General features: G+C 64.2%; 201 protein-coding genes and 2 pseudogenes (2 of these 203 only partly in view). 89 read left to right on the top strand and 114 right to left on the bottom strand.

Annotated features, from left to right (window positions below):
• From FVF58_RS08190 to FVF58_RS08180, 3 genes are all read left to right on the top strand, one after another.
• Nucleotides 1-204, top strand: the 3' portion of a protein-coding gene (locus FVF58_RS08190) for a DUF3311 domain-containing protein (RefSeq protein WP_149669394.1). The gene continues 12 nt to the left of window position 1, outside the view; the window shows 204 of its 216 coding nt (coding positions 13-216); its start codon lies off the left edge, out of view; it ends in the stop codon at nt 202-204.
• Nucleotides 201-1,673, top strand: coding sequence for a sodium:solute symporter family protein (locus FVF58_RS08185; protein ID WP_149669393.1), 1,473 nt, complete (start codon nt 201-203; stop codon nt 1,671-1,673). The genes FVF58_RS08190 and FVF58_RS08185 overlap by 4 nt, the downstream gene beginning before the upstream one ends.
• 346 nt (nt 1,674-2,019) lie before the next feature.
• Nucleotides 2,020-2,667 carry a glutathione S-transferase family protein gene (locus tag FVF58_RS08180; RefSeq protein ID WP_149669392.1) on the top strand — a complete coding sequence of 216 codons (648 nt, stop codon included), beginning with the start codon at nt 2,020-2,022 and terminating at the stop codon, nt 2,665-2,667.
• A gap of 87 nt (nt 2,668-2,754) precedes the next feature.
• On the opposite strand, the gene FVF58_RS08175 is transcribed toward FVF58_RS08180, so the two are convergent.
• Nucleotides 2,755-3,624: a phytochelatin synthase family protein gene (locus FVF58_RS08175; protein ID WP_149669391.1), complete on the bottom strand. Its 870-nt coding sequence runs from the start codon at nt 3,622-3,624 to the stop codon at nt 2,755-2,757.
• A 410-nt stretch (nt 3,625-4,034) separates the two neighbouring features.
• Here FVF58_RS08175 and FVF58_RS08170 point away from each other — a divergent pair, with 410 nt between their 5' ends.
• On the top strand, nt 4,035-4,241 hold the full coding sequence (locus FVF58_RS08170; protein WP_149669390.1) for a DUF1289 domain-containing protein: 207 nt from the start codon (nt 4,035-4,037) through the stop codon (nt 4,239-4,241).
• A 3-nt stretch (nt 4,242-4,244) separates the two neighbouring features.
• On the opposite strand, the gene FVF58_RS08165 is transcribed toward FVF58_RS08170, so the two are convergent.
• Nucleotides 4,245-5,408: a GGDEF domain-containing protein gene (locus FVF58_RS08165; protein WP_149669389.1), complete on the bottom strand. Its 1,164-nt coding sequence runs from the start codon at nt 5,406-5,408 to the stop codon at nt 4,245-4,247.
• The gene (locus tag FVF58_RS08160; protein ID WP_149669388.1) at nt 5,365-6,261 is read right to left on the bottom strand and encodes a hypothetical protein; all 897 of its coding nucleotides are present in this window, start codon (nt 6,259-6,261) and stop codon (nt 5,365-5,367) included. Before FVF58_RS08160 ends, FVF58_RS08165 begins: the two co-directional genes overlap by 44 nt.
• 516 nt (nt 6,262-6,777) lie before the next feature.
• On the opposite strand from FVF58_RS08160, the gene FVF58_RS08155 reads away from it, so the two are divergent.
• Nucleotides 6,778-7,845, top strand: coding sequence for an aromatic acid exporter family protein (locus tag FVF58_RS08155; protein WP_149669387.1), 1,068 nt, complete (start codon nt 6,778-6,780; stop codon nt 7,843-7,845).
• 39 nt (nt 7,846-7,884) lie between these two features.
• On the opposite strand, the gene FVF58_RS08150 is transcribed toward FVF58_RS08155, so the two are convergent.
• From FVF58_RS08150 to FVF58_RS08135, 4 genes are all read right to left on the bottom strand, one after another.
• A complete protein-coding gene (locus tag FVF58_RS08150; protein ID WP_149669386.1) occupies nt 7,885-8,229 on the bottom strand; it encodes a cupredoxin domain-containing protein in 345 nt (114 codons plus the stop codon).
• Between the two features lie 42 nt (nt 8,230-8,271).
• Nucleotides 8,272-9,216 carry a metallophosphoesterase family protein gene (locus FVF58_RS08145; protein WP_149669385.1) on the bottom strand — a complete coding sequence of 315 codons (945 nt, stop codon included), beginning with the start codon at nt 9,214-9,216 and terminating at the stop codon, nt 8,272-8,274.
• A 250-nt stretch (nt 9,217-9,466) separates the two neighbouring features.
• The gene (locus FVF58_RS08140) at nt 9,467-10,408 is read right to left on the bottom strand and encodes a sulfite exporter TauE/SafE family protein (RefSeq protein WP_149669384.1); all 942 of its coding nucleotides are present in this window, start codon (nt 10,406-10,408) and stop codon (nt 9,467-9,469) included.
• Between the two features lie 292 nt (nt 10,409-10,700).
• Nucleotides 10,701-11,558, bottom strand: a complete 858-nt coding sequence (locus FVF58_RS08135) for a PA4780 family RIO1-like protein kinase (protein ID WP_149669383.1) — start codon at nt 11,556-11,558, stop codon at nt 10,701-10,703.
• Between the two features lie 557 nt (nt 11,559-12,115).
• On the opposite strand from FVF58_RS08135, the gene FVF58_RS08130 reads away from it, so the two are divergent.
• Nucleotides 12,116-14,881 carry a UPF0182 family membrane protein gene (locus FVF58_RS08130; RefSeq protein WP_149669382.1) on the top strand — a complete coding sequence of 922 codons (2,766 nt, stop codon included), beginning with the start codon at nt 12,116-12,118 and terminating at the stop codon, nt 14,879-14,881.
• Nucleotides 14,882-15,045: 164 nt separating this feature from the next.
• Here the strand turns inward: FVF58_RS08130 and FVF58_RS08125 are convergent, their stop codons facing one another.
• On the bottom strand, nt 15,046-15,822 hold the full coding sequence (locus FVF58_RS08125; RefSeq protein WP_149669381.1) for a maleate cis-trans isomerase family protein: 777 nt from the start codon (nt 15,820-15,822) through the stop codon (nt 15,046-15,048).
• A 311-nt stretch (nt 15,823-16,133) separates the two neighbouring features.
• Here FVF58_RS08125 and FVF58_RS08120 point away from each other — a divergent pair, with 311 nt between their 5' ends.
• The 6 genes from FVF58_RS08120 (at nt 16,134) to FVF58_RS08095 (ending at nt 22,200) form a co-directional block, all read left to right on the top strand.
• A complete protein-coding gene (locus FVF58_RS08120; protein WP_149669380.1) occupies nt 16,134-17,336 on the top strand; it encodes a branched-chain amino acid ABC transporter substrate-binding protein in 1,203 nt (400 codons plus the stop codon).
• Nucleotides 17,337-17,361: 25 nt separating this feature from the next.
• Entirely contained in the window at nt 17,362-18,261 is a 900-nt protein-coding gene (locus tag FVF58_RS08115; RefSeq protein WP_149669379.1) for a branched-chain amino acid ABC transporter permease, read from the top strand.
• 3 nt (nt 18,262-18,264) lie between these two features.
• Nucleotides 18,265-20,073, top strand: coding sequence for a branched-chain amino acid ABC transporter ATP-binding protein/permease (locus FVF58_RS08110; protein ID WP_149669378.1), 1,809 nt, complete (start codon nt 18,265-18,267; stop codon nt 20,071-20,073).
• Nucleotides 20,061-20,792: an ABC transporter ATP-binding protein gene (locus tag FVF58_RS08105; RefSeq protein ID WP_149669377.1), complete on the top strand. Its 732-nt coding sequence runs from the start codon at nt 20,061-20,063 to the stop codon at nt 20,790-20,792. The genes FVF58_RS08110 and FVF58_RS08105 overlap by 13 nt, the downstream gene beginning before the upstream one ends.
• A gap of 69 nt (nt 20,793-20,861) precedes the next feature.
• A complete protein-coding gene (locus FVF58_RS08100) occupies nt 20,862-21,335 on the top strand; it encodes a ferritin-like domain-containing protein (RefSeq protein WP_149669376.1) in 474 nt (157 codons plus the stop codon).
• Between the two features lie 19 nt (nt 21,336-21,354).
• Entirely contained in the window at nt 21,355-22,200 is an 846-nt protein-coding gene (locus tag FVF58_RS08095) for a DUF1989 domain-containing protein (protein WP_149669375.1), read from the top strand.
• Here FVF58_RS08095 and FVF58_RS54115 read toward each other — a convergent pair.
• Nucleotides 22,182-22,304 (bottom strand): hypothetical protein, encoded by a 123-nt coding sequence (locus FVF58_RS54115; RefSeq protein WP_281291160.1) that lies wholly within the window; start codon nt 22,302-22,304, stop codon nt 22,182-22,184. The genes FVF58_RS08095 and FVF58_RS54115 overlap by 19 nt on opposite strands.
• Nucleotides 22,305-22,474: 170 nt before the next feature.
• Here FVF58_RS54115 and FVF58_RS08090 point away from each other — a divergent pair, with 170 nt between their 5' ends.
• The 9 genes from FVF58_RS08090 (at nt 22,475) to FVF58_RS08050 (ending at nt 31,430) form a co-directional block, all read left to right on the top strand.
• Entirely contained in the window at nt 22,475-23,719 is a 1,245-nt protein-coding gene (locus tag FVF58_RS08090; RefSeq protein WP_149669374.1) for a D-amino acid dehydrogenase, read from the top strand.
• 265 nt (nt 23,720-23,984) lie between these two features.
• Nucleotides 23,985-25,553 carry a flavin monoamine oxidase family protein gene (locus FVF58_RS08085; protein WP_246216976.1) on the top strand — a complete coding sequence of 523 codons (1,569 nt, stop codon included), beginning with the start codon at nt 23,985-23,987 and terminating at the stop codon, nt 25,551-25,553.
• Nucleotides 25,546-25,965: a c-type cytochrome gene (locus FVF58_RS08080; RefSeq protein WP_149669373.1), complete on the top strand. Its 420-nt coding sequence runs from the start codon at nt 25,546-25,548 to the stop codon at nt 25,963-25,965. The genes FVF58_RS08085 and FVF58_RS08080 overlap by 8 nt, the downstream gene beginning before the upstream one ends.
• 449 nt (nt 25,966-26,414) lie before the next feature.
• Nucleotides 26,415-27,248 carry an ABC transporter substrate-binding protein gene (locus FVF58_RS08075; protein WP_149669372.1) on the top strand — a complete coding sequence of 278 codons (834 nt, stop codon included), beginning with the start codon at nt 26,415-26,417 and terminating at the stop codon, nt 27,246-27,248.
• A 40-nt stretch (nt 27,249-27,288) separates the two neighbouring features.
• Nucleotides 27,289-28,005, top strand: a complete 717-nt coding sequence (locus FVF58_RS08070; RefSeq protein ID WP_149669371.1) for an amino acid ABC transporter permease — start codon at nt 27,289-27,291, stop codon at nt 28,003-28,005.
• A gap of 22 nt (nt 28,006-28,027) precedes the next feature.
• Nucleotides 28,028-28,678, top strand: coding sequence for an amino acid ABC transporter permease (locus tag FVF58_RS08065; RefSeq protein WP_149669370.1), 651 nt, complete (start codon nt 28,028-28,030; stop codon nt 28,676-28,678).
• Complete coding sequence (locus tag FVF58_RS08060) at nt 28,675-29,427, top strand: amino acid ABC transporter ATP-binding protein (RefSeq protein WP_149669369.1); 753 nt, start codon at nt 28,675-28,677, stop codon at nt 29,425-29,427. Before FVF58_RS08065 ends, FVF58_RS08060 begins: the two co-directional genes overlap by 4 nt.
• Before the next feature lie 123 nt (nt 29,428-29,550).
• Complete coding sequence (locus tag FVF58_RS08055; protein ID WP_149669368.1) at nt 29,551-30,312, top strand: IclR family transcriptional regulator; 762 nt, start codon at nt 29,551-29,553, stop codon at nt 30,310-30,312.
• A 143-nt stretch (nt 30,313-30,455) separates the two neighbouring features.
• Nucleotides 30,456-31,430, top strand: a complete 975-nt coding sequence (locus tag FVF58_RS08050; RefSeq protein WP_149669367.1) for an alpha/beta hydrolase family protein — start codon at nt 30,456-30,458, stop codon at nt 31,428-31,430.
• 64 nt (nt 31,431-31,494) lie between these two features.
• On the opposite strand, the gene FVF58_RS08045 is transcribed toward FVF58_RS08050, so the two are convergent.
• Nucleotides 31,495-31,992, bottom strand: a complete 498-nt coding sequence (locus FVF58_RS08045; protein ID WP_149669366.1) for a RidA family protein — start codon at nt 31,990-31,992, stop codon at nt 31,495-31,497.
• A 250-nt stretch (nt 31,993-32,242) separates the two neighbouring features.
• Complete coding sequence (locus FVF58_RS08040; protein ID WP_149669365.1) at nt 32,243-33,187, bottom strand: LysR family transcriptional regulator; 945 nt, start codon at nt 33,185-33,187, stop codon at nt 32,243-32,245.
• 173 nt (nt 33,188-33,360) lie between these two features.
• On the opposite strand from FVF58_RS08040, the gene FVF58_RS08035 reads away from it, so the two are divergent.
• Both FVF58_RS08035 and FVF58_RS51270 read left to right on the top strand, forming a co-directional pair.
• Nucleotides 33,361-34,578 (top strand): FAD-dependent monooxygenase, encoded by a 1,218-nt coding sequence (locus tag FVF58_RS08035; protein WP_149669364.1) that lies wholly within the window; start codon nt 33,361-33,363, stop codon nt 34,576-34,578.
• A 623-nt stretch (nt 34,579-35,201) separates the two neighbouring features.
• A complete protein-coding gene (locus tag FVF58_RS51270) occupies nt 35,202-35,657 on the top strand; it encodes a hypothetical protein (RefSeq protein WP_188130745.1) in 456 nt (151 codons plus the stop codon).
• A 225-nt stretch (nt 35,658-35,882) separates the two neighbouring features.
• Here FVF58_RS51270 and FVF58_RS08025 read toward each other — a convergent pair whose 3' ends face one another.
• From FVF58_RS08025 to FVF58_RS08010, 4 genes and pseudogenes are all read right to left on the bottom strand, one after another.
• Complete coding sequence (locus FVF58_RS08025; protein ID WP_149669362.1) at nt 35,883-36,266, bottom strand: hypothetical protein; 384 nt, start codon at nt 36,264-36,266, stop codon at nt 35,883-35,885.
• A 307-nt stretch (nt 36,267-36,573) separates the two neighbouring features.
• Nucleotides 36,574-36,726: pseudogene (locus FVF58_RS54670) on the bottom strand (hypothetical protein); the annotation flags it as partial.
• Nucleotides 36,727-36,935: 209 nt separating this feature from the next.
• The gene (gene wrbA, locus FVF58_RS08015) at nt 36,936-37,538 is read right to left on the bottom strand and encodes an NAD(P)H:quinone oxidoreductase (protein ID WP_149669360.1); all 603 of its coding nucleotides are present in this window, start codon (nt 37,536-37,538) and stop codon (nt 36,936-36,938) included.
• A gap of 881 nt (nt 37,539-38,419) precedes the next feature.
• The gene (locus FVF58_RS08010; protein WP_149669359.1) at nt 38,420-38,743 is read right to left on the bottom strand and encodes a hypothetical protein; all 324 of its coding nucleotides are present in this window, start codon (nt 38,741-38,743) and stop codon (nt 38,420-38,422) included.
• A 209-nt stretch (nt 38,744-38,952) separates the two neighbouring features.
• Between FVF58_RS08010 and FVF58_RS08005 the strand changes: the two genes are divergently transcribed.
• The 3 genes from FVF58_RS08005 to FVF58_RS07995 all read left to right on the top strand — a co-directional run bounded on the left by FVF58_RS08005 (nt 38,953) and on the right by FVF58_RS07995 (nt 39,794).
• On the top strand, nt 38,953-39,198 hold the full coding sequence (locus FVF58_RS08005; RefSeq protein WP_149669358.1) for a hypothetical protein: 246 nt from the start codon (nt 38,953-38,955) through the stop codon (nt 39,196-39,198).
• A gap of 53 nt (nt 39,199-39,251) precedes the next feature.
• Nucleotides 39,252-39,518, top strand: a complete 267-nt coding sequence (locus tag FVF58_RS08000) for a hypothetical protein (protein ID WP_149669357.1) — start codon at nt 39,252-39,254, stop codon at nt 39,516-39,518.
• A 93-nt stretch (nt 39,519-39,611) separates the two neighbouring features.
• The gene (locus FVF58_RS07995; RefSeq protein WP_149669356.1) at nt 39,612-39,794 is read left to right on the top strand and encodes a hypothetical protein; all 183 of its coding nucleotides are present in this window, start codon (nt 39,612-39,614) and stop codon (nt 39,792-39,794) included.
• A 283-nt stretch (nt 39,795-40,077) separates the two neighbouring features.
• Here FVF58_RS07995 and FVF58_RS07990 read toward each other — a convergent pair whose 3' ends face one another.
• The 8 genes from FVF58_RS07990 to FVF58_RS07955 form a co-directional block, all read right to left on the bottom strand.
• A complete protein-coding gene (locus tag FVF58_RS07990; protein ID WP_149669355.1) occupies nt 40,078-41,088 on the bottom strand; it encodes an aldo/keto reductase in 1,011 nt (336 codons plus the stop codon).
• Nucleotides 41,089-41,231: 143 nt separating this feature from the next.
• Entirely contained in the window at nt 41,232-41,468 is a 237-nt protein-coding gene (locus FVF58_RS07985) for a hypothetical protein (RefSeq protein ID WP_149669354.1), read from the bottom strand.
• A gap of 10 nt (nt 41,469-41,478) precedes the next feature.
• The gene (locus tag FVF58_RS07980) at nt 41,479-42,117 is read right to left on the bottom strand and encodes a glutathione S-transferase family protein (RefSeq protein ID WP_149669353.1); all 639 of its coding nucleotides are present in this window, start codon (nt 42,115-42,117) and stop codon (nt 41,479-41,481) included.
• A gap of 39 nt (nt 42,118-42,156) precedes the next feature.
• On the bottom strand, nt 42,157-42,609 hold the full coding sequence (locus tag FVF58_RS07975; RefSeq protein WP_149669352.1) for an SRPBCC family protein: 453 nt from the start codon (nt 42,607-42,609) through the stop codon (nt 42,157-42,159).
• Nucleotides 42,606-42,941 (bottom strand): ArsR/SmtB family transcription factor, encoded by a 336-nt coding sequence (locus FVF58_RS07970; RefSeq protein ID WP_149669351.1) that lies wholly within the window; start codon nt 42,939-42,941, stop codon nt 42,606-42,608. Before FVF58_RS07970 ends, FVF58_RS07975 begins: the two co-directional genes overlap by 4 nt.
• Nucleotides 42,942-43,058: 117 nt before the next feature.
• Nucleotides 43,059-43,673 (bottom strand): HAD family hydrolase, encoded by a 615-nt coding sequence (locus FVF58_RS07965; protein WP_149669350.1) that lies wholly within the window; start codon nt 43,671-43,673, stop codon nt 43,059-43,061.
• Between the two features lie 380 nt (nt 43,674-44,053).
• A complete protein-coding gene (locus FVF58_RS07960) occupies nt 44,054-45,214 on the bottom strand; it encodes an epoxide hydrolase family protein (protein ID WP_149669349.1) in 1,161 nt (386 codons plus the stop codon).
• A 197-nt stretch (nt 45,215-45,411) separates the two neighbouring features.
• Nucleotides 45,412-46,557: a porin gene (locus FVF58_RS07955; RefSeq protein ID WP_149669348.1), complete on the bottom strand. Its 1,146-nt coding sequence runs from the start codon at nt 46,555-46,557 to the stop codon at nt 45,412-45,414.
• 538 nt (nt 46,558-47,095) lie between these two features.
• On the opposite strand from FVF58_RS07955, the gene surE reads away from it, so the two are divergent.
• Nucleotides 47,096-47,875 (top strand): 5'/3'-nucleotidase SurE, encoded by a 780-nt coding sequence (gene surE / locus FVF58_RS07950; protein WP_149669347.1) that lies wholly within the window; start codon nt 47,096-47,098, stop codon nt 47,873-47,875.
• A 133-nt stretch (nt 47,876-48,008) separates the two neighbouring features.
• Here the strand turns inward: surE and FVF58_RS07945 are convergent, their stop codons facing one another.
• Both FVF58_RS07945 and FVF58_RS07940 read right to left on the bottom strand, forming a co-directional pair.
• Complete coding sequence (locus FVF58_RS07945; protein ID WP_149669346.1) at nt 48,009-49,097, bottom strand: hypothetical protein; 1,089 nt, start codon at nt 49,095-49,097, stop codon at nt 48,009-48,011.
• Nucleotides 49,098-49,343: 246 nt separating this feature from the next.
• On the bottom strand, nt 49,344-50,243 hold the full coding sequence (locus FVF58_RS07940; RefSeq protein WP_149669345.1) for a DMT family transporter: 900 nt from the start codon (nt 50,241-50,243) through the stop codon (nt 49,344-49,346).
• 362 nt (nt 50,244-50,605) lie between these two features.
• On the opposite strand from FVF58_RS07940, the gene FVF58_RS07935 reads away from it, so the two are divergent.
• Nucleotides 50,606-52,921 carry a PA14 domain-containing protein gene (locus FVF58_RS07935; RefSeq protein WP_246216975.1) on the top strand — a complete coding sequence of 772 codons (2,316 nt, stop codon included), beginning with the start codon at nt 50,606-50,608 and terminating at the stop codon, nt 52,919-52,921.
• Between the two features lie 204 nt (nt 52,922-53,125).
• A complete protein-coding gene (locus FVF58_RS07930) occupies nt 53,126-53,707 on the top strand; it encodes an alpha-ketoglutarate-dependent dioxygenase AlkB (RefSeq protein ID WP_149669344.1) in 582 nt (193 codons plus the stop codon).
• A 95-nt stretch (nt 53,708-53,802) separates the two neighbouring features.
• On the opposite strand, the gene FVF58_RS07925 is transcribed toward FVF58_RS07930, so the two are convergent.
• The 5 genes and pseudogenes from FVF58_RS07925 to FVF58_RS07905 form a co-directional block, all read right to left on the bottom strand.
• Nucleotides 53,803-54,486 carry a type 1 glutamine amidotransferase domain-containing protein gene (locus FVF58_RS07925; protein WP_149669343.1) on the bottom strand — a complete coding sequence of 228 codons (684 nt, stop codon included), beginning with the start codon at nt 54,484-54,486 and terminating at the stop codon, nt 53,803-53,805.
• A gap of 138 nt (nt 54,487-54,624) precedes the next feature.
• On the bottom strand, nt 54,625-55,260 hold the full coding sequence (locus FVF58_RS07920; protein WP_149669342.1) for a carbonic anhydrase: 636 nt from the start codon (nt 55,258-55,260) through the stop codon (nt 54,625-54,627).
• 485 nt (nt 55,261-55,745) lie between these two features.
• Nucleotides 55,746-56,054: a DUF4148 domain-containing protein gene (locus FVF58_RS07915; protein WP_149669341.1), complete on the bottom strand. Its 309-nt coding sequence runs from the start codon at nt 56,052-56,054 to the stop codon at nt 55,746-55,748.
• Between the two features lie 214 nt (nt 56,055-56,268).
• Nucleotides 56,269-56,598: pseudogene (locus FVF58_RS07910) on the bottom strand (porin); the annotation flags it as partial.
• A 128-nt stretch (nt 56,599-56,726) separates the two neighbouring features.
• The gene (locus FVF58_RS07905) at nt 56,727-56,993 is read right to left on the bottom strand and encodes a DUF1488 family protein (protein ID WP_149669340.1); all 267 of its coding nucleotides are present in this window, start codon (nt 56,991-56,993) and stop codon (nt 56,727-56,729) included.
• A 214-nt stretch (nt 56,994-57,207) separates the two neighbouring features.
• Here FVF58_RS07905 and FVF58_RS07900 point away from each other — a divergent pair, with 214 nt between their 5' ends.
• Nucleotides 57,208-58,701 (top strand): MDR family MFS transporter, encoded by a 1,494-nt coding sequence (locus tag FVF58_RS07900; RefSeq protein ID WP_149669339.1) that lies wholly within the window; start codon nt 57,208-57,210, stop codon nt 58,699-58,701.
• Nucleotides 58,702-58,745: 44 nt separating this feature from the next.
• Here the strand turns inward: FVF58_RS07900 and FVF58_RS07895 are convergent, their stop codons facing one another.
• On the bottom strand, nt 58,746-59,675 hold the full coding sequence (locus FVF58_RS07895) for a LysR family transcriptional regulator (protein ID WP_149669338.1): 930 nt from the start codon (nt 59,673-59,675) through the stop codon (nt 58,746-58,748).
• Between the two features lie 135 nt (nt 59,676-59,810).
• On the opposite strand from FVF58_RS07895, the gene metE reads away from it, so the two are divergent.
• Nucleotides 59,811-62,102 (top strand): 5-methyltetrahydropteroyltriglutamate--homocysteine S-methyltransferase, encoded by a 2,292-nt coding sequence (gene metE, locus FVF58_RS07890; protein ID WP_149669337.1) that lies wholly within the window; start codon nt 59,811-59,813, stop codon nt 62,100-62,102.
• 23 nt (nt 62,103-62,125) lie between these two features.
• Here the strand turns inward: metE and cobM are convergent, their stop codons facing one another.
• From cobM to cbiE, 4 genes are read right to left on the bottom strand one after another with little or no spacing between them, the layout of a single operon-like run.
• Nucleotides 62,126-62,854, bottom strand: coding sequence for a precorrin-4 C(11)-methyltransferase (gene cobM / locus FVF58_RS07885; RefSeq protein WP_149669336.1), 729 nt, complete (start codon nt 62,852-62,854; stop codon nt 62,126-62,128).
• A 16-nt stretch (nt 62,855-62,870) separates the two neighbouring features.
• Nucleotides 62,871-63,638: a cobalt-precorrin-6A reductase gene (locus FVF58_RS07880; protein WP_149669335.1), complete on the bottom strand. Its 768-nt coding sequence runs from the start codon at nt 63,636-63,638 to the stop codon at nt 62,871-62,873.
• Nucleotides 63,635-64,723 carry a cobalt-precorrin-5B (C(1))-methyltransferase gene (locus FVF58_RS07875; RefSeq protein WP_149669334.1) on the bottom strand — a complete coding sequence of 363 codons (1,089 nt, stop codon included), beginning with the start codon at nt 64,721-64,723 and terminating at the stop codon, nt 63,635-63,637. Before FVF58_RS07875 ends, FVF58_RS07880 begins: the two co-directional genes overlap by 4 nt.
• Complete coding sequence (cbiE, locus tag FVF58_RS07870) at nt 64,723-65,952, bottom strand: precorrin-6y C5,15-methyltransferase (decarboxylating) subunit CbiE (RefSeq protein ID WP_149669494.1); 1,230 nt, start codon at nt 65,950-65,952, stop codon at nt 64,723-64,725. The genes FVF58_RS07875 and cbiE overlap by 1 nt, the downstream gene beginning before the upstream one ends.
• A 267-nt stretch (nt 65,953-66,219) precedes the next feature.
• Between cbiE and FVF58_RS07865 the strand changes: the two genes are divergently transcribed.
• On the top strand, nt 66,220-66,402 hold the full coding sequence (locus FVF58_RS07865) for a hypothetical protein (protein ID WP_149669333.1): 183 nt from the start codon (nt 66,220-66,222) through the stop codon (nt 66,400-66,402).
• A gap of 279 nt (nt 66,403-66,681) precedes the next feature.
• On the opposite strand, the gene FVF58_RS51265 is transcribed toward FVF58_RS07865, so the two are convergent.
• Nucleotides 66,682-66,831, bottom strand: coding sequence for a hypothetical protein (locus FVF58_RS51265; protein WP_188130744.1), 150 nt, complete (start codon nt 66,829-66,831; stop codon nt 66,682-66,684).
• 547 nt (nt 66,832-67,378) lie between these two features.
• Between FVF58_RS51265 and FVF58_RS07860 the strand changes: the two genes are divergently transcribed.
• The 4 genes from FVF58_RS07860 to cobJ are packed head-to-tail and all read left to right on the top strand — an operon-like array spanning nt 67,379 to nt 71,998.
• Nucleotides 67,379-68,893, top strand: a complete 1,515-nt coding sequence (locus tag FVF58_RS07860) for an oxidoreductase (RefSeq protein ID WP_149669332.1) — start codon at nt 67,379-67,381, stop codon at nt 68,891-68,893.
• Nucleotides 68,886-69,512, top strand: coding sequence for a precorrin-8X methylmutase (locus tag FVF58_RS07855; RefSeq protein ID WP_149669331.1), 627 nt, complete (start codon nt 68,886-68,888; stop codon nt 69,510-69,512). The genes FVF58_RS07860 and FVF58_RS07855 overlap by 8 nt, the downstream gene beginning before the upstream one ends.
• Nucleotides 69,513-70,244, top strand: a complete 732-nt coding sequence (locus FVF58_RS07850) for a precorrin-2 C(20)-methyltransferase (RefSeq protein WP_149669330.1) — start codon at nt 69,513-69,515, stop codon at nt 70,242-70,244.
• Nucleotides 70,241-71,998: a precorrin-3B C(17)-methyltransferase gene (gene cobJ / locus FVF58_RS07845; protein ID WP_149669493.1), complete on the top strand. Its 1,758-nt coding sequence runs from the start codon at nt 70,241-70,243 to the stop codon at nt 71,996-71,998. The genes FVF58_RS07850 and cobJ overlap by 4 nt, the downstream gene beginning before the upstream one ends.
• A gap of 45 nt (nt 71,999-72,043) precedes the next feature.
• Here cobJ and FVF58_RS07840 read toward each other — a convergent pair whose 3' ends face one another.
• The gene (locus FVF58_RS07840) at nt 72,044-74,668 is read right to left on the bottom strand and encodes an AAA family ATPase (protein ID WP_149669329.1); all 2,625 of its coding nucleotides are present in this window, start codon (nt 74,666-74,668) and stop codon (nt 72,044-72,046) included.
• Nucleotides 74,665-75,807 (bottom strand): metallophosphoesterase family protein, encoded by a 1,143-nt coding sequence (locus FVF58_RS07835; RefSeq protein ID WP_149669328.1) that lies wholly within the window; start codon nt 75,805-75,807, stop codon nt 74,665-74,667. The genes FVF58_RS07840 and FVF58_RS07835 overlap by 4 nt, the downstream gene beginning before the upstream one ends.
• 205 nt (nt 75,808-76,012) lie before the next feature.
• Between FVF58_RS07835 and FVF58_RS07830 the strand changes: the two genes are divergently transcribed.
• From FVF58_RS07830 to FVF58_RS07815, 4 genes are all read left to right on the top strand, one after another.
• Nucleotides 76,013-77,293 (top strand): DUF445 domain-containing protein, encoded by a 1,281-nt coding sequence (locus FVF58_RS07830; protein ID WP_149669327.1) that lies wholly within the window; start codon nt 76,013-76,015, stop codon nt 77,291-77,293.
• A 158-nt stretch (nt 77,294-77,451) separates the two neighbouring features.
• Entirely contained in the window at nt 77,452-79,404 is a 1,953-nt protein-coding gene (locus FVF58_RS07825) for an AI-2E family transporter (protein WP_149669326.1), read from the top strand.
• A gap of 265 nt (nt 79,405-79,669) precedes the next feature.
• The gene (locus FVF58_RS07820) at nt 79,670-81,430 is read left to right on the top strand and encodes an FAD-dependent oxidoreductase (protein WP_149669325.1); all 1,761 of its coding nucleotides are present in this window, start codon (nt 79,670-79,672) and stop codon (nt 81,428-81,430) included.
• Nucleotides 81,431-81,447: 17 nt separating this feature from the next.
• Nucleotides 81,448-81,639, top strand: a complete 192-nt coding sequence (locus tag FVF58_RS07815; protein WP_149669324.1) for a hypothetical protein — start codon at nt 81,448-81,450, stop codon at nt 81,637-81,639.
• Nucleotides 81,640-81,705: 66 nt separating this feature from the next.
• On the opposite strand, the gene FVF58_RS07810 is transcribed toward FVF58_RS07815, so the two are convergent.
• The 3 genes from FVF58_RS07810 to FVF58_RS07800 are packed head-to-tail and all read right to left on the bottom strand — an operon-like array spanning nt 81,706 to nt 84,753.
• Complete coding sequence (locus FVF58_RS07810) at nt 81,706-82,689, bottom strand: 2-dehydropantoate 2-reductase (protein ID WP_149669323.1); 984 nt, start codon at nt 82,687-82,689, stop codon at nt 81,706-81,708.
• Between the two features lie 28 nt (nt 82,690-82,717).
• The gene (locus FVF58_RS07805; protein WP_149669322.1) at nt 82,718-83,509 is read right to left on the bottom strand and encodes a class II aldolase/adducin family protein; all 792 of its coding nucleotides are present in this window, start codon (nt 83,507-83,509) and stop codon (nt 82,718-82,720) included.
• 44 nt (nt 83,510-83,553) lie between these two features.
• Entirely contained in the window at nt 83,554-84,753 is a 1,200-nt protein-coding gene (locus FVF58_RS07800) for an amino acid aminotransferase (protein ID WP_149669321.1), read from the bottom strand.
• Between the two features lie 213 nt (nt 84,754-84,966).
• Between FVF58_RS07800 and FVF58_RS07795 the strand changes: the two genes are divergently transcribed.
• Nucleotides 84,967-85,908, top strand: coding sequence for a LysR family transcriptional regulator (locus tag FVF58_RS07795; protein ID WP_149669320.1), 942 nt, complete (start codon nt 84,967-84,969; stop codon nt 85,906-85,908).
• A gap of 71 nt (nt 85,909-85,979) precedes the next feature.
• Here FVF58_RS07795 and FVF58_RS07790 read toward each other — a convergent pair whose 3' ends face one another.
• The 5 genes from FVF58_RS07790 to FVF58_RS07770 form a co-directional block, all read right to left on the bottom strand.
• A complete protein-coding gene (locus FVF58_RS07790; RefSeq protein ID WP_149669319.1) occupies nt 85,980-86,798 on the bottom strand; it encodes a helix-turn-helix transcriptional regulator in 819 nt (272 codons plus the stop codon).
• A gap of 80 nt (nt 86,799-86,878) precedes the next feature.
• Entirely contained in the window at nt 86,879-88,006 is a 1,128-nt protein-coding gene (locus FVF58_RS07785) for a hybrid sensor histidine kinase/response regulator (RefSeq protein ID WP_149669318.1), read from the bottom strand.
• 9 nt (nt 88,007-88,015) lie between these two features.
• Complete coding sequence (locus FVF58_RS07780; RefSeq protein ID WP_149669317.1) at nt 88,016-88,642, bottom strand: chemotaxis protein CheB; 627 nt, start codon at nt 88,640-88,642, stop codon at nt 88,016-88,018.
• Nucleotides 88,643-88,656: 14 nt separating this feature from the next.
• Nucleotides 88,657-89,514, bottom strand: a complete 858-nt coding sequence (locus FVF58_RS07775; protein ID WP_149669316.1) for a CheR family methyltransferase — start codon at nt 89,512-89,514, stop codon at nt 88,657-88,659.
• Nucleotides 89,515-89,555: 41 nt separating this feature from the next.
• Nucleotides 89,556-93,113 (bottom strand): response regulator, encoded by a 3,558-nt coding sequence (locus tag FVF58_RS07770; RefSeq protein WP_149669315.1) that lies wholly within the window; start codon nt 93,111-93,113, stop codon nt 89,556-89,558.
• Between the two features lie 272 nt (nt 93,114-93,385).
• Here FVF58_RS07770 and treF point away from each other — a divergent pair, with 272 nt between their 5' ends.
• Nucleotides 93,386-95,182: an alpha,alpha-trehalase TreF gene (treF, locus tag FVF58_RS07765; protein ID WP_149669314.1), complete on the top strand. Its 1,797-nt coding sequence runs from the start codon at nt 93,386-93,388 to the stop codon at nt 95,180-95,182.
• Between the two features lie 108 nt (nt 95,183-95,290).
• Here the strand turns inward: treF and katE are convergent, their stop codons facing one another.
• The 5 genes from katE to FVF58_RS07740 form a co-directional block, all read right to left on the bottom strand.
• A complete protein-coding gene (gene katE / locus FVF58_RS07760; RefSeq protein WP_281291158.1) occupies nt 95,291-97,435 on the bottom strand; it encodes a catalase HPII in 2,145 nt (714 codons plus the stop codon).
• Between the two features lie 171 nt (nt 97,436-97,606).
• Nucleotides 97,607-98,506, bottom strand: a complete 900-nt coding sequence (locus FVF58_RS07755) for a MipA/OmpV family protein (RefSeq protein WP_149669312.1) — start codon at nt 98,504-98,506, stop codon at nt 97,607-97,609.
• Nucleotides 98,507-98,934: 428 nt separating this feature from the next.
• A complete protein-coding gene (msrA, locus tag FVF58_RS07750) occupies nt 98,935-99,678 on the bottom strand; it encodes a peptide-methionine (S)-S-oxide reductase MsrA (RefSeq protein WP_149669311.1) in 744 nt (247 codons plus the stop codon).
• 18 nt (nt 99,679-99,696) lie between these two features.
• Entirely contained in the window at nt 99,697-100,206 is a 510-nt protein-coding gene (msrB, locus tag FVF58_RS07745; protein WP_149669310.1) for a peptide-methionine (R)-S-oxide reductase MsrB, read from the bottom strand.
• A gap of 134 nt (nt 100,207-100,340) precedes the next feature.
• Entirely contained in the window at nt 100,341-100,868 is a 528-nt protein-coding gene (locus FVF58_RS07740) for an Lrp/AsnC family transcriptional regulator (protein ID WP_188130743.1), read from the bottom strand.
• 168 nt (nt 100,869-101,036) lie between these two features.
• Here FVF58_RS07740 and FVF58_RS07735 point away from each other — a divergent pair, with 168 nt between their 5' ends.
• Nucleotides 101,037-102,053, top strand: coding sequence for a 1-aminocyclopropane-1-carboxylate deaminase (locus FVF58_RS07735; RefSeq protein WP_149669309.1), 1,017 nt, complete (start codon nt 101,037-101,039; stop codon nt 102,051-102,053).
• A 208-nt stretch (nt 102,054-102,261) separates the two neighbouring features.
• Here the strand turns inward: FVF58_RS07735 and FVF58_RS07730 are convergent, their stop codons facing one another.
• Nucleotides 102,262-103,152: a LysR family transcriptional regulator gene (locus FVF58_RS07730; protein WP_149669308.1), complete on the bottom strand. Its 891-nt coding sequence runs from the start codon at nt 103,150-103,152 to the stop codon at nt 102,262-102,264.
• A gap of 132 nt (nt 103,153-103,284) precedes the next feature.
• Here FVF58_RS07730 and FVF58_RS07725 point away from each other — a divergent pair, with 132 nt between their 5' ends.
• Entirely contained in the window at nt 103,285-104,010 is a 726-nt protein-coding gene (locus FVF58_RS07725) for a pirin family protein (protein WP_149669307.1), read from the top strand.
• Between the two features lie 85 nt (nt 104,011-104,095).
• On the top strand, nt 104,096-104,509 hold the full coding sequence (locus tag FVF58_RS07720) for a DoxX family protein (protein ID WP_149669306.1): 414 nt from the start codon (nt 104,096-104,098) through the stop codon (nt 104,507-104,509).
• A gap of 211 nt (nt 104,510-104,720) precedes the next feature.
• Here FVF58_RS07720 and ahpF read toward each other — a convergent pair whose 3' ends face one another.
• The 3 genes from ahpF to prpR all read right to left on the bottom strand — a co-directional run bounded on the left by ahpF (nt 104,721) and on the right by prpR (nt 109,191).
• Entirely contained in the window at nt 104,721-106,313 is a 1,593-nt protein-coding gene (ahpF, locus tag FVF58_RS07715; protein WP_149669305.1) for an alkyl hydroperoxide reductase subunit F, read from the bottom strand.
• Between the two features lie 159 nt (nt 106,314-106,472).
• Entirely contained in the window at nt 106,473-107,036 is a 564-nt protein-coding gene (gene ahpC / locus FVF58_RS07710) for an alkyl hydroperoxide reductase subunit C (RefSeq protein ID WP_149669304.1), read from the bottom strand.
• Nucleotides 107,037-107,172: 136 nt separating this feature from the next.
• Nucleotides 107,173-109,191, bottom strand: coding sequence for a propionate catabolism operon regulatory protein PrpR (gene prpR, locus FVF58_RS07705; RefSeq protein WP_149669303.1), 2,019 nt, complete (start codon nt 109,189-109,191; stop codon nt 107,173-107,175).
• Between the two features lie 244 nt (nt 109,192-109,435).
• Here prpR and FVF58_RS07700 point away from each other — a divergent pair, with 244 nt between their 5' ends.
• From FVF58_RS07700 to FVF58_RS07690, 3 genes are all read left to right on the top strand, one after another.
• Nucleotides 109,436-110,317 carry an isocitrate lyase/PEP mutase family protein gene (locus FVF58_RS07700; RefSeq protein ID WP_149669302.1) on the top strand — a complete coding sequence of 294 codons (882 nt, stop codon included), beginning with the start codon at nt 109,436-109,438 and terminating at the stop codon, nt 110,315-110,317.
• A gap of 407 nt (nt 110,318-110,724) precedes the next feature.
• The gene (locus tag FVF58_RS07695; RefSeq protein ID WP_149669301.1) at nt 110,725-112,164 is read left to right on the top strand and encodes an MFS transporter; all 1,440 of its coding nucleotides are present in this window, start codon (nt 110,725-110,727) and stop codon (nt 112,162-112,164) included.
• Between the two features lie 49 nt (nt 112,165-112,213).
• Nucleotides 112,214-112,651 carry a GNAT family N-acetyltransferase gene (locus tag FVF58_RS07690; RefSeq protein ID WP_149669300.1) on the top strand — a complete coding sequence of 146 codons (438 nt, stop codon included), beginning with the start codon at nt 112,214-112,216 and terminating at the stop codon, nt 112,649-112,651.
• Nucleotides 112,652-112,658: 7 nt separating this feature from the next.
• Here FVF58_RS07690 and FVF58_RS51260 read toward each other — a convergent pair whose 3' ends face one another.
• The 4 genes from FVF58_RS51260 to FVF58_RS07670 form a co-directional block, all read right to left on the bottom strand.
• Nucleotides 112,659-112,856 carry a hypothetical protein gene (locus FVF58_RS51260; RefSeq protein WP_188130742.1) on the bottom strand — a complete coding sequence of 66 codons (198 nt, stop codon included), beginning with the start codon at nt 112,854-112,856 and terminating at the stop codon, nt 112,659-112,661.
• 92 nt (nt 112,857-112,948) lie between these two features.
• Nucleotides 112,949-113,827, bottom strand: coding sequence for a 2OG-Fe(II) oxygenase (locus FVF58_RS07680; protein WP_149669299.1), 879 nt, complete (start codon nt 113,825-113,827; stop codon nt 112,949-112,951).
• A 99-nt stretch (nt 113,828-113,926) separates the two neighbouring features.
• Nucleotides 113,927-114,406: a nuclear transport factor 2 family protein gene (locus FVF58_RS07675; protein WP_149669298.1), complete on the bottom strand. Its 480-nt coding sequence runs from the start codon at nt 114,404-114,406 to the stop codon at nt 113,927-113,929.
• 121 nt (nt 114,407-114,527) lie between these two features.
• Nucleotides 114,528-116,108: an MFS transporter gene (locus tag FVF58_RS07670; RefSeq protein WP_149669297.1), complete on the bottom strand. Its 1,581-nt coding sequence runs from the start codon at nt 116,106-116,108 to the stop codon at nt 114,528-114,530.
• 109 nt (nt 116,109-116,217) lie between these two features.
• Between FVF58_RS07670 and FVF58_RS07665 the strand changes: the two genes are divergently transcribed.
• The 3 genes from FVF58_RS07665 to FVF58_RS07655 all read left to right on the top strand — a co-directional run bounded on the left by FVF58_RS07665 (nt 116,218) and on the right by FVF58_RS07655 (nt 119,368).
• Complete coding sequence (locus FVF58_RS07665; protein WP_149669296.1) at nt 116,218-117,105, top strand: LysR family transcriptional regulator; 888 nt, start codon at nt 116,218-116,220, stop codon at nt 117,103-117,105.
• Nucleotides 117,106-117,270: 165 nt separating this feature from the next.
• Nucleotides 117,271-117,885, top strand: a complete 615-nt coding sequence (locus tag FVF58_RS07660) for a hypothetical protein (RefSeq protein ID WP_149669295.1) — start codon at nt 117,271-117,273, stop codon at nt 117,883-117,885.
• Nucleotides 117,886-118,015: 130 nt separating this feature from the next.
• Nucleotides 118,016-119,368, top strand: a complete 1,353-nt coding sequence (locus FVF58_RS07655; protein WP_149669294.1) for a DUF2325 domain-containing protein — start codon at nt 118,016-118,018, stop codon at nt 119,366-119,368.
• Between the two features lie 30 nt (nt 119,369-119,398).
• On the opposite strand, the gene FVF58_RS07650 is transcribed toward FVF58_RS07655, so the two are convergent.
• The 3 genes from FVF58_RS07650 to FVF58_RS07640 all read right to left on the bottom strand — a co-directional run bounded on the left by FVF58_RS07650 (nt 119,399) and on the right by FVF58_RS07640 (nt 121,048).
• Nucleotides 119,399-119,797 (bottom strand): winged helix-turn-helix domain-containing protein, encoded by a 399-nt coding sequence (locus tag FVF58_RS07650; RefSeq protein ID WP_188130741.1) that lies wholly within the window; start codon nt 119,795-119,797, stop codon nt 119,399-119,401.
• Nucleotides 119,798-119,848: 51 nt separating this feature from the next.
• Complete coding sequence (locus FVF58_RS07645) at nt 119,849-120,382, bottom strand: nitrogen fixation protein NifQ (RefSeq protein WP_149669491.1); 534 nt, start codon at nt 120,380-120,382, stop codon at nt 119,849-119,851.
• A gap of 177 nt (nt 120,383-120,559) precedes the next feature.
• Nucleotides 120,560-121,048: a molybdopterin-dependent oxidoreductase gene (locus FVF58_RS07640; RefSeq protein WP_149669292.1), complete on the bottom strand. Its 489-nt coding sequence runs from the start codon at nt 121,046-121,048 to the stop codon at nt 120,560-120,562.
• Between the two features lie 280 nt (nt 121,049-121,328).
• Between FVF58_RS07640 and FVF58_RS07635 the strand changes: the two genes are divergently transcribed.
• Nucleotides 121,329-122,207 (top strand): extracellular solute-binding protein, encoded by an 879-nt coding sequence (locus tag FVF58_RS07635; RefSeq protein ID WP_149669291.1) that lies wholly within the window; start codon nt 121,329-121,331, stop codon nt 122,205-122,207.
• Nucleotides 122,208-122,210: 3 nt separating this feature from the next.
• Nucleotides 122,211-124,073, top strand: coding sequence for an ABC transporter ATP-binding protein/permease (locus tag FVF58_RS07630; RefSeq protein WP_149669290.1), 1,863 nt, complete (start codon nt 122,211-122,213; stop codon nt 124,071-124,073).
• On the opposite strand, the gene FVF58_RS07625 is transcribed toward FVF58_RS07630, so the two are convergent.
• The 4 genes from FVF58_RS07625 to FVF58_RS07610 all read right to left on the bottom strand — a co-directional run bounded on the left by FVF58_RS07625 (nt 124,070) and on the right by FVF58_RS07610 (nt 127,507).
• Complete coding sequence (locus tag FVF58_RS07625; protein WP_149669490.1) at nt 124,070-125,500, bottom strand: nicotinate phosphoribosyltransferase; 1,431 nt, start codon at nt 125,498-125,500, stop codon at nt 124,070-124,072. The genes FVF58_RS07630 and FVF58_RS07625 overlap by 4 nt on opposite strands.
• A gap of 70 nt (nt 125,501-125,570) precedes the next feature.
• Nucleotides 125,571-125,768, bottom strand: coding sequence for a hypothetical protein (locus FVF58_RS07620; protein WP_246216973.1), 198 nt, complete (start codon nt 125,766-125,768; stop codon nt 125,571-125,573).
• 156 nt (nt 125,769-125,924) lie between these two features.
• Complete coding sequence (locus FVF58_RS07615) at nt 125,925-127,127, bottom strand: CpaE/TadZ family protein (RefSeq protein WP_149669289.1); 1,203 nt, start codon at nt 127,125-127,127, stop codon at nt 125,925-125,927.
• Nucleotides 127,128-127,195: 68 nt separating this feature from the next.
• Entirely contained in the window at nt 127,196-127,507 is a 312-nt protein-coding gene (locus FVF58_RS07610) for a hypothetical protein (RefSeq protein ID WP_188130740.1), read from the bottom strand.
• A gap of 1,325 nt (nt 127,508-128,832) precedes the next feature.
• Here FVF58_RS07610 and FVF58_RS07605 point away from each other — a divergent pair.
• The 4 genes from FVF58_RS07605 (at nt 128,833) to FVF58_RS07590 (ending at nt 133,964) form a co-directional block, all read left to right on the top strand.
• Nucleotides 128,833-130,269 (top strand): sigma-54-dependent transcriptional regulator, encoded by a 1,437-nt coding sequence (locus FVF58_RS07605; protein ID WP_149669288.1) that lies wholly within the window; start codon nt 128,833-128,835, stop codon nt 130,267-130,269.
• Nucleotides 130,270-130,385: 116 nt separating this feature from the next.
• Complete coding sequence (locus FVF58_RS07600; RefSeq protein ID WP_149669287.1) at nt 130,386-130,733, top strand: NIPSNAP family protein; 348 nt, start codon at nt 130,386-130,388, stop codon at nt 130,731-130,733.
• A gap of 126 nt (nt 130,734-130,859) precedes the next feature.
• Entirely contained in the window at nt 130,860-131,165 is a 306-nt protein-coding gene (locus FVF58_RS07595; RefSeq protein ID WP_149669286.1) for a hypothetical protein, read from the top strand.
• A 138-nt stretch (nt 131,166-131,303) separates the two neighbouring features.
• On the top strand, nt 131,304-133,964 hold the full coding sequence (locus FVF58_RS07590) for a mechanosensitive ion channel family protein (protein ID WP_149669285.1): 2,661 nt from the start codon (nt 131,304-131,306) through the stop codon (nt 133,962-133,964).
• 179 nt (nt 133,965-134,143) lie between these two features.
• Here FVF58_RS07590 and FVF58_RS07585 read toward each other — a convergent pair whose 3' ends face one another.
• The 9 genes from FVF58_RS07585 to FVF58_RS07545 form a co-directional block, all read right to left on the bottom strand.
• Nucleotides 134,144-136,420 (bottom strand): ATP-dependent DNA helicase, encoded by a 2,277-nt coding sequence (locus tag FVF58_RS07585; protein ID WP_149669284.1) that lies wholly within the window; start codon nt 136,418-136,420, stop codon nt 134,144-134,146.
• The gene (locus FVF58_RS07580) at nt 136,417-138,192 is read right to left on the bottom strand and encodes a VRR-NUC domain-containing protein (RefSeq protein ID WP_149669283.1); all 1,776 of its coding nucleotides are present in this window, start codon (nt 138,190-138,192) and stop codon (nt 136,417-136,419) included. The genes FVF58_RS07585 and FVF58_RS07580 overlap by 4 nt, the downstream gene beginning before the upstream one ends.
• A gap of 119 nt (nt 138,193-138,311) precedes the next feature.
• Complete coding sequence (locus tag FVF58_RS07575) at nt 138,312-138,896, bottom strand: LutC/YkgG family protein (protein ID WP_149669282.1); 585 nt, start codon at nt 138,894-138,896, stop codon at nt 138,312-138,314.
• Nucleotides 138,883-140,274: a lactate utilization protein B gene (locus FVF58_RS07570; protein ID WP_149669281.1), complete on the bottom strand. Its 1,392-nt coding sequence runs from the start codon at nt 140,272-140,274 to the stop codon at nt 138,883-138,885. The genes FVF58_RS07575 and FVF58_RS07570 overlap by 14 nt, the downstream gene beginning before the upstream one ends.
• Nucleotides 140,271-141,014: a (Fe-S)-binding protein gene (locus FVF58_RS07565; protein WP_149669280.1), complete on the bottom strand. Its 744-nt coding sequence runs from the start codon at nt 141,012-141,014 to the stop codon at nt 140,271-140,273. Before FVF58_RS07565 ends, FVF58_RS07570 begins: the two co-directional genes overlap by 4 nt.
• A 335-nt stretch (nt 141,015-141,349) precedes the next feature.
• The gene (locus FVF58_RS07560; RefSeq protein ID WP_149669279.1) at nt 141,350-142,096 is read right to left on the bottom strand and encodes a FadR/GntR family transcriptional regulator; all 747 of its coding nucleotides are present in this window, start codon (nt 142,094-142,096) and stop codon (nt 141,350-141,352) included.
• Between the two features lie 227 nt (nt 142,097-142,323).
• Entirely contained in the window at nt 142,324-144,120 is a 1,797-nt protein-coding gene (locus FVF58_RS07555) for a S10 family peptidase (RefSeq protein WP_149669278.1), read from the bottom strand.
• Between the two features lie 250 nt (nt 144,121-144,370).
• Nucleotides 144,371-145,549: a pyridoxal phosphate-dependent aminotransferase gene (locus tag FVF58_RS07550; RefSeq protein ID WP_149669277.1), complete on the bottom strand. Its 1,179-nt coding sequence runs from the start codon at nt 145,547-145,549 to the stop codon at nt 144,371-144,373.
• 149 nt (nt 145,550-145,698) lie between these two features.
• Nucleotides 145,699-147,192, bottom strand: a complete 1,494-nt coding sequence (locus tag FVF58_RS07545) for an RNA polymerase factor sigma-54 (RefSeq protein ID WP_149669276.1) — start codon at nt 147,190-147,192, stop codon at nt 145,699-145,701.
• Nucleotides 147,193-147,725: 533 nt separating this feature from the next.
• On the opposite strand from FVF58_RS07545, the gene FVF58_RS07540 reads away from it, so the two are divergent.
• The gene (locus FVF58_RS07540; RefSeq protein ID WP_149669275.1) at nt 147,726-148,064 is read left to right on the top strand and encodes a BON domain-containing protein; all 339 of its coding nucleotides are present in this window, start codon (nt 147,726-147,728) and stop codon (nt 148,062-148,064) included.
• A gap of 191 nt (nt 148,065-148,255) precedes the next feature.
• Here the strand turns inward: FVF58_RS07540 and FVF58_RS07535 are convergent, their stop codons facing one another.
• Entirely contained in the window at nt 148,256-148,705 is a 450-nt protein-coding gene (locus FVF58_RS07535; RefSeq protein WP_149669274.1) for a PA2169 family four-helix-bundle protein, read from the bottom strand.
• Between the two features lie 384 nt (nt 148,706-149,089).
• Here FVF58_RS07535 and FVF58_RS07530 point away from each other — a divergent pair, with 384 nt between their 5' ends.
• Nucleotides 149,090-149,338 (top strand): hypothetical protein, encoded by a 249-nt coding sequence (locus tag FVF58_RS07530; RefSeq protein WP_149669273.1) that lies wholly within the window; start codon nt 149,090-149,092, stop codon nt 149,336-149,338.
• A gap of 132 nt (nt 149,339-149,470) precedes the next feature.
• Here the strand turns inward: FVF58_RS07530 and FVF58_RS07525 are convergent, their stop codons facing one another.
• The 5 genes from FVF58_RS07525 to FVF58_RS51255 form a co-directional block, all read right to left on the bottom strand.
• On the bottom strand, nt 149,471-150,052 hold the full coding sequence (locus tag FVF58_RS07525; RefSeq protein WP_149669272.1) for a hypothetical protein: 582 nt from the start codon (nt 150,050-150,052) through the stop codon (nt 149,471-149,473).
• A 106-nt stretch (nt 150,053-150,158) separates the two neighbouring features.
• Nucleotides 150,159-150,503 carry a DUF1488 family protein gene (locus FVF58_RS07520; protein WP_149669271.1) on the bottom strand — a complete coding sequence of 115 codons (345 nt, stop codon included), beginning with the start codon at nt 150,501-150,503 and terminating at the stop codon, nt 150,159-150,161.
• Nucleotides 150,500-151,063, bottom strand: coding sequence for a DUF4142 domain-containing protein (locus tag FVF58_RS07515; RefSeq protein ID WP_149669270.1), 564 nt, complete (start codon nt 151,061-151,063; stop codon nt 150,500-150,502). Before FVF58_RS07515 ends, FVF58_RS07520 begins: the two co-directional genes overlap by 4 nt.
• A gap of 93 nt (nt 151,064-151,156) precedes the next feature.
• On the bottom strand, nt 151,157-151,708 hold the full coding sequence (locus FVF58_RS07510; RefSeq protein ID WP_149669269.1) for a type 1 glutamine amidotransferase domain-containing protein: 552 nt from the start codon (nt 151,706-151,708) through the stop codon (nt 151,157-151,159).
• Nucleotides 151,709-151,841: 133 nt separating this feature from the next.
• On the bottom strand, nt 151,842-152,183 hold the full coding sequence (locus tag FVF58_RS51255; protein WP_188130739.1) for a chemotaxis protein: 342 nt from the start codon (nt 152,181-152,183) through the stop codon (nt 151,842-151,844).
• A gap of 168 nt (nt 152,184-152,351) precedes the next feature.
• Here FVF58_RS51255 and FVF58_RS07500 point away from each other — a divergent pair, with 168 nt between their 5' ends.
• Entirely contained in the window at nt 152,352-153,653 is a 1,302-nt protein-coding gene (locus FVF58_RS07500; protein ID WP_425468932.1) for a DNA topoisomerase IB, read from the top strand.
• 151 nt (nt 153,654-153,804) lie between these two features.
• On the opposite strand, the gene FVF58_RS07495 is transcribed toward FVF58_RS07500, so the two are convergent.
• Entirely contained in the window at nt 153,805-154,104 is a 300-nt protein-coding gene (locus FVF58_RS07495) for a hypothetical protein (protein WP_149669268.1), read from the bottom strand.
• A 352-nt stretch (nt 154,105-154,456) separates the two neighbouring features.
• On the opposite strand from FVF58_RS07495, the gene FVF58_RS07490 reads away from it, so the two are divergent.
• The 4 genes from FVF58_RS07490 (at nt 154,457) to FVF58_RS07475 (ending at nt 157,675) form a co-directional block, all read left to right on the top strand.
• The gene (locus tag FVF58_RS07490; protein WP_149669267.1) at nt 154,457-154,981 is read left to right on the top strand and encodes a PRC-barrel domain-containing protein; all 525 of its coding nucleotides are present in this window, start codon (nt 154,457-154,459) and stop codon (nt 154,979-154,981) included.
• 177 nt (nt 154,982-155,158) lie between these two features.
• The gene (locus FVF58_RS07485) at nt 155,159-155,569 is read left to right on the top strand and encodes a DUF3175 domain-containing protein (RefSeq protein ID WP_149669266.1); all 411 of its coding nucleotides are present in this window, start codon (nt 155,159-155,161) and stop codon (nt 155,567-155,569) included.
• Nucleotides 155,570-155,675: 106 nt separating this feature from the next.
• Nucleotides 155,676-156,995 (top strand): cation:proton antiporter, encoded by a 1,320-nt coding sequence (locus FVF58_RS07480; protein WP_149669265.1) that lies wholly within the window; start codon nt 155,676-155,678, stop codon nt 156,993-156,995.
• A gap of 98 nt (nt 156,996-157,093) precedes the next feature.
• Nucleotides 157,094-157,675 carry an FUSC family protein gene (locus FVF58_RS07475; RefSeq protein WP_149669488.1) on the top strand — a complete coding sequence of 194 codons (582 nt, stop codon included), beginning with the start codon at nt 157,094-157,096 and terminating at the stop codon, nt 157,673-157,675.
• Here the strand turns inward: FVF58_RS07475 and FVF58_RS07470 are convergent.
• Nucleotides 157,672-158,628: a cupin domain-containing protein gene (locus FVF58_RS07470; protein WP_149669264.1), complete on the bottom strand. Its 957-nt coding sequence runs from the start codon at nt 158,626-158,628 to the stop codon at nt 157,672-157,674. The two genes, FVF58_RS07475 and FVF58_RS07470, sit on opposite strands and share 4 nt — an antisense overlap.
• Nucleotides 158,629-158,744: 116 nt before the next feature.
• On the opposite strand from FVF58_RS07470, the gene FVF58_RS07465 reads away from it, so the two are divergent.
• Complete coding sequence (locus FVF58_RS07465) at nt 158,745-159,107, top strand: carboxymuconolactone decarboxylase family protein (RefSeq protein WP_149669263.1); 363 nt, start codon at nt 158,745-158,747, stop codon at nt 159,105-159,107.
• Nucleotides 159,108-159,289: 182 nt separating this feature from the next.
• Here the strand turns inward: FVF58_RS07465 and FVF58_RS07460 are convergent, their stop codons facing one another.
• Nucleotides 159,290-160,339 (bottom strand): aldo/keto reductase, encoded by a 1,050-nt coding sequence (locus FVF58_RS07460; protein ID WP_149669262.1) that lies wholly within the window; start codon nt 160,337-160,339, stop codon nt 159,290-159,292.
• A 345-nt stretch (nt 160,340-160,684) separates the two neighbouring features.
• On the opposite strand from FVF58_RS07460, the gene FVF58_RS07455 reads away from it, so the two are divergent.
• Nucleotides 160,685-165,352 (top strand): DEAD/DEAH box helicase, encoded by a 4,668-nt coding sequence (locus FVF58_RS07455; RefSeq protein WP_149669261.1) that lies wholly within the window; start codon nt 160,685-160,687, stop codon nt 165,350-165,352.
• 269 nt (nt 165,353-165,621) lie between these two features.
• Nucleotides 165,622-167,625 (top strand): cyclic di-GMP phosphodiesterase, encoded by a 2,004-nt coding sequence (pdeR, locus tag FVF58_RS07450; RefSeq protein ID WP_149669260.1) that lies wholly within the window; start codon nt 165,622-165,624, stop codon nt 167,623-167,625.
• Nucleotides 167,626-167,707: 82 nt separating this feature from the next.
• Here pdeR and FVF58_RS07445 read toward each other — a convergent pair whose 3' ends face one another.
• Together FVF58_RS07445 and FVF58_RS07440 are read right to left on the bottom strand one after the other, a co-directional pair.
• The gene (locus tag FVF58_RS07445) at nt 167,708-168,811 is read right to left on the bottom strand and encodes a malate/lactate/ureidoglycolate dehydrogenase (protein WP_149669259.1); all 1,104 of its coding nucleotides are present in this window, start codon (nt 168,809-168,811) and stop codon (nt 167,708-167,710) included.
• Nucleotides 168,812-168,900: 89 nt separating this feature from the next.
• On the bottom strand, nt 168,901-170,364 hold the full coding sequence (locus tag FVF58_RS07440; protein WP_149669258.1) for a M20 family metallopeptidase: 1,464 nt from the start codon (nt 170,362-170,364) through the stop codon (nt 168,901-168,903).
• Between the two features lie 170 nt (nt 170,365-170,534).
• Between FVF58_RS07440 and FVF58_RS07435 the strand changes: the two genes are divergently transcribed.
• Entirely contained in the window at nt 170,535-170,846 is a 312-nt protein-coding gene (locus FVF58_RS07435) for a superinfection immunity protein (protein WP_149669257.1), read from the top strand.
• A 145-nt stretch (nt 170,847-170,991) separates the two neighbouring features.
• On the opposite strand, the gene FVF58_RS07430 is transcribed toward FVF58_RS07435, so the two are convergent.
• The 4 genes from FVF58_RS07430 to FVF58_RS07415 all read right to left on the bottom strand — a co-directional run bounded on the left by FVF58_RS07430 (nt 170,992) and on the right by FVF58_RS07415 (nt 174,573).
• Nucleotides 170,992-171,264, bottom strand: coding sequence for a YodC family protein (locus FVF58_RS07430; protein WP_149669256.1), 273 nt, complete (start codon nt 171,262-171,264; stop codon nt 170,992-170,994).
• Nucleotides 171,265-171,738: 474 nt separating this feature from the next.
• Nucleotides 171,739-173,313: an MFS transporter gene (locus tag FVF58_RS07425; protein ID WP_149669255.1), complete on the bottom strand. Its 1,575-nt coding sequence runs from the start codon at nt 173,311-173,313 to the stop codon at nt 171,739-171,741.
• A gap of 31 nt (nt 173,314-173,344) precedes the next feature.
• Nucleotides 173,345-173,983 (bottom strand): TetR/AcrR family transcriptional regulator, encoded by a 639-nt coding sequence (locus FVF58_RS07420; RefSeq protein ID WP_149669254.1) that lies wholly within the window; start codon nt 173,981-173,983, stop codon nt 173,345-173,347.
• Nucleotides 173,984-174,147: 164 nt separating this feature from the next.
• Nucleotides 174,148-174,573, bottom strand: coding sequence for an OsmC family protein (locus FVF58_RS07415; protein ID WP_149669253.1), 426 nt, complete (start codon nt 174,571-174,573; stop codon nt 174,148-174,150).
• A gap of 373 nt (nt 174,574-174,946) precedes the next feature.
• Between FVF58_RS07415 and FVF58_RS07410 the strand changes: the two genes are divergently transcribed.
• Entirely contained in the window at nt 174,947-175,255 is a 309-nt protein-coding gene (locus FVF58_RS07410; RefSeq protein ID WP_149669252.1) for a DUF4148 domain-containing protein, read from the top strand.
• A 237-nt stretch (nt 175,256-175,492) separates the two neighbouring features.
• Here FVF58_RS07410 and FVF58_RS07405 read toward each other — a convergent pair whose 3' ends face one another.
• The 6 genes from FVF58_RS07405 to gltA form a co-directional block, all read right to left on the bottom strand.
• Complete coding sequence (locus FVF58_RS07405) at nt 175,493-176,047, bottom strand: carboxymuconolactone decarboxylase family protein (protein ID WP_149669251.1); 555 nt, start codon at nt 176,045-176,047, stop codon at nt 175,493-175,495.
• 35 nt (nt 176,048-176,082) lie between these two features.
• Entirely contained in the window at nt 176,083-177,411 is a 1,329-nt protein-coding gene (locus FVF58_RS07400; RefSeq protein WP_149669250.1) for an aspartate aminotransferase family protein, read from the bottom strand.
• Nucleotides 177,412-177,443: 32 nt separating this feature from the next.
• Entirely contained in the window at nt 177,444-178,502 is a 1,059-nt protein-coding gene (locus FVF58_RS07395; protein ID WP_246216972.1) for a C45 family autoproteolytic acyltransferase/hydrolase, read from the bottom strand.
• 143 nt (nt 178,503-178,645) lie between these two features.
• Nucleotides 178,646-179,500 (bottom strand): MurR/RpiR family transcriptional regulator, encoded by an 855-nt coding sequence (locus tag FVF58_RS07390; RefSeq protein ID WP_149669248.1) that lies wholly within the window; start codon nt 179,498-179,500, stop codon nt 178,646-178,648.
• Nucleotides 179,501-179,596: 96 nt separating this feature from the next.
• Nucleotides 179,597-181,876 carry an amylo-alpha-1,6-glucosidase gene (locus FVF58_RS07385; protein WP_149669247.1) on the bottom strand — a complete coding sequence of 760 codons (2,280 nt, stop codon included), beginning with the start codon at nt 181,874-181,876 and terminating at the stop codon, nt 179,597-179,599.
• Nucleotides 181,877-182,155: 279 nt separating this feature from the next.
• Nucleotides 182,156-183,454 (bottom strand): citrate synthase, encoded by a 1,299-nt coding sequence (gene gltA, locus FVF58_RS07380; protein ID WP_149669246.1) that lies wholly within the window; start codon nt 183,452-183,454, stop codon nt 182,156-182,158.
• Between the two features lie 460 nt (nt 183,455-183,914).
• Between gltA and FVF58_RS07375 the strand changes: the two genes are divergently transcribed.
• Nucleotides 183,915-184,316, top strand: a complete 402-nt coding sequence (locus tag FVF58_RS07375) for a hypothetical protein (protein WP_149669245.1) — start codon at nt 183,915-183,917, stop codon at nt 184,314-184,316.
• Nucleotides 184,317-184,333: 17 nt separating this feature from the next.
• Here the strand turns inward: FVF58_RS07375 and FVF58_RS07370 are convergent, their stop codons facing one another.
• From FVF58_RS07370 to FVF58_RS07360, 3 genes are all read right to left on the bottom strand, one after another.
• Nucleotides 184,334-185,128 carry an alpha/beta fold hydrolase gene (locus tag FVF58_RS07370; protein ID WP_149669487.1) on the bottom strand — a complete coding sequence of 265 codons (795 nt, stop codon included), beginning with the start codon at nt 185,126-185,128 and terminating at the stop codon, nt 184,334-184,336.
• 353 nt (nt 185,129-185,481) lie between these two features.
• Nucleotides 185,482-186,534, bottom strand: coding sequence for a rod shape-determining protein (mreB, locus tag FVF58_RS07365; RefSeq protein ID WP_149669244.1), 1,053 nt, complete (start codon nt 186,532-186,534; stop codon nt 185,482-185,484).
• A gap of 187 nt (nt 186,535-186,721) precedes the next feature.
• Nucleotides 186,722-187,381, bottom strand: coding sequence for an alpha/beta hydrolase (locus FVF58_RS07360; RefSeq protein ID WP_149669243.1), 660 nt, complete (start codon nt 187,379-187,381; stop codon nt 186,722-186,724).
• A gap of 239 nt (nt 187,382-187,620) precedes the next feature.
• On the opposite strand from FVF58_RS07360, the gene FVF58_RS07355 reads away from it, so the two are divergent.
• Nucleotides 187,621-189,198 carry a DHA2 family efflux MFS transporter permease subunit gene (locus FVF58_RS07355; RefSeq protein WP_149669242.1) on the top strand — a complete coding sequence of 526 codons (1,578 nt, stop codon included), beginning with the start codon at nt 187,621-187,623 and terminating at the stop codon, nt 189,196-189,198.
• A gap of 109 nt (nt 189,199-189,307) precedes the next feature.
• Here FVF58_RS07355 and FVF58_RS07350 read toward each other — a convergent pair whose 3' ends face one another.
• The gene (locus tag FVF58_RS07350) at nt 189,308-190,060 is read right to left on the bottom strand and encodes an AraC family transcriptional regulator (protein WP_149669241.1); all 753 of its coding nucleotides are present in this window, start codon (nt 190,058-190,060) and stop codon (nt 189,308-189,310) included.
• Between the two features lie 788 nt (nt 190,061-190,848).
• On the opposite strand from FVF58_RS07350, the gene FVF58_RS07340 reads away from it, so the two are divergent.
• The 3 genes from FVF58_RS07340 to FVF58_RS07330 all read left to right on the top strand — a co-directional run bounded on the left by FVF58_RS07340 (nt 190,849) and on the right by FVF58_RS07330 (nt 194,951).
• Nucleotides 190,849-192,999, top strand: a complete 2,151-nt coding sequence (locus tag FVF58_RS07340) for a phosphocholine-specific phospholipase C (protein ID WP_149669240.1) — start codon at nt 190,849-190,851, stop codon at nt 192,997-192,999.
• A 269-nt stretch (nt 193,000-193,268) separates the two neighbouring features.
• On the top strand, nt 193,269-194,180 hold the full coding sequence (locus tag FVF58_RS07335; RefSeq protein ID WP_188130738.1) for a MurR/RpiR family transcriptional regulator: 912 nt from the start codon (nt 193,269-193,271) through the stop codon (nt 194,178-194,180).
• A 144-nt stretch (nt 194,181-194,324) separates the two neighbouring features.
• Nucleotides 194,325-194,951, top strand: coding sequence for a dihydrofolate reductase family protein (locus FVF58_RS07330; protein WP_149669239.1), 627 nt, complete (start codon nt 194,325-194,327; stop codon nt 194,949-194,951).
• Between the two features lie 133 nt (nt 194,952-195,084).
• Here FVF58_RS07330 and FVF58_RS07325 read toward each other — a convergent pair whose 3' ends face one another.
• Entirely contained in the window at nt 195,085-195,513 is a 429-nt protein-coding gene (locus tag FVF58_RS07325; protein ID WP_149669238.1) for a VOC family protein, read from the bottom strand.
• A gap of 662 nt (nt 195,514-196,175) precedes the next feature.
• Here FVF58_RS07325 and FVF58_RS07320 point away from each other — a divergent pair.
• Nucleotides 196,176-197,633, top strand: coding sequence for an NCS1 family nucleobase:cation symporter-1 (locus FVF58_RS07320; protein WP_149669237.1), 1,458 nt, complete (start codon nt 196,176-196,178; stop codon nt 197,631-197,633).
• Between the two features lie 301 nt (nt 197,634-197,934).
• Here FVF58_RS07320 and FVF58_RS07315 read toward each other — a convergent pair whose 3' ends face one another.
• Both FVF58_RS07315 and FVF58_RS51250 read right to left on the bottom strand, forming a co-directional pair.
• Nucleotides 197,935-198,408, bottom strand: coding sequence for a YbhB/YbcL family Raf kinase inhibitor-like protein (locus FVF58_RS07315; RefSeq protein ID WP_149669485.1), 474 nt, complete (start codon nt 198,406-198,408; stop codon nt 197,935-197,937).
• Nucleotides 198,409-198,664: 256 nt separating this feature from the next.
• Entirely contained in the window at nt 198,665-198,823 is a 159-nt protein-coding gene (locus FVF58_RS51250; protein ID WP_188130737.1) for a hypothetical protein, read from the bottom strand.
• Nucleotides 198,824-199,394: 571 nt separating this feature from the next.
• Here FVF58_RS51250 and FVF58_RS07310 point away from each other — a divergent pair.
• Nucleotides 199,395-200,552, top strand: a complete 1,158-nt coding sequence (locus FVF58_RS07310; RefSeq protein ID WP_149669236.1) for an acyltransferase family protein — start codon at nt 199,395-199,397, stop codon at nt 200,550-200,552.
• A gap of 399 nt (nt 200,553-200,951) precedes the next feature.
• On the opposite strand, the gene FVF58_RS07305 is transcribed toward FVF58_RS07310, so the two are convergent.
• The 5 genes from FVF58_RS07305 to FVF58_RS07285 form a co-directional block, all read right to left on the bottom strand.
• A complete protein-coding gene (locus FVF58_RS07305) occupies nt 200,952-201,221 on the bottom strand; it encodes a YbdD/YjiX family protein (RefSeq protein ID WP_149669235.1) in 270 nt (89 codons plus the stop codon).
• Between the two features lie 2 nt (nt 201,222-201,223).
• Nucleotides 201,224-203,284: a carbon starvation CstA family protein gene (locus FVF58_RS07300; RefSeq protein WP_149669234.1), complete on the bottom strand. Its 2,061-nt coding sequence runs from the start codon at nt 203,282-203,284 to the stop codon at nt 201,224-201,226.
• 433 nt (nt 203,285-203,717) lie between these two features.
• Entirely contained in the window at nt 203,718-204,104 is a 387-nt protein-coding gene (locus FVF58_RS07295) for a hypothetical protein (RefSeq protein ID WP_149669233.1), read from the bottom strand.
• A complete protein-coding gene (locus tag FVF58_RS07290; protein ID WP_149669232.1) occupies nt 204,101-204,667 on the bottom strand; it encodes a universal stress protein in 567 nt (188 codons plus the stop codon). The genes FVF58_RS07295 and FVF58_RS07290 overlap by 4 nt, the downstream gene beginning before the upstream one ends.
• A 340-nt stretch (nt 204,668-205,007) precedes the next feature.
• Nucleotides 205,008-206,627: an MFS transporter gene (locus FVF58_RS07285; RefSeq protein ID WP_149669231.1), complete on the bottom strand. Its 1,620-nt coding sequence runs from the start codon at nt 206,625-206,627 to the stop codon at nt 205,008-205,010.
• Between the two features lie 506 nt (nt 206,628-207,133).
• On the opposite strand from FVF58_RS07285, the gene FVF58_RS07280 reads away from it, so the two are divergent.
• Nucleotides 207,134-208,471 (top strand): MFS transporter, encoded by a 1,338-nt coding sequence (locus tag FVF58_RS07280; protein ID WP_149669230.1) that lies wholly within the window; start codon nt 207,134-207,136, stop codon nt 208,469-208,471.
• A gap of 156 nt (nt 208,472-208,627) precedes the next feature.
• Here FVF58_RS07280 and FVF58_RS07275 read toward each other — a convergent pair whose 3' ends face one another.
• Both FVF58_RS07275 and nhaR read right to left on the bottom strand, forming a co-directional pair.
• Nucleotides 208,628-209,050 carry a universal stress protein gene (locus FVF58_RS07275; RefSeq protein WP_149669229.1) on the bottom strand — a complete coding sequence of 141 codons (423 nt, stop codon included), beginning with the start codon at nt 209,048-209,050 and terminating at the stop codon, nt 208,628-208,630.
• A gap of 419 nt (nt 209,051-209,469) precedes the next feature.
• A complete protein-coding gene (nhaR, locus tag FVF58_RS07270) occupies nt 209,470-210,366 on the bottom strand; it encodes a transcriptional activator NhaR (RefSeq protein WP_149669228.1) in 897 nt (298 codons plus the stop codon).
• 147 nt (nt 210,367-210,513) lie between these two features.
• On the opposite strand from nhaR, the gene FVF58_RS07265 reads away from it, so the two are divergent.
• Nucleotides 210,514-211,008 carry a CBS domain-containing protein gene (locus FVF58_RS07265; protein ID WP_149669227.1) on the top strand — a complete coding sequence of 165 codons (495 nt, stop codon included), beginning with the start codon at nt 210,514-210,516 and terminating at the stop codon, nt 211,006-211,008.
• 84 nt (nt 211,009-211,092) lie between these two features.
• A complete protein-coding gene (locus FVF58_RS07260; protein WP_149669226.1) occupies nt 211,093-212,058 on the top strand; it encodes a Tim44 domain-containing protein in 966 nt (321 codons plus the stop codon).
• Nucleotides 212,059-212,287: 229 nt separating this feature from the next.
• Here FVF58_RS07260 and FVF58_RS07255 read toward each other — a convergent pair whose 3' ends face one another.
• The 3 genes from FVF58_RS07255 to FVF58_RS07245 all read right to left on the bottom strand — a co-directional run bounded on the left by FVF58_RS07255 (nt 212,288) and on the right by FVF58_RS07245 (nt 215,098).
• On the bottom strand, nt 212,288-213,556 hold the full coding sequence (locus FVF58_RS07255; protein WP_149669225.1) for an RNA polymerase sigma factor: 1,269 nt from the start codon (nt 213,554-213,556) through the stop codon (nt 212,288-212,290).
• Nucleotides 213,553-213,909 carry a YciI family protein gene (locus FVF58_RS07250; protein ID WP_246216971.1) on the bottom strand — a complete coding sequence of 119 codons (357 nt, stop codon included), beginning with the start codon at nt 213,907-213,909 and terminating at the stop codon, nt 213,553-213,555. Before FVF58_RS07250 ends, FVF58_RS07255 begins: the two co-directional genes overlap by 4 nt.
• 319 nt (nt 213,910-214,228) lie before the next feature.
• Nucleotides 214,229-215,098, bottom strand: a complete 870-nt coding sequence (locus tag FVF58_RS07245; RefSeq protein WP_149669224.1) for an NmrA family NAD(P)-binding protein — start codon at nt 215,096-215,098, stop codon at nt 214,229-214,231.
• 513 nt (nt 215,099-215,611) lie between these two features.
• On the opposite strand from FVF58_RS07245, the gene FVF58_RS07240 reads away from it, so the two are divergent.
• The 8 genes from FVF58_RS07240 to rarD all read left to right on the top strand — a co-directional run bounded on the left by FVF58_RS07240 (nt 215,612) and on the right by rarD (nt 225,752).
• On the top strand, nt 215,612-216,334 hold the full coding sequence (locus tag FVF58_RS07240; protein ID WP_246216983.1) for a PadR family transcriptional regulator: 723 nt from the start codon (nt 215,612-215,614) through the stop codon (nt 216,332-216,334).
• A gap of 93 nt (nt 216,335-216,427) precedes the next feature.
• Complete coding sequence (locus FVF58_RS07235) at nt 216,428-217,255, top strand: siderophore-interacting protein (protein ID WP_149669223.1); 828 nt, start codon at nt 216,428-216,430, stop codon at nt 217,253-217,255.
• A gap of 1,519 nt (nt 217,256-218,774) precedes the next feature.
• Nucleotides 218,775-218,963: a hypothetical protein gene (locus FVF58_RS07230; protein ID WP_149669222.1), complete on the top strand. Its 189-nt coding sequence runs from the start codon at nt 218,775-218,777 to the stop codon at nt 218,961-218,963.
• A 686-nt stretch (nt 218,964-219,649) separates the two neighbouring features.
• On the top strand, nt 219,650-220,558 hold the full coding sequence (gene rbsK / locus FVF58_RS07225; RefSeq protein WP_149669484.1) for a ribokinase: 909 nt from the start codon (nt 219,650-219,652) through the stop codon (nt 220,556-220,558).
• A 59-nt stretch (nt 220,559-220,617) separates the two neighbouring features.
• On the top strand, nt 220,618-221,937 hold the full coding sequence (locus FVF58_RS07220; RefSeq protein ID WP_149669221.1) for an MFS transporter: 1,320 nt from the start codon (nt 220,618-220,620) through the stop codon (nt 221,935-221,937).
• Between the two features lie 46 nt (nt 221,938-221,983).
• Entirely contained in the window at nt 221,984-222,943 is a 960-nt protein-coding gene (locus FVF58_RS07215; protein ID WP_149669220.1) for a dihydrodipicolinate synthase family protein, read from the top strand.
• 137 nt (nt 222,944-223,080) lie between these two features.
• On the top strand, nt 223,081-224,157 hold the full coding sequence (locus tag FVF58_RS07210; protein ID WP_188130736.1) for a LacI family DNA-binding transcriptional regulator: 1,077 nt from the start codon (nt 223,081-223,083) through the stop codon (nt 224,155-224,157).
• 701 nt (nt 224,158-224,858) lie between these two features.
• Nucleotides 224,859-225,752: an EamA family transporter RarD gene (gene rarD, locus FVF58_RS07205; RefSeq protein WP_149669219.1), complete on the top strand. Its 894-nt coding sequence runs from the start codon at nt 224,859-224,861 to the stop codon at nt 225,750-225,752.
• Nucleotides 225,753-226,074: 322 nt separating this feature from the next.
• Here rarD and FVF58_RS07200 read toward each other — a convergent pair whose 3' ends face one another.
• Complete coding sequence (locus tag FVF58_RS07200; RefSeq protein ID WP_149669218.1) at nt 226,075-226,788, bottom strand: FadR/GntR family transcriptional regulator; 714 nt, start codon at nt 226,786-226,788, stop codon at nt 226,075-226,077.
• A 323-nt stretch (nt 226,789-227,111) separates the two neighbouring features.
• Between FVF58_RS07200 and FVF58_RS07195 the strand changes: the two genes are divergently transcribed.
• Nucleotides 227,112-228,287, top strand: a complete 1,176-nt coding sequence (locus tag FVF58_RS07195) for a porin (protein ID WP_149669217.1) — start codon at nt 227,112-227,114, stop codon at nt 228,285-228,287.
• A gap of 86 nt (nt 228,288-228,373) precedes the next feature.
• A protein-coding gene (locus tag FVF58_RS07190; protein ID WP_149669216.1) for a mandelate racemase family protein crosses the window boundary here: on the top strand, nt 228,374-229,460 show its 5' portion. Its footprint extends 68 nt past the window's final position; only the first 1,087 of its 1,155 coding nucleotides appear in the window; the start codon lies at nt 228,374-228,376; the stop codon falls past the right edge of the window.

Below are 229,460 nucleotides of genomic sequence, written 5' to 3'. Positions count from 1 at the left end.
GCACTCGCCGCGCTGCCGTTCATCGGCATTCTGCTCGGCGTCCCGTTTGTGAACCGAGTCGAGCCGCTGATGCTCGGCATGCCGTTCGTGCTGGCCTGGATTGTCATGTGGGTGGTGCTAAGTTCGATCATCATGGCGATCGTCTACCGTCTGGACCCGTCGAACCGCCATGTCGCCGCCGATGGCGAGGAGGTCCGCTCATGAGCGCACTCGTCATCATCGCGGCCGTCACGCTGTTCGCCCTCTTTCTCGGCGTGCGCGCGCGGCGCGGCCACGACATGAGCCTCGAACAGTGGAGCGTGGGCGGCCGCAGCTTCGGCACCGCCTTCGTGTTCCTGCTGATGGCCGGCGAAATCTACACGACCTTCACCTTCCTCGGCGGCAGCGGCTTCGCGTACGGCAAGGGCGCGCCGGTCTACTACATCCTCGCGTACGGCACGCTCGCGTACATCCTGTCGTACTGGATGCTGCCACCGATCTGGCGTTACGCGAAGAAACAGCGCCTCGTCTCGCAGCCGCACTTCTTCTCGCGCAAATACGACAGCCCGGCGCTCGGCACGCTGGTCGCGATGGTCGGCGTGGCCGCGCTGATTCCATACCTCGTGCTGCAGTTGAAGGGGCTCGGCATCATCGTCGCGACCGCGTCGTATGGCGCGATCTCGTCGACGGCGGCCGTGTGGATCGGCGCCTGCGTCGTGACGGCTTATGTGATCGTCTCCGGCGTGCGCGGCTCCGCGTGGAATTCGGTGGTGAAGGACCTGCTGATCCTCGCGATCGTGCTGTTCCTCGGCATCTATCTGCCGCTGCACTACTACGGCGGCCTGGGCGACATGTTCCGCGCGATCGACGCCGCCCGCCCCGGCTTCCTCGCGTTCCCGGCGCGCGGTTCGAGCGTGACGTGGTTCCAGTCGACCGTGCTGCTGACGGCGCTCGGCTTCTTCATGTGGCCGCACACGTTCAGCTCGGTCTTCACCGCCAAGGACGAGCGCATCTTCCGCCGCAATGCGATCGTGCTGCCGCTGTATCAGCTGATCCTGCTGTTCGTGTTCTTCGTCGGCTTTGCGGCGACGCTGCGGGTACCGGGCCTGACGGGCGGCAACATCGACCTGTCGCTGTTCCGCCTGTCGTTGCAGACCTTCGACCCGTGGTTCGTCGGCGTGATCGGCGCGGCCGGCATTCTGACCGCGCTGGTGCCGGGCTCGATGATCCTCACGTCCGCGTCGACGCTGCTCGCCAACGACGTGTATCGCGGCATGGTGAACCGCGGCGCATCGGATGCGTCGGTGGCGCTGCTCGCGCGCGTGCTGGTGCCGGTGGTCGCGCTGGTGGCGGTGGGCTTCACGCTGCGTGGCGGCGAGACGATCGTCGCGTTGCTGCTGATGGGCTACAGCTTCGTGACACAGCTCTTCCCCGCGGTGATCTGCAGCCTGTTCCCGCGTAACCGCGCGACCAAACAGGGGGCGTTCTGCGGAATCCTGGCGGGCGTCGCGGTGGTCACGCTGACGACCACGCTGCACTGGAGCATCGGCCAGTTGATGCCGTTCCTGCCCGATGCGTTGAAGGACGTGAACATCGGCTTCCTCGCGCTGGCGGTGAACGTGGTCGTGTTCGTCGTGGTAAGCGCGGTGACGCAGCCGCGGCCGGTCGAGCAGACGCAGGCATCGGTTCACTGAGGGTTGCACTAACGCATCGTTCACGTGGTAGTACCCGAAGGGGCTGTTCGCTTGAGGCGACAGCCCCTTTTCTGTTTCCACGTCTTGATGTTCAGCGCATGCGCACGATCAGGCGTCGCGACGAAGCCGCCTCGATCAAAAGTCAAATCTACACAAGAATGAAAAAAACGCGCTGCGGGTGCTGCGCATCAAGTCGTCCAGCGGATCAATGTGTGGAAAGTAAAAGTTCTCGCGGCAACGAAGATTCCCCCAACGGCGTTCGAGCTTTTCACGAACGCCGTTAAACTACGCGTGCATCAATGGCCGATGAAGGCCGCCCAATTCAATCGACACGCGGAGCCCATGCATGTCCTATGTTCTCTACTACTCGCCGGGCGCGGCGAGCATGGCTGTTCATTGGATGCTGATCGAAATGCGCGTCCCGTTCGAAGCGCGGCTCGTCGATATCGACGCTGGCCAGCAGCACGATCCGCAATACCTGTTGCTCAATCCGAGCGGGCGCGTGCCGACGCTGGTCGTCGACGGCTCGCCGCGCCACGAATCGGCCGCGCTGCTGATGCTGCTGGCCGAGCGGCACCCGGAGGCCGCGCTCGCGCCCGCCCCCGGTTCGGCGGAGCGCGCCGCGTGGCTGGAGTCGATGATCTATCTCGCCAACACGCTCCTGCCCGCGATGCGCGACTGGTTCTACGCCGACAGCGATGGCGATCCCGCCGGCGCCGAAGCGGTTCGCGCGCTCGCGCGGCGCCGGATCGAACAGGCGTGCGAGCACCTCGACGCGCGGCTCGCGGACGGGCGCGGCTATCTGGTCGGCGGCACGCTCAGCACGGCGGACCTGCTCGCGGTGATGTTGATGCGCTGGACCCGCAACATGCCGCGTCCCGCGCTGGGCTGGCCGCATCTCGCGCGCTATATCCGCGGGCTGCGATCGCTGCCGTCGTTTATTGAATTGAATGCGCGGGAAAAGCTGACGGAATGGCGCAACGAGGATCGTTGAGGTGCCTGGCGCGGGCGCACCATTGCAGTGTTCAACGCGAGTGACACGCAAGCGCCACCGCTCGCGCCACGTGCCCGCAAACTCGCATCAATCCGGCCGCCTTCCTACGATCACCAGTCCGCGCGACAAACCACTCACGCTGTCGACCGCCAGCGCAGCCGCGTACAGTTGCGTGACCGGCACCCACACGGCCGGATACTTGTACCTCGCGACATCGAGCAGCAGCGCGCTGTCGCTCGCGGGGTCGTAGGCAGCGAGCGGCGACCAGTGCCCGCCGCCCGCCTCGCCGATCTCCGCCCGTCTGAAGTTCAGCAACGCGAAGCGATCTTGACGAACCACGGTGTCGCGAATCAGATCGCGAAAGCGATCGAGCGTCAGGTCGGCGGCGTGGAACTTCGTCACCTCGACGGGAAACGCGCCCAACGCCGCGCCGAGCTGATCGAGCGTCATGCCTTCCTTCGAAACCTGCGCGGCGTTCGCCACCTGCGCATCGATGCCGCGAAAGAAATCCTGCTGCGAGAAAAATGGATAGTCGGGGTACTGGCTCGACTCGGGACGGCGAATGCCCAACGCGTTGAGCGCCATCACCGATGTCGCCACCGAGCAGAAAGCCTCGTTGCGCTGCGTTTCGAAGTATTGCGCGAGCGGCCAGTACGCCTGGTTGTACGCGGTGGACATCAGCCGCTTCTGTCCCGCCGCCTGCGTCAACGGGATCAGGTTGGCCGGGACGGGCAACGGTCCTTCGGCCGCACGCGCCGCGACTGGCGGGGAAGCGGACGGCGACGCCTGCGCCAGGCTTTGCGCGCTGACCTGAGCGGCCATTGGCGGATGAGCGTCGCCCTGGCTCGTGGACGGCGGCAACGGCGCACAGGCGGCCAACGCTACTGCGACCACCGCCACGAACCACTCGGGCCGGCTCATGCGCGCGACGGCGCGCATCGACGAATCTCTGGACATTGCCCCTTCCGCTGCGGATGAATCGGAGTCACCACGGCCGCCGACGCACGCTGTGCCACGCCGGCGGGCTCCGGATTTTTAACACGAAACCGTGCTGCGCGTGCGCGACGATGTTGATGCGTAGGCGGCATGCGTGGCGCGTGCTCGCGGATCGGATATACTCGCCGGCCCTGCGCAGGCCGCTATGTCGTGGCCTGCCAGCGTCGCGAGAAACGAACGCTGTTCTACGGCATGGGCCGCAGCAGGAACCACCTCGTCGTCGCGAGCAAAACGGCGACGAACATGACGGCAGTTCGACCGCTACGGCGAGTCCAACGCACGCATCGTTTCAGCACGCGTCGCTGAGCCGATTCGCCGGTTTTTCGCACGCTGCCGTCGAAATTCATTCCACCGCAATTCATGATCCGGATATGGCAATTCAATCACCGTGCGTCGACGTTTGCCGAATCGACGGCCAATCGGGTTTCTGCGTCGGCTGCCTGCGTACTCGCGAAGAAATCCGCGAATGGAAAGGCATGACGGATCACCGGCGTCACGAGATCATCAGCGACCGCGCGCGCCGCGCGGCAAAACTGCCAGTCATCACGACGCCCGCGCCGCAAACATCCGCACCCTGAACATCATGAACCCGCCGGCCGGGTCGCCGGCGTAACGAACGCGTAGCCGTTCTTACCGCTGCGTTTGACCTGATACATCGCGTCGTCGGCAGCGGCGACGAGGCGGCGGTAGTCGTCGACGGGCTCGGGAAAGCACGCAATGCCGATGCTGGCGCGCACGAGGCCGAGTCCCATCCGCTCGTCGGTGTGCACCACGCAAGCAATCAGCCGCCGCGCGATGTCGGCAAGCTGCGCGTGGGTTGCGTACGCGCTCACCAGCACCGCGAACTCGTCGCCGCCGATCCGCGCGACGAGTTCGGCCTCGCGCATCGATTCGCGAAAACAGATGGAGACCGCGATCAGGAATTCGTCGCCCGCATGATGGCCGAGCGAATCGTTGACCTGCTTGAAGCCGTCCAGATCGACATACAGCACCGCTATGCTGCGAGCCGGCGTAGCGGCGCGCGCGCTGGCCGCGGCCTCTCTGAGCGCGGCCAGCAGTTTGCGCCGGTTCGGCAAGCCCGTCAGCGAATCGTGCAGCGACGCATGCTCGAACTCCTGCGACTGGCCCGCGAGCTGTCGATTTCGTTTGGCGTACATGCCCAGCGCGGTGAGCAGCATGCAGAACAGCAGCGCCGCCAACGCGATCAGCGTGCGCGCGACATGCGTGATCCGCACGCGCACGTCGGCGCTGTCGGCGTCGCGTTGCGCGCGCCAGTACGTGGAAACGTCGGCGAGCATCGCGTCGGTATCGGCGAGGTTTGCGGCCGGAGTCAGCGTGGCGGGCGCAAAGTGCGGCGCCGGGGCCGGGCTCGCGTTCACCAGCGCGGCAAGCGACGCGAGACGCTGGGTGAACTCGGCGTGAGCGCGCTGGTAGTCCTGCGCGTGAGTCGCACTGCGTTCGGGCATGTGTTGCCAGACGCCGAGCTGTTCACGCGCGCTCTCGGCGCGCGCGGCCGCGTCGAGAACAAGGCTCGCGTATTCCTGCTTCAACTGATCCGAAAAGACGGTCCTGATCTGAATCGCCAGGTACAGCAGGCCGAGCAGCAGACACAGCATCGACGCGACGGCGACAGTCGCCGGACCAGGCCTGAAGCGCATCGCCGGGACGGGTCCGCGCGTCACGTACCGGGGCCGCCGCGGCTCATGGATGGGAGTAGATGTCTTGTTGCTGGCGTCCGCTGTCATGTTGCCGATAGCTCACGCGTCGAAAGAACAGCCCCATCCGTGCGAACAGACTGCTCTTGTGCGGCGAGGCGTTCGCCGCCGAGCCATTGCGGTCCTGTTGCGCGTTCCGTGCGTCTTTGGCGCTTCGGCTTGCGGTGGACGTCTGCGCGGCGGAATCGGCGTTCGTTGCGCGCCGGTTGTTGCGGCGAGGCGAAGGTGCGGGTGTTAGCGGGGTTGCTGGGCTCGGGCGGGTGTTGTCGGCGAGCGTGGTGTCCGGAATTGCGTTGCCGGGAAGTGCGTTGCCGGTCGCTGTGTTGCCGGTAAGTGCGGCGTCGGCGAGCATCGTTGCCAACGGCGCCGGCGCTTGCGTCACCCGACCCTCCCAGACCGCCCGCTCGCCGTCCTCTTCGTCAGCCTGGTCCGCCGCTAATTCTTCGGTTGACGCTGTGTTCGTCAATGCGTTCGCAGGGGCTGTGCCGTGCGACGTCATCGTTTCGGGCGCGCCTGGCATTGCCGCTGTGGATCTCGCGGATGCATCCGTGGCGGCGACTGCTGCCGCTTGCGTCGTCGCCGCCATCACGGCTTGCGGCGCGGGCTGCCGCCCGGACGCGCTGGCCGCCGCCGGCCCTCGAATGCCGAGCGCCTGCCGCGCCGTCGCGATGGCCTCGGCATACGCCTGCTGATCACGATTGAACCAGACGCTGTAAGTCACCGTCCCCAGCACACCGAACGCCAGCGCACCGGCAGCGGCCGTGCAAAGCGCGAGACGGCCAAAGCGTGCCGGCGCCGCATTCGCTCCATACGGCTCGCGGTCTTCGAAATCCGCATCCCGGCCGTCTGGATCTGAGTAAGGCAAGTCGCTATCGTTAGCCATCGCACTAGCTCCGAAGTACGTCCCACGTCTGTCTTCCTGGCCAACCACAAGGCCAACCGCAGACCCACATCAGACTTCGATCAGACGACATCGCAAGGTCGATGCAAGCGCCGCTGAACGAATGTAACTCGCTCCTCAGCCGACGACAACACGAGCGCCTCGCTTTAAACGCCGCCACGCGACACAGCCCTTTCCGCAGGGACCCGGTAAAAGGTTCAACTGCGGCCTCGCGCCGCGAGCCGTGCCACCGCTTCGACTGGCGCCGCCACGCGGTCTGATGCCCAGGCAGCCGCTCTCGCTCTGCGACACGCAACAACCGCGCCCAGCCGCTCGCCTATTGGCCTCACGCGCTCCTCACGTGCCCCTTTGCGGCCCGCGCTTAAAACGCGGTCCGCGCGACGCGTAGTTCGCGACACCTGCTACTGTTCAGATTCCCGAAAAAACGCCCGCGCACTGGTAGTGTCTCGTCCGCCTGCCAACCCGCCTGGCTTACCGTCATCGGTCAGTCCAAAAAACATGTCCAACGCCTACACCCATAAGCCGCTTACGCCATTTCGCCGCGCCCTCGCGCGCTTTTCGCTATCCGAAACGGCGAAATACACCAAGCTCACATTGGGCCTGTGGATCGGTTTCGCGATCCCTTCGCTGCTCGGCTATCCCGACGCCGCCGTGTCCCTCGCCGGTTCGGCCATGCTGACGCTGGCGCTTGGAAGCTCGATTTCGGCGGCCAGAAGCTATTTCTACAAGCGCGTGCTGTCCAACGTCGTCGCGATGCCGCTGGGCACGCTGCTCATCTGGCTGACCGCGCCGAATCTGTGGCTCGGCGCGTTGCTGCTGCCGGTGGTGATCTTCGGCATCGTCGGTCTCAGGCCGTCGCTGTTCCAGATGACCAGCGTCACGGTGCCGATGACACTCGTCCTCTACACCGGCGAACACCTCCCATTGCTCGAACAGCGGCTGATCGGCGTGGTGCTCGGCATGCTGCTCGGCTTCATCATCCAGCAGGTGGCGTTTCCGCCCGATCACGGCTACTGGGCGAACACGCTCGTCAACGACGGCAACGAGCAGTCGACCGGCACGCTCGCGCAACTGGCCGCCGGCAAGCTCGACCGTGCGCAGATCAAACCGGCCACTGCAAAACTGCGCGCGCTGAGCACCAATCTCAAACAGGCGCACCTGCTGTTGAAGACGGATAGCGAGCAGGCGTGGGTCTCGCCTCACCTGAAGCGCAACCGGGCCCGCGCGCCGCTCTTCGCGTGCTATCAGGAAACTTTCGACTCGCTCGTCAACTTTCTGGAGACGCTGGATACATTCCACGATCAGTTCACCGCGCTCGACGCATCATGGCGCGAAGCCTTCTTCGCGCGGCTCGGCACGCTGGTGGCGGCGCACCGTCGACTGGCCGAGGCGGCCGACCTGCGGGTCGAACGGCCGCCGTTGCCCGCGCCGCCGCTGCACATGGAAGAGTTGCGCCATCTGATCGAAGATCTGCCCGCGTCCAACGTATTCACGAGCGTGTACCTCGGCCACCTGACCGGCTACGGGATTCTCCTTTGCCGCCTCAGCGAACTGCATACCGCGTGAGCGCCGGCCCAAGTCCGTGTGCATGACGCCGCGCGCCGGTCACTGCACGGTGATCGTCTCCTTCATGTTCGGATGGATGCCGCAAAACACGTGGTAGACGCCGGGCTTGTCAAATTTGTACTGGTAGGAATCGTTCTGGTCGAGCGCTGCGGAACGGAACATGCCGGCATCGTTGACGACCGTGTGCGGTTCGCCGTCCAGATTCTTCCAGGTCACGGTCGACCCGGCCTTGATCGTAAGCGCCATTGGCGTAAACATGAAGTTCTTGATGGTGACCGCGTTGGGCGTTTCCGCGCGCGCCACGCACATCGCAGCCGACGCGGCGATCACCGCAAAGCCGCCGAGCAGCATCAAAAGCGCGCGGCCGATCCGGATAGTTGGCATGACTGATCTCCTGAACCTGAAATGCGTGAAATGAGGCTGATATCAGACCAGCGTCTTGTCGGCCAGCGTGGCCTTCACCGGATGACGCGCGATGCTGACACTGGTGACGCCGAGCATTCTGGGTAGCTGATCGCTTGCCACTTTCAGCGGGCCGGGGCCATCGCCCTGGCCGGCTGTCGGCTGCGGATAGGCCGTCGACCGTGCGGTGTGGAAGGTGATGTTGCCCTCCACTTTCGTCACGATCTGGTGAATGTGCCCGTTGAGCACCGTCACCGAGCCGAAACGCTTCAGGTAACTCATGGCCTGGCCGGCATCGCCGGTGCCCCAGCCCCAGGGCTCGTAGATCGTCCACATCGGCATGTGCGCGAAGACGACGATCGGCGTGCTCGACGAGCGTCCCTTGAGATCGTTTTCGAGCCATTCGAGCTGATCGTCGCCGAGGCCGCCCAGGCCATTCGGCTTGAAATGCATCACGTTGACGAGGCCGACGAAGTGCACGCCCTGATGGTCGAAGCTGTAATAGCCCTTGTTGTCCGACGCCTGGCCGAAGCGGCTGAAGTACTCGGCGCCGGGGCCATCCGTCACGTCATGCTCGCCGGGCACGGTATGCAGCTCGGTGATCTTCAGACCCGACATCAGCTGCGCCGCGAGATCGAACTCGGCGGGCTTCGACAGATGCGTGATATCGCCGGTATGGATGGTCAGCGCGGGCTTGACCGGCATCGCGTTGACGAAGTCGATCGTCTGTTTGAGCGTGCCCGCCACGTCCGGGTTGGCTTCCTTGTTGAAGCCGATGTGGGTGTCGCTGATCTGCAGGAAGAGCGGCACGCCCGTCGTTGCCGCGGATTTGTTCGAGTCGGCGGCAAGCGCCAGTTCCACCGGCGTGAGCACGCCGCCCGACAGCACGAACACGGTCCCCAGACCGCCGAACGCAAGGCATTTCAGCGCGCCGCGACGCGCCGGATCGAATGAATGATGTGACGACATGGTGACCTCACGATAAGGATTCGCACGCACACAGGGATCGTCCGGCGGCGTTTGCGACTCGGTTCATGAGGCATGACTGCAGGTGTGCGGGTTTTATTCCCGGGAGTGGGGTTGGTTTTGAGTGACGGACTGGCTAGCGGTTGCGGGTTTATTGCAGCGCAATGCGACGAGCAAGTGACCGACACCAGGCATTGCTGGCGGGGTCCGTTGAGCGGCCGTTGCCGAAGCGAAGAACCCGCTTTCGGCTCGACTATGCGAAGTAGCTGATCCCCGAGGCGATCATTAACAGGTTCACCGCGCGAGCGAAATGATTGTCTGACAGCCGCTTGTAAAGCGTCATGCCAACAGCGGTTCCGAGCAGCGCGGCGGGGTTGCAGAACAGGTCCGCCGGCTCGAACCCGACCTTGCCGGCGGAATGCCGCAACAGACTGATCGTTGCGAGGGCGGCTACCTGCATGATCAGAATGAACGGCTGGAACATGGCGCGCTGGCGCTCCTTGCTCCATCCCTTGAAGCCGCACCAGATGGTGACGAATGCACCGGGAAACCCGGCGGCCCCACCGGTGATTCCTCCGAAAACTCCGGCGAGGACATCGAAGGCCATCTTCTGACGGCGGATTACCAGAGGCTTACGGACAAGCATGTAACAGCCGTAAACGACCAGAAACACGCCAAGCACATGGGTGTATATATGACGATCCAGCTTCAACAAGACGGTTATGCCAACCGGCAGGCCGAATGCGCCGCCAATCAGGAAAGGAGCAAGTTCTCGCCAGCGGATCGTCCGTCTTAGTGAGCAGACCATCGCTGTCTGGTTGGCGATACTGCAGACGATCATGATCTGGACGATCTGCACGGGGTCGCCGGCCAGATGGAACAGCATGGCGCCGCAGACGGCGGAGAAGGCGAATCCCGCGATGCTGGAAACGGCGGACGCAAGAAAAACGGCGCCGATGACAAGTGGCTTGAGTCCGCCCTGACCGGAAAAGCCGAGGCATAATGCGGTGGCAACGAGGAGTATCGACCAATGAACCTTGCTGCGCCAGGCACGCCAGTTGAGTGTGGTGCTCGGCGAAAGCGCCGATCCAGTGGCGCTCTCCGGTTCAATCTGCGGTTCGACCTCCATCGCAATGGCCCCCACTTCGCACACGTTGAGAAGGACGCGGGTTTTCCAGTCCTGCTGGTGCTGCACTAACGGGCATTGCGGATGCGGTAAGCGAAGCCTGCCCGCCGGGGACCCAATGTCTGCTCAAAGATAGAGCACAAGACTTTCAGCTTGTTTCAGGTGGGGTCTGCACCCATATATTTCGCCCTGCTAAGCGGCTTGCCGGGGTTCGGCTGGTTATCGCGGGCGTGACTCAAAATTTGTCGCCCCGATTGCCGACGATATAGACGGCAATATCGAACGCCCCCAACTGGGCCGAGCGGCGACGCTCCTCGAAGAGCTTCACATCAGGGCTATCTTCGTCGAACTTCGAGCACGGTTAACGGCCTGCGCTCAGTTCCTGCAGTCGCCGCACTCGCGCGTCTTCCTCAAAACGTGTCTCTTCGAGTTCCTGCAGCACGCTATCGAGGTCCACAGGCCGCGTGTCGACCTCGATGCGGCCGGTCAATTCGGCATCGACATGCAGCCGGCCTGCTTCGAAGAGCGTCCAGATCTCCGTGCCATAACTTGCGGTGAGTATTTGCGGTGCGAACCGTCCGAAGTACGCGGCCAGGTTGTCGACGTCACGCTTGAGCATCGAGGCGGCTTCGTTGTTGCCGGCTGCGTCGACGGCCTGAGGCAGATCAATGATCACCGGCCCATCCGCTGCGAGCAGGATGTTGTATTCCGACAGGTCGCCGTGAATCACGCCCGCGCAGAGCATGCGGACCACCTGGTTGAGCAGCAACGCGTGCAGTTCGAGGGCGCGGGCTTCAGTCAGATCGACGTCGTTCAGCCGTGGCGCGACGTCACCCAGTCCATCGACCACCAGTTCCATCAGCAACACGCCATCGGTACAAATATAGGGTTGCGGCACGCGCACACCCGCGTTGGCGAGCCGGAACAGCGCGTCGACTTCGGCGTTCTGCCATGACGCTTCCTGCATCTGGCGGCCGTAGCGCGTACCTTTTTCCATGGCACGCGCCTGCCGGCTGTTCTTGACTTTGCGGCCGTCCCGATACGACGCGGCTTGCCGAAAACTGCGCTGCTTCGCGTCCTTGTAGACCTTGGCGCAACGCGTCGATTCGCCGCTGCGCACGACGTAGACGGTTGCCTCCTTGCCGCTCATCAACTGGCCGATGACTTCGTCGATGAGTCCTTCTTCGAGAAGCGGTGCAAGCCGTTTGGGTATTTTCATACGGCCGCCAGTTGCGGCTCGTGGGACGCGCATTCCCCATGCGTGGATGGTGAATGGCCCGCTGAGGTACCGGTTAACAAACCGATGATTCGAGCGGCCGGTGCTGCCGGTCGGAAGCTTATTGCGTGGGAGACGGATGGAGTCATGCCGGATTATACGGGAAGGCGACGACGAGGCGCCGCAAATCTCCTGTCGCCGCCATTCGACTCGCCGCTATCCCTATGACCGCTCTCAAAGTACGACGGCCGTTTGCTTACGCCTCGTTGCCTGCCGCTCGTCGGCCTTGGCGGTCATGCGGGGTCCGTCGCATCCTGTCCTGCCCTGCACGAGTGGCCGCTTACGCGCGGTGCCGATGTCAATGGCCACACCGAACTACAATCATTCAACCGGTCTGAATCCGCTTCATCCGAACTCGCGTCGCACAGGTGATGGGGTGGCGATGCGCGGACTATCCGGGCTGCGCTGACAGGCCGTTCAGCCGCGCTCCCGGCAGATCGGCAGTGCGCGATTGATCCGCTCGCAGCAGGGCATGGGCGACGGCCAGCACAGGAGGGACTATGCGGTCGGGAGTGGAGTCCGGCGGGCGCCTGAGACGTTATGCAATCACGGCGATGGCCGTCATCGCCGGGCTGATTGTCGTCGGACGCATCACCCGCATCCTGGTCGACTGGCTGTGGTTCTCTTCGATCGGCTATGCCGGTGTTTTCTGGACCCTCCTCGACGCGAGAGCGCTGCTGTTTGCCGCCGTGTTCGCCATCTCGGCGTGCGCGATAGGGCTGTCGGGGATTCTGGCGCATCGTTACGCGATGGGTATCGTCGATACCTCGCAAGCGGAAGCAGCCGGGCCGTCGGGTACCACGGTAGTCACCGGCGATCTGGCCGAACTGCTCGCGCCGCGCATTCCCTGGCGCTCCAGTATTGCCTGCGTCGCGGTCGTCTTTGGACTGCTTGTCGCCGGCAGCGAACTCTCGAACTGGGACATCGCGCTTCGCTTCGTTTATCAGGTACCTGTTGGCGAGCGCGATCCGATCTTCGGCAGGGACATCGGCTTTTATCTCTTCTCGCTCCCCGCGTATATCGCGCTCAAAAACTGGCTGCTGCGGCTGATCGTCTGCAGCGCGATCGTGGCGGGTGCCGTCTACGGGCTGCGCGGTGACATCGCGCTGGAGCGGCCACCACGCACGCTCTCGCGCGCCGCCATCACTCATGCTTCGGCACTGCTCGGTTTGTTCTTTGCGGTGATGGCCTGGTCGTGGTGGCTCGACCGCTTTCTGCTGCTCTATGGCGACAATGGTGTCGTGGTCGGCGCCAGCTATACCGATGTCCACGTGGACTTGCCGGTCCTATGGATGCTGGTCGGCCTTGCCGCGGCCTCATCCGTCGCCCTTTGGATCAACATGCGCCGGCGCAGCTACCGGCTGCCTGCCGTTCTCGCGCTGCTCGTATTCGGCAGTGCGTTTGTGTTCGGCGTGATCTATCCGTCGCTGTTTCAGCGCTTCTATGTCAAACCGAGCGAGCTGGGACTGGAAACACCCTATATCGAGCACACCATCGCGCTGACGCGACAGGCTTACGGCCTGGCAAAGATCGAGGTTAAACCGTTCGAGGCCGAGCAGGGACTGACGCTCGACTCGCTGCAGGCCAATCGCGCGACCATCGACAACATCCGGCTATGGGATGTGCAACCGCTGATGGATACCTACGCACAGTTGCAGGAGATCAGGACTTACTACAAATTTCTCGCGGTGGACATCGACCGCTATCAGCTCGACGCCGGATACAGGCAGGTGATGCTGTCGGCGCGTGAACTGGAACCGGCGATGCTTCCGCCCAACGCCCAAACCTGGGTGAACCTGCACCTCATCTTCACTCACGGCATCGGCATCGTGATGTCGCCGGTCACCGAGAAATCCGCCGAAGGCTTACCCTCCTTCTATCTGCGGGATATTCCGCCCGTCGCCAACGGCGGCCCGGCCATTCGCGAACCGCGTCTGTATTTCAGCGAAGGCCGGCAGGACTACGTCATCGTGAACGGCAATGTAGCTGAATTCGACTATCCCAGCGGGGCGGACAATGCCTACACGACGTATAGCGGGCGCGACGGCGTCTCCGTCGGCAGTGTGGCGCGACGCAGTCTCTTCGCCTGGCAGCTCGACGATCCCAACATCCTGCTGAGCGGCTATATCACAGACCAGAGCCGGATCCTGCTTCACCGCAACATTCAGGACCGCGTGGGTACGATCGCGCCGTTCCTGACTCTCGACCATGACCCGTATGTCGTCGCAAGCAATGGGCACCTGTACTGGATCCAGGATGCCTACACCGTCAGCCAGTGGTTTCCCTACTCCCGGCCGGGTTTCGGCGACGGCGCCAATTACATCCGCAACGCGGTCAAGGTCGTGGTCGATGCATACAACGGCACGGTCGATTTCTACGTCAGCGATCCCGCCGATCCGCTCGTGCGCACCTACGAGCGCAGCTTCCCGGGTTTGTTCAAGCCTTTGGACGCGATGCCACCGGCACTTCGGCAGCATATCCGCTACCCGGAAGATCTGTTCCTGATCCAGGCGCAGCTTTACCGCGCCTACCATATGGTCGCGCCGGAGGTCTTCTACAACCGCGAGGATCTGTGGCAGTTTCCCCGAGAGCTGGTCGGAATGGATGGCGGGAGCGCCGCCAGCACGATGCCGCCGTACTACACGATCATGCGACTCCCCGGCGACCCACGCGCCGAGTTCATCCTCATGCTGCCGATGGTGCCGAGCCAGCGGGAGAACATGATTGCGTGGCTGGCGGCGCGGTGCGATCCGTCCGGGTACGGCAAGCTCATCGTCTATACGTTTCCCAAGGACAAGCTGGTCTTTGGGCCGTTTCAGATCGAAGCGCGTATTCAGCAGAATACCGAGATTTCGCAGCAGATCTCACTGTGGAACCAGATGGGCTCACGCGTCATTCGCGGTCATCTCGTGGTCGTGCCGATCGAGAACTCGATCCTCTACGTTTCTCCGCTCTATTTGCGCGCGGCGTCCGGTCAGTTGCCGGAGTTGAAGCGGGTGATTGCCGCCTATGGTGAACGCGTGGTGATGGAGGACACCCTGGGCGAAGCCCTGGCTGCGCTTTTCAAGGAGACCGCGCATGCGGCATCGCCAGCCCGAGGCACAACGAACGCGCCGGACGCGCGGGCACGCGAGGCACTTGCCCACTATGACCGCGCGATCGAACGCCTGAAGGCGGGAGACTGGAGCGGCTTCGGCGCGGAACTGGATGCTCTGCGGCCATTGCTCGAAGCACTCGGTGCCGGCCGTTCCGATGATCACAAGTGACCAGGAGGAAATTCAGAGGGCGTCTGTGCTTGCAGAACGAAAACGGCCCTGCTTATGCCTTGCAATCAATGGCGCGCCACAAATCCTTGCGCCATTGAACGTCCTGCGCCATCGATCGCCGCACTGTCGCTCCGTCGCGCTGCGTCGCATTTCAAGGTACAACGTCACAGCGCAAACAGCCGCCCAAGATGAGGCTCGCAATCTCGCACGCCGGCGAGCCGCAGCGCGTGCCAGGCCATCGCGTAGTTGCTCGATATCACCGGCTTGCCGGTCGCCGCCTCCAACTCCGGAATCAACCCGGCAATGCGCAAGCTCGTGCACGATACGAAAATCGCATCCACGTCACGATTGCGCGCAAGTTGCTCAACGCCGGTTCGCAACGACGCCGCATCGATCCGCGCCACTTCGTTATCGTTCGCATGCTCGAACGACGCCATGCGCGTAATGCCGTGGCCACGCGACTCGATATAGTCGCGCATGTAATCGTTGATCGAACGCACATAGGGCGTCAGCAGCGCCGTACGTTGGACGCCTAGTGCGCGAAGCGCCGCCAGCGCCGCGGTGATCGGCGTAGTGCTCGCGACATCCGGACGCGCTTCGCGAATCCGCGCGAACACCTTTTCCTCCCCAATCACCATCGACGCGGACGTGCAGCCAAACGCCACCACATCGATACGTTCGGCCGGACGGATCAACGCGACCGCCGGTGCAATACGGTCCTCCATTTCCGCCAGCCGTTCAGGCGTGATATCCGCCGAGTTGTACACACGGCTTTCGTAGAACGCCACGCCGTCCTGCGTCAGCAAGCCCCGCCACTCATGTTCAATCGTATGATCGGTGGCGAGTACCACCAGGCCGATCGCGGCACGCCGGCAGATGCCGCCGTCCAGCGTGAAATCGAGCCTCGTGTACACGTCATCCTGCTGTGCAATCGCACTCATTTCAGTGTCATCCTGTCATGTCGCGTTCCGGTTTGCGCGTGCCTGCCGTCGCTGCCTTTCTAAAGGTAGAGGATTGCCAGCGCCTTTGTGTAGTGGTTTATACGCAAATACCCTATACCGTCCCAACGCACACCGCCTCCTATCATGAAAGAAGCGCTTTCGTGCCAGCGCTCCGGTGAAACCAGTAGTCACGCTGCTGACCTGGCGGGTATGAATCACGTGCAATCGCCCATTTCCGTTCGTTTTCTGATGTCACCGGTAAATCCGTGTGGCGGATCGTCCGATCCCTTTCACAATAAGGAGTCACTAACATGATTGCTCAGAAGAATGGCTGGCCCGGTGCAGAGCGGGGCTTGCAGCAAACGATCCTCCCGGCCGTGGCGGCTGCCGTGGCCCTGCTTGTCGGCATGGCTCCCGGTTCGGCGCTAAGCCAGGGGGCCACCATCAAGATCGGCGTGCCCGTCCCGCTGTCAGGCAGCAGTGCCAATGCCGGCACGGACATCGTCAACGGCGCGAAGCTCGCCGCCGCCAGAATCAACGCGGCCGGAGGCTTGCTCGGCAAGCAGATCGAGCTGGTGCCCGAGGACGACGCCTGTGATGCGCAGACCGCAGTGCAGGCGGCACAGAAACTCGTCGATGCGGGCGTTGTCGCGGTAGCGGGCGGCTATTGTTCCAGCGCGGCGCTGCCGGAATCGACAACCTTTCATCGCGCCGGGATTCCCTACGTGCTGGATGCGTCGACCAATCCGCAGCTGACCGAGATGGGGTACGACAACGTGTTCCGCACCATCGGCCGTGACGACCAGCAGGGCCCCTTCGCGGCAAGCTTCATAAAAGACGTCCTGCACGCGAAGCACGTGGCGGTGATCGACGACAACACGACCTATTCCAAAGGCCTCGCCACGAACACCGTGGAAGCCCTGAAGAAGAACGGTGTCGATGTCGTGTACGCCAATTCGATCACGGCCGGTCAGATGGACTATTCACCGACGTTGACGCGGGTCGCCTCGCTGAAGCCTGACGTGATCTACTACACGGGCTATTTCTCCGAAGCCGGCCTGATGGTCAAGGAGGCGCGGCAACTGGGTCTGAAAATGACCTTCATGGGCGGCGACGCCACCAACGACCCCACCCTGATGAAGACGGCCGGTCCCGCCGCCGACGGCATGATCATCACGACGGCACCGCTCGCGCAGTTCCTGAGCGGCGCGCACGCCTACGTCGATGACTATACGAAGGCTTACGGGCAAGGGCCGGGACCGTATTCGGTCTATGAATACGACGCCGTCGGGGTCACGGCGAAAGCCATCGCGGACGCAAAATCGGACAAGCCTGCCGCGATCACGGCGGCTCTGCACAAGGTCTCGAACTACCCGGGCGCGACCGGAACGATTGCCTTCAATCCGAAGGGGGACCGCAGCAAAGCGGTGTACATCACGATCATTGTGCACAACGACAACTTCGAGCCCTACCAGAGGCAGGATGCGAGCGGACATTGGGCGGCGATGAAGTAGGCGCTATTGCGCGCCCCGCCCCGTCATGAGCGACTTCTTCCAGTTCGTCATCGAAGGGCTGACGACCGGCTCGTTCTACGCGCTCGTCGCCCTCGGCTACACGATGGTCTACGGGATCATCCGGCTGATCAACTTCGCTCATGGCGACCTGTTCATGGTCGGCGCGTTCATCGGCTGGACCGGCCTGATGGTCCTTGCGTCCGCGCATCTGCCGCTCGCCCTGGCACTGCTGATCGCCCTCGTGGCCGCAATGACGGTCACAGGCGCGCTCGGCCTGCTGATCGAGCGGCTCGCGTATCAGCCGTTGCTGCGCGCGCCGCGGCTGTCAATCCTGATCACGGCACTGGGCGTCTCGCTGGCGCTGCAAAATGGGGTGCTGCTGATCTACGGCGCGGGCTTTCGCACCTATCCGCATGTGCTGAGTCAGGCGGGATTCGAACTCCACGGTGTGCAGATCACCTTCGCGCAGATCGGCATCATCGTGGCAAGCCTGGCCCTGATGCTGGCACTGTATTTCTTCGTTCACCACACTTTCCTTGGCACCGCGATGCGCGCGCTGGCAATCGATCAGGACGCCGCGCGTCTGATGGGCATCGACGTCGAGCGCCTGATCCAGCTCACCTTTCTGCTCGGTTCGGTGCTGGCCGCCGTGGCGGGCGTCATGGAAGGGCTTTACTACACGCAGATCAATTTCTTCATGGGCTTCGTGCTAGGCCTGCGCGCGTTCACCGCCGCCGTGCTCGGCGGCATCGGCAACATTCCGGGCGCGATGGCCGGCGGCATCCTGATCGGCCTGCTCGAAGCCTTCGGCGCGGGCTATGTCTCGTCGCAATGGACCGACGTGTTCGTCTTCGGCGTGCTGATCGCCGTGCTCGTGATCAAGCCGACCGGGCTGTTCGGCGAACGCGTCGTCGAGAGAATGTAATCCATGAGCGCCACTCAGGCTTCCGCGCGTTGGGCCAAGCCGGTCGGCGGCGCGCTGCTGGCCGCCGCCGTGGCGTTGCCCGCCGTCGCCAGCAACTATGTCGTCGATGTCGGCCTGACCATCGTCACCTATTCCATCCTGGGTCTCGGGCTGAACATCGTGGTCGGTTATGCCGGACTGCTCGATCTGGGCTACGCAGCCTTCTTTGCGATCGGCGCGTACACGACGGCGTTGCTGGAAACCCTGCTGCACTTCTCGTTCTGGGAAACGCTGCCGTTCAGTCTCGCGTTCGCCGGGGTATCGGGCATCGTCATCGGCTATCCGACACTGCGCCTGCGCAGCGACTATCTGGCGATCGTCACGCTGGGGTTCGGCGAAATCACGCGTATTGTCGCCACCAATCTCGACATCACGGGCGGCCCGAACGGCATCTTCGGCATCGCGAGCCCCAGCCTGTTCGGTTTCGAGATCAGTTCGCCGCTGGCGCTCTACGAACTGGGCATGGCGTTCCTCGTGCTGGTGCTCGTGTTCGCCATCCGGCTCGGGCGCTCGCGCCTCGGCCGCGCCTGGACCAGCATCCGCGAGGACGAGGCAGCCGCCGAGGCCGTCGGCGTGCCGACACTGCGCGTCAAGCTGCTCGCCTATGTGATGGGCGCGCTGATCGGCGGGCTGGGGGGCAGCCTGTTCGCGGCCCGCTTCGGCACAATCGATCCGACCGGCTTCACCTATCTGCAGTCCGTCACGATCCTGATCGTCGTCGTGCTCGGCGGCCGGGGCAGCATTCCTGGTGTGATCCTCGGCGCCATCATCGTCGCCGGCCTGCCGGAGATGCTGCGCTTTCTCAACCTCTGGCGCATCTTCGCATTCGCGATCGGGCTCGTGATCCTGATGCTGCTCAGGCCGCAGGGGTTGTGGCCAGCGCCGTTGCGCCGCGTCGCGCCGCCGCGCAAGGGCACCGACGCCGATCAGGCCCCGGTGCCCAGCCACGCCGTCACCGACGAAACCCTGCTGGAGGTGCGCGGCATGCAGCGCCGCTTCGGTGGCGTGCTGGCGGTCGGCGGTGTCAGCTTCATGGTGAAGAGCGGCGAGATCGTGAGCCTGATCGGTCCGAACGGCGCCGGCAAGACCACCGTGTTCAACTGCCTGACCGGCGTGATCCGCCCGACCGGCGGACAGGTCGTCTGGTGCGGGGAACGGCTGGTCGGCGGCGCGCCTCATCGCATCGTCCATCAAGGCTTGGCACGCACCTTCCAGGGCATCCGCCTGTTCGGCCACATGACGGCCTTCGAAAACGTCCTGACCGGCATGGACCATCGGCTGCGGACACCGCTCGCAGCCGAGCTTCTGGCGTTGCCGTCCGCGCGTGCCGAGGCGGCGGACCATTCGACCGAGGGCCTGCGCTGGCTCGCCTTCGTCGGTCTTGCGGGCCGCGCGGGCGAGCGCGCCGCCGATCTGCCCTACGGCGACCAGCGCAGGCTGGAGATCGCCCGTGCGCTCGCCAGCAGCCCTCGCCTCCTGCTGCTCGACGAGCCGGCAGCGGGCATGAACCCGACCGAGAAGCGCGCGCTGATGGAACTGATCCGGCGCATCCGCGATCATGGCGTGACGGTGCTGCTGATCGAGCACGACATGATGCTGGTGATGGGCGTGTCGGACCGGATCATCGTGATGGATCACGGCGTGATCATCGCCGAGGGCCAGCCCGCCGCGATCCAGGCGGACCCGCGTGTGATCGATGCCTATCTCGGCACAGCCGAAAAGGACGAAGCAAGCGACGATACTGCCGGGGAGAAATCGCTGTGGGACTCCTAGAAATCCGCGATCTGCGTGTGAGCTATGGAACTGTCGAAGTGCTGCATGGCATCTCGCTGGACGTCGCACAGGGCGAGATCGTCGCGTTGCTCGGCAGCAACGGCGCGGGAAAAACCACCACGCTGCGGGCGATTTCCGGATTGATCCGGCCGCGCGCGGGCGACATCGCGATGGATGGCCAGCGCCTGATGGGGCTGCGCGCACACCAGATCGTGGCGCTGGGTCTGGGTCATGTGCCGGAGGGGCGGCGCATTTTCGGCGCGCTGACGGTGGAGGAAAATCTGCATCTCGGCGGCTATCTGATCCGGCGTGACAGTGCGGCACTGCAACAACGAAGGGATCAACTCTATGCGACTTTCCCCCGGCTCGGCGAGCGACGCAGCCAGCTGGCCGGCACGCTCAGCGGCGGCGAGCAGCAGATGCTGGCGATTGCCCGCGCGCTGATGCTGCGCCCGCGTATCGTGGTACTGGACGAACCCTCGATGGGACTTGCGCCAAAGCTGGTCCGCGCGATCTTCGGCATGATCGCCGACATCTGCCGCGAAGGCACCTCGATTCTCCTCGTCGAGCAGAACGCCCGCCAGGCGCTGCGCATCGCTCATCGGGCCTACGTGCTGGAAAGCGGGCGCATTGCGCTCGCGGGGTCCGCCCGCGAGTTGGCTCAGGATAGCCGGGTCCGCGCGGCCTATCTGGGCGGCAGTGCTATTGCGGCGGAGTAATCTGCTAACTGGGCCGCTAACCGGGTACACGACATCGGTTGAAACAGATCAGACGCAATGGAGGCAAACATGGCAGAGATCGAGAAGGAAAAGGTGGTTAAAGTCCTGAACCAGATTCTGGAGTCGGAACTGGCTGGGGTCGTTCGCTATACTCATTATTCATTCCTGGTATTTGGATTTGGCCGCATCCCCATTGTGGCGTGGCTGCGGCAACAGGCCGACGAATCGCTCGTGCACGCTCAGCAGGCCGGCGAATGGATCACCACCCTGGGCGCTTACCCGTCTCTGGCGATCGGTCCGCTTCTCGACTCGCACGTCTTCGACATCGCGTCCATTCTGCGTGAATCGCTCGAAGCCGAGAAAGTCGCGCTCGACCTGTATCGGGAGCTCCTCGCGCTGGCGGAAGATTGTTCAGTCGCGCTGGAAGAATACGCGCGCCAGATGATCCACGTCGAAGAACTGCACGCCGGCGAAGTGGACAAGATGCTGCGCCGTCCCGGAGCGATGACGACGCCGCCTGATCGCGGCACGGCGCCGGCCTGAGTTCGACGGAGAATCCATCATGCTGAATTACCCTGCTGCGTATCAGTCCACCAAAGGCTCGGCGCTCGACGTCGACAAGGCGTTCTATCAGCGCATCGCCTCACAGCACGACACCCGCACGCTGGTTGAATCGATCGTCGTGCCGATCCGCTCGGGGCAGGCGTGGACCGTGCCTGCCGGCCACGTGTTTCGCATCGTCACGATCGAAGGCCCGCAGGTTGCCGACCTGAACATGTGGAACCGGCACGACCCGCGCGAGCGCATGTGGGCATCGCGCACGCGCCAGTTGCAGCAGGCACATGTGAGCACGTTCGACCGTCTGTGGTCGACGCTGCCGTTCCTGCGTCCGATGGTGACCATCGCGGATGACAGTCTTGCAGGCTACGGCGTCGACGAACACGGCGGCCGTGTCCACGATCTGCTCGGCACACGCTGCGACCCCTATGTGAACCGCATGCTGACCGGCGAGGATTTTCATTTCCACTGCCACTCCAACCTGACGCGCGCCATCGCCCCGTATGGATTGACTGAGTACGACGTCCACGACGTGCTCAACGTGTTCCAGTGCACCGGCCTGAATCTCGAAGACAAATACTTCATGAAGGCGTGTCCGGCAAAGAAAGGCGACTACCTCGAATTCTTCGCGGAGATCGATTTGCTGTGCGCACTGTCGACCTGTCCGGGCGGCGATCTGTCCGTGCCGATGTGGGGACCCGACGCGCGCGATCCGCTGGACGTGTGCCGGCCGCTTGGCATCGAGGTCTGGCAACTCGCGCCACAGATGCTGGACGGGTGGACGCCGCCGGCGGTGGCTGCCTACAAGGGACAGCACGGAATGGTGCTGAATCAGCCGCAATGGAAGTGAGGCTGCGGCAGCCCGCCTTGATGGAACTGCGCCAGAAGCAAGGCGAGGCCGTCGGCCCGGCGCAGCTGCACTAGTCCTTCGAGCGTGCGCTGCGCGAAGCTCATCCGGGGTCTGCCTGCTTCACGTCCGCGGCCAATGGTGCCGGAATCGCGGAACTGCCCGATGTATTGCAGGTGCCTCCTGCCCGGCGGGAATCGATGGTGGCGCAGCACAAAAGCCGGAGCGACACCTCGCTGCCGTGAGTGGCCGCGGCCCCCTTGCATCTGAGGACATCATGAAAGTTATCGTGCTCGGCGGCGGGGTAGTCGGTGTGACAACCGCGTACCAGTTGCAGAAGGATGGCCATGAGGTCGTGATCGTCGAGCGGCAGCCTTTAGTCGCAGCGGAAACCAGTTGGGGTAACGCGGGCATGATCGCGCCCGGACATTCCTTTGTCTGGTCCTCGCCCAAAGCGCCGATGATCCTGCTCAAATCGCTGGTGCTGAAGGATCAGGCGTTGCGCTTCAGGTTCTCGGCGGATCCCAGGCTTTACAGCTGGTCGTGGCGCTTCCTGATGGAATGCACATCGGAGAAGGCACGCCGCAATACCCTGCTCAAGCATCGGCTTGCCGCCTACTCTCAACGCGTGCTGCAGGATGTGATCGCTGAGGACGCCATCGAATACGATCGAAATGACCGCGGAATTCTGTATTTCCATCGGACTCAGGAAGCGCTGGACCGCGGAGTCGAACACATGAAGCTGCTGGAATCCGATGGACAAGTCATCCGGGTTCTCAGCCGCGATCAGGTCGTCGCACTCGACCCGTCGCTGGCTTCGGCAAAAGACAGGATAGCGGGCGCCATTCACTGCCCGACCGATGAGACCGGAGATTCTGCGAAGTTCACCCGCGCCCTTGCGGAAAAGATCGTCGCGCGCGGCGGTACGCTTCTGACCGACACCACCATCGACGGCTTTGAAACCGCCGGGCAGGACGTGGTCGGCATCAGAACGAGTCGAGGCCTTGTAAAAGGCGACGCGTATGTGCTCGCTCTTGGCCCCTACAGTCCGGTTCTTGCCCGACAGATCGGCATCGATCTTCCGATCTATCCGATCAAGGGATACTCCCTCACGATTCCGATCGACGGCCGCCCCTTGCCACCCACCGTTGCAGCGGTCGACGAGCACAACCTGGTCGCAATCTCGCGCTTCGGCGACCGGATCCGGGTCACCGCGACGGCGGAGTTTGCCGGCTACGACACGAGCCACAAGCCTTCTGATTTTGTGTTTATGAAGAGCGTGACGCAGGAGCTCTACCCGGCCGGCGCCAACTACGATCGCGCCGAAATGTGGGCCGGGCTCAGGCCGATGACGCCGACGAACTTGCCGTTCTTCGGGCGCAAGAAGTATCGCAATCTTTATCTGAATACCGGCCACGGTCATATCGGCTGGACCATGTCACACGGATCGGCTCGAATCACGGCCGACCTGATCGCGGGACGAACGCCGGCGATTCCGATGGTGGGGCTGCTTTGCGATTGATAGCGACGCGTTCGCGCCACAACGGGGGCGCGACGACCCGCATCGCGCGCTCACCGCCGGTGTTTCAGATGTTCGATTCACGACGCCCGACGGGGTGATCGCATAAAATGAACTAGTCCGTTGCAGTACGCCCAAACGCAAACCCAAGCCTACAAATCCAGATGACTCGGGTCTTTGCAATCTGGGATGCCATCTGATTTCGTTCGCCATCGTTTCTCTCCAGTCGGGGCACCACGTCCTTATGTCGAGAATGACCGCAAATGCGATGAGCCGCCGGCACCTGCTGACGCTGATCGGCAAGAACCTCGGCGCGGCCGCCATGATGCAAGGCATGGGCACGTTGGGGTTCGCCGCTGCCTCGACCTACGCCGGTCCGATCAGACTCGATGGCGCGCCCAAAGGAACGCGAATTCTCGTGCTCGGCGCGGGCATGGCTGGCCTCGTCGCGGCCTTTGAGTTGAGGAACGCGGGCTACCACGTGCAGCTGCTCGAGTACAACGACCGCGCGGGTGGTCGGACCTGGACTGTCAGGGGCGGTGATCGTTATACAGAACTCGGCGGCGCCACCCAGTACTGCGATTTCGCTGACGGGCTTTATCTGAACCCAGGGCCGTGGCGCATTCCGTATCACCACCAGGGCGTACTCGACTATGCAAAACGCCTGAAGGTGCCGCTCGAGCCGTTCATCCAGGTCAATTACAACGCATACCTGCATTCGACAGAGGCTTTCGATGGCAAGCCGCAACGATTCCGGGAAGTGCAGACCGACTATCAAGGCTATATCGCCGAGCTGCTTTCCAAAGCAATCCGAAAGGACGCGCTCGATGATGCGTTGTCAGTAGAAGATGCGCATCTGCTACTCGAATCCCTGCGCCAATGGGGTGCGCTCGGTCCGGATGATCGCTATCAGGCGGGCCGGCGAAGCAGTGAACGCCGCGGATTCGCGACCGCGCATGGCGGTGGGCTGATGCCCGAGGCCGTGCCGTCGGATCTGCTCCCGCGCGACCCCTTGCTTGCATCGCGTTTGTGGCGATGGCTCTCGTCTGGAAACGAGCTGGACTACCAGAGCGCCATTTTCCAGCCCGTCGGCGGCATGGACAGGATTGCTCACGCGCTTTATGCGCAGGTCGCAAGCGCTGTAGTGTTCAACGCCAGAGTCACGGCCATCTTGCAGGACGAGCAAGGCGTCACAGTGCGCTATACCGATACGACCACCCGGACCAAACGGAACGCGCACGCGGATTGGCTGGTGTGCACCATCCCGCTCTCGATTCTGAGTCAGATCGACACGGCGGTCGGCCCGGCCATGCGCGCCGCGATCGATGCGGTGCCCTACGAAACATCGGTGAAAATCGGGTTGCAATTCGGCCGGCGATTCTGGGAAGAAGACGAGCAGATCTACGGCGGCATCACGCATACTGATCTGCCGATCTCGACGATCGGCTATCCGGCAACAGGTTACGGATCGACCGGTCCCGCGGTGCTGCTCGGCGCCTACATGTGGGGGCCCGCCAGCTATGAGATGGGTGCGCTGCCCCCTGCCGAACGGATCGCGGTGGCATTGAGCCAGGGCAGCCAGATTCATCCGCAGTACGCGCGCGAGTACCAGAACGGCTTTGCGATGAGCTGGAGCCGATCACCGTTCACGAATGGTTGCTTCGCCGCATGGACGGATGCGTTGAGAGAAGCGCATTACGCGAATCTCTGTCAGATCGACGGACGGATCGTCCTTGCGGGAGAGCACGCTTCCCATATCCCCGCATGGCAGGAAGGCGCCGTGCTGTCGTCACTGGATGCGATCACCCGGTTGCATCGGAGAATCGTCAATGGATAGGCCGACGCTGATCCTGAGCGTGATGCTGATGGCCTGGCTGATGGGAGCCGCGACGGTGTCGGCTCAGGCCGTGGCACAGGACGCATCACGCACTTTCACGATTTCGCCGGGCTACCGCTTTACCGAAAAGAGCGGCGAAGCGCTTTACAACGCTACCTGCGCGGGATGCCATATGCCGGATGGAAAAGGCGCACAGGGCGCGGGTCACTACCCGGCACTCGCTGACAACCCGGCAGTCGAAGCAGCGCCCTACGTCATCGTCAACGTACTGCACGGCCGAAAGGCGATGCCGTCGTTTGGCGACGCGATGAATGACGATCAGGTCGCTGCAGTCGTCAACTACACGAGAACCCATTTCGGCAATCGATTTGCCGAGAGTGTCACGCCGAGCCAGGTTAGAAGTTTGCGCTGAGTTCACGTGGCACGGCTATCGCGCGGCCTCTTTCTCGCACCCTCTCGGGTGCGTAGGCGGCGCGGAATACAAGCCGGTCCTTCGGTCACATCGGCTGCAGCCGAAAAGAGAAAAAACCGTTTGCACCCGGAAGCGCTTATGGAGAAGCCGCAATCACTGGTCGGTTTGACTGCGTGCAAATTCAGCAAACCGCATGAATTCTTTCGAGTTGGAAAGCATCCAGCATCCTTGATTAATACCGTGGTCGCGCACCGCGTATACCCCATTGCAACTATTTTTTTCCCGTGAAACACTGCTCGTCATCTGCTGTGTCGGACATGAATCCGATATATCGGACAGTCAGGCGGTAGCGCGCGAGCGCGTCGATTTCATCGATTGGAGTGCCGCGAAGGTGCTCTTGACGCCGCTTGTGTACACGCATGGACTTCTCACCAGTTCGGGACGAAAAAATGAGATTTGTCAGGGAAAGCGCAAAATTCACTTGCTTGTTCGCCGTAGCCGGCCTGCTGATGCTGGCCGGCTGCACCAAGGTCGCCCCGCCAGAGCAAGGCGCCGCGGCTGATTCGACGCTCAAGCAGGTCCTGCAACGGGGCACGCTGCGCGTAGGCGACTGCTTGACCTTTGCGCCGTTCGGCTTCTACAACAAGGACGGCCAACCTGACGGCTACGACGTCGATCTGGCGAAAGAACTGGCGAAGCAGATGGGCGTCAAGCTCGAAGTCGTGAATACGACGAGCGCCAACCGCATTCCGAACCTGCAAACCAGCAAGGTTGACGTAGTGTTCTGCAACTTCACCCGCAACCTTGAGCGGGCGAAGGAAATCGCGTTCACGAATCCCTATGTGGTCGCAAGCGAGGCGCTTCTGGTCAAGAAGAGCAGCGGCATCAAGTCCATCAACGACATGTCGGACCGTACAATTGCAACGGTCAAGGGCTCGACGAACGGCGATGAGGTGCGCTCGCTGAACATGAAGGTCAAGATCCAGGAATTCGACAGCTCGCAGGCTGCGATCCTCGCCGTCAAGCAGGGACAGGCCGATGCGATGATCGAGGACAACAACTTTCTCGCCTATCAGGCATCGCTCGATCCCGATCTGACCGTTACCAACGAAGCGCTGGTTCCGCTCGAATACAACGCGTTCGGCGTGAAGGCAGGTGATGAGGTCTGGCTCAACTACCTGAACCTGTTCCTGTTCCAGGTCAACGCATCGAAGCAGAACGCGCAGCTCTACAAGAAGTGGTTCGGCGCCGAGCCGCGCTTCCCGCTGAACCCGCAGTACTGAAATCCCGCTGGCGCCGCGCCGCCCGATTGACGGAGGAACCATGAGCTATGAATGGGTGACCCTTGCGGGTTATTGGAACGATTTCGTTCGCGCGTCTTGGCTGACGCTCCAGGTCACGCTGCTGGCCTTCGTCCTCGCGATGCTGCTTGGCTTGCTCACCGCACTCGCGAGCTCATCGCGCGTCGGGCTGCTGCAGGCGATCGCAAGGGTGTATATCGAAGCGATCCGCAATACGCCGGTATTGCTGCAGATCTTCATCGTGTTCTTCGGGTTGCCATCGCTTGGCATCACGCTCAATGCCTATACAGCCGGTGTCATTGCATTAGGGGTGAACGTCGGCGCGTATCTGGGCGAAGTGTTTCGCGCGGGTATCCAGTCCGTGCCGCGCGGTCAGCTTGAGGCGGCGTCGATCCTTGGCCTGGAGCGTTCGCAGATCTTCATCGAGGTGGTTCTGCCGCAGGCTGCGCGCGCCGTCTATCCGGCGATCGTCAACAACCTGATCCAGCTGTTGCTCGGCACGTCGCTCCTGTCGGCGATCGCGCTGCCGGAGCTGAGCGGAACGGCGACGGTGATCAATGCGCGCACGCTGCTCTATATCCAGACCTTCTCGATCACGCTGATTGCCTACCTGTTCCTGAGCAACCTCCTGTCGTGGCTGGCGGGCCAGATCGGCGTGCGTGTCTTTCATCCGCCGCTCGTCATGAAGAAACGCACGCGCCGGCCGTTCCTTGTCGCACGACAGGCCGATCGCACCTGAGCGCTCAAACCGGAGACCGAACATGTCGAGCGAATTGTTAATGACCAGCCTGGCGATCCTGTTTCAGGGACTGCTGGCGACACTGCTTCTCTCTGCGGCGTCGATCGTTGGTGGAACGCTGATCGGACTGCTGGCAGCCGTATTGCGCTCTTTCGGGCCATGGGGCACACCGCGCTTCGCCAGGCTCTATACCGAACTGTTTCGCGGCACGCCGGTGCTGATCACGCTGATGTTCATCTATTTCGGCGTGTCGTACTTCGGCTACGCGATCGATGTGTTCGCAGCGGGCGTCGTGGGCTTGAGCGTGTATCAAGGCGCCTACATCGCCGAGGTATTCCGCTCAGGCATCGAAGCCGTACCGAAAGGCCAGTGGGAGGTGTCACAGATCCTCGGGCTCAGCAAGACCCAGGCGTTCTTTTCTGTGATCTTGCCGCAGACCGGAAAGATCGTGATGCCGCCGCTCATCGGCCAATATTTATCGCTGATCAAGGATACGTCGATCGTCAGCATGATCGGCATGTCGGAATTGATGCATGGTGGCCAGGCCATCGTCGACCGGGTCGGCAAACCGGTCGAAATCTATGGACTCGTTGCCGTGCTTTATTTCATTGTGTGCTTTCCACTGTCGCAGTGGGTGCGCCACCATGACCGAAGAAGGAGCCTGTTGTCATGACCACTGTCACTACGTCAAAGCCCATCATCAACCTCACCGGCGTCAGCAAGTCGTTCGGCGCTACCCAGGTCCTGAAGGAGATCAACCTCGATGTGCGGCCCGGCGAAGTTCTCGTGCTGATCGGCGCGTCGGGCTCTGGCAAGAGCACGGTGCTGCGCATCATGAGCGGTCTGGAAACGGCCGACACGGGCGAAGTCTGGGTCAACGAAGTGCCGCTGCACGATGCACGCCGGGCGAAGGAGATCCGCGGTCATGTCGGCATGGTGTTCCAGCAGTTCAATCTGTTTCCGCACAAGAGCGCGCTTGGCAATGTGACGCTCGCCCTGGTCAAGGCACGCAAGATGAACGCGGCGGACGCACGCAAGCGTGCGATGGACGCGCTTGACCGGGTGGGTCTTGCCGATCGAGCCGAGCACTACCCCAGCCAGCTCTCCGGCGGGCAACAGCAGCGTGTCGCGATCGCAAGAGCGTTGGCCGTCGAGCCAGGCATCATGTTCTTCGACGAAGCCACGTCCGCCCTCGACCCGGAACTCGTCGGGGAGGTGACCGAAGTCATGCGCGGACTGGCGCGCGACGGGATGACCATGGTCGTTGTCACACACGAGATGGGCTTCGCGCGCAAGACCGCCGACCGCGTGGTGTTCATGGATAAAGGTGTGATTGCGGAACAGGGCGCGCCCGAGCAGATCTTCGTGAACCCGCAGAATGAACGTACGCGTCAGTTTCTGCATCGCGTGCTCGATCATTGAGCATCCCGGCACGGGCGTCGGGGTTCTACGGGCCGCGCAATGGTGAAGCGTCGTCTTTTACGCGCTAAACTCGCGTCACTCAAAAAATAGATCGCGATTGCTATCGCCGACGGAGTTGATGGAATGTCCGCACCAGAATCATCGAGGGCCAGGGGAGTTGACCGCGTCATCGGCATTCTCAAGCAATTGCATATCGCGCGGCGTCCGATGGCGATGCGCGAACTGATTGAAGCAACCGGCGCGCCGCGCTCGAGTATCTACGAACTGGTCACCATGCTCACTGAAGCCGGATGGCTCGAGACAACGGCGGACGGGAGCGTGTTTTTCGGCCGCGAGATGCACTACTACGGCTCCGACTATGCCGTCCATAACGATCTGATCAGCCGCGCCCACCAGGCGATCCTTGCGCTCGTCCGGACGCACGACGAAACCGCGCAGTTGTGCATGCTAGAAGGCAACAAGTACACCGTGGTCCTGTCGGAGAACAGCTCGCGACCATTCAACATCAGTTCCGACATCGGCGTGAAGGTGCCGATTCCATGGACCGCTTCGGGCCGCCTGCTGCTCGCCCATATGAAGGCGGAGGAAATTCGCAGCTTGATCCCGGACGAGGACTTTATCCTCGACAACGGCAGACGCATTGAATTCCGGGATTTTCTTTCCGATGTCGAGCGGGCCGCTGACCTGGGATACTGTTGCACCGAGGGTCTATCCCACACTTTTCGACTCTGCATGGCGGCGCCTATCCGCGACCGCGCGGGTCTCCCCGTCGCAGCGCTCTGCTTCATGACAAGCCGGGACACGCATCCGGACAAGCGCGCGATGATGCTGGAAGACCTCATCAGGTCGTCGAAGGCGTTGTCGCAACCTTATGTGCGCCTGTAGATGCCGAGCGCATCCGGTCTTGCCGATTGCTTCTTGCACGGTCTGCTCTGACCATGCTGTTTGCTGTCGCAGATAGGGGCTCGGCGCTTACTCGATACCGTTCGGTGAGAGCGACGACAGCAAAGGAGACCACCGTGAGATTGATGGCCATGATCATCGCTTTCTTTGCCCTGGCTGCCGCGCCTGTCCTCGCCGCCGATGTCGGTTTTGAGGAGGTCAAGGTAGCGAATGGCGCGGAGCCGCCGCTCACGGTCGGCATCTGGTATCCGACTAACGCACCGGCGACACCGCATTCCTTGGGCAATTTCACCCAGACTGTGGCGCCGGACGCTGCGATCGCCGGTCGTCGCCTGCCGCTGGTGGTGATGTCGCACGGCGGCGGAGGATGGTACGACGGTCATTACGATACGGCTCTCGCGTTGGCTCACGCGGGCTTCGTGGCGGCGGCGGTCAGTCACGCCGGCGACACTTTCGATGACCAGAGCCGCGTCTTGCAACTGTGGCGCCGTCCCGCCCAGCTTCAACGGCTGGTTGACTACATGCTCGACGAGTGGCGTTGGCACGGGCGGCTGGATGCGGCCCGCGTCGGCGCGTTCGGTTTTTCCAACGGCGGCTTCACCGTGCTCGTGGCCGCAGGCGGGATCCCGGACCTTTCGAAGATCGCCCCGTATTGCGAGGCCCACCCGGATCATGACCTGTGCGAGGCCCTGAAGCATGCCGGCGTCGATCCCCATTCCGGCGCGGATGTTCCCGCCAGCGCCTGGGTCCACGATCCACGCATCAGGGCCGTAGTCATCGCTGCGCCCGCGTTCGGCTTCGCCTTCGGCCGCGCAGGGCTAGGCAGCGTACGCGCCCCGATCCAGCTCTGGCGAGCTGCCGACGATCGTCATCAGCCGCATCCCTATTATGAAGAGGCGGTACGCGCCGACCTGCCCCGAGCGCCCGAGTATCACGTGGTCGCCAACGCAGGCCATTACGACTTCCTGCCACCGTGCGATGCGCGCCTGTCCAGAAAGACGCCGGAAGTCTGCAACAGTCAGCCGGGCTTCGACCGCGCGGCGTTCCATGAACAATTCAACTCCGATGTGGTGCAGTTTTTCGAGGCAACGCTGCGATAGTAAACATCTCGACTACAGGCGCATGCGATTGCTTAGGAGACCAAGGCTCCGCCGTACTCCTGAATTACAGATGCCGTCCGTCAATCTCGACCTCCGCTTCACATTCGACGGGCACGTTCAAAGGGAGCGCGACGCCGACCGCCGACCGGGCATGCATTCCAATGTCCGGCCCGAAAAGTTCAAGGATCAGGTCCGAGAAGCCATTTGCGATCCGTGGCATCTGGTCGAAACCGGGCGCTATGTTGACCATTGCAAAGACGCGTACCCAGGCCGTAATGCGATCCAGGTCCCCAAGCGCCTTCTGAAGACTTGCCAACTGTGCAAGCGCCACAAGACGTGCTGCTGCGTAGCCTTCGTCTGGCGACACCTCCGCGCCGACTTTACCTACTGGTTGTGCAATCGTCCCGTCGACGTTGAGCGGCACGTGTCCTGAGACAAAAGCTCGTGTGCCGCTCACGCGCACCCATGCAAATGGCAATGACATGTTGACGTTTGCAGGCATCTGTAGCGCCGACGGTAACGTCAAGCCCATTTCCGCCAGCTTTGCTTCGATCCTTCCCATGGCCGTCTCCTCAGAATCCTGGGATGAACGTTAGATGCTGGCAGTCGGCTTTACAAGGTGTGACCCGCCGATCGCGAAATCCAAGTGGATCGGCCCCGTCGTTAAGGGGCTCCGACGAAGATACCTGCGCACAGATTCGCCGGCGCAGAGAACGTGTCAGCCGGGGGCCATGCGAACAGTCATCCCCGCCGACCGTTCATTGCCACGATCGGCGGGGATCGATGCGGATTGATCCTTCCGACCACAAGCACTATTTCTTTTGCGTGAGCCTTCCTTTGCGCACATCCGTTGGCGTGTCCGCAAACAGGTCGATCACTACCCCGCGCAGCCAGCGATTGCCTTCGTCCTGCTGGACTCGCGCATGCCAGAGCAAATGGATCGGCGCGGCGGGCAGCGTCATGGGCAACGCGCGCAGGCTGAGTGAGAAAGGGGTTGCCAGTTGCAGCGCAAGTCGCTCCGGCACCGTGGCGATCAGATTGGTGCGTTGCAGGATATAGCCCACGCTCATGAAGTGCGGCACCGTCAGTCGCACCTGACGCCGTACGCCGCGCCGTTTCAGCCATTCGTCCACCTGACCGTGGCCGGTGCCGGCCGACACGACTACCAGATGCTCGGCCTCGCGCCAGGCGGCGAGCGTGAGCGGTGCGTCTTCGAGCGGATGGCCGCGCCTGAACAGACACACATAGCGCTGATCAAACAGGCGGCGCTGATAGAAACCGCCTTTGAGTTGCGGCAGCAAGCCGATGGCCAGATCGACTCGGCCGTCGGCCATCTCGTTGCTCAGATTGACGCTTGTATCGCGGACCGTATTCAGTGCGACGCCAGGCGCTACGCGCGACAGTCGTTCGAGCAGCGCGGGCAGGAATACGACTTCGCCGATATCGGTCATGCCGATCGTCATGGTGCGCGTGGCGCGTAGCGGATCGAAGCCGGTCACCGGATTGAGCGCAGCGTGCAGGGTCGCGAGTGCCTGCGAGACCGGTTCCGCCAGGCGCAGCGCAAACGGCGTGGGAACCACACCGCGCGGCCCGCGCACGAACAGCGGATCGCCAAGCCGGCGGCGCAGCTTGGCGAGCGCATTGCTGACGCCAGGCTGGCTCATGTTCATCTGCTCGGCGACGGTCGCCACGCGCCGCTCCTGCATCAGCCGCTGGAAGAGCAGCAACAGATTGAGGTCGACGTCGCTCAGTTCCATGACTTTGGCATAGCGGGAAGCTCATTCAATTCAGTGATGAAGAAGATTCATTTCATCTTATTGAAGAATGAAGGTCTAGTGCTGAAAATACTGACACGGTACACGCATTGACGCGTTGCCGGCCTCTGCCGCAGCAACCCCAACCTATAAACCCGGATATTGGAGACACGTTCATGAAGGTGATGGATCTAAAGATTGCGATCGTCGGCGCCGGCATCGGCGGCCTTACGCTTGCGCTCGCGCTGCGCGAGCACGGAATCGATGCGCAACTCTACGAGCAGACCGATGAACTGCGCGAGGTGGGAGCGGCCGTCGCGCTCTCGGCTAACGCGACACGCTTCTACGAGCGCCTGGGACTACGTTCGGCCTTCGAAAAGGTGTGCGCCGAGGTACCGGGCCTCATCTATCGCGACGGACGCAGCGGCGCGGTCATTGGCCATCATCGCGGCAACCCTGGCTATCGCGAGCAGTTCGGCGGCTCGTACTGGGGCGTTCATCGCGCCGATCTGCAGGAGGTGCTGTCCAAGGCTGTCGGCCTCGAGCGCATCAAGCTCAGCCATCGGCTGGTCGATCTCGTGCAGCACCCCGATCGCGTGAGTTTGGCGTTCGACAACGGTCAGCGCGTCGACGCCGATCTCGTGATCGGCGCCGACGGGGCGCGCTCGATCACACGGCGCTGGATGCTCGGCTATGACGACGTCCTGTATTCGGGTTGCTCGGGCTTTCGTGGCGTAGTGCCGGCCGGGCGCATGGACCTGTTGCCCGATCCAGAGACCATCCAGTTCTGGGTCGGGCCCGGTGGTCATCTGCTGCACTATCCGATCGGCGACAAAGGCGACCAGAATTTCCTGCTGGTCGAGCGTCATCCGTCGCCGTGGCCGTCGCGCGAATGGGTCATGCCCGCCAGCGAGGGCGAGCAACTGCGCCTCTTCAAGGATTGGCATCCGGCCGTCGTGCAGATGATCACGGCTGTGCCGATCAGTCAGCGCTGGGGCCTGTTTCACCGTCCCCCGCTCGGCCGCTGGAGCAAAGGCCGCGTGACTCTGATCGGCGATGCCGCGCATGCGCTCGTGCCGCATCACGGTCAGGGCGCCAACCAGTCGATCGAGGACGCCGTGGTGCTGGCCGCGCAGTTGGCCAAGGCCGGTCCAGGCAATTGGCGCGAGGCGCAGGAAGCCTACGAGCGTCTGCGCCGGGGCCGCACGCGCAAGGTGCAGTACGCGTCGATAGCCACTGCGGACGTGCTCCATCTGCCCGACGGGCCGGCCGCGCAGGCGCGCAATGCCCGCCTCGGCGCGCGCGACCGCGTGCTTCATCACCTGGAGTGGATTCACGATTTCGACGCCCTCACGGAAGAGCCGAGTGAACGTCAGGGTGGCACCTGGCTTTGAGCCGGCCGTGCTCGATCGATTCCTCCGGGTGTCAATGCCGCTGCGTGGCGTGCTCCAGCGTGTCAGGCAGTATCAAGACGTGTGACCATGGAAGGTCGGGCACGGGTGATCGTGCCCGGACGAGGACGATGTGAAGTTGGACTGGATCGCCCGGCTCAGACACGTAGTCCCCGGGCGCCTGACGCCCTCTTCTCATTGGTGCACGTCCGACCGGTGCAGGTCGACCCTCGTGAGTCAGTCGGGTTTCCTTTGTGTTTGACTCGTGCTTGCGCACCCAGTTAGCGCCAAGGGTAATTGCCAAAGGAGAAAGCGTAATCGCGGGTTACCCTTCGAGAAATTTGAGTTCAATGCCACATCGGTACAAGACGCCCTTTCCTCTTTTCGACACGACTCAGAAAACTTGAGCGCCTCGCTAACGTTCGGTTCGCGCGGCCCAATACGCACGGTCACCACAAGAACCCAGTTCTAAAAGCAGGCCGAACGTGATGCCGATTTTCCGCGAGACGCAAATGCCACAGAAGGCGCAAGTACGTGTAGATTAGGATCTTGTAGTTTGCGATCCGCCACTGTGTGTTCGAATCGGTCGCCATCGGAGTCAGTCCTGAAGTTACACAGGAGCCTGCATGAGCACGAAGCACAGCAAGAAAGGTCATCTCGAAGCCGCGGCGTCACACCACGAGCAGGCCGCGCGCCATCACCGCGAGGCGTCGCGGCATTTCGAGGACGGTCGAGATTTTGCCCACGCCGCGCATCAGGCGATGATGGCCCATGGCCACACCTTGCATGCGATCGATGAGGCACACGACGCTGGCGCGCACAGCGCCAATACGCCGGCGATGCCTCCATCGACCGGCGCAGGCGTAAGTGCCGCCGACGTGGCAAAACATCATGCGGCGGCCGTGGAGCTTCACACGCAGGCGGCGCAGCATATGCGCCACGCCGTCAAGCTCTTCGACCAGGATCGCAGCGCGGTCTCCCACGACGCACAACTCGCGCTCTCCCTCGCACTGCGCGCTCTGTCCCATGGCAATGAAGCAGCCAGACTATTTGTCAAGCTCGCTGCCAGTGGTGCTTCGTGAGCTAAGGCTGGTTCAATTCAAGCCAGTCACATCGTGTGTGGTGGAGTATTCGGAGTGATGCGGTATCCGCTTATACCCCTTATTATGCGCACCGAAAGCTGAATCGCTTTCTGCACGGCATGCGCACCGTACAGCGCCAGGTTGTCGTGCGGATCTACGGTCGTGGGGCGGCCGTAAAGATCCGCGCATCGATACCTATGGCGCAATCCAGCCTGCCACTCGAGACTAGGCCTTTCGCTCCAGCAAGTCTGTTGCCATAGACTTTGCATGCGCTACGGCCTCTTGCGCGTCGAGGAATACACCGAGCTGTTCCCAGCGCTCTTCGACCGCGTAAGTTCCTTTCATACTGAGGGCCCTTTGAACGCGCAATTGCGCTGCGTACCTGCCGTCCTCCAATGGACGAGCAGTCGCTATTACCTTGTGCGGAAGGTCGGATCTTTCTGGCTGAACCAACTCGACAGGACTGCCAGGTGCGCCGATATCTTTCAATTCGTTCCTGGCATTGCAGTCCGGGCAGTAGAAGCACCACCCCTCGTTCTCGTGATTGGATTTGACCTGCCCGCGAGCCAGCACGGCACGACATTCAACGTTTTCGCAGATGAACGGCATAGCAGTTTCCGGAGTTGTATGAAAGAAATCCTAGCATGTCCGACGACGGCCAACCATCGGCATGTTGCCCTCCCGGAGGCTAAGGAAAACCCTCAAACGCGAGTCGACGAGGTCGCGTTACGCAACCGCAGAGTCGCCATGATCAGGTATAGACCGCGCCGCCGTCGATCGCCACGGTAGATGATCCAGGTCGAGCCAACGGCCCTCAGCGCCCTGAACGGGCTCCACTCGCCGTCGACGCCGACCTCCTTCCCTGATCATGCGGATCCCACGTACCGCGCTACGTCTGCGCGTCTGCGCTACATCACTATTTCCTGTCGACCGAGTATTTCCCAGGACCAGTCGCGCATAGAAGCAGCAAGCCACCGATAGTGCTGATGTCCTTGTAGAAGTTGATCATGCTCGCATACTGCTCCATGCCGGCCATGGTCCAGCAGCGATGTCCGATCAACTCAGTGCCGGGAGTTGGCGACTGTGCCCGGAGAACCATCAGCAGCACACGGGGCTGCCAGAAAAAGATCGTCTTTGCGTTATTCGAGCGAGAAGTATCGCGCGATCATTCTCACCCTATGCCTGATCACGGTAGTCACGTGAGATACCTTCGGCGGCCACGCGGGCTCCTCTCGTCGCGTTGACGCGCCTGGCTTCGTCGCCCTGAATACGCAGTGTTCAACGGAAGAGCCGCGACGCCAGTTCGGCGACGTGTTTGCCTTGATACCGGGCAATATCGAGTTCGTTAGCGGAGGGTTGCCGGCTGCCGTCCGTGCCCGCGAGTGTGGTTGCGCCATAAGGCGTACCGCCCGTGATTTCGTTCATATTGACGAGCCCGCTGCACGCGTACGGCACGCCGACGATCACCATGCCCTGGTGCAGGAGCGTGGAATGAAACGAAGTGATCGTGGTTTCCTGGCCGCCATGTTGCGTGCCTGTCGACGCAAATACGCTGCCTATCTTGCCGACGAGCGCGCCTTGCATCCATAGACCACCGGTCTGGTCGAGAAACGTGCGCATCTGACCCGCCATGTTGCCGAATCGCGTAGGCGTTCCGAAGATGATCGCGTCATACTCTGCGAGTTCGCCCGGTGCGGCGACTTCCGCTGGCTGGTTCAGCTTGACACCGGCGGCTTTTGCCTGCTCGTCGGGGATCGTTTCAGGCACCCGCTTGAGCGTCACCTCGACGCCGGGCACGGCGCGAGCGCCCTCGGCCACCGCGTTAGCCATCGTCTCGATATGTCCATACATCGAGTAGTACAAAACCAATACCTTCGCCATCTCTTCCTCCTGTTGCATTGCCATCAAGCGGTCATCAGCAAGAAAAAGCGGCGAGATCACGTCATCCGTACTATTGACGGTTCGTGATTTCCGCCGTCCGAGTCCAGAAACACGCAATCAAACGCGCGTGCCCAACAGACAGAATAGGCGGCCCGTGCGGATGCCGATAGGGGATCTTGGTCTCATTCGGCGAGGTGGAGCGCAGCGCTTTTTTCGTGAACAGTTGTTGAAGCGTTCACTTATCGAAGGAATCGTTGCGTTTCATCTGCCGTTCGCCCGAACCACCCATAAGCTGTCAGCTGAACGGGCCGATATCGGCCGTCAATTGTTATTGGGCCGCGACTACGATTGTCGGCAAGCCGTTTGACTCGGCTCCACCACGAAGGGCTATTAGTTGAGGGGCGCCGCTGTATGAATGGCCACCTGCGGAACTTCGGCGCGCGCGAGACCGAGCCACCGAACTCAGGCCGTCATTGCCCTTCGTGAAAGTGCCACCTGGACGCGCACTCTGCCGCTCGACTATCCTTGGCATTATCAGGCGCTAACCGCGTTCTGCCTGGCTACGTTTCTTTCGTTCCTTTTACTTGTCAGCGATGCGTGAAGACATGCTCGTTTCGCGTCGGGAATGTGCGCACAGGGAATACGCGTTTGCTCGCCTGCGTGTCGCGACGGGCCGTCTCATGCGCGCAGATTCGGCCGTTGAAAGGGCTCGCGCGACCTGCTGGGTCAATGCCTGGGCGAGCGCGATTGGTGATCTTCACTTTCATGGATTCGTCGAGGGACGGGTCGGACGCAAGCCGAGGCGGTAATCGTTCGGCTCGCCCCACGCGCTGCGTGGGCGCCAGATGAATCCGACTGATGCCCCTCTTGAACGCAGTCGCTTAGGCCGCACTTCGTGCCATTGCATGCCGACCTGACTCGCGTTGCTCCTTGCTCGTCGAGGTGAAATCGGTGGCCTGAAGGGGAACCGTGTCTAAACTGGCGATCGACCGCTTCGTGCCGGCTTGAGCCAGGATGCGATTCAGATACAAATAGAACCGTTCGAGTTGTCTCGCGTCCGAAGCTGCTGGTTCGAGATCGAACACATCCTCGAGCACGCGGCGCGTTAAGTGGAAACGTTGAAGTCCGTGGACAATACGAATCTGAAAGACGACGCCGTCACTATTGTGCGGCACTGCTGCCCAGATGAGCGAATGGTTAGGCATGGAACCCCCGTGAATCATGTCAGATCAAAAGGTCGTCAACTCATGGTCGCATAAGTCCATGAGGGGCGAATCTGTTCAAAATTGTGGCGCTCCATGTTTGACTTTTTTACCACGGTCGACATATTGCGGCGCAGCAAAATACCTGTAGACTGAAAACAGGGCGTCTGCAATCGTGCGCCCGTGATCGCAATATGAGGGGAGAATGCGCCATGACGACTTCTCAGGCTAATGCACCACCCGCCCCTGTTTTGCATGTCTTCGAGCAAGCCGGAGGCTGGCATTGGGGCATCACTGTCCCGCGCGCAAGGGGCAGCGGATTCAAGCTGATTGCCTTCAGTGAGAGAACCTTTCCGGTTGAGGACGCCGCCCTCACGGACGGGCGTCAAGCGCTGGCCAGCCTCGTGGACAGAGGCACCCGCGAGCGGCTCGCCAAGGAGACCCAGGGGATTTTGTAAGTTCGCTGTGAAAAAATCAGAGTCCGCCCCTATCGGCCAAGGAAGTGACAGCCATGGACCAGCCCTGTACAAACCTGACGGTACCCCTCCTTTCCGTCGACTCGACACTATGGTTTTCGGCCTACGGCTTCGGTTGGGGATACTGCGCCTTTGCGATCCCTGCTGAAACGGTTTGTGAAAAACTCGGCGCAGCCAACGAGACCCCGAAACAATTGAAGCTTGCTTTCGAGCTGGGTAAGCGCCGGCTTTTGCAGGCTGTGGAGCAGAAATCATTGCCGCCCACTGGCGAACGGATAACGCTTTCAACCGCCGACTTCTGACGACGGACTGACGTGCGGCTGTAACACCACACCGATTGGGGACGTGCCCCGGGGACCGAATATTGCTATCTCGCTCATGAACGGGAGAACGTCATGATCAGACTCGGCGCATTGGCTCTAGTGGTCGCTCTGTCGGGCTGCGTCGTCGCACAGCCATACAATTATGGCTACGGCAACGAGCCCGGGTACTATGCGCCGCGAACCGCCATAGGGATCGGCATCGGCGGGGGCAGCTTCGGCGGCGGTGTGGGCGCCGGCGTAGGCCTCGGTTTTTGAAGCCATCGGCGATCTGCAAGAAGGTGAGTCCGCGCCCGAAAGCGTCAGCGGTTCTTCGCTGTGGGCTTTGACTTTCGTCGCGTACGGGCGCCTTGTGACTGGTCAGTTTGCTGCCACGCGCCGCAAAAACTGACCTAATCGAGGTATTGCATATGCGACGCGAACCGAACGGGGCTGTCGGCCTGGACCGTACAGCGGACATGAAGCTCCACCTTCCAACCCGCCTGTCATCCGAAGCAACGCCTGCTTTTTCAGCTTTCATACGGCCCGGCCGGGCAATTCGCTAACCCTTCACCGCCGCGACGATCCGCGCGCGCATCGCCTGATCGGGCAGCGGGCCCGAGCCGGCCCGCACGTTGTCGGCCATATATTGCGGACGGCCCGTGCCGGGAATCACGACCGTCACCGCCGGATGCGCGAGCACGAACTTCAGCAGGACCTGCGCCCAGCTCGTGCAGCCGATTTCCGCCGCCCACAAGGGCAACGGCGATTTGCCGACACGCGCCAGCAAACCGCCGCCGCCGAACGGCTGATTGACCACCACGCCGATCCCCAACTCCGCTGCGAGCGGCAGGATGCGATCTTCGGCGGCCCGGTCATCGGCGGCGTAGTTGATCTGCACGAAGTCGGGCTTTTCGCTGCGCATCACGGACGCAACTTCATCAAATGCGCTGGACGTGTAATGCGTGATGCCGATATAGCGAATCCGGCCGCGCGCTTTCCAGTCGCGCAGCGTGGCGAGTTGCGTGCGCCAGTCGAGCAGGTTGTGCACCTGCATCAGATCGATGCGCGGTTGCTGGAAGCGGCGCAGCGATTCTTCCATCTGCGCGATGCCCGCGTCGCGTCCGTCGGTCCACACCTTGGTGGCGACGAAGGCTTTTGCGTGCGCGTCGAGCCGCGTGAGCAACGCCCCGGCGACGGCTTCCGACGATCCATACATCGGCGACGAATCGATCACCGATCCGCCCGCTTCGAACAGGATGCGCAGTACCTCGGCGAGTTGTGCGCGGGCGGCGGGATCGTCGCCGACATCGAAGGTGCGCCAGGTGCCGCAGCCGACCACCGGCAAGAGTTCACCGGTCGACCGGATCACGCGTCGCGCGATGCGCGGCGGCGCCGTCGTGGCGAGTTGGCTTTGCTCGTGGGTTTGCGCTTGTCCTTGAGCTTGCGTTTGCGCCGCTGAGACCCGCGTCAGCGCAAGCGAAACCGGCACGCCGATCGCGGCGCTGCCCGCCGTGCGCAAAAAGCGGCGTCTGCCGACGCGCGGTCCATCGGCTTTCGACGAAAGTGCCATACCCCCGCCCCTCGAACAGCGAGCAAACGCGTGATCTCGTACGATACGGCAATCCGGCGACGCGCGTCCGCAGTGCGTCGTGTGGCCTGCGCAATGCACGCATCCCGCTTACACCACCGACCGTTACGCCGCGGAAAAATCCACTACCGGATGACATGCCCACAGACCGATCCGCCGACCAGCCGCGTGACCAGCGACGGCGCTCCTTCACCCGCCGCCGCAAATTGATCCGCAGCCATCGCGGACCCGGCGGCGGCGCCGATCGCGATGACCACGATCGCGATCCGCCGCAGCCGTCCCGCGCGCCCGCCGAGTGTGTCCGACACGCTTTTCCAACCGGCCAGCAGTGTCATCGTCAGGGCAACGATCGCGCAGCACATGACCTGTCCTTCACGCGTACGCCGCAGTTTGCGCAGGCCGCGCCGGAAACGGATTGCGCCAGGCTTCGAACGCGTTCAACTGATCGTGCCAGCGCTGCACTTGCGGAAATTCGACGAGTGGCATCGCTGCGCTCTTCGCATAGGGCAACGCCACCGCGACTGAAAAGTCCGCGACCGACAGGTCGTCGCCGAGCAGCCACTTGCGCCCCTTCAGGTGCTGGTCGAGCACGCCCGCATGCTTGCGAAAAAAGCCCTGCGCTTCAGCGACCTTCGACGGATCCGGCTCTCCCATTCCGACCCACGGCTTGATCAGATACTCGAAGTAAAGCGATCCGGCATGCCGGTACAAATGCTGGCTGTTCCAGCTCATCCAGCGCACCACGTCGATCTGCTGCGACGCGCTTCGTGGCCACAGATCGGATTCCGCGCGCTGCGCGAGATAGCAGATGATCGCATCGGCTTCCCAGAGATTTTTCGCACCGTCGACGAGACTCGGCACCTTGCCGTTCGGATTGATCGCGAGGTACTCGGGCCTGGTTTGCTCGCCCTTGCGCAGATCGACGAACACATAGTCGATTGGCAACCCTAAATAACGCGCCACCGCGCAAGCCTTTCGGGGCGCCAGCGTTTCAGCATAGTAGAGCTTCATGTTCGACCTCGATATGCGTTGACATCATCGGAACGCGCTTCACGCCTGCGCGCTTGCCAGTTCGGCCATCAAACCGTCCAGCTTCTCGAACGACCCGCTCCAGCCGATCTGATGACCGTCGCGCGCGGCTTCGTCGAAGAACTGCGAATGCGTGAAATTCATCTCGGTGCCCTCTTCGGTCGCCCGCAGGCGGATCGTCACGAGAGAGCGCCGTTCAGGCATCGTGACCCACTCCCACGTAAAAACGAGCTTGCGATCCGCCTCGACCTCGCGGTACTCGCCGCGGCAGTCGTGCGTTTCGCCGTCGAGCGTCTGGAACACCACGCGAAAGTGCCCGCCCACGCGTGGATCGGCCTCCGCGCTCAGCACCGGCCCCGCATCGGGGCCCCACCAGCGCGCCATCAGCTCGGGACGCGTCCACGCCGCGTAGACCCTGGACGGCGGCGCCTTGAGGCGCCGCACGATCGTCAGGCTGGGCTTCTCTTTGATCATTCCTCTTCCCCTTCGACAAAATCGGCAAGCCGATCGAGGCTCGCGGACCAGAAACGCTCATAGCGCCTGAGCCACGTCATCGCCTCTTCCATCGGACCGGCAACGAGTTCGACCGACACCGTTCGGCCGCTCTTGGTGCGGGCGATCAGACCGGCGTCGCTCAGCACATCGAGATGCTTCATGACCGCCGGCAGTTTGAGCGGCAGTGGACGCGCGATTTCCGTCACGGACAGGCCGGGCTCACTCGCGAGACGCGCGAGAATCGCGCGCCGCGTGGGATCCACGAGAGCGGAAAACGTGCGATCGAGTTGACTGACTGGAGACTTCACCATATGGTGAACTATAGGCGCTCGGCGGGCGGCGTCAAGTTTTTTGTGAGGGTGAGTCGCTGGGCGCGAGAGCGTTTGCGAACGCCGATGCTGATGCAACGGCGCATTGCGACTGATCAGCTACAGCAATCCGCGACGCTGCAACTCATCTAGCAGACCAGCCGCGCTGACGAACTTGTACCCTTGTAGGCCCGCATCGATCGCGCCGCTTACATTGCTCTCGGTATCGTCGACGAAAAGCGTTTGGGCTGCGGGCGCGCCGAGCTGTTCGAGACAGCGAAGATAAGTCTGCACCGCCGGCTTCGCCGCGCCGAACGCGGCCGACGAATAGACGTTCGAGCCGAACAGGCGAGCCACAGGCGGATTCAGGTAGCCGATGTGATCGGTCAGCAAGCGGCAATTGTTCGTCAGTATCGCGATACGGTGACGTTCGGCGACTCTACCGGCGAGCGCGAGCACGGACTCGTCGGGCGTGATCGATGCAAGACGCGCCGCGAGCCAGTCGTCGCGGCTGACGGGATAGTTCAGCAGCGCACCGAGTTCGCGCAGATATTCGTCATCGCCGATCAGGCCGGCGTCGGCGCGCGCTTCGAGGCCCGAGCCCCAGATCGCATGACGCACCGCCTCCGCCGTGCGGCCCGTGATCGCCGCCAGCCGATCGACCCGTGCCGCGCGATCGTAGTGCGAGAGGACGCCTTCCATATCGAACAGAACCAGCGTGATGAATGCAGTCATGCTGTGAGCCTCGCGTCGAAAGCTTGCAGGGATGAAGCAACTGTGTCGCGCGATCGTATGGGACGATTGCCGCTTGTATTGTGCCGCGACGAATTGCCGGTGACATGTGGCAAAAAAATCCGGGCGCCGCTCATGCAATCAGCTCCAAAACGCACCAACGTGTATGGCGCAGTCATTCCCGCGCAATCGTAACCAGACCGAATACACATTGGCCGGCGCCGCGAACGCGAGCCCGCCGCTCGCGCATCCGGGTGCGGATGCGTGCGTCTTTCAGGTGGGTGTCCTGCATCGGTTCCAGGTTGCGACGCGGCGTGGATGCATCGATAGCGCGCCGCGATGGTGTGGCAAGCCGTGAACGCGATGCGCGGCTAGCGCTCGTTCTATGCGTGTTGCCGTAGCGGCCTGAAGAACCGGCGTATCTCGGCCGCGAGCAAGTCTGGCTTCTCCATCGCCGCGAAATGTCCGCCGCTCGGCATGTCGGTCCATTGCGTCACGTCGAAGGTTCTCTCAAGCCAGCTGCGCGGCGGATGACTCAGCTCCTTCGGAAAATGCGCGAAGCCGACCGGTGGCGCGACACGCTGGCCGTCCGTGAAACGCATCGGCTGCAAGCGGTTTTCCCAATACATCTGCATCGACGACCCGATGCTCTGCGTGTGCCAGTAGAGAGAAATGTTGGTAAGCAGTTCGTCTTTCGAGAACACCCGTTCGATCTCGCCGTCGCAATCGCTCCACGCACGAAACTTTTCTCCGATCCACGCCGCGAGTCCCACCGGCGAGTCATTGAGCGATGCGGCGACGGTCTGCGGCTTGGTGCTGTGCATGTGCGCGTAGCCGCCTTCGAGTGCGACCCAGTCGTTCCTGTCGCGCAGGAATTTCTCCTCTGCGGATGTGAGCGACTGTTGGGCCGCGCCGATCGCGGGCTCATAGGTACCGGGCAGGAAGTTGAGATGAATGCCGGCGACGGCGTACGGATGCCGCGCGGCGAGCGCGATCGACACGCCCGCGCCCAGATCGCCGCCCTGCGCGCCGAAGCGTTCGTAGCCGAGACCGCGCATCAGCGACACCCACAGGTCCGCCACCTGAAACGCGGATGTGCCGGGCCGCGCAGCCGCCGGTGAAAACGCGAAGCCAGGCAGAGACGGAACGACGACATCGAACGCATCGGCGGAATCGGCACCGAACGCGGCCGGGTCGCAGAGCTGGTCGAGCAGCGCATGGAACTCGAAGAACGAGCCGGGCCAGCCATGTGTGATCACCAGCGGATAAGGCGCAATGCCCTCGCCGCGCCGATACACGAAGTGCACGCGCTGACCGTCGACGTCGGCAATGAATTGCGGCTGCTGATTGAGCTTGCGCTCGGCTGCGCGCCAGTCGAAATGATCCGCCCAGTATGCGGCGAGTTCGCGCAGCCACGCACCGTCCGCACCCTGCTGCCATGCGGGCGACGGCGTGACCGGCGCCCAGCGCGTCGCGCGAACACGGTGACGTAGATCGTCGACGGCATGGTCGGGAATTGCGATTTCAAACGGTACTATCTGCATGGCGGCTCATCCGGCACGAGGTGATGGATCGCGTGCGCAGCCGATTCAGTCATTCGCAGATGAAAGCCGCTTGCAGGCTGGCCGGCGTTTGCGCACAAAGCAGTCTGCATGTTACTGCGCGCTGAGAAAAAAAGCGGCGCATGCAGAAAAGCCCGCGACATGCGGGCTTTTCTGCAGCGTGCCGCCAGAGCGCCCGCTTAGAAGCGGTGACGAATACCGACCGTGCCGACCACCTGCGTATCGGTCGACGAAGCGCTCACGCCGAGGATATCGGCCGTGATGCCCGAGTTGCCCGTGCTGCCGACATGCTGATACGCCGCTTCAGCATACACATCGGTGCGCTTGGACAACGCGTAATCGGTCTGCAATGTGACCTGGTTGTACTTCGGGCTCGCGCCGTTCAGACGTGCGTCGGTGAACGTGTAAGCACCCGACACCGTCAACGCCGGCGTGATCGCGTAACGCCCGTTCAGTTCATAGTTCGTGAAACGGGCGCTGCCGCCGTTGAGCGTCAGGCCGCTCGTCGTGCCCGAGGCCGTCGAACCGATCGCGCTCGCGTCGTTCAGTTGCGTCTGCGTGAATAGCAGGCCGACGTTCGCCGCGCCAAACGCGTAGCTGGCGCCCGCGCCATAGGTGCGCTGACGCGCCGCCGTGAACGTGGAGTCGCCGGCGGCCACCGCGCCGCCCGAGTTGGTGGTCGAGCCGCCGCCGTTCAGTTGCAGATAACCGGCCGCCACGACCAGGCCGCCGAACGTGTACGACGCGCCGACGCTATACGCACGGCTGTCGGCAAAGGCGCCTGCCGCATTCGAAAAACCGTACAGCGCGCCGAGCTTGAAGCCGCCGTAATTGACGCTCTGATACTTGACCGCGTTGTTGATACGCACCGAGTTGTTCAGGTTGTCGTTGTCATACGGGTGCGAGGCGAGCGTGCCGCCGTATTGCGTGCCGTTCAGCGAGAGCGGGCCGAGATAGTCGACCACGCTGTCGTACTGGCGACCCAGCGTCAGTGCGCCGTACTGATTGCTCGACAGACCGACGAACGACTGGCGGCCGAACATGCGGCTGTTCTGGCCGAGCTTGCCGGTCGACAGATTGAAACCGTTCTCCAGCACGAAGATCGCCTTCAGGCCGTTGCCCAGATCTTCCGAGCCGCGCAGGCCCCAGCGATTGCCGTTCAGCATCCCGCTGGCCTGCTGGAAGTTGCTGTGGCCGCCGGAGTTGTTCGTGTAGGTCAGACCGGTGTCGATCAGGCCATACAGCGTGACCGAGCTTTGTGCGTGAGCGGCACCCGCGGCGCCGATGAGAGCGAGCGAGAGGCTCGACAGTACGAATTTATTCATTGATTGATCTCCTGATTCGAGTGGCGAATGCCATCGAGCGGCGGAGAATAGCGGACAAATTCAACGACTGTTTTTTAGTTAATTGCGGCGTTGTGTTTTTGCCACTTCGGCGTATTTTTTATTTCCAATTATTTCAATGTCGCGAGTACGTTGCTCAAAGACTCAGGAAACATCTCATTCCGGGCATGTGATTGGCATGTATGTCACATGTGGCCGATTTGACGGCGATCTCGTCGAGTTATGCAGGCAGGGAGTACCTCCCCATCTTGAACTCCCTTACAAGAAATAGCGGAATCATCCATTCCATTTAACAGACAGTAAAGCAATGAAAGGTTTGCGAATTAATTCACCGATTATTGCTTTAATCACAAATAGCTTTTTCCAATTTTAAAAGCAGCCAATTAAAGCTTGTCCAGCCAGTAGGAATTCAGAAGGAATGTGCGCTCATTGCGCCGGTTGCGCCGCTCGTGACACGCGCTCGCCGATAGCCGGATAATGAGCTTTCCATCTGCTTACCCAACGAGAGGAGCTTGTCGCGATGTCCACCTACGAATCCAAAGTGCCGCGAGTGCTGTTGACGAACGACGACGGTATCGACGCGCCCGGCCTCGCCGTGCTCGAAGCCGTCGCCGCCGAACTCGCGCACGAAGTCTGGGTGGTCGCGCCCGAGCACGATCAGAGCGGCACGTCGCATTCGATCAGCCTGCACTCGCCGTTGCGCGTGAGCCGCCAGGGTGACCGGCGCTTCGGCGTGACAGGCACGCCCGGCGATTGCGTCGTGATGGGCGTGCGCCATCTGATGCGCGACGCGCCGCCCACGCTGATCCTTTCCGGCATCAATCGCGGCGGCAACCTCGGCGTCGAGACGATGTTTTCGGGCACGGTCGGCGCGGCGATGACGGGCCTGCTGCTCGGGCTGCCGTCGTTCGCGCTGAGCCAGACTTTCAGCGCGCGCGACAAGGTGCGCTGGGACACCGCGCGCACGCTTGCGCCGGGCGTGATTCGCCAGTTGCTCGACATCGAGCACGCGGCGCCGACCTGCCTGAACATCAACTTCCCTGATGTCGACGCGGCGGCCGCCGGTCCGCTCACGCCGACCCGGCAAGGGGTGGGACTCGTCGAAGACATCGACGTGCTGCCGCAGGTCGACCCGCGCGGCATGGCCTATCACTGGCTGCGCTTTCAGCGCGGCGCGCGCGCGAACGATCCCGAGAGCGAAACGGCCGTGGTGGCGTCGGGCCGCGTGTCGGTCACGCCGCTGGCTTTCGATCGCACCGACGAATCGACCTTCGCGCGGCTCGCTGCGTCGCTGCGTTAAACGTCGGCTTGGAAGGTTTGAGCGGCGCGTCGTTCATCGCGACTGACGCGATCGCCCCGGACGCCTCGGCTGCCATTCGCGAAGGCCACGCTGAGTTGCAGGCCCCCGGCTCAACGCGAAGCCACAGCATCGATCAAGGACGCGCCGCGCCAATCACGCGTGGTGCGCCGGCCGGCCCGGCGGGATCGGGATTGCCGAATGCCGGAAGGCTGCCGTCCTCACGCGCGCGGGCGATCTCCGCGCGGACCTGTGAGCGCGTCTTCGGACCGCTGTCCGATTTCGGCAGTGGGTCGGTGGATGGCGCGGGTGGCACGACGCGCGGCGACAACGCGGTTTGCGCGCTCGGTTCGGCGGGCGGATTGGCTGGCGCCGTTTGCGCAGCTTGTGTCGTTTGCTGCATCGCCTGTGATGTGTTGGGTGCGTTGAGGGCAGCGGACGCGTTGGAAGCATTAGCCGCATTGACCACGCTCTCTGAAGGCGTCATTGCCGCTCGCGCATAGACAGGCTGACTTGCAACAGCCTGCACGTCCGCAACAGATACATTCCCGCTCGACACGCCATCATTGCGAGCGACCGTCTTCACCGTTTCCGCCGGACGGCCGCTCCTTGCATACCGCGATGCGCGATTCGAATGCTCGTGCGCCGCACTGCGGCTACCATGCGCATGGCCGCTCTTCACCGGCGCGGACGAAGACGGCGACATTCGCGGCGCCTCGCTGACCCGCGCCGCCGCCAGCAAGCGCTGGTCCCTCTCCGCCTGCGCCTGAATCTGCTTTTGCAGATCGATCACCTGCTCGTCGCGCTCGTGCGCCGGCCGTACTGCATTCAGTTGCGCCCGCGCGGCGGCAACATCGTCGCGCAGCAGACTATTGCGCGCCGCCTGTACACGAGCGGCCACGCTCGCGGCCGAATCGCGGCCAGCCACGACCGGGCCGCGTGCGATCCTTCCGCTGATGATGTCGCCGCGCGACGAACTCCTCGAGTTGCCGCCATGCGTCAAGCCGAGTTCGTCGGTCGACAAGGAGTCGCCTCCCGACTGCGATACATACGCATAGCCGCCAGCAGCGAGCGCGCCGACAACCAGACCTGTGAAGATCATCTTCCTGGGTTCGCTATACAAGACCTGTCCCCCTCCCAGCGTAAAACGCGCGCGTCTGCGCGGAGCAGCCGCGTCCGGATTCATCAGAGGGTTGGTGGCGATCGATGCGCTGGATGCCGCCATCGCGACCGCGATTTCCGGCCGGTCAACTCACGTACGAAAGTGTGCGCGAACTGGATGCACCTGATTCGATGTTTATGCTCCGCAAACGGCGAATCGTCGGATTCTGGCGGCCATGTGTCCGAAAGAGCCAGCCGCCGAAAAATGGAAAGATTTTATCTTCCGACGATTGATCGTTTGAACTCCGAAACAAACGCAATTCTCCCGCGCAGCACGAGCAGACCAGAGCGGAACAAACAGTGGGCGGACCTATACGAGCGGCCCCTCTTCCGGCTTCCTTCGCATTGCGACGGCAATCGAACTGCCGACGATCAGCGCCACGCCGAACAGCGACATCGCGCCGATCGTCTCGCCCCAGAACAGGTAGCCGAACAGCGCGGCCCACACGATGCTCGTGTAGTTGTACGGCGCGAGCGCACCGGCGTCGGCCTGGCGGAACGCCATCGTCATCAGCAACTGGCCGGCCGTCGCGAACGCGCCGAGCAGCGCCATCACCGCAAGCGCGTCGAACGACGGCGTGCGCCACGCAAAGAACAGCGAAGCCCCCGTGACCAGCGTGCCGATCGCCGTGAAATACAGCACGGTGGTGCCCGAATCGTCGGTGGCGCGAATGCGTTTGATCTGAATGATCGACAGCGCGCCGAACAACGCGCTCGAGATCAGCAGCACAGGACCGAGCCAGCTCGAATGCGAGCCGTCGGGGCGCACCACGAACAGCACGCCGGCAAAGCCCACCGCTGCCGCCAGCGCATCGCGCGGCTTGAGCGTTTCCTTCAGCAGCAGCGGCGCGAGCACGATGACCAGCAAGGTCTCCGAATACACGATCGCCACCGCTTCGCTGAGCGGCATATACGGCAGACCGGCGAAGAACAGACCGGACGCGCCAAGCAAGGTCAGCGCGCGCAAGGTCTGCCCGCGCACATCCAGATGCCTGAGCCGCGCGGCCAGCGGCTTGCCGCGAAGGCACACTGCCAGCGCCGGAAAGAGGCCGAACAGCATGCGGAAGAACGTCACTTCGTTGGCCGGATAGGCGAGCGCCACGGACTTCGCCAGCGCGTCGACGAGCGCGAAACAGAACATCGACGCGAGGATCAGCGCAACGCTGCGCAGCGGCACGGCGGTATGGCGGACAGCGGTGACAGGCGGCATGGGCAGTCCTGGAAGCGCGCCAGGCAACGCGTCGCCGGTTTTTTCGTGAGGATCTTGCGAGCGCTTCGCACGGCTTGCGCGGCTGGAATGCGGATTATGCCCGCTGGCCGGGTGCCGAACCGTACCTCGACTGCATTTGACCCATTGCGCATTGCACACACGCGCGAGCGTTGCGCCTCGGCACGGAGCGTGGCGGCCTTTATCCGACAATTACGGGTATCTACCGATACAGGTCGTTCAAACTAATAATATTATTCATATCGATTTCCTCACCAGTACATCTCGATTCAGCGGTCTTCAGTCGTATGCAAATTTAATAATAATTATGACCATCGATTAAGCGGGGACCTCAGGAGACAAAGGTGCGCAATTACTTCGTGCTGGCGACACTCGCCATGCTGGGCGCTTGCGGTGGTGGCAACGATAGTTCGCCGAACGCGTCCGCGGTAGCGGACAAGCAGGTCAACGCAGTCGATTCCTCGGCGTCGGCAGCTGCCGCGGCCTTGGCCGCGTCACAGGCCGACGCGGCCAATGTCCAAAGCGAATTCAAGGCCGCCAGGACCATTCCGCTCGGAATGAAAACGACCACCCCGCCGCTCGTGATCGCCGATCCCACGCTCAATCTGCCGCCCTACACGCCGCCCGCGGCCCCCAAAGCAGTTTCCACGACCACCCTGTCGTTCGGCGATTTCACGAACTACCTCGCGCCCGGCTCGACCGACGGCTGGCGCCCCGGTGCCAGCAATTCGACCATCACGATTCCCGCGCCCCCGAGCAACGGCACCGGCGCGGGCGACAAAACCGTCGCGCTCGCCAGCACCTATGCGACCGCCTCGTACGAAGCCGACGTGACGGTCAGCGCGCCGGTCGGCAGCGGCGCGGCGAATGCGGGCTTCATCGTGCGCACGACGAACCCGACGGCCGGCGGTCCTGACAGCCTGACCGGCTACTACATCGGGCTGGACACGGGCACGCATTCGCTCCAGGTGGGACGCCAGAACAACAACTGGACGAACTTCATCTCGTACCCGGTCAGCACGATCGTCGGCGGCAGCACGCACCATCTGAAAGTGACGACGAGCGGCACCGCGATTACCGTCGACCTCGACCAGCAACGCGTGATCAGCGTCAACGACGCGACCAACGCGCTGCCCGCCGCGTTCCAGTCGGGCAGTTTCGGGCTGCGGCGCTTCGGCGTCGGCGCGACGTTCAGCAACATCACGATCCATACGTATCCGACCGTGACGTCGCCGAGCTACGACTTCTCCAAGGTGGTCGGCGCGGTCTACACGCCGTCCAACGCGGTGAACGCGATCGACTTCTGGGAGAACTACGACCCGGAGATCGTCAATCGCGAGCTGACGTACGCGCAAACCTACGGCATGAACACCATCGCCGTGTACCTGCACTACCTCGTGTGGGCCAACGATCGGGTGGCCTTCCTGAGCAAGTTCGAGAACCTGCTGAAGATCGCCGCGCGGCACGGCATCAAGGTCTCGCCGATCTTCTACGACGACTGCTGGAATCCGACGCCGCAATACGGCCCGCAGGCCGCGCCGGTCTGGGGCGTGCATAACAGCCGGTGGGTGCAGTCGCCGGGAACGCCGGTCGAACAGGCGTATTTCCAGCCGAGCGCGTCCAATGCCGCCGTCACGTACAAGGCGAGTCTCGCGAGCTACATCACCGACTTCGTCGCGCCGCATCGCAACGACCCGCGCGTGATCTTCTGGGAGACGATGAACGAGCCCGGCTGCAGCGGCAACGGCTCGTTGCAGAACACCCGCGCGGCGCTGATGAACGACGCGCGCATCGCGATCCTGAACGCGGGCGCGACGCAGCCGATCAACGCGCCCCAAGTGCAGGAGGACGAAGGCACGTACTTCTCGGACTTCTACGCGTTCCATCCGTATGGCAACCCGTACACGGGGCCGGTGAACGGCAGCAATGTCAGCGCGCTGAACTCCGAGACGCTGCAACGCGGGTTCACGGGCACGGCGGGTCAAACCATGCCGGGGATCGTCGCGAACTACGGCGGGACGACGGGCTTCATCGTGTGGGAGCTGATGATCGGCCGCACCAACACGCGCTTCCACTGGGGCCAGGTCCCGGACGCGCCCGCCACGGTCGAACCGGCGACGCCGTTCCAGGGGACGATCTATCCGGACGGCCATCCGTGGCAAACCTCGGAGACCCAGGCGCTGACGGGTGGCTTCAACGTGAAACTGCCGGTGCTGCAGGTCGGGTACTACAACGATCCGACGTTCAACAGCGCGCCGGTGAAGACCTCGATCACGCCGATGATCGACTTCGACCTGAACACCGAGCGCGGCACCGATTCGCCTGACGCATCCGCGGGCGTCAACGCGACCGGCTACGGCGTGCGCTGGACGGGCGCGATCGAGGCGACCCAGAACGGGACCTACACATTCTCGATCGATAGCGACAATGTGGCGCGGCTGTGGATCGACGGCGTGAAGGTGATCGACAAGAAGAGCGCGTCGCAATCGACCGTGAGCGGCAAGGTCCGGCTCGCCGCGAAGCAGCGCGCGTCGATCAAGGTCGAGTATGTGCACGGCACGGGACCGGCCAGCATGCATCTGCTGTGGTCGAATCCGGCGGCCGATAATCCGGGGGTGCTGCGGATCGTGCCGTCCGATTCGCTGGTGACTTCGAGCTGAGGGATGGGTTAGTGAAAGAGGCTGGCGGTCCATTCTGGACTGCTGGCCGAGGGACGCGGCGCACCTGGTTTGGATGCGCCGCGTTTTTTCATGTGGGGGGAGCACCCAGATTTACTGTATAAAAACACAGTATAATGGCGGGACCGCAATTATTCTGTGAGCAGCCCCGCTGTTCTAAACGCGCGCCCGAGCGCCGCTTCAGCCATGGTCTCCCAGCCAGCCCTCTTCGCTCCCGAGCCTGTATCCCTTCTGCGCGATGAAGAAGGCGGCATCCGCTACCTGCCCGAGTCGATCCCGGGCGACCTCGCGCAGCGATGGTTCGAGCAGGCGCTTCGGAACATCGGCTGGCTCAGTCAGCAACGCATGATGTACGAGCGCGAAGTCGCCGTTCCGCGTTTGCTCGCCACCTTCTCGCGCGAATCCGCCGACCTGCCCGCGCCCCTGGGCGAAGCATTCGAAGCCGTGCGCGCGCTCGTCGGCGCGCCGTTCAACAGGGTCGGCTTGAATCTGTATCGCGACGGCAACGACAGCGTCGCGCTTCACAGCGACAAGACGGACAGACTGGTGCCCGCGCAGCCGATCGCGATCGTCTCGCTCGGCGCGAGCCGTCGCATGTCGATCCGGCCGAAGAGCGGCGCGGGCCGCAGCATGCATGTCGAACTGGAGCCGGGCAGTTGTCTCGTGATGAGCTACGCGTCGCAATTCACGCACGAACACGGCATTCCGAAGCTCGCCGGTGCGTGCGGGCCACGTGTCAGTCTTGCGTTTCGCTGCTTCGCCTGCTGAGGCGGGGCCGCTCGCCACCGCGCGGCAACTGGGGTAGCCGTTCATCGTCGAAAGCGCCCTGCTCCACCTCTCGAACCGCGAGGCATTGCGTCACCTCACTTCACGCCGAGCTTCGTCAGTAGCGCCCGCGCCGCCGCTTCCGACGATGCCGGATTCTGCCCGGTAATCAGCGTCCCCGCGACAACGACATGCGACTGCCAGTCCGGCCCCTTCGAATAGCGGCCGCCGTTTTTCTTCAACATGTCTTCGACGAGAAACGGCACGACATCGGTGAGACCGACGGCCGCCTCTTCCGAATTCGAAAAGCCCGTGACCGGCTTGTCGCGCACGAGCGGCACCCCATCCGGCGTCTTCGCATGGCGCAGCACGGCAGGCGCGTGACACACCGCGCCGACCGGTTTGCCGGACGCGTGGAAGGTTTCGATGAGGCCGATCGAATGCGTATCGTCGGCCAGGTCCCACAGCGGCCCGTGGCCGCCGGGGTAGAACAGCGCGTCGTAGTCCGCCGCCGCGAGCGTCGCGAGGCGCGCCGTGTGCGCGAGCGCGGCTTGCGCCTGCGGGTCTTTCCCGAAGCGCCGGGTCGCGTCGGTCTGCGCGTCGGCGTCGTCGCTCTTCGGGTCCAGCGGCGGCTGGCCGCCTTTGGGCGAAGCGAGCGTCAGCGCGACGCCGGCGTCCTTGAATACGTAGTAAGGCGCGGCAAACTCCTCGAGCCAGAAGCCGGTCTTCTTGCCGGTGTCACCGAGCTGATCGTGCGACGTCAGGACCACCAGAATATTCATAGCCACCTCGCGAGCAGAGTCGATATCGTTGTGACACACCGCGAAACGGCGTGCTCGCCCTCTGATGCTCTCGCAGTATAGGCGGCTCCCCGCGACGCCAAAGAGGTCTATTCGTGCCCGCTGTCGCGCACCGTCGCGTTAAACGGCATAAATTTCCGGGTTCTCCGCGAGCGGCAAAAACTTTCCGGTGCGCCCGTCGAGTGCCAGCATCACGCCGCTTTCGATATTGAAGATCCAGCCATGCAGTTGCAGCGTTTTATTGACGAGTCCCACGGCCACCGAAGGATGCGTGCGAATATTGCTCAGTTGCGCGATCACGTTGTCCTTGACCAGCGCGTCGAGGCGATCGGCGTCCGAGTGGTAGCTGCGTGACGCGTTGATCGCCTTGGCCGCATCCGCGTGACGCAGCCAGCTTGCCACCGCCGGCAGATGCTCGAGATTCATGCAACTCGAGATCGCCGTCATCGCGCCGCAGTTGGAGTGGCCGCATATCACGATATCGCGCACGCCCAGCACCGACACCGCGTACTCGACGGTGGCCGACACCCCGCCCGGCTCCGGGCCGTAAGAAGGCACGATGTTGCCGGCGTTGCGGATCACGAACAGCGCACCCGGCTCCACCTGCGTGAGCAGTTCGGGGACCACGCGGCTATCCGAGCAGGTCACGAAAAGCGTGCTCGGACTTTGCGCCGTCGACAAACGCTTGAACAACGAAATCTGCTGCGGAAAAACTTCAGTTTGAAAGCGGATGAAACCTTCGATGATTTCCTGCACGATGTTCTCCAGACAATCGAGGACTACGTTCGCTGCGCATGCGCGAGTGACGCGGGCATGCGCGCTGTCGGTGGGAGTGACTATACCGTAGCCATGCGGCGCGCCAAATCGGCTGGCGTGCCGTGTCCTTATCGACTCGCTCGACGAATTCAGGCAAGTCCATCGGGAGAAACTTCGCTTCAACAAAAAAAGCCCCGGCTGTTGCCAGCCGGGGCCAACTCTCTCGCTCGCACACCGGAGACCGTGCGGGCATGACTACTGTACCGGCGTCGACGCGGCGGATCTATGCGTCAAGCTGGAAGAGTCCTTTCCAGCGCGGTTCGAATCTAAATGCGTTGCGCTAATGCGCGGAATCACACGCGAGCATGCATATGAACCCGCCCGCGAATACGCCAAACACGCATAAGCGCAACACAACCAGACACGTCGAAGCGCTTCACGCCTACCCGCATCTCATCGCGCCTCGTGGCGCGCAAGCTCTTGCATCAACGGCTGTACATCGCGTTCCAGTCGGCTGCGGACACTGCCGGCCGGCCGCTTTGCGACGACCCCGCGACGCTGCCGCCATAAGCGCTGGCGCCGTTGTTCTGCGCGGCAATGCGGGCTTGCACGGCCTGAATCGCTTCGGGGTAATGGGCCTGGTCGCCGTCGCCGACGTGGTAGCCGGCCTGTGCGAGCTGAACCAGTTCCGCGCGCACCTGCTCGCGCGTGATGGGGGAATTCGATTGAGCGAAAACCGTGGCCGAAGCAGCCAGCGAAGCAACGACAACAACAGCCTTGATCAAGGACTTCATGATGAAAACAAGCTCCAGTAATTGAGGGTCAGCGGTGCGTCGAGTGTTTCTCTGCGCGACCGCTGGGCTCAATATAGGCGCCGCTTCGTCGGAGAAAAATGGCCGCGCGTCGAAGGGATTGTTGAGGGATCTGGAGAAATCGCCGGACCGCGCGCGGCGCAACGTCCATGTCGGCAGCGACATCGGCAGCACACGGCCCCTCGATGATCGATGCTCAGAAGCGCGTGCGCAGACCCACGGTGCCGACCACCTGATTGCCCGTCGACGACGCACCGCCCGCCGTGTTGATAAACGCCGTGTAGCCCTTGCCGCTGACATGCTGATACATCGCCTCGGCGTAGACGTCCGTGCGCAGCGACAGCGCATAGACCGCCTGCAGATTCACCTGATTCCATTTCGGATCGGAGCCGAAACTCGACGTGCCGCTCACGTGCGCGTTCGTGTACGTGTATGCCGCGCCGAGACTCAACGCGGGCGTCACCGCGTACTTGCCGTTGACTTCGTAGTTGTCGAAGCGCATCGAGCCATGCGTCGCGCCGAACGACGGATGAAAGCGAAAAGGCAACATCGACGCAACATTGACGCAACATCAGGACATCCAACACTGCGGGCCCGGCGCGCACACGCCGGGCCCGCACCGCCTGAATGTCCGAGACCGGTCAGGGCCTCGGTTTAAACCTTGTTGAAATCCCCGGTCTCGAGTTCCACGGACCGTCCGCCGTTTCTTTCGAGCACCTTCCGGGTAGCATTTTCAATGCGCGCGCGGTTGGCCTCGAAGGTGCCCACCAGATCGTGGGCCGATGGACCGCCGTTGCCGAAATGGTCGTTCAGCGCGTCAAGCGACACGCTGCACCAGACGTCCGCCCCATCCACATTGGCCTCGAAGGCGACGCGTGCCGCAGCCACCACTTCACGGCGTCCGGTGAATTCGATCCTCATAATGATCCTCCATGTGTCCAAAGAGACCTGTGAAAGCGCAAGCCCTGTGCCACGCCGCCGCGAGCCTTGCGGCCGAGGCGGACGGCGCCGAGCGCGCATTCTCCGTTAGGTGCATACTCCACATCGGCCGCCACGTGCGGCCGCGCTGATGCGTCGCGGCCCTGCCTCCTCATATGCCGTCAAACGCGCCCAACACCCTGATACTAACGCCTCCATGTCCCGCAGCCCTCAATCATCGCGCGCGCCCGTCATTGCCGCCGTCATGGCGTCCATGGCGATGGTCGCCATCGAAGCCACCATCGTCTCCACCGCCATGCCGCAGATCGTCACGCAACTCGGCGATCTGCATCTGTATAGCTGGGTCTTTTCGTCGTTCCTGCTCACGCAAACCGCCATGACGGTGGTGTTCGGCAAGCTCGCCGACCTGTACGGACGCAAGCCGGTGATCCTCGCCGGCATCGCGATCTTCCTGCTCGGTTCGGTGCTCGCCGGCTTCGCGTGGTCGATGCCGGCCATGATCGTGTTCCGCCTGATCCAGGGTGTCGGCGCGGGCGCGATCCAGCCAGTCACGCTGACCATCGTCGCCGATCTCTATCCGGCGCGCGAACGCGGCAAGGTGCAGGGCTATCTCGCCAGCGTGTGGGCGATCTCGGCGGTGATCGGGCCGATGGTCGGCGGCTTCATCATTCACAACCTGTCGTGGGCATGGATCTTCTGGATGAACGTGCCGATCGGCCTCGCCTCGGCCGCGGGCTTCATCGCGTTCCTGCGCGAGTCGGAGCGGCACGCGCGTCCGTCGATCGATTTCGGCGGCGCGGCGCTCTTCATGGCGGCGATCGCCGCGTTGATGATGGCGCTGACCTATGCCGGCGACGACGAGACCGCGCGAGCATCGCTCGCGGCCGGCGCGTTCCTGCTGTGCGTGCTGTTCTTCGTGCTGCAGGAGCGCCGCGCGGCCGAACCGATGATCTCGTTCGCGCTATGGAGCCGCCGGCCGATTGCCGCGTGCAACGGCTCGACGTTGCTGTCCGGCATGATCCTGATGGGCTCCACCACGTTCCTGCCAATGTACGTGCAGGGCGTGCTGCATCGTTCGCCGGTGGTGGCCGGTCTGGCGCTGACGATGATGATGGTCGGCTGGCCGACCGGCGCGACGCTCGCGGCGAAGTCGTTCCACCGCCTCGGCTTGCGGCGCATCCTGCTCGGCGGCAGCGCGTTCGTGCCGCTCGGCGCGGCGCTGCTGCTGTTCCTGGCGCCCGGCGGGTCGCCGCTGCTCGCCGCGTTCGCCTCGCTGATCATGGGCTTCGGCATGGGCACGTCGAGCGTGAGTTCGCTGGTGCTGATCCAGGAGATCGTCAACATGGACGAACGCGGCAGCGCTACCGCGTCGAATCTCTTCTCGCGCAATCTCGGCAGCACGCTCGGCGCGACGCTGTTCGGCGCGGTGCTCAACTTCGGGCTCAGTCATTCGAAGGGCGCGGCGGTGGTCACGTCGGACGAGTTGAAAGCGCTGCTCCAGAATCAGGCCGCGAGTCTCGGCGACAGCGACATGATCCGGCTGGTGTTGCATCAGTCGCTGCATCTGACTTTCGTGTCGATCTTCGTGATCGCGATCTTCGTGGTTGCGCTGCTGAGGTTCGTGCCGCCAATCAGCATCGGGACTGGGAAGAAGACGCCGGTCGAGGCGTTGTCGACGATCGAACACTGAGGTGTGCGGGGAGCGTGGTGGTCGCGCGCCCGCTGCGGCGCGCCTCAGCCCGCTTCGTCCGCCGTCAGCAACTCGATGCCGTCCAGTTGCGCCGCGCAGGTATCGCGCACGATCGTGACGAAATCAGCAAAGTAAGGCCGGCTCGCGAAGCCTTTCGCGGCCACCGCGTACAACTCGCTCCACAGGCCCTGCGGCCCGACGCGCTTGGCCTGCACGTAGTCGTGGTCGACGTAGTTCTTCACGCCCCAGTTCGGCAGCGCCGCGATGCCCCTGCGGCTTGCCACCAGCTGCATGATTGCAATGGTCAGCTCGGCCGTGCGCCGCTCGAGCTTGATGCCGGCAGGCTCCAGCACTTCGCGGATCAGATCGATGCGCGCCTCGGGCACCGGATAGGTGATCAGCGTCTCGTCGCGCAGATCGTCCGCAATCACGCGGCGCTTGTTGCGCAGCCTGTGCTCGTTGGCCAGCACCACCAGAATCTCGAAACGGAATAGCGGCGCGATGTGCAGGCCGCGCCGCTTCGCCGGCTTCGAACCGATCACCACGTCAGCCTTGGCGTCGCTCAACAAGCGCAGCGGGTCCGCATGAAAACCCGCGACGAGGTCGACCTCGACCTCGGGCCAGCGTCGGCGGAACTCGTCCATCACCGGCATCAGCCAGTCGAAACAGGTATGGCATTCGAGCACGATGCGCAATTCTCCGCGCGTGTCGCCTTTCAGTCGCACCAGATCGCGCTCCGCCGCGCTCAGCGCGGCGATCATCTCACGCCCGAGCGCCAGCAGACGCTCCCCCGCCGCGGTGAAACGCAGGCCCTGGCGGGTGCGCTCGAATAGCGACACCTCGTAGTGCGCCTCGATATCGCGGATCTGATGCGACAGCGCGGACTGGCTCAAATGAACGCGTTCGGCTGCGGCGACCAGCTTGCCGGAATCGGCGATCGCGATCAGCGAACGCAGGTGACGAAGCTCAAGCATCCGATCGCTCCGTGCGGGAAAAATCTTTTTGGATATGAATACGGCTCATACATTGGTGAAAACATGTCGCTTGATGAATCATAGCGCGACTCGCACACTGGGCGCCAATTCAAACAACGCACAACAGGATTTCGCATGACCCGCACACACATCCCCGGCTTTCCGCGCATCGGCGCGCAGCGAGAACTGAAATTCGCGCAGGAGTCGTTCTGGCGCGGCGAAACCGACGAGAACCATCTGCGTGGCGTCGCGCGAGACTTACGCGCGCGCCATTGGCGATTGCAGCAGGACGCCGGGCTCGATTTCATCACCGCCGGCGACTTCGCGTACTACGATCAGATGCTCACGCTGAGTGCGCTGCTCGGCGCGTTGCCGCAGCGGTTCTGCTTCGATCCGGCGGCGCTCTCGCTTGCGCAGCACTATGAACTCGCGCGCGGCAACGCCGCGCAACCGGCGATGGAAATGACCAAGTGGTTCGATACGAACTACCACTATCTGGTCCCAGAACTAGGACCGCAGACCTCGTTCGACGGCGGTGTCGAGTGGCTGCTCGACGAGATCGACGAAGCGCTCACGCTGAATGTGCCGGTCAAGCCAGTGCTGATCGGGCCGATCACCTACCTGTGGCTGTCGAAGAGTCATGTCGCCGGTTTCGACCGTTTGTCGTTGCTGCCGAAGCTGGTGATCCGCTACTGTCGCATTCTGGAAAAGCTCAAGCAGCGTGGTATCGAATGGGTGCAGCTCGACGAGCCCGCGTTGTGCGTCGACTTGCCCGCGCCGTGGCTCGAAGCGTTTTCCGCGGCCTATGACGTGCTCGGCACGTCGGACGTGAAGCTGCTGCTCGCCACGTATTTCGACACCGCCGCCGAACACGCGCCGCGCGTCGCCCGGCTGCCGGTCGCCGGCGTGCATCTGGACCTCGTGCGCGCGCCGCAACAGCTCGACGCGTGGCGCGCGGCGTTGCCCGAGCACATGGTGCTATCGGCGGGCGTGATCGACGGCCGCAATATCTGGCGCGCGAATCTCGGCGAGCTCGTCGAGTCGTTGCGGGGCTTGCATGCGGAATTGGGCGACCGTTTGTGGATCGCGCCATCGTGCTCGTTGCTGCATGTGCCGGTCTCGCTCGCCCAGGAAAAGAAACTCGACACCGATCTGAAATCCTGGCTCGCGTTCGCCACCGAAAAACTCGACGAAGTCGGCACACTCGCGCTCGCGTTGCGCGATCCCGCCGCGGCAGAACCGAAGCTCGCTGCCGCCGGGCGTGCGCTCGCGGCGCGCCGTGAATCGGGCGCGGTCGTGAATGCATGGGTGCAAAAGCGCATGGCCGCCGTGACCGACGCGATGGCCGACCGTCAAAGCCCATTCAGCGAACGCAACCGCGTGCAGCGCGAAGCGCTCGAGCTGCCTTTGCTGCCCACCACCACGATCGGCTCGTTTCCGCAAACAGCGTCGATCCGCCAGGCACGGGCCGCCTACAAACGCGGCGAATTACGCGCGCTCGACTACCTGCAACGGATGCGCACCGAGATCGGCTTCGCCGTGCGCAAGCAGGAAGCGTTGGGCCTCGACGTGCTCGTGCATGGCGAAGCCGAGCGCAACGACATGGTCGAATATTTCGGCGAGCAGTTGTGGGGCTACGCGTTCACGGAAAACGGCTGGGTGCAAAGCTACGGCTCGCGCTGCGTGAAGCCGCCGATCATTTACGGCGATGTGTACCGTCCCGAACCGATCACGGTCGACACGACCCGCTACGCGCAATCGCTCACGCCGCGTGTGATGAAAGGCATGTTGACCGGCCCGGTGACGATGCTGCAATGGTCGTTTGTGCGCGACGACCAGCCGCGCGCGACCACCGCGCTACAACTCGCGCTCGCGATCCGCGACGAGGTGGTCGATCTGGAAAAGGCGGGTATCCGCATCATCCAGATCGACGAACCGGCGTTCCGTGAAGGCCTGCCGTTGCGCAAGGACGATTGGGCCGCGTACCTGGAATGGGCGACGCGCGTGTTCCGGATTTCGGCGGCGGGCGTCGGTGATCGCACGCAGATTCACACGCACATGTGCTATTCGGAATTCAACGACATTCTGCCGTCGATCGCGGCGATGGACGCCGACGTGATCACCATCGAGACCTCGCGTTCAGCGATGGAACTGCTCGACGGCTTCGGCGCTTTCGCGTATCCGAACGAGATCGGCCCCGGCGTCTACGACATTCACTCGCCGCGCGTGCCGAGCGCCGAAGCGATGCAGCGGCTGCTGGAACGCGCGTGCGAAGTGATTCCGGCCGAGCGCCTGTGGGTCAATCCGGATTGCGGGCTGAAGACGCGCGGCTGGCCCGAGACGGAAGCGGCGTTGACGAACATGGTTCGGGCGGCGCAGGCTTTGCGCGTGAAACTGGCAGCGCGGCAGCCTGAATTGGCTAGCTAGTTCGATTGCCGCCGCGACGTCCATCAACCGCCCTTCGCGTACAGCGTAGACTCTGCGAAACCTTCGGCGGCCAGCACCTCGCCGACCAGAATCAGCGCGGTGCGCTCGATCGCGCTCGATTGCACTTTGCCCACGATATCGTCGAGCGTGCCGGTGATCTTCTCCTCATCCGGCCAGCTCGCGCGATAAATCACCGCGATCGGACACGCGCCACCGTAATGCGGCCGCAATTCATCGACGATGCGTGCGAGATGCCGCACGCCGAGGTGGATCGCCATCGTCGCGCGATGCCGTGCGAGGTCGGCGAGCTGTTCGCCTTCGGGCATCGTCGTTTTGCTCGCGTAGCGCGTGAGGATCAGCGTCTGCGACACGCCGGGCAGCGTCAGTTCGCAACCGAGCGCCGCCGCGCACGCGGCCGTGGCGGTCACGCCAGGCACGATCTCGTAGGGCATGCGCAACTCACGCAAGCGGCGGATCTGTTCGCCGATCGCGCCGTACAGCGATGGGTCGCCGGAATGCACGCGCGCCACGTGCTGGCCTTTGTCATGTGCGGCCTTAAGCAACGCGACGATCTGATCGAGGTCGAGTTCGGCGGTATTGACGACCTGCTCCGCGCTGTGACCTTCGAGCACCGCGGCCGGCACGAGCGACCCCGCGTACAGAATCACCGGGCAACTGCGCACGAGGCGCTGCCCTTTCACCGTGATCAATTCCGGGTCGCCTGGACCCGCGCCGATAAAAAACACCGTCATTCAGTACTCCAATGATTCATTTGGCCGCGATATCGGGCGCGTGCGGCTCCGCTCGAAGTTCGATCTGATGAGCCCGCAACGCGTCCAGCAGATCGGCTACGCGTTCGAATTCGCGCTCGACCGCCGGCAACGACGGACGGCGCAACAAGATGACCGGCAAGCCGCGTTCACGCGCGACTTCGAGCTTCGCTTCGGTCGCGCCGCCGCCGCTGTTTTTGCTGACCACCACGTCGAACGCTTGCAGCGCGAACAACGCGCGTTCGCCTTCGAGCGTGAACGGGCCGCGCGCCGCGAGGACGCGGGCCCGCGCGTGATCCGGCCGCGGATCGAGACAGCGCACCGTCCAGAATTGCCGCGGCGGAATGTCGTCGAGATGCGCGAGCGGTTCGCGGCCGAGCGTGAAAAGCGGCCGCCGGAACGGCGCGAGCGCCGCCGTCAGTTCATTCCAGTCGCCGACCGTGCGCCAGTCGTCGCCGGCTTGCGGCTGCCAGCCGGGACGGCGCAGCGCCCAGCACGGCACGCGCGCCGCGCGGCACGCCTCAAACGCGTTCGCGCTGATCCGCGCGGCGTACGGATGCGTCGCGTCGATCACGAGGCCGATCCCTTCGCTTTCGATGTAGCGCGCCATGCCCTCGGCGCCGCCGAAGCCGCCCACGCGCACCGCGCACGGCAGATCAACCGGCACCTTGCCGAGGCCCGCGAGACTGTACACGTGCGCGGGACCGAGCTGGCGCGCGATGTTCAATGCGTCGCCGGTGCCGCCGAGCAACAGAACCCGCGTCATTGCGCCGCTCCGATCAGATTGCCCTGACGGTCGATCGCGAACGTTTCCACGTTGACCTGCGGCGGCACGATCCCGCGCGCCACCGCCAGCGCGTGCCGGCAGACGATATCGCCGAGCGGCACCTGCTGCGCGAGCGCCAGCGCAACGGCCTGCTGACTCGTGTTGGCCGCGCGAATCGCGGCCTGCAATGCGGCGTCGGCGCCGTATTCGGCGGCCCATTGCGCGAGCCGTTCCAGATCGATGCTCGAATTACGGCTATGCAGATCGAGATGGCCCGCTGCCAGCTTGCTCAGTTTGCCGAAGCCGCCGCATAGGCTCAACCGTTCGACGGGCGCGCGCTTCATATGCTTGAGCACCGCGCCGACGAAGTCGCCCATCTCGATCAGCGCGATATCCGGCAGAGCATAACGCGCGCGCATTGCGTCTTCGCTCGCGTTGCCGGTGCATGCGGCCAGATGCGTGTAACCGTTCGCGCGCGCGACGTCGATGCCTTGATGGATCGACGCGATATACGCCGAGCACGAGAACGGCCGCACGATGCCGGTGGTGCCGAGGATCGACAGACCGCCGAGAATGCCCAGGCGCGGGTTCATCGTTTTCAGCGCGAGCTGCTCGCCGCCCTCGACGCCGATCGTCACCTCGAAGCCGCCGCGATATGCGTGCTCCGCCGCGAGGTCGGTCAGATGCTCGGTGATCATTTTGCGCGGCACAGGGTTGATTGCCGGCTCGCCGACCGGCAGCGTCAAGCCCGCACGCGTCACCGTGCCGACGCCTGGTCCGGCGCGAAACGTCACGCCCGGCTCGGGTAGCAGACGCACGCGGGCGAATACGAGCGCGCCGTGCGTCACGTCGGGGTCGTCGCCGGCATCCTTGATGGTGCCCGCTTCGGCGCCGTCGTCGATGAGGCGGCAGAACACGAGCGGCATCGGCACCAGCCGGCCCTTCGGCAGCACGATCTCCGCGACCTCGCTGACCACCCCTGCCAGCAGCAGACGCGCCGCCGCGAGCGAGGTCGCGGTCGCGCAACTGCCGGTCGTGTAGCCGCTACGCAGCGGCGCGGGTTGTTCGGGTGATTCTTCGCGCATTACGCCTGGCCGGGGGCACCGCCGCCCGCCCCCTTCGTCGCTTCCAGCATCGTGATCGGCAACGCCTGGCGCCAGGTATCGAAACCGCCGAGCGGTTGCGCGTGCGCAAGCGCGATCCGCGTCAGCGTGCCGCCGTGCCGCTCGCGCCACGCGGCGAGCGCGGCCTCGCCCTGCAACGTGACCGCGTTCGCCACCAGCCGGCCGCCGTCACGCAGACGCGCCCAGCACGCGTCGAGCACGCCCGGCGCCGTCACGCCACCGCCGATGAACACCGCATCCGGCGCAGACAGTCCCTGCAGCGCGTCGGGCGCGCGGCCGGCAACGAGTTGCAGTCCCGGCACGCCCAACGCGTCGCGATTGTGTTCGATGAAGCGCTGCCGCTCCTCATGAGCCTCGATCGCGATCGCGCGGCAAGCCGGATGCGCGCGCATCCATTCGATGCCAATCGAGCCGCAGCCCGCGCCCACGTCCCACAACAATTCGCCGGGCGTCGGCGCGAGGCGCGCGAGCGTGATCGCGCGCACGTCGCGTTTGGTCAACTGGCCGTCGTGGCGAAACGCATCGTCGGGCAAGCCGCAGGTGAGCGGCAGACGCGGCGCGTTGGCGCTCGCGCGGCATTCGAGCGCGATCAGATTCAACGCGGCGACATCGCTCGCGGACCATTGATCCGCGCGGCCGTCGAGGCGGCGCTCCAGTTCGCCGCCCAGGTGTTCGAGCACGCTCATGCGGGTCGCGCCGAAGCCGCGCGCGCTCAACTGTTCGGCGAGCGCCGCGGGCGTGCGCCCGTCAGCGCTCAGCACGAACACGCGCGCGCCTTCATGCAAACGCGCGTTCAGCGATGCCAACGGCCGGCCCACCAGCGACACCGTCGCGACCTCCTGCAACGGCCAGCCAAGCCGCGCGGCCGCCAGCGACAACGACGACGGCGCGGGCAGCACCCGCAATTCACCGGCCGGCAACTGCCGCGCCAACGTCGCGCCGACGCCGAACAGCATCGGATCGCCGCTTGCCAGCACGCATACGGCGCCACCGCGCTCGGCCAGCAGAGGCGCGAGATCGAACGGACGCGGCCACGTGGCGCGGCGGGCCGCGAGCCGCGCGGGCAGCATCGCCAGATGACGCTCGCCGCCGTACACCACCGACGCCGTCAGCAAAGCACGCCGCGCGGGCCGTCCCAAACCGGCGAAGCCGTCATCGCCAATGCCCACCACGGTCAGCCACGCCGGCATGCAACCATCCTCATTCTGTGTGTTCAACTAGTGCGCCAGGCCACGCTGGTCAAAGCGTCCAGCCTCGTTGCGCGGTTTGAAAAAAGGCATGATACAGCCGCCAGTGCCCTTCGGGGCCGAAGAGGCAACACGGTGCAACTGCGGGTGCCCTCGCAACTGTCATTCCGGGTGTTGCGCAGGGTAACGGGGAGTGCTTTGGAGTAGCGAACGAAACCTGCGCAAAAGGCACGGCGCGAGTCGGCGCTGCCGGGTCACAGGGGCGACACGTTGCTCGACCAGGCCAAACGCAAGATGAAGCGTGAAGAGTTCCGACGCGTCGCGGACATGCCGACATTCGGCGACTACCTGCTGGAACGCTGCTCGACGATCGTAAGGCGCTCGCCAAGACCGGCGACCTCGGCGCGCAGCATGGAAAACACTGATGCGGCGGCGCGACGAGTTCTGTCTTAACTTCGCGTCGCCGTTCTATGGCATGTGGCTATGGGAAGCGATGGACCGGGGCGAACTGCCGTTGCCCGAAGGTGCGCCGCCCTGCATCGAGGCGCATTCGGTTTGACGCTGCCGGACGGGCCCGGAAGCGTCGCGGCAGGCGAAGCCGGGAAAGTTGAGAAACCGCCGCGGTCGAACTGATACCCGCTCCGGCCGCGCCACACGACGACGCCGAACCAGATCATCAATATCGCGAGCAAGGCGACCGCGTAAAAGGGACTCATATCGTGGCCCGCCCTATTAGCGGCAATCGCAGACCGGGCGCCGTGAAGCGAACAGCTTTCGCAGTGAGGAAAACAGACGCAACGGATTCAGGCGGAAATGGCTGTTGCGCATAATGCCTGCGCGGCTGTGCAGATGCGTGACTTCAATCAGGGAAAAGGGGCTCATGGCAATCTCCGTAGGGACCTCAAAAATGTTCCACGAGAGGATATGCGCGGGGTGTTCTGTCTGGAATCGGACTGGTCAGAAACAACCGTGTCCCCCAATCCATAGGTCAGACTGCGCATCGCAGTGTGCGATCGAGCGAGTGGTGCAGGATGGCCGGACCGCAGGGGCGTTGGGCCTTGAATAAGGCATGTGCAGGGACTGGGAACATACCGGGTCGCGCTATAATGGGCGGCCGATTGCCCACCGATTGCCCCAAACGCGTTTTAAGGCCGTATTTCCGGCATCGAAAAACGCCGCAAGGCGAGCCTGACGCGGGCTTTGACATCGCCTGCAATGAACCCTTGGAACTACCCCGCAACTATATGCAGCGAGTCCGCCTGCGCTGCGCGCCACTGGTTCGACCGGAAAGGCCGCAGCGGACGATGATCTGCCAGCCACTAGACCTGCCGGCGAGATTCTTCGTGCCAGCCAACATCGGGCGCGGTGTACCGATGCCGCAGCAATCCGCCTTGCGGCTTGCTCGGGCCGTCGCGCGACGCTAAACCCGGTGTCCGTCTTGACTCAAGCTTCGCCCTCCACTGTTGTGCCTCACGCGGCTGCCACACCGCGGCCCTCGGCTTGTCCGGGGCTGCTGCGCATCGTCGCCGCGCGCGACGGCGGGATCTGCCGGATCAAACTGCCGGGCGGCGAACTGAGCGCGGACCAGGCGCGCGTCGTCGCCGATGCGAGCGCACGGCACGCGGCCGGGGTGATCGAGCTGACCAATCGCGCGAACCTGCAAGTGCGCGGCGTGCGCAGCGGGCACGAAGCGGCGTTGATCGCGGAGCTGGTCGATGCAGGGCTTGGCCCGACGCCTCGGCGAACCACGGACGCAGCGGACTCTTCGAGCACCGCCGCAGTGAGCGCAGCGGACGACGTGCGCAACGTGATGATCAGCCCCGCTGCCGGACGCGACCCGTTCGCGCTGATCGATACGACACCGTTATGCGCCGGACTGCTCACGCTGCTGCAAGGCGAATCGCGTTTCGCTGCGCTGTCGCCGAAATTTGCGCTGCTGCTCGATGGCGGCGAGCGTCTTGCGAGCATCGATCATCCGCACGATGTCTGGTTCGCGGCAACGGAAAGTCACGATGGCGTGCGATTCGTGTTTGGGTTGGCGGGTTGTCCGCCTGCGGGTGTGTGTGGGCAAGCAAATGCGAGTGAGTTTGCCAATGCGCCCTCGTCTACCCATGCGGTCACCGGCGTACAAAACGCAACCCACCAATCCCGCGTCGACGCCACAGGCGCATTAGCCGCCATACTGCCTTCGCAAGTTGCCGCTCTCGTGCGCGCACTGCTGCATACGTTCCTCGACCTCGCACCCGCCGACACCACCCGCATGCGTCACCTGCTCGCCATGCATGACGTCGACGCGCTGTTGCAGCACGCCCAACGCTACGTGGAGTTCCCGCTGTCACGCGACGCAACGTTCGCTGAATGGCGCCGCAGCACCCCAGCCGATCCCGCACTTCGTCTAGGCGCGCACGCTCAACGCGTGTCAGGAACGTGGCACGCGGGCGGCCAGCCGCCGCTCGGCCGTCTCGACGCCGCGATGCTGCAAGGCCTTGCCGCCCTCGCGCAACAACACGGCAACGGCACGCTGCGCGCCACGCCCTGGCAAAGCGTGCTGCTGCCCGACATCCCGACGCACGCGCTGCCTGCCGCGCTGGCCGGACTGAACGCGCTCGGCCTCGCCTGCGATCCCGCGCATCCCATCGCGCGGCTGATCGCGTGCGCCGGTTCGAGCGGCTGCGCAAAGAGTCTCGCCGACACCAAAGCCGACGCGCTGCAACTCGCCGCGCTGCTGCCCGCCAACGTCGACGTGCATCTGAGCGGCTGCGCGCGCTCCTGCGCCGCCGCGCATTGCGCGCCGTACACGCTGCTGGCCGCGGCGCCCGGCCGCTACGACCTTTATCGACGCGACGGCCGGCCCGGTTTCGGCCAGTGCGTCGCGCACCAACTGACGATCGCGCAGGCCGCCGACATGCTCGACCACCTGTCCCGGAGTGACACAGATGCTTGACTACATACGCGACGGTCAGGAGATCTATCGCCAATCGTTCGCGACGATCCGCGCGGAGGCCGACCTCTCGCGCATCCCCGCCGACCTCGAAAAACTCGCGGTGCGCGTGATCCACGCGTGCGGCATGGTCGACGTGGTCGACGCGCTGCAGTTTTCCGCGCACGCGGGCAATGCGGGCCGCAATGCGCTCGCGCGAGGCGCGCCGATTCTGTGCGACGCCGGCATGGTCGCGCAAGGCATCACGCGCGCGCGGCTGCCTGCGCACAACGAAGTGATCTGCACGCTCACGCATCCTGACGTGCCGGCGCTCGCGCGCGAGCTGGGCAACACGCGCTCGGCCGCCGCTCTCGAATTGTGGCGTCCGCATCTGGCGGGCAGCGTCGTCGTGATCGGCAATGCGCCGACCGCGCTGTTTCATCTGCTCGACATGCTCGACGCCGGCGCGCCGAAGCCCGCGTTGATCCTCGGCTTTCCGGTGGGCTTCGTCGGCGCCGCGGAATCGAAAGCGATGCTCGCCGCGGACAGCCGCGGCGTGCCCTATGTGGTGGTGCACGGCAGGCGCGGCGGCAGCGCGATGGCCGCCGCCGCCGTCAACGCACTGGCGACGGAGGTCGAATAAATGAGCGTGCAAGGACGGCTGTTCGGACTTGGCGTCGGCCCCGGCGACCCGGAACTCATCACGCTGAAGGCGCTGCGGCTGTTGAAGGCGGCGCCGGTGGTCGCGTACTTCGTCGCGAAGGGAAAGAAAGGCAACGCGTTCAGCATCATCGAAGCGCATTTGCACGATGCCCAGCAGCATCTGCCGCTGGTCTATCCGGTCACGACCGAAGCGCTCGAACCGCCGCTCTCGTATGAGGCGATCATTGCCGACTTCTACGACACCGCCGCCGAGATCGTCGCCGGCCATCTCGATGCGGGACGCGATGTCGCCGTGATCTGCGAAGGCGATCCGTTCTTCTACGGCTCGTACATGTACCTGCACGACCGGCTCGCGCCACGCTACGAAAGCGAGGTGGTGCCCGGCGTATGCTCGATGCTCGGCGGCGCGGCGGTGCTCGGCGCGCCGCTCGTGTATCGCAACCAGAGTCTCTCGGTGCTCTCGGGCGTGCTGCCCGAAGACGAATTGCGCCGCCGTCTCGCCGATGCCGATGCCGCCGTCGTGATGAAGCTCGGCCGCAATTTCGACAAGGTGCGGCGCGTGCTCGGCGAACTCGGCCTCGCGCAGCGCGCGCTCTACGTCGAACGCGCGACGATGGGCAATCAGCGTATCGTGCCGCTCGCCGAGGTTGATCCGATGGCGTCGCCGTATTTTTCGCTGCTCGTCGTGCCGGGGGAAAAATGGCAAGGATGATGGCGCCCGCGATCGTGATTCTCGGCGCGGGAGCGTTGGCGACCGCGCGGCGCATTCAGGCGCTGTACGTCGAGCGGGACGCAGGCGCGAATTGCCAGGTGCATGCGTTGCAAGGACGAGTCGACGCCGACGTGCCGTTCACCGAACTCGGCGCGCATCTGTGCGAGCTGTACGCGCGCGGCACGCCGATCGTCGCGTTGTGCGCGGCCGGCATCGTGATTCGTTGCGTTGCGCCGTTGTTGTCGAACAAGGGCGTCGAGCCGCCGGTGCTGGCCGTCGCCGAGGACGGCAGCGCGGTCGTGCCGTTGCTCGGCGGGCTGGCGGGTGTCAACGTGATGGCGCGCGAGATCGCCGCCGCGTTGGCGGTGCCGCCCGCGATCACGACGAGCGGCGAACTGCGCTTCGGCACCTGCGTGCTCAATCCGCCCGATGGGTACGCGCTTGCCGATATCGGACAAGGCAAGCGCTTCGTGTCGGATCTGCTGGCGGGGGAAAGCACGCGCATCGAAGGAGCCGCGCCGTGGCTCGACGACGCGCAGTTGCCGCGCGCCGCGTCGGCGCGGCTCGCGATTCGCGTGACGCCGCGCGCGTGGAACGGGCGTGAGGATGAGTTGGTGATTCATCCGCGCAGCGTGGTGGCGGCGGTGATCGGTGCGGGTGCGGGTGCGGGTGCGGGTGCGGGTGCGGGTGCGGGTGCGGAGATCGTCGCATGCGTGCGTGACGCGCTGGATGCACACGGTCTCGCGCCGCTTTCGCTCGCGGCACTGCTCGCTTCGTCCGACTGCATGGCCGACCCGGCGCTTGCCGAAGCCGCCGCGAGCTTCAACGTGCCGCTGCGCTTCGCGCAACCCCGTCCCGAAGATGGAGAACCACCGGCCAACCTGCTGCATGCCGCGCTGCGCATCCCATACGAAATACTGCCCAACGACAAAGACACAGGCGTCACGCTGGCCTTGGCGCCGCTCGCAATCGACCCCGCCACGATCGGCCGCGCGCGCGGCCGTCTTACGGTGATCGGCCTGGGCCCTGGCAGCGCGGACCTGATGGTGCCCGCCGCGCGCAGAGCGCTCGACGAGGCCAGCGATATCCTCGGCTACGACACCTACGTGAAAATGGCCGGCCCGCTGCGCACCGGCCAACGCGTGCACGGCACCGACAATCGCGAGGAAATGCAACGCGCGCGGCACGCGTTCGAACTGGCGAGCGAAGGACGGTCGGTGGTGATGGTGTCATCGGGCGATCCGGGCGTGTTCGCGATGGCCGCCGCCGTGCTCGAAGCACTCGAAGCGTCGCAAGACCCAGCGTGGGCCGCCGTCGAACTGTCGATCGTGCCGGGCGTGTCGGCGGCGCTCGCGACCGCTGCCCAAGCCGGCGCGCCGCTCGGCCACGACTTCTGCATGCTGTCGCTGTCGGACAACCTGAAGCCGTGGACCATCATCGAAAAGCGTCTGCGGCACGCGGCCGAAGCCGATCTGGTCATGGCGTTCTACAACCCGATTTCGCGCGCGCGTCCGTGGCAACTCGACAAAGCGCTGGACATCGTGCGGGCCTATCGCGCGGACACGACCCAGGTCGTGCTGGGGCACGACATCGGCCGGCCCGGCGGCACGCTGCGCACGCTCACGCTAGGCGAGTTGCGTTCGTCCGACGTGGATATGCGCACGATGGTGATCGTCGGCTCGTCGACCACGCGCAAATTCACGAGCGGTATCGACGGCGCCGAGTGGGTGTACACGCCGCGCTGGTACGAGTGAGCCGGCACGCACCGGCCCTTCGCCACTAAAAGCGCCACGCGGGCGCTACGCCGCCACCCTCAGGTCCTCGAGCGCCCGCTGCCTCACCCCGAGGTCGTCCCACAACTCCGGATGGCAAGTGAACACCAGAATCTGGTGGCGCGTCGCCGCGTCGATCAGCGCGCGCTTGAGCGCGTCGCGCCGCGCGGCATCGGTATGCACCGCCGCGTCGTCGAGCATCAGCAGGGTCGGCCTACCCGACGCCTGCAGCAGGTCCGCATACGCGAGCCGCGTCAGAATGCCGAGCTGTTCGCGCGTGCCGAAGCTCAGCGCATCGAGCGTATCCGCGCGGCCATGGCGATCCAGCGTCGCGGGACTCAGATCGTCGCCGAGCGCGAGCGTCGACTGCGGGAAAATCCGCTTCAGATAGTGGCCAAGCCGCTCGGTCAACGGCGCGCGCAGTTGCGCGAGCGCCGCGTCGCGTTCGTCGACCAGCACCTCGTCGAGCAGACTCAACGCGCTCGCCCGCAAGCTCAGTTCGTCCTTGCGGCGCGTGGCCTGCTCGACCCGCGCTTCGAGCGCCGCGAGCCGCTCGCCGAGCCCGGACGCGCCGACCGTCTCCAACTGGCTGCGCAATTGCGCGATCCGCACCTGCCGCTCGTGCTGCTCGTTGCGCGCGAGTTCCGCCGACGCGCGATAGCGCTTCGCCTCCGCCGCCGGATCGTCGAGACGTGCCGCGTCCAGTTCGCGTTCGCGCGCTTCGCGCTGCTTCCTCAGCGCGTCGACCTGCACGCGCTGCTCGACGATTTTCGTCTGCCACTGCGTGCGGTTGCGGCGATAAGTTTCGTCGTTCAACTGCGCTTCCTTGCGCTGCAACTGCGCGGCGAGCGATTCGGCGGTCGCGATGCCGGTCGATCTCTTTTCCGCTGCTTGCCCGAGCACTTTTCTCGCGGCCTCCAACGCATCGCGCGCGATGTCCGCATTGCGGCGCGCTTCGTCGAGCGGTTGCGCGGCGGACACATCGGGCAGGCCGGCCAGCCGTTCGTTCGACGCCTGCAAGCGCGCCGCCGCCGAAGCCAGCGCGGCCCGCAGCGCGTCGATGCCTTGCGGCGCGTGCACGTCGAGAATCTTCGCCTGGCTTTTCTGCTGCGCGATCAGCGTCTTCCACTTTTCGTGCCGCGCCTGCGCGTCACCGAGCGACGCGACACCCAACGCCTGCAACAACTGCGCGTGCGCGGCTTCGAGCGACGCGAGTTCGGATAATTGCCCGGACAAATCGGAGACGCCGGGAATCACGCGCAATTCGCCGAGTTCACCGAGACCGATCAGCTTCTCGTCGTCGACGCGCAGCAGGCCTTCCCCGGTGATCTGCGCACCGTCGACCGTCAGCGCGCCGTTCAGCCGGTACTCGATGCGCGTCATCGCCGCTTCGGTGCGGGCGCGCAACACGGTCAGCTCGCCATCGAGCGCGGTGAGGCGCTTGAGCTTCGCTTCGTCGATCTCGACGGCCGCCGCCTCGCGGGCGGCTTCGAGCACCGCGTCGTTCGCTTTGCCCGCGGCGGCGATCGCCGCGTCGAGCCGCTCGCTCTCGGTGCGATAGAAGCCGATCTGGCTGCGCAAGTCGGCGGCAGTCACAGCGGCGTTCGCCAGCTCGAGCGCGCGGTTCGCATCGACGGATGCCTGCTCGAATTGGGCGACGCCGGTCGCCGCTTGCGCATGATCGGTCTGCGCCGCCGACACGTTGGCCCGCGCGGCATCGAGTTGCTGGCGTTCGCGCGCAACGGCCGCTTCGAGTTCGGCGGCGCCCTGCTCCTGTTGCAGCGACAACGCCAGTTCGGCTTCACTCACTTGCAGCGATTGCGCTAGTCCATGCAGACTGCGTTCGAGTTCCGCGGCGGCATCGGCGCGCTGCTGCGCGAGCACGGCCTTCTGTTCGTGAAGCTCCCACGGACGTTTGCGCTGGGTGTCGTCGAACGCTTCCTGCTGCGACGCGAGGCGTGCGATGTTCTCCTCGAACTGATGACGCTGCTGTTGCAGTTCGTCGCGTTCGGCAATCGACGCGGCCAGCGCCGTTTCGGCTTCGGCCAGCGGCCCGGTGGACTTCTGCGTGCGCGCCGTCAGCAGCTGCCGCAACTCGCGCTGCACAGCGGCGAGCAACGCATCCTCACCCGCCGACTCGCTGCCGCCCGACAGTTGCGACAGCGCATCGCGCAGATAATGCGCCGCGTGCCCCGTCGAATCGCGCAACTCGTGCGTGCCGCCTTGCTGGACCCACAGGAGCCCCGGCACGCCGGCGTTCTCCGCCTTCAGCGGCCCGCGCGCGGCACGCGAAAAACCGAGCAGCGCGGCGAGCTTGTCCTCGGCTTCATCCTCGCCGAAGACGGCCTGGCCGATCCGCAGTTCGCAGCGCTGGCGCGTGACGAATTGCTTCGACAGCCGGCACTGGACCCCGTCCAGCTCGAAGCTCACCTCGACCGACGGCTGCCCGCTCGCCTTGCCCCAAGGCAGCAGATCTTTCAGATGCGAGGCCTTGTAGCGTTCGAGAAACACCGCGCGCACGGCTTCAGCGACGGTGCTTTTGCCCGCTTCGTTCGGGCCGGTGAACAGGTTGAGACCGGGTTGCAGATCGTCGATGACGAGCCGCGCGCCGAACTGCTTGAACTCCTGGATCGCGATACTTTGCAGCTTCATGCGGACCTCGCTTCGCGCGGCAATTCACGTTGAAAACGCGCCAGCAGCAACAGTGCCTCGGCCGCGCGCTTGACCTGCTGCGGATCGGCTTGCGGGTCTTCCTGCAAGCCGCGCAGCCGCTCCACCACTTTCGCGAGGTAGCCGCTTTGCGCGCCGAGTTCGGCGAGGTCGTCGGCGGTGGGCAGCACCTGCAGGCCGCTCAGATCGACGCGCAGCGCCCGCACGCGCGCGCGGGCTTCCTCGAGCGCGACGTGCAGCGCTTCGGCGTCGGCAAGCGCGGCCGCGCCGTTCACGCTCACGCGCAGCACGTCCTGATTGCCCAATGCGCTAAGCCGTGCCTGGAGCGCAGGCACATCGGTCGGCACCGAGATCGTTTCGTCCCAGCGATGCCATCGATATTGACCAACCCGCACCGCTTCGACCTGCGGCGAGGCGCCCGGCTCATTGAGCGTGACGTCGAGCACGAAGCCCGGCTCGTTCGCGCGGAAACGGTCCTGCTCGTGCGTGCCGGCGTACCAGGTGCGTTCGTCGACGCGCAGATGACCGTGCCAGTCGCCGAGCGCGAGATAGTCCAGACGCGCGCTGGCCGCACGGGTCGGCGCGATCGGATTCGACGAGTCGATGCCTTCCTGCAGAATCCCGCTCACGCTGCCATGCGCGAGCCCGATGCGGTGATAGCCCGGCGGGGTTTCAGCGCTATCGAAGAAGCTGGTCGTGTCGTCGTAAGTGATGCGCTGCGTGAGCGGCGCGCACAGCAGCGCAGCGCGGCTCGCGTCGAGCAGCACCACGCCGGGTTCGAGCACGACCCGCACGTTCGGCGCGATGCAGTTCAGCCGCTGCGCGCGCGTCCATACGCTCTCGACGAGCGCGGCGTCGTGATTGCCCGGCAGCATGATCCACGGGCCGGAGAAGCCCTGCAACGCGCCGAATAGACGCCGGATCACCGTGTCCGACACGGTCTGCAAATCGAACACGTCGCCCGCGACCAGCACCGCGTCGACCTTGCGCGCGGCCGCTTCGTCGGCGATGCGGCGCACGGTGTCGAGGCGCGCTTGCGCGAGATGCGCCGCCTCATCCGGCTCGAACTGGCCGAATTGCGTGCCTATCTGCCAGTCCGCTGTGTGCAGAAACCTGATCACCCTGCCTCCATTGCGTTCATATCTTCAGTTGCCATCCGCGCGCGGCTTCGCAGTCTAACCTCAGATGTTACCGCGCGGGCGCGGCAAAGCGTGCGCCGCGCAGCGGGCGCGCGGCACGATCAGCGGCGCTACACTCGCGGTTGCGCGAACGCGCGCGCCGAGCGCCCCGTCAATCAATCGAACCGGACCCGCTGCCCCGCCGCCGATGAACAAGACACTCGAACTGAAAAAGGCCAAGCGCACGCCCTTGCTGCTGTTGCTCGCGGCCGCCTGCGTTTTCGTCATCACCGCTTTCATGCCGCGCGGCATCTGGGTGGACGGCATCAAGGCGATCGCCGAGGCTGCGATGGTCGGCGCGCTCGCCGACTGGTTCGCGGTGGCCGCCCTGTTTCGCCGCGTGCCGATCCCGATCGTCTCGTCGCACACCGCGATCATCCCGAAGAACAAGCACAAGATCGCCGACAACCTCGCGGTGTTCGTGCAGGACAAGTTTCTCGACGTGCCGTCGCTGGTCGGCCTGATCCAGAAGCACGACCCCGCGCGCAGCATCACCGGCTGGCTGACCCAGCCGGCCAACACCGCGCGCCTGGGCGACTACGTCGTCAGGCTCACCGGCGGGATTCTCGAACTGACCGACGACGTGCGCATCCAGGTGTTCATCAAGGACGCGCTGCGTGACGTGCTCTCGAAAGTCGATCTGTCGCAATCGCTGGGCGCCATTCTCGACGCGCTCACGCGCGACGGCCGTCATCAGGAATTGCTCGACGCCGGCATCCGCCAGGTGGTGGCATTGTTGCGCGAACCGCAGGCGCGCGAATTTATCGCCGGGCGCATCGTCGACTGGGTGAAGAGCGAGTATCCGACGATGGAGAAGATCCTGCCGTCCGCGTGGCTCGGCGACAAAGGTGCCGAAGCGATCGCCAAGGCGGCGAACCGCATGCTCGAACAGGTCAGCGAGAACCCCACGCATCAGTTGCGTCACAAGTTCGACGAGGCCGCGCAGAAGCTGATCGTCAAACTCAAGACCGATCCGGTGTTTCTGCAACAGGGCGAAGAACTCAAGCGTTATCTGGTGGAAGGCGAAGCGTTCGGCGCGTACGTGAAGGACCTGTGGGGCGAATTGCGCGCGTGGCTCAAGCGCGATCTGCAAAGCGCCGACTCGGCGCTGCACGCGCGCGTGGTGGCGATGGGCCAATGGGTGGGCCGCGAACTCGCTAACGATCCGGCGCTGCGCCAGTCGCTGAACGATCATCTCGAAGACGCGGCGCGCACCATGGCGCCGGACTTTGCACAATTCCTCACACGGCATATCAGCGATACGGTGAAGAACTGGGACTCGCGCGAGATGTCGCGGCAGATCGAACTGAACATTGGCAAGGACCTGCAATACATCCGCATCAACGGCACGATTGTGGGCGGCTTCATCGGCCTGGTGTTGTATGCAAGCTCACAACTGTTCGAGCTGTTGCGACTGCATCTGGGCTAGCCGACTGGTTCTGCGCCCGTCAAAGCGCCTACAATTCGGGCATATGTCTTGCTGAAGCGCTTTGCCTGGGGACAACGCAGCGCGGCGCGATCGAATCCGCGCGCGGCCGCTGAAAGACAACAGCGAACGACAGCGCTTCTCAATCGGAAAGTGTGTTCATGAAAATATCGTTACCGCCGTCCGGGCCGCCGAACCGCGTGTACCCGCCAGGCACGCCCAGTCTGCATGGTCTCGCCTCGGTCGTCACCGGTGTCGTGGTGGTGTGCGGACTGTACTTCGGCCGCGCGGTGCTGATCCCGATCACGCTCTCGGTGCTGCTGAGCTTCCTGCTCGCGCCGCTCGTGCAGATGCTGCGGCGGCTGCACATGGGACAACTGCCGTCGATCTTCATTGCCGTGCTGTTCGCGCTCGCTTCGCTGCTCGCGGTCGGCGCGCTGATCGGCGCGCAACTGGTGCAACTGGCGGGCGACCTGCCGCAGTATCAGGTGGCGATCGAACAGAAGATCGAAACGGTTCAGGAAAAGACCGTGGGCCGCGCCGACTCGCTGATGAGCCGTGCCGCCGCGACGCTGCAACGGGTTGCGCCGACCAAGCCGAATCCGCCGCGCCCGACCGGACGCGCCGCGCGCAACGCGCCCGCCGTGCCGCAACCGGTCGAGGTGCACGAGCCGTCGCCCACGCCGATGCAACTCGCCCAGCGTGCGTTGTCGCCGGCCATCGCGCCGATCGAGACCACCTTCATCGTGCTGGTGGTGACGATCTTCATTCTTCTGCAACGCGAGGATTTGCGCGACCGCCTGATCAGCCTGTTCGGCTCGCGCGATCTGCACCGCACCACCACCGCGATCAACGACGCGGCCGGGCGGCTGAGCCGCTACTTCGTCGCGCAACTGGGCGTGAACCTCAGCGCGGGCGGCGTCATCGCGATCGGCCTCGCGATCATCGGCGTGCCGGGCGCGCTGCTGTTCGGCGTGATCGCCGCGCTGCTGCGCTTCGTGCCGTACATCGGCATCTGGATCGCGGCGATCCTCGCGGTGTTCCTCGCCGCCGCGATCCAGCCGCAATGGACGATGGCGGTCTACACGCTGATTCTGTTCATCGTCGTCGACGTGGTGGCCGGGCAGATTGCCGAGCCGCTCCTGTACGGCCATCGCTCGGGGCTGTCGCCGCTCGCGGTGGTGGTCGCGGCAATCTTCTGGAGCTGGCTGTGGGGACCGGTCGGCCTCGTGCTGTCGACGCCGCTCACGTTGTGCGTCGTCACGCTCGGGCGCTACGCCGACCGGCTGAACTTTCTGACCGTGCTGCTTGGCGACCAGCCCGCGCTCACGCCCGCGCAGAACTTCTATCAGCGGCTGCTCGCCGACGATCCGCATGAGGCAATCGTGCAGGCCGAGCGCCTGCTGCGCGAGATGTCGCTGATCGACTACTACGACAACGTCGCGCTGGAAGGCCTCAAGCTCGCCCGCAACGATGCGATGCGCGGCGTGCTGATGCCGGACCAGTTGCAGCGGATCAACGAGTCGCTGGCCGATATCGTCGAGAACCTCGAAATCGTGGACGGCCTGCCGGATCGCCTGTCGCGCGCCGAACCGGCCGAGAGCGCGAGTGCGCTGCTGGCCTCGGCGTCGGCGGATCTGTCGGAGCGTCATGACCACTCCGTTTCGACGCAGCCGCAGGACGCTCACGAAACAGAGCGGACGTCCGTGCTGTGCGTGCCCGGGCGCGGCGCGTTCGACGAAGTAACGACCGCGATCGCCGTGCAATTGCTCGGCCGCCAGGGTCTCGCGCCGATGATGGCGACGCACTCCGGCTATCGCAGCGCGCGCGCCGACGAACCGAGCTTCAAGGACGCGCCGATCATCTGCATCGTCACGCTCGACGCGCCGGAATCGCCGCCGTATTTGCGCAACATGCTGCGGCGCACGCGCGAATGGCGGCCGCGCGCGACGCTGGTGGTGGGCATCGGCGGCTTGCCGGAAAGCGGCACGGAGCCGGGCGCGACCGGCGCGTCGCACGCGTCGCCGACCTTCCGCGCGATGATCGAGGAATGCCAGGCGGCGGCGAGTGTGCCGCCTCTGCGTCAGCCTTCGCATGTGGCCGGGGCGGAGTGACACGGGTCTTTGCGCGCCGGTAATTGAACGGACGAATAGATGAAACCGCTGGGCGCGTGAGTGCCTTGCGGTTTTTTTTCGCACGCGTTTCATCGTGCGCGTTTGCAGCTAGCGCGCGCATTGGCGAGCCACCCGTTGTTGTACCCAAAATGAGGACAGCCCCGTGTGCGCCCTCCTGCATACTTCGCTGACGATTCGCACCGCCTTTGCAGAGCCAACCAGCCCCGGCGGGCGATCCACAAGCATCGAAGACCAGGAGACACGCATGAGCCGACCCTTCAAACCCTATCCCTTTTCGCCCCGACACTACGCGGGCGAGGTACCGCCGCTCGTCGACGGCCACGACCCGATAGTCAGACCCGTGGCGATCGTCGGCGGCGGACCGGTCGGCATGACCGTCGCGCTCGCGCTCGCGCGCCAGGGTGTGCGCTCGGTGCTGATCGAAGCGGACGACAGTGTATGCACCGGCAGCCGCGCGATCTGCATCTCGCGGCGCAGCCTGGAGATCTTCAAACGCCTCGGCGTGGTCGACGGCTTCCTGCAAAAAGGCCTGCCATGGACCGGCGGCCGCAGCTTCTACCGTGATGCCGAAGTGTTCCGCTTCGCGATGCACCAGGACGACGAGCAGTCGCTGCCGCCGATGATCAACATCGCGCAATACCAGATCGAGCAGTTGCTGCTCGACCAGATCGAGCGTCACGCGGATCTGATCGAAGTGCGCTGGCAAACCCGCGTGACCGGCATCGAGCAGTTGCCTGAAGGCGGCGCCACGCTCGCGCTGTGCACGGGGAGCACGGGGAGCACAGGGGGCGCCGGGGACAGCAACGACACCGCGTGGCAAATGCGCGCCGACTGGGTCGTCGCATGCGATGGCGGGCGCAGCACGATTCGCGACGCACTCGGCCTCAAGCTCACCGGCACCACTTACGAGGGCCGCTACGTGATCGTCGATATCGAACTGGACAGCGCGCGCGCCACCGAACGCCTCGCCTATTTCGATCCGCCGTCCAATCCCGGCTCGACGGTGCTCGTGCACAAGCAGCCGGACAATGTGTGGCGCATCGACTATCAGCTGCGCGACGACGAAGACCCGGAAGCGGCCGTCAAGCCCGAGAACGTGATGCCGCGAGTGCAGAGCGTGCTCGACTCGATGGGCGAGACGGGCGCGTGGTCGCCGATCTGGATCACGGTCTACAAGGCCAACGCGTTGACGCTCGACCGCTACCGGCACGGCTCGGTGCTGTTCGCGGGCGACGCCGCGCATCTCGTGCCGATCTTCGGCGTGCGCGGCGCCAATTCGGGTATCGACGACGCGGACAATCTCGGCTGGAAGCTCGGCTGCGTGGTCAACGGCATCGCGTCGCCGCGCCTGCTCGACAGCTATAGCGACGAGCGGGTGTTCGCCGCGCGCGAGAACCTGAGCTATGGGATGAAGAGCACCGAGTTCATGGCGCCGCCGTCGTTCGCGTTCGATCTGATGCGCACGGCCGTGCTCGGTCTCGCGCAGCGGCACGCGGCCGTGCGGCCGCTGATCAATCCGAGGCAGACGCATGCGATCGCGTACGTCTGGTCGCCGCTGAACGAGGCGGCCGGCGATGCTGCGAGCAGCAACGCCGACGCGTTCAGCAAAGGCCCGCCTCCCGGTGCGGTGCTGCCGGAATGCCGGCTACTCCAACGCGGAAACGACGGCGCAAGCACCGCTATTCATCTCACCGATCTGCTCGGACCTTGCTTCACTGCGCTGCGTTTCGGCGCGGATGCAGAGGATGACGACGCGTGGCAGCAACTGCAACGCACCCTCGCTGAACGAGGCATTGCGTTCAATGCGGTCACGCTGGTCAAGAGCGACACGCCGTGCACGGCTGCTGCCTATGCGATCGACCCAACCGGCCATCTGCACGACACGCTCGACGCGACGCCCGGCACCGTTTATCTGATCCGCCCCGACGGCCACGTGCTCGCGCGCTGGCGCAACGGCAGCGCGGCGGCTGCGCAGCGCGCCTTGACCGCAACGTTGACGATCTAACGCAAAAGGACTCCATCATGACCGATAGCGATCTCGACCTCGTCTACACGACGCTCTGCAAAACCCTCACGGCCGAAGGCGAAGCGCAGGCGCCGCTCTATCTGGCGCGCCTCGCGCTGCTGTGCCTGACCGAGCTCGACGACCCGCGGCGCGCGTTGTCGCTGATCGACGCGGCGAAGCTGCCGGCCGCGTCGGCGGAGGCTGCTTAAAAAGCAGAAAGCAGAAAGGCCGCCGCGCGAGCAACGCGCGGCGGCCTTTCGTTCATACGTGAAGCGTCACTTCCCCGGATACAGACCCAACGTGCTCGCATGCAGCCGCGCAAGACCGAGCAACGCATCCGTGTACGGCGTCGGCACGTGGGTCAATTGCCCCAGTTCCCGCACCGCGCCCACCAGCGCGTCGAGTTCGACCGCCTTGCCCGCCTGCACGTCCTGCAGCATCGAGGTTTTCATCGCGCCCAGCTTGAGCGTGACCTCGTGACGATCCGCCGGCGCCTGGTCGATCGGAATGCCGAAACGCGCGCCGATTTCCTTGGCTTCCAGCATGATGCTCGTGACGAAGCCGCGCACCAGTTCGTCGCCGAGAATCCGGTCGGTCGTCGCGCCGGTGATCGCGCTGACCGGATTCATCGTCATGTTGCCCCACAGCTTGTACCAGACGTCGCGCTGAATCTGTGCGGACATCGTCGCGTTGAAGCCCGCGGCGGCGAGCGTGGCGGTGAGCGCCTGAACGCGCTCGCTCGCGCGCCCCGTCGCCTCGCCGACGATCAGCCCATTGCCCTGATGATGCCGGATCACACCCGGCGCTTCGACGAGGCAACTCGCATGCACCACGCAACCCACCGTCCGCTCGCTCGAGATCGCGGCGGCGATCGCGCCGTCGGGGTCGATCGACTTCAGACGCTGGCCCGCGAAGTCGCGGCCGAGGCCGTCGCAGAACCACCACGGCACGCCGTTCATCGCCGTCAGCACGATCGTTTGCGGGCCCAATAGCGGCGCGATCTGCGCGGCTACCGACGCCATCGCCGGGCCCTTGACGGCGACCACCACGAGATCCTGTGCGCCGAGGTCCGCCGGTTGGTCGCTTGCGTCGACCTTCACGGCATGCGTGAGTCCGCCTTCGATCAGACGCAAACCCTGCTCGCGCAACGCGCTGAGCGTCGCGCCGCGCGCCACCACGCCGACCGGGTGGCCGGCCTGCGCGAGCTTCACACCGATCCAGCCGCCGATCGCGCCTGCCCCGTAGATAACAACTTTCATCGCTTCGATCCTTGCGTTAGTTCGTACGTCAATCCTTGTAGCTCGCGTCGATCCGATCCACCCGCCGCACCAGCGCGTCGAACACATCCTGCCCCGCGCCGTGCCGCGGATCGAACTGCAACGCGTCGCGCGAGCAGCGGATCGCCACCTCTTCCGGCACCGGCCGCGCGCGGCCCATCGCGAACGTCGCCATCTGGATTTCGCACGCGCGATTGAGCGTCCACAGGATCGCGAAAGTCTGCGGCAACGTGCGGCCCCACGCAAGCAGGCCGTGGTTGCGCAAGATCACCGCCTGCTTGTCGCCGATATGTTCGATGAGGCGCGGCCCTTCTTGCGCATGCACGGTGATGCCCTCGAAGTCGTGATACGCGATGCGATCGTGCAACTGAGCGCTATAGAAGTTGGTCTGCTGCAGGCCGTCTTCCAGACACGCCACCGCGACGCCCGCCGTGGTGTGCGTGTGCATCACGCAGTGCGCGTCGGGCAAGCCTTCGTGAATCGCCGCATGAACCACAAACCCGGCCGGGTTCACCGGATACGGCGAGCTGTCGAGCACGCGCCCGTGCGCATCGATCTTCACCAGATTGCTCGCCGTCACCTCGCTATAGTGCAGCCCGAACGGATTGATCAGGAACTGCCGCTCGCCGCCGCTTACGCTCGCGGGCACGCGCAACGTGATGTGGTTGTAGATCATCTCGGTCCAGCCGAGCATGTCGAAGATGCGATAGCACGCGGCCAGTTGCACGCGCGCCTGCCATTCATCCGGATGCATGACGGGAATCTTCGGCGCGCTGGCCGGTTGCATTTCAACGGTCGTCATCAAGGTCTCCAGGGTTATCGTTGTGCTGGTGCGGGAAATCGCCGTTATGCGCCCGACACCACCGCCGCAATCGACGACGCCACATAGCCGGCGTTGCGTTCGTTCAGGCCTGCCACGCACATGCGGCCCGAGCGCAGCACGTACACCGCGTAGTCGCTGCGCAGGCGCTCCACCTGGCTCTCGGTCAGGCCCGTATAGGTGAACATGCCGCGCTGCGCAACGTAACGCGCGCGCATCACTTCATCGACACGGCCCGCGAGTCCCGCGTGGATCGTGCCGCGCATCGCCAGAATCCGCTCGCGCATCGCGGCGAGTTCGGTTTCCCACGACGCGCGCAACTCCGCATCGGCGAGCACGCTGGCCACGAGGCGCGCGCCATGAGTGGGCGGATTGCTGTAGTTGGCGCGCACCGTCGACATCAACTGTCCAAGCACGCGGGCCGCCTCTTCCGCGCTTTTGCACACCACGCTCAACGCGCCGCAACGCTCGCCGTACAGCGAGAAATTCTTCGAAAACGAATTCGCAGTGATCAACGGCACACCGGCGTCGGCCAGCAGACGCACGCACGCGGCGTCTTCTTCGAGGCCCGCTCCGAAACCCTGGTAGGCCATGTCGACGAACGCGATCAGCTTGCGGCGCTGCAATACCGGTACCAGTTCCGCCCATTGCGCCGGGCTCAGATCGACGCCGGTCGGGTTGTGGCAGCATGCGTGCAGCAGTACGATGCTGCGTTCGGGCAAGCCGCCGATCGTCTCGATCATGTCGGCGAAGCGCAAGCCGCCTGTCTGCTCGTCGTAGTACGGATAGGTATTGACGGTCAGCCCCGCGCCTTCGAACACCACGCGATGGTTTTCCCAGCTCGGGTCGCTGATCCAGATTTGCGAAGCCGGAAAATAGCGCTTCAGAAAGTCGGCGCCGACCTTCAGCGCGCCCGAGCCGCCGATGGTCTGCAGCGTCGCCACCCGCCCGGCGGCGCGCGCCTCGCTCTGCTCACCGAACACCAGCGCCTGCGCCATCTCGCGATACAGCGGCAGGCCCGCCATCGGCAGATACGAGCGCGGGCCGATCGAGCCGAGCAGCGCGGTTTCGGCGCGGCGCACGGCGTCCATCACCGGCAGCTTGCCGGCATCGTCGAAATAGATGCCGATGCTCAGATTGACCTTGTTGGGCCGGGGGTCCAGTTGAAAGTCTTCGTTCAGGCTCAGAATCGGGTCGCCTGGGTAGGCGGGAATATGGTCGAACATGATAGGTCCTCGAATGCGGCGTCGATGGTGCGTCGCTGTGGCCTGGCCGCAAGCCGGCGTCAAACCTTAAAGCCGGGCCGCGGACGACAGGAGAATCCGGAAGTCTAAGCGGGAATCCGCATGTACGTCGATCGAGCGAGTGTCGGTCATGCGCTCGTCACGCACAATCAATCGATTTTTCACGATTCGTAAGTTTTTCTTTAGAATCGCCTGATGCCACTTGCACGCATCACCATCCGCCAGTTCGAAGCGTTCCTCGCCATCGTCGATCTGCATAGCATCGGCGCGGCGGCGGAGCGGCTCGGGCTGACCTCGTCGGCGGTCAGCCAGTTGCTGGCCGAACTGGAAACGGAACTCGGCTTCCGCCTGTTCGACCGGACGACGCGGCGCGTCAATCTGTCGAGCGCGGGGCAGGATTTTCTGTCGTCGGCCGAATCGGTGCTGCGCCACGTGCGCGCCGCCGCGCAATCCGCCGACGACATCCGCAACCGCGCCGCCGGCATCGTGCGGGTGGGCGCGCCGCTGGTGCTGGCCGCCACCGCGCTGCCCGCGGCGATTGCCGAATATGCGCGCGACAAGCCCAAGGTGGTCGTGCGCATTTGCGACACCGTGGTCGAGCAACTGGTGGAGCGCGTGGAAAGCGGCGACGTGGATCTTGCGATCGGACCGGACCGGCAATGCGGGACCCGCGTGCGCTGCGATCCGGCGTTTGCGAGCCCCTGGGTGATGTGGTGCGCGGCCACGCATCCGCTGGGCGCGCGGCGCCGCGTGCAGTGGCAGCATTTGCGCGACGTGCCGATCATCGCCACCGGCCGCGATCACGAGCGTGCGGTCGGGCAGATGCTCGCCAATCTGCCGGCAGAAGCGCGCATCGTTCCGGTGAACGTGGTGGACAACGTCACCACTGCATTCGGGCTCGCGTCACAAGGGCTGGCCGTGACCCTCGCGCCCGCCTACGTCGCGCCGCTGGCGCGCACGTTCGGGCTGGTAATGAAGCGCATCGTCGATCCGGAAACGATCCGCAAGGTCTGCGTGTACCGCTCGACCGAACGCGCGCTGTCGCCGCCCGCGGATGGCTTCGCAGATTTCCTGATGCCGTGGCTGAAGCATTGGGACCGTGAGACCCAGGCCGATGCACGGCCGAAGCGCGCCTAGCGCGTGCAACATACCGGGCAGGAAAAGCGCAGAGCCAGCGCAATACACCGGATGACTTCAGGCTGACTGAATCAGGCCCGCTCGGGCTGCATGCACAGCGCGAACAACTGCCGCTGACTGGAGATGCCGAGCCGCGCATAGGCGCGCTTCTGATACGTGAGCACGCTCGCGGGCTTGACGCCCATCTGCGCGGCGATTTCAACGGCGCTTGCGCCTGCGAGCGTGCCGCGCAGCACATCGAGCTCACGCGGCGTGAGCGCCGGGCACGCGCGCCGAACCCGCGCCAGCATCGCGGCGGCCGGACCTTGCTGATGCTGCCCGTTAAGCGCGTAATGGCTTTTCGCCGCGTGCGCGAACAGATGCGCGAGACTTTCGACATGCTCCAGCTCGCCCGGCGCAAACACGCCGTACGCGCTGTCGCGATACAGATTGATCGACAGCCACACGCTTTCCATCGGTTGCACCAGCAGCGACAGCCGGTCAGACACATTGGGCTGCGCGTAGCAGGCCGCGCGATAGGCTTCGTTTTCGATCTCTTCGCTGCGCTGCTGATGCAGCACCAACGCATCGCGAGCCTGCGCGCGCGGCGCGCGGCCGATGATCGCGCGGTTGCCGTCGAGCGCATAAAAGTGCGTAGCGTAACGATCGGCGACATCGCGCAGAAAGCGGCCGCCGCGATGATCGGCGGCCGATACGGTGCGCGGCCGCGCGTCGAATTCGTACGCGAAGATGGTGCACTGCGAGACAGGCAGCGCGTCGCCGACGGTCTTCAGAATGTGCGCGGCGAGCGCGTCGGCGTCGGGATGCGAGATCGACATGACGAGGTCGGTCGCGCGCGCGGTGCTGATCTGCCCGCTTCGTTGCGGTGGAGCGATGCGCCAGGAACGCATGATGGGATTCGCGTTGCGTGTATTCGGTTGCGGCAAGCGTAGCACAGCAGGAGCGGCCACCTCCGTTTCGCGCCGCGCGTCTACTTGCGCGTGAACGAGCCGCGCTGCAACGTGACCATCCTCGGCAATTCGATCGTGAACGCGGTCCCGGCCGGCTCACTGGACTCGACGCTGACCTGGCCGCCATGCATCCGCGCGATCTCCTGCACGATATGCAAGCCGAGCCCCAGGCCTTCGCGCGAGCGCGCCCCGCCGTTGTTCTGACCAAACGCCTTGAACAGGTGCGGAAACACCTCGGCCGGAATCGTGCCGTGATTGGAGACCTTCAGGCGCACGGATTCGACCGCGTCGCCATCCACCTCGACGCCGATATCGCCGCCCGGCGCGCCATGGTGCAGCGCGTTGCTGATCAGATTCGACACGGCCTGCCAGACCAGATCCGTGTCCCACGCGCCCGCCGTGTTGCCACGGCTGTCGAACACGATGCGCCGGCCGCTCTTTTGCGACGCGAACTCGTCGATCACCGAGCGGCACAGCGTCGCCAGTTCAATCGAGCGCGGCTGCAACGGCAGACGCCCGCCCTGCAAACGCGCCAGGTTGAGCAGCTGATCGACCATGCGCGCCATGCGCAGCGAACTGTTCTTCACGCGCGCGGCCACCGTTACCGACTGTTCGTCGGCGGCCGTGCGCATCAGATATTCCGCCGACGCCAGCACCGCGCCGAGCGGCGTGCGCAGATCGTGACTCAGCACCGCCATCAGCATCTCGTTGGCTTCCAGCATCTGACGCGTGGTCACCAGCTGCGCGGCGAGCTGGCGCTTCTGCTGTTCGAGCTGCACGAACACATCGACCTTCGATTGCAGAATGCGCGGATCGAACGGCTTGTACAGGAAGTCGACCGCGCCGGCCTCATAGCCGCGAAAGGTGCGCGACGCATCCTGCGCGGTCGCGGTCAGAAAGATGATCGGCACGTGCGAGGTGCGCGGGCTGCCGCGCATCAGCGCGGCGAGTTCAAAGCCGTTCATGCCCGGCATGTTGACGTCGAGAATCGCCAGCGCGACCTCGTGCTTGAGCAGCAGGTCGAGCGCGGCGGTGCCGGAATCGGCCACCAGCACGGCGACATCCGGGCGCGTCAGCAGCGCTTCGAGCGCCGTGATGTTGTGGACGATGTCGTCGACGATCAGGATGTTCACAGGTGGATTCGTCATGGCATCGGATCAGAGAAAGGCCGGCAATGCGGCGAGCCGCCGGGCCATGGTTGCGGGATGGTAAATAGAATCGGCCGCGCCGCGTTCGATCGCGGCGCGCGGCATTTCCGGCGAAGCGGCGCTGTCCGGCGCTTGCACCCACGCGGTGCCGCCGAGCGCGCGCACCTGCGCGAGTCCTTGCGCGCCGTCGTCGTTGGCGCCGGACAGCAGGATCGCCAGCAGGCGCTCGCCGTACACGACGGCCGCCGACTCGAACAGCACGTCGATCGAGGGCCGCGAGAAGCGCACCGCGGGGTCGGTCGACAACGCGACGGTGCGGTCCACTTCCACCAGCATGTGATAGCCCGGCGGCGCGATGTGCACGCGGCCCGGCATGATCGGCTCGCCGGCGTCGGGCTCGATCACCGGCAACGCGCAGCGATGCGCGAACGCATGCACCAGGTAGCTCGGCGAATCGGGCGGCAGATGCGTGACGATCATCACGGCGGGCGCAAAGCACTCGGGCAACGCGCCGAGCAGCAGGTTCAGCACTTCGATGCCCCCCGCCGAGCCGCCGATCACGACGAGATCGTAGCGGCGCGCCGCAGCGGCGTCCGGCTGGGAATCGGCGGATGACGTGACAGTTGAGCGTGCCATGATGAGCGTGCGTGCTAGCGCTTCTGATAAATGCGCTCGCCCGGGCGGAACTCGGCGAACGCTTCGGCATGACGGGAAAAGCGCAGGCTTTCCTTGCTGCCCAGACCGAGAAAACCGCGCCGCACCAGCGCGTTTTCGAACAGACCCAGCGCGCGATCCTGCAAGCCGCGGTCGAAATAGATCAGCACGTTGCGGCACGACACCAGATGCGCCTCGAGAAACACTTCGTCGGTGGACAGGCTGTGGTCGGCGAATACCACGCGCTCCTTGAGCGAGCCCGAGAACCGCGCGCCGCCATACGCAGCATGATAGTAGTCCGACAGCGAACGCTTGCCGCCGGCTGCCAGATAGTTCTGCGTGAATCCCTGGATGCGCTCGAGCGCATAGATGCCGGACTCGGCGCGCGCGAGCGCATCCGGGTTGATGTCGGTCGCGTAGAACAGCGTACGCTCGGTCAGGTCCTCTTCGTCGAACAGGATTTTCAGCGACCACAGTTCCTCGCCCGTGCTGCAACCGGCCACCCACACCTTGATCGACGGATAGGTGCGCAGCCGCGGCAGCACGTGTTCACGCAACGCGAGGAAATACGCGGGATCGCGAAACATGTCGCTGACCTGCACCGTCAGGTACTGGAACAGCCGCGAGAACTCGTCGCCGTTGCGCATGATGCGGTCCTGCAATTGCGACAGCGTGGTGAGCCTGAATTCGTCGAGCGCCTGCGACAGACGCCGCCGCAGCGACGCCATCGCATAGTGACGGAAGTCGTGCTGATACTTGAGGTAGATCGCCTCCAGCAGCAGCTTCAACTCGATGTCGAAGTCGCTCATGCGGTGCGGCGCTTCATGGGGCGCTTCAATTCCGGATTGGCTCATCGTGATCCCGCTCGTTCCTGCCGTTTCCACTGCTGTTCCCACTAGCGTTGCCGCAACCAGACACGGCACAGCGCGACCAGCTTGTCGACGTCGATCGGCTTGGACACATAGTCGTCGGCGCCGGCTTCGAGGCAGCGGGTGCGGTCGTTCGCCATCGCCTTCGCGGTCAGCGCGATGATCGGCAGATGCGCGAAACGCGGATTGCGGCGGATCTCGCCCATCGCGGTCAGACCGTCCATCTCGGGCATCATGACATCCATCAGGATCAGATGCACTTCGGGGCCGTTTTCCAGCGCTTCGAGCGCCTCGCGGCCGTTGCGCGCGATCTGCAGTTGCGCGCCGAGCGGCTCCAGCACGTGCGAAAGCGCGAAGATATTGCGCACGTCGTCCTCGGCGAGCAGGATCGTGCGGCCTTCGAATGCGTTGTCGCGCTGGCGCACCGTGCGCAGCATGCGCTGCTGTTCCGGCGCGAGCGACGACTCCACGCTGTGCAGGAACAGCGTGACTTCATCGAGCAAACGCTCGGGCGACTTCGCGCCCTTGATGATGATCGACTTCGAATAGCGGCGCAGGCGGTGCTCTTCGTCGTCGGACAGCATGCGGCCCGTGTAGACGATCACCGGCAGCGCGGCACGCGCGGTGTCCGCGGCCAGCCGTTCGAGCAGGTCGTAGCCGGTGCCGTCGGGCAGCGCGAGATCGGTCACGACGCAATCGAACGTGAACCGGCCCAGATACTCCAGCGCCTGCGCAAGCGTGGCGACCGCGACGATCTCAGTGTTCTCGCTTTGCAGCAGCGCGCGGATGCTCTCGCGCATCGGCGCGTCGTCCTCGATCACCAGCACGCGTTTGAGGCGCTGTTGCAGACGTGCTTCGAGACGGCGGATCGCTGCTTCCATCGTGCTGCGCGCGGTCGGCTTGAGCGTGTAGCCGATCGCGCCGAGGTGCAGCGCCTTGTCGGCGTGGTCGGTGGCCGAAACGATATGAATCGGAATGTGGCGCGTGAGAGGATCGTTCTTCAGCCACTCCAGCACGGTCAGGCCGGAGCGGTCCGGCAGCCCGACATCGAGCAGAACGGCGGCCGGGTGCATGTCGCGCACCAGTGCCAGACCGCTGGCCGCGTCGCTGGCATGCACGAAATCGAAGTCGAGTTCATGGGTCAGATCACGCAGGATTTCGGCAAACGCGAAGTCGTCCTCAACGGCGACGATCAGACGGCCGGCGCGCGTGCGGTTGTCGCGATCATCGGCGATGGCGCCGCCGGCACTCTCGGACGTGTTGCCGGCCGAGAGCCCGTTGGCCGGCGAGATCACGGCGGTCTGCGCGTGGCCCGACGCCGCGCGGATCAGCGGCGGCTCGCTGGCGGCCTGCGTGTTAGCTTGAGCTTGATCATGAGCCGACGTGAACGCAGTCGGCGGCGCGGACGATGCCGCCGCGCTGGCCGCCAGCGCCGCCTCGGCATCGAGCGGCAGCCACAGCGTGAACACACTGCCCCTGCCGACCTCGCTCGCAACAGTGATGCGGCCGCCGAGCAAACGCGAAAACTCGCGCGAAATCGACAGGCCCAGGCCGCTGCCGCCGTACTGACGGCTGGTGGACCCGTCCGCCTGCTGGAACGCTTCGAAGATCATGTCGAGCTTGTCCGCCGCGATACCGATGCCGGAATCGCGCACGTCGATCCGCAGCATGCCCTCTTCAGCCAGCGCCACCGACAGCGCCACCTCGCCGTGCTCGGTGAACTTCACCGCGTTCGACAGCAGGTTGCGCAGAATCTGCGCGACGCGCTGGCCGTCGGTGACGAACGTCTCCGGCGTGCCCGGCTGGCGTTCGAATGTAAGTCGCAAGTGCTTCAACGCTGCCAGCGGCCTGAACATTTCTTCCAGCGCTTGAAGCGTCGCGTCGATCGACACCGTTTCGAGTTCGACCGTGACCTGCCCGGCTTCGACCTTCGACAGATCGAGAATGTCGTTGATCAGCACCAGCAGATCGCTGTTGGACGCATGAATCGTCTCGGCGTAGCGAACCTGCTCTTCGGTCAGATTGCCGGTGCGGTTCTGCTGCAGCAGCTTGGCGAGAATCAGCGAGCTGTTCAACGGCGTGCGCAGTTCGTGCGACATGTTGGCGAGAAACTCGGACTTGTAGCGGCTCGACTGTTCGAGGCGCTCCGCGTTGGCCGCGAGTTCACCCTGCGCGCGCAGCAGGTCCGACTTCTGCCGCTCGAGCCGCTGCGCGTATTCCTCGAGCTGCACGTTGGTCTGCTCGAGCTCGGCCTGCTGCGCTTCGAGGCGCGTTTGCGATTCCATCAACGCACGGCCGCGCTCTTCGAGCCCTTCGTTCGAAACGCGCAGTTCCTCCTGCTGAACCTGAAGCTCCTCGTTCAACTGCTGCGTTTCGACGAGCGCGTCCTGCAGCCGCTCGCGATACAAGGCCGCCTCGATGAAATCGCCCATGCTATTGCTGACCAGTTCCATGAACTCCTGGTCACGCGGCGTCAACTCGCGGATAAAGCCCAGTTCGACGACGCCATTGACCTCGCCGTCGTTTTCGATCGGCATGATCAGCAGGTTCTTCGGCGCGCTGCGTCCGGTCGCGGATACCACTTGCACGTAGCTGTCCGGCACGTCGCGCAACACCAGCGTGCGGCGCGCGAGCGCGGCCTGGCCGACCAGCGTTTCGCCTGCTTCGAGCTCGCGTGGGGCGGCCTGCTCGCTTTCCCGGCTGAAGCCATACGCGGCGATGCGGCGCAGCGTGCCATGCTGCTTATCGCGCACGTAGAGCGCGGCGACCGCGGCATCCAGATAGTGCGCCAGGAAGTCGAGCATCGCGCGGCCCACCAGCGGCGCACTTGCCTGGCCGACCACTCTTTCCGCCAGCAGACGCTGCCCGGAGCGCAACCACACCAGCCCCTGCAACGCTTCGGTCTGTTCGGCCTGCTGACGCAACGCGCCGTCGTAAGTGGCGGACAGGCTCTTCAGTTCACGGCGGCCCACCCACGCCAACAGCGCGCTCACGACCAGGCTGAACAGCAGGAATACACTGACCAGCGTGGTCGTGACGCGGCGTGTCGCGTCGGCGCGCTCCTGGCGCAGGCGCAATTCGACATCGAGAAAATCGCTGAACTCGCGGCGCGTTTCGTCGAATTCGATCTTGCCGCGCCCGCTCGCCACCGCGGATTCGAAGTCCTGATTGCGGCGGCGCGCGTCGATCATGTCTTCGGCGAAACGGCTCCAGCGCTGCTGGATCGCCTGGATCTGCCTGAGCCTTTCGACTTGCGGCGGGTTGTCGGAGACCAGCGCCTGCAACGCTTCAATTTGCGTCTTGAACTTCGGGCCACCGGATTCATACGGTGTCAGAAAGGTTTCGTCGCCGGTGATCAGGAAGCCGCGCATCGACGATTCGCGGTCGACCGCGAGGCGCAGCATTTCATTGGCCGAGCCGATCACCCGCTCGGAATGCTCGACCCAGTTCATGGTGGAGACCAGATACGCGATCAGGCCGACGAACACCGCCATCGTGACGAGGCCGACACCCAAAGGCAGCGCGATGTTGCGGCGGATGATGCTGCGGAAACGTTGCTGGTTGACGGCCTGCGATGCGGTCATTTTTTCTGTCATCGGCATAACGAATCGAATCGATTCGGAATATTTTTCGGATTATCGCGTGGTGGTTCTGGTCGCGGCGCCACGCCGGTCATCATACAGGACGGAGGTCTTTTTTGAGGCACGATCCCGCGCGCTCAGGCTTACTGGACGGGGCTGTTGCCGGCGCACGCAACTTTGCGTGGCGGGCGTGGGTCAATCGTTCGATGCATGCGGTTTGCTGCGCGGCTTGCTGTTCCATCGTTCATGCCATCCACTCTCTCACCCGGTTGCCGATGTCCTCTCCACATCTCGCCGCTTTGTTGCGCGCAGTCTTCGCCGCCTCGCTCGTGTGGCATGCGTCGCCGGCTACTTCAACCGAGCCTTCCGCTGCGCCGGCCACCGGCTTCGCAACGGTTGCCGTACACGTCGAGCCGCCCACGCAGGCGTCGCCGGTCGTGCCGGTGCCGCCGTCCGAGCAGTACGCGGCGCTATATCGCGACGTGCAACTCGCGCACCTCTACCCCGACAGCAAAACCTTCGCGGACATGGTGCCGTCAGCGCCGCCCGCACAGATCGAGACCGCGTACGACGCGACGAAGCAGCAACCGGGCTTCAGTCTCGGCGACTTCGTGAAGCGCAACTTCACACTGCCTACGCGCACTGCGAAGATCTATGTGTCCGATCCGAACCAGGACGTGGTCGGCCATATCGACACGCTCTGGAACGTGCTGCGCCGCGAACCGGATGCAACCGCGAGCCCGTGGTCGTCGCTGCTGCCGTTGCCGAATGCGTACATCGTGCCGGGCGACCGCTTCGACGAGATCTACTACTGGGACTCGTACTTCATCATGCTCGGACTCGAACAGAGCGGCCGGCATGCGCTGGTCGTCGACGAACTGAAGAACTTCGCGACGCTGATCGACCGGTACGGTCATATTCCGAACGGCAACCGCACGTACTACCTGAGCCGCTCGCAGCCACCGTTCTTCGCGCAGATGGTGCGGCTCGTCGCGGACAAGGACGGCGACGGCGTCTATGCGCAATATCTGCCCGAATTGCAGCGCGAATACGCGTACTGGATGAACGGCAGCGAAGGCCTGCCGGCGGGCCATGCGAGCCGCCATGTGGTGCGCCTCGCTGACGGCACGCTGTTCAACCGCTATTGGGACGAACGCGCGGCGCCGCGCGACGAGTCGTATCGCGAAGACGTGCTCACCGCGCAACAGACGCCGCAGCGCGACCCCGCGCAGCTTTGGCGCAATCTGCGGGCGGGCGGCGAGTCCGGCTGGGACTTCAGTTCGCGCTGGTTTGCCGACGGCAAGACGCTCGGCACCGTCGATGTGACTTCCCTCGTGCCGGTCGATCTGAATTGCCTGCTGGTCGATCTGGAGCGCACGCTCGCGAAAGCGTACCGGGTACGCGGCGACGTCACGCATGCGGAGAATATGGAGCAGCGCGCCGCGACGCGTGCGGACGCGATCCGCCGCGTGCTGTGGGACCCGCAACTGCAGGCGTTCAGCGACTACGATTTCGCGGACCACATGCTGACGCACAGGCTCACGGCGGCGACGGTGTATCCGTTGTATACGGGCGTAGCCAACCGGCAGCAAGCGAAGACGCTTGCCGTAACCTTGCAGCGCGAGTTGCTGCGGCCGGGCGGACTCGCCACCACGCAGGTCAATAGCGGCCAGCAATGGGACGCGCCGAACGGCTGGGCGCCGTTGCAGTATCTGGCGGTGATCGGCTTGCGGCGCTATAGCGAGCCGGCGCTCGCGCAAACCATCGCGACGCGCTGGATCCGAACCAACGTCGCGTATTACCAGCACACCGGCAAGCTGGTCGAGAAATACGATGTCGATGCAACCAGGCCGGGTGTGGCCGCGGGCGGCGGCGAGTATCCGCTGCAGGATGGCTTCGGCTGGACCAACGGCGTGCTGCGCGTGCTACTCGCCATGTATCCGCAAACGGTGCAGGCGTCGCGGCCGAGCGATATTCCCGAGGGTCCGGCGGGCGTGTCGGCTGCCGCAGCGTCCGCTGCCGCGGCGCCTAGGAATACGCATCGGCTGCATGCGACGCGGGTGAATCCGTAGGCTTTTTCCGCCGCCGCGTTTCGGCTGGCGGCAATAAACTGGCCGGGTCGCCCCGGCCAGTTTTACGTCGAACCGTCGAACCGTCGAACCGTCGAGCCGTCGGCAGCTTTACGCCGGCACCGTCTCCGCCTGCGCCGCGCGCGACCACACCCGATGCTGCTCGGCGGCCTTGATGAACGCCTTCAGCACGTCCTTGGCCTGCTTGTCGTCGCCGGTCGCCACACCATCGGCATTGTCGGGCAGATGCGCGGCGGCCAGCACATCGCGCCCCGCGCCGATCGCCGCGATCGCCTTCAGATGCTTGAACGCTTCGAGCACGAAATGGCGCGCATCGCCCGATTGCGCGAGCGTCTTCGCACCCGCGTCGCCGCCCACCACGATCACCGCGTCGAACATGATCGACGGCAGGCCCCCGATCGTCGCGTCGGGGGCCATGCCATCGATCGCGGCCAGCGTCGGCGCGATCAGCATCGGCGCCGCGCCCTCGCCTTGCAGCGCCTGCTGGAGTTGCCTGATCGCGGCGCCATCGGAGCCCGACGCGGCCAGCAGCGCAATCTTGCACGTCTTGATCCCCGGCTTCACGCGATTGAGCAGACTCAGCGCCGGCGATTGCTTCGGACCGTTAAGCTTCGCCGTGCCCTTCTTCGGCGCGGGCAAGCCCAAACCTTCGGCGACTTTCGCGGCGAGGTCCGCATCGAAGTTGGCGAGAATCTCATTGACCACGCGCGCCCGGATGTCGGGCTTGGTCACCTTGCCGAGTTCGAACTGATACGCCGCGGCGATGTGGTCTTTCTCCGGCTGGGACATGCTGTTATAAAACAGCGCGGCCTGCGAGAAATGGTCGGCGAACGATTCGCTGCGCACGCGAATCTTCGTGCCTTCCACCCGCTCCTGATAGCTTGCGAACCCGCCGTCCGACGCCGCCGGATCGGTTTCCTTCGGCCAGCCGCCGCTCAGCGAATTCGGCTCGTACGAAGCCTGTCCGACGTTGATCGCCTGACGGTGCATCGCGTCGCGCTGGTTGTTGACGAACGGGCACACGGGCCGGTTAATCGGAATCTCGTGAAAGTTCGGGCCGCCCAGACGGCTGATCTGCGTATCCGTGTATGAAAAGAGGCGCCCTTGCAGCAGCGGATCGTTCGAGAAATCGATACCCGGCACGATGTGGCCCGGATGGAACGCGACCTGTTCGGTCTCGGCAAAGAAGTTGTCCGGATTGCGATTGAGCGTCATCTTGCCGATGATCTTCACCGGCACCCGTTCTTCCGGAATCAGCTTGGTTGGATCGAGCAGGTCGAAGTCGAACTTGTGCTCGTCCTCTTCCTCGATGATCTGCACGCCGAGTTCGAACTCGGGAAAGGCGCCCCGCTCGATCGCTTCCCACAAATCGCGGCGATGAAAATCCGGGTCCTTGCCCGCGAGCTTTTGCGCCTCGTCCCACAGCAGCGAGTAAGAGCCCAGCACCGGCCGCCAGTGAAATTTGACGAAACGCCCCTTGCCTTGCGCATTGACGAAGCGGAACGTGTGAATGCCGAATCCTTCCATGGTGCGCAGGCTGCGCGGAATCGCGCGATCCGACATGGTCCACAGCACCATGTGCGCGGACTCGGGCACGAGCGACACGAAGTCCCAGAAGGTGTCGTGCGCGGAGCCGCCGGTCGGCATCTCGTTCGGCGCTTCCGGTTTCACCGCGTGCACGAAGTCCGGAAACTTGATGGCGTCCTGAATGAAGAACACCGGCATGTTGTTGCCGACCAGATCGTAATTGCCTTCCTGCGTGTAGAACTTCACCGCGAAGCCGCGCACGTCGCGCACGGTGTCGGCCGAACCGCGCGGCCCCTGCACCGTCGAAAAGCGCACGTAGAGCGGCGTCTGCACGGCGGGGTCCTGTAGAAACGCGGCCTTGGTGTACTCGCTCATCGATTCGTACACCTGAAACACGCCATGCGCCGCCGAGCCGCGCGCATGCACGATCCGCTCGGGGATGCGCTCGTGGTCGAAGTGCGTGATCTTCTCACGCATGATGAAATCTTCCAGCAGCGAAGGGCCGCGCGGACCGGCGCGCAAAGTGTTCTGATTGTCGGAGATCTTGACGCCCTGATTGGTCCTCAGCGCTTCGCCGTCAGGATTGACTCGAAACTGTTCGAGATCCTTCGATTTGGGATCGCTCGACGACGCTGCCTGCGCCGCGGGCTTCCGTGTGCTCGTCTTACCTGCCATGGGGATCTGCTCCTTGTGTTCGGGCGCGCCGATGGAATGTCCGGTGTCACGCGCAATCACGGAGTCAGCAAACGATGTACCCGCGACGACGCGTTCGCGAGCAGGCAGGAGATGCTCAATGCCGCGATGACGCGGCGATTGATTGATGTATCGACGCACGGCGGGCGCGCCGCCGTGCGTCGGCTCGAACTTCGGCCCGTTGCGTCAGAAGCGGTAGTTGATCGAAACGTCGGCCACGCCCGTCGCCCTGGTGCGCACGATCGGGCTATTGCCCGCACCGCCGACCAGCTGTTCGAACGCGCCGTCCGCCGTCGCGAACCAGTGCTTGTTGAACAGCCAGATCGCGCTGACGCCGAAGCCCACCGACTTGAAGCCGGCGCTCGCGTGGTACTGCGGATACTGGGAGTGCGCCGCCTGTTCCTGATTCACGCCGAACCAGCTGTTCATGTACGTGGAGTCCGCGAGCGAGACGTTCGGACCGGCGAACCAGAAGAACGTTTTCGAACTGCCCGGCATCGGCATGTAGGCGCCGAGGTCGCCGATCCAGCCATTCGAGCCGCCGAAATAACGCCTCACGTCGGCACGGATCACGAGCGGGAAGTCCTTCGACACGACATATTCGCCCGCGAGCTTGAGCCCGGGCGCCACGTTGATATTGCCGAGCCCGTTCAGTTCCTGCGGATCGTCTTGCCCGCGACGTCCCAGGTCGTAGACGGCGGCGAGACTCACGCGCCAGTTCGCGCCCTGCGCGAAGTTGACGCCGAAGCCTTCGCCGCTCGACAGGAAGAACAGGTCCTTGTAGCGCACGTCGATGCTCGGGCCGGCCACCACGTGATAGCGGTCCGAGCCCTCGAAGCGCGGCTGGAACGAGGTCGCCACGCCAATCCGCACCTGCCAGTCCGGAATGTTCGGCTGCCACATCTTCTGCAGCGGAACGCCCACCGAATACTGCCATTCGCCCAACGGCGAAGGCGTCTGAGCCGACGCCGAACCCGGAAGAAAGGCAATGCCGCCGAGGGTCACGGCGACCAGAGACGTTGCCGCAATGCCTGTTTGTTTATTGCGGAGCGCGCGGCCCCGCTTCTTTCTACGGCTGTTCAACACCAGAAGCCTCCGATCTCGCGTATCGCGAAGGGGTTCAATTCTTGTTCGAGGTTGCCCGACGGATAAGAAAGGCCCGGGCTACCGCCGCGCTGTGACTTACGGCATGTAATTTTTTCAGAGAACGACAAGCTCTGCACGGCGAAGCCGCACCATCTACTCCAACCGCCGCGCCACTGGGCGGGGCTTCTGTATGAACAGATCCATGCGGACGATCAGCCGTCGGAAACAGGTGCGCAAAATATGCGCCACGCCCGTGGAGCACGAGTTCGAATGGCCGGACGCGAGGCCGGACGATCGCGGAGGTGAGCAGTCGGCGCGCGGGCAAAGCCGGCGTCACGGCCTCGGCGGGCGCGGCGCGGCGGGGAGCGGAACGTGGCGGCAGCGCCTGCCGCCACGTCGGGAAGAACTTGCGGCGAACGCCGCTCGTGCTATTGCGACGCTTCGACCAGAACCGGTTTGTCGCGATACAGACTGGGGAACAGACGCTTCAGATTGGCGACCTTCGGCATGTCGTTGAACGCGATATAGGCGGAGTTCGGATGCAGCGTCAGGTAGTTCTGGTGATAGGCCTCGGCCGGATAAAAGCCCTTGAACGGCTCCACGTGGGTGACGATCGGCGCGGCAAACGCATGGGCTTTCTCGAGCTGGGCGATATAGCTCTGCGCGACGCGCCGCTGCGTGTCGTTCAGCGGAAACACCGCCGAGCGGTACTGCGTGCCGCTGTCCGGCCCCTGACGATTCAACTGGGTCGGATCGTGGATCACGGAGAAATACACCTGCAACAACTGGCCGTACGTCACCTTGCTCGGGTCGAAGGTGACCTGCACGGATTCCGCGTGGCCCGTCTCGCCGCCGCTGACGATCTCGTAGTCAGCGGTCTCGCGCGTGCCGCCCGAGTAGCCGGAGACCGCCTTCGTCACGCCGCGCACGTGCTGGAACACGCCCTGCACACCCCAGAAGCAGCCGCCCGCGAACACCGCGGTTTCTTCGTGGGCCGTGCTCGCGGAGATCGGCTCGTCGAGCGCGGGCGGCGCGATCACCACCGCGGCCTCGGCCGCGAATGCCACGTGCTGTGCGAACAGCAGCGCCAGCGCAGCGATGCCGAGCGAGACCCAAAAAGCCACCGCGCGCGAGCGGCCCCGCTTGCGGGCAATGCGATCCTGAATGTCCATGATGTCGTCCCGATTCGATCAGCTCACGCCGCCCGTGGCGGGCGTGAATGTCAACGCAAGACCGTTCATGCAGTAGCGCAGGCCGGTCGGTTTGGGGCCGTCGTCGAACACGTGGCCGAGGTGGCCGCCGCAGCGGCGGCATAGCACCTCGTCGCGCGTCATGCCGAACGACCGGTCGGTGTGCGTGATGACCGCATGATCCAGCGGCTGCCAGAAGCTCGGCCAGCCGGTGCCGCTGTCGAACTTGGTCTTCGATGAGAACAGCGGCAGTTTGCAGCCCGCGCACGCGAACGTGCCGGCGCGATGTTCGTCGTTCAACGCGCTGCTGAACGGGCGTTCGGTGCCCGCCTCGCGCAGCACGTGGTACTGCGCGTCGGTCAGCAGCTTGTGCCACTCGGCGTCGCTGTGCGAGACCTCGTACGCCGCCGCGCCCTGGTCCGCCGCCTGCGCCGCGCGGCCCGCCCACGCGCCGCCGGCCAGCGACGCCGCGCCGATCAACCTGAGAAATACCCGTCTGTTGCAAGCCATGATGATCGCTCCGGAAAGTCCGTACCGTTCACCCGTTCCGACGCAGCGCGCGCCGTCCGCGAGTGATCCTCAGATGGGTCGTTCGGGAGCGCGTTTTATGACAGCATGCGCGTCTTTTTGTGCGACGGCGCGCGTCAAAGCGGAAATTTCGTGGTCGAGAGAATTTCCTTGAGCACCATGAACGAGCGGATTTGCCGGACCCCGGGCAGATACAGCAACTGCTCGGCGTGCAGGCGGTTGAAACTGTCGCTGTCGCGCGTGCGGATCGTCATGAAATAGTCGAATTCGCCGGTGACGACGTGGCACTCCATGCACCCGGCGACGTTCTGCGCGGCTTTCTCGAACTCGGCGAACGACTCCGGCGTGGAGCGGTCCAGCACCACGCCGATGATCACCAGCATCCCTGCGCCGGCGGCCTTCGGGTCGATCAGCGCGACCACTGCGCGAATCAGCCCCGACTCCTTCAGGCGTTCGACGCGCCGCAAGCAGGCGGGCGCGCTCAGCTTCACCTTAGCCGCTAGCGCGACGTTCGAGATCGACGCGTCGGTTTGCAACTGCCGCAGGATCGCGCGATCGATGCGATCGAGCGCCTGCAGCGGTTCGGGTTGAGCGGGCGAAGCCTTGGACGCTTTCGGCGCCGTGCGAATTTTTATTGCGTTCATTGCAGCCGGGATGTCCTTTTATTAAGCAATTGAGTCTCGCTAGTTTCTAAAACTATGCCGAACGGAATTTTTTCGCAAGCTCATTTCGGCCGGTTTTACCTAACATGGATTCAACGCGACGGCCCACTGTTCCCGTCGCGTCGCACATCTACTCACCACGGAGCTGCCATGAACCTGCAACGATTCCCTCGCTACCCGCTCACCTTTGGACCGACGCCGATCCAGCCGCTCAAACGCCTGAGCGATCACCTCGGCGGCAAGGTGCATCTGTACGCGAAACGCGAGGATTGCAATAGCGGGTTTGCGTTCGGCGGCAACAAGACCCGCAAGCTCGAATATCTGATCCCGGAAGCGCTGGCGCAGGGCTGCGACACGCTGGTGTCGATCGGCGGAATCCAGTCGAACCAGACCCGCCAGGTGGCGGCGGTCGCCGCGCATCTGGGCATGAAGTGCGTGCTCGTGCAGGAGAACTGGGTCAACTATTCGGATGCCGTGTACGACCGCGTCGGCAACATCCAGATGTCGCGGATTCTGGGCGCGGATGTGCGGCTGGTCGAAGACGGCTTCGACATCGGCTTTCGCAAGAGCTGGGAAGATGCGCTGCAAAGCGTGCGCGACGCGGGCGGCAAGCCCTACGCAATTCCGGCCGGCTGCTCCGATCATCCGCTGGGCGGACTCGGCTTCGTCGGCTTCGCGGAAGAAGTGCGTCAGCAGGAAGCCGAGCTCGGCTTCAAGTTCGACTATATCGTCGTGTGCTCGGTGACCGGCAGCACGCAGGCCGGCATGGTGGTCGGGTTTGCCGCCGATGGCCGCGCCGAGCGCGTGATCGGCATCGATGCGTCGGCGAAACCCGCGCAGACGCGCGAGCAGATCACGCGGATCGCCAAGCAGACCGCGCAGCAGGTTGACCTCGGTCGCGATATCACCGCGAAAGACGTGGTGCTCGACGAGCGATTCGGCGGTCCGGAATACGGTCTGCCGAACCCCGGCACGCTGGAGGCGATCCGCTTGTGCGCGCGGCTCGAAGGCGTGTTGACCGATCCGGTCTATGAGGGCAAGTCGATGCACGGGATGATCGACATGGTGCGTAATGGGGAATTCCCCGCGGGATCGCGCGTGTTGTACGCGCATTTGGGCGGCGTTCCGGCGTTGAATGGTTACAGCTTTATTTTCCGCAACGGCTGATGCCGTTGACGGGGTGGCGTGAGGAAATGAGCAGCCTGCGGTAACGTGCGCGGCGGCGGCGAGCCGTAGTTCTCCGCCAGCCACTCACGCCACGCGCAAGCCCTCAAAGCCCTTACGCCCTCACGCACTCACGCCCTTACGCCCTCACGCCCTCACGCCCTCACGCCCTCACGCCCTCACGCCCTTACGCCCTTACGCCCTTACGCCCTTACGCCGCCAGATTCTTCTTCAAATGCTTGCGCAAGAACTCGACAAACGCGCGAATCGTGACCGAGCTTTGCCGATGCTGCGGATACACCGCGTAGACGCTGGTCGCGTCAGGCAGGAAGGCGTCAAGCACGGGCACCAGTCGACCGCTTTTGAGCGAATCCGCAACGATAAAATCGGGCAGCCGAACAATCCCCAGCCCGGCCACGGCGGCGTCGCGGATCAGATCGCCATTATTGGCCCGCAACGGTCCGCGCACTTCGACGCCCTTCACCACCCCGTCCACGATGAAGTCCCAGCTGACCGCGCCGCCATGGCCGTACAACAGGCATGAATGACGTTGCAGATCGGCCGGCACGGCGGGCGCTCCACGGCGCCTCACATACCCCGGACTGCAACACGCCACCATCCTGACGTCGACGAGCTTCTGCGCGATCAGCGTGGAATCGGCCAGCGTACCAATACGGATCGCCATGTCGAAGCCCTCGCCCACCACGTCGACGGTGCGGTCGCTCAACTCCATGTCGAAGCGCACGTCGCCGTGCTCGCGCAGGAACAGCGCGACGAGCGGCGACAGATGCATCATGCCGAACGACATCGGCGCGCTCACCCGCAACAGTCCGCGCGGCCCCGCGCGCCGCAGCGACATGGCCTGCTCAGCATCCTCGACTTCACCGAGGATGCGCCTCGCGCGCTCGTAAAACTCCTGGCCGAGGTCGGTCACGGCCAGCTTGCGCGTATTGCGGATCAGTAGCTGCACGCCGAGCGCTTCTTCCAGCGCCATCACCCGGCGGCTGACGAACTGCTTCGACAGCGAGAGCCGGTTGGCCGCCGCCGTGAAGTTATGCGCGTCGACCGTGGCGACGAAGATCCGCATGTCATCGAGCTGCATCGTATTGTCCACTCCTTGGCGACAGTGTTTCGCTTTTGACAGTGATTATAGCCATCTGGATTGACCTACACTGTCATTCATGGATCGCGGACAAACATCTGGCCCGGATCGCACAACCCAAAGGAGAAAACGATGCTTGAAATCAGACACGCCAATCAACGCGGCCGCGCGGAACACGGCTGGCTCAGCTCGCGTCACACGTTTTCCTTCGCGAACTATCACGACCCGAAGCAGAACGGCTTCTCCGACCTGCTCGTGATCAACGACGACCGCGTGGCCCCGGCGCAAGGCTTTGGCAAGCATCCGCACCGCGACATGGAAATTTTCTCGTACGTGCTGGAAGGCGCGCTGGAGCACAAGGACACGATGGGCACCGGCTCGGTGATCGTGCCCGGCGACATCCAGCTGATGAGTGCGGGAACCGGCGTGGCGCACAGCGAATACAACCATTCGAAGAGCGAGCCGGTGCACTTTCTGCAAATCTGGATCGGCCCGTCCGCGCAGGGCACGGCGCCGCGTTATCAGCAACGGCATTTCAGCGCGGCAGACAAGCGCGGCGTGTTGCGCCTCGTGCTGTCGCCGGACGGCGCGAATGATTCGCTAAAGCTGCAACAGGATGCACGCGTGTATGCCGGGCTTTTCGACGGTGCTGAAACCGCGCGGCTCGAACTGGCGAGCGATCGCTATGCGTATATCCACGTGGCGCGCGGCAGCGTGACGGTGAACGGTGTGGAACTCGGCGAAGGCGACGGCGTGCGAGTGCGCGGCGAAGAAGCGCTGACCTTCTCGCAAGGCCATGACGCGGAAGTGCTGGTGTTCGATCTGCGTAACATCGAGACCTCGGCGTTGTGGGCTTGATGCCTCGATCTCTTCTCTAACTCTGGCGTGGCTCGCCGGACGAAATGCGGCGAGCCACGCCCCTGCTGGACCATTGGAAAAAATCATGCGCTATACCCTGTTTGAAAACCAGAAAGACGTGATCATTCTCGTCGCCCGGATCCTGTTGATGGTGCTGTTCGTGATGTTCGGCTGGTCGAAGCTGACGGGCTTTTCCGGCACCGTCGCTTACATGACGTCAAGCGGCGCGCCCGTGCCCGAGTTGTCGGCGATCATCGCCGTGGTGATGGAGTTCGTCGTGGGCATCGCGCTTCTGGTGGGTTTCTTTACGCGCCCGCTGGCGCTGCTGCTTGCGGTTTATACGCTGGGCGCCGCGATCATCGGCCACCACTACTGGAATATGACCGGCGCGGTACAGTACGACAACATGATTCACTTCTACAAGAACATCAGCATCATCGGCGGGCTGCTGCTGTTGTGCGTCACCGGTGCCGGCAAGTATTCGATTGACCGGCGTTGACAGCACGTTCTGGCAGGCCGATAAAAAAGCCGCCCGGCGAACATGCCGCGCGGCTTTTTTTGCGTGATCTTTCAGGCTTGCCCGCCGCGAACGGCGAGAGCCCGCCATCGCCGAAAAAACAAAGCCCGCATTCACGCGGGCTCTTCGTCATGCACCAACGAGAGCGGTGGCCCGCAGGCCGCCGCTCTCCACTCACGCTACCGCTGCCGCATCAGACCGCCGCCTCGGCTTCAGCCTCGCTGACCGCTTCCACTTCTTCGCTGTTGCGGATCAGGTGATCGAATGCGGAGAGCGATGCCTTCGCGCCCTCGCCCACGGCGATCACGATCTGCTTGAACGGCACCGTGGTCACGTCGCCCGCGGCGAACACGCCCGGCACCGACGTCGCGCCACGCGCATCGACGACGATCTCGCCGTGCTTCGTCAACTCCACCGTGCCCTTGAGCCATTCGGTGTTCGGCACGAGGCCGATCTGCACGAACACGCCTTCGAGTTCGACCGTCTTTACTTCGCCCGAACGCAAGTCCTTGTAGACCAGACCGTTGACCTTCTTGCCGTCGCCGGTGATTTCAGTGGTCTGTGCCTGCGTGACGACGGTCACGTTGGCGAGGCTGCGCAGCTTGCGTTGCAGCACTTCGTCGGCACGCAGCGTCGCGCCGAATTCGAACAGCGTCACTTCCCGCACGATGCCCGCGAGGTCGATCGCCGCTTCGACACCCGAGTTGCCGCCGCCGATCACCGCGACACGCTTGCCCTTGAACAGCGGGCCATCGCAGTGCGGGCAATATGCGACGCCATGGTTGCGATACTCGCGCTCGCCCGGCACGTTGATTTCGCGCCAGCGCGCACCGGTCGCCAGAATGATGGTCCTGGCCTTGAGCACCGCGCCATTGGCGAGGCGCACTTCGTTGATGCGGCCCGGAATCAGCGCTTCGGCGCGCTGCACGTCCATGATGTCGACTTCATAGGCCTTCACGTGCTGTTCGAGCGCCGTGGCGAACTTCGGCCCTTCGGTTTCCGTCACGGAGACGAAGTTCTCGATTGCCAGCGTGTCCAGCACCTGGCCGCCGAAGCGTTCCGCGACCACCCCCGTCGCAATGCCCTTGCGCGCCGAGTAGATCGCCGCAGCCGCGCCCGCCGGGCCGCCGCCGACGATCAGCGTGTCGAACACCGGCTTCTTTTCCAGTTCCTTCGCGGCACGGGCGCCGGCATTGGTGTCGAGCTTCGCGAGAATTTCCTTCACGCCGCTGCGGCCCTGGCCGAAGACTTCGCCGTTCATGAACATCGTCGGTACCGCCATGATCTGGCGCGCTTCGACTTCGTTCTGGAACAACGCGCCGTCGATCGCCACGTGGCGGATGCGCGGATTGATCAGCGCCATCACGTTCAGTGCCTGGACGACTTCCGGGCAGTTCTGGCATGACAGCGAAAAATACGTTTCGAATTGATAGTCACCGTCGAGATTGCGGATCTGTTCGATCACCGCATCGTCGAGTTTGACCGGATGGCCGCCGACCTGCAGCAGTGCGAGGACGAGCGACGTGAATTCATGCCCCATCGGAATGCCCGCGAAGCGGATGCCGGTATCCTTGCCGGGCTCGCCGATCGAAAACGACGGCTTGCGTTCGTTGTCGCCGCGGCGCTCGACCACAGTCACGCGTTCCGACAACGTCGCGATATCGTTCAGCAATGCCAGCAGCTCTTGCGATTTTGCACTGTCGTCGAGCGATGCGACGATTTCGATAGGCCTGCTAACCTTTTCGAGGTACGTTTTCAACTGATTCTTGAGATTGGCATCAAGCATGGCGATTCGATTCCGTGACGAGGGCTGTTGGTTTCCCGGCGCCGCACGCAGTCCGGATAGGACAGGTGCGGCCCTGAGACGCGCGAACCGCTGCATGAAGCGGTCCGCACGGTGATGCAGGTGCGCCGTAAGGCGCGGACTGCGAAAGGTCCGAAGACCTTAGATCTTGCCGATCAGGTCGAGCGACGGGGTCAGCGTTTCTGCGCCCGGCGTCCACTTGGCGGGGCAAACTTCACCCGGATGAGCCGCGATGTATTGCGCAGCCTGCACCTTGCGCAGCAGCTCGCCAGCGTCACGGCCGATGCCGTTGTCGTGGATTTCGCACAGCTTGATCTCGCCTTCCGGGTTGATCACGAACGTGCCGCGCAGCGCCAGGCCTTCTTCTTCGATCAGCACGTCGAAGTTGCGCGAGATTGCCAGCGTCGGGTCGGCGATCATCGGGTACTGGATCTTCTGGATCGTGTCCGACGTGTCGTGCCATGCCTTGTGCGTGAAGTGCGTGTCGGTCGACACGCTGTAGATTTCGACGCCGAGCTTCTTGAAATCGGCGTAGCGATCGGCCAGGTCACCCAGTTCGGTCGGGCACACAAACGTGAAGTCAGCCGGATAGAAAACGAAAACCGACCACTTGCCCTTCAGGCTTTCTTCAGTGACTGTCTTGAAATCGCCATTGTGATAAGCCTGTGCCTTGAACGGTTTGACTTGACTGTTGATGATCGGCATTTACTGAGTCCTCTTTCTGGGTGGTTGGAAAGTGGAGTCAGTATGTCAGACAGCGCTTAATAGGTAAAGCGGATTGTTTTAATCAGAGCAATAGTCTGGAACTATTTAACTCGCCGCTGCCGTCTATCGCGTCGGGTCAATCCTTCAGAAGCCGCCACAGCGTGGTACGGCCAATTCCCAGCGCCCGGCTTGCCGCGGCGCGATTGCCGCCGGAGCGTTCGAGGGCGTGCAGCACGTCCTTGCGGGTGGGCGTGGCGCGGACAGAAATGTTTCCGATGGTGCCATCTGCGACGCCCGGCGTGGTCTTGACCGGCGCCGCCCGCGTCATGCGCCCGAACTCGGGGAACACCGCCTGCCAATCCTGCGACGCGTCCGCCGCTGCGTCGCCGAAATAAATCGCCGCGCGCGCGAGCAGGTTTTCCAGCTCCCGGACGTTGCCGGGCCACGCGTAGTGCTCGAATAGCGGCGCGAGAAACGCCAGCACCCGCTGTTGCGCAGCGTCCGGCAAACCGTATTGGAGCGCGCCGCGGCTCAACAGGCGCCGCGCCAGCGGGGCGACATCGCCGCGCCGCTCACGGAGCGACGGCAATTCTATCTGAAGCAGGTTCAGACGAAAATATAAATCCGCCCGAAACGCGCCCTGCTCGACCAGCGCATGCAAGTCGCGGTGGGTTGCGGCAATGACCCGCACGTCGACCGGCGTCGCGCGTCCCGAGCCGACCTTCATCACCTCGCGCTCCTGCAGCACGCGCAACAGCCGGCTTTGCAGCGCGGCCGGCATCTCGCCGATTTCATCGAGGAAGATCGTGCCGGTGTGCGCGATCTCGAACAGGCCCGGCTTGCCGCCGCGGCGCGCGCCAGTGAACGCGCCCTCTTCGTGGCCGAACAGTTCGCTTTCGATCAGGCCTTCCGGCAGCGCCGCGCAATTGAACGCGACGAAAGGATTGCCGCGCCGCCGGCTGGCGTTGTGGATGCCCTGCGCGACCAGTTCCTTGCCGGTTCCGCTTTCGCCGGTGAGCAGCACGGTCGCGTCGTGCGCCGCGCCGGCGCGCGCGAGGCGGCGCACTCGTTCCAGCGCTGGCGAGCCGCCGATCAGATCGTCGAGCTGGTGCCGCGCGACCAGATGTTTCGGCCGCTGGCTGGTGCGCAGCGAGCGGTCGATCCGCTGCGCGACCAGCGCGTCCTGCACCGTCACCACGGAGCCGGAGCGCACGCCGTGCTCGACGATCGGCACGCAATTGACGATCAGCGCGCGGCCGCCGATCTGCTCGATGCGCTCCTCGATCGGCTGATCGTGCGCGAGCGTTTCGCGCAGCAATGGACCCACCAGGCGCGCTACTTGCGCAGCCATGTCGTGTTCGCGGCCGCCCACGGGCGCTTCCTGCAGGGCGTTGCCCAAACGGGCTTCCTGCGGACCGCCCAGGCCGAGCAGTTCGAGCATCGCCGGATTGACCGCTTCGAGCTGGCCGGCGTCGTCGAAGGCGGCGACGCCGTCGCGCAGATGCGCGACGATCGTGTTCAGCCGCACGCGCTTGGACTCCTTCTGACGGCTCACGCGCGCCAGCTCGACGGAACGCTCGAACGCCTCTTCGACCGCGCCGAGCGAGTACAGAAAGACGCTCTCCATGCCGGCCTGCTGCGCGAGATCGCAAGCCATGCCCGGGCCGATGATCACGCTGCAGCCTTCGGCGGCGAGCTTGTCGACGGCGAGCCGCACTTCGTCAGCCGAGCGGTACGCGCACTGTTTCAGGCCGACGTTCAGCCACGGGCCCAGGTCGGCGAGTTCCTGCGAGACCGTTTCATGCAACGCGAGTCCGATCCGCGCGCCGGGCCACGTGGTGGCGGCGAGCGTGATCGCGTTCAGCACGTCGAAGCCGTTCACCTTGACCATCACGACCGGCACGTTCAGATGCTCGCGCAGATACGCGCCGTTCGAGCCGGCGGCCAGCACGACGTCGACCGCGCCCGCATCCACGTAGGCTTGCAGCGTGGCGACTGCCGCGCCGTACCCTTCCCGGACCGGGAAAAATTTCGCGCGCTCGGCGTAGCGCGGCGCGACCGTCTCGCAAAGCGACTGCAGCCGGCTGATACTCACTAGTGCGACACCCGGCCGGGCGGAATTGGAATTGACAAGGGACGACGTGAAGGTGGACACCGCGGGCACTCCTTTTCTGACCCTTCGAGGCTCAACGTTCGGCCTTCAATGTTTGAGCGTTGAAACGTTCCGTGAAACGTTTCATGGAACATAAACCGTATTCTGCCACGAACGGCCCAACCCAGTCCCCTCGGCCTAACTCATTGATTACTCGAGACAAAGCTGCGACCGTCGCCAAATGGCACGCTTCCTGCACAATAGCGCCCCATCCCGCCAACGACTTTCCTTCTGGAGACACCCTGTCATGACCACTTCCGCTACCCGTCGCGCCGCATTCCGCGCCAAAGTCAACGAACGCCAGGGCCTGCTCGTGCCCGGCGCCTTCAATGCGATGAGTGCCCGCGTGATCGAGGACGCCGGCTTCGAGGCGCTCTACATCACCGGGGCGGGCGTCACCAATATGTCGCTCGGACTGCCCGATCTCGGCTTCATCGGACTCGCCGAAGTCGCCGAACACACAGCGCGCATTCGCGACGCGGTCGCGCTGCCGCTGATCGTCGATGCCGACACCGGCTTCGGCAACGCGCTGAACGTGCGCCAGACCGTGCGCGTGCTCGAGCGCAGCGGCGCCGACGTGATCCAGTTCGAAGACCAGGTGATGCCGAAGAAATGCGGCCACTTTTCCGGCAAGGAAGTGGTCGCGGCGAGCGAGATGGTCGGCAAGATCCGCGCGGCCGTCGACGCCCGCGAAGACGGCAATCTGCAGATCATGGCGCGCACCGACTCCGCGGCGGTCCACGGCATCGAGGATGCGATCGAGCGCGGTCATCGCTTCATCGAAGCCGGCGCCGACATTCTGTTCATCGAGGCGACCGAATCGCTTGCCGACATCGAACGGCTGCCGGCGCTGTTCGACAAGCCGCAACTGATCAATATCGTGATCGGCGGCAAGACGCCGGTGCAGTCGCGCGAGGCGCTCGCGAAGCTCGGCTACGGCATCGTGCTGTATGCGAACGCGGCGCTGCAGGGCGCGGTGCTCGGCATGCAGCGCGCGCTCGGCAGCCTGCAGAGCAATGGCCGGCTCGACGAGGATGCGACGCTCGTCGCGCCGTTCAGCGAACGCCAGCGGCTCGTCAACAAGCCGCTGTACGACCGGCTGGATCGCGAGTACGCCGCGAAGGACTGAGCGGCGCGCGACGATCGTGTTTCCCGCGCCGGTCCGTTGCGCGGCGCGCTGCGCGGACGGGCCGTCGCACCGTCATGCGCCGTGCTGGCTGTGCGTTGGAGCGTGCGTTGGAGTGGCGTGTCCTGCGTTCGGCAACGGTATGGCGCCATTTATTGCGTTAGGATTCAGGGCTGGCAACGCGCGTGCGATCCATCACGGCTTCACGCGTGCATCGCCCCAGCACCGGCCATCCTGAAGCCCGGGCTTCTCGCGCGGACGTGGGGCGCCCGGATGCCGGAAGCCCGGACGCCGGAAACACGTTATCGAAAGGTAGTCGCAACCAACATGAAGTCCACTCCATCGCGCGCCGCGCGCCCGCACGCCGACAACCTCGGCGCCCCCGCAAGCATTGCAGCGGAGACCGCGCAATGACCAGCGGCAGCACACGCAACGCGCATGTCGGCTGGCTGCCGTATCTCGTCGCGGCCACCTTCTTCATGGAGTATCTCGACACCACGGTGATCGCCACCGCGCTGCCGCAGATGGCGCACTCGTTCGGCGTCGGACCGAACAGCCTCAGTCTCGGCATGACCGCGTACATGCTGGCGCTGGCGATCTTCATTCCGGCCAGCGGCTGGGTCGCCGACCGCTGCGGCGCACGCACGGTGTTCTTCAGCGCGATCGCCGTGTTCACGGCGGCCTCGGTGTTGTGCGGCCTGTCGCAGAACGTCGTCGAATTCACCGCGGCGCGCGTGCTGCAAGGCGTGGGCGGCGCGATGATGGTGCCGGTGGGCCGCCTGATCGTGGTCCGCAGCACCGAGAAGAGCCGCATGATGCAGGCCATCTCGACGATCACGTGGCCGGCCATCGCCGCACCGGTGGTCGGGCCGCCGGTGGGCGGCTTCATCACCACCTACGCGTCGTGGCGCTGGATCTTTCTGCTGAACGTGCCGTTCGGTCTGGCGGCAATGGCCGTCGCGCTCGCGCTGGTGCCGAACCTGCGCGGCGCCGAACGCAAGCCGCTCGACGTGGTCGGCCTGCTGCTGAGCGGCCTGACGCTCACCGCGATCCTGTACGGCGCGGAACTCGCGAGCCAGCCCGGCACGAATCCGTGGATCGCCGGCGCGGTGGTGCTAGGCGGCCTGCTCGCGGGCGTGGTGGCGTTCCAGCACGCGAAGCGTCATCCCTATCCGTTGATCGACGTGTCGACCTTGAAAATTCCCACTTTCTCCGTGACGGTGGTGACGGGTTCGTTCACGCGCATCGGCATCGGCGCGGTGCCGTATCTGATGCCGCTGCTGTTCCAGGTCGGCTTTGGTTTGTCGGCGTTCAGATCGGGGCTGCTGTTGCTCGCGAGCGCGCTCGGCAACCTCGGCATGAAGGCGCTGACCACGCGCATTTTGCAGCGCTACGGTTTCCGCATGGTGTCGATCGTCGACGTCGCGGTGGCCGGGATATTCATCATCGCGTGCGGTCTGTTGACGCCGAACGTGCCGCTCGCGCTCGTGCTGTTCGTCGTGTTCGTGTATGGCGTGGCGCGCTCGATGCAATTCTCGACGCTCGCGACGCTCGCCTACGCCGATGTCGCGCAGCCGCAGATGAGCGCGGCGAGCACGCTATGGAGCGCGGCGGCGCAGATGACGATCGGCCTGGGCATCGCGTTCGGCGCGGTCTCGCTGCGCGCGGCGGCATTCTTCAACGGCGAAACGACAGGCCGCGTCTTCACGCTCGACGATTTCCGCCTCGCATTTCTATTTGCCGGGGTGCTGACGCTGGTGTCCGTGGCGGGTTACATGGGCCTCGCGCCCGACGCCGGACAGAGCGTCGGCGGCGGCTCGCGCGGCAGCGAGGACCCGGCGAAGGGGTGATGGCGAGTGAGGCTGGCAGCGGCAACCCGAAACCAGGCGGAGACACGCAGTGCAAACCAGTGAACTGACCGTCTCGAACGACAAGACCTTACTCGACATCGAGATGGTCTATGCGTTCCTGTCGCAGGAAACCGGGTGGGCCAAGGGCATGCCGCGCGACACGTTCGAGCGGGCTGTTGCGGGCTCGCTATGTTTCGGCGGCTATATCGACGGCACGCAGATTGCGTTCGCGCGGCTGATCACCGACGAGGCGACCTTCGCTTACCTGTGTGACGTATTCGTGCTGCCCGCATATCGCGGCAAAGGCTATGCGACGACATTGATGAAGCAGATATTCGCGAGCCCGTCGCTCACGGGTCTGCGAAGAATCGTGCTGGTGACCACCGACGCGCACCACGTCTACGAACCGCACGGCTTCACGCAAGTGGCGAATCCCGAACGCTATATGGAGTTGCATAACCCGGACGTCTACAAGACGACGGCTTGAGCGCGGATCAAACGGACACCGTAAGCGCCTGCGCGCCGAAGGCCGGCGCAACGGCTCGGCCATTCTGATGGCCAGCGCCTGTCATGCGCGCGTCGATGCCGTGTCGGCACTGGTCGCGACCATCGGTGTGGCCGGCAGTCTCGCCGGCTTGCCGACGCTCGATCACATCGCCGGCGCGGCGATCGGCCCTGCTGATCCTGCGCATGGGCTATGCAAGCGGCCGCGACGCCCTGAAGCAACTGTTCACCACCTCCACCGGCCCTGCCCCGACCCGGCAGAAAGCCGAATGATGCGGACTCAACCGTAAGCGCGTTCGCGCATCCACTTCGTCATGATCCACTTGTCGCCGGCGAGCACCGGCGCGCCCGCGTGCAAGGTCAGCGGATCGAGTTGCCGCTGGCCGTTCATATAGCGGAAATACACCGCGCCGCCCTGCTTCGCCGCGACCGAGATGCCCGCTTGCGGGAAAGTGGTTTCGCCGCCGTCAGGCACGTCGTTCAGATAGATCACCAGCGTCGCCACCCGCTGGCCGCCCTTTGCGGTATGCGCCGCGCTGCCCGGCTGATCGGGCGGGAAGTAATCGAAATGCGCGCGGTATTCGCCGGTCGTGTCGTAGTGCAGGATCTGCAGCCCTTCGCCGTTTTCAACCGGCGAGTTCATCAGACTCGCGATGCGCCGGTCGAGCTTCTCGATGAACGCATCTTCGCCGCGTTGACACCAGATGCCTTCGCTGGTGCGGTTGCGAATCACGTCCTCGTTGCCGGTGTCGGGATTGACCGTGGTGGAGCGCTTCAGCCGATGACGCGAGCGTTCGATCATCTCGCCGCACTCGTCGGCGGACAGCACGTCCGCGAACACGATCACCTGAGGACGCTCGCAACGCATCAGCACGCGCACATCGCGGTCGTACGCGCGAATCACATTGCCGCGCGCGACCGGCGACTCGTCATACTGGTAAGTTTGCGGCGCGGCCTGCGCAAGTGCCGCCTCGGTCGCGGGCTGCCCGGCAAGCCCGGCATTCGCGAGGCCCCGGTCAAACGTTTCATGCACCGCCACGCGCGCCGCGTCGGCGGCGAAGCCCGCGCGCACCATCGCCTCGATCATCGAGTCCGGACTGCAACCGCGCGCCACATTGCTGTCCAGCCACTCTTCCCACGCGGCATCCACTACTGGCATAGCACTCCTTGTCATTCGGCCTGAACGGATCCTGGATCAACTGGCCGAATCATAGCAAGCGCGACGCGCGCACATGACGACAGATCGACGACTCCGCTTTCAGCGATCCCGTTCGCGATTGCGATAGGTGGCGAGTCCCTTGCGTGCCTGCGCGCGGATCAAGCGATGCACGAGCGGCGACCAGCCGAGTAGCGCGCCGCGCACGCCCAGCGCCTGACGCAGCCACAGCCACAGGCCGAAGCGGTCGCGGTGCTCGACGATGCGTCCGTCGCGAAACGCGAAACGCGCTTCGATCTCGTTGACCACCGCGCGGCCCGTCTGGCTGAACTGATAGCGGGCGACCCAACGGGCCTGACCGGTGTGCTCGTCCGCGGCGACGCCGTCGAACGTCAGCGAGAAGTCCTGCGCGCGCTCCACCAGCATGCGCCACATGTCGCGTGCTTCTTCGCCGCGCAGCTCGCCGAACACGGGGTCGCTGAAGACGACGTCATCGGCATAGCAGGCGACCATCGTTTCGGCGTCGCGTCGCTGAAATGCGGTGTAAAAACGTTCGATCAGTTCGGAGTTGGGATGGCTCATTGTTTTTTGTGTCGTGCGTGGCCGGAGTACGGCGGGAAGCCACCTGGCGATGTATCCGCAAGGACTCGACGGCGGGAATGCAGCACGATAGCGGAAAACGGCGCTCACGGGCAACGCAAACTCACGATCTGTCCGGCCCCGCGCCACGCACCCGCCGGGCTTGCGCTGCGCCGGCCAGCCACCACACGCCAGCCGCGACCGACGCTGCGACCAGCGCCGCCACGCGAAGCGCGGCAGCAAACCCATCGGCGAAGCTCGCGTGCGCGGCCGCTGTCAGTGCAGCCCCCAGCGCGGGCGGCAGATGCGCGGTGGCCTGCGCGGTGTCGCCGGCCAGCACGCGCGACATGAAGCCCGCGTCGAGTGCGGCTTTCACGCCGGGCGTCAACGGGACGGCAGCGATAAAAGCCGCGTGAGTGCGCGCTGCGAGCACCGCGCCGAGCACCCCGACCGAGGTGACGATCGCCGTGAAGCGCGTCGTCGTGCTGACACCGGACGCCATGCCGGTCCGCTCCGGCGGCACGCACGCCATGATGGCCTTCTGCGTATCGCCGTTCAGGATCCCGGCGCCCAGCCCCGTCACGATCATGCCGAGCGCGACCCACGCGTACCGCTCGCTCCCGGCCACCGACGCGGTCAGCAGGTTGCCGCATGCGATCAGCAGCAAGGCTGCGGACAGCAACGTCATGGCGGAAATCCGCTTGCCAAGCGCCGCGCCGATGTACGGCCCCACCACCATCGCCAGCGCGAACGGCAGCATGCCGACACCCGCGGCCACCGCCGACAGACCGAACGCGTTCTGCAAATACAACGGCAAAAACGTCATCATCACCTGTGCGCACGCGGCGTAGCCGAACATCGCGAGCACGGCGGCGACGAAGCGCGCTTGCCGGAATAACGCGAGATCGATCATTGCGTGCGCCCGGACCCGCTGCACCTGGATGAACGCGCCGAACAGCAGCGCGCACGCGAGAAGCCTCGCGCCCGTAGTCCAGCTCGCGAGGCCGTGCGCCGGCATCTCGATCAACGCCCAGATGCCGAGCGCGAGCGCGACGCCGAACAGCAGGCTGCCGGCGGCATCGAGCGGACCGCGCGCGGGATTGCGCGACTCGCGCAGCGCTCTCGACGCACACCACGCGAGCACCGCGCACACAGGCAGATTGAGCAGAAAGATCCAGCGCCAGCCGAACCATTGCGTGATGACACCGCCTACCAACGGCGCCACCGTGGTCGCCACGCCCATGCAGGTCCCCCACACGGCCCATGCGCGCGCGCGTGCGGGTCCGTCGTGAAAGGTGTTCGCGATCACGGCGAGCGCGGCGGTCAGCAGCATCGCAGCACCCACGCCCTTGACCGCGCGCGCGAGGTTCAGCGCGGCCGCCGAACCCGCAACGCCGCAACCGAGCGACGCGATGAAGAACACCGCGAGGCCCAGCAGCAGCATCTTCTTGCGGCCGACGCGATCGGCGAGCGCGCCCGCGGGCAGCAGACACGCGGCGAAGGCGACCATATACGCGCTGACGACCCATTCGACATCGGCGAAACTCGCGTGGAACGAGCGTGCGATCGATGGCAGCGAGACGGCCACGACATTGGTGTCCAGCACGATCAGCGCGCAAGTGGCGGAAGCAGTGGCGAGCACGAACGCCGAATTGGCGGCCGGCTGCTGCGCGGGCGCTGTGCTAGTGGTAGAGACGGATGACATGCGGGTAGGCACGGACGATTCGAAGTCACGTCATGGTAGCGATGCGTCTATTGCCTGTCATTGCCATAAAATCACAAAATAATTAACCTCAGAGGCAATACAGAAAATCATGCGACAGCTCGAACTTCGCCATATCCACGCCTTCGTTTGCGTCGCAAAACAACTGCATTTCTCGCGTGCCGCCGACGAACTGGGCATCGCCGCGCCGTCGCTGACCAAGCTGATCCAGGAAGCCGAACGCCTGCTCGGCGTGCGGCTCTTTCATCGCACCAAGCGCTCGGTGGCGCTGAGCGCGGCGGGCACTGCCTATCTCGCCGAGGCGCTCATCGCCCTCGACCATCTCACGCGCGCCGGGGAGCGCGCGGTGCTGGCCGAACGCGGCGAACTGGGGCGGATCGAAGTCGGCTATGTGGCGTCGGCGGCCTATGCGGGCGTGTTGCAACGGGCGGTCGGCGGCTTTCGCGACACGCATCAGGGGGTCGACATTTCCATTCGCGAAGTGCCCATGGACAACGTCGCCGCAATGCTGCGCGACGGCCTGCTCGACGCGGCCTACGTGCGCCCGCCCATGCCGCTGGCCGACGGCATTCAGGCCGCCACGGTGCACCGCGACCGGTTCGTCCTCGCACTGCCGGCCGATTGCCCGCTCGCGGCCTTCCCGAGCATCCGGTCCGCGCAGTTGCGCGACCATTGTTTCGTGCTGCCGGAGCAGGAGGCCGGCACCTTCGAAGTGGCGCGGCGCGGGCGTTTTTCCGCGCGACTCGGGCCGCGTCCAGGCACGCTCGCGGCGGTGCTCGCCTGCGTGTCGCTCGGCGGCTACGTGGCCGTGGTGCCGCATACGCTGGCCGATTGCATCACGCTGCCGGGGGTCGTGTACCGCGACATCGCGGGTCAGCCGATCCCCTCGGAGATTGCGATCGCCTTCCGCAAGTACGAGCGGGCGCCCGCCGTCAACGCATTTCTGAAGTACGCGCGGAGCGTCAAAGGCCACGCATAGCCCACGCATAAACCCCGCGTCGCAAGCCGCGGTGCAACACGAGCGCTGTCTTTCGTTATATCCTGTCGGATATCACGGTAGGCTTCATCGCTTGCGCAAGGGCCGCCCTTCGGGCGTTTGCGCCACTCGCGACGAAGCAAAACGGGCCAGCAGGAGCCAGCAGCGGTGCGCAGTCGATCCCCTTTGTCCGATCTCGCGGAACGCGGTCAACACTTCGCGAACGATATCTCGTCGACCCTCGTCGCGGTGAAGGCGGCGTCCGAGCGCGGCCGCGCCGAATCGATCCGCGATGTCGTCGATGCCTATCGGCGCCTGTACGGCAGCGTGCAGCGCTTCGTCGCGATGCTCACCGGCGGGCGGCTGAATTTCGCGTCGGTCGGTACGTCGGGCTCGCACTCGCTGCACCAGTTGCTGTCGATCCTCGCGCAACACGCGGGAGCGGCCGGCTTCGCGCGGCTGCGCGAACTGAACGCTGCGATCAACGAAGCGCGCTCGGCGGAGCAACTGCGCGACGCGATCTTCTCCGACGCACTAAGCAACGACGTGCCCGCGTTGCGCAAGGTGGTGGCGGAACTCGAACGGCTCGACGCCGCGTTTATCGGCCTGTGCGTCGGCCATGTGCTGGAACAGCACGCATCGACGACCGGCAGCGAGATAGCCGCGATTGCCGCCCCGGTCACGGCCGCGAGCCGGCGCGCCATCGCGCGAAGCACGGCGCCAGCCACAGCCAATCCGCGCAAAGCGCGCGCCGAGCCCATCCTCATCCGCTCAACCGACTAATTCGCCATCGCCGTACATGAACGCTCTCTCCTGCCCACCGTTATATCCGTTCGAATACATCGCTAGCGGTGCCCTCGCTGCGAGCGTGCGCGTTGAGCGCGCCTGACACCGCCCCGGATTCGAGATCGCCATGCACACGCCCCCGTTTCGCCTTGCCCAGTCCTCGCGTCTGAAACTGTCCGGCGACGAGCTTGCCAACGCCGGCATCCGCGCCGCCGACCCTTGCTGCACGCCCGCGCAGACATCGCCTGCGAGCCGCAAACGGCGCGCGCGCCTTTCCGAACTCGACGCGCATTTGCATTGCTCGATCATCGGGACCTGTCTGAGCACGCACGAGTTGCGCAAGCTGTTGCCCAGATTCACCCCCCTCGACCGGCGCGACGCCAGCGACCTGGAGATTCATCATTGCGCGGTCGAACTGGCGATCGAAGGCGGCCCAGACGCCAAGGCGCTGCAAAAGCTGCTCGACGAGCATTACGCGGGTGCGATCCGCCGTTTCGACGAGACCTCCGACGACGTCGACCTGCTTAAGCTCTGGGATGAAGCGCTGAAAAACGGCGACATCCCGCCGGCCTACTGGGCGTTGATGACGCATCCGTTCGCGACCATGCCGGTGCGCCAGAAAGCGTTCGGCGAATTGCACATGCTGTCGCATCTGGTCGGCGCGGCCAATCGCGCGGATATTCGCCGACTGGTTGCACTGGAAGAAGAAAACGCGGCGCTCAAGGAGAAAGTCGAGCGGCAGCAGAGCCGCTTGCAGGAACTCAGCATGCAGCGCGACGCGTCGATCGCCGCGCTGAACGAGCGCATCGCACAACTCACCGCCCAGACATCCCGGCCGAAGGCCGCCGATGCCGCCGGCCTCGAAGCGGAAGCACAACGACTACGCGACAAACTGGCCGACGCCGATCAGCGTGTCGCGTTGCATACCAGCCGTCGCGAGGCCGCCGAGCAACGTACGCACCAGGAACAGGACGCCGCGCGCGCGTTACGCGAGAGCCACGATCGGGCGTTGACGCTGCTCAAGCTGGTGCAGAGCGAATGCGATGCACTGGAACGCGCGACCGTCGATGCGGCAGACGCCGTCAGCGGCGCCGGTGTGCGCCGCGCGAGCCTCGAGCACGTGCGCAGCAAGCGGATCGTGTACGTGGGCGGCCGGCCCGGCTCGAACGCCGCGCTCAAACGACTGGTGGAAGCGGCCGGCGGCGATCTGGTGGTGCACGACGGCGGCTTGGAAGATCGCAAGGGGCTGCTCGCGGCTGCGTTGCCCGGCGCGGATATCGTCGTGTTTCCGGTGGACTGCATCGACCACGATTCGATGAACATGCTCAAACGCATCTGCGAGCGGCATCAGATCGACTATCACCCGCTGCGTGCGGCGAGCGTGGCGAGCTTCGTCGAATTGATGGCCCGCCTGCACCCCGAGCATCTCGCTCAACTCGGCAATCCGCCGGCTTCGGCGTTTTGCATCCGGCACGGATGAGCACAAGATACGCGAGCGAGGAGCCGCCGCTCAGGAACGGATCAGCCGGGTCAGCTCGGTGATCTGCTTCGCGCAACTGCGCCGGGCTTCTTCCTCGACCTCGCGATACAGGCGGATGATGTTCTCGCCGACCGGCGTGAGCGTGCAGCCGCCGCCGGCTTGACCGCCCTGTTCCGACTGCGTGGCGGGCGACTTGAGCGAGCGGTTCAGTTCGTCGATCAACAACCACGCGCGCCGGTACGACATGTCAAGGCTGCGCGCCGCCGCCGAGATCGAGCCATATTCGCGCACCGCTTCGAGCAGATCGACTTTGCCTGGTCCGAGCGCGACCGCGTCACCGCTACGAATGCGCATTCGGAAACGCACTTCAGGGCGCGTCTTTGCGGATTTCTTCGCTGCTGTGGGTTTGGTTTTTGCGGTGTCAGCCATGCGCGAAAGGATACACGAACCCTCTCGCGCTGCCACCAGGCCGAACGGCCTTCAGCGACCTTGCGGGAAGCAGTAGCCGTAGTCCTCGCAGCCCGGACAACCCGGCGCGGGACCAGGTTGCAAGCCCAACGAAAGCGCGCGTTGCGCGGCGAGGAATTTCTTCCACCGCAAGTTGGCGACATTCAGCGCGACGAGTGTCGGGAAATAGCGCGTCAGCATCCACGTGACTTCTTCGCGGCCGGCAAGCCCGAGGTCGCGCCATAAGTGGTCAGGGCGCAGGCATGCGTGCGCGATGATCGTGGCGATGCAGTGCGCGTCGTCCGCGTGGACGGCGGCGCTTGCGTGGGTGAGCAGCAGAGCGTGAAGCGTGTGGACGAAGCCGGCGTTGGTGTCGATGCTGACCGCGAGCGGCAATGCGGACGCAGCCGCGTGCGTGAAATGCCGCGCCAGCAACCCGCGCCACTCGCGCGGCTCCAAGCCGAGCAACGCGAGTTCGTTGTGCGTGTCGCGTGCGGCGATCAGCTTGGCGAACAGCCGGGTGTCGGCGCGGGACGCGTCCGTTGCCACGCTCAGCCATGTGTTCATGCATGCTGCAATTTGCGGGTCGAGCGGCAACTGCAAAGGTTCGGCGCCGGAGTCGCCCAGGCCGGCAGCCGGCGCAGCATCGGCGGCATGAACGGCATTTGCAGGCGGATCGTCAGACATGGTGGCAACGCGATGAGCAATAACAGACCATCTTACGCCCCGCGCTTCACCACCGCCCTAAGCCGATGGCGTCAGCACACGCGCCTCGATGCGCGCCAGTCGTTTGACGTGACGCGGCGCGGGCAGGATGTCCGAGCCGGAAAACAGGATCGGCGCGCCGTCGTCGGCGTCGAGCCTGCGCCCGCCGCATTCATAGGCGACCAGCACGTTCTCGCCGATCGGCGTATTGAACAGCTCGTGCCACGAAAACGTCACGACATAGCCATCCTGCCCCACCGCGATGAACACCGTGCGCTTGAACTCGCCCGGCACGTCGCTCGGCAGACCGGCCTCGCTGATCAAAGTCGTCAGGCGCACACCGCGATACGCGTCGACGTTGCCGATGAAGCGGTTCGTCGTGTAGCAGCGCAGATCGAACGGCGTGGCCGTGACGCTTTCGTAACGCTTCAGTTGTTCGAGGCTGAAAGACAGCGGCCGCTGGAACCGCCCGCACAGCAAGAGTGCATCGTCGACGGTGGCCTCGGCCATCCTGTCGATACTTTCCATATGCGGTTATCTCCAGGATCGGCGCCCAGGCGCCCTGTTCAATCGCTATGTCCGTGTGTATATTACGCTGCGCTCGGCCGTATCGGTGCGGAACTGCGTCGATACACACCATATCGGCAGCCATATTGCGGTCGACCGCGCAGGCAGTGCTAGCGGCACCAGCTACGTGCGGATCTTCCCGCTCGACTGACTCGATCGACACGACACCGACGTCGCATCATGCAACCCAACGCGATGACGTCGTAATATAACGCTCTTAATAACGTATCGGGGTTATCGCATGATTCGCAAGCTGCTCGCTTCTCTCGTGATCGTCACCGGCATCGTGACGGCCGCGCCCGCCTTCGCACAGGGCAACGCGGTCAACGTGCTGTACGCGGGCTCGCTCGTCAACCTGATGGAGCGCAGCATCGGCCCCGCGTTCGAGAAAGCCACCGGCCAGCAGTTCCGCGGCTACGCGGCGGGCTCGAACAAGATCGCCAATGAGATCAAGGGCAAGCTGCGGCGCGGCGACGTGTTCATCAGCGCGAGCCCGAAAGTGAACAGCAACCTGATGGGCGAGGCGAACGGCAACCACGTCACGTGGTATGTGAACTTCGCCGAATCGCCGTTGATGATCGGCTATAACCCGCAGAGCAAATTCGCGTCGCAGTTCAAGAGCAAGCGCTGGGATCAGGTGCTGCAGCAACCGGGCATCCGCATCGGCCGGACCGATCCGAAGCTCGATCCGAAGGGCGCGTTCACCGTCGAAATGATGACCAAGGCGGCCGATCTCTATCATCAGCCCGACCTCGTCGAGAAGACGCTGGGCACCGCCGAAAATCCCGAGCAGGTGCTGCCCGAGGAAACGCTGGTGGGCCGCCTGCAATCCGGCCAGCTCGACGCCGGCTTTTTCTATTCGACCGAGACGTCCGACCTGAAGATTCCGGCAATCCGCCCCGCGCCTGAATTGCAGGCCAAGGCGAGCTACACACTGACGGTCCTCGACGACGCGCCGAACCACAGTGGCGCGGTCAGCTTCGTCGACTTCCTGCTGAGCGAGCAAGGCCGCGCGCTGCTCAAGCAGCACGGCGTGGACGTCGTCAAACCCACGGTGAGCGGCAACGTGCAGGCGATACCGCCTTCGGTGCAAGCCGTGCTCGACGCCGCCGCGCAATAAGCGGTGAAGCGCACCGCGGCGCGACCGCTGCTGTGGCTGGCGGCGCTGCTGGCCGTCTATCTGTGCGCTCCGTTCGTCGCGAGCGTGCCGCAACTCGGCGCGGCGGATTGGGCGAACGTCGACTGGCGCGCGACGTGGTCGGCGGTCGGCGTGTCGGCGGCGAGCGCCACGGTGGCCTCGCTCGTCATCCTGCTCGGCGGCGTGCCGCTCGGTTATTTTCTGGCGCGCGCGAGTTCGCGCAAGATGGCGCTGCTCGGCTTCGTCGTGCAGTTGCCGCTCGCGCTGCCGCCGCTCACGAGCGGCGTGCTGCTGCTGTTTCTGCTCGGCCCGTATAGCGGAATCGGCCGCCTCACCGGCGGCGCGCTGACGGACTCGTTCGCCGGCATCGTGCTGGCGGAGGTCTTCGTGGCCGCGCCGTTTCTGATCATCGCCGCGAAGTCCGCGTTCACCGCCGTCGACCCGGTGCTCGACGACGTCGCCGCGACGCTCGGCCATCATGCGGGCAGCCGCTTCTTCCGCGTGATGCTGCCGGTGGCGTGGCCGGCGATTCGCGCCGGGCTCGCTCTTGCATGGCTGCGCGCGTTCGGCGAATTCGGCGCGACCGTGATGGTCGCGTACCACCCGTATTCGCTGCCGGTCTACACGTACGTGGTGTTCGGCGGCCAGGGGCTGCCGGCGATGATGCCCTTGCTCCTGCCCACGCTTGCGATCGCGATCGTCTGCGCGGCGCTGTCGATTTACAGCCTGCGGCAAAAGCCCGCAGCAGATCAGAGCGAAAACGGCGATGACGCGCTGGAGCCCGCCACCCATCTCACCGCGAGCCGCGGCGACGCGAGCGATCGCCGCCTCGCGTTCCATCTGCGGCGCCAGTTGGGCGCGTTCGACCTCGACATCGCGTGGACGCCCGCCACGCGGCGGCTCGCGATCATCGGGCCGTCGGGCTCGGGCAAATCGCTCGCGCTGCGTCTGATCGCGGGGCTCGAATCGAACGCGTCGAGCACGGTGCGCCTCGGCTCGACCGAATTGCACACCCTGCCCCCGGAGCGCCGCCAGATCGGTTACATGCCGCAAGACTACGGCCTCTTTCCGCACATGAGCGTGGCGCGCCAGCTGGCGTTTCCCGTCGATGCCGACGCCGCCAGCGCGCGTTACTGGCTCGATCATCTGGGCCTCGCGCGGCTGGTCGGGCGGCTGCCGCATCAGTTGTCGTTCGGCCAGCGGCAGCGGGTGGCGCTCGCGCGCGCGCTGACGCGGCATAGCGAACTGCTGCTGTTCGACGAACCGTTCGCCGCACTGGACACGCCGCGCCGGCGTCTGTTGCAGCAATCGTTGCGGGCGTTGCAGCGCGAGATCGCGGCAGTGACGATCATCGTCACGCACGATCCGGATGAAGCCGCGCTGCTGGCCGATGAGGTGCTAGTCGTCGAACAGGGGCGCGTGTTGCAAGCGGGCTTTATCGCTGACGTGTTCGAGCGGCCGGCTTCGATGCGCGTGGCGGCGCTGCTCGGTCTGCATAACGTCGGCGAAGGGTCGATGAGCGCCGCGGGTCAGGTGGAGATCGGCCACGGCTTGACGGTCGGCGCAGGCGAAGGCAACAGCGCCGGACCACGTCCAGGCCTTGCCGCCGGCCAGCGCGTCATGTGGCGCGTGTCGTCGCATGCGTTGGCCGTCACCTCGCAAGGCGCGCATGCGGGCGTGATCGAGGCGGTCGAATTACGGCGTGGCGAGCGCTATGTTCGCGTGAATATTGCCGGGGTGCACTTCGAAATGGCTAGTGAAGATGCCGGCTTGCGCGAAGGCGCCCCGTGCCGGATCAATATCCGCGCAGCGGGCGTGACGGTGTGGCCCGCGGGCGGTCCACGCTAGACTTCGCCCGCGTGCGCCCGGCTCCTGATCTCGGCAAGCGATACGTCAACCAGTAACCTGCCGGAATCGAACACGGTCACCAGCGCGTCTTCCCATTCGCCCTTCTCGCCCGCGATGGGCAGCGTCACCGTCCGGTACTCGCCCGTGCGACGATTCACCTGCAGCGTCAACCGGCCTTTCATCGAGCGCTTGCCGGCGTCCGTGACCGGGTCCTTGTGCACATCACGCCACTCGTCGCCGAGGCGGATCGCGGAGCACTTCATCGCGAAGCGCTGCGTATCGCGGTTGATCTGCTGCAGCAGCGCGCCGCCCATGCCGAACACGATGTTGTCGGCCGCGTAACCGGCCGCGTCCATGGCGGCGAGGATCGCCTCGATCGACTCCGGATTCACGCTGTCGCCCTGAATCACGCGCACGTTGGCAAGCACGCGCCGCCCTTTGCGATTCACCGCCGAGCCGAACGACGCGTCGAGCGCGCGCAGCGTCTGCAACACGATCGTGCGCGGGTCGCCCGAGTCGGGACGGATCACCAGCATGCCGCCGGAATCGAGCACCGCCTGCTTCAGCTCCGTGCCCCACACGTCGAGCGCGGCGAACAGATCGTAGGAGTCGGACACCACCGAGACGATCGCACCCGGCTTGCCGAAGCGCGTGATCATATTGCGGAACGCGTCGGTTTCGCGCTCGCGGCCCCACGACGTGATCGTGCTGTGCTCGGCCGCCGGCACGGAAAACGCGGCCATGGTTTCGTTGTAGTAGTGGTTCGCGGCCACCACGCCGAGCACGGTGTCCGAACCCATGAAACTGACCAGATGCGCGGCGCCGCCGATCGCCGCAGACTCCGCGCTCGACACCCCGCGCGCGCCGAAGTCGTGCAGCTTGAACGGCAATTGCGTGAGGTCGTCGCTGCTCTTTTGCAGGTACGCGCGGATCGTTTTACGCAGATGCCAGCTTTGCGTCGCCACCGTGATCGGATACCACACGCGCAGGAGCATGGTCTCCAGATACGTAGCCAGCCAGAACACCTGCGGATCGTCACATTCGACCGTGACCAGCGCGTTGTGCGTCGGCACCACCGAGCCTTCCGGCACCGCGCGAATCCGCACCGGCAGATAGCCGCCGCACTGTTCGACCACGTAGCGCCAGCCCGCCTCGTTGAACGGCTCGCCGTGCGCGAGGAAAAACGCTTTGGCCTCGTCGATCATGGCGGCCGTGACCGGCCGGCACAGATACTCCTTGATCAGCATTTGCAGGCCGAAGAACAGCGTGCGGTCGTAGCGCCCGCCGCGCGACTCGATGTACGAGAACATCGCCGACGCTTCGGGCGGATATTGCAGATAGTGCGACGCCTTGTACGAATCCGTGTTGAGGATCGGATTGGACAGGATCGACGCGATGTCATGAAGACCGCGGGTCATGTTCGGCATGGACGATGCTGCGCTCACGTGATTTTCTCGAAGGGCAAGCGGACGGACTGCGTGCCTTAACCATACACCGTCAGAATACGCCGGGAATCACCCGGAACTGCACCTTGTTCCGGTACGCGCGGCAGCGCTTGTCGCCGGACAGCAGATTCTCCTCGCGCACGATGCGCCCCACCTGCAACGCGAAGTGGCAGCCGTACACGACTATGTTCTGGATGCCGACATTGACCAGCCGGAAGCCGAGGTCCAACAGGAAGGAGCCAAGGTACATCGGATGGCCTCGAACCGGTATGCTCCGTGCGATACGACACCGCGATCGGCGGGCAGGATGCCGAACGAGCGGCGCAGCGACGGCTTCGCGAACCGCTCCCGATCCGCACTCGACGCGTAACGAATGATCCGCGCTGGGCTGGCGCGGGAAACAGACTCAAATCCCCGGCTTCAATTGCGGCGGCAAGTTCGGCCACGTCGTCAACAACCGGCCGATCATGCTTTTACGGCGCTCGGCCGTCGCCGGCCACAGCATCCCGGCGAGCAGACCGATGCCGTGCGCAAGCGCGCTGTCGCGGGCCAGCGTCACGAGCGGCACGCCCCGGCTGAGCGCTTCGTTGACATGCTTGTCGTCGCGTGGCAACTGATGCGTGACTTTCGCGCCAAGGGTTTTCTCGAGCATCGGCAGATTGATCTGCGCGCTCTTGTCGTATTGATTGACCACCACGCGCACCTTGCTGGCCGGATAGCCCAACTCCCTGAAGATGTCGAGCATGCGGCGCCCGCCGTGCAGATAAAGCGGGTTTTGCCGCACGACCATGCAAATCGCGTCGCTGTGATCGAGCGCGTGGATCGTCAGCGCGTTCAGGCTCGCGCCGACATCGATCAGCACCGCGTCATAGCGCTCGCGCACCAGCGCGAGAATCGGCTCCAACTGCGCCGGCAGCAACTCTGCGGCCTTGAGCGGATCGCCCGCGCCCGCCAGCAGGTCCAGGTTCGCGTGCACGGGCATCACGCACGAGTCGAGCAACGCGGCGTCGAGCCGCTCGATCTGTGAACACAGATCGGCGAGGGTCGTCGGCGGCGGCCGGTCGGCCATCAGCAGGCTCGCGTCGGCGAACTGCTGGCTCAGGTCGATCAGCAGCACGCGCCGGTCGCGTTGCGCGGCGAGCGAACAGGCGAGATTGACGGCGACCATCGTCGTGCCGCTGCCGCCCTTGCTCGACGCAAGCGACACGACCCGTCCCGTGCGCCGGCCGGGCGCGTTTTTCTTCACGTCGATGCGGGTCAGCGCGTCCGTAACCGTCTGCGGGTCGAGCGGCCATGACAGCACGTGCCGCACGCCGATGCGCCGCGCCGCGCCCAGCAACGCGGTGGACGGCGCCGGCGTCACCAGCATGCAATGCAGCGTCGGCCAGCAGGCGAGCGCTTCTTCGATGCCGTCGAGTTCGCGCGTGTTCAGATTCGAATCGTCGACGATCAGCAGATCGGCGCCGCGGATCACGCGCGAATGCGCGTCCAGTTGCCGGAGCGTGCCGTACACCATGCGCAGCCGGTAGCGCACGCCGCTCTCTTCCAGCCGCGCAACGATGTGTTGCGCATGTTCGGTGCTGGCGGCAATCAGGAAGATGTCGATCATGTCGGGGCTCCGCCGGTCTGCGTCGGCCGGGTTGACGCGGCCACGTCGACCACGGTCGACGCCCGGAATTATTCTTCGAAATCGAACGGGTAAATCCACCCGCCGCGGTCGTCGTTGCGTTCCGGGCTGCGTTCCGGGCTGCGTTCGCGCTGCACCGGCGTCTCGTAGACCGCGTCGCGCAACTCGTCGAGCTGCAACTCGGCTTGCGCGCGGCGCTTGAGCTCCCCGGCGATCACCAGCGTCAGCAGATCGGGCGCCGGTGCGGCGAACAGCGCAGCCGACGCGGCAACGTGCCGGCGGTAGCGAAACCCGGTTGCACCCACGGCGGCTCGATGGTCTAACCGCGTTGCGTCGATCGGCTCAGGAATCAGCTTTTTCATGACATCCCCCGAAAAAATGGGCCTGCTCCACGCCCTGTCCAGGTGGCCGTGCCCGCGCAACCCTGCGGACACGGCACCCAGTTCACCTCATAACTCGTCTCTCTACGGAGACTAGCGGCCTCTCCCCGCTTCTTCGCGCCCGGCTGGTCCTGTCCGTGCGCTACCCCTGCTTTGTTCAGTCCGTCGCTCGCAAACAGCATAAACAGCACGAACGCGCAACCTGTCGTTATTGCTCTCCCCTTCGCGTCCGTCCGTAAGAAACGGAAAAAGCTGCGCGAACAATTTTTTACGTCGTCCGGTTATGAATGGCCGATATTGCTATCAATCAGTCATCCGCTTTTTAATTCGACGTCTGTCTTATTGGCCCCGCCGCCGCCGCGGAACGCCCATTGGCTTCCTCGGCCATGCTTGCGAAGCGTTCGTTTGCCGCCGGTCTGCTTTTTTCACCGTATGCCCCGTGCTTTGAACTGGGCGGCAACGCATTCTTTTGCTGTGCAGACCTTATTGCAACGGCTATGCCATGCTGCCGAAAACCCATGAGCAGCCGTGCCTTCTACTGTGTTGCGTCCGGGCTTGACGCGTTTCGCAGCTCACATTGATTCGTTCATGACACGCGAACGGGACGGTCTTTTCGCGCAGCCGATAGATCATTGGCACGGCGCGAAGCCGCGTCGTGCGGCGCGCGCCGCGCCTGGCCGCGCGTCCCGGCGCGGCCAGGTCAAAAGTGCCGTCCCGCCGATTGGCCGCGACCCGTTTGCCAGGTCCTGCCAAATATGTAGCAGACATGAGACACGCTCCACCGGAACCTGCGAATCCGCGCTGGCTTAACCGCACTGCGAATTGCATGGTTATGTTGGATGCCTCTCATAACGGGGATTGACCAATCGCTTATTAATCGGCCATACCCGCGATTTCGCGAAAATGCTTTCTTGATCCACATTTGTTTGTATGGCGCTCTCAGGCGCTTTCGCTTATCTTTAAGCCACTGCGCCAATTAGAGCGTCTGTTTCAGGTCACCGGGGCAAGAAGCGGTTTTGTGATTCGGGGAAAAATCGTGTGGCGGTTTCAGTAATGAACGCGGTTGCCGTTACCGGTCCATTGTGTAGCGTCTCGCGGTTTGCGCCGTCCGCTCCACGCCCCGTTATTGCAGTTGCTGAAGCGTCGTCGCCGGGCTCCCGCAGCCGGTCACGAACATCCGCAAGCCGCGTCCGAGCCGCGCAAACGGAAGCGTCGCGCGGCTTGCCTGACTGAAGGTCGGCGTTGCCCGCCGGGGTGTCCTGTATGTCGAACAGCAGTCCTGTGAGCAGCATTGAACCGGGGGTAACATGAATACGCCTTGCACGCCTGTCGACACTGAACGCACCGTGTTGTACGTGTCGAACTCGCCCGACCAGGAGCTCGTCGAGTTTCTCGCGGCGTCCGGCTGGCAAGCCGTGCACGCAAAAAGCACGGCAGCCGCCGAACGCCTGATCGAGCGCGGCAACATCAAGGTCGGTCTCGTGCAACTGCCCGACGACTGCACGTCGCAGCATCTGTCCGCGCTCGCGTCGTGCATGCGGCGCGCCGAAACCAACTGGGTCGCGCAGATCGTGCCGGGGCAGACGGAAAACGAACTGATCAGCCGCTTCATCCTCGATTACTGCTTCGATTTCGTCACGCGGCCCTGGCTGAACGACCGGCTGATGTTCGCGCTCGGCCATGCGCACGGACTGTCGAGCCTGCGTCAGACCCGCGTCACGCCGGAGCCGTCGCTCGGCCGGCACGGCATGGTCGGACAGTGCGAGGCGATGCAGCAGCTCTACCGGCGCATTGACAAATGCGGCGTGACCAATGCGCCGGTGTTCGTCGCCGGCGAGTCGGGCACCGGCAAGGAACTGACCGCTCGTGCGATTCACGAGCGCTCGCCGCGCGCGGGCCGCGCGTTCGTTGCCATCAATTGCGCGGCGATTCCGCCGAGCCTGCTGCAAGCCGAGTTGTTCGGCCACGAACGCGGCGCTTTCACCGGCGCGCTGCAGCGCAAGATCGGCCGGATCGAAAGCGCCCACGAGGGCACCCTCTTTCTCGATGAAATCGGCGACATGCCGCACGAATGCCAGGCAGTCCTGCTGCGCTTTTTGCAGGAGGGCACGATCGAGCGGCTGGGCGGCAACGCGCTGATCCATGTCGACGTGCGCGTGATCTCGGCGACTCACGTCGATCTGGACAAGGCGGTCGAGGACGGCCGTTTCCGCTCCGACCTGTATCACCGTCTGTGCGTGCTGCGTCTCGTCGAGCCGCCGTTGCGCGAGCGCGGCGGCGACATCAAGCTGCTCGCCAACTACGCGCTCAGCATGTACCGGCAGGACGGCGCGCGCAAACTGCGCGGGCTGTCGAGCGACGCGATCGTCGCGATGTCGAACTATCAGTGGCCGGGCAACGTGCGCGAGCTGATCAACTGCGTGCGGCGTGCGGTAGTGATGAGCGAAGGCCGCTTCATTACCGCGAGCGACCTCGGCTTGCCCGAAGCGGACAACGGACCGGCGGTGACGCTCGCGGAAATCCGCAGCAAGGCGGAAAAGGACGCGATCGAACACGCTCTGCAGCGGCACGGCTACAGGCTGTCCGAAGCGGCCGCCGAACTCGGCATTTCGCGCGCGACGCTATACCGGTTGATGCACGCGAACCGGCTGCATCAGGACCCTGCGGGCGGACGCGCATCGAACCCGAACGGCGGCACGGATGCCGGCGACGAGGGGCAGCGGCACGCGCCTTCGCTGGTGTGAGCGGGCGGGGGCGCGCGAAGCATTGCACAGTTCATCACGCGGTGAAACATCGCAAGCGGGCGGCGGCCATACTGGCCCCCAAGCGTTCATCCCAGGACGCAACCGGGAGCTTGCACATGGCGATCACCTGTTTCATCCGCTATCGGATCGACCCGTTCCAGCGCGATGCCTTCGACGAATATGCGCGCAACTGGGGCCGCATTATTCCGCGCTGCGGCGGTCATCTGGTCGGCTACTTCCTGCCGCACGAAGGCACCAACGACATCGCGTGGGGTTTGATCGCGTTCGACAGCCTCGCGGCTTACGAGGCCTATCGGGCGAGATTGCGCGCCGACGCCGAGGCGCTCGACAACTTCAGGCTCGCGCAGACGAAGCGCTTCATTCTGCGCGAAGAGCGCACGTTTACCGAAGTGGTTGAGGGGACGTTCGGCGTTGCGCCGGTCGGCGCGATGGGCACGGTGTGATGGTGGCCGCGTGGCCGGCGCGGCGGTAACGCTCGTTCTGGCCGCTCGGTAAAGAGGCCAAGCGTACCTCATGCATAGCTCGTTGCCGGAGGAATCTCCGCCGCACTGGCCCGGATCGCCGCCGACATGTTGTGCCGGCGTTTTCAGGCCAAACAACGCCTGAAACGCGATCGGCACGAAACGCAAAAGCTCGTCGAGAAGCGTGTCAGCGATTCGGATGATTTGGATGATTCGCTGACTCGCGCGCCGGAGGCACCCGCCACCCCCTTGCCTGCCGCGTGCATCCGCGTCCGACGCACGCCCACGATGCCGCTCCCGCCGACGGGCAAGATTCTTGCTTACCCTCTGAACCCAGAAGTCGGCTTCGGCATCGGTTATCGTTACGGGTTTCGCCGACAACGCCACGCTCACGCATCGCGCAACCGTCCTTGACCGGCTTTGGGGCCGCATCCGGCGGCCTGCGCGCGCGGAACTTGTACGTTAGACCCGTGTCGGTTCATGGTCACGCCGCCGGACGCATCCACGCGTTTCGGCACAAATGTCCGCACCTGGTACCCCGCTTTACACCCTATGCGTAAAATATTCCACGTCTGGTTTTTCATTCTTCTCATCTTCGGCACCGCGCCAGCTGTTGCCGCCGCCGCACAAGCCACCCCCACTCCCGCCGCCCCGGCATCCGGCCCGGTCAGCCTGACGCCCGCGCAGGCCCGCGACGCGCTCGCCGTGCTCAACGACCCGAACCGCCGCGCGCAAGTCGCCGATACGCTGCAGGCGATCGCCGCCGCCGGGGCGCTGAGCGCGCCGCCCGCCGCTTCGGCAGCCGCGCCGGCTTCAGCCCCGGCCGCGGCGAGCGGCGCCGCCCCGCTCGTCCCCTCCGCCTTCACGTCGAACGGGCTCGCGTCGCAAATGGCCCGCCAGGGCGCGCATTGGGTCATGCATCTCGGCAAGTCCCTGCGCGGCTCGGTGGCTGCGCTGCTCGACGTCACGTCGGTCCGCGCGTGGTGGCACTGGCAATTGAGCAACCCGCATGCGCGCGGCGTGCTGGTCAACGTCGTGTGGTCGTTGCTGGCCGCGCTGGCGCCCGCCCTCGTGCTGGAATGGCTCGCACGGCGCGTGTTGCGCCGCGCCTATCAGGCGATCGCCGCGCGCCGCGAACGCAACGAACTGGAGATGGACGGCGCGCGCGAGGCCGCTGCGCCTGTCGACACTGCGCCGCCGTCCGGCGCGCCGGGCACCGCGCTGCCGCCGCTGCCGACCGGGCCCGTGCCGCCGGTGCTGGAAGCCGAGGCTCAGGCCGTCGCCGCCGCTCCGGTTTCCGCTGCCACTAGAGACAAAGACATCGAAGCCCAAGGCAAACGCAACGCCACGCACCACTGGACGCTGCTGCAACGCCTGCCGCGCGCGCTGCTGGTCACCGTGCTGCGGATGGTGCCGCTCGCGGTGTTCGTCGGCGCGGCCAGCGCGCTGATGTCGATCTTCACCACCGGCGGCACGCCGCAAGACCGCGCGCTCGACTCGCTGATCGACGTCTACGCGCTGAGCCGCGTAATCACGATCATCGGCAGCTTCTTTCTGCAGCCCGCCGCGCCGCGCCTGCGCCTGTTGCGGATGGGCGACGCGTGGGCCGTGTTCGTGCAACGCTGGATCGTGCGGATCGTCAGCGTGGTGGGCGCCGGCGTGGCGCTCGCCGAGGTCGCGCAAGCGCTCGGTCTGAACGACGCCGCGCACCTCGCGCTGCTGAAGGTGGTCGCGCTCGCCGGCCACGTGTTGATCTCGATCCTGATCCTGCAGTGCGCGAGGCCGATCGGCGAACTGATCCGCGCGAGCTTCGCGAAGCACGACTCGCTTGAGATGTTCAGCAATGCGTTCGCGGATGCGTGGGCGTGGTTCACGGCCGCCATCGTGATGGCGCTGTGGTTCGTGTGGGCCTTCGACGTGCAGAACGGCTATCACACGCTGGTGCATATCGGCGGCTGGACGGTGGCGATCCTGGTGGGCGCGCGGCTCGCGTCGATCGTGACCTTCGGTGCGCTGGCCCGGCTCTTTCACGTGCAGGACGACTCGGAGAAGTCGCTCGTGCATCAGCACGCGTACCGCTATTACCCGCTGCTGCGGCGCCTGATCAGCTGGGTGATCGGCATCGTCACCGCGCTCGCGCTCTTGCAGGTATGGGGCGTCGACGTGGTCGACCTGTTCCGCGCCGGCACGATCGGCCACCGGCTCGCGTCGGCGCTCGCGACCATCGGCGTGGCCGCGATCGTCGCGCTGATCGTGTGGGAAGTCGTCAACGTGTCGGTCGAACGGCGGCTGGACAACTGGACCACCAACGGCGATCTGATGCGCGCCGCGCGCCTGCGCACGCTGCTGCCGATGCTGCGCAGCGCGCTCTTCTGCGTGATCGCGCTGGTGGTGGCGCTGACCGGCCTGAGCGAACTCGGTGTGAACATCGGGCCGCTGCTGGCGGGCGCGAGCATCTTCGGCGTCGCGCTTGGTTTCGGCTCGCAAAAGCTGGTGCAGGATTTCATCACCGGCATTTTCCTGTTGATGGAAAACGCGCTGCAGGTCGGCGACTGGGTCACGCTCGCGGGCGTATCCGGCACCGTCGAATATCTGTCGATCCGCACCGTGCGGCTGCGCGGCAGCGACGGGTCGCTGTTCACCGTGCCGTTCAGTTCGGTGTCGACGGTGAACAACACGAATCGCGGGCTCGGCAATGCGGCGGTGCGCGTGAACATCGTGTTCGGCCAGGACGTCGATCTCGCGATCAATACGCTGAAGGAAATCGGCGCCGCGCTGCGCGAGGACGAAAAATTCAAGGACGGCATTCTGTCGGACTTCGCGTTCTGGGGCGTCGATGCGGTGGACGGCTCGGCCGTCACGCTGGCCGGCCAGATGCAGTGCCGTGACACCGCGCGCTGGGGCGTGCAGCGCGAATTCAACAGGCGCATCGTCGACCAGTTCCGCGAACGCGGCATCGGGATCGCGAATCCGCAGCGCCATCTGCTGACGTGGGACCCGGAAAGCGAGGCGGCCAAGATTGAAGCCGATGAAGGTTCCTGGCCGGTGTCGAAGGATACGCCCACGCCAACCTCGCCCGCTGACGATGCTTTGCTGAACGACGCGAACCGTAGAGGCGACGCGCCGGTCGAAGATCAGATTCCGGTCGATTCCAAGCCCGCGGGTGGTCCGGGAACGCCTGGCAATCCGGGGGCGGCTTCGCCGCATGCGTGAAGCGACGCGCGCGGCCGGCGATCAGCGGCCGCGCGCGGTAACGCGCGTTTGCCCGGCGCTGGCGCCGGCGCATAACGATGCGATGCGATGTGTGATGTGATGCATGATGCGCAGCCCGCTGCGTCACGCAATTCCACAAGACCCAGCGCGCGAAGTACGGCGCGTGAATCGGTGCAATTTCAGCGCACCTGCCACCAACGCGGCAACAACCGCCGCACCTCGGGCCGCCGATACCGGTCGTCGATCAGATGCACGACGCCCTGGTCCTGCTCCGTGCGGATCACGCGCCCGGCGGCCTGCACCACTTTCTGCAAGCCCGGATACAAATACATGTAGTCGTAGCCGTTGCCGAACTTCGCGTCCATCGTGCGGCGCATCTGCTCGTTGACGTCGTTCATCTGCGGCAAGCCGAGCGTGGCGATGAATGCGCCGATCAGTTGCTGGCCGACCAGATCGACGCCTTCCGCAAACGCGCCGCCGAGCACCGCAAACCCGACGCCCTGATTCGTGGTCCGAAAGCGCGCGAGAAACGCGTCGCGCGCGGCTTCGTCCATGGCGGGCTCCTGGGCCCAGACCGGCAGATCCGGATGCCGCTCGCGCATCAACTCGACCACGCGCTGCAGGTACTCGAAACTGCTCAGGAAACCCAGGTAATTGCCGGGTTGCGCGGCATACTGTTTCGCGATCAGATCGACGATCGGCGCGAGCGAGCGCTCGCGGTCGCGCCAGCGCGTCGATACATTGCCGGCCACGCGCACCTGCAACTGCTCCGCTCGAAACGGCCCCTCTACGTCGAGCCATTGCGTCTGCCCGGGAAGCCCCAGCGTGTCGCGATAGAAATGGTGCGGGCTAAGCGTGCCGGAGAACATCACGGTAGTGCGGGCAGCGGCATAGCGCGGCGCGAGAAACGGCGCGGGAATGACGTTGCGCACGCATAGCGTCGCGTTGGTCTTGTCGCGCGGCGCGTAACGGTCGGCGGTAAGCGTCACGTCGAAAATCGAATGCGCGCCGAACTGCTCGGCCAGTGCGACGAAATGCATCGCGTCGAAGAAAAATCGCAGCGACGCTTCGTCGATCGACAGCGGCGCTTCGGCAAGCTGATCCGTAACCGCGCCGATCAGATTCTGCGCCGCCGACAGCAGTTTGCCGGGGACGTCCGCATAGACCTGATACGTGTCGGTCTGCGCGCGTTTGAGCGCGCTCCATTCGCGCTGCAGGCGTTCGAGCGGCTTGCGCAAACTGGCCGGCGCGGTCTTGCGCGCGAGCCTGAACGCCGCCTGATCGAGCGACGCGGTGTACATTCGCCGCGCGCGGTCGAGCAGATTGTGCGCCTCGTCGACCAGCACGCCGACGCGCCACTGATTGATCTGCGTGAGCGCGTAAAGCATCGCGCTGCTGTCGTAGTAGTAGTTGTAATCGCCGATCACGACGTCGGCCCAGCGTGCCAGCTCCTGAGCCAGATAGTACGCACAGACCTCGTGCGCGAGCGCGGCTGCGCGCACCGCCGCGCGATCCAGACGCGACCCTGCCAGCGCCGCGCTGCGGGCCGCATCGAGCCGGTCATAGAAACCACGCGCGAGCGGACACGACTCGCCGTTGCACGCTTTGTCGGGATGCTCGCAGGCCTTGTCGCGTGCGACCAGCTCCAGGGTTCTCAACGGCAACGGCGCACCGCGCGACGCGGCGCTCTGGCGCAGCGTTTCGATCGCGTCGAGCGCGAGCGCGCGGCCCGGCGTCTTCGCGGTCAGGAAGAACACCCGGTCGATCTGCTGCGCCCCACACGCCTTGAGCAACGGGAAAATCGTCGCGAGCGTCTTGCCGATACCGGTGGGCGCTTGCGCCATCAACGGCTTGCCGTCTCGCGCCGCGCGATACACCGACACGGCCAGTTCGCGCTGCCCGCTGCGAAACTGCCCATGCGGAAACTGCAATGCACCGAGCGCGGCGTTGCGCGCGGCGCAATGCGCCTCTTCCTGCACCGCCCAATCGAGAAATCGTTCGCACTGCTCGACGAAGAAAATCTCCAGTTCGCGCGCCGTATGCGTTTGCGTCAGCAGCGTTTCCTTCTGATTGCCGATCTCGAAGTACACCAGCGCAACCGTCAATTCGGCAAGCCCGCGCGCGCGGCACAGCAGATGACCGTACACCAGCGCCTGCGCCCAATGCAGCGTGCGGTGATTGGCAGGCATGCGCTCCAGATCGCCGCGATGCGTCTTGACCTCTTCGAGACGGTTGGCGGCAGGATCGTAGCCGTCGGCGCGCCCGCGCACGGTCAAACCGCGATGCGTGCCCGTCAGCGTGATTTCTATTTCGTAGCCGTTCGCGCGCCGCCCGGCGACCGTCAGGTGGCCGGCCATGCCTTCCAGCGAGGTCGGCGCGGGCGTGAAGCGCAGATCCAGATCGCCGCGTCTCGCGGTGAACTCGCACAGCGCGCGAACGGCCACCACGTAGGTCATGCCGCTGCCCCGGTGTCGAACTTTGCGATGCTCTGCGCCACGGCTTCAGGTTCGATGAGCGCTTCTTCAGCCCACCGCACGTCGAGCACCCGCACCGGCATCCCATGCTGCGCGCAGTACGCGAGCCAGCGAATCTGATTGTCCTGCAAGCGATCGCCGGGGCCCTTCACCTCGATCAACTCGTAGCGGCGTTCGGCCGGCCAGAAGCGAATCAGGTCCGGCAAGCCCGAACGGTTGCCGCGAATATCGCGCAGCAGGCGCTCGAACCACAGCTTCAGGTGCGCGGCGGGCAAACAGTCGAGCGCCAGCACGACGAGATCCGGCGTAAGCGGCCCCCAGAACACGAACGGCGATTGCAGCCCGGCCTTGCTGTGCAGATGCCGCAGAATCGTCTCGCGATAAACGCCGCTATCGAGTTGCGCCAGACACCCGGCGAACTGTTCCGCGCGGCGCGCGTGAAAATCCGGTGCGTGCAGATCGGCCGGCCCGCGCTGGAACGGATGAAAAAACGCGCCGGGCAGCGCCGCGAAAACCGGCTCCCAACACAGCAAACCGAACAGCGAGTTGATCAGCGCGTTTTCGACGTAGTGCACCGGTGCGGCATCGCAAGTCAGATGATCGCGCGCGATGTATTCGACCGCTTGCGGCGTCTCGGGCTTCGTCAACACCAGCGTGCTGCGCTCGACCGGCCGAGCGGCCGGCAAGCGTTGCGCCGGTTCGCCGCGCTTGCGCCGCAAACGCGGCAACATGCGCGCGATGCGCTGCGCCTCTTCTTCGCTTTCCGGCGCGAGGGCCGCCTGCGAGGCCAGCGCGAAGGCTTCGTCGAAGCGCTCGCTGCGTTCGAGCACTCGCATGCGCCGATGGCGCGCACCGGGCCACGCGCATCCTTCATAAACAGCGAGCGCGGCGCTCCAGTGCTGCCGGCGTTCGCAATCCTGGCCGATACGGAACAGCAATTTCGCGCGACGCGTTTCGAGCCACGGATTCGCGGTCTCGATCGCGGCGACGGTGGCGACGAGTTCTTCGTGCGTCGTCGCGGCGCCGTCGATGGAAAGCCACTCCAGTGCTTCGCGGCACGCATGCAGCGCGAGATAGACGTCAATGTCCGCGCGTTGCTGGAACGCGCGCGACGAAGGCGCGAACGCCACCTTTTCGTACTGGAACACGCCGAGATCGGCGAGCACGAACTCCGACCAGTCTTGCTGCAAGTTGCCGAAGAACATCAGACGCAAGCGTTCGCAAAGCGGCGCAATGACGACGTGAAGGACGCAATCCGTGGTCTGCGCATGCCATACGGAAAGCGGGCGTTGCGGGCGGTTTTCTTCCTCGCTGTCGCCTGCATAAAACGGCCGTAGCGTTTCCAGCAGATCCGGCTTGCGCAAGCTCTTTGCACCGGGAATCGACGCAATGGCTTGTGCGAATATCTCCAGCAACTGGGCGCGTGTGCTGAGCGCGAACAGATCGTCGAGTGTGAGCGCCGGTTCGGTATCGATCCAGCCGAGCGCCGCCATCGGCGCGGCCGCCTGCAACGGACAGCCGATCTCCTCATAAGACAGACGGCTCGCGCGAAACAACGTGCCTTTGCGCATCAGCATGCGCACGAGCAGCGCCCGCGCCGGCTGTGGCAAGCCGGCGAACGCGTCGATGAACGCATGCTCCTGGGCGTCCATCAGATCGTCGTAACGCGTGGCGAGCCACGCCAGCGCGCGCTCGAAATTCAGCAGATAGTAAGGGACGTCAGAGCGGAAATCTGACTGAGCATCGGTTGCCACGGGCTTGTACACAGACTGTATGTTTATACAGTGATGATAGCAAAGTCCGTGGCGGAGGCGGCCAGTAGCGGCTCACCAATGAAACCGCAGGGTGCATCCCGGCCCCTGCGGAAATTGCTTCAAGCGGCCACCCACACCACGGTCAACGAGCGCACGCCCTGCGCGCCGCGAATCAGCACGCCTTCAATATCGGCGGTCGCAGAAGGTCCGGTGACGAGCGCCGCGTAACGCGCGTCGCGGAAATCGTCACGCCGGTAGACGTCCTGCAAGCCATCGACCATTTGCGCGGGATCGAGCAACACGATCAGATGCTGGACGATATAGCCCAGCGCGTTGACCACATACTCGCGTTCGCTGAACCAGACCGAGCCGGTTTCGGCCACCCCAAAGCGTGCACGCACCACGCCGACGTCGACGTCCTGCAACGAAGCGGGTTGCGTGTCCGCCGTCAGCGCGCGCGTACCCGGCACTTCGGGGCTTGCCGATGCAATCGACACCGCGTCGCCGAACCGCTCCCGGATCAAAGCGCTCACCTCGCCGGCGGTCGCGGCCTCGACACAGGTACCGCCCATCGCCTGCAATGCCGTCGTGAATCGCGCACGAAGATCGCCGCCCGGCGTGTCGAACAGCGGCACGTCCGGACGCGGTCGCGCCGGCGGTTGCGCGGCGCGCACCTTCGCGAGAAAAGCCTCACGCGTTGCCATCACCACCTCCACGATTTTTCTTGTACCAGGCATGGAAGGTCAGCTTCGGCGCTTCCGGCAACTCACGCTGCTTGCCCCAGATGTTGAGCGGGTTATACAGCACGAAATTCGGCAGATGCCGTAATGCGCCGCCCATCGACGACACCGTCGCGCGATACAAGGTCGGGCTCGCCAGCAGACGCCCGGCCATCTTCAACACTTCCTGCTTCACGAACGGCACTTCATGACGCTCGGCGATCACCGTGCGCCATTTGTAGATCTGCTCGTGAATGTTGATCTTCACCGGACACACGTTCGTGCAGCTGCCGTTGAGCGTCGACGCGAACGGCAATGCACTGTAGCGCTTCAGATCGAAGGTCGGATTGATGATCGCGCCGATCGGCCCCGAATAGGTTCCGCCATACGAGAGTCCGCCGCTGCGCCGATACACCGGACAGGTGTTCATGCAGGCGCCGCAGCGGATGCACTTGAGCGAGTACCAGAAGTCCTCCATCGCAAGCCGCTCCGAGCGGCCATGATCGACGAGGATGAAATGCATCTCGGTGCCCGGACGCGGCGCGCGGAAATGCGACGTGTACTGCGTGATCGGCGAGCCCAGCGCGCTGCGCGACAGCATGCGGATGAACACGCCGAGATCCGACACCCTGGGGATCAGCTTCTCGATGCCGATCGACGCGATATGCAACGGCGGAACGTTTGCGGACAGATCCGCGTTGCCTTCGTTAGTACACACGACGACCGTGCCCGTCTCCGCCACCGCGAAGTTGCAGCCGGTCATGCCGGCGGTCTTTTCGCGCACGAAGTACGGGCGCGTATTCATCCGCTGGCTCTCCGCGAGATAGTGGATGTCGCTATTCTTCGGATCGGTGCCGATGGTGCGGCCGAACAGCTCGGCGACATCGGCGCGCAGCTTATGGACCGCGGGCACCACCATGTGGCTGGGGTCCTGATGGTCGAGCTGCTGGATGCGTTCGCCCAGATCGGTCTCCATCACCGTAATACCGCGCGGTTCGAGATACTCGCGCATCTTGCATTCGTCGGTGAGCATCGACTTGCTTTTGACGAGCGTGGTCATGCCGCGCTCGGACATGATCTTGTGCACCAGCGTGTTGTGTTCCTCGGCGGTGGCGGCCCAATGCACGACGACGCCATTGGCCTCGGCCGCCGCGGCAAACTGTTCGAGATAGTCGGCCAGGTTCGACAGCGTATGTTCCTTGATGCCCGATGCCAGTTCGCGCAGCGTCTCCCATTCGGCGATGCCATGCGCCTGCGCATCGCGCTTCTCACGCAAATCCCACAGCCGTTTGTCGTGAAACGCGACGTGCTCGGTCTTCTTGATGAAAGCGCCCGCGGCTTTCGCGTGGTCGATCCGGCTCATGCGCGTGCTCCGTTGAGGACCTGCGCGATATGAATGAAGCGCGCGTCGGCCTTCATGCGTTCCGCGCAGCCTTGCTGGTGCATCAGGCACGACATGTCGCCCGACACGATGTATTCGGCGCCCGCGTTCAGATGGTCGCGCACCTTGTCCTGCCCCATGCGCACCGACACCGGTTCTTCGGTAACCGAGAACGTGCCGCCGAACCCGCAGCATTCGTCGGGTCTGGCCGGCTTGACGAACTCGATGCCCTTCACACATTCAAGCAAGGCACGCGGTTTCGAGAACGGCGCGGCCGCGATTTCCGACACCGATGCTTCCTTCAGATGACGCAGCGAACTGCAACTGTTATGCAAGCCGACGCGATGCGGAAACTCGGCCCATGGAAATTCACGCGCGCCGATCACGTCGTGCAAAAACTCGACCAGTTCATACGCGTTCGCGCGGACTTTCTGCACTTCGCTGGTCTGTTCGATCGCGGTGAGATGCTCGCGTACATGATGGATGCAACTCGCGGACGGCCCGACGATGTAGTCGTAGCCTGCGAAGTTGCGCGCGAATACGCGCTCGGCGCCGGCTGCGTCGGCATGCGCGCCGCTGTTGGCCATCGGCTGGCCGCAGCAGGTTTGCTCCTGCGGATAATCGACCTCGATGCCGAAGCGTTCGAGCAATTCGAGCGTGGCGATCCCGACTTCGGGATAGAACGCGTCGATGAAGCACGGGATGAACAGGGCGACTTTCATAAGCTCTTTGAAAAGAAAACGGCGAGCGGGGATTGGCCTACTCTACTGCGGAACCGGGCTGGAAGGTCATGAGGGCCTAGGTACGCCCGCGGACCTGGTGCGAGTTCAGGACGGCTCGGCCAGTTTGGTCATGTTGGTCTGACCAAGAATATAAGGAAGTCGCCGGAGGGTGTCAATCGCGAAAGAAAGAGCGCGGCAGGTTGCCGGCTGGAGCGCGCGGCGGGCGGGCAAGAAGCGGGGAACGGCTAGAGGCTGGGGCTGGGGCTGGGGCTGAGACTGAGACACAGTCCCTGACAACGCGTGGGGCTAACGCACACGGTTATGCACTCATACCCTCACGCAACCCCATTTGCCGAAGGATTCGCCGCGTCGTCCTTATACATCTCGCGCACATACGTCAGATGACGCTCGGCCGCCTTGCGCGCCTTCTGCGCGTCGCGCGCCATCACGGCGTCGTAGATAGCCTGATGCTGGCTCATCAACTGCTTTTCCATCGCGGCATCGTAGTCGATCAACCGATGATATTGCCGCATACCCTCGCGAATCAGCGTATGGATGCCGTGCATCACATGAGCGAGCGCGACGTTGTGCGTGGAGTCGGCAATCGCAAGGTGAAACGCGGCGTCCAGTTCAGCCAGATTCACGCGATCCTGGGACAGCGAGCCGGCCTTCAACGCGTCAAACGCCGCGCTGATCTTCTTGAGGTCCGCCGCCGTCGCGCGTTGCGCGGCGTACACGGTCGAAATGGCTTCGAGCCCCTGGCGCAGTTCCAGAATATCGGCGCTGGTGCGCGGATTTTGCAGCAGCAACTCGGCGAGCGGCTTGGAGATGATCGGCGCGGTTACGTCGACCACCGTGAAGCCGCCGCGCCCCGACGTTTCGATGTAGCCGTCGGCTTCCAGCCTGATCAACGCTTCCCGCAGCGATGGCCGCGACACGCCGAGCTGCGTGGCCAGATCGCGTTCGGCAGGCAGCCGGTCGCCCGGCATCAGCGTGCCCTCCGAGATCAGTTGCTTGATCTGGTCGGACACGACGTCGGAGAGCCGTTTGCGCGTGAAGGACTGGATCGGGCGGAATTCCATGGGAGCAATTGGTGAAACCGGGTTGACGAAGCAGACTGGCAGGCAGTGGCCGATGGCCCGCGCGACTTTGAACGACTGTCGCACGGTGCGAGGATTATACCGTTCGACGGCACGCGCCGAGCTTGCATGCTACGGACGATACTCGCGGCAAAGGGTAGACGGCCCCGCTATTTAAACGAGGTCCGAAGGCCGCTCGAATGCCAGCGCGTCATATCGGCTCGCGAATCTCAACGCGCGCCCGCCTCATAGAAGCTCACCAGATCGCCCTTGAGTGCATGCAATGCGCGATCGTCGAGGTAGATCATGTGGCCGGTCGGATAGTACGCGAGCCGCACATTGGCGCGCAGCGGCCCGTCGAGCCCCAGATGCGCCAGCGCATACTCGGTCGCGTAAAACGGCGTGGCGAGATCGAAATAGCCGTTCACCGACATCACACGCAACTGCTGATTTTGCCGCATCGCCTCAGCAAGGTCGCCAGCCGCATACGGCGCGGTCAAATGTTCACCCCACCATTCGCGATGTTTCCAATCCCAGTGCGTCAACGCGTCGTCGTTAAAGACCATGTAGCGCTCGGCGGGCGTGAAGTGCAGGTCCTCGGCGAAGTGCCGATGCAGCGCCGCATCGAAAGCGCTCGACACGCCGCTCACGGACGCGTCGAAATCCGGATGCTCCGACGCATCGTCGAAGTCGATGCCTTCGAAGCGCCCATCGTAACGGCCGACGCTGCGCGACTGATCGCGCAGCAACTCACTGCGAAAGCGCGAAGGATAAAGGCGCAGGCGGTTGCGCTTCACGTATCCGACATCGAGTCCGGTGAACTGCGCAATGCGCGCGGCGATCGCATCGCGCTGCTCGTCGGGCAGCGCATCACCCTGGGCGAGCGCTTGCGCGTAGGGTCCGCGTGCAAACGCGCGGGCTTCGTCGAGAAAAGCCGGCAAGCTGGCGGGTTTCGGCACGATCTTGTCGTGATACCAGGCGATCGCCGCGAAGCTCGGCAGATAGCTTTCGCTTTTGAAATCCGAGCCTGGCGCAAAGGCCTGGGAATCGAGCACGGACGACATCAGGATCACACCGTTGAGCGCGATATTGTTCTGCCCCAATCGATACGCGAGCATCGCGGCACGCGCGGTCCCATACGATTCGCCGAGCAGATACTTGGGCGAATTCCAGCGCTGGTTCAGCGTCAGATAGCGGTCGATGAACTGCGAGAACGCGCCGAGGTCCTGATCGACGCCCCAGAAGTCTTTGCCCGCGCCATGCCCGACAATCTTCGACAAGCCCGCGCCCACCGCATCGATAAACACCAGGTCGGTGACGCCGAGCAGGCTGTCGGGGTTGTCGTCGAGCGCGTACGGCGCGGGCGGCGTGCTGGCCGGACTCGCGGTACGTACCCGCTTCGGTCCGAACGAGCCAATCATCAGAAACACGCTGCCGGCGCCCGGTCCGCCGTTGAAGAGGAAGGTGACGGGACGCGTCGAGGGTCCTTTGGTGGCGACCGTATAGGCCAAGTAGAACACGCTTGCATTGGCCTCGCCGGTCTTGTCGCGCAACAGCAGGTTGCCGGCGGTCGCCGTGTAGTCGATCTTGCGGCCATCGAGGCGGATCGAATGCTGGGTGACGCTTGAGGTTTCCGGTGGCACCGGGATCACAGCCGTGGATTTGCCATTGCGCTGCGCGATGTCCGACGTATCGTTGCGAGCGGCTGAGGATGTGCGCGGCTGGCTGCCCGTGCGCGACGGCATGACGTGTGGATCGTGCTGTTGCTGGTTCGCGTCAACGTTCGCGTCGCGTCGACTGTGCGTGCCGGTCTGGCTGCGCACGGGCGCGCCGGTCTCCGGCGCCGCGCTCTGCGTTGCGACAGCCGCATCGGCATCGGCATCGGATGTATCGTCGAGCTCGGCGGCCGCGCACCACTGACTGAACGCGGCCAGCGCGGCGAAAGCGAGGGCCACTGCTATGAGACCGGCCGCCAGCGATCCCGCCATCAGCAATTGGCGTAACGAAAAGTAGAGACGATGGCCCATGGCGTTCCCGCGTGCGAGTCGAGATGCGCCGGTGTCCTGGTTATGGGTGTCTATGGGTATCGCAGACGGACCCGGCGCTCGATTCTTGACGCAAGCTTTAGTGCCGTCAACAGAAAACTCACCCGGTGGCTCATTCTTCCCACCGCGCATCGCTTGCCAAAACGAAACGAAAACAAACCGAAATGCCGAAGAAAGCCTGGGGCGTCAGCGGGCCGGTCGCCTCGCCCATACGCTCAGGCACAACACCGTCTCAACGCTCCCGCAACCCGCCCACGAACGCCGCGATCCGCTCGCATGCATCGATCAGCCGGGCCTCTTCCACGACGAAGCCGAGCCGCACGAAGCCATTCGCGGTCTCGCCGAACGCGCTCGCGTCGAGCACCGACACCCCTTGCGCACGAAACAGCTGCCACGTGAAATCTACCGTCGCGAGACCCGTGCCGCTGACGTCGACCATCATGAACATGCCTGCCTCGGGCAACAGGCAGCGCAACCCTGGCACGCGATGCAGGCGCTCGAACACCACATCACGCCGACGCCGGTAAATCTCGCGCATTTCGGCGGCAATGGCGGCCTTGTTTTGCACGGCCGTCAACGCGGCTTGCTGGATGAAGCCGGGCAAGCCGTACAGCATCGCAAGCGCGAGCCGCCCCATGTGCTCGATCAGCTGCATAGGCCCGACCGCCCAGCCGACGCGCCAGCCCGCCATCGCGTGTGACTTCGATAGACTGCCGAGGGTCACGGTGCGCTCCGCCATGCCGGGCAGTGACGCGATGCTCACATGTTCGCGCTCGAAGGTCAGCTCGGCATAGACCTCGTCGGACAGCACCCATAGATCATGCTGGCAGGCAAGCCGTGCGATGCGCTCGAGATCGGCGCGCGGCATCACCACGCCGGTCGGATTGCACGGTGTCGCGAAGAAAATGGCCTTGGTGCGCGGCGTAACCGCTGCTTCGAGTGCGTCGCAATCGACGTGAAATGCCCGCGCCGGATCAACCGGCACCGCCACCAGCGTGGCGCCCGCCGCACGCACGCAGGCCTCGTAGGTCAGGTACATCGGCTCGGGGACGATCACTTCGTCGCCCGCTTCGAGCAGGCACAGCGACACGGCGAACACGCCGTTCTGCGCACCCGCGGTCAGGATGACGTTGGCCGCGCTCGCCGCGCAGCCGGTCGTGCGCGTGTGTTCTTCCGCGATCGCCGCGCGCAACGGCTCGCGGCCGGACACCGCGCTGTAATGCGTATCGCCGCCGCGCAACGCGGAGATCGCGCGCTCGACGATCGGCGCGGGCGTCGCGAAGTCGGGGTCGCCCACGCTCAGTACGATCACGTCTTCGCCGGCCGCCTCCGCCAGTTGCGCGACACGATGGATTTCCCATGCGGACGTGCGTCTGCCTTGCAGGCGCTCGACCAGATTCGAATACTTCATTGCGCTCACCCGTTTCGATTCGACCCGCCAATGTAATGGCGCGCGCACGAAACGTCCAGATACGCAAAAGGGCCACGCGAGCGGACAGCCTCGCGTGGCCCATGAAATGTTGCGCTTGAGCGCAGCCCCGTGGACTGGGCGCCGCGCATTCAGATCTGGCGGCGCAACTCCGCCGGCGGCACCTTCATCAGATGCCGGTACTTCGCGACCGTGCGGCGCGCGACCAGCACGCCCTGATCCGCGAGCATCTTCGCGAGCGTCACATCGGACAGCGGATCGCGGGTATTTTCCGCGGCGATCATTTCCTTGAGCAGCGCGCGCACCGCGGCCGCCGAACACGTACCGCCGCTTTCCGTGCCCAGCTCGCGCGGGAAGAAATGCTTGAACTCGAAAATGCCGCGCGGCGTGGCCATATATTTGTTGCCGGTGGCACGCGAAATAGTGGACTCGTGCAGCCCGAGTTCTTCGGCCACGTCGCGCAGCACCATCGGCTTGAGCGCGATTTCGCCGTACTGGAAGAAGGCCCTCTGATGCGCGACGATGCATTCCGCGACGCGTTGAATCGTATCGAAACGTTGCTGCGCGTTGCGGATCAGCCAGCGCGCTTCCTGCAACTGCTGCGCGAGCGGCGAGCGGCTCGCGCCGGCCGACTGCGCGAACAGTTCCGCGTACATGCGATGAATCCGCGCGCGCGGCTGCACCGCCGGATTGATCGACACGACCCACTTGTTGCGCACCTGGCGCACGATCACGTCCGGCACCACGTAGTTGTCCTCGGTGCGGCCATAGCAGTTGCCCGGCTTCGGATCGAGCTTGCGCACCAGGGCGCACGCCACGCGCAACTCTTCGGCGCTGCAGCCGATCTGCTTTTGCAGCTCGGCCTGCTCGCGGCGCGCGAGGCGTTCCAGGTGATGCTCGACGATCTGGCGCGCAACCTCTCGCCCCGGCGTATCAGCAGGCAACGCATTCACCTGCAGCGACAGACACTCCGATAGCGAACGCGCGCCCAGCCCGGGCCGGTCGAGCGATTGCACGAGGCGCAGCGCCACCAGCAATTCTTCTTCGGTCAATTCGGGTTCGAGATCAACGCTATCGGCGAGATCGGCGAGCGACTGGCGCAGATAGCCGTCGTCGTCGAGCGCCTCGATGATGAAGCGGGCCACCGCGCGATCACGGTCGTCGAGCCGGTACAGGCGCAGCGAGTCATGCAGTTGCTCGTGCAAGGTCGGTTGCGAGCGGGCCCATTCGGCCGGATCGCTGCCCTCCGAATCGCCGTTTTGTCGCGCCGAGCCGCGGCTGCTGTAGTCGCCTGAAAACTCGCCGCCCATGTCCGCGCCCATATCGTCCTGGCCCGCGCTTTCCATCGTATCGCCGCCGACGCTGTCGGCTGGCAGCGCTTCGGGTTCGGCGGCGGCTGCCGAATCGACCGCCGGCAGCGCGGCGGCTTCGTCGCCCGACGTGGCGGTGGCGAGCGCTACATCTTCCGTTTCCGACGAGTCGTATTCGAGAAACGGATTGGTGTCGAGCGCAGTGCGCAACTCCTGCTGAAATTCCAGAGACGACAGCTGCAACAGACGCACCGATTGCTGCAAACGCGGCGTGAGTGCGAGAGACTGCCTTGTGCGTAGTTCAATTGAAGGCATTGTAGTGAGGTCCCGTTGAGTAGCTGATGTGAATGCTGAGAAATGGCCTGTGAGCCGTGTAGAGCAACTGTCGTACCAGCTTTTCCAACACCCTGTTTTTAAAAGCTTTACGCTTTCCGCCCGGTCTCGGGCCCGTTGATTGCACAGTTATCGGACGCCTTTTTTACAAGCCCTCGGCAAATTCCGGTCCTCACCCGGACGTCTCGTCGAACCCCCCGTCACTCAGTACCGCCCCCCGATTCGTCAGCCTAAATGCACGTGCAGTAACGGCATTCTCGCGACAGGTCCTGCTTGCGCCACGCACCAGGCACGCCCCTTGCGGACCCAAACTGTGTGGACGGATGTCGGGCTTTGCGCGTCAAACGCGCGAACGCAACGTATGCAGCGCATGCACTGCCCCCGCGTCCGGTGTCGATAACGGGCCCTGACGGAACCGTAGCGGCAACGACCCCACGCGAGTCATCGGCGGTTCCGGCCGCGATCGACCGCAGGCAACAAGACCGCAATTTTCATCAACACCCGAAGGAGAAACCATGAAGACGATCCAAATTCTGAAGACCGCCGGCAGCATCGCTTGTGTCGCATTCGCGTTGAACGCTGCGGCTCAGACCAGCGCTTCGGCACCGCCGGCCGCATCCGAATCCATCGGCCAGCACGTCGACGACAGCGCGATCACCACCAAGGTAAAGGCCGATCTGCTCGCCGCGAAGAACGTCAAGTCGACCCATATTCACGTGAAGACCCGCAAGAGCGTGGTGTGGCTGACGGGTTCGGTGCCGTCCGCCGACGACAAGGCCGCCGCCGAAGAAGTTGTCCAAGGCGTGAAGGGAGTGTCGAGCGTGAAGAACCATCTGAAGGTCGCCGCCGAATAAGATCAGGCGACCGGTGTGAGGATGCCGGCGAACGCCGGCTCTTTGCGAAAGGTTCGGAAAACTGAGAAGGCCGTCCGCGATGCGGACGGCCTTCTTATTTGCTCTTTATGCGGCTGCTGTTTTGCGCAGTTCCGCTACTCGCTGCGCGGCGACCAGCGCGCTCTTCAGGACACGGGCCGCCTTGACGGCGATTAACGCCGCGCCGCATATTGGTCGCGCAGATCGCGCACGCGATCATGGTTTTGCAGCACGCCTTGATATTGCCGCTCGACGAGCGCGCGCACGTCCACCGGCAAGTCCTTTTCGAGCGCGTCGTGATAGCGTTTCTTCGCGACATCCTCACCCTTTTCGCATTCCGCGAGGATGTCGTAGTCGCTGCGATCGGTGACTGCCGACTTCACATCGACCCAGCCACGATGCAGCGCGCCGCTCATACTGCCGCCCGTTTCAGGCTTGCCGCCCAAGGTCTGAACCGCGTCCTGCAACTCGCGCGCGCCGCGCGTGCAGTCGTCGGCACGCGACAGGAAGATCGTTTTCAGTTGCGCATCGTGCGCATCTTCGGCTGCCTTGCGAAAGCCCTTTTCGCCATCCTTCGACGTTTCGACCAGATCGTTCAGTACGGAAACAACGTTCGTAGCCATTCAATACCTCCAGGGTTTCGTTGATCGTGGAATCCGCCGCCGCCCTTTGCCCTGTAAATGCGTTTGCGATGCACGGGTCGTCCCGCAGCGGGGTTCGTTGGTCTATTCGCACGGGCCGTGCCCGGCGTCACGCGCGGTCATAGCGGCTCACAACCGGTCAGCGGGCGCGGGCAATCTTGCCAACGCGCGTAAATGTTGCGCGCCGCGTCGCGCTCACACGCCCCTGAAAGCCCGGCCCAGCGGGGTTAGCGACAGTGGCACGACGGTTGCTACCTACCGCTGCGCCCGCAGCGCACCACGCCTGCAGTGCACGTATCGACACACTGCAAATCGTGCGAATAGTTGAAAACAGGCGGGCAGGCAATAACGACAGGGAGAAACACCATGAAGAAGATCAGAAGCGCGGAATTTCTCGTGGGCGTCGCAATCGTAGCGTCGGCTGCGGCGCTGCAGATGAGCGAGAACGAGCAAGTGCAGGACGCGCCGCCAGCGAATGCGCAAGCGCCGATGTCGTCGTGCGGACCTTTGCATGACGGCTTGGTGCCAGCCGGCTGCGAACAGCCGACGCGCGACGAACGTCAAACCGAACACACGGAGCAACTGCCTTACGGCGGGCGGCAAATATGGGTGTGAAGGTTGTCGGCAGCTGAATCACGCTTCGCGTCATGCGCAACGCAGAAATTCCAAAGACCTCAAATGCAAAACGGCCCGACAACGTCGGGCCGTTTTGCCTTCAACCGCTTCGAAAGCCGAATCAGACCGCCATCACGCAAGCTTCTCACTGAATTCCTTGAGCGGCTCCGGTGTCCTCGTCGGATCGAAATCGGCCCAACGCCCTTGCTGCCAGCGACCGGAGGCCTTCTCGATCGCGGCGCCTCCCGCTTCGCGCAACACGCGCGCGGCATCGAGCTGATTGTCAGGCGATACGTGCACGGCGACCAGTACGCCGGAAGCGCGAGCTTCTTCGTGAAACGGCAGATGATGGCCGGTCTTACCGGTCTCTCGCGTGCGCGACATCGCACCGACCAACGATCCGAGGTACGCGCCGACGCCCGCCGCGATCAGCGACACGAGCAGCGGCGCGGCGAACGCCGCGAAGATCGCGACGCCGACCACCGCGCCCACTACGGCGCCGACGGTCACGCCCAGGCGCGCGCCTTTGGGCGCATTTCTCGCGCCGGCGTCGGTGCCGGTGTCGCCGCCGATCGGATAACGCGCATGCTGGCCACGCGGATTGACGAAGAAGAGCGTCACGTCTTCCTCGACGAACCCTGCGTTGAAAAGCTTTTGCGCCGCACTTTCAGCGGCGGGAAAAGTGGTGAATCTTGCTGCGACGATGAGTGACATAAGGCCTCCTTGCACCGTTGAGATGGCGTTTGCGGACCGTGCCGTCGCGATATGCCGCGCTCTGCCGCGCCGCAATCGCGCGCTCGCGCGACGACACACGCCGGCACTACGCCGTGGCGCCGCGATCGGATTCCATGCCTTCCACTCTGAACAGTCCACTATGTAACACCACGCCTTCTCCGTGGTTCTGGTCGAGCGCTTCGGCACAAACCGAGCGGATGCGCTGCCGGCCTTTGTCGAACGCCTCCATCAACGCCGCTTCGAGCGCGGAGTCGGCGCCGAAGTGATCTTCCAGCGCCTCGGCGGTAATGGCGCACACCACCGCCTCGCCGTCGACCCGCGCCATGAAGCGAACCACCAGGTTAGCGCCGTCGAAGGCCGGCTTGTCGTCCGGAAAATTGATCTGCATAAGGGAGTCCTCATAGGCCGGCCGCGGCAGGATCGCGTTCATGACGAGCCCTTCATGTCGCCGGCGAGTTGCTGCGCCATCGCGAGGTGATGTTTGATGGTCGGCAGCGCGTGCGCGGCCGCGGCCTTCAATTGCGAGTCGGTGCCGCTCTGGCTTTCCTGCTCGAACAGATCGACCGCGCGCTGATGGGCTTCCACCCCGATCTGCTCCACGTAAGCCTGATCGAATTCCTTGCCCTTCAGGCTTTGCAGCTTGCCGACCAACGCTGAATCCGCGCCCGGCGACGGCGTGAAGCCCTTCTTCGCGACGAGCGTCGCCATCCCATGCGATAGCTTCGTATGGTCGGCGATCATCTGCTGCGCGAATTTACGCACGTGCGGATCGTTGGAATTTTTCAGCGCGATCTTGCTGGCCGCGATTTCGGTGGCGTCCGCCTTCGACGCGTCCAGCACGAACTGCTGATCGGCCGGCGAAAGCCTGGTGCTGCTGACCGGCGCGTCGCTCGCGGGCGCATCGCTGGCCTGCGCGTACGCCGCGCCGAGGCATGCCGCGTTCAAACCCAATGCGACAGTCATTACTTGTAGGGAATACCGGAATTTCATGCATTTTCTCCCTGTTCGACGCCACGGCGAAGGCGGGCTGATTCGACGCGCGCAGCCCGGTCTTCGTACTGCGCGCTTGTCTATCGGCTCCGCTCAAGCGGCCTTGCGCCTGGACAACTGCGCGATCAGCGTCTTGTTAAAAGCGGGAAGATCGTCGGGCTTGCGGCTTGAAATCAGATTGCCGTCTTCGACCACTTCCTGATCCACCCATGTGCCGCCCGCGTTGCGAATATCGTCTTGCAGACTCGGCCAGCTCGTGACCGTGCGTCCCTTGATGATGCCCGCCGACACCGGCAGCCACGCACCGTGACAAATCACCGCGATCGGCTTCTTCGCGCTGTCGGCGGCCTTGATGAACGCTTGTGCGTGCGGCAGCAGACGAATCGCGTCACTGTTCACTACGCCGCCCGGCAACACCACCGCGTCGTAGTCGTCCGCGCGCGCCTTGTCGAAGGTCGAATCGACATCGACGGTGTCGCCTTTGTCGACGTGCCTGAAACCCTGGATCTTGCCGGGCTTCGCTGAGATGACGTGGACCGTGGCACCCGCTTGCGCGAGCGCGCGCTTCGGTTCGACCAATTCGGCCTGCTCGAAACCATCGACCGCGAGTACTGCCACCTTGCAACCATTCAGCGTGCTAGCCATGCATACTCTCCTTCCTGTGAGGCGGGGACCGGGCGCATTGCGCGAAGCCGCCGCCTGTTCCGCTTGTTCATCGGTGTTCAGCAAAAGACGTGCCCATCTGCTGTCTTGCGCCGAACGCTTTCTCAAGCGCGCCTCAAAGACCGGTCGGGTCCACGTCGAGACCGTCGTCGTCATCCGGCGCGAGCGGATCGATCACCCGGTCGGGTTCGAGATCCTGATCCGCTGTCAGCGTCGAATCGCCGTCGGCGGCCGCGCGCTCGCCGGTGCCGGCGCGATCCGTGTCGCTGCCGAGTTCGCCGTCGCCGGTTTCGAGCGCGTGATTGTCCAGTTCCGAGTCGACATCGAAAACATGTCGTTTCGCACCCGCGACGTCGCTGCCGCTATCGGACGAATCGCTCGGGCCGAGCGCGCCGATGGTGCCGGAGGTTTGCTTCACCCCCTGTTGCGGCTCTTCATCGTTCAGCGTGCTGCTCATGGCGCTCTCATTGATTCGTGGGTCACCACTGCAGTGCGCAAGGACCGTTCCGCCGCATCACGCCGCGTTCACGCCGCGTGATGAAACGGCGCGCGGCTGGACGCGTTGGGCATTGCCTTTGCTAGCAGCCAATCACCGGCGCCGCGCGCGCCTCATGGCTGAAACTGCTTGAAACTTCTACCTGCAACGATGGCCGCCACGACCTCTTCGATGCCACGCCGTCCCGAAGCGATGGACGACGACGCGAAACAATCCGCCCCGCTCGCGATGCCGCCGGGTCTGCGGCATGCCGACGACACGCGGCCCGGCTACTCGCGCGTGCGCGAAAAAGACGGCTTCGCGTACTTCGACGCCGCGGGCAAGCGCATCGTCGACGAAGACGACATCAGGCGCATCAACGCGCTCGCCATTCCTCCCGCTTACGAGGATGTATGGATCTGCGCCGATCCGCGCGGCCATTTGCAGGCGACGGGCCGCGACGCGCGCGGCCGCAAGCAGTACCGCTATCACCCGCGCTGGCGCGAAACGCGCGATGCCGATAAATACGAGCGCATGGCCGAGTTCGGCCGCGCACTGCCGAAGATTCGCGCGCGTGTCGCCCGCGATCTCAAGCTGCCGGGCATGCCGTGCGACAAAGTGATCGCGACGATCGTGCAATTGCTGGACACCACGCTGATCCGCATCGGCAGCGTCGAATACGCGCGCGATAACCAGTCATACGGATTGACGACGCTGCGCAAGAAGCATGTGAAGATCGAAGCGGGCCAGTTGCGCTTCAAGTTTCGCGGCAAGAGCGGCATCGAGCACGACGTGACGGTCGACAACCCGCGCATCAAACGCATCGTGCGCCGCTGCGCCGACTTGCCGGGTCACGACCTGTTCCAGTATCTCGACGAGGACGGCACGCGCCACACCGTCGGCTCGGCCGACATCAACGACTATCTGCGCCGTGCGAGCGGCGCGGATTTCACTGCGAAGGACTATCGGACGTGGGCCGGCAGCGTCTACGCGCTGGCCGCGCTGCGGCGGCTGATGTGCAGCAGCGCGACGGAAGCGCGCCGACATATCGTCGCGACCATCAAGGACGTGGCGGCCTTGCTGCGCAATACGCCGGCCGTCTGCCGCCGTTGCTACATCCATCCCGCAGTGATCAGCGCGTTCGAAGCGGACGAGTTGCAAAGCCTGCAGCCTGGCCGCTCGCGACGCGGGTTGAAAATGGACGAAGCCGCGCTTGCCGCGCTGCTCGCGCATGCGCAGCAGCGCGCGGAGAAACTCGCGCGTCAGGCCGGTGCGAAGGGCCGCAACGTGCGCGACGCGGCGGTGACCGACAGTATCGAAGGGTCGCTGACGACGTTGCTGAAGAAATCGCGCGTGGCGCGCAAAAAGGGCTGCGGCGAAGGCAAAACGGAAAGCCGCGCCGTCAACCGCGCGACCGCTTGCGCAGACAAGCGCGGCGATTGCTCAGCGTGAGGCAAAAGGGTCGGCTCATTGAGCAAGCGACGATACAGCGCATGACGGAGTCACCTTCTCAAGTCCACCGGTGCGTCGGCACCCGCTCCCTCGCTCCGGGATAAGGGTGCCGGGGGCGTCAAACTTCCTCGTCAAACGAGCCCGCCGCCGCTCACTGCCCCTTCGTGTCGCTGCTCGCATTCGCGCCGGGCGTGCTGGTCGTATCGTTCATCGGCTTCTGCGCCTGGGTTTTCGACTTCGACATGTGCTGCATCTTCTGCGTGCCGGAACTCATCGCCCCGGATGCAGGTTCGCCACCCGCCGTCGGCCCGGCAGTCGCGGCGCCATGCGCATTGCCCGAGCCGCCTGTTCCAGCGTTACCGCCATTGCCGTTGCCACCGCCCGCTTGCGCGAACGCCGCGCCCGACATCGCAACGAGTGTCGAGAGCAGCAGTGCTTTTGAAAATTTCATCGAAGTCTCCTTGAGTAGATGGGCGGCGTATTGATGCTCGCGGTCCGCATCATGCCGATCGTTTGCGATCGGCGATGACGATGGCCAACGCCGTTGTCCATCCGGTGTTCAGCAAGCGCTATGCCGCACGAAGTGCGGTCTGCGCGGTTCGTACCGCCGCAAATCGTAGGCCTATGGAGCGGCACTGCTTGGCCACTCGCCTGAGTCGCCGAAATATTTTCAAACGCGCGAGCAGGCTTTACGTGTGTCGTTGATGAGCGGGTTCCGTTCACCGCCGCAACGATCTTCACCCAGCGAAGGAACGCCGGTTGCTCAACTCTCCGGTACATCCATCTTGGAGAGGAGTCACATCATGCTCAATCAGTCACAGACGCAAAGCGGCATCGGGCAAAGCCAGGGAGCCCGCATCGTCGGCAAGGGCGCCGCGACCGCCGACGGGCCCGGACCGGACGTGATGGCGGCAGCCACGCTCGACGGCAACCGCGTCATCAGCAGTGACGGCGAGGACATCGGCAAGGTCAAGGACATCATGCTCGACGTCCGCTCGGGCCGCGTCGCTTATGCGGTGCTGTCGAGCGGCGGCTTTCTCGGCATCGGCGACAAGCTGCTGGCCATTCCATGGCACGCATTGACGCTCGACACGCAGCAAAAATGCTTCGTGCTGAACATGATCGCGGAACGCGTGAAAAACGCCCCGGGTTTCGACAAGGATCACTGGCCGTCGATGGCGGACCAGACGTGGGCGACCTCCGTGCATCAGTACTACGGCAGCGAACCGTACTGGGGCGACAGTTACGCGCAGCGCGACGATATGGACGTCGGCGCAGTTCGGCCGGGATCGTCGGACGCGCCCGAGGCCGGCGGACTGAAGCTGTAGTCCGCGCCCACGCGGGGGCCCGGGCGTCGGCAAGGCGCACACGTCCACGCGCAATGCGCCCGGCTTGCCGCGTTCGCGGCAGCCGGCGCGTCTTGCTGCGTCCTTGCACTCGACACGCAAGCGAATCAGTCACTCCGCCGTATAGCGGCAAACATAGCGCGATAAGGAGGCAAACCCATGGCCGCCCGAAAACCCACCCGCAAATCGAAACACCCGGTCGCGCGCGGTAGATCCGGACGGCCGCCCCGCCAGCGGCACGCGCAGGCGCATGCCGCGCATCGCGCGAAAGCTGCGAAATCAGGCGGCGCATCCAGTTCGCGCAAGTGGTCGCATCACGTGATGGAGACCAGCGACGCGATGGATATCGAACACGATGTGTTCAAAACCGGCAGCGCCGAGTCGATCGCGCAGTCGCTCAAGCGTTCGTCGACGAAAAGCCGCCGCCGCAAGGGCACGCCGTATCAATCGGCAATGTCGATGCTCAACTTCTACATCAATCGCGCGGGCCGTAATTTGCCGAAGGAACGCCGCGCCACGTTGCAGCAGGCCAAGCGCAAGCTGCGCGAAGCATTCGGACGGGCGCCTTGAGCTGGCCTCTTGACCGGGCCACGACGCAACGCACTTAACCGCGCGCCCCTTTCAACCGGCCGGCATCTGGCTTGATCGAAACAATGCCGGCCTCCAGCGGGAATTCATGCGCGAAACATTGTGGTTTCTCATAGTCGGCGCGGTACTGGTATTCATGGGGATCGCGGCAACGACGCTGCGGCGCCTGCCCGTCAGCGCCGCGATGTTTTACCTCGCGATCGGCTATGCGCTCGGGCTGCCCGGCATCGCGCTATTGCGCCTCGATATGGCAGTGGACGCGCGACTGCTGCGCATCATCACCGAAATCGCGCTGCTCGTGTCGCTGTTCGCCATCGGCCTGCGGCTACGCTTAGGCGTACTGGAGAAGCTCTGGACCGTGCCGCTGCGCCTCGGCGTCCTTGCCATGCTGGCGACCATTGCACTGCTGACGCTATTCGGCGTGTACGTTCTACAGCTTGCCTGGGGACCGGCTTTGTTGCTCGCCGCGATCCTCGCGCCGACCGATCCGGTGCTGGCCCACGACGTGCAGGTGCACACGCCCGGCGACCACGACCTGCTGCGCTTCGCGCTGTCCGGCGAAGGCGGCCTCAACGACGGCATCGCTCTGCCCTTCGCGATGCTCGGCCTCGCGCTATGCGCGGCGCCCTCCGGTCAGGGCGCCGAATTGCTCAATCTGAAGCTCGCGGGCAGCGTCGTGTGGGGCGTGGCCGGCGCGCTCGCGATCGGCGGGATGCTCGGCTGGGCGACGACGCACGCGCTGGCCTGGCTGCGCACCCGTCATGCGCAGGCGCTCGGCCTCGAAGGCTTCTTCGCGCTCGGATTGATCGAACTGTCGTTCGGCGCCGCGCAACTCGCGCAGACATACGGCTTTCTCGCGGTGTTTGCTGCGGGCGTCGCGATGCGCCGCGTCGAACATCGCGCGAGTGGCGGGCAGTCGCCGCGCGAGGTGATCGGCACGGTCGATTCCGAAGACGTCGAAGCCACCGCGGCCAATCCGAGCAAGGCGCACGCGTATATCACCGAGTCGGTGATGGGCTTTACGATCGAACTCGAGCGCATCGCCGAGGTGGCGGTGATGGCGATGGTCGGCAATGTGCTCGCCACGCTGCAAGCGCCGCTCTTCACGTGGCAGACGGTCGCGTTGAGCGCCGCGCTGTTCGTGATCGTGCGGCCGGTGTCGGTGGAGCTCTCGTTGCTGGGATCGAGCGCGACGCCGACGCAGCGTCGTCTGATGAGCTGGTTCGGCATACGCGGCATCGGCTCGTTCTACTATCTCGCGTTCGCGCTCGAACACGGCACGGCCGCCGACGTGATGCCGCTGATGCCGCTCGCGCTCGCGGTGGTCGCCGCGTCGGTGGTGATTCACGGCGTGTCGGCGACACCGTTGATGAACTGGTATCGCCGGCTGCGCGGCGGTGAAAAATAGCTGTTGCCGCGTCGCCCGTCTTGTCACGTCTGGCCGGTGGAAAACTGGAGTCGCTAGAATACGAAACCTTCATGCTGCGCCAACGCGCCTTCCCTTCGATGACCTCACCCGACGATTCACGACGTACAGCAAGGGCAAACGCGGCCAATTCGCTATTTGCCTTTCTGAAGGCGCTGCCGCTCGGCGAGCGGCTGATCGAAGGCGGCTTCATGGCCGTGCAGGCGGTCGCCGGCGCGAGTCTCGCGTTCGCGATCGGCCGCGCGCTGCATACCGAGCAGGCCTTCTGGGCCGCGATCACCGCGATCGCGGTGAGCCAGCACAGCTATATCGACACCCGCAACCTGTCGCGCGATCAGTTCATCGGCGCGATGGTCGGCGGCGTCTTCGGACTCGGAGGCGCCTTGCTCGGCCAAGGTCACTTCGCCGCCTATGCGGCCACCGTGGCGATGGCGATCGTGGTCTGCTGGATCGTGAACGTGGGTAGCGCGGCGCGCCTGGGCGGCGTCACCGCAACCATCATGCTGCTGGTGCCGGGCATCGGGCCCGCATGGGACAAAGCCTTGCTGCGACTCGGCGAAGTGACGATCGGCACGGTCTGCGCGCTGCTGGTGGCCTGGCTGATGTCGCGGATCGAGCAGCGCTGGTTTGGCAAACCCGGTCAATCCAGTGCACCGCGCTAGCTCTGCGCGGCGGCGTCCTCCTGGGGCTGACGCCGGTAACGCCCCGGCGTCACGCCGACACTCTGCGCGAACGCCTTGCCGAACGCGGCCTCAGACTGATAACCCACCGTTTCGCCGATCTCCGCGACGCTGCGCTGCGTGCGCCGCAGCAGATCGCAGGCGATCGTCATGCGAATCTGCGTGAGGAAGTCCATCACGGTCATGCCCGCGCGTTCGTTGAAATGACGCGCGTAGGTCGCGCGGGACATCGCGGCGAGATCGCCGAGTTCGGCGATCGTCCATGCGCGCTCGGGCGCGTTCAGCATGCCTTGCACCGAAGCGCCCAGGCGCGCGTCGGCAAGCAGGCCGAGCACGCCGGAGGTAGCCGGGTTGCGCTCGCCGTGCACGCGCAGCGCCATCGCGAACAGGGCGTGGCTCAATGCCGTGACGATCGCGAGCGCGCCCGGCTGACGATGCTCCGCTTCCGTGCGCATCAGGCCGATCACCGTCTGCAATGCGTCCAGTGTTTGCGCGTCGCCCAGCGATACATGGAACGGATCGGGCAGCGCGTTGAGCAGCAACGCGGATGAACCCGGCGCATAGACAAAGCGGCCGCAGAGAAGATCGACGTCGGCGTGGGATTGGGGGGGCGCGGGCTCGCTGTCGTCGTTGCGCCGCAGAGGCAACATGCCGTCATGACCGAGCGTCACCGGCGCGCCGCTGCCTGAACGCTTCACGTCACGCAAGCGATGCGCGGCGCCGCGCGGAAACAGCATGAAGTCGCCCGCCTGCAGCGGCACCTGCGCGCCGCCGGCGGTCTCGATCAGGCACGCGCCGCCGAGCACCAGATGAAACGGCGCAATGCCCGCTTCCAGCGGCGCGTGATCGATGTCGAACCCGCCCGAGAACAGGCAGCGCAGATCGAGGCTGGCTTGCGGCCTCGCGAGGTCGATCAGTCGGCTGAGCGTGTCCATGAGACGATCGCGCTAAAAGTTGAGCCAAACGAGTATTCAGGATATCGCGACCCAGCGCAATACTTTGTCCCACGACGCCGGCACCCGCCGACGCGCAGCAGACAAGGAGCACTGCCATGTTGAACTGGATCGATTACCGCAAAGCGCTGTTCGGCCGCATCGGCGAAATTGCCAAACTGTCGCCGGATACCGTGAAGGCGTATCAGACGATGTCGAGCGCCGGCCAGAAGGCCGACCTGCTCGGCGCCAAAACGCGCGAGCTGATTTCCCTTGCGGTGGCCGTCAGCCTGCGTTGTGACGGTTGTATTACGGTGCACACCGCCGAAGCGCTCAAGCACGGTGCGACGCGCGAGGAAATCGCCGAAGCGCTGGGCGTGGCGGTCGCGATGAATGCGGGCGCGACGATGGTGTACTCGGCTCGCACGATGGATGCGGTGGCGGCTTATACCGCTGAGGCAACTCAAGCCGCTGCGCAGTAAGCGGGTAGACGGCAGGCCGCGCCACTTCTCGCCGCAGAGTGGCGCGCGGCGCGGCTTCGACTCAATCTCTCACGTCACGCGCCGCGCGCCAGGCGCGGCAGCTTGCGCGTTGCGCATAGCGCCCCGCCTCCCGCGCCTCTTGCGCCTCACCTCACACCTCGCCGCACCCAACCATCCCGCACTTACGCCCCACGCCGCGTCTCCGCAAGCTGCTTGCGACGCCCTTCACCCTGACGCTCCAGCATCCAGCCCGGATACTCAGCCGGCAGCGTGCTGACCTTGTCGAGCTTCACCAGTTCTTCAGCGCTCAGCGTCACGCCGGTGGCGGCGATATTGTCATCGAGCTGTTCGACCTTCTTCGCGCCGACGATCACCGTGCTGACCACGCGTTGATGCAGCAACCACGCCAGCGCGATCTGCGCCACCGACACCTGCTTCGCGCCGGCAATCTCCCGCATCGCATCGATACAGTCATACGCGCGCTCGCGGTCGACCGGCGGAAAATCGAAACTCGTGCGGCGGCTGCCCGCTTCGCCCTGCTGCTCGCGCCCGTACTTGCCGCTCAGCAAGCCGCCCGCGAGCGGACTCCACACCATCAGCCCGAGGCCTTCGCTGTGCAGCATCGGCACGAGTTCGCGTTCGAGGTCGCGGCCGGCGAGCGTGTAGTACGCCTGCAGGGTTTCGAAGCGCGCGAGCCCGAGGCGCTCCGCGATGCCGAGCGCCTTCACGATCTGCCAGGCGGCCCAGTTCGACACGCCGACATAACGCACATGTCCATGCTGCACGAGCGTATCGAGCGCGCGCACGGTTTCTTCGATCGGCGTGGCCGGATCGAAACCGTGGATCTGGTACAGATCGACGTGATCGAGTTGCAGGCGTTTCAGGCTCGCCTTCACCCCGTCGATGATGTGATAGCGCGAAGCGCCCCGCGCGTTCGCAAACTCGCCGGTCTGGCCGAACACCTTGGTCGCCACCACGACCTTGTCGCGCGGCACCTTGAGGTTCTTCAACGCCTGGCCGGTAATCTGCTCGGACAGGCCGTCCGCATAGACGTCGGCCGTGTCGATGAAATTGATGCCCGCGTCGAGCGCCCGGCCGACCAGCCGCTCCGCGTCGCCCTGCTGCAGATCGCCGATCTGCTTCCAGATGCCTTCGCCCCCGCCGAAGGTCATCGTCCCCAGACATAGTTCTGAAATAAACACACCCGTACGGCCAAGCTGGTTATATCGCATCGTCGAAGCTCCATCCTTGGGTTGGTGAAGAGGTGAGCGGTAGAGAGTACTGCAATTGGCGCGATCCGGCAGGAGGCGCGCGGACCTCGGCGAACCATCGTTTACGCCGATGTTTCAGGCTGCTTACGGTTCGCCGGGTGGCGTTGGTGATCGACGGTAGTGACCGTCAGCGAGCGCGATCTGGCCGCCTGCGAAAAATCGCGGCGCGGCCGTCCCGGCTTCATGGATCGGCTCAGCGTACAAAAAGAAAATGCGGCAACCAAGGTCCCTCGGCAAAGCCCGCGAAAACCTGCCAGACTGGCTGTTGCCCTTCGCAACCGGGCCGTTATTTACCGCCCTCTGGATATGGCACGCCCCGCCCCCATCTACGCCAGCATGACTTCGGCCACGACTTCCGCCGCCCTGGATGCGGCTCCCAGCTCCGCGGCTGCCGACTCGGTCGCGGACCGCGCTTCGCCTTCTTCGACGCACCGCGCGCTCGACGACTTCCATCCGGCGGTCGCCGGCTGGTTCCGGAAGACCTTCCCCGCCCCGACCGACGCGCAAGCCGCCGCGTGGCCACAGATTCGCGGCGGCCGCTCGACGCTGGTCGCCGCGCCGACCGGTTCGGGCAAGACGCTCACCGCGTTCCTCTCGGCGCTCGACGATCTGGTTCAGCAAGGCCAGGCCAACGGCGGAGCCTTACCCGACGAAACGCTGGTGGTCTATGTGTCGCCGCTGAAGGCGCTGTCCAACGACATCCGCCTGAATCTGCAGATGCCGCTGCAAGGCATCGCCGCGGAACTCGACGCCCGCGGACTGCCGCCGCTCGATATCCGCACGGCCGTACGCACCGGCGACACCACGCCGCAGGAACGCAACGCGCTCAAGAAGCGCGCGCCGCATATCCTCGTGACCACGCCGGAATCGCTCTACGTGCTGCTCGGTTCGGACTCGGGCCGGCGCATGCTGTCGACGGTGCGCACGGTGATCGTCGATGAAATTCACGCGCTGGCCGGCAGCAAGCGCGGCAGCCATCTCGCGCTCAGCCTCGAACGTCTGGACGCGCTATGCGCGCGGCGCTTGCCGCGCATCGGCCTGTCCGCCACGCAAAAGCCGGTGAGCGCGGTGGCGCGTTTTCTGGTGGGCGGCGCGAGCATCGACAGTGGGATTCCCGCCGACTGCGCGATCGTCGACGTCGGCCACGTGCGCGAGCGCGATCTCGCGCTGGAAATCCCGCCCGTGCCGCTCGAAGCGGTGATGCCCAACGAAGTGTGGGAGCGCGTGTACGACCGTCTCGCCGAGCTGGTCGCGATGCACCGCACGACGCTGGTGTTCGTCAACACGCGGCGCATGGCCGAGCGCGTCGCGCGTCATCTGACCGAGCGGCTCGGCAAGGAGGTCGTCGCCGCCCATCACGGCAGCCTCGCGAAAGAACACCGCTTCGACGCCGAACAACGGCTCAAGCGCGGCGACCTGCGCGTGCTGATTGCGACGGCGTCGCTGGAACTCGGCATCGATATCGGCGACGTCGATCTGGTCTGCCAGATGGGTTCGCCGCGCGCGATCGCGCCGTTCCTGCAACGCGTCGGGCGCTCCGGCCACCATGTCGGCGGCATGCCCAAAGGCCGGCTGTTTCCGACCTCGCGCGACGACCTGCTCGAATGCGCGGCGCTGCTCGATTGCGTGCGGCGCGGCGAACTCGACGCGCTGCGGATCCCACGCGCGCCACTCGACGTGCTCGCGCAACAGGTCGTCGCCGAAGTGTCGAGCGCCGAATGGAGCGAGGACGCGCTGTTCGCGATGATGCGGCGCGCCGCGCCCTACGCGGAACTGGAGCGCGAGCAGTACGACGCGGTGCTGCGCATGCTCGCCGAGGGCTATACGAGCCGCCACGGTCCGCGCGCCGCCTACGTGCATCGCGACGTGGTGAGCGGCACGTTGCGCGGCCGGCGCGGCGGCAAGCTGGTCGCCGTGACCTCCGGCGGCACGATTCCCGAGAATGCGGATTACGCGGTGGTGCTCGAACCACAGGCGATCAACATCGGCACCGTCAACGAGGACTTCGCGGTCGAGAGTCTGGCGGGCGACGTGTTTCAGTTGGGCAATGCGTCGTACCGGATTCTGCGTATCGAGAGCGGCCGCGTGCGGGTCGAGGACGCGCAGGGGCAGCCGCCGAACATTCCGTTCTGGCTCGGCGAGGCGCCAGGACGCAGCGATGAACTGTCGTTTGCGGTGTCGCGTTTGCGCGAGGAGATTGGACGCGTGCTTGAAGGGAGCGGTTCTGAAGCGCAAGCGCCGGAAAACGCGAAAGCGCACGGCGCTAAAACGGGAACTGGCGCGGCCACACACACGAAATCAACAGGCAAAAACAAGGCCAAAGCGCAAACCGTGAGCGCATCCGCGGCGGCGGAAATATCGACCCGCGCCGTAACCGAAGCGCAATATGCACCCACGTCCAGGGCCGAACCCATCTCCGCGCGCATCGACCGCGCGATCGGCTGGCTCTGCGACACCCTCGATCTCGACGAAGCCGCCGCGCGCCAGATCGTCGACTATCTCGCCCGCGCCCGCGCGGCCCTCAGCGTGCTGCCCACGCAGAGCACGCTGGTCATGGAGCGCTTCTTCGACGAATCCGGCGGCACGCAACTCGTGATCCACGCGCCCTTCGGCAGCCGCGTGAACCGCGCGTGGGGCCTTGCGCTGCGCAAGCGCTTCTGCCGGACCTTCAACTTCGAACTGCAAGCGGCGGCCACCGAGGACGCGATCGTGCTGTCGCTGACCGGCAGCCACTCGTTCGTGCTCGATGACGTGTGGCGCTATCTGCATTCGAACAGCGCCGAGCATCTGCTGATCCAGGCATTGCTCGACGCGCCGCTGTTCGGCGTGCGCTGGCGCTGGAACGCGACCACCGCGCTCGGCTTGCCGCGCTACACCGGCGGACGCAAGACCGCGCCGCAACTGCAGCGTATGCGCAGCGAAGACCTGCTCGCGAGCGTGTTTCCCGAACAGGCCGCATGTCTGGAGAACGTGGTCGGCGAACGCGAGCTGCCGCATCATCCGTTAGTTGACCAAACCGTCGACGATTGCCTGCACGACGCAATGGATAGCGAACGCTGGCTCGCGCTGCTGCGCCGTATCGAACAGGGCGAGGTGCAACTGGTGGCGCGCGATCTGCCGGCGCCCTCGCCGCTAGCTGCCGAAATCCTCAATGCGAAGCCGTACGCTTACCTCGACGACGCGCCGATCGAGGAGCGTCGCACACAAGCCGTGCTGAACCGCCGCTGGACCGATCCGGCCAGCGCCGACGACCTCGGCGCACTCGACGCCGACGCGATCGACAGCGTGCGCGACGAGGCGTGGCCGGAGGCGCGCAACGCCGACGAGATGCACGAGGCGCTGACCGGCCTCGCCTGCATCACGCAAGCCGAAGCGAGCAGTCATGAAGGCTGGCCCGCGTGGCTCGCGTCGCTGGCCGAATCCGGCCGCGCGACCCGTCTGCAAATCGCCGACGATGCCGCCGTCTGGTTGCCCGCCGAGCGCCTCACCTGCTTCGAGGCGCTCTACCCCGACGCGCCGCGCGCCGCCTACACACCGCAACTTGTCGCGCCGAAAGGCTACGCCGACAGCTGGACCGCCGACGACGCATTGCTCGACGTGCTGCGCGCCCGCCTGACCGGCTTCGGTCCGCTGCCGGTCAGCGCGATCGCGCAACCGTTGAGGTTGCCCGCCGCATCGGTCGAGCATGCGCTCACGCGCCTCGAAGCCGAAGGCTACCTGATGCGCGGCCGCTTCACGCCGCAAACCGCCGAAGAAGAATGGTGCGAACGTCACCTGCTCGCGCGGATTCACCGCTACACGGTCAAACGCTTGCGACGCGAAATCGAACCCGTGGAACGGCACGACTTCATGCGCTTTCTGTTCGAATGGCAGCATCTGAGCCCGGACACGCGCAGCGAAGGCCGCGACGCGCTGGCCGCCGTGCTCGACCAGCTCGAAGGCTACCAGGCCGCCGCCGGCGCATGGGAAGAAGACATCCTGCCCGCGCGTGTGAAGGCCTACATGAATACTTCGCTCGACGAACTATGCCGCGCCGGCAAGATCGTCTGGACCCGGCTCACCGAGCGCGCGCGCGGCGCGGCGGGCCCGATCCGCAGCACGCCGATCGTGCTGCTGCCGCGCGTCCACGTGCGCATATGGCGCGCGTTGCTCGACACGTCCAGGCCGCCGGAATTATCGGCGCTCGCGCAGAGCGTGTACGACACGCTGTCGCAACACGGCGCGATGTTCTTCGACGAATTGCTCGCCGACGTCCGCGTGCTACGGATGGAACTGGAAAATGCGCTGGGCGAACTGGTCGCCGCCGGCCTCGCGAACTCCGACAGCTTCGCGGGCTTGCGCGCGTTGCTGAAGCCGGTCGCGAAGCGCAATGCGTTTTCCAGCAAGCGGCGCGCGCGCTCGAGCGCGCTGATCGGCGGGATGGACGACGCGGGCCGCTGGGCGCTCGTGAGCCGGCGCGCTGCAACGGAACCGGAAGCGGAGCGTGAATCGCAGCGCCGCCGACAGTTGCCGCCCGAAGTGCTGGAGCATGTCGCGATGACCTTGCTGCGCCGCTATGGCGTGGTGTTCTGGCGTCTGCTCGAACGCGAGGCCGAGTGGCTGCCGCCCTGGCGCGATCTGCTGCGCGTGTTTCAACGGCTCGAAGCGCGCGGCGTGATTCGCGGCGGGCGCTTCGTGAACGGCCTGGCCGGCGAGCAGTTTGCGTTGCCCGAGGCGATTCCCGTGCTGCGCGAAGTTCGGCGGCATGCGAACGATGGTGCTTTCGTGTGCGTCGCCGGGACCGATCCGTTGAATCTCGCTGGAACGCTGCTCGTCGGCGAGCGGGTGCCGGCTGTCGCGGGAAACCGGCTGCTGTTCCGCGATGGCGTGGTGGTGGCCACGCTCGTCGCGGGAAAATTCTGGTTCGACGCGTCGGTGGAAGCCCATCCGGCCGAGAGGGAACGCGCGCGCGCATTGCTGGCGCGAAGGTTCTAGGATTTTCGCGCGTGCGCGCATGCAGGTGAGCGAACCGCTGCATCCTGATGGCTCGTCGAACTCGCCCGGTTCACGAATCCCGCGACCCAATACGAATAGCCGCCCACCTGCCCCCCAAAAAACCCCTAAAGCTCTTGAACGATCGACCGTTAATGTTTATAAGCCCGAATTCCACCGCTTCGCTACAATGAGGTCAGTCTTAAGTATGAAGACTGTATGCCGCCTCGCGCCTTGACGGGGACTACCGGCACACACCGCCCGGGGATCTCATGAACGACGACCAACACGACCAGGTGCTTTATGCGCGGTTCGGCACAAGCAGCGCTTGCTGGCGTCTGTCGGCCGGCAGCAACACGCTCGAACTCACGCCCGTGACCGGCGCAGTGCCTGCCAATGTCGCGATTGCGCTGAACCCCCAACAAGCATCACAAATCCGCTGCCTCACTGGCATGACTTCGCACATCGTCGTCGACGTGCACCTCGCCGGTGAACCGTTGCGCCTGCATCTCGTCGGTAAGAAAGTCAATCGCGACACGTGGGCCGGCACCGCGTCGGCTTACGACGACACGGCGTCCGTAGTGCGCGATCTGGCGCAGGGCCTCGCGTTTGCCGAGCAGGTCGTCTCCGAAGTCAATTCGGTCGTGGTCATCGTCGATAGGCACGGCAAGATACAGCGCTTCAACCGGCTCGCCGAAGAACTGAGCGGCATCAAGGAAGCCGACATCATCGGCAGCAACGCGTTGGCGCTGTTGATGCCGTCCCAGGATGATGCGGCCGGCAGCGCGAACTTCGCCGAGGTCTTCAACCGCGGCGTGGCGTACGACGTGGAACGGCGCATCAAAACGGTGCACGGCGAACGGCTGTTTCTGTTCCACCACAAATTCGTCCGCAGCGGCAGAGGGGGCGACGAACCACTCCTGATCTGCTCGGGTACGGACATCACCGAACAAAGACTCGCGCAGGAACGGCTCACCGAACTCGCCAACACCGACGAGCTGACCGGCCTGTCCAACCGCAATGCGATCCAGGACAAGATCCGCGCGGCAATCGAACACGCCGGTCCGCACGGAGAAGTCGGCGTGCTGTTCCTCGATCTCGACAACTTCAAGAAGGTCAACGACCACTACGGCCACGTGTTCGGCGACGACCTGATCCGCGACGTGTCGGCCGCCATCGGCGGCTGCCTGAACGCAGGCGACACGCTCGCGCGGCTCGGCGGCGACGAGTTCATCGTGCTCGCGGCGAGAGGCACCTCGCGCGAACTCGAAGCCACCGCCCAGCGCATTCTGGAACGCATGCGCGCGCCGTTCGCCGTCGGGCTCGTCGAGGTCTACACGGGCTGCTCGATCGGCATCGCGCACTATCCGCAGCACGGCGACAGCCTCGAATCGCTGATCCGTTCGGCCGATACGGCCATGTACGTCGCGAAAGACGCAGGCAAGCGCACACATCGCGTGTTCTCGCCGGATATGAACCGCCGCGTCGCCGAATACATGTGGCTCGACACGAATCTGCGGCGCGGTCTCGAAGAGGGCCACCTCACGCTTCATTACCAGCCCAAGCTGTCGCTCGCGAGCGGCACGGTGCAGGGCGCCGAGGCACTGGTGCGCTGGAATTCGCCGGAACGCGGGCAGATCATGCCGGCGGACTTCATCCGGTATGCGGAAGAGTCCGGGCTGATCGGCGTGCTGGGCCGCTGGGTCATGGAATCCGCCGCGAAGCAGGCGGCCATATGGAAGGCGGACGGCTATAACCTGCGTGTCGCGATCAACGTGTCAGCGCGGCAACTGGCTGACCCCGCCGTGGTCCAGCATTTCACCGAGGCGCTGCAGCATGCGGAACTCGACCCCTGCCTGCTCGACCTCGAACTCACCGAGAGCTGTCTGATCGAGGACGAAGCGGCCGCGATCGAACTCATCACGCAGTTTCGCCAGCTCGGCGCGCAGGTTCATCTGGACGACTTCGGCACCGGCTACTCGTCGCTGTCGCAACTGGGCCGCATTCCGCTCGACGTCATCAAGCTCGACCGCAGCTTCGTGCGCTCCATCAACGCCGACACCAAGGCGCAAGCGCTGGTGCGCTCGATGGTGGCGGTCGCGCAGGAACTCGATTTCAAGGTGGTCGCCGAAGGCATCGAAACTGAATCTGAAGAAATGTTCATGAAAGGCCTTGGCGTGGATTACGTGCAGGGCTTCCTGTATGGCCGCGCCATGCCTGTCGCCGAATTCGAACGCTGGATGCAGGATCGGCAGAAGCTCCGGCTGATCGCCTGAGCTTCCCGCGGCTCGATGGGCCGATGACCCTGATCGACTCATGCGCATCGGCCACGACGCGTCCGCGCATGCGAGGCCGCCTTTATCGCAACAGCGCGCTCCAGCGGGCCGCCTCTTCGTCGCTCATGCCGACGGCCAGCGCCGCCTCGCGAATCTGCGTCCAGGTGGCAGGGTCGACCGGTATGCCCTCGGCTTCACGTTGCGCGCGTGTCACGCGTTCGGGTTCGCCCGGTTCGTAGATGCGTTCAGTGCCCGCCGCGAGCGGCGAAGCCTTCACCCAGGCGATGAACGCATCCGCTTCCGCCTGCGCATCGGGGGCATCGAATGCGGCAGGATCGATGATCACCGACAGCATGCAGTTGATGATCGCATTGGTCGTGCCAAGCGTGTCCGCGTGCGTGGTGAAGCCGCCCGACAGCGCCCCGCCGAAAATCTCGCACATCGCCGCGAGTCCAAAACCCTTGTGACCGCCGAACGGCGTCAGCGAGCCGAACGGCGGTTCGTGCATGACCTTCGGTTCGAGCGTGGGAAAGCCTTCGTGATCGATCAACGCGCCGGGCGGCGCATGCTTGCCCTGGTTGTACGCCACGCGCATCTTGCCGTAGGCGACCGTGCTGGTCGCGAAGTCGAGCACGAGCGGCGGCTTGCCGGGCCGCGGATAGGCCGCGCAAAACGGATTCGTGCCGATGCGCCGGTCCGCGCCGCCGAACGGCGCGACGAGCGGATCGCCCGCCACGTTGACGAAGTGAAACGACACCAGTCCCGCCCGCGCGCACTGTTCGGCCCAGTGGCCGATGCGCCCGATGTGATGCGCGCCGCGCAAGCCGACCGCGCAGATGCCGAGCCGTTTGGCGCGCCCGATGCCCTGCTCCATCGCCTCGAACGCGACCACCTGGCCGAAACCCTTGCCGCCTTCGACCGTTAGCACGGCACCCGCGTCCTTGACGACTTCGGCATGCAGGTTCAGTTGCAGTTGCGCATCGGCAAGCGACGCGACATAGCGCGGGATCATCCCCACGCCATGCGAGTCGTGTCCGGTCAGATTCGCCGCCACCAGATGATCCGCGACCAGTTCCGCTTCGCGCGGCGTGCTGCCCGCCTGCTCCCAGATCGCCTTCACGTAGGCATGCAGTTGATCGGCCGGAATCCGGAAGGAGGCGGGTTGAGCAGTCGCGTTATCGGTCATTCAGTGGTCGGTATAAGTGACGGGTTTGAACAGCGGATCAGTTAAAGCCCGAGCGAAGCAGGACGCCCGGGCCGCAGCACTCAAGGCGCTCAAGGCGCGGCGGCGATCACTTCGGCCACCGCGGCCGTGAGCTTCTTGCCGTACGGCACGTGCAGGAATTCGTTCGGTCCGTGCGCATTCGACTTCGGCCCAAGCACCCCGCACACCATGAACTGCGATTTCGGGAAGCCCGCCTTCAGCACGTTCATCAGCGGGATGGTGCCGCCTTGGCCTATGTATGCGACATCGGCGCCGTAGTGGCGACGCGACGCGCTGTTGAGCGCCGTGGCAAGCCAGGGCGCGAGATCGGGCGCGTTCCAGCCACTCGCCGCGCCCGCGTCGGGTTTGAACGTGACCTTCGCGTTGTACGGCGGATCGAACTCGAGCAGCGCCTTCAGTTCGGCGACGGCCTTTTCCGCTTCGATCAGCGGCGGCAGACGCAACGACAGTTTGAACGCGGTGCGCGGGCGCAGCACGTTGCCGGCATCGGCGAGCGCGGGCAGACCGGCCGCGCCGGTCACCGACAGCGACGGACGCCACGTCGAATTGAGCAAGGCCTGCTGTGGATCGGTGGTGGTGGGCAGCACCTGGCGGCCGTCCTGGCCGCACGCCCACGGCAGTTTCTTCCAGACGTCGTCGCCTAGAATCTGCGCGGTCGCTTCCGCTTCGCGCAGACGGTCCGACGGGACCGGGCAATGGAAACCCTTCGGCAGCAGCGTGCCGTTGGCGGCGTCCTCCAGCCGGTCGAACAGTTGCCGCATGATGCGGAAGCTCGACGGTGCGATGCCGCCGTAGCCGCCCGAGTGAATGCCTTCGTCGAGCACCTGCACTTCGAGGTCGCCGGCGACGAGTCCGCGTAGCGACGTGGTGAGCCACAGTTGATCGTAATTACCAGCGCCCGAATCGAGGCAGACGACGAGACCCACCTTGCCGAGCCGTTCGCGCAGCGCGTCGACGTAGGGCAGCAGATCGTAGCTGCCGGACTCCTCGCAGGTTTCGATCAGGCCGACGCAACGCGGACGCTCGATGCCTTGCGCGTCCAGCGCGGCGAGCGCCGTGAGGCTCGCGTAGATCGCGTAGCCGTCGTCGGCGCCGCCGCGGCCATAGAGCTTGCCGTCCTCGAGCTTCGGCGTCCACGGGCCGAGGTCGGCGCGCCAGCCGTCGAACTCGGGCTGCTTGTCGAGGTGGCCGTACAGCACGATGGTTTCCTCGCTGCCCGAACGGGTCGCGGCCGTTTCGAAGAAGATCACCGGCGTGCGGCCAGGCAGGCGGATCACTTCGAGTTTCAGGCCGCGCACGGGCTGCTGTTCGGCCCATTGCGCGGCGTCGGTGATCACGCGCTCCAGATAGCCGTGCTTGACCCAGTCGGGATCGAACGCCGGACTCTTGGCCGGCACCGCGATGTAGTCCGTCAACGCGGGCACGATCTCGTCGTTCCACTTGCGGTCCACGAATTCGCGCAGCGTGTCGGGGTTCAGGCGTTGCGCCTGCTGGGTCGTATCGTCGGAGATCATGATGGCGGTCCTGGCGGTTCTGTTCTGTCGGAACGGCCATGATAGTCTGGATGCGCGATCGGCTGAACCCCTTGGCGCATGCAGGCGCGCCGCAAGCGCCGGAGCGCGGCTGCGCGGATCGACCAATCGCGCGACAATCTCGCCATGGATCGCGTATCAGGAGCCCTCTCATGCATGGCAACGTGATCGTCCAGGTTGTCGGCGCGGTGGTCGCGCTGGCGCTGTATTTTCTACCCGCCATTCTCGCGGACCGCCGCAAGCGTCACGACCTGCTGACGCTGGCGCTCTTCAATGCATGCGTCGGCTGGACCGGGTTTGGCTGGCTGCTCGCGCTCTACTGGTCGTTGCAACCGAACCCGCCGAAGAATGTCGCCGGCGAGGTGGTGCAGACGCGCAAGCTCATGGGGATGCGAGCGTTTTCGTCCGCGCTGATGCTGCGCGTGCAGAAACGCGCGTCCGCGCGGGACCGTCAGGAAAATTGATTCTGCTGGTGCGGCCTGGCCGGGAGGTGGCCGGTCGGTGAGCGGTTGGCCCGCCTGGGCCCGCTTAGGTCCGAGTACTTGGCCGCAGCGGTTAGCCCGAAAGGCGGCCGAATCCATCGACCGCCTTTCGGCTCATTCGATCCATTCAGGCGGCACGGCCAACCCGTTGCCATTGCACGGAGCCAGCCGGAATCGAGCGCGGCTCGGCTCGCACACTGGCGGGAGAGAACATCTCGCGGCGCAGTTCGCCGTACTCGTCGAACCACTCGCAAACCAGCCAGTGGCCCGCATCGAGGGCGACCGGACCTGCATAGGTGACGGTCATGCGTGGGCCCCCAGCTTTCAACGTCACGACGTCGCCGACTTTGAAGTCGGTGGTTGCCGGTGTGTGGAATGCATCAATGGTAGCGGTCAGCATATTATCCCCCTACGGAACCTTTGAGCGTTATTTAAGTCATCGCGCCGGCTTTCTCGACATTCGACCTACTGGGTGGACTCTAAAGTTCGCAAAGATTAACAATCGAATTTAAATGCGGCAAGCGCTTTTTATTGATACCGTTTTCATGGACGCTGGAATAGCTTTCAATCGCGGCCCAAGTCGTTTGAAACCAGGAAAATCCCTGAAAGCCGGCCGCAACACGCCAGCCATGCCGCACTGCACTATAAAACCATTTACTGCGGGCCCGCCTCACTACTCAGTACAAAATCCCGGCACATTCTTCATATCTTAGCGTGGCTCAAATGCAGCACGGATTTATCGCAGCAGCCCGACGTGAAAGTCACCTATGAACGAAAAACTCACGGGTAAATAATTGGGCTGACTATGTTTTTATTTAATGCCTCGATAATGTGCGCAAACCAACGGTTGAAAACGATTACCACCGTCGTTTTTTCAAGCCGGCTGCGCGGAACGGCGCAGCACCAGTTGCTGATGCCGCACCAGTAAAACGCTCAAACCGATGCACACGAACATCAATAGCGCGTTAATCGCGAGGCTGATCTGAAACCCGTGCGCGTATGCAGCGGGCGCCGCGCTGCCGCCGATCGCGCCGAAGAACGCGCCGCTGATCGCCGCCGTGCCGAACGCCGACCCGATCTGCAGCGTCGACGACACCACGCCCGACGCCAGACCGGCTTTCTCCGGTGCGACTTCGAGCAAAACGATGCGCATGATCGACGGCAGCAGCAAGCCGTGGCCGACGCCCGCGCACACCAGCCCGGCATAGAACAGCAGATCCGGTGTAGCGGACTGGGTTGCGGACCAGCCGGTGATCGTGAAGCCGAGCGTCATCATCGAAAAACCGAGCGTGAGCACATGGCCGCCAATGCGTTTGACCACCGCAGGCGAAGTCAGCGGCCCGATCACGAAGCCGATTGCAAACGGCATGATCGCGATGCCTGACGCGAGTGGCGTCCAGTGCAGACCGGTTTGCAGGAAGATCCCGTAGGTCAGGAAGAACGCGCTATTGCAGTAAAACAGGAACGCGAGCACCAGCCCCAGCGCGAACGCGCGGTTGCGGAATAGTTGCAGGTCCACCAGCGGATGACCGCCGCGGCGCTCGACGCGCCGCTCGGTTGCCACGAACAGTGCGAACGCGGGGACCGCGAGCGCGAACATCACGAAAGTCCAAGCCGGCCAGCCGGCTTCGCGGCCGTGCGTCATCGGGTAGATGACCAGCAGCAGCACCGCGGACAGCAGTGTGACGCCCTTCAGGTCGACGCCGGTACGTGTGGCAGGCTGATTCTCCGGCACGAACTTCCACGTACCGACAAACGCTGCAATGCCGATCGGAATATTGATCAGGAAGATGATGCGCCAGTCCAGTCCGAACGGGTGGTACGTGATCAGCGCGCCGCCGCCCAGTTGGCCGACAATCGACGACAGCCCGAACACGAAGCCGTACAGGCTCATCACCCTGGTCTGCTGATGCAGCGGCACGACCGCGCGGATGGTCGCGAGCACTTGCGGCGCCATCACCGCGGCGGCGATGCCCTGCACGATCCGCGCAATCACCAGCATGTGGCCGCTGGTCGCGAAGCCGCAGAGCGCCGAGGCGGCCACGAACGCGGCCATCCCCGTCATGAACATGCGGCGCCGGCCGAACAGATCGCCGAGACGGCCGCCCGTGATCAGCAGCACCGCATACGCGGACGCGTAGGCGGAGACCACCAGCTGCAATTGCGCGTCGGTGGCGGCGAGGCCGGTGTGGATCGACGGCAGCGCCAGGTTGACGATGAAATAGTCGAGAGGCGCGAGGAAAGCGCCGACGAACAGGACCGCGAGCGCGAGCCCTTGGCGTTCGAAGTGCGGCGCGGCATTTTCCGCCGATTTTTTCGCGGCCTTTTCCGCTGAGACGCCCGCAGCCATGCCGGCGGCCACCGCCCCCGGACAGGTCACGGCGCCCGCGAGCGCCCGCGCTGGGCCAACAAATGCCGCCGGAGCGGACTTGATCGCTTCGCTTTTCATGACTGATCGTTCAAAAATTAGGTAAAAAAATTTAGACGAGCGCGCGCATCGCGACGTCCACTATCCCTATCAGCGCGTCTTCCTTGTGGGCGACCCGCCCCAATACGCGCAACCCCTGCATCACGCACAGCAGGAAATCGCCGACGGCTTTTTCGTCGAGCGTCGAATTGAACGCGCCGCTCGCCTGGCCTCGAATCACCGATGCCGCCAGCAGCGTCGCCATACGACGCTGGATCGCCGCAACCCGGGTGCGCAGTTCCTCGTCGCCCGGTTGCATTTCCAGCGTGGTGTTGGTGATGAAGCAACTGCGCTCGCCGGTCAGCGCGCCGGCGACTCGCGCGTAGTGCAGCAAAGCGTTGCGCAGCGCCTCTTCCGGCGGCACCGGCGCGTTCAGCCGCTCGGCCAGCCGCGCGACCGAGCCTTCCGCGTAGTGCTCCAGAGCGGCGAGCATGATGCCGTGCTTATCGCCGAACACACCGTACAGACTGCCGCGCAGCAGGCCGGTGGCCTTGCACAGGTCGTCGATCGACGTGGCGTGATAGCCGTGGTTCCAGAACACCTGGCTCGCGCTTTTCAACACGGTGTCCGTGTCGAACTCACGCGGCCTGCCTCGTGGACACACCTCGCCGGCTTTTTTCGCGGATTGCTTGAAAGGACCAGATTGCTTCATGGGGCTGATATTATGACTAACCGTTCAACAAATCAAGGCCGGGTTTTCGTAGGGAACGGCGAAGGGTTCGCGCAGCCGGCCGATCGTCATATAAAAAGCCGGCGGCAGGGCTTGCCCCGCCGCCGGCCTTATCGTGTGATGCTTGCCTGAAAAGGCGCGCGAACTCAGGTTTCGAGTTTCGCGTCCATCGTGATCGTCGCGTTCAGAACCTTGGACACCGGACAGCCCGCCTTCGCGTCCGCGGTGGCCTTGTCGAACGCGGCCTTGTCGCCGCCGGGGATTTTCACCGCCACATCCAGATGCACTGCGGTGATCGTAAAGCCGCCGCCGTCCTTGTCGAGCGTCACGGTGGCGGTCGTGCCGATGCGTTCGGGCGTGATGCCGGCTTTGCCCAGTTCCGCCGACAACGCCATCGAGAAACAGCCCGCGTGCGCAGCCGCAATCAGCTCTTCCGGATTCGTGCCGATGCCGTCCGCGAAGCGCGTCGCAAACGAGTATTGGGTCTCCTTGAGGACGCCGCTGTCGGTGGAAATCGAGCCCTTGCCGTCTTGCAGGCCGCCTTGCCAGACTGCTGATGCCTTGCGCTTCATCGCTCTCTCCTGTTGTGCCCTGCTTCGCGCGCTTCACGACCGAAGATGATGTCCGCCGCGACGGTCTCGCCCGGATGTTCGCGGTTCAGGCATCGGTCGCAAGTCCCCGAGGGACTTCCTTCGGGCGTGTCGCGCGGCGCCGCAGGCGCGGGCGTGGACCGAACTTCATCATAGGCGCTTCCGTGTGCCGGCGTCGTGACGATCCCGCCACCGGATGCCACGAAAGCCCTCTTCGAGTATTACATCAAAAACGGTAACAATATTTCCTTACAATGCGTCTTTTTTGCCGACCTCACAAACAATAGACTGTTTTCAACGGATCGGCACATGGGATTCCACCCGATCTCTCAACAATCGAATATTGGAGGTCATCATGAAATCGCTTCTTTCCGCAGTTGTCGTCGCATCCGCTCTCATTGTTCCGGCAATGTCGTTCGCCCAGCAGGCGAACAACGGTCCGGTGACGCGTGCAGAAGTACGCGCTGAACTGGTGGCCGCGCAAAAGGCGGGCCTCGTGTATCAGAACGACACCGAATATCCGAAGACCGTGCCGCAAGGTAACGCGGTAGTTGCGTCGACGCAGGGTTCGAAGGACGTGGGTGGTGTGAACGCGGGTTCGTCGGCGGCTGGCGCGTCGTCCTCGGTGCAGCAGCGCCTGTTTTCGACCTATCGCGGCCAGTAAGCTGCCAGGCCGCGCGGTGGGCGGAGTAGTTAGTGAAGGTTGGTGATGTGGCAGTAGCAGCAGAAACGCCCCGGTTGCAATTCGCAACCGGGGCGTTTTTCATTTGCCATGCGCCGTGTGCTGTGCGCCCTGCGTGTTGCCCGCTTGCATGTTTGCGTGCTGCGCCCCGCGCAAGCCAAAGCGGGTTGCTTTGCAAAAAAAGCGCCAGCCGAGCCAACCCCTCAGCCACGCGACCTGCTATTCAGCAAACGGCAAGCTTTCCTGCCCCACCGCCCGCATTCCGAACACGTTCAGCGTCATGGCCACCAGCGCGTAATAGCCGAGCAGGCCCACCAGGTTGATCACCACCTGAGGCCCGAACCGGTCGACCGCCTTCGCGTACAGCGCGTCCGACACGCGCTTCGTGTCGTACAGCTCGCTCGCGAAGTCGTGGATCAGCGCGTCGTCGGCGTCCGCGAAGGCCGGGCGCCGTCCCTGCCGGATCGCCTCGGCGTCGGCTTCGGCCACGCCCGCTTCGAGCGCGATCGGATAGTGGATGTACCACTCGGCCTGCGCCTGCCAGCGCGCCGCGGTCACCAGAATCGCCAGCTCCGACAGCCGCAGCGGCAAGCCGGTCCGATAGCGGCAGAACGCGCCCAGGCGCTGCGCCTGCTGCGCCAGTTCCGGGCTGTGAATCCAGCCGAGAAATGGCCCGTTCAGATTGCCGCGCGGGCCGGACAGAATTTCGTCCAGCACGGCCTTCTGTTCGGGCGTGGCGTCGGACAGTTCGAAGTGAGGCAAACGCTCGGTCATCATCGTTCTCGGAGGTGGCGGTTGGGTCGGATGGCTCAGATGGTGTGTAGCGCGCCGTCGATCGCGCCGGCAAGCCGGCTGACAATCTCGTCGATATCGCGTTCGGTGCAGATGAACGGCGGCGCGAGCAGCACATGATCGCCGATCTTGCCGTCGACCGTGCCGCCCATCGGATACACCATCAAGCCGCGCGCGAACGCTTCACGCCGGATCGCCGCGTGCAGTTTCAGCGTCGCGTCGAACGGCGTCTTGCTCTCGCGGTCCTTGACCAGTTCGACGCCGACGAACAGCCCGCGCCCACGCACGTCGCCGATATGCGGATGCTGCGCATACAGCTCGCGCAGCCGCGCGCGCAACTGCTCGCCGCGCGCCAGCACGTTCGGCAGCAGCCTGTCTTCCGCGATCACGCGCTGCACTTCGAGCGCGGCTGCGCACGCGGTGGCGTGGCCGATATACGTATGACCGTGCTGAAAAAAGCCCGAGCCGCCGACGATCGCCTGATAGATCCGGTCGCTCACCAGCGTCGCGCCGATCGGCTGATAACCCGCGCCGAGCCCCTTCGCGATGGTCAGCAGGTCCGGCGCCACGCCGTCCTCTTCGCACGCGTATAGAAAGCCGGTGCGGCCCATGCCGGACATGATCTCATCGAGAATCAGCAGCACCCCGTAGCGATCGCACACCGCGCGAATCTTGCGGAAGTACTCGCGCACCGGCGGCACCGCGCCCGCCGTCGCGCCCACCACCGTTTCCGCGACGAACGCGGCCACCGTGTCGGCGCCGAGTTCGAGGATCTTCTGCTCGAGTTCGTCGGCCAGACGTTGCGCGAACGCTTCGTCGGTTTCGCCGGCGCGCTGCTCGCGGTACGCATAACACGGGCTGACGTGATGGGCTTCGATCAGGATCGGCAGGAACGGCTCGCGCCGCCACGCATTGCCGCCGATCGCCAGCGCCCCCAACGTGTTGCCGTGATAGCTCTGACGACGCGCGATGAAGTGGCGGCGCTGCGTTTCGCCCGTCTCGACGAAGTATTGGCGCGCCAGTTTCAGCGCAGCCTCGATCGCCTCCGACCCACCCGACACCAGGTACACATGTTCGAGCCCGGCCGGCGCGTTCGCCACCAGGCGCTCGGCCAGTTCCTCGGCGGGCTCGGTGGTGAAGAACGACGTGTGCGCGTAGGGCAACTGCTGCGCCTGGCGCTTGATCGCGTCGATCACCCGCTGGTTGCTGTGGCCCAGGCACGAGACGGCCGCGCCGCCGGATGCGTCGATATAGCGCTTGCCGGTGGAGTCGATGATCTCGATGCCGTCGCCCGCGACGGCGACGGGCAGCGATTGCTTCGGCGAACGATGAAAGACAGTGGACATGGTCTCAATTCCTGATGGTTGCGCCAACGTGCTCAGGCGCCGGTCGGCTCGCTCGCTAAGCGGGCAATGAAGGTGTCGAAATCGCATTGCCCGTGCCGGAAAACTTTCATCGACACGCCCGCGCCGCCGATCTCGAAGAGCGCGGTGGCGAGGGTGTTTTCGTCGTCGGGGTCGAGCGGATCGTCGCGGTAGATCGGCAAGCCGGATGGCGCGCGATCCTGCAACACGTCGAGCAACGCAGCGGGTTTCAACGGGCTCGCGAGCGCGGGCAGCAATGCGTCCACGCGCAGTTGCCGGTCGCGCGATGAATCGGTGACGATTTGCGCCTCGGCTTCGCAGCCCGGATGGATCATATGATTCGCGTGGCCCGCGAGCGTGGACACGCTTTGCACCGAACAGCGCCACGCGCTGGCTTCGACACTGAAGAGCCGCGCGTCGCCCGCGCAGCCGAGCGTGTGATGAAAGCCGCTCGCCGCCGGCGCGGTGCGCAGCAGGTGCAGCGCTTCGTCGAGCGAGCCGGCGTCGAGCACGGCCCGCGCGAGGATCATTCGAGGCACGCCGGCGCTGGGCACGCGGATCCGCAGGTTATTGATCGCCTGCGCGATACCGGCGCGGTTGGCGGCGAACGTGTGCCCCAGCAGCGATCCCGGGTAATAGAAGCTGACGAAGCCGGGCTTGCCGGCAGGTTGAACCTCGACCAGCGCGCAGCGATCGCGCAGAAACGGGTCGCCGTCCTCGTTGTGCGCGATGAAGCGCCGCTCGCCTTCGACGGCCGCCAGCGTGGTGCAGCCGTCCGGCGCGTGATGGATCAGTTCGCCGCGGCAGTTCCACAGAAACACGTCTTCCGCCGACCAGCCGAGACCTGCCGCCATGCCGTCCAGCTCGGCCAGCAGCGCCGGAAAATGCGCACGAGCCGCGTCGCGCAGCGCCTGCACGAACGGCTCGCCGCGCCACTGCCGGACCGCGCGCCACGCACTGCTTTGCTCCATGTATTCGGTGAATACCGGCCGCGCGATTTCACCCAGCCGATAGCCGATTTCATACGGCTCGCCGCTCACCCGAAAAAGACTCAACTCCTGCTTCGCCGCCACGGCTTGCACCCTTTCAACAATCGATCCGCATTTATACTGTAAAACAACATTTGTTGTCAAACGGTGCGGCATTGATTCAGGTGGAGCGATCCCGCTGCACGCAGGACTGCAGCCCACCTAAACCGGGAACCACACGGGAATACTCAAGGCACGTAGGCGCCCTTCGCATGCAAGGACTGCTCGGCAATGGCCAGTTGCTCGACGGCGCCCGCGCCTTCGAGTGCGAGCAGATGCGCAACCAGCGATTCAGCGATCGCGGTGGCCGCCACCAGCGACGGAAAGAACGAGGGGCTCTCGTGCGAAAAGATCAGCACCGTGTCGGCGTTCAGCGCGATCGGCGAAACCGCGCTGTCGGTGATCGCGATCAGCTTGCTGCCTTTTTCCAACGCCGCTTCGGCCACGCGCGCCGCTTCGACCGAATAGGGCGCGAAACTGATGACGATGGTCGCGCTGTCGCGCTCGATCGTGCGCAGCTGCATTTCGAGCGTGCCGGCCTCGCCGTTGAGCAGCGACACCGACGGCCGGAACAGCCGGTACCCGTACACGAGGCCGAACGCCACCGAGTAACACGAGCGAAAGCCCGCCACATGCACGTGCGGCGCACGCCGCAACAGCCGCGCCGTTTCCACGATCACGCGACCGTTGTGCGCGGCGGTGACGTCAAGATTGTGCTGTTGCGCGATGAGCAGATCGTTCGCCAGCGCGTCTTTCGATTTGACCAGCGAACGCGCGCGGCTCGTGAGCGGCTCCGGCCGCGTGCGCACGCGCGCGACGAACAGGTTGCGCAATTCGTTCCAACCGGGAAAACCGAGTTGCTGCGACAGGCGCACGAGCGAAGCCGGTTGCACCTGCGCGCGCTCGGCCACCTTGCGCATGGACGAGACCGCGACCTCGTCGGGATGATCGAGCAGGAAACCTGCTCCCATCTGGAATTGCGGACTCAGTTCGGAGAAACGCGCCCGGATCAGGGCGGCGAGCTGGTCGAAGCTGTCTGGCATGCGAGGGTCCGGGCGAGCCGCCGATAACGATGACAACAAATGTTACCACCCGGCGCCCCGCATTCAACAGCACCAGCCGCGGTTTTCAGCACACCGCTACAGCAGCGCGACCACCCGCACATCGCCCTGCTCGGCCGACGCCACCACCTTCTCGCCGATGCGGCGGAAGGTGATCGACACCGCCGAATCGCCCACCCGCAGATCGCCGATTTCGAGCCAGTCGATACCTTCGGGCAGCATCGGCTGTGCGATCAGCACTTCGCGCCGCTCGGCGTCGATCGTGATGCCCAGACACGCTTCGAGCATCATGAACGGCGAGCCCGCCGCCCAGGCCTGCGGCAAACAGGCGACCGGATACGCGGTGGGCGGCTCGCCGCGCCGCCGCGGGAAACCGCAGAACAGCTCGGGCAGACGCATGTCGAAGTTGACCGCCGCCTGGAACAGCGCCTGCAGCAGCCGCACCGCCGCCGCCTTGCCGCCGTACTGCGACAGACCGCGCGCGCACAGTGCGTTGTCGTGCGGCCAGACCGACCCGTTGTGATAGGCCATCGGGTTGAAGCGCGCCTGGCTCGCGGCCAGCGTGCGCACGCCCCAGCCGGTGTGGAACAGCGTGGAGTCGAGCGCGCGCACCACCGCTTCGCCGCGCTCGCGAGTGGGCAGCCCGAAGGCCAGCAGATGGCCCGCATTCGACGCCATCACGCGGCACAGTTCGCCGTGACCGTCGAGCGCGATGCCGTAGAAGCCGGACTCTTCCATCCAGTACTTCTCTTCGACGCATTGACGGATCTTCTTCGCGCGCTCGCTGTACTCCGCGGCCGGCTCGCGCAGGCCGCGCAGCTTCGCGAAGCGGGCCATCGTGTCGAACGCGGCGCTCGCGTACGCCTGCACCTCGACGAGCGCAATGGGGCCGTCGGGGAAGCGCCCGTCGGCGTGGAAGACCGAGTCGTGGCTGTCTTTCCAGCCCTGGTTCGCAAGGCCGCCGTCCGACTCGCGCTGATAGTCGAGCAGGCCGTAACGATTCTTGTCGCAGACGCCCGCGACCCATTGCGCGGCGCGTTCGAGCGCGGGCCACAATTCGTCGATCAGCGCGAGGTCGCCGGTGCGCGCCGCATAGGCGCCCGCCAGCACGATGAACAGCGGCGTGGTGTCGACGCCGCCGTAGTACAGCGCGAACGGCACTTCGCCGGCGGCCGCCATTTCGCCCTTGCGCATCTCGTGCATGATCTTGCCGGGCGCGGCGTCGCGAAACGGCGAATTCTCGCGCGCCTGATGCTCGGCGAGAAAGCGCAGCACGCCCGCGGCCAGTTGCGGTTGGATCCACAGCGTCTGCAGCGACGTGATGACGGCGTCACGGCCGAACGGCGTCGAGAACCACGGGATCCCGGCATACGGATAAGGGCCGGTCGCGAGATCGGTGGTCAGCAGGCCGAGGTCGGCGAGCGAACGGTCGATCCATGCATTGAACAGCGGGTTGCTCGAGCGCACGCGCGCGGTCGCGCGGCGGCGCTCGCGCATCACGAGGTGCGCGTCGACCAGTGCGGCGCGCACCGCCGCGCGGCCCACGCGCGGACGCTCCGCATCGATTTGCGACAGATGGATTTCGCTCACCGCGTGCACGGGTTGCGAGACGTCGGCGCCGGGCTTGTTCGGGTTCGCGATGACCTGCACGGCCACCGACAGGTAGATCGACACGCACGCCTGAGCGGGCAGCTTGACGGTGTAGTCCGCGCGATCGGCGAACAGCTTGTCGGGCTCGGGCGCGAACGCGATCTGCACGTTGCGCGCCACGTCGTCGAGGCCGACATAGCCGAGCAGCACCTCGCGATTCTCGACACGTGCCGGTTCGATGCGGCCCTGCTTGTCGCGCTTCAGGCCGCGCACTTCGAACATGTCGCGGAAGTCGCTGGCGAACGAGATGGACAGCGGCACGACGGCGTCGCTCGTGCCGTAGTTGGTGAGTTCGATGGCCTCGTTGAGCACGGTGCCCGACAGCACGCGCACGCGCTCGACGTGGATCACGCCTTCCGGCGTGCTGTCGCCGCCGAGCGGCGGCAGCGGACGATTGGTCAGATGCGCGGTGAACGAGGTGTTGTCGTTGCTGACGCTGCCCGATAGCAGCGACGGCGCGCGCCCGCCGAAGGTCAGGCGCAGTTGCGAGAGAACGCGGGTGTCGTTGACGAACAGGCCGTCGTCGTGACCGGTGATGTCACCGAGCGGATCGTTGACGATGAAGGTGTCGCCCGACTTCAGCACGTGCTGCGTGGCGCTCGCGACGTTGAGGTTTTCCGTCGGGATGAATACGCCGTCCTGCTCGGGTTCGCGGTGATCGACACCGCCCGCGAGGGACACACCGCCGAGGGCTTCTGGATGCTGCATCAGGGTCACTCCTATGAGTTCGCTTGCGCGTACAGTTTGCGTTCAGCTTCACTTTCGGTGGCCGCGTGATACTGGCCGGTCGCTTCCGATTGTAGAGGGTCTGTCCGCGTCAGACGAACTTATCACAGGGGAGTTTCGGTTTTTTTGCGAGGTTTTTGTGTGGATTTCCGTGGCACAGGACGTGCAGGGGTTTTGTCTTGCGGCGCGGCAAGGCCGGTTTGGTTTGCAGTAAAAAGAAAACCGTCGCGCAGCCACAGGCTGCACGACGGTCTCGGCACATCAACGCTTTGCCACCGGCGTAGCGACGCGCTGCGTCTCGCCTACGAACAGCTGACGCGGACGCCCGATCTTCTGTTCAGGATCGGCAATCATTTCGTTCCACTGCGCAATCCAGCCGACCGTGCGCGCCATCGCGAAGATACACGTGAACATCGCGGTCGGAATGCCCAATGCGCGCTGCACGATGCCCGAGTAAAAGTCGACGTTCGGATACAGCTTGCGCGACACGAAGTAGTCATCTTCCAGTGCAATCTTTTCCAGCGCCATTGCCAGTTTGAACAGCGGGTCGTCGTGCAGGCCCAGTTCTTCCAGCACTTCGTGGCAGGTTTCGCGCATCAGCTTCGCGCGCGGATCGTAGTTCTTGTAGACACGGTGGCCAAAGCCCATCAGCTTCACGCCCGAGTTCTTGTCCTTCACCTTCGCGATGAATTCGGGGATGTTGTCGACCGAGCCGATTTCTTCCAGCATGTTCAGCGCGGCTTCGTTCGCGCCGCCGTGCGCCGGGCCCCACAGACACGCGATGCCCGCTGCGATACACGCAAACGGATTCGCACCCGACGACCCCGCGAGACGCACGGTCGAGGTCGACGCGTTCTGCTCGTGGTCCGCGTGCAGGATCAGGATGCGGTCGAGCGCGCGCACCAGCACGTCGTTGACCTGGTACTCTTCCGCCGGGTTGGCGAACATCATGCGCATGAAGTTCGCGCTGTACGACAGGTCGTTCTTCGGATAAACGAACGGCTGGCCGACGGTGTACTTGTACGCCATCGCGACCAGCGTCGGCAGCTTCGCGATCATGCGGATCGCGGAGACGTCGCGGTGCTGTTCGTTGCTGATGTCGAGCGAGTCGTGATAGAACGCGGACAACGCGCCGACCGCGGCGACCAGAATCGCCATCGGGTGCGCGTCGCGACGGAAACCGCGGAAGAAGAAATGCATCTGCTCGTGCACCATCGTGTGCTGCGTGACGGTGTTCTCAAACTCTTCCTTCTGCTGCGCGTTCGGCAGTTCGCCCCTGAGCAGCAGATAGCAGGTTTCGAGGAAGTCGGCGTTCTGCGCCAGATTGTCGATCGGATAACCGCGATACAGCAGCTCGCCCTTGTCGCCGTCGATATACGTGATGGCGGAATTGCATGCCGCCGTCGACATGAAGCCCGGGTCGTATGTGAACTTGCCGGTCTGTCCATACAGCTTGCGAATGTCGATCACATCCGGTCCGAGCGAGCCCTGATAGATGGGCAGTTCAACGGTCTGATCGCTGTCCGAGAAGCTCAGCGTTGCGTGTGTCTTCGAGTTCATCTACACGTTCCTTTTACTTTCCTGTCGCACACTTGCCGGCATGCCTGATTGTCATATCGTCGTATCGCGCCGTGTCGTTTCGTCATGAGCGCAGCGGCATGCCAGGCTCCGCTTCGCATTCTACGGGCCATGGAGTCGTTGATTGCGACGATTGACCGCAACAATCCATCTCGGCTCGCGCAACATTCGTTGCCATTGATTGGCACTGGTTGCCTGCCGCACGCGCCAATGCACCGCGCGAAAGATGCGCGCTTGACTTCGCCATGTTTCACCGCATTGCCAGCGAAATGAAAGTTGGGACACTTGTTGCAACAATGTTTTGCGGCGGCTGGACTGCGCGAAGAGAAGCGCATCTGCGATACTGAATTCGTGTTGTGCTTCCCTGCTAACACATCGCTGTATTTGGCCCGCCGCGCTACGGCGGGCCTTTTTAATCAGCCAGAAGAACAGGAAGGACCCGATGAACGCCTCTCTCGAAACGCTATTTCCGGATCACGTGCACGCGGATGACAAAGTTGTCAGCGCGCTGAATCACCAGGACATCGTGGTTGCGTTGTCAGCCGCGCTGAGGACGCAGGACGTGGCGGTGCTGCACATGCTTTATCCGCGCACCGACGCGCGCACGCATCGCAGTCTCGATACGCTCGTGGACGTGCTGCACGGCCACGGCCTGCATCAAGTGGCGGACCTGATCGCTCAGGAAGCGCACTATCTGCTGTTCAAGGACCCCGTGAAGGCGTGGAAAGCCTTCCACGAAATTCGCAACGACTCGCTTGCGATCGGCGTGCATCTGTACTATCACGGGCTCGTCGGCGAAGCGGCGGAACATGCGCTCGACAAGGACGCGCATCGCAAGGGTTGAGTCACGACGCGCTGATCTCACGCCTCGCGCGCATTCACCGCCTGAATGAAGCCGTCGACGTAGCGATTGAACGCGCCCGGATGCGCGAGGTTCATTCCGTGCGACGCGCCGCGCACCGTCTCGCGGCGCGCATCGGGCAGCCACTCCTGCAGCGCGGTCGCAGTGCGCCGGAACATGTCAGGACTCTTCTCGCCGTCGATCAGCAACACGGGGCAGCGCACTTCGGCCACTTCGTCGGGCACGTACGCCGGCAGCGGATCCTGCAGTTGCAGCGCGAGTGTGTGCGCGTTATCGGTCGCCATCCTGCGAAAGCCCGGCGTGCTCATGGCCCAAAAGCCGGGCCGGCTGACCGAATCGACGAACAGTCGCAGGCCGCCTTCCACGTCGCCCGCCTCGATCAGTTGTGCGGCTTTCGCGCGCAGCACGTTGACCGTCCCCGGCAAGCGCGCGGCGGGCTGCCCGGCAATCTGCAACTGGCCGCCCGGGTCGGCGAGCGTCAACGTACGCACCCGCTCGGGATGGCGCCGCGCGAATTGAAACGTCACGCTGCCGCCGCGCGAATGCCCGACCACATGCGCGGGCCGCGCGCCAAAGCGGTCGATGAACTCCGCGACTTCGTCGGCATGCCGGCTCCAGCTGAACGGATGGCCGGGCTGCTCAGCGGCCGCCGGCCAGTAGTGCGTGAGGCTCACCGCCACACAGCGATACTGCTTCGAAAGCCCGGCGAGTTGCGGTTGCCAATAGCGGTAATCGCATAGCGAGCCATGCACGAACAGCAGCAATTCGCCTTCGCCGGCTTCCACATAGGGCATGCGCAGACCGCTTTGCAGTTCGATGAATGACGGGGATGAAGCGGAAGCAGATTGATTCACGAGTGGTTCGTAGACAGCGCGGCGGCACGCGACGTTCGTGGGGCGCCTGCGCGAGAAACGGAGTTGGGGAAAGCAACCAAAGAAAAACGTGCACACGTCCTTGAGTTTCGAACGTGATGCGTATTCTCACATAGCCGCTAAAAGTGTGCGACGGCGCGTCCGGCGCCCTGGTCGCGGTGTCAGACTACAGCGATGGCGCTACCGTTTGCACCTGTCCAGCTGTGATGCCGGTCAAAACGCGGACTCTCGCGCCCGACCCGCCCGCAGCCATCACCGGCAGTATCCGCCGACACTCACTCGTACCCAGCCTCATCGGCCCAACCCGCAGCCGCCGCCACGCCCGCGCCCCGCACCGCGCAGGTCAGCGGTTCGTCGGCGACCCGCACTTTGAGGCCGATCTCATTGGTCAGGCGGCGCTCGAGATTGCCGAGCAGCGCGCCGCCGCCCGTCAGCACGATGCCGTTGTCCGCGATATCGGTCACCAGCTCGGCGGGCGCCATTTCAAGCCCGCGCTTGACCGCGCCGATCACCTGAAGCAGCGGCCCTTCGATCGCCTCGGCGATATCGTGGTTGCTCAACTGGACCGTGCGCGGCAAACCGTCGTCGGCGCTGCGGCCGGTCGCGTTCATGTGTTCGAGCGGCACGTTGCGCAGCGCCGAACCGATGCTCTTCTTCACGTGCTCGGCGGTCTGCTCGCCGAGCAGCACGCCGTACAGATTGCGCACATAGCTCACGATCGCCGCGTCGAAGTTGTCGCCGCCCACCCGAATCGAGCCGCTATAGGCGGTGCCGCCCAGCGCGATCACGCCGACTTCGGTGGTGCCGCCGCCGATGTCGACCACCATCGACCCGGTCGCCTCGGCCACCGGCAAGCCCGCGCCGAGCGCCGACGCCAGCGATTCGCCGATCAGGCTGACCTTCCACGCGCCGGCCGCCTCGGCCGCTTCCTTGATCGCGCGCCGCTCGACCTGGGTCGCCCCGGCCGGCACGCACAGCGTGAACGCGGCGCGCCGGCTGAACAGCGAGCGCGGGCGCGCCATATCGACGAATTGCCGGATCATGTGCTCGGCGGCGGAAAAGTTGGCGATCACGCCGTGGCGCATCGGCCGCACCGCTTCGAGATTGCGCGGCACGCGGCCCAGCAACTGACGCGCTTCGGCGCCCACTGCCGCGACCCGCTTGGGTCCGGTCGCCGCCTCTTTCTGAAAGCACACGACGGACGGCTGGTTCAGCACGATGCCGCCGTCGTTGGTATAGATCAGGGTATTGGCCGTGCCCAGGTCCACCGTCACGGAATGACGGAATAGTCGCTCGAAAAGCGGGTAATACGGCGTCGGTCTGGCCATATGAAGGCTCTGATGTCTCGTTATCCGCCCACGCGGGCAGTCTGAAAATGCGCCCCCGGAACTCCGAGCCGCCCATACGCCCTGCTGGGCGCTGCGCGGTCCGCGCGGCGGGGGTGATTTTCAAGCTATTGCCCTATTAACGGCAAGCAGATCAGAACCTTTAACACCACTTTCAATCGGGGCCGTGTCAGCCGCGCGACAGTGCGCCCAGCGTACGCGTGAGCGCCTGCCGGCCGAGTTCGACGCCGTCGGCATTGATCGTATGGCCGATGCCCGGCAGCGCGTATGCGTCGATGCTGTAGCCCGCGTTGCTGAATGCGTCGGCGGCATATTCCAGCTCGCGCACCGGAATGACTTCGTCATCCTCGCCGTGGATCAGCGTGAGCGGCGTGCCGTTCTGCGCGACGATCGCCGACGCGAGCCGCCCCGAATACGCGACGACGCCGGCCGCGCCTTCCGCGCTGGTCGCCACGTGATGCATCGCCATGATCGAACCTTGCGAAAAGCCGACGAGCGCAAGCCGGCCGAAAGCCACCTGCCAATGCGCGAGTTCAGCGTCGAGCATGCGGCGCAGCGCCGGATACGCAGCGGCCACGCGCGCCTCGCGATTGCCCTCGGTGACGTCGCGCAGGCTGAACCACTGACGGCCGCCGAAACCGCCGTCGAACGCCTCCGTGCCGTCGAGCGACGTGAACGCCACATCAGGCAGACTTTCGCTCCAGATGTCGGCGAGCGGCATCAGATCGCGCGCATTGCTGCCGACGCCGTGCATCAGCACGACGAGTCCTTTTGCCGGCGCGCTATTTGGCGCGCGCCGCCAGCCGTGTTCGAATTGCTCCCAGGCCATCTCGGTTTCCTCTCTTTCTGTGTTGATTCGTGGTTCGTGGTACCGCACCCCAGCCGCGAGCATACGCTGGCCGCCTCGATCGCGCCGGCCAGACTGCATCGGCCCGCGACGTCAAAATCCGAATGCAGGTATGCTTTTGCGAGCATTCGACGGGCCCGCTGTCCCGCGCTAAATTGCACAACCGTTAGCCCAACCGTCAACCGTCCAGCACGTCCGCAGCATCCCATCCGGAGAGCCGATTGAGCCAGCCCACCGCCGCGCCCGCTTCCGCGCCGCCCGCGCCACCGCCGCCGCTCGAAGGCGGCAGACTGGTTCTGGCGACCATCGCCGTCGCGCTCGCCACCTTCATGAACGTGCTCGACACGTCGATCGCGAACGTCGCGATTCCGACCATCTCAGGCAACCTCGGCGTCTCGGTCGATGAAGGCACGTGGGTCATCACCGTATTCGCCGCCGCCAATGCGGTGGCGATTCCGCTGACCGGCTGGCTCACGCAGCGCATCGGCCAGGTGAAGCTGTTCGTCGGCGCGATCCTGAGTTTCGTGCTGGCTTCGTGGCTGTGCGGCATTGCGCCGACGCTGCCGATCCTGCTGCTCGCGCGGATTTTCCAGGGCGCGGTGGCCGGCCCGCTGATTCCGCTGTCGCAAGCCATCCTGCTCGGCTCGTATCCGAAGGAGAAATCCTCGACCGCGCTCGCACTCTGGGCGATGACCGCGACTGTCGGTCCGATCGCGGGCCCGGCGCTCGGCGGCTGGATCACGGATAGCTATAGCTGGTCGTGGATCTTCTACATCAACATTCCGGTCGGCCTGTTCGCGGCCGCCGTCACGTGGATGATCTATCGCACCCGCGAGTCGCCGACCCGCAAGCCGCCCATCGACGTCATCGGGCTCGGCCTTTTGATTGCGTGGGTCGCGTCGCTGCAGATCATGCTGGACAAGGGCAAAGACCTCGACTGGTTCCAGTCGCCGGTGATCGTGGGGCTCGGCATCACGGCGCTGATCAGCTTCGCGTTCTTTCTGGTCTGGGAGCTGACCGAAGAGAATCCGATCGTCGATTTGCGGCTATTCCAGCAGCGCAACTTTCTCGGCGGCACGATTGCGATTTCGGTCGCGTATGGCGTGTTCTTCGGCAATCTCGTGTTGCTGCCGCAATGGATGCAGGAATACTTGAATTACCGCTCCGTGGATGCCGGCCTCGTGACCGCGCCGCTCGGCGTGTTCGCGGTGATACTCGCGCCGGTGATGGGTCGCGTGCTGCCGCGTTCGGATGCGCGCGTGATCGCGACGCTCGCGTTCATCGGCTTCGCGATCGTGTTCTACATGCGTTCGAAGTACGTGATCGAAATCGACACGTGGCATCTGGTGATGCCCACCCTGCTGCAAGGCATTCCGATGGCGATGTTCTTCGTGCCGCTGACCGCGATCATCCTGTCGGGCCAGCCGCCGAACAGGATTCCGGCGGCGGCGGGCCTGTCGAATTTCGTGCGCGTGTTTTGCGGTGCGGTGGGCACGTCGATCGCGGGCAACGAATGGAACAACCGCACCGTGCTCCATCACGCGAGGCTCACCGAACAGGCCACGGTCAACAATCCCGTGTTCGCCCAGCAGATCGACACGACCCAGACGCTGCTGCATCTGAATACGCAGTCGGCGCACGCGCTGTTCGATTTCACCGTGAACAGTCAGGCCGCGATGATGGGCCTGAACGATATCTTCTTCGTGTCGGCGATCATCTTCATTCTGATCATTCCGTTGATCTGGATTACGCGGCCGGCTAAAGGCGGCGGTGGTCCCGATGCGGCGGGCGCGCATTGAGCGAGGGGCTTTGCCTTTTCGCTTTCGCTAGCGGTTCTGGCTGCCGTCTTTGCGCGAACTCGCGCTGGCTGATTCTTTCGCATGACAGCGCGGCGACAGCCGCGCCGCGTCAGCGGAAATAGCGCGCGGGCGTATCGCCGAACGCGTCGCGGAACACCGCGATGAACGACGACACGTCGTTGTAGCCGACTTCGAGCGCGACCTGCGTGACACTCGCGCCCGCGCCCAGATGTTCGAGCGCGGCCAGCAGCCGCAATTGCTGGCGCCACTGGCCGAAGGTCTGCCCGGTTTCCCTGACGAACAGACGCGCCGCTGTGCGAGCCGTGACACCCGCGGCCGCGGCGAGGTCTTCGAGTACCGCGGCCTGTGCCGGATTCGCGCTCAGCGCGTCGGCGATCCGCTGGATCCGCGGATCGACTGGCCAGTTCAGACCCAGCGGCGCGGCGCGCAAGCCCGGCAGGCGATCCAGCAGCACTTGCAGCAGCCGGTTGGCGGGCTCGTCGAATGGTTGGTCGCGCGGCAGATCGGCGGCAGCGCCCAGCAAGGCCTGCACGAGCGCGTCGGGCACGAGCGCGCCGCTTTGCGCGAGCAGCGGCGCGGCGTCCGCCGACGCATACAACGAATACAGCTGCACGGCACGCGTGGCGCACAGGCAATGCAGCAGGTTCGGCACGATCCACACCGCGTGGCCGGGCGGCACGACCCATCGTCCGGTCTCGGTGCGCACGGTCAGCACGCCCTCGCTCACGTGAATCAGCCGTGCGCGGTGATAGGCCCGCCACGGTTCGTCCAGCGTCTCGTGACGCTCGCCTACTACGAAGACCAATTGCTCGACGCCGTCAGGATCGAAGGCTTCCGTCATGGTGTGTGCTGTGCCGCGTTGCTTCCACGAAGGCAGCAAGATTAGCACGCCTCGCCGGTGAACCTGCGCGACGCGCTTGCCAGCAGAATCGCGGCTTCAATGGTCCGAGCCCGATGAATTACGCTTCCATGCTCGAACCGATTCGTCGCGACCTGCGGCCCCATCTGGGCACCGGCAAAAGGTGGCCGACTACGTCCCCGAAGTCGCGAAGATTTCCGCCGACCGTTTCGGCATGGCGATCGGCACCGCGACGGGCGAGGTCTAGCGCGCCAGCGAAGCCGGCACGCGTTTTTCGATTCAGAGCATCTCGACGCTGTGCGTCTGCACGATGGCGTTCCGGCCGCTCGGCGACGCCGACAGACACAGAATGAACTTTCCTCAGTATAAAGACTTCTTTCAACTGAAATGTATTCATTCTGCTGACACATTCCTTTTTTATTCTTTGTGACGCTACTCGCCACTGCCCAGGCAATAGCGTCGTGTTCAGACCAGATCAGATCACCATGCAGATCGATCAACTGTCTTCATAATCAGTATTACTAATTGTCAACCTGACGATGAGATCCCGCCAATGACCCAATTCCTGTTGTATGGCCGTGCCGTAGCGGCCTGCATCGTTCTGAGCTTGTCGCTAACCGCCTGCGGCGGGTCTTCGACAAACCCGTCAAGCGTCGACAACTCCGCTTCTGGCGCCAAGCCGTCCTCCGCTGCGCCCAGCGCCAAGCTGAGTTGCGCGCCCTGATACCGCGAAGTGCAGTCCCGCGCTCAATTCCTACGTAGCCAAGACCATGAAAAAACTCGATCGACGCAGTTTCCTCACCGGTGCCGCCAAGTCGGCAGGCGCCGCCCTCGCGCTGGGTATGCTGCCGCCCAGTATCGCCCGTGCGCTTGCCGTTCCAGCTGCGGTAGACACCGGCACCATCAAGGACATCAAGCACATCGTCATTCTGATGCTGGAAAACCGTGGCTTCGATCATTACTTCGGCACCCTGAAGGGCGTACGCGGCTACGGTGACCGCTTGCCGATTCCACTCGAGAGCGGCAAGGACGTGTGGTACCAGCAGGACGCAAGCGGCAACGTGATTCCGCCGTATCACATGGACATGACCAAGGTTAAGGCACTGCAATCGCCGAGCACGCCGCACAGCTTCTCCGATATGCAGGCGGCCTGGAATCAGGGCAAGTCAGGCCACTGGCCCGTTTACAAGACGCCGTACACGATGGGCTATCTTGCCCGCAACGACATTCCGTTCCATTTCGCGCTGGCCGAAGCGTTCACGATCTGTGACAACCACTTCTGCTCGACCACGAGCGGCACGGACCCGAACCGCGTGGTTTTCTTCTCAGGCTCGGGCTTCGACCCGAAGCTGGCGAAGAGGGGCATCAACAGCGACGACCGGACCTCGGAACCCAACAACGATCGTTGCTGGATCACCGGCACCATGCCGACGCCGGGCTATACGTATCCGGACAACGCACTCACGTGGCTTTCCCTGCCGTCAGTGCTCGAGAAGGCCGGCGTGAGCTGGAAAATCTACCAGGACACCAACGACAACTGGACCGGCGCCATGCATGGCGGCCTGGCTTTCGAAGACTTCCGCACCGCCAAGCCCGGCGATCCGCTGTACGTGAAAGGCCTGACGGACTACTCGATTGCGGACCTGAAAAACGATGTGATGGGCAACACGTTGCCCGAAGTGTCATGGATCTTGTGCACGGCAGCCAACTCGGAACACTCCGGCAACAGCAATCCGGCGATCGGTGCGAACTTCACGGCCGAAGTGCTCGACGCGGTCACCGCCAATCCGGATGTCTGGGCGCAGACCGCATTCTTCCTGACCTACGACGAGAACGACGGCTTGTTCGACCATGTGGCACCGCCGGCGCCACCGTCGTACAACCTGGACGGCACACTGGCAGGCAAGGCCACGTTCCCGCTGGACGGTGAGTACTTCTCCGATCCGGCGAGAAAATACCTGAACCCCAACGACACCATCAGCGGCAACGTGCGGCCGTGGGGTCTCAGCGCGCGCGTGCCGATGTACGTCATCTCGCCGTGGAGCAAGGGCGGATGGGTCAACTCACAGGTTTTCGACCACACGTCGATGAGCCTGTTCTTGGAGAAGCGCTTCGATCTCACTGTCGACGCGGTCAGTCCGTGGCACCGCGCCGTCTGCGGCGACCTGACCTCGTGTTTCGACTTTGTTTCGCCGAACGATCCGGTCTTTCCCAAACTGCCGGATACGAGCAACTACCAGACCGTGCTGGCCGCCCAGGCCTCACTGCCCATCGCAGCGCCGCCGGCCACGCCGCAGCCGCTGTTCCAGGAGCCGGGCACGCGCTTTTCGCGCGCGCTGCCCTATGAGCTGCATACCAGCGCACGCATCGAAGGTCCCGGCCTCGTCAAGCTGATGTTCAGCAATACCGGTAAGCAAGGAGCAGTGTTCCATGTGTACGACAAGAATCACCTGGACCGCATCCCGCGCCGATACACGGTCGAAGCCGGCAAGACGCTCGAGGAATACTGGGACGACACGCTAAAGACCGACCAGGGCAAATACGAGCTCTGGGTCTACGGCCCGAACGGCTTCCTGCGTACCTTCGCGGGCAATGCAGTGGCCGCCAGTGCCGCGACCTTCATGCCGGAAGTGCAGGTCTGCTATGACACGGACGCCGGTCAGGTCTACGTGAAGTTGCACAACACCGGAAGTACGGCCGGCACGGTGACGGTGCAGTCCAACGCCTACCGCACCGATGGCCCCTGGCAGATGAATGTTGCTGCCCGCGATGTCGGCATGCTGCACTGGGACCTCTCGGGCAGCGGCAACTGGTACGACTTCACGGTAACGGGCGACAACTTCGTGCGCCGCTTCTCCGGTCGTATCGAAACGGGCAAGCCGACTGTTAGCGATCCGGCCATGGCGCTTCACCTGAGCTGAACTGGCTGCGGCCGGTGGAAGCGGCATCCGGCTTCCGCCGGCCGGCGAGTCGAGGACGTCGCAAACATCGGTCGATTGGTCGTTATCAATGCGGCGGGTTGATCGACTTTGCCTCGCCTTTTTGATGCTCTCCGCTTTCATCACGTCCAGCAGTCACGCTATCCTTGCGGCTGCCTTGTCGGGCCCGGCTGCGATCGCGCACGGGGCGGCTCGAGCCGCGCCTCGCGCGGCGTGCCAGAGGCTCGACGGATTTTTTCACAGGAGCTTTGATGAAACCCGCAAAGAAGGGCACGGCGAGTGCCGAGGCCGCGGCCGGGGCGCCGGCGCAGCCGATTTCGGTTTCGGCGATCCTGTCGCGCATCGAGCAGCTTTATCCGACCTTCGGCGCGACCGGCCAGCGCATCGCCGGCTTCATCCGCGAGCACGCGCAGGAAGTGGTGCACATGTCAGTCAGCGAGGTCGCCGAGCGTGTGGGTGCGAGCGAAGGCAGCGTAGTGGGCCTGTGCAAGGCGATCGGCGCCACCGGCTTTCAGCAGTTGAAGATCGTGCTGGCGCAGGAAATCGTGCGCCCGGTACAGTTGATCCACGAAGATCTCGAGCCTGGCGACAACGCGGCGGCGGTAGTTTCGAAGATCTTCAGCTCGAACGTGCAGGCCCTGCATGAAACCCAATCCACCCTTGACGTGGGCGAACTCGAGCGGGCGGTCGAGGCGATCCGCACCGCCCGCCGCATTGAAATCTACGGCGTGGGCAGCTCCGCGCCGATCGCCGAAGATGCGTATTACCGCATGCTGCGTATCGGGCTGGACGTACGCGCGGTAACCGACCCGCACATTCAGGTCATCAGCGCGTCGCTTTGCGACCCCACCGTGGCGACGCTCACCGTCTCCCACTCGGGCAGCACGCTCGAAACAGTGACGGCCACGCGCCTCGCCAAGGAAGCCGGCGCACGCACCATCTGCCTCACGAATTTCGGGCGTTCCCCGATTCAGGCCTTTGCCGACATCGTGCTGTTCACCATGGCACGCGAGACCCGCTTTCGCACAGAAGCCATGACGAGCCGTCTCGCACAACTGGCGATCATCGACGTGCTGATTGCGTGCCTCGCGCTATCGGACTACGAGAAATCGGCGAAAACCATCCGCCATACGTTCGACCTTCTGTCGCTCAAACGATATTGACGGCCACGGGCAGCGCCGCCAGAGGCTCCGGGTTGAAAAGTTCGGCGAGCGACGCGAGGTCGGCCGCAGGGCTGGTTGTCGATCCGCATGCGAGTCGTTCGTCGTATCTACGGACCGATCGGGTCCGTAGATCTTGAGGACACTATGCGCAAGCTCACTGTTTCCGCGTTCATCAGTCTGGATGGCGTCATTCAATCCCCTGGCGGGCCTAAAGAAGACCCCAGCGGCGAATTCCGCCTTGGTGGCTGGATGGTTCCCTATGCCGACGAAGCCATCCGCCAACATCTGCAGGACCTGCTCTCGCAGCCGTTCGAGTTGTTGCTGGGGGGGTGCACCTACGACATATTCGCGGCGTATTGGCCGCGCGTACCGGCCGATTCAAAGAGCCGCGCCATCGCTGACCTGTTCAACAGCGTACCTAAGCACGTGGCCACGCATCGATCCGGTACCCTTGACTGGCAGAACAGTCATGCGCTGGAGGGCGACCTTGCCGACGCGATACGCGCGCTTAAACGTCAGGACGGCGCATATCTATTGACGTTTGGCAGCAGCGACATGGTGCGCCAACTGCTCGCAGCCGGCTTGGTGGACGAGCTTCGGCTTCTGATCTACCCCATCATGCTTGGGCGCGGCAAGCGCTTGTTCGGCGACAACGCGCTAGCGTCTGCTTTCACTCTGACGCGCTCGACCAGCACGCCTGGCGGCGTGCTGATTACCCGCTACACGCGCAACGGCGAGGTGCGCACGGGAGCGTTCGAAGAAGTCGATTAACAATCCTTGCAGCACGAGCATGCAATCTTGCACACTCTCCCGAGACACGAATTGCAGTCTGACAAATCATTCAAGCCGAACCCGTTTCGCGGTTCGCCTTGATGCTGACGTTCACTCTTGATGGCGGCCAGCATTACTTCTCTTCTCGCATGCTTGGGGTATAGGTGATCCCGACCAACAACCCTTCCGGCCCGATGAAACGACTGACAGTCTGGCCCCAGGGCTCTTTTTTGTTCCTGACCAGCATGCAATACCCTCGTGATTCAAGCTCCGCCGTAGCCCTTTCGACGTTCTCAACGTCAAACTCAATCCAGGCTTGCGGTATAGGAGCGTCGACAGGCCACGAATCCGTGCCGTAGCAGGACTGAGCTGCCTCAGAGAGCGGCCACAGGGCGAAACTCTTTGCCCCTTTCAGAGCCTCCGTATGAAGGTAGCCGCCTTTCTCCTCCTTGAAGGGGATACCGAAGGTCTGACTGTACAGCTTGCGGCTTGCCCCCGCTTCTCGAACAATCGGGCCAAAGCCTGCGATGAACAAGACTGTAGTATTTGCGATCTCTTCCATGGCTTCTCCTTTACCCGGAATGAGCGGTTTGGCTCGGGAGCAGTGGCCATTCGTCGAGTCCGGGATGCGATCGGGTGAGTGAGCGCAACATGGCCGACTACCTGACGAGCGTGACTGTCCACGCCGATCGAATTTTGACCTGGCGCAGAGGCCGGTTTTCAGGCAGCACCGGTCGTGAATAAGTGTAGGCTTGTTTAGCGTGGCGGGCGGCAGCACGCGCCCCACTTCCGCCATTTGAGGCCGCATCCGACGAATGCCTGCTTTCGCCCGATGCGGGACCATTGGAGGTCAATCAAACAGGGCATTTGAAGCGGGCTACCCCCCCATCGAAATCATTCGACGATGGGTCGTCCCGCCATCTCCACATCAACGGCCCCACAGATTGCGAGCGGGACGCAGCAACGGTAAGCGTCGCGCAATTCTATTGATTGGCGCTGTCATATGGACAACAACGACGAACTTGCGATTGCGCTCATTGTGCGTGGGATCGGACGGTTGGCTCGCGCCGGCATGCATCTCGATTAAGGGTTAACCCATTCAGAACTGTGCCCGCAAAGTACATACAGTTCTTGCATACGAGCTCGCTTCAGACGCGGGGGCATCGCCGCCCAGGGTCGTCTGGCGGTGTTTCCTCAGTTCTACGAACTCAAAGGAGATGACAGATGGAAATCCGCAACCCTTCCCCCGGCCTCTACAACGAAGATCTCGCGCCCGCCAGGGTGCGCAACTGGGGTGCCTTTAGCATTTTCAACGTCTGGACCTCGGACGTGCACAGCCTCTGGGGCTACTACCTCGCCGCCAGCCTGTTCCTGCTGTGCGGCAGCTTTACCAACTTTGTGCTGGCGATCGGGCTCGGCTCACTCGTGATCTTCGCGCTGATGAATCTGATCGGCTACGCCGGCGAGAAGACCGGCGTGCCATACCCGGTGCTGGCGCGCGCCTCTTTCGGTGTGTGGGGCGCCAACCTCGCGGCGCTGGTGCGCGCCGTGGTGGCCTGCTTCTGGTACGGCGCGCAGACGGCAGCGGCTTCGAGCGCGATAGTCGCGCTGTTGATCCGCAGCCCCAGCCTGATGGAGTTCCACAAGGGCACGCACTTCCTCGGTCACTCGGGGCTGGAGGTGATCTGCTACTTCATCGTCTGGGCGCTGCAGCTGCTCATCATTCAGAAGGGCATGGAAACGGTGCGCAGATTCCAGGACCTGGCCGGTCCGGCAGTGTGGATCGCGATGCTGATCCTGGCGGTCGGCCTGTGTGTCAAGGCCGGCGGCTTCTCGTTCGAGCATGGCATTCCGATGGACACGCTGCTCGAGAAGACCAGGGACGCCGGCGTCAGCGGCGAGCCCGGCTCGTTCTGGGCACTGATGGCCGTAGGCGCGACCTGGATCACCTACTTCGCGGCGCTATACCTGAACTTTTGCGACTTCTCGCGCTACGCGAAGAACCGCGACGCAGTCAAGAAAGGCAATCTGTGGGGCCTGCCGGTCAACCTGATTGCGTTCTCGCTGGTCGCCGGCGTCACCACCATCGCCGCCTTCAGGGTGTACGGCGAAGTGCTGTTGCACCCCGAGCAGATCTCAGCCAAGTTCGACAGCTGGGTACTGGCACTCATCGCGGCGGTGACCTTCGCAGTCGCCACGCTAGGCATCAACGTGGTGGCCAATTTCGTCTCGGCGGCGTTCGACATCTCCAACACGTTCCCCAGGCGGATCAGCTTCAAAAAGGGCGGTTTCATCGCTGCAGCCATCGCGCTGGTGCTCTACCCGTTTGCGCCGTGGGAAGGCAACGCCGCGCATTTCGTCAACGCCATCGGCGCCACGATGGGCCCGCTGCTGGGGATCATCCTGGTGGACTACTATCTGGTGGCCAAGGGCAACATCAACGTCGCGGCGCTCTACCAGGAGCACGGCGAGTATCGCTACGAAGGCGGCTGGAACGTCAACGCGCTGGCCGCGGCAGCGGTCGGCAGCGTGTTTTCGACCTTCCTGCCCAACTTCACCAACCTGCTGCCGGCCTGGTGGAATACATATGGCTGGTTCTTCGGCGTAGTAATCGGCGGCGGCATGTACCTGATCATGGCGACGCTGAGGCCGCGTACCGCGATCGCCCCTACCCGCGTTTAAGGGTCCTTCCAGCCCGATCAGGCAGGGTCAAGCACTGGCGCGGCACCGCCGGGTGCCGCCCGGATGTGGGCGATCGGTCACGATAGCCGCGTGCGGCTCGCGAATCGCAGGTTTGCCCGACGACCCGCCTGATTACATCGTTCAAAGAACGGCACTTTCAGCCCGGAACCCGACGTTCGAACGTTCGCGCAACGGCGTCGACAAACGTCTGAAGATGGGCTGTTCTCTGCCTGACGCGCGTGAATAAAGTCGGCGCCACGGGATTTCCTTTGCTCTGAGCACCGATGCAACGACGCGTCGTTCATCGCTTCTGATAGATGCCGATTAGCGCCGCGTGCGCTAATACGTGCCCCTGCATGGCCTTTTCAAGCGCCGCCTTGGTGGGCGCTTTCAAATCGGGCAGTACAGTGTCGAGCGCATACAGCTTGTGGAAATAGCGGTGTCGTCCCACGGGCGGGCACGGGCCGCCGTAAGCGGCACGCTTGAAGTCATTGATGCCTTCGAGGGTACCGCCCGGCAAAGCCTGCGCGGCAGCGCCATCGGGCAGCCCGGTTGCCGTGGGCGGGATGTTGTAGAGCACCCAATGGACCCAGACTATTTTCGGCGCGGCCGGGTCCGGCGCGTCAGGGTCATCGACGATCAGCGCCAAGCTTTTTGCGTCTGCGGGCACGCCGGACCACGCGAGCGGCGGCGATACATCGGCGCCCTGGCAGGTATGCCGCGCGGGAATCTCGCCGTTCTGTTGAAAGGCTTGCGACGTTAGCGTCAACGTCATGGTGCGCTCCTTGGCGACAACCATGGATGGCTGTCCCGGCGGGAAGATCGACAATGATCACCGGGAGTGCAGCCACTGAAGGCAAGGCCCGCGCCCACGCCGCTATTTCGAAGCGCTTTATCAGGGGGCGTTGGGCACGTTGAAGTCTGTCATCGTCACGACCCCTGCTGGGAGAACCACTGCCGATGATCGTGTGCTCCCAGCTATCGCGTGAAGCCCCGCTGGAACGCCGGGCCTTTCATTTTGCAATGTGGCATCAATGTTTGTGCCGGTGCATCCAACCCATATGGTGCGAGTCAAGCCACTGAGCCATCCCCTCTTCGGGGTGATCGCGCCTGTAACGTTGCGCCACCATGAACGCGGCGACCAACAAGACCACCAGGCCGACAACGAAGTAGATCATAGACTGGGTCATGGCAGCCTCCTAATTGGGTAGCGACCATGCTTACATTGTAGGTCAGGCGCTATCGAAGTGGCGTGCGATCCGCGGGCACGATTTCACCGCTCGCATCAACCCGCGAGCTTGCGCCGACGCGGCGCGTTGGCGTCCCAAGCCGACCCGATCCGGCCGGTATTCGCGGCGCGGCGTGACGTCGTGATTTGACTGTGCAGCGGCCGTTCACACTTGCATGATTAAACCGTTGTTCGACGGCCAGCCCGCCGAATCTCTTTGCGGCAGCGAGGCCATTTCCTATTGTTCCGGGTGTCGGAAATAAGCTATTTCGCAGCGATTCGTATGCTCCTTTAGCGGAGGCCGCCGGTGGTATTTCGGGCTATTGCGGAAAACTCTGTAATCCTCGCATGCAGCGATTGGCCGCCGCCTGGCAGAAAATCGCGAAGATAAGTCGTGAAACGTGGAGGTTTTCGCGTGTGAGGACCCTACTTTCATTGCTATGGTTAAACGATGATTGGCGCACACTTTGTAATGGATGCCGAAGCGGGCGTCCCAAAGACTCCATATTTTTTTGCAGAAATGTGGGGTTGCAATGAACAATAGATACGACGCGCTCGACGGCCTGAGAGGCGTCGCCGCCATCGCAGTAATGCTAGGGCATTTTCAAACCACGCTGTTCCAGAACGCCTATGTGGCGGTCGACCTGTTTTTCATGCTGAGTGGCTTTGTTATCGCTCACTCGTACAGGGCACGACTTCTTGGCGGCATGACGGGCGTCGAATATATAAAGAGACGCTTCATCCGCCTGTACCCGATGCTTCTTATTTCACTGCTGATCGGTCTGCCCGTCATGATTGAGGCAGGAGCGCTGGGGATATCGTCGTATCCGATGCGAAGCGTTGTTTCTGCAACCGCCTATCAATTTTTCTTTACTCCATACATAGGCAGCTTCGTTACTGCAAAAGCGGCCGTGTTGAGCGCATTTCCTGCCATGGATCCTTCGTCCGGTGTGCTGTTCCCGTTGAACCCACCGGCCTGGTCGCTTTTCTACGAAATGGTGGCGAGTATCGCGTTCGTTACTCTCGTTCGGTTAAATACGGGCGTCATGCTTAAGATCATCATCGTCAGCGGCATCATGTTTTTGATAACAGGAGCCCTGGTGAGTTTCGAGACCCATGGGCGTTCGATAATCGATTTTCAGCAGGGGTGGGGAGAAGACAGAATTGTTGGTGGGTTCTACCAGGTAGCATTCGGGTTTGTTGTCGGCGTCTTCCTTTATGACGTAAGAAATTCGAATGCCTGTCGCCACATTCTCGAAGCAGTTCCAAACTGGGTGTTTCGACATACTTACTACCTTTACGCCGTCGCACTCATGGTGTTTGTATTTCCGTTCGCGGTTCGCGGCCTGTACCCGCTGCTTATGATTTTCTGCGTTGCGCCCTGCCTTGTTATGGTTGGCGCAAACGTGTCCTGCGCTGTCCCTTTCGAGATGAAAATCGCACGCTTTTTGGGCTGGCTTTCTTACCCAATTTACCTTCTTCATTTTCCCATAGGACGAGCCGTGTTCATGCTCGTCGGAAAGCCGAACGGGTCCACTGCAGTTCCCTTGTTAGTATCATGCGCTGTCACGCTTCTAAGCGCGATTGTCTTGACGAAATACGTCGAGCAGCCGACACGCGCGTTCCTCTCAAGGAAATATGCAAGATCATCCCCGACGCGCGGCGACCCAGCAGATCAGCGTTCTATGTGACGACCGTGCGCAATTTACCCTTTGACGCCTGGAAAACCGAGGTCAAGATGCGAAGTCGTGACGAGGCGTGCGCTGGGCGGCCCTCCACTTCAGATGAGTCAGGGCAACAGCCGCTGCCGTGGTATGTGTCCATACAGCCAGGACGTCATTGGCTAGTGCACAGCAAAGCTATATAAGCACGCGGCTCACTAGCCGACATTCGAATGACCGGTAGACGTACCACACGGACGGCTCAATGTGGCCCGGACAGCGTCGTTCGCAATCGACCGATCCGACCCAACCCCCTGCAGAAGCCGTAAACCGGATGCACCGACCGAAACAATCTCAGTCCCGTGATGCTCGGCGATTAACTTGTGCGAATTCTGCCAAAACGCACGATTATGAAGGCCACGAGCCGCGCTAACAGCACCTCGGCCCATTACGACCGTATTTCCGATCAATGGACAAGATGAAGAACTCACGTCGCGAGAGCAGCGGATCGCACGGGTGGCGCGAGGCCATGTGCTCAACATAGCGTTCATAGTCCGGAATGCCGAACATCTGCGCGCAGGCTCCGCGCATGGTGCGCGCAAGCTCCGATAGCCGTGTCCCCAGTGCGTTGCTCACGGCCCCGGCGTTCGCGCCCCGAACCGGCACCGCCGCGAGTTTGCCATTGAAGATCGTTTTCATGATCAAGCCCCCTTGGCGCGTACGACAACAGGCGTCTCGTTGACGGTGGGGTGTGCCTGCCGCAGCGCCCGCAAGCAGATCGTGACGGCGAAGACGCACATCGCCAGCACCAGCACGACAAAGAAGCCGCAGACCACCGCATCCAGATAGTTGTTGAAGGCGACCCGCTGCATTTCCGCAATCGACTTGGCGGGAGCGAGTACGGTCCCCTGCGCGGCGGCGTCACTGAACTTGTTCGCCAGCGCAAGGAAGCCGATACGCGGGTCGCTATGGAAGATCTTCTGAATTCCAGCAGTGAGCGTGGTAATCAGGAGCCACGCGGTCGGCACCAGCGTCACCCAGACGTAGCGCTCCCGCTTCATCTTCACCAGGACGCTCGTGCAGAGCAGCAGGGCAATGCCGGCGAGCATCTGGTTGCCCACGCCGAAAAGCTGCCAGAGTGTGTTGATGCCACCGAGCGGATCGACCACGCCCTGATAGAGAAAGTAGCCCCAGGCAGCCACGCAGAGGCCGGTGCCCAGCAGGTTCGCGGGCAGGAGTTGGGTGTCGCCGAGCGGCCGATAGACATGGCCTAGCATGTCCTGGATCATGAAGCGGCCGACCCGCGTGCCGGCGTCCACGGCTGTCAGGATGAACAGCGCCTCGAACAGGATGGCGAAGTGATACCAGAAGGCCTCCATGGTCTGACCGCCGAGGGCCTGGCCGAGAATCTGCGCCATGCCGACAGCAAGCGTCGGGGCGCCGCCGGCGCGCGACAGGATGCTGGTTTCTCCAATGTTCACGGCCGTCTGGTTGATCAGGTCCGGCGTGATCACGAATCCCCAGTTCGACACGACTTGCGCCGCCTGCGCGGCGGTCGTGCCGATGATTGCCGCCGGTGCGTTCATGGCGAAGTAGATGCCCGGATGCAGCACGCAGGCCGCCGTCAGCGCCATGATCGCGACGAACGATTCGGCGAGCATGCCGCCGAATCCGATCAGACGCATATGCGACTCACGCTCGATCATCTTCGGCGTGGTGCCGGAGGAAATCAGTGCATGAAAGCCGGAGACCGCGCCACAGGCGATGGTAATGAACAGAAAAGGAAAGAGCGCGCCGGAGAACACGGGTCCGGTGCCGTCGATGAAGCGCGTGGTCCGTGGCATCGAAAGCGTGGGCGCGACCACATAGATGCCGACCGCGAGCGCTATGATCGTGCCGATCTTCAGGAACGTACTCAGGTAGTCGCGCGGCGCGAGCATCAGCCAGACCGGCAGGCTGGAGGCGATGGCGCCGTACAGAATGAGAGCCCACGCCAGTTGCGGGCCGGTCAGGGTAAAGACCGATCCCCAGGTGGGATCGTTGGCGACCGTCTTCCCGAGTACGATCGAGATGAGCAAAAGTACGACGCCGAACAGGGACGCTTCTCCTACCCGCCCCGGGCGGATAAACCGCATGTAGACGCCCATCAGCAGCGCGATCGGTATCGTCGCCGCGATGGTGAAGAGGCCCCACGGGCTGGACGTTAGCGCCTTGACCACCACCAGGCTCAGGACCGCGAGAATGATGATCATGATCGCGAGTACGCCGACGAGAGCCAGCGAGCCGGGAACCGGGCCCAGTTCCATCTTGACCATCTCGCCAAGAGATTTGCCGTCACGGCGTACTGACGCGAAAAGCACAATGAAATCCTGCACCGCACCGGCCACCACGACGCCCGCGAGGATCCACAGCGTGCCGGGCAGGTAGCCCATCTGCGCTGCCAGCACGGGACCCACCAGCGGACCGGCGCCGGCGATTGCGGCGAAATGATGGCCGAACAGCACCCACCTGTTAGTCGGTACGTAGTCCATACCGTCGTCGTGGCGCTCGGCCGGCGTCTGGCGAGTATCGTCGAGCCGCAGCACGCGTTCGGCAATGAACTTGCTGTAGAACCGGTATGCGATGAAATAAACGATGAGCGCAGCAGTCACGAGCCACACGGCATTCACACTTTCACCGCGCCCGAGCGCGAGCCTGGCGAAGGCGAAGGCGCCGACAGCGGCCAGCACCCCCCACACGAGAATGGACGCAAGCTTGTTCATGACGTCTCCCTCTGTCGAACAACGCATGGCAGAATCATTCCCGCGCCACTCACCTGCCGGCGTTCTTCAGTGTTTTGCCGCCCACCAACTTGCCCGCTTCGCGGCACTACGGGTTCCAGCGAAAAACAGGCTACACCCAGCCCCAAGCCGCCGCAATTCGCGATTGCCCTTCGTGCTCCGCCGTGAGGACAGCACCCAGCGCGCCGCTTCCATCGGTGTGGCCAGATCTGTAACCGTGAGGCTCCCCAGCGTTTGTACAAACGTCCGCTCTACGCGAACCACGACTGAACAAAGCCACGATGATTGCCTGTGTAGCGCGAGCGTTCGATGGTTCGACGTTTGCGCTCGCTGCAAAAGCGCGCGCTGACTCGCATCGATCACGCGACTTCATGGAACACGCCGGACACCCATGTCCGTTTATATCGCGTACCAATCAGTTCTTGTCCGGTGTTCTCAGTTCGATCAACATCCGCTCACAAGCGCCTTGATCCGGCGCCATGCAGCCGAGCAAATGTTCACTGTTTGGCATCAACAATTCGCCGCCCGTCTGAATCGCCAACGTCATGCCGGGATTCTTCTGCCATACGATGAAGCCGAAACATGCAAGCGCCAACAGCACGACGAGCGAGAACGCGATCCTTTCCAGCATCCAATAAATTTTCGGCATGGCGCCACCTTCAGCATGGCACAGGGTTTTGGGCGTTCGCGCACGGCCCACAAGTAGCGGTTGAGGTATCGTCAACTCAAGCAAATCGGCCTGACTAGTATCCCGCTTCAATAGCATTTTTGGCTGACTGACGCCGGCCAGCGATTCCGTCAAGTTGACCGTGCCGGAGTGACTGCACGCTGAATTCGCCCGATGATAAATCCATGAGGCGGCGAAGACTTCGATGTTGTCGATTGCGTGCCGGCTCCCGCTTCGCCCACTACGCCTGTCTGTGTCGACTGCCGGACCACCAGAACGGGAATAGCGCTATGAGTCAGTACCTTCTGTGTCTCACTGCCGATCAACAGGCCTCGCACACCGCTGCGGCCGTGGGACGCCATCACGATCAGATCACAATTTCGCTCGGTGGCGGTGCTGATGATCGCTTCATAGGGATGAGCGCGGGTGGTGGCAACGGTTTCGCATCTCACGCTCGCCTGGCTTGCCGCCTTCGTGACAGTGGCGAGAAAGGCCTCTGCACGCTCCCTGTGAACCTGAACGAATTTCTCCTCGGTATCCGCGAGCATTTCGATTCCATACGCCAGAACATGAAACTCCGGCATGACATGAAGTCCCGTAACGCAGGCGTGATTTTCAGCGGCGAACGTCACCGCCATCTGAACGGCGACTTCGGAAAGTGCCGAGCCGTCGGTCGGCACCAGCAGATGCTTGAACATGACACCTCCCCTCGCTCGACGTGCGGGCCCTATCCGACACGCGCTTAACCATTCGCCAAATCGCCAATGATGCCGCTATAAATTACATTTTGCCTTCAGTATAGACACTGCCGTCATTTGCGAAGTATTTTCTGTTCGCAGTTCGTTTATCAAACCCGTTCCGCGACACCGCGCCAGCCGCTTGCATCTCGCCGCCTTCACTTTGCCGCACATGCCACTGATAGAGCGCGCGCAAGCGCTGGGCACGCCGGCCGACTGGCTGTGCGCGCCGCGCATAATCGCTACCCGGAGATTGAAGTATGGATGCCGCAAGCAGACGCGTCCGACGACGCGAAGCACATCACTTGCGGGGCTGGATGGTCGCCAAGGCGAGCCCCGCTCCGGCGAACGCGCACGCGGCGGACACCAGCGCGACGGCGCCCAGCGCGTCAGCGATGGCGTCGGCTTCCGCCCGCGCCAAGGGTGTCTGGGGCGGCGTGTGGGCATCATCGCCGGCTGCCGCGCCGGCTTGCGCGTGCGGCTCCAGCAACTGCCCGGTCTGGCGCGCGCCCTGAGGAACGTGAAGTTCGTCGAGCCGCGCGGACAGCGCCGCCTGGTGCGACCACACGAACACGATGCCGAGCACCGCAATCGCCAGCAGGCTCGCCACGCGTGCAACCGCGTTGTTGATGCCGGAGGCGACACCTGCGCGGTCGGCCGGCACCGCGCCCATCACGGTCGTCGTGAGTGGCGCGACCGTGATGGTCATGCCGAGCCCGAGCACGGCGAGCGCAGGGAGAAATCCCGCCCAATAGCTGCCGCGCACGAATGGCAGCGCGAGCATCACGAACCCGATTCCCGCGACGCCCGGGCCAGCGCTCAACAGGACCCGCGAACCGAAGCGGCTCGTCAGGCCGCCGGTGAAGCGCGACAACGAGCCGATGATGACCGGCACCGGCAGCAGCGCCGCGCCCGCTTCGGTTGCGGTGTAGCCATGTGCGCGGATCAGCGTGAACGGCAGGAAGAACAGTGCGCCGCCCAGACCGAAGTAAAGCAACAGCGTGACGAGGTTGGCGCCGGTGAAATCGCGCGAGCGGAACACGTCGAGCGGCATCATGGGGTCACGGCTGTTCGCTTCGATCAGCACGAATGCGGCCAGCACGAGCACGCCGGCGCCGATCGAGCACAGGACGAGCGGATGCGCGAAGCCACGCGCCGACGCCTGGGTCAGGCCATAGGTGAGTGCGGCGAGCCCCGCTGCCGCACTCAGCGCGCCGGGCCAGTCCAACTGCTGAGGCGCATCGAGCTTGTGGCTGTTCGGCACCGACGAAATCGCGAGCGCAATCGTCACCGCTGCAAGCGGGACGTTGAGGAAGAAGATCGCGCGCCACGACCACGCGTCGACAAGCAAGCCGCCCGCCACCGGCCCCAGCGCCGACGTGATCGCGCCGACGCCCGCCCAGGTGCCGATTGCCCGTCCGCGCTCTTCATCTTCGAATACGGCGCCGATGATCGCGAGACTGCTGGGTACGAAGAGCGCAGCGCCAATGCCCTGCACCGCGCGCCCGGCGATCAGTGAACCCGCGTTCGGCGCGAGCCCGCACGCGGCCGACGCCAGCGTGAAGACCCCGATGCCCGCGATAAACACCGTGCGGCGGCCGAGCTTGTCGCCCATCGATCCGCCCACCAGCACGAGGGACCCGAGAAAGAGCAGGTAGGCATTGACGATCCACTGCATCGCCGCGACACTCGCGCCGAGTTCGCTCTGAATGGCGGGCAGCGCGACATTGACGACGGAGCCGTCGATAAACGCCATACTGGTGCCGAGGATCGTTGCGGCGAGCGCAAGACGCTTGCGCCGGCACGGGCGGTCGACCGCGGTGGGCTGCGTGCGGATGATGAGCTCGTCACACGGGCTCGCTTGCGCAGCGACGATGTGCGCAGTCTTTTGGTCGCTATCGAGAACATCCGGGTTGGCCAAGCTCGCTCCCGTGCTGGTCGATGGTGACTAGCATAGCAACTGGAGCGCCGGACCGCAGGTGCGGCCTGGTCACGGGTCTAACGTCAGCAAGGCCGAGTGGATCGGCCGTTCGAATAACGGCTTTTGTGGGTCGGATGAACGGCAACTGCTGGCCCGATAGCTGCCCGATGTAGGTGCCAAAATAGCCAATCCCTGAGCAGCACGTGCAATTGATTGCACGGACTCCCAAGCCGCCGCCAGGGCGCATCCGCTGATCGCAGGCTTTGCAAGCAAATACCCAGGCGGGCGCCCTCTGTTTCTGCGGTTTTGCTACGCCGCACTGCGCTCGCTTGCATAAGCGAGATCAGTGTTCTAATTTTTCTCGATAGCCTCGCCAGGAAGGAAGCATCGAGCGGGAAGCAAATCGCACGACGCCCCATCGTGATCGACCAGCTCACAGCATCTGCCAAAATTTTCCTCCGCCGTGCGGCTTCGGGCTCGCTGTGCGACGCTCATGGACTTCTGACATGACCCTATCCAGTCCAGCCCGGAATGAGTTGCCCAGAGCGCCGGCCCCTCGCCTGTCGACGCTCAGTCACATACAGATCGCGTCGCTGTGGTTTGCGCTCTTTACCCAATGGATGACGGTCGTTCCGGTGCTCGTGCCGGCACAGGTTGCCGAAATGCTCGGACGCGATGCCGCGTTAAAGGAAGGCGTGGCCGGCTCCGTCATTGCGTCCGGCGCATTCATTGCGATGGTCGTGGCGCCACTGGCCGGGGCGCTTTCAGATCGCTGCTCCGCAAAACATGGACGTCGGCGACCTTTTCTCGTCGTCGGGGTCTTCGGCACCTCGGTCGCACTGGTATGGCTTGCTTCATTCAACGGCGCGGGGAGCGTATGGCTGTATGCACTCGCGTTCCTGCATCTCCAATTCTGGTGGAACTGGGCGGCGGGTCCGTACGCCGGGCTGGTGCCCGATGTCGTGCCGAAACAGGAAGCCAACCGGGCGAGCGCGTGGCTCAACGTGATGACCGTGCTCGGCACCATCACGGGCAACGTGGTGCTCGTTGCGCTCTATTCTCCGCGTCACCTCTATCCCACGGTTGCCACGTTCATTGCGATCATGTTGCTCTGCCTGTGGCTGACGCTTTCCGGCTCGCGCGAGCCGACGCCCGCCGGATCCCGTGAACCGTTCGCGCTCTTCGCGTTCATCCGCTCGTTCTATCTCGATCCACGCCTCCACCGAAACTTTTACTGGGTGCTGGTAACCCGCCTGTTCGGCAACATGGGAATCTGGTCAATCTTCACTTTCATGTTGTACTACCTGCAGGACGTGATCGGCATTCGTCATCCGACCAATCTCCTGAATGGGCTGCTTGGTGTCGGCGTGGTGCTGGCGATCCCGGCCAGCCTGCTGGGCGCACGGCTCGCCGACCACCACGGCGTCGTTCCCGTCGTCCGCCTGACAAGCTGGATCATGGCCGGGGCTGCAATCGGCTTTGTCCTCCTGGCGTTGCATCCGAACCTGTTGCTGGTGATCACGGTCGGGCTGGTTTTCTGCGCCGCTTACGGCACCTATCAAGCCGTCGACTGGGCACTCGCGCTGCAAGTGTTGCCCGACGATGCGTCCAGCGGCAAGGACATGGGCATCTGGCAGGTGTCGATGGTGCTACCGCAGATCCTCGGCCCTGCCGCGACCGGGTGGATGCTGTCATGGGTCAAGGGGTTTGCCGGTGCCGGACCCGCCTACGTCGCCGCGTTCGTCGTCGCCGCGGTGTGGTTCGTGCTGGCGGCCTGGCTCGTCTCGCGCATCAGGATTGCTTCGCGGCAACACGTATCCACCGGACTCGCCGGGCGATCATGATAGGGCGCCCGCTTCGCCCATTGCGTTCTCATCCCGGCCGGAGCGGTTATCCGCATCCGATCGAGTCCCGTGCTCAACGAATGGCCGGTTGCGAGCGAAACCAAAGAGTCGGCAGCGCTGCGTGTTTATCGGGCCGTCTTTGTAGCGATTCTTGAACTAGCGAACGATGAGAGTCGGGATAGCGCAGCGCGCCAATATGCCCGCTGCCACGGATCCAAGGACGAGGTTGGCAATCGCCGAGTGGCCATGTGATCCCACTATGATGAGGTCCGGTTGCTGCGCCTTGGCGAATGCAGCGACGCATTCCGCAGCGTGACCGATGACATGGTGCGTCGTCATCGAGAGTGAATGCCGGCTTGCGAACTCGCGCACGGGTGCAAGCACATTTTCCGCTTCCTCTCGGTAATACGCCTCGACGACGTCACGTTCCAAAAATCCACGGGCGTGGGCAGGAATTTGGGTAACAACGGTGAGCGTCATGTAGGTATGGCCTGGGCCGAATAGCGTGCCATGGCTTGCGATGAAATCGAGCGCCCGCTTGGTGAAGTCGCTTCCGTCGACCGGCAATAGTATCTTCATTGCAACCTCACATGAAACTGGTTGGAGACGTCATGACAACCGTTCACTTGGGCTCGCCCCCGAGGGAAGACAGCCAGATAGCCACTGTTGCTCGCCGTGGCTATCCTTGACGACGTTTCACTCGTAGCTCACCGCGACATATATTACACTTTGTAATATTACTCTTTTCTTTAATAGGATGTCCGGTGAGTTAACCCAGTGAGCCGTCGTGTATTTCGCGCCGCAGAGGCGGCGGCCATCGGCATTGCGTTGCTGACGTCGGGCGCTGAAGCGCGGTTCAACTCTGCCAGGACACCAATCGACACGCCGGCCGCCATCGTTTGCATACGGCGTTGCACAGAACGTACCGGTCGCGCGGAGCAGCAACCACTTGTGAATGCTCGAAGATAGCGCGCTGTCTACAGAAGAAGCCGGGCCGTCTAGCCATTGAACAATTCACTGCGCGCCGCGTCCATGATCATCGCGATAGCCGGATGACTGATGTGGCGCTCGATCGAGATCGCAAAGAACTCTTCGACGATGGTGTTGATCTGCCCGACCACCGTCAGTTTGTGTTCTGCCTGTAACTGGCTCTCCAGCACTGTTGGTGCGAACAGCAAACCGCGGCCTTCACGGCCGAACGCCATGGTCATCGCTCCGTCGTCGAACTCGCCGATGATACGCGGCGAAATTGCATGCGACGCCAGCCAGTGATCCAGCTTGCGGCGCACTGCGGATTCCGTGCCGGGCAACAACACCGGCAACTGACCGAGCGACAACGGGAAGCGTTTCCTGCCGCTCTGGACCAGCGCCTCCGCACCGAAGCAGCTTAGCGTCGAACGGCCGAGCCGGTGATTGAACGCCTTGATGTTGACGTCGGCGGGAATGGGTGCATCCGCAATGATCAGGTCAAGGCGGTGCAAGGCCAGTTGCGCGAGCAGCGCATGCAGCTTGCCTTCGTGACAGATCATACGCAGCGACACGGAAGCGTTCAGCGCTGGTTCCAGCAGCCGGTAGGCGATTGCTTTCGGTACCGAATCCGCGATCCCGACGCGAAACCGCGTTTGCGCGCCGGATTCGTTCTCGCGTCGCACCGCGCTCTCCAGTTCCGAGCCCAGCGAGAATATTTCGTCCGCGTAGTCGAGCACCAGTCGGCCCGCATCTGTAAGCTCGATCGTGCGCCCGCTCTTCCTGAACAGCTTTTTATCCAGCGCTTCTTCGAGCAGTTTGATCTGGCCGCTGAGCGTTTGGGGCGAAATATGCAACTGCTCGCCAGCGCGGACGATCCCTCCCGCGTGCGCCGCAATCCAGAAGTAATGCAGGTGCTTGAAGTTCACGTCCCCTCCGTCGATCAATCAAAGCTACGATTTTCTCGAAACATTGACAACAAAAATACGAATTTTATGTTCTCTCGGGTTCGGTTAGATTTAAGCCTCGTACTTGGGCGCCAGCGAGCGGCTAACGACAACTGACAGAGGTGACATATGGCATCGGTTGCGCAATTCCTTCGTTCAAAAGTTTCCCAGACAGTGTGGTCCACGCAGGCATCCGCGTCGGTTTACGACGCGATCGCGATCATGGCTTACAGGCACGTGGGAGCGCTCATCGTTGCACACGAAGGGCGCGTGGCCGGCATCGTCACAGAGCGTGATTACGCGCGGAAGATCGTTCTGATGGAGCGTTCATCAAGGGATACGCCGGTGCGCGACATCATGTCGACGGCGGTGCGTTGCGTCAGCCCGCAGCAAACAACCGACGAATGCATGGCGCTCATGACTGAGCACCGGATACGTTATCTACCCGTGATTACGGCAGGGCAGGTGATCGGAATGGTGTCGATCGGCGACCTGATCAAGAACCTGATTTCCGAGCAGGAACACACGATCCGGCACTTGGAGCACTACATCCACGGCACCAGTTTTGAGGTCACCCATAGTGGATTGCAGCCGCAATCGGCTGTAAGTATGACGGCCCAATAATATTACTGTTCGTAATGTTTTTTTGCGCGACGATGAAGAGCGCGATGCGAGCAGCCCCCTTGACTCATCAAAAGAGGCACTTTTATGTTCACGCAATTCGTCAATCAACTTCGGCGTGCTGCCGGTGCGGTTATGCGCGGGACGGCGGCGCTCGGTCTGGCGGGACTGCTTGCCCTCGGCGCCGTGGCGTCGAACGATGTAGAAGCGAAGCGGGTGGGCGGCAGTCAAAGTATCGGGCGCCAGTCGCAAGCGGCGTCGCCATCCGGGCAAGGGCAACGAAGCCAGCAGGCTCAACCGGCGCAGCAGGCCGCGCAGCCGCCTGCTGCCGCGGCGGGTAACCGCTGGATGGGCCCGCTCGCCGGCCTCGCCGCTGGCCTGGGCATTGCGGCGTTGCTGTCGTCGTTTGGCCTGGCTGAAGGGCTGGCGCAAATGCTGTCGAATGCGCTGCTCATCGGACTGGTGATTTTGGCCGGGGTGATGCTGTTCCGCTTTATCGCCAACCGGCGTCGTCCGGATCTCGCTTATGGACACGGGGCCGCGAACCGGCAGCATACGAACGGCTCACCATTTCTGAATCAGATCGGGCAAGCGCAGCCTGAAGCGAATCTCCGGAACTGGCCGCACGCAGCGATGGATTCAACCGGCGCGGCCGACGCGGTGAAGGTGCCGGATCTTCCGCTCGGGCCACACCAGGGCGTGTTTCTCGCATCGGCAAAGACCATGTTCATCCGTCTTCAAGGCGCGTGGGATCGGAACGAGCAGGGTGACCTGTTCGAGTTGACGACGCCAGAGATGTTCGCCCGAATCAAGCAGGATCTGGAAGCCCGGGGCGGCCAGCCGAGCGTTACGGAAGTCACGCAGCTCGATGCCGAGGTGCTGGGCGCGGAAAGCAATGCGGATGAAGCCCTGGTCAGCGTTCGCTTTTACGGTCAAATGCGGGAAGACGACGCACAGACCGCTCAGCCGTTCCAGGAGATCTGGCACTTAGTCAGGAGCGCACACGGCGACCGGGCGTGGCGACTTGCGGGCATCCAGCAAATGGACCGTTAAAGGAGCGTAGTTGAAACCGGCAGCGGCTTGCTGCCGGTTATCACGTCGAGTAGGGCTCCCGCTTCCCGATAACGCGGCTTTTTTCCCTGGCGCTTATCCAACCAGCCGGCGTTTGATCGACGCCGTAATCCCTTCCGCGATTTTCTCCAGCTCGTCCCGGCGCGGCTCCGGTTCTAAGTTGCTTTAGCGCGCCGCTTGCAACCTCCTGTGGCAAATGCAAGGCGCCAATCTAATTCCTCGCGGATGACAGCTCCATGCGCTTGCGCTGCAGGAACCGGCGCACCGCCGGATCGCGCTCGAGTCCGATCGCGAGATCGTACGCGCCGAGCGCTTCGGCCGTCGCGCCGGCACGCGCGAGCACATCGGCGCGCGCGGCCCAGTACGGCTGGTAGTCGGCCAGCCGCGGATCGTCCGCATACGGCTCGAGCGCGTCGAGCGCCGCCTGCGGACCGTCCCGTTCCGCCAGCGCGAGAGCGCGGTTCACCGCGACCACCGGCGACGCGGCAATCGCGAGCAGCGCATCATAGAGCTGTACGATCTCGTCCCAGTTCGGGCGGTGCGTGCGGCAACGGTGCACGTGCGCCGACTGCAGCGCGGCCTCGAGCTGAAAGCGTCCGATTGTGTTGAAAGCGTTCGCGCGCCGCAGCAGTGCGTCGGCGGCGTCGATCATCGGCGCGTTCCATGTCGCCGGATCCTGAGCCGACAGCGGCACATAGTCGCCGGCCGCATCGCGGCGCGCGTCGCAACGCGCCTGCGCATACAGCATCAGCGCGAGCAGACCAAGCGCCTCTGGCTCCTCGGGCAGCAGTTCGACGAGCAGTTGTGCAAGAAAAAGTGCCTCACCGGTGAGATCGCGTCTCCCGGTATCGCCGCCGACCGGGTCGGTCCACCCTTCCGCGTACACCGCATAGGCCGCTTCCAGCACCGCCGCGAGCCGGCCGGGCAACTCCTCGCGCTCGGGCACGCTGAACGGAATGCCCGCTTCGCGGATCTTGTTCTTCGCTCGCACGAGGCGCTTGCTCATCGCGGCGGGCGACATCAGGAACGCGGAGGCAATCGTCTTCGCTTCGAGCCCCAGCACCACCTGCAGCATCAGCGGCGTGCGAATCGCCGCCTCGAGCGCAGGGTGCGTGCACGCGAACAGCAGCGCAAGCCGCCTGTCGGGCAATGCGCCGGTTTCACGCTCGTCGATCTCGTCGGCGAGGATCGTGAGCTGGTTTGTCACTTCGTCGCCGACGCGGCGATGGCGCGCGCCGTCGATCGCCCGGCGGCGTGCGACCGTCATCAGCCAGGCTTCGGGATTCGCGGGGCAGCCACGCTCCGGCCAGTCCGCGAGCGCGGCCGCAAACGCGTCGGCCAGCGCGTCCTCGGCTGCCGCGACGTCGCGCGTGCGCATCGCCAGCAGCGCGACGAGCTTGCCGTAGCTGCGACGGGCGACCGTCTCGGCAATCGAACGCGCGGCGCCGTCAGCGTCACCGCCGCAGCCGTACGGACTCATGCAGCAGATGGCGCATCGTACGGGGCAGTCCAGACCGGGCGCACTTCCATGAGGCCGTGCGCCGCGCCGGGGCAACGTGACGCCCACGCAATCGCCGCGTCCAGGTTGGGCACGTCGATCAGGTAGTAGCCGGCGAGTTGCTCCTTCGAATCGGAAAACGGTCCATCAAGTACCTGCGGCTTGCCGTCGACGAGCCGCACCGTGGTAGCCGTGTTCGTGTGCTGCAGCCGGTTGGCGCCCACCAGAACCTGCGCTTTTTGCAACGATTCGGTGTACGCCTGATACGCGGCGACTCCTTGCTGCCGCTCGCTGTCGCTCATCCGGTTCCAGGCGTTTTCTTCTGAATAGATCATCAACAGGTATTACATATGAGCCTCCGTCATGGGGTTGAGGCGGGTGAATTACATCGGGCCGCCATCACAATGACGCGCGGTCCGCATGCTGACGGACAGGAGGCCTCAAAAAAATCGCGAACAGCACACCTGCCTCGTTCGTTCGGCTCCGTCGAGGACCCTGCGCGTGGTCGCTTCGGGCGAGCCCGCCATCCCCTGCGCGCGGCTTTCAACTTCAACGGGACTGCAGATCGCATTAAAGCCCGATTTGCGCAGGTATCGCAACAATGCCCGAGTGTCGGCAAAGGCCGCCCTCGCCCGCCGCACCACCGCCCTTCGTTCATCCCGCGCGCGCGGCCAACTCCGCCAGCACACTCTGATAAGCGGTCGCGCCGATCACGCGCTCGTTGTCTGCGCGTTCAAAATCGATCCACCCCGAATTGAAGCCGTCGATCATTTCGATGCGCGGCGCCGGCCACGCGGTGCCCTGCGCCTGGAACAGCGCTTCCCACTGCTCTCGCGGCACCGCCTGAGCCTTCACCCGACGCCCGAGCACACCGCCGAGCAACGCTGCAATCTCATGCTGCGTATAACGCTGCGGACCTTCGATCTCGATCACGCGACGCCCCTGCCACGCTTGCACGAGCGTATCCGCGACCACGCGGCCGATATCCGCGGTCGCGACCATCGGATACGCGCGCTCGAGCGGTTGCAGAAAGCTCGGCATCACGCCGGTTTCGCGAGCGGGCGCGATGTCCCACAGCGAGTTCTCCATGAACCACGCGGGCCGCAGAAATGCGGTCGGAATCGGCAGATCCGCGAGCGCGGCTTCGAGAATATGCACCTGCGTGATGAGACCGAGCCCCGACTCCCGCTGCCCGCCAACTGACGATAACGCCACCACCCGCTGCGGCCTCGCTTTCGTCAACGCCTCCTTCAGCACGGCCGCCGTCGCCTGCGCATTCGGATAGCCCGGCTGCGGCGCGAAGTTCGGCGGGACCATCACGAACACGCCTTCTGCGCCGCCAAACGCGGCGGCGAGCGCGTCGGCGTCGTCGAACGATGCGATCGCCACCTCCGCGCCACGCGCGGCCCAAGGCGCGGCCTTGCTTTCGTCGCGCAGCACGGCGTGCACCGCATGCCCCGCATCGAGTAACGCGCGAGCCGCGGCGCCGCCCACCTGCCCCGTCACACCGGTAATTGCAAACATGATCTGCTCTCCGCGATAACGGCGAATGCCGCGTTGGAAGGCATTCTCGACGTTTCCACTCAATTTCACGAGAGCATGAATGTCATTTGTTTAATGACTAAATGGCATTTTAAGACGGTTAGTTGCGATGTACGTTCGCAAAAGTAGTTTGACAAACTATCTTAAGATATATATCTTAAGATACATCTTAAGACATTCACGGGAGTACCCAGAGTGCGTCACCCATATCGGTTTTCCCATCCGCGTAGCGTGGACGATGGTTTCAACACAGACCACGAGCGCGCATCGCTCCATGCGCTCTGGCACGCTTTCGCACGCCGTCAGGCGTTTCACGGCGAGCGCGGCCGCGCGAAATTCGAGCGTCGTCACGGCGAGCGCGACGACTCGCGTGGGTTCCACGGCAACGGCCAGCCACGCGGCGAGCGCCGCGAGTTCGCCGGCTATGAAGCGGGCCGTCGAGGCCAACGCGAGTTTCAGGGCGACGCTCCGGCCCGCGAAGGCCGCCATGGCCGCCTGGGCCGCCGCGACTTCCAGGCGGACCCGCGCAACCACGGCCGTGAAGCGCATCACGGCCACGGCCGCTTCGCGCTGCACGCGATCGGCCGTCATCACGACCCGCACGGCGGTGGCCGTGGCGGACGTTTCGGCGGCGGCCCGGGCGGTTTCGGCGGCGATGGCGAAGGCTTCCCGCGCGGCCGCAAGTTCAGCTCGGACGACCTGCAACTGCTATTGCTGTCGATAATCGACGCCCAGCCGAGCCACGGCTACGAGCTGATCAAGGCGCTCGAAACGCGCTCGAACGGTTTCTATAGCCCGAGCCCGGGCATGGTCTATCCGGCGCTCACCTATCTGGAAGAGCTGGGCTACGTGACCGTGCAACTCGAAGGCAACCGCAAGCGCTACGAACTGGCGCAAGCGGGCCGCGACCGTCTGGCAGCCAACCGCGAACGCGTCGAACTGATGCTGGCGCGTCTGAGTCACATCGCACGCAAGATGGATTCGGTGCGCCGCGCGTTCGCCGGCGAGGAGCCGGCCGATATCAGCGAAGGCGGCTGGCTGCCCGAGTTGAACGAAGCGCGCCGCACGCTGAAGCATGCGCTGCTGCGCCGTGACAACGCGCCGGCCGCCGAACAGCGCCGCATTGCCGCGATTCTGATGCGCGCGGCGCGAGAAATCGAAGGCGGAGACAAAGCGGACGACGCCGGCAACGATGCCAACAGCGAGCCGACCGCCTGAACTCACACCCTGCGCCCTTGCCTGCCTTTGCATGCGCGGGACGCCCACGAGCGCGCCCGGCGCGCCGACGAACCCAACAGGAGCCCTACCCTTATGCCGACCAACGACAACCGCCCCGATCTGGCAGTCCAACGCGTGCGTCATCCGCTGAAGTTCCGCCTGCTGCAAGTCAAGCAGGTGCGCACGCTGAGCCCGCACCTGATTCGCGTGACTTTCACGGGCGACGATCTGCACGACTTCGTGTCCGCCTCGTTCGACGACCACATGAAGGTGTTTTTCCCGGAGCCCGGCGCGGACAAGCCGGTGCTGCCCGAAGCCGGCCCCAACGGTCCGGTGTTCGCCGCCGGCCAGCCGCGTCCTACCGCGCGCGATTTCACGCCGCGCCGCTTCGATCGCGACGCACTCGAGCTGGACATCGAATTCGCAATGCACGAAGCGGGCCCCGCCGCGAACTGGGCGGCGCAAGCCAAGGTGGGTCAGTATCTCGGCGTCGGCGGCCCGCGCGGCTCGCTGATGATCCCGACCGCTTTCGACTGGCATCTGCTGGTCGGCGACGATACCGCGCTGCCGGCTATCGCCCGCCGCCTCGAAGAACTGCCGGCTGGCGCGCGCGTCGCCGCCGTGATCGAAGTGGCCGATCCGTCGGCGCGCATCGAATTCACCACGCAGGCCGAACTGCATCTGGTCTGGTGCTATCGCAGCGAAGCGGATCAGCGCGGGGCGGCGCTGTTGCAGGCGGTCCGCGACATCTACCTGCCAGAAGACGGCGAAGGCTATGTGTGGGCCGCGGGCGAATCCGCGACGATGCGCGCGGTGCGTCATCATCTGGTTGGGGAACGTGGCGTCGACAAGTCGCGGATTCGCGCGGCGAGCTACTGGAAACAGGGCGCCGAGGCAGTCCACGAAACGCTTGACGAGTGAACGTCTGCCCGCTGCCGGCAGTCGGGGTTGCGCACCGCGCGGGGGCCGACGGGCGCTCACGCATCGAACAGCGCGAGCCGCGCAAGCGGCGCGGGCAGGACAGGTCACACGGGCAATCGCACTTCGAACAACAACTATAAGGAATCGATCCATGTACTCAATCAGCAGCCGACACGAGCGCCGCCTCCTGTGGCTGCTCGCGCTCACGCAGTTCACCATCAGGTCTTCTCCTGGTCAGCGGATGTCAACTTAGGCCGGAGAAGCCCGTGGCAAAGGATCCAGCCGCGAGTTTCATGAGGTTGACACGCGCCCAAGACCGGCGACCTTATATTGCCGGTGAGCCAAGATAACGCCGCTTATCATGGCAAACGCGCCGCTGCGGCCGCCTTCAAGACCGTGCCACGCGGCACGCCCGCCTTCCGCACGTCGCCGCCGCCTTATCCCGCCGCGGTGCCGCCGGCCGGGTCTGGCGCGGCGTTCCCACCCCGGGGCGTGCAGAAGACCGGATCAGGGTTTATACTGGCCCTGTCTCCTCCATGTCTCCACATGGATTCCGGCCCGCCTCGCGCGGGCCTTTTTTATTTTTCGGGCATGCGCGCGTGACGGCGCGGGTATTCGGCTCATGCCCGGACTCATCAGGCGGCTGTCGGGCCAGCTCCAGTCGTTCGGCAGTACGGAGTTATTCACGGCAATCGCGCAATCAGGCTAGGCGGGCTATGCCACCCGGTCGGTCGAAGCGACGAGGCAACTGCCGCATGAGCGCGCCTTCCCCGTTCGCAGGCGCCCGGCGCTCACTGTCGCCTCACCACCGCAGTCGCACCGGCAAACCCACAATCCATCGCCAGCGTACCGCTCCGTCGTCAGCTGGCCGAAAACCTCGCCGCTCTTGAGCGCAGGTGAGCCCGGTCGCGACCGCCACACGCGACGCTGCTCACGGCAGCCGCAATCACGCACGCTACCGCCCTCCACCGTCTTCAGCGCGGCAGTCACATGGCCGCCACACCGGCATCGCCAGAGCCACGCCTCCGCGCCACAATATTGAAGCGCGATGAGATCGCCGAAGGAGCGACCAGCGACATCGCGACTCGGTGGAAAGGGCCAGTGAGGCTGCAAAGGGCGGCGGGTACGTTTGTTCACGAGAGGTAAATGGGGTGCGGCGTCCTGCTATCAAGCGTCCTTCGCCCTTGGTTCGGAGCGACTCCGCTTCTATCGCCGAGCTTTGCCTTTAGGGCGCCGCGGATGGCATGTGACTGAACCGCTACGACAGGGGATGCTTGAATCGTCGAAAACCGGATTTGCCAGAGTATCTCCCCGCCAGTTAACTGGCGTTCGTCGCAAGGATGACGGCACATCAATTTGACTGTCGGGTTGCGGACAGAATCATGGAATGACGCACAGAAAATTGGCGGGCTGAACGCCTCTCGCGAGGACGTTACGGAAACGAAACGACTCAGCGAACCGTGTGCAAACCTTCCGGCCTGCTAGACTGGAAGTTCCCCTGAACGCCATGGAGGGAGACATGACGACCGTCTACGTCGTGAAGACCGGCGAGAAGTTCCTCTGCACCGCAGAGGACGGCGATATCGGCTTGGCACCGGAGATAAAAGAAGCTACGTCCTTTCTCTCGTATGAGGAAGCGAATAAGGTCGGGAACGAGCATGCCGACCCCGGATACGAAATCGTAGCCGTCAACGTCACGAGACGCTGATGAGGAGTCTGCTCCCAGGCGCTCAGTGAAAAAGGGCTAGCAATTTGGCAGGCGCCATGCGATATGGTGCTCTGGTCGGCTGCGTCTTGAAATCATCTGAGAATGGGCTGCACTGCGCGTTGAGATTCGGACGACGCGGTCGATGTGCAAATTGAAGGTTCGCCTGGGCCGCCGACCCGTCTTCCACGAACGCTCAAGAATTCGGCAAATCCTCCATAGTATGTGACACAGAGTGCGGCGGCTGGAAACCCGTCACCTTGGCCCCAAATCCACACCGCCGTTTCGGTGGCGTGATGAATACCGCCACCGGGCGCCCACCATACCCCCTGACACAGCGACAATCACCTCGGCCGAGCGGCCATAGATGTTTGTCGGTAAACCGGACGTCCTGCTTGACGCTATCCAGGCTGAGCGGCACACGCGAGCGCATCACCACCAAAGGAGACGCGGGCGTTCGGACACCAATGATCGGTGTTTACCCGCCAGGCGGGCTCTCATACTTGCACCTCACGGTGGCGCGATGCAAAATGTAAGCGCTATCATTTAGCAGGTAGTTCTAATATGCCCAGAAGTGGCGTAAAACGTGTGCCGACGCACCCGAAATGTAAGCGCTAACGTAGCTTGTGGAGACTTAATTGAATAATGCTGATCCTCTCGACGGCCGAGAAGAACATGTTCGAGGAAACATCGTCGTTGTCGGCAGCGCCAACATGGATCTCGTCGTGCGCGCGGCCGGTCTGCCGGCTTCCGGCGAAACGCTGCTGGGCAGCGGGTTCGAGACCTGCGCCGGCGGCAAGGGAGCCAATCAGGCGATTGCGGCAGCACGCCTCGGCGCATCGGTGGCGATGGTCGGCTGCGTCGGCGACGACGCCTTCGGCGCCACCCTGCGCGACGCGCTGACGAGCGATCGCATCGACACAGCGCACGTTCAGCGTATACCCGCCACATCGAGTGGTATTGCCATGATTACTGTCGCCGCCGACGGCGCGAACACGATCGTCGTCGCACCTGGCGCGAACGCTCGGCTCACGCCCGAGCTAGTCGACGCGGCCGGCGAACTGATCGCACATGCCGGCATGCTGATCTGCCAGCTTGAGGTGCCGCTTGGCGCGGTCCGCCGTGCAATCGATACCGCCGCGCGCCACGGCACGCCAGTGCTTCTGAATCCGGCGCCCGCGCAACCGTTGCCGGATGACCTGTATGCGCAAATCGATGTCCTGATCGTCAACGAGACCGAAGCGCAGGTGCTAGCGGGCGTAGCCGTCAGCGACGCCGCCACCGCCTGCCGCGCCGCGAACGCGCTGCGGGCCAAGGGCGCGCACACCGTCATCGTGACGCTCGGCGCGGGCGGGGCCTGGTACGCGGGTCCCGAGGGCGAAGGCCATATGGCGGCCCCGCGCGTGGACGCGGTGGACACGACCGCCGCCGGCGATACCTTCGCCGGTGGCTTCGCAGCGGCCCGCGTGCGCGGCGCACCGCTGTGCGATGCAATCGCCTTCGGCCAGCGCGCCGCTGCGTTGAGCGTAATGCGTAAAGGGGCACAGACCTCCATTCCGACGCGCGCCGAACTGGACGCGCAACTTCCGGCCGCCTGACATCGCATCGGCGCGGCCTACTCACATCAATCGCAGACATGAAAACGGAGACAACGATCATGAGCGCAACCCCGAGCCAGGAGCAGGCCCCGCCGAAAATTCGCCGCGCGCAGATCGTCGCGCTCACGCTGCTGATGGTGAGCGGCATCGTCAACTATCTGGACCGTGGGACGCTCGCCGTCGCCAATCCGCTGATTCGCCATGACCTGGGTCTGTCGCTCGGGGAAATGGGGCTTCTGCTGTCCGCGTTCTCGTGGAGCTACGCGTTGTTCCAGTTGCCGGTGGGCGGGCTCGTCGACCGTATCGGGCCGCGCAAGCTGCTCGGCATCGGTCTGATCGTCTGGTCGCTCGCACAGGCGGCCGGCGGTTTCGTTTCGACCTTCGGCTGGTTCATCCTTGCGCGGATCGTGCTGGGCATCGGCGAGGCGCCGCAGTTTCCGTCGGCGGCACGGGTCGTCAGCAACTGGTTTCCGCTGCGCGCGCGTGGCAAGCCGACCGGCATCTTCAATTCCGCGTCCCCGCTCGGCACGGCGCTCGCGCCGCTTTGTCTGTCGATCATCGTCGTGCAGTTTCACTGGCGCTGGGCATTCATCGTCACCGGCATTGCGGGCATGATCGTGGCAGTCGTGTGGCTCGCGGTGTATCGCGATCCGGCCAAGGCGACGATGACCGAAGCCGAGCGACGCTATCTCGAAGGCGACGAAGCGGACCGCAAACCGGCGCCGTCGCTCACCTTCGCCGACTGGCGCTCGCTGTTTTCGCACGGCACGACGTGGGGCATGCTGATCGGCTTCTTCGGTTCGGTGTACCTCAACTGGGTCTACCTCACCTGGCTGCCGGGCTACCTGACGATGGAACGCCACATGAGCCTGATGCACACGGGCGTCGCGGCATCGGTGCCTTTCTTCTGCGGCTTCCTCGGCTCGCTCACGGCCGGCTGGTTTTCCGATCTGATCACGAGCCGCAGTTCGAGCCCGGTCGCGAGCCGCCGCAATGCGGTGGTGCTCGCGATGCTCGGCATGGTCGCGTTCACGATTCCGGCTGCGCTCGTCGAGAGCAATACGCTCGCGATCGTCTGCATTTCGGTGGTGATCTTTCTCGCCAACGCCGCGTCCGCCAGTTCGTGGGCGCTGGCGACCGCCGCCGCGCCGCCCAATCGCGTCGGCTCGCTCGGCGCAATCCAGAATTTCGGCGGCTTTCTGGGCGGCGCCCTCGCGCCGATCCTGACGGGCTACATCGCGCAGACCTGGTCCTTCGTACCCGCGCTATTGACAGCGGCGGCCATCGCGTTTGTCGGCGCGATGAGCTACCTGCTGTTCGTACGCAAGCCGATCGATGACTCATCGGCCGGCGCCGAAGCTGCTCAAGCCACGGCGTGATCACATCGCGCGCCTTTGATTCAACGCACCCTTTCGAGAGACAACCATGATGACCTCGCAGCAATCCGCCACTTCAATCGAAGGCATCGTCCCCGTCATGCTGACCCCGTTCGACGCTGACGGCGCGATCGACTATGCCGGGCTCGAACGCCTGATCGAGTGGTACATCGCCCACGGCTCGGATGCGCTGTTCGCCGTCGCGCAGTCGAGCGAGATGCAGTTCCTGAGCCTGGCCGAACGCGGCGCACTGGGACGGTTCGTCGTCGACAAAGTGGCGGGTCGCATTCCGGTCGTGGTCTCAGGCCATATCAGCGACGACCCCGACGCCCAGGCCGAAGAGCTCAATGTCGCCGCGGCGACCGGCGCCCAGGGCATCGTGCTCGTGACGAACCGGCTCGACCCGAAGCGCGAAGGAACCGAGGTGTTCGCGGCGAATCTCAAGCGGCTGCTCACGCGGCTGCCGTCGGACATTCCGCTCGGTCTCTACGAATGCCCGGCGCCGTACCGGCGGCTTCTCTCCGATGAAGAGCTGAAGATGTGCATCGATACCGGCCGCTTCATCATGCTGAAGGACGTGAGTTGCGATCTCGATACGGTCAAACGGCGTGTGGCGTTGGCGCAGGGTTCGCCGCTGAAGATCCTGAATGCCAACGCGGCAATCGCATGGGATGCGATGAAAGCCGGATCGGCAGGCTTTAACGGGGTGTTCACGAACTTCCACCCCGATCTGTACAACTGGCTGCGCAATCACGCAGCACAAGACCCGACACTCGCGCAGGAGCTGGCGACGTTTCTCGTGCTCGCCGCCGTATCCGAGGCGCTCGGTTATCCGGCGCTCGCGAAGATCTACCATCAGCGCATCGGCACGTTCGAGTCGATTCGCTGCCGCGCGATCGACTACGACGTGCGCGAACGCTTCTGGGCGCTCGATGCGGTGCTCGACAAGATCGTCGCCGGCACCGAACACTTCCGCTCGCGCATCGCCGCGCTCGGCGCGAGCCGCTAGGTTCGCGGGCTTGTGCCGCGAGGCTTTCGCCATGACCGGAACGTCCCCGCCGACGGCGCCGATTCGCTCACTCTTCGCTCCTGCTCGCGAGAGTAAGATGGCGGGCGTTCCCGACTCGCCCTCTGCTTCATAACCCGATGCCCGACTCCTTCGATACGCCGGACGCCGCCCGGCCCCCGACCAGCCGCACCCGCCGCAACACGGGCCGCACCGTGCTTTCCGATGTCGCGAGGCTGGCGGGTGTATCGACGGCGACCGTATCGCGGGTCTACAACGAACCGGACAAGGTCTCCGCGACCGTCCGCGAACGTGTCGAGCAAGCGGCGCTCACGCTCAACTGGTTTCCGAATGCGGCGGGACGTGCCCTCGCGTCCACGCGCAGCCACATTGCTGGCTTCATCATTCCGACGCTCGACGATCAGGTGTTCGCCTCGCAGGTGAGTGGTATGCAGGCGGCGTTCGCAGCGCGCGACATCACGCTCGTGCTCGGCTGCTCAAACTATGATCCCGCGCAGGCGATCGTGCAGGTGCGCGCGATGCTCGCGCGCGGCGTCGAGGCGATGGCCATCGTGGGCGAAGCGCATCCGCCCGAACTGTTCGATGCGTTGCAGCTCTATCGCGTGCCTTACGCGGTTACGTATGCGTATCGCGAGGGCAGCCAGCACAACTGCATCGGCTTCGACAATCGCGCGGCCTACGCGGAGATCACCGAACATCTGATCGGCCTCGGACATCGCTCGTTCGCCGTCTGCATCCAGCCAACGCGCGACAACGATCGCGTACAGGCGCGCATTGCCGGCATCCGCTCGGCGCTCGAACGCCACGGCCTCGCCGTGCGGCCGGAGCACCTGCTCGAGGGTGAATCGACGATCGGCTTCGGGCGGCGCTGCCTGCGCTCGATCTGGCAATCGCCGGGGGAGCGCCCGAGTGCGATCATCTGCGGCAACGATCACATCGCGTTTGGCGTGTTGCGCGAAGCGGAGGAACTGGGTATCGGGATTCCCGATGAATTGTCCGTGACGGGTTTCGACGATCTCGCGATCGCGAAAGAGGTACGTCCTGCGCTGACAACGATGCGCGTCGACACCGCGGAGATCGGACGCCTCGCGGCGCAGCACCTGCTCGACGCGCTCGACGGCAAAAGACCGCAACATGGACACGAGGTGCATGCGCTATTGCAGGTTCGGCAGTCGACAGGGCCATGCCTGAGATAGTTTCCCGGCGCTATTGGCTATATGAGATCTGCAAACGCTTGACGACGTCATTGTCAATGCGAGCCCGAAAGACCGCTTCCTGGTGGAAATTGACGTTTGAATGTCTGTCTTGGCGCTCACGCGAGCGGCTGGAGTTGGCCGGTTTCACCCGCTCGACGATGACACCACAAAGCTGCCGATGGCGTGGACCAATGTTTTTGGACGGCGGCTTACGGCGACGTCCAGGAGGCGCCACTGACCCGCCGCATGTCCAGGTCGCTCGGATGTCGGCTACCCGGCAAACTACCGTTCAATTGCTGTAAAGGCGTAGGCGCCCTTTTTGGCGACGATGCGCTTTTAGCGGGACTGCACGTAACGATTGAGGCCGGCACGTGTACGTGTGATGCCAAGCCGACCACGCCACCTCCGCCGAACAAGTTGACGATACCTCGCAAATCGCGCTGCTGGCGCGGCTTTCTCGTTTAGAAGACCGGGTCGGGGCTGCCGGCCTCGCGCATGACGCGGCTATCTCCTGCGCGGGCCTACCGTTCATCGTGAGCGTCGCGTCAGGCTGGACAGCGGCAAAGGCTGGCGGCCAAAATCAGCTACTGTCGCAAAACCGGCCCATCGGCGCAGGGTCGGGTGAAATCTGCGCGAAATTTTTTACCAGCGGCGCCGCCTCGCACGGACCACGCACACCGGCCAACCAACTACAACGAACCATGAATCCCGGCATCGTCTACGCCTTTTCCGCCTTCGTCATCTGGGGGCTCTTTCCCGTCTACTTCAAGACGCTCCACCAGATTCCCGCCCTCGAGATGCTCGCCCACCGCATGGCGTGGTCGCTCGTGTTCATCCTCGCCGTGCTCCTCGCGCGCCACCACTGGGCGTGGCTGCGCCCCGCGCTGCGCAACAGGCGCCTCGTCGCACGCTTCGCCGCGAGTGCCGTGCTGCTCTCGGCCAACTGGGGCATCTACATCTGGGCCGTGAACGCGGGGCATATCGTCGAGGCGAGCCTCGGGTACTTCATCAATCCGCTTATCAACGTGCTGTTCGGCTTCGTCTTCCTGCACGAGCGGATGCGCCCGCTGCAATGGTGCGCGGTGGCGCTTGCCGCGCTCGGCGTGGCCTGGCTCACCTGGCAAAACGGCGCGCCGCCGTGGATCAGCCTCGCGCTCGCGCTGACGTTCGGCGGCTATGGCCTCTTGCGCAAGACTGCAAAGCTCGGCGCACTCGAAGGTCTCGCGCTTGAAACGGTGCTGCTCTTTCCCGTGGCGATCATCTATCTGATGATGATCGGCATGGCCGGCGCGAGCCATTTCACGCATGCGTCGCTCGGGCTGCAACTGCTGCTGGTCGCCGCCGGGCCTATCACGGCCGTGCCGCTGCTGCTCTTCGCGGCCGCGGCGCGACGCATCCCGCTCTCGATGCTCGGCCTGATCCAGTACGTGACGCCCACGCTCCAGCTCCTCACCGGCGTGCTGATCTACGGCGAGCCGTTCGGGTCGGTGCGCGCGATCGGCTACGGCGCAATCTGGGTGGCGCTCGCGCTCTACTCGCTCGAAGGGCTGCGCGGCACGCTGGCCGCTGCGCGGCAGGCGCGCAGGGCAGCTTGAAGGGCGGAGCGCCGCCACCCGGAGCTTGCAAGAAGCGTTCGTGACGGCGAGGTGAGTGGAGGCTGGAAGCCGGCCAACTGCAGTCGCTCATCGGCAGGTTTGCGCCGACATTTAGACGGCGGCTCGACTGCTGACAGCGGCTGTTCGTTGAACCGCGCCATCCGACGAGTCGTCGGTCGATGCAGCTACTTGCCGCCCATTTCCTCCATGCTCGACGAATGACCACTCACGAGCCAAGCCAGGGACTGGAGTGGCGTCTGAAGAGCCGCCATCGAGGACGAGCGTCAATCGCCGCTCTTGCTGCAATCTGTGCGGCTGTTCGTCACTCGCGAGACGTGGTAGCCGCGCGCCGCATGCGTTCGCGACTATTGATCAGATGCATACGCATTGCCGCGCGGGCACCTTCGGCCTCACCACGTGCAATGGCTTCGTAGATGTCCGAGTGCTCATTGTTCACGCGAGAGAGATAACGTTCGGGAGCCAGGTTTGCACGCGGCGCATTGCGCGGGTCGAGTTGGGAAAGTACGTCGACCAGATAAAGATTGCGCGTAGCACGCGCGATCTGCATGTGAAACTGAAAATCTTCGGATGATGCGTCCTCGCCGAGCCGGGCGCGAGCCTCGATCGACTGCAGCGCTTGATAGATATTTTCGAGGTCGCGCGCGTCGGCGCGCAGGGCGGCAAGCCCTGCCGCTTCGGTCTCGATGCAGGTGCGAAGCTCGAGAATCGCAAAAACGTCGCGCCCGCCAGGCAGCCTTGCCGACTCAAGTGTGACTGTGCTCGCGACGTTTTCGAGAACGAAAGTGCCAATCCCCTTGCGTGTTTCGACCAGCCCCGACGCCTGCAGTCGCAGGATCGCCTCTCGAATCACGGTTCTACTCACCCCTTGGACCTGGGTCAGTTCGAATTCGCTTGGCAGTTTCACGCCCGGCGCAAGTACGCCGGAACGGATCTGCTCCGTCAGCGAATCCAGCACTTCCTGAGCGAGACTTCGTGGCCGACGCCTGATGCTTCCAGGCGGTGTCGACGTTGGCATTGCACTATCCCCTTGGTTGTTGTGCGTTGAATCATCACGGTGATTATAAGGTCAGGCGCCGCCCGGTCGAACGGCGCAGCGGTTGTTCTACCGGGTGCCGGACAAATCATTAAATCCATAATATGTTATACGATGACATACAGCAACTATGTTAGATTTAGCCGAATTAGTCGCCGTTTACCCTGATACTCGGGCAATCAAGTTGCTGTGAGCCAGTCTTACGTTATATGATGTCTCATAGGTGTTGTCATACAGGCAACAACAAGCCGGCGGGGACCTCCGCCTGATTGCGCCAAACAAAAACTACCGAGACAGGAGAACAGATGCGTAAAGGAGTCGTTGTACCCACGGTCGTGTCGGCGTTGTTGAGCGCAACGCCAATCGCGGCACTCGCCCAGACCAGTTTCACGCTCTATGGCGCAGTCGACAACGCCATCGCCTACACGAGCAACCAGAAGGGCAAATCGAACGTCTATCTGAAAAGCGGCAGCCTCGAGTCGAGCAAGTTCGGTTTCAAAGGGAGCGAGGACCTGGGCGGTGGCAACCAGGCATTCTTCCGCCTGGAAAGCGGCTTCAACGTCAACAACGGGGCCATGAGCGACGCGGGTTATATCTTCAGCCGCCTCGCCTACGTTGGCGTCAACAACGACCGGTACGGCTCGCTGACACTCGGGCGGCAGTACACGCCTTACCTCCTTTACGTGGGCGCGCTCGGCGCGGCGCCGGCGCTGACGGGCGCAACCGGCGCACACCCCGGCGATATCGACCAACTCGACGTCGACAGCCGTGCAAGCAACGCCGTGACCTATACGTCGCCGAACATCGCGGGCCTTCAGGTCAGCACGCTCTATGCGCTCGGCGGTGTGGCAGGCGACTTTCCTTCAGGCAATACGTTCAGCACTGCCCTGAAATACAACTACAACCAGTTGGCCCTCGCCGTGGGCTATCTGAAGGTCACCAACAACGACACGCCGGGCAAATTCAGCACCAACGCCACCGGAACGTTCGACCAGTCACCGATCAATGCCGGCTACGTCAGCGCGCACGCCGTGCAGTATCTCGCCGCAGCGGCGAATTACACGTTCGGGCCGCTTCTCGTCGGCCTGAACTACGCGAACGTCCAGTACCAGCCGGATGCGGGCTCGCTGTTCCATGACACGGCGGTTTTCAACAACTACGGTGCAATTGCGACGTACCTGGTCAACCCGGCGATCTCTCTGGCTGCCGGCTACAGCTATACGCGCGCATCGTCGGCCAATGGTGTGACCGACCCCGCGCGCTTTCACCAGTTTTCATTTGAACAAACCTACAGCCTTTCGAAGCGAAGCACGATCTACTTCCTCGAAGCGTATCAACACGCCACGGGCCAGACGCTTGGCCCCGCCGGCGCGGGCGATATCGTGAATTCGGTGGCCATGGTCGGCCGCATTTCCAATTCGACGCCGTCTTCGGGCAGCTCGCAATTCGTCGGGATGGTCGGCTTCCGGCATCGCTTCTAGCATCTGCCAACAATGGACGAACAGCCGCCGGTTCAGTCGTTATGAGCGTTGCCGTTCGTCAGCAACACACTGAAATCAGGAAGAACATGAAGATCGAAAAAATCTCCGGCGTGGTGTTCACGTACCCATCCCGCCGCTCGGTAGACAGTGCCGGCCATTCGCATCCGGGCGAACAGAAGCAGGTCGAAATGGCCATGCTGACGGTGCAGGCGGACGACGGCAGCGCGGGTCACGCGTTCGCGCCGCCCGAGGTGATCCGTCCGTTCCTCCTCGATGCATTCGTGCGCAAGTCGCTGACCGGCCAGCATCCGTTCATGCGCGAGCATATCTGGCAGGACCTCGTTCACTGGCAAAGGGGAAGCGCCGGCCAACTGACCGACCGCGCGTTGGCGGTGGTCGAACAGGCGCTGTGGGACCTCGCGGGACGCGCCATGCAGCAGCCCGTCTACAAGCTGATTGGCGGCTACCGCGACAAAGTGCCCGCCTATGGCAGCACCATGTGCGGCGATACGCTCGAAGGCGGTCTCGCCACGCCCGAGGACTACGCACGCTTCGCGGAGAAACTCGTCAAACGCGGCTACAAGGCGATCAAACTTCACACGTGGATGCCGCCCGTTTCGTTCGCGCCCGACCCGAAGATGGACGTGAAAGCCTGCGCGGCGGTGCGCGAAGCAGTCGGCCCGGACATCGACCTGATGCTCGACGGCTACCACTGGTACAGCCGCACCGACGCACTGACCATTGGCCGTGCGCTCGAAAAGCTCAACTTCGCGTGGTTCGAGGAGATGATGAATGAGCAAAGCATCGCATCGTACGCGTGGCTCGCGGGCCAACTCGACATTCCGGTGATCGGCCCCGAATCGATGTCAGGCAAGCATCACACCCGTGCGGACTGGGTGATGGCCGGCGCCTGCGACATTCTTCGCGCGGGCGTGCCGGGCGTCGGCGGCATCGGCCCGACGTTGAAGGTGGCGCATCTGGCGGAATCGTTCGGGATGGATTGCGAGGTGCACGGCAACGGCGCCGCGAATCTGGCCGTCGTCGCCGCCATCAAGAACTGCCGCTGGTATGAGCGAGGCCTGCTGCATCCGTTCCTCGACTACGACGAAGTGCCCGCCTATCTGCGCTCGTTGCCCGATCCGATGGACGAGAACGGCTTCGTTCATCTGTCGC

Origin of the sequence: Paraburkholderia panacisoli (assembly GCF_008369935.1) — a bacterium.
GTDB classification, from domain to species: Bacteria; Pseudomonadota; Gammaproteobacteria; order Burkholderiales; family Burkholderiaceae; genus Paraburkholderia; species Paraburkholderia panacisoli.
The sequence above is the reverse complement of the archived record's forward strand: the minus strand, read 5'-3'. Positions and strand labels throughout refer to the sequence as shown.

Coding starts and splice junctions, on each gene's coding strand:
- FVF58_RS07940 (WP_149669345.1), bottom strand. CDS start 50,243: ATGCCGCCTGTCACCGCTGTCCGCCATACCGCCGTGCCGCTGCGCAGC.
- FVF58_RS07515 (WP_149669270.1), bottom strand. CDS start 151,063: ATGAAATTCCGGTATTCCCTACAAGTAATGACTGTCGCATTGGGTTTG.
- FVF58_RS07615 (WP_149669289.1), bottom strand. CDS start 127,127: ATGATCGACATCTTCCTGATTGCCGCCAGCACCGAACATGCGCAACAC.
- FVF58_RS07300 (WP_149669234.1), bottom strand. CDS start 203,284: ATGAACAAGCTTGCGTCCATTCTCGTGTGGGGGGTGCTGGCCGCTGTC.
- FVF58_RS08065 (WP_149669370.1), top strand. CDS start 28,028: ATGTCGAGCGAATTGTTAATGACCAGCCTGGCGATCCTGTTTCAGGGA.
- FVF58_RS07340 (WP_149669240.1), top strand. CDS start 190,849: ATGAAAAAACTCGATCGACGCAGTTTCCTCACCGGTGCCGCCAAGTCG.
- FVF58_RS07995 (WP_149669356.1), top strand. CDS start 39,612: ATGATCAGACTCGGCGCATTGGCTCTAGTGGTCGCTCTGTCGGGCTGC.
- FVF58_RS07965 (WP_149669350.1), bottom strand. CDS start 43,673: ATGACTGCATTCATCACGCTGGTTCTGTTCGATATGGAAGGCGTCCTC.
- FVF58_RS07280 (WP_149669230.1), top strand. CDS start 207,134: ATGACCCTATCCAGTCCAGCCCGGAATGAGTTGCCCAGAGCGCCGGCC.
- FVF58_RS07585 (WP_149669284.1), bottom strand. CDS start 136,420: ATGACCTACGTGGTGGCCGTTCGCGCGCTGTGCGAGTTCACCGCGAGA.
- FVF58_RS07785 (WP_149669318.1), bottom strand. CDS start 88,006: ATGACGAATCCACCTGTGAACATCCTGATCGTCGACGACATCGTCCAC.
- FVF58_RS07275 (WP_149669229.1), bottom strand. CDS start 209,050: ATGAAGATACTATTGCCGGTCGACGGAAGCGACTTCACCAAGCGGGCG.
- FVF58_RS07735 (WP_149669309.1), top strand. CDS start 101,037: ATGAACCTGCAACGATTCCCTCGCTACCCGCTCACCTTTGGACCGACG.
- FVF58_RS08045 (WP_149669366.1), bottom strand. CDS start 31,992: ATGGGAAGGATCGAAGCAAAGCTGGCGGAAATGGGCTTGACGTTACCG.
- FVF58_RS07330 (WP_149669239.1), top strand. CDS start 194,325: ATGCGCAAGCTCACTGTTTCCGCGTTCATCAGTCTGGATGGCGTCATT.
- FVF58_RS07475 (WP_149669488.1), top strand. CDS start 157,094: ATGACCTCACCCGACGATTCACGACGTACAGCAAGGGCAAACGCGGCC.
- FVF58_RS08165 (WP_149669389.1), bottom strand. CDS start 5,408: ATGACAGCGGACGCCAGCAACAAGACATCTACTCCCATCCATGAGCCG.
- FVF58_RS08100 (WP_149669376.1), top strand. CDS start 20,862: ATGGCAGAGATCGAGAAGGAAAAGGTGGTTAAAGTCCTGAACCAGATT.
- FVF58_RS07490 (WP_149669267.1), top strand. CDS start 154,457: ATGCTCAATCAGTCACAGACGCAAAGCGGCATCGGGCAAAGCCAGGGA.
- FVF58_RS08095 (WP_149669375.1), top strand. CDS start 21,355: ATGCTGAATTACCCTGCTGCGTATCAGTCCACCAAAGGCTCGGCGCTC.
- FVF58_RS07955 (WP_149669348.1), bottom strand. CDS start 46,557: ATGAATAAATTCGTACTGTCGAGCCTCTCGCTCGCTCTCATCGGCGCC.
- FVF58_RS08125 (WP_149669381.1), bottom strand. CDS start 15,822: ATGAGTGCGATTGCACAGCAGGATGACGTGTACACGAGGCTCGATTTC.
- FVF58_RS07315 (WP_149669485.1), bottom strand. CDS start 198,408: ATGACGTTGACGCTAACGTCGCAAGCCTTTCAACAGAACGGCGAGATT.
- FVF58_RS07970 (WP_149669351.1), bottom strand. CDS start 42,941: ATGGTGAAGTCTCCAGTCAGTCAACTCGATCGCACGTTTTCCGCTCTC.
- gltA (WP_149669246.1), bottom strand. CDS start 183,454: ATGAACTCGAAGACACACGCAACGCTGAGCTTCTCGGACAGCGATCAG.
- FVF58_RS08185 (WP_149669393.1), top strand. CDS start 201: ATGAGCGCACTCGTCATCATCGCGGCCGTCACGCTGTTCGCCCTCTTT.
- FVF58_RS07565 (WP_149669280.1), bottom strand. CDS start 141,014: ATGAAAGTCGCCCTGTTCATCCCGTGCTTCATCGACGCGTTCTATCCC.
- FVF58_RS07495 (WP_149669268.1), bottom strand. CDS start 154,104: ATGAAATTTTCAAAAGCACTGCTGCTCTCGACACTCGTTGCGATGTCG.
- FVF58_RS07770 (WP_149669315.1), bottom strand. CDS start 93,113: ATGACCGCATCGCAGGCCGTCAACCAGCAACGTTTCCGCAGCATCATC.
- FVF58_RS07725 (WP_149669307.1), top strand. CDS start 103,285: ATGCTTGAAATCAGACACGCCAATCAACGCGGCCGCGCGGAACACGGC.
- FVF58_RS07410 (WP_149669252.1), top strand. CDS start 174,947: ATGAAATCGCTTCTTTCCGCAGTTGTCGTCGCATCCGCTCTCATTGTT.
- FVF58_RS07230 (WP_149669222.1), top strand. CDS start 218,775: ATGACGACCGTCTACGTCGTGAAGACCGGCGAGAAGTTCCTCTGCACC.
- FVF58_RS07915 (WP_149669341.1), bottom strand. CDS start 56,054: ATGAAGTCCTTGATCAAGGCTGTTGTTGTCGTTGCTTCGCTGGCTGCT.
- FVF58_RS08080 (WP_149669373.1), top strand. CDS start 25,546: ATGGATAGGCCGACGCTGATCCTGAGCGTGATGCTGATGGCCTGGCTG.
- FVF58_RS07985 (WP_149669354.1), bottom strand. CDS start 41,468: ATGTGCTGCGCGATCGTTGCCCTGACGATGACACTGCTGGCCGGTTGG.
- FVF58_RS08175 (WP_149669391.1), bottom strand. CDS start 3,624: ATGTCCAGAGATTCGTCGATGCGCGCCGTCGCGCGCATGAGCCGGCCC.
- FVF58_RS08035 (WP_149669364.1), top strand. CDS start 33,361: ATGAAGGTGATGGATCTAAAGATTGCGATCGTCGGCGCCGGCATCGGC.
- FVF58_RS07800 (WP_149669321.1), bottom strand. CDS start 84,753: ATGTTCGACCATATTCCCGCCTACCCAGGCGACCCGATTCTGAGCCTG.
- FVF58_RS07620 (WP_246216973.1), bottom strand. CDS start 125,768: ATGTACCTTGGCTCCTTCCTGTTGGACCTCGGCTTCCGGCTGGTCAAT.
- FVF58_RS07645 (WP_149669491.1), bottom strand. CDS start 120,382: ATGAACACATGGCTGAGCGTGGCAACGGACGCGTCCCGCGCCGACACC.
- FVF58_RS07420 (WP_149669254.1), bottom strand. CDS start 173,983: ATGAAGCAATCTGGTCCTTTCAAGCAATCCGCGAAAAAAGCCGGCGAG.
- FVF58_RS08180 (WP_149669392.1), top strand. CDS start 2,020: ATGTCCTATGTTCTCTACTACTCGCCGGGCGCGGCGAGCATGGCTGTT.
- FVF58_RS07980 (WP_149669353.1), bottom strand. CDS start 42,117: ATGAAGCTCTACTATGCTGAAACGCTGGCGCCCCGAAAGGCTTGCGCG.
- FVF58_RS07900 (WP_149669339.1), top strand. CDS start 57,208: ATGTCCCGCAGCCCTCAATCATCGCGCGCGCCCGTCATTGCCGCCGTC.
- FVF58_RS07210 (WP_188130736.1), top strand. CDS start 223,081: ATGCCCGACTCCTTCGATACGCCGGACGCCGCCCGGCCCCCGACCAGC.
- FVF58_RS07510 (WP_149669269.1), bottom strand. CDS start 151,708: ATGGCTAGCACGCTGAATGGTTGCAAGGTGGCAGTACTCGCGGTCGAT.
- FVF58_RS51255 (WP_188130739.1), bottom strand. CDS start 152,183: ATGAGCAGCACGCTGAACGATGAAGAGCCGCAACAGGGGGTGAAGCAA.
- FVF58_RS07460 (WP_149669262.1), bottom strand. CDS start 160,339: ATGCGATATAACCAGCTTGGCCGTACGGGTGTGTTTATTTCAGAACTA.
- msrB (WP_149669310.1), bottom strand. CDS start 100,206: ATGGCTTGCAACAGACGGGTATTTCTCAGGTTGATCGGCGCGGCGTCG.
- FVF58_RS07555 (WP_149669278.1), bottom strand. CDS start 144,120: ATGGGCCATCGTCTCTACTTTTCGTTACGCCAATTGCTGATGGCGGGA.
- ahpF (WP_149669305.1), bottom strand. CDS start 106,313: ATGCTTGATGCCAATCTCAAGAATCAGTTGAAAACGTACCTCGAAAAG.
- FVF58_RS07390 (WP_149669248.1), bottom strand. CDS start 179,500: ATGCCAGACAGCTTCGACCAGCTCGCCGCCCTGATCCGGGCGCGTTTC.
- FVF58_RS08075 (WP_149669372.1), top strand. CDS start 26,415: ATGAGATTTGTCAGGGAAAGCGCAAAATTCACTTGCTTGTTCGCCGTA.
- FVF58_RS07455 (WP_149669261.1), top strand. CDS start 160,685: ATGGCACGCCCCGCCCCCATCTACGCCAGCATGACTTCGGCCACGACT.
- FVF58_RS07370 (WP_149669487.1), bottom strand. CDS start 185,128: ATGCCCTATGTGGAAGCCGGCGAAGGCGAATTGCTGCTGTTCGTGCAT.
- FVF58_RS07880 (WP_149669335.1), bottom strand. CDS start 63,638: ATGACGCGGGTTCTGTTGCTCGGCGGCACCGGCGACGCATTGAACATC.
- FVF58_RS07805 (WP_149669322.1), bottom strand. CDS start 83,509: ATGACGACCGTTGAAATGCAACCGGCCAGCGCGCCGAAGATTCCCGTC.
- FVF58_RS07780 (WP_149669317.1), bottom strand. CDS start 88,642: ATGGCACGCTCAACTGTCACGTCATCCGCCGATTCCCAGCCGGACGCC.
- FVF58_RS07850 (WP_149669330.1), top strand. CDS start 69,513: ATGAGCGTGCAAGGACGGCTGTTCGGACTTGGCGTCGGCCCCGGCGAC.
- FVF58_RS07590 (WP_149669285.1), top strand. CDS start 131,304: ATGCGTAAAATATTCCACGTCTGGTTTTTCATTCTTCTCATCTTCGGC.
- rarD (WP_149669219.1), top strand. CDS start 224,859: ATGAATCCCGGCATCGTCTACGCCTTTTCCGCCTTCGTCATCTGGGGG.
- FVF58_RS08060 (WP_149669369.1), top strand. CDS start 28,675: ATGACCACTGTCACTACGTCAAAGCCCATCATCAACCTCACCGGCGTC.
- FVF58_RS07650 (WP_188130741.1), bottom strand. CDS start 119,797: ATGGCTGACACCGCAAAAACCAAACCCACAGCAGCGAAGAAATCCGCA.
- FVF58_RS07875 (WP_149669334.1), bottom strand. CDS start 64,723: ATGCGCGAAGAATCACCCGAACAACCCGCGCCGCTGCGTAGCGGCTAC.
- FVF58_RS07810 (WP_149669323.1), bottom strand. CDS start 82,689: ATGAAAGTTGTTATCTACGGGGCAGGCGCGATCGGCGGCTGGATCGGT.
- FVF58_RS08130 (WP_149669382.1), top strand. CDS start 12,116: ATGCGGTCGGGAGTGGAGTCCGGCGGGCGCCTGAGACGTTATGCAATC.
- FVF58_RS07485 (WP_149669266.1), top strand. CDS start 155,159: ATGGCCGCCCGAAAACCCACCCGCAAATCGAAACACCCGGTCGCGCGC.
- FVF58_RS08145 (WP_149669385.1), bottom strand. CDS start 9,216: ATGTCGTCACATCATTCATTCGATCCGGCGCGTCGCGGCGCGCTGAAA.
- FVF58_RS07245 (WP_149669224.1), bottom strand. CDS start 215,098: ATGTTTGCAATTACCGGTGTGACGGGGCAGGTGGGCGGCGCCGCGGCT.
- FVF58_RS07905 (WP_149669340.1), bottom strand. CDS start 56,993: ATGAGGATCGAATTCACCGGACGCCGTGAAGTGGTGGCTGCGGCACGC.
- FVF58_RS07325 (WP_149669238.1), bottom strand. CDS start 195,513: ATGGAAGAGATCGCAAATACTACAGTCTTGTTCATCGCAGGCTTTGGC.
- FVF58_RS08050 (WP_149669367.1), top strand. CDS start 30,456: ATGGCCATGATCATCGCTTTCTTTGCCCTGGCTGCCGCGCCTGTCCTC.
- FVF58_RS07310 (WP_149669236.1), top strand. CDS start 199,395: ATGAACAATAGATACGACGCGCTCGACGGCCTGAGAGGCGTCGCCGCC.
- FVF58_RS08090 (WP_149669374.1), top strand. CDS start 22,475: ATGAAAGTTATCGTGCTCGGCGGCGGGGTAGTCGGTGTGACAACCGCG.
- FVF58_RS07435 (WP_149669257.1), top strand. CDS start 170,535: ATGCATGGCAACGTGATCGTCCAGGTTGTCGGCGCGGTGGTCGCGCTG.
- FVF58_RS08135 (WP_149669383.1), bottom strand. CDS start 11,558: ATGAAAATACCCAAACGGCTTGCACCGCTTCTCGAAGAAGGACTCATC.
- surE (WP_149669347.1), top strand. CDS start 47,096: ATGTCCACCTACGAATCCAAAGTGCCGCGAGTGCTGTTGACGAACGAC.
- FVF58_RS07925 (WP_149669343.1), bottom strand. CDS start 54,486: ATGAATATTCTGGTGGTCCTGACGTCGCACGATCAGCTCGGTGACACC.
- FVF58_RS07695 (WP_149669301.1), top strand. CDS start 110,725: ATGACCAGCGGCAGCACACGCAACGCGCATGTCGGCTGGCTGCCGTAT.
- FVF58_RS07895 (WP_149669338.1), bottom strand. CDS start 59,675: ATGCTTGAGCTTCGTCACCTGCGTTCGCTGATCGCGATCGCCGATTCC.
- FVF58_RS07740 (WP_188130743.1), bottom strand. CDS start 100,868: ATGAACGCAATAAAAATTCGCACGGCGCCGAAAGCGTCCAAGGCTTCG.
- FVF58_RS07480 (WP_149669265.1), top strand. CDS start 155,676: ATGCGCGAAACATTGTGGTTTCTCATAGTCGGCGCGGTACTGGTATTC.
- FVF58_RS07655 (WP_149669294.1), top strand. CDS start 118,016: ATGCACACGCCCCCGTTTCGCCTTGCCCAGTCCTCGCGTCTGAAACTG.
- FVF58_RS54115 (WP_281291160.1), bottom strand. CDS start 22,304: ATGAGCTTCGCGCAGCGCACGCTCGAAGGACTAGTGCAGCTGCGCCGG.
- FVF58_RS08155 (WP_149669387.1), top strand. CDS start 6,778: ATGTCCAACGCCTACACCCATAAGCCGCTTACGCCATTTCGCCGCGCC.
- FVF58_RS07840 (WP_149669329.1), bottom strand. CDS start 74,668: ATGAAGCTGCAAAGTATCGCGATCCAGGAGTTCAAGCAGTTCGGCGCG.
- FVF58_RS07215 (WP_149669220.1), top strand. CDS start 221,984: ATGATGACCTCGCAGCAATCCGCCACTTCAATCGAAGGCATCGTCCCC.
- FVF58_RS07575 (WP_149669282.1), bottom strand. CDS start 138,896: ATGGCAACGCGTGAGGCTTTTCTCGCGAAGGTGCGCGCCGCGCAACCG.
- FVF58_RS07605 (WP_149669288.1), top strand. CDS start 128,833: ATGAATACGCCTTGCACGCCTGTCGACACTGAACGCACCGTGTTGTAC.
- FVF58_RS07825 (WP_149669326.1), top strand. CDS start 77,452: ATGAAAATATCGTTACCGCCGTCCGGGCCGCCGAACCGCGTGTACCCG.
- FVF58_RS07260 (WP_149669226.1), top strand. CDS start 211,093: ATGTTCACGCAATTCGTCAATCAACTTCGGCGTGCTGCCGGTGCGGTT.
- FVF58_RS08115 (WP_149669379.1), top strand. CDS start 17,362: ATGAGCGACTTCTTCCAGTTCGTCATCGAAGGGCTGACGACCGGCTCG.
- FVF58_RS07700 (WP_149669302.1), top strand. CDS start 109,436: ATGACCACTTCCGCTACCCGTCGCGCCGCATTCCGCGCCAAAGTCAAC.
- FVF58_RS07795 (WP_149669320.1), top strand. CDS start 84,967: ATGCCACTTGCACGCATCACCATCCGCCAGTTCGAAGCGTTCCTCGCC.
- FVF58_RS07265 (WP_149669227.1), top strand. CDS start 210,514: ATGGCATCGGTTGCGCAATTCCTTCGTTCAAAAGTTTCCCAGACAGTG.
- msrA (WP_149669311.1), bottom strand. CDS start 99,678: ATGGACATTCAGGATCGCATTGCCCGCAAGCGGGGCCGCTCGCGCGCG.
- FVF58_RS07220 (WP_149669221.1), top strand. CDS start 220,618: ATGAGCGCAACCCCGAGCCAGGAGCAGGCCCCGCCGAAAATTCGCCGC.
- FVF58_RS07640 (WP_149669292.1), bottom strand. CDS start 121,048: ATGGAAAGTATCGACAGGATGGCCGAGGCCACCGTCGACGATGCACTC.
- FVF58_RS08160 (WP_149669388.1), bottom strand. CDS start 6,261: ATGGCTAACGATAGCGACTTGCCTTACTCAGATCCAGACGGCCGGGAT.
- FVF58_RS07730 (WP_149669308.1), bottom strand. CDS start 103,152: ATGCAGCTCGATGACATGCGGATCTTCGTCGCCACGGTCGACGCGCAT.
- FVF58_RS08070 (WP_149669371.1), top strand. CDS start 27,289: ATGAGCTATGAATGGGTGACCCTTGCGGGTTATTGGAACGATTTCGTT.
- FVF58_RS07830 (WP_149669327.1), top strand. CDS start 76,013: ATGAACAAGACACTCGAACTGAAAAAGGCCAAGCGCACGCCCTTGCTG.
- FVF58_RS08055 (WP_149669368.1), top strand. CDS start 29,551: ATGTCCGCACCAGAATCATCGAGGGCCAGGGGAGTTGACCGCGTCATC.
- FVF58_RS07960 (WP_149669349.1), bottom strand. CDS start 45,214: ATGCAGATAGTACCGTTTGAAATCGCAATTCCCGACCATGCCGTCGAC.
- FVF58_RS07815 (WP_149669324.1), top strand. CDS start 81,448: ATGACCGATAGCGATCTCGACCTCGTCTACACGACGCTCTGCAAAACC.
- wrbA (WP_149669360.1), bottom strand. CDS start 37,538: ATGGCGAAGGTATTGGTTTTGTACTACTCGATGTATGGACATATCGAG.
- FVF58_RS07200 (WP_149669218.1), bottom strand. CDS start 226,788: ATGCCAACGTCGACACCGCCTGGAAGCATCAGGCGTCGGCCACGAAGT.
- FVF58_RS07320 (WP_149669237.1), top strand. CDS start 196,176: ATGGAAATCCGCAACCCTTCCCCCGGCCTCTACAACGAAGATCTCGCG.
- FVF58_RS07385 (WP_149669247.1), bottom strand. CDS start 181,876: ATGCAGCATCCAGAAGCCCTCGGCGGTGTGTCCCTCGCGGGCGGTGTC.
- FVF58_RS07195 (WP_149669217.1), top strand. CDS start 227,112: ATGCGTAAAGGAGTCGTTGTACCCACGGTCGTGTCGGCGTTGTTGAGC.
- FVF58_RS08120 (WP_149669380.1), top strand. CDS start 16,134: ATGATTGCTCAGAAGAATGGCTGGCCCGGTGCAGAGCGGGGCTTGCAG.
- FVF58_RS07250 (WP_246216971.1), bottom strand. CDS start 213,909: ATGATCTATTCAGAAGAAAACGCCTGGAACCGGATGAGCGACAGCGAG.
- FVF58_RS08085 (WP_246216976.1), top strand. CDS start 23,985: ATGAGCCGCCGGCACCTGCTGACGCTGATCGGCAAGAACCTCGGCGCG.
- FVF58_RS08005 (WP_149669358.1), top strand. CDS start 38,953: ATGACGACTTCTCAGGCTAATGCACCACCCGCCCCTGTTTTGCATGTC.
- FVF58_RS07610 (WP_188130740.1), bottom strand. CDS start 127,507: ATGAAAAAGCTGATTCCTGAGCCGATCGACGCAACGCGGTTAGACCAT.
- FVF58_RS07350 (WP_149669241.1), bottom strand. CDS start 190,060: ATGACGGAAGCCTTCGATCCTGACGGCGTCGAGCAATTGGTCTTCGTA.
- FVF58_RS07405 (WP_149669251.1), bottom strand. CDS start 176,047: ATGACCGAGCGTTTGCCTCACTTCGAACTGTCCGACGCCACGCCCGAA.
- FVF58_RS07525 (WP_149669272.1), bottom strand. CDS start 150,052: ATGTCACTCATCGTCGCAGCAAGATTCACCACTTTTCCCGCCGCTGAA.
- FVF58_RS51250 (WP_188130737.1), bottom strand. CDS start 198,823: ATGACCCAGTCTATGATCTACTTCGTTGTCGGCCTGGTGGTCTTGTTG.
- treF (WP_149669314.1), top strand. CDS start 93,386: ATGTCCTCTCCACATCTCGCCGCTTTGTTGCGCGCAGTCTTCGCCGCC.
- FVF58_RS07680 (WP_149669299.1), bottom strand. CDS start 113,827: ATGCCAGTAGTGGATGCCGCGTGGGAAGAGTGGCTGGACAGCAATGTG.
- FVF58_RS07975 (WP_149669352.1), bottom strand. CDS start 42,609: ATGATCAAAGAGAAGCCCAGCCTGACGATCGTGCGGCGCCTCAAGGCG.
- FVF58_RS07440 (WP_149669258.1), bottom strand. CDS start 170,364: ATGATCTCCGACGATACGACCCAGCAGGCGCAACGCCTGAACCCCGAC.
- FVF58_RS07775 (WP_149669316.1), bottom strand. CDS start 89,514: ATGAGCCAATCCGGAATTGAAGCGCCCCATGAAGCGCCGCACCGCATG.
- FVF58_RS07790 (WP_149669319.1), bottom strand. CDS start 86,798: ATGCGTTCCTGGCGCATCGCTCCACCGCAACGAAGCGGGCAGATCAGC.
- FVF58_RS08040 (WP_149669365.1), bottom strand. CDS start 33,187: ATGGAACTGAGCGACGTCGACCTCAATCTGTTGCTGCTCTTCCAGCGG.
- FVF58_RS07540 (WP_149669275.1), top strand. CDS start 147,726: ATGAAGACGATCCAAATTCTGAAGACCGCCGGCAGCATCGCTTGTGTC.
- FVF58_RS07560 (WP_149669279.1), bottom strand. CDS start 142,096: ATGGAATTCCGCCCGATCCAGTCCTTCACGCGCAAACGGCTCTCCGAC.
- FVF58_RS08010 (WP_149669359.1), bottom strand. CDS start 38,743: ATGCCTAACCATTCGCTCATCTGGGCAGCAGTGCCGCACAATAGTGAC.
- FVF58_RS07595 (WP_149669286.1), top strand. CDS start 130,860: ATGTTGTGCCGGCGTTTTCAGGCCAAACAACGCCTGAAACGCGATCGG.
- FVF58_RS51270 (WP_188130745.1), top strand. CDS start 35,202: ATGAGCACGAAGCACAGCAAGAAAGGTCATCTCGAAGCCGCGGCGTCA.
- mreB (WP_149669244.1), bottom strand. CDS start 186,534: ATGGCCAGACCGACGCCGTATTACCCGCTTTTCGAGCGACTATTCCGT.
- FVF58_RS08110 (WP_149669378.1), top strand. CDS start 18,265: ATGAGCGCCACTCAGGCTTCCGCGCGTTGGGCCAAGCCGGTCGGCGGC.
- FVF58_RS07990 (WP_149669355.1), bottom strand. CDS start 41,088: ATGGCACTTTCGTCGAAAGCCGATGGACCGCGCGTCGGCAGACGCCGC.
- FVF58_RS07545 (WP_149669276.1), bottom strand. CDS start 147,192: ATGCCTTCAATTGAACTACGCACAAGGCAGTCTCTCGCACTCACGCCG.
- FVF58_RS07930 (WP_149669344.1), top strand. CDS start 53,126: ATGGTCTCCCAGCCAGCCCTCTTCGCTCCCGAGCCTGTATCCCTTCTG.
- FVF58_RS07400 (WP_149669250.1), bottom strand. CDS start 177,411: ATGTCCACTGTCTTTCATCGTTCGCCGAAGCAATCGCTGCCCGTCGCC.
- FVF58_RS07550 (WP_149669277.1), bottom strand. CDS start 145,549: ATGAAGTATTCGAATCTGGTCGAGCGCCTGCAAGGCAGACGCACGTCC.
- FVF58_RS07720 (WP_149669306.1), top strand. CDS start 104,096: ATGCGCTATACCCTGTTTGAAAACCAGAAAGACGTGATCATTCTCGTC.
- FVF58_RS07535 (WP_149669274.1), bottom strand. CDS start 148,705: ATGGCTACGAACGTTGTTTCCGTACTGAACGATCTGGTCGAAACGTCG.
- FVF58_RS07665 (WP_149669296.1), top strand. CDS start 116,218: ATGCGACAGCTCGAACTTCGCCATATCCACGCCTTCGTTTGCGTCGCA.
- FVF58_RS51260 (WP_188130742.1), bottom strand. CDS start 112,856: ATGCGCAGGATCAGCAGGGCCGATCGCCGCGCCGGCGATGTGATCGAG.
- FVF58_RS07820 (WP_149669325.1), top strand. CDS start 79,670: ATGAGCCGACCCTTCAAACCCTATCCCTTTTCGCCCCGACACTACGCG.
- FVF58_RS08025 (WP_149669362.1), bottom strand. CDS start 36,266: ATGCCGTTCATCTGCGAAAACGTTGAATGTCGTGCCGTGCTGGCTCGC.
- FVF58_RS07855 (WP_149669331.1), top strand. CDS start 68,886: ATGCTTGACTACATACGCGACGGTCAGGAGATCTATCGCCAATCGTTC.
- FVF58_RS51265 (WP_188130744.1), bottom strand. CDS start 66,831: ATGAGCCCCTTTTCCCTGATTGAAGTCACGCATCTGCACAGCCGCGCA.
- FVF58_RS07335 (WP_188130738.1), top strand. CDS start 193,269: ATGAAACCCGCAAAGAAGGGCACGGCGAGTGCCGAGGCCGCGGCCGGG.
- FVF58_RS07520 (WP_149669271.1), bottom strand. CDS start 150,503: ATGAACGCGATCCTGCCGCGGCCGGCCTATGAGGACTCCCTTATGCAG.
- FVF58_RS07445 (WP_149669259.1), bottom strand. CDS start 168,811: ATGACCGATAACGCGACTGCTCAACCCGCCTCCTTCCGGATTCCGGCC.
- FVF58_RS08000 (WP_149669357.1), top strand. CDS start 39,252: ATGGACCAGCCCTGTACAAACCTGACGGTACCCCTCCTTTCCGTCGAC.
- FVF58_RS07415 (WP_149669253.1), bottom strand. CDS start 174,573: ATGAAGCGCAAGGCATCAGCAGTCTGGCAAGGCGGCCTGCAAGACGGC.
- FVF58_RS07470 (WP_149669264.1), bottom strand. CDS start 158,628: ATGGACACGCTCAGCCGACTGATCGACCTCGCGAGGCCGCAAGCCAGC.
- FVF58_RS07670 (WP_149669297.1), bottom strand. CDS start 116,108: ATGTCATCCGTCTCTACCACTAGCACAGCGCCCGCGCAGCAGCCGGCC.
- FVF58_RS07235 (WP_149669223.1), top strand. CDS start 216,428: ATGCCGACCAACGACAACCGCCCCGATCTGGCAGTCCAACGCGTGCGT.
- FVF58_RS08150 (WP_149669386.1), bottom strand. CDS start 8,229: ATGCCAACTATCCGGATCGGCCGCGCGCTTTTGATGCTGCTCGGCGGC.
- FVF58_RS07635 (WP_149669291.1), top strand. CDS start 121,329: ATGATTCGCAAGCTGCTCGCTTCTCTCGTGATCGTCACCGGCATCGTG.
- FVF58_RS07465 (WP_149669263.1), top strand. CDS start 158,745: ATGTTGAACTGGATCGATTACCGCAAAGCGCTGTTCGGCCGCATCGGC.
- FVF58_RS07570 (WP_149669281.1), bottom strand. CDS start 140,274: ATGAGCCGGATCGACCACGCGAAAGCCGCGGGCGCTTTCATCAAGAAG.
- ahpC (WP_149669304.1), bottom strand. CDS start 107,036: ATGCCGATCATCAACAGTCAAGTCAAACCGTTCAAGGCACAGGCTTAT.
- FVF58_RS07625 (WP_149669490.1), bottom strand. CDS start 125,500: ATGCCGAACATGACCCGCGGTCTTCATGACATCGCGTCGATCCTGTCC.
- FVF58_RS07425 (WP_149669255.1), bottom strand. CDS start 173,313: ATGAAAAGCGAAGCGATCAAGTCCGCTCCGGCGGCATTTGTTGGCCCA.
- FVF58_RS07255 (WP_149669225.1), bottom strand. CDS start 213,556: ATGAGTCCGTACGGCTGCGGCGGTGACGCTGACGGCGCCGCGCGTTCG.
- FVF58_RS07430 (WP_149669256.1), bottom strand. CDS start 171,264: ATGCTGACCGCTACCATTGATGCATTCCACACACCGGCAACCACCGAC.
- FVF58_RS07600 (WP_149669287.1), top strand. CDS start 130,386: ATGGCGATCACCTGTTTCATCCGCTATCGGATCGACCCGTTCCAGCGC.
- cobM (WP_149669336.1), bottom strand. CDS start 62,854: ATGACGGTGTTTTTTATCGGCGCGGGTCCAGGCGACCCGGAATTGATC.
- FVF58_RS07290 (WP_149669232.1), bottom strand. CDS start 204,667: ATGTTCAAGCATCTGCTGGTGCCGACCGACGGCTCGGCACTTTCCGAA.
- FVF58_RS07675 (WP_149669298.1), bottom strand. CDS start 114,406: ATGAGCCATCCCAACTCCGAACTGATCGAACGTTTTTACACCGCATTT.
- FVF58_RS07375 (WP_149669245.1), top strand. CDS start 183,915: ATGAACGCCTCTCTCGAAACGCTATTTCCGGATCACGTGCACGCGGAT.
- pdeR (WP_149669260.1), top strand. CDS start 165,622: ATGAACGACGACCAACACGACCAGGTGCTTTATGCGCGGTTCGGCACA.
- FVF58_RS07305 (WP_149669235.1), bottom strand. CDS start 201,221: ATGAAAACGATCTTCAATGGCAAACTCGCGGCGGTGCCGGTTCGGGGC.
- metE (WP_149669337.1), top strand. CDS start 59,811: ATGACCCGCACACACATCCCCGGCTTTCCGCGCATCGGCGCGCAGCGA.
- cbiE (WP_149669494.1), bottom strand. CDS start 65,952: ATGCCGGCGTGGCTGACCGTGGTGGGCATTGGCGATGACGGCTTCGCC.
- FVF58_RS07360 (WP_149669243.1), bottom strand. CDS start 187,381: ATGGCCTGGGAGCAATTCGAACACGGCTGGCGGCGCGCGCCAAATAGC.
- FVF58_RS08170 (WP_149669390.1), top strand. CDS start 4,035: ATGGCAATTCAATCACCGTGCGTCGACGTTTGCCGAATCGACGGCCAA.
- cobJ (WP_149669493.1), top strand. CDS start 70,241: ATGATGGCGCCCGCGATCGTGATTCTCGGCGCGGGAGCGTTGGCGACC.
- FVF58_RS07945 (WP_149669346.1), bottom strand. CDS start 49,097: ATGGCGGCATCCAGCGCATCGATCGCCACCAACCCTCTGATGAATCCG.
- FVF58_RS07530 (WP_149669273.1), top strand. CDS start 149,090: ATGAAGAAGATCAGAAGCGCGGAATTTCTCGTGGGCGTCGCAATCGTA.